This window comes from Rhodocaloribacter litoris (assembly GCF_011682235.2).
In the GTDB taxonomy this organism is placed as follows: Bacteria; Bacteroidota; Rhodothermia; order Rhodothermales; family ISCAR-4553; genus Rhodocaloribacter; species Rhodocaloribacter litoris.
Map to the genome: position 1 here is coordinate 3,585,624 of NZ_CP076718.1, position 228,811 is coordinate 3,814,434.

A 228,811-nucleotide genomic window follows, 5' to 3' on the forward strand; every position below is an offset into this window, starting at 1 on the left:
GGCCGTCGAAGACGGGCCGGCCCGGGCGGCCCACGTCGGGCAGGCACACCTGTATCTGCCCTGGCTGAAAAGCATCAACGGAGGACTGCGGCTGCACGCCACCGTGCTCGACCAGAACCGGGGCGGGATCTTCGACCTGGAGGCGTTCATGCCGCGCGGTCACGAGGACGTGTTCCTGGGACGCGGGACGTTCGTCAAGTACGGCGGCGAATACGTGCAGCCCCTCTGGTTCATCGACAACGGGTTGTTTCTCCTGCCGTTCTATTTCAAAGCCCTCTACGCCTTCGGTTTCGCCGAAACCCTGCACGACGTCGCACGCCCGGCGGATCGGGTGTCGTCCGTCGGGGCGGGGCTCGGGCTGCAGTTCCGCTTCTTCTATGTGCTCGACCTCGAATTGCGTGTCGCTGCGGCCTATCGCGTCGAGGACCGGCGCTGGCGCGTGGTCTATCGCTGACCGGCCCGGTTCCGGCTCGAATTCGGATGAAAACCACGTCACGCGGCGAACATCCCGGTGTGCCTCTTGTTCAACGAGAAGCAGCCGTTTGATCATCGACGGAGTGGGGCCTCATGGAAAAGCTGATCTGCAAGACCTGCGCTTCGGAAAGCATGATCCCGGTGGAGGTGCAGGTAGAGGGGGACGATTTGATCCTGGACGGGGGCCAGCAGGAATCCTATTTCTATACCTGTCACGTCTGTGGGGACAACTGGCTCTCGATCAAAGAAACCGCGGGCGACGGGAGCTGCCAGATCACGTTCATTCATCAGATGGGGATGTCGCCCCTCCTGAAACGGGTGGCCCGCGTCGAGGACCCGTATCTTGCCGTTGAGGAGGCGGGAAGCCACTGGTCGTATTTCATGGGAGATGACGAGATCTCCGAAGAGGTCTGGAAGGAAAAACTTTCCAGGCGTCGCCGTATCCTCAAGTCGATCTGTACCAATTGACCCGGCGTGCGGCCGGGAGGTGCTTTTTGAACCGGCTCCCGGCATCGCGGGAACCCGTGCGGGAGAGCGGGGTGTGCTGAAAAAGCAGCAGCCGGGTGTAACCCTCCTGCCGGGTATGCGTAGCGGGCTGGCAGGTCTGCACGTCACGAGCCATGGGCGATCCACAGCATTTCGATCTGAGCCGGCGGGAGCGCCAGATCATGGACATCCTCTACCGCCTGGGCCAGGCTACGGCGGCGGAGGTGATGGAAAGCCTCGCGGACCCGCCCAGCTATTCGGCCGTCCGGGCTCTGTTGCGGATCCTTGAGGAGAAGGGGCACGTGACGCACGAGCAGGCCGGTCCGCGCTACGTGTACCGGCCGGTGGTGCCGCGAGAGAAAGCCAAAGTGTCGGCGCTGCGGCATGTCTTGTCCACGTTTTTCGGGGGATCCGTCAGCCAGGCGGTGGCGGCGTTGCTGGATCTGGAGGCGCAGGAACTTTCGGAGGAGGATCTGGAGCGGATTGCCCGGCTCATCGAAGCGGCCAGGAAGGAGGGGCGCTGATCATGCAGGAATGGCTACAGGCAGCCGGGGATCTCGGCGGCCGGGGGGACGTGCTGCGATGGGGGATGGAGCTGGCCGTCCGGTCGGTGCTGGTGCTGGGGCTGGCCTGGGGGACGGCGGCGGTGCTGCGCCACCGTGCCGCTGCGCTCCGGCATCTGGTGTGGGCGACGGCGTTCATCGGCCTGCTCGTATTGCCGGTGCTCTCCATGGTGTTGCCGGCATGGCACCTGCCCCGGGGGGTGCCGGCGACCCCGTCCGCGGTTTTCGTCATGCCGGGAAGCGTTTCGAGGGCGTCGACCGGGGCCGTGGACCGGCTGTTGTCGGCGGCGCCGGTCGACGCCGCCGCGTTGCTTTCGGTGCCGGGGGCGCCGGCCGGCCCATGGGAGAACGGTAGGCCGGGAAGCCCGCAGCGGGGGTGGCCCACACCGGTCCCATGGCTCCTGGCGGGATGGCTGGGGGGGCTGCTGCTCGTGTTCGGGCGCTTCGGGGCGGGCTGGCTGGCGGCCCGCCGCCTCACCCGCCGGGCCCGTCCGGTGAGCGCGGCGGCCTGGCAGCACGAGCTCGACGAGGTACGGCGCCGGCTCCGGCTTCGACGCCGCGTGTGCCTGCTTCAGAGTCCCTTCACGGCGATGCCGGTGACCTGGGGGGTGTGGCGACCGGTGGTGTTGCTGCCCGACGGGGCCGAAACCTGGAGCGCCGGCCGCCGGCATTGTGTACTGGTGCATGAACTGGCCCACGTCCGGCGCTTCGACTGCCTGACACAGGCCCTCGCCGGCCTGGCCTGTGCGCTCTACTGGTTCAACCCGCTGGTCTGGATCGCCGCCGGACGGCTCCGCCGGGAGCAGGAGCAAGCCTGCGACGACGTGGTGCTCGTCGCCGGCACACGGCCTTCCTCCTATGCCGTGCACCTCGTCGAGATCGCCCGGGCCTACCGGTGCCTGCGGCCGGCGCCGGCCGGTGCGGCCTGGATGGCGCGGCCGTCTCGTCTCGAAACACGCATCCGCGCGATCCTCGATCCACGTCCGGGCCGGGTCGTGAGACGCCGCACGGGCACGCTCACCGTCGTGGCGGCGCTCCTGGTGCTGATCCCGCTGGCGGCTTTTACCCCCTGGGAAAACAGCGCGCCAGGGTCGCCGCCCGCAACGACGGCGGACAACTACCCGGTCGTCCGGGCGTCGGAAGCACCTCCGGCACCCGAACGCCCGGTTCCTCCGGTTGCTCCCGTACCCCCGAAGACCCCCGCCGTGCCGGTATCGCCCGTCGCTCCGGTGTTGCCCGCCGCGCCGGTATCGCCTGCTGCCCCGGATGAGGGCAAAGGGTTCGGTCACGTAGGCAATCCTTCACCTGCTGCGCCGCCCGACCCTGTCCGGGCGCCGGTGAAACCGAACGGCATCGTGGGCGGGGAACGCGGGCGCCCCGTCGATTCCGGCACCTCTGCGCACGGGTACGCCGGGCCGGAGCCGGATCGTTTGAGGGCGTTCGAGGCGGCAAGCAAACGCCTGAAGGCGTTCGATCCGGATGGTTCGACGTGGTCGGAGGAGGAACAGGAACGCCTGGAGGAGGAGCTCGAGGCGGCGATGGAACGCCTGGAGGAGGAACTCGAAGCGGCGATGGAACGCCTGGAGGAGGAGCTCGAAGCCGCCTTCGAAGCCGAAGTCGTGGATCTCGGTGAGATAGCGGTACGGGTCGAGGCCGGTGTGACGGAGGCGCTCGCCGCCGAGCGGGCGTACCAGGTCGTCCGGAATCTGCTGAATACCCCGGCGGGAGCCTATCTGTCCGCAGACGACACCGCTATTCCGGTCCTGATTCGCATCGCGGAAGAAGAACCACATACGGCGGCCGGGCAGCGTGCCCTTGAGTTGCTCTCCCGGAGCGACGACGAGCGGGCCCGGCGGGCCGTTGAGCGGTTGTGCCCGCAGGAGGAATAGGCCCGCGTCAGTTCATCTTTCCCAGCAGCCGCCCGATCGTGGGGAGTACGTCCTCGGGCTGCCAGCGGTTGCCGCGCCAGATCCGGTGTACGCGGCCGTCCGGGCCGATGAGCACTGTGGTCAGGTTGTGGGCGAAGGTGGTCGATCCTTCCTCCGGGGTGAAGAAGACACCGTAGGCCGTTGCCAGGGTGTGGATCTCGTCGGCGGGGCCGGTGGCGAAGCGCCAGTTCGACAGGTCCCTGGTGTAGCGCCCGGCGTATTCCCGGAGGACACTCGGGGTGTCATACGCCGTGTCGAAGCTGATGCTGAGGAGCTGGGCCCGGTCGCCGAACCGCTCGCGCAGGTGCGGTTGCAGGGCCTGGAAGTGCCGGCTCATGAGCGGGCAGTAGTCCGGGAGCGGGCATCGGGTATAGATGAAGGTCAGGAGCAGCGCCCGGCCCCGGTAGTCGTCGAGGCGGAGGGGTTGTCCGGCCTGGTCGACCAGGGTGAAGGGGGGGGCGGGGTCGCCGGGTTGGACGAGTGTGGGGGCGGTGGCGGGCCGGGGAGTCGTGCTTTGCCTCGCCGCCGGGTGCGCGGCGACCGCCTCGTCTGGAAGTCGTCTCAGGCCGGTGATCCACGAGCGCCGGGGTGCGACGTGGAGCGTGAAGGCGACGGCATCCCCGGTGCCCAGGCCGGCCAGGGCGGTGGTCTCGGCCTCGGCCACCGTGAACGGCATCACCATGGCGTCCATGTAGCCCGGGATTGCCTCGTGTTCGATCAGGACCGTGCGCGGGTCGTCCGTAAACCCTGCGATGCGCCCGCGCACCTCGTAGGTGCGGTCGGGAAAGCAGGCCGTGAGCCCGAGCAGCATCAAGGCGAGCAGGGGGCAGCACGCGGGCCGGAAGCAGCGGGGGCGGAGGGGATTGTCAGGCCGTGGCGGCGAGGACATGCCGGATCGTGTTGATGAGGTCGTCGCGCAGGAAGGGTTTGCTGACGTAGGCTTCAAAGCCCTCCTCCAGGAAGCGTTCCCGGTCGCCGGGCAGGGCATAGGCCGTCAGGGCGATGGCGGGGGTGTTGCGGTGTTCGGCATGCTGGCGCAGGCGTTCCAGCAGGTCGATTCCGGTGCGTCGCTCGCCCAGGTTGATGTCGAGCAGGAAGAGGTCGAACCGGTGCCGGTCTGCCAGCTGGAGCGCTTCGTCGATCCGCATGGCCAGGGTGATCTGGAAATAGGCCCGGAGCTGGTAATCCAGGAGCTTGATCGTATCCAGGTTGTCCTCTACGATCAGGATATGGGGACGATGCTTTTCTTTCATTAATAATGGGAGCTTTTTTAGGCGAGTATGGAGGCGCCGGACAACTGCGCTCATTGATTTGTTCAAACAAAGTATCGACCGGTAAGACGGACGGAAGTACCGGGGGAGTTCTTAAAATCTCCAGTGAATCTGGAAGCGGAGTTCGCGGAGACGGTTTCCAGTCGTTTCGTCGAGTCCTGTTCCCACCGTCTCCACGTTTTCGAAGTGGGTGGCGGCGTATTTGATCTGTATGGAGAAATGGCTGGCAGGGAGGAGGGTGGCCAGCACATAGAAGCGCTGGCCCTGCCCGGAGAAGGCCGGCACATAGAGAGTATAGCGCAGATCGTGTTCATAGGCAAACACGCGGGTTTCGAAGTCGTCGGTGTCGAAGAAAGCGAGGCGTGTGTCGAGCCGGAGGCGTGGGTGGAGGTGCCATTGCACGTCCTGGTACAGCAGCACGCCGTGCGTGGCGGAGCCGCCGGCGAGAAAGGCGCGGGTGACCTCGGCGCGGGCCCGGAGGCGCAGGGTGCGGCTGAAGGCGTAGTCGCCGTGGAGGCGGAGCGACTGGCGGGTGGCCGGGCGTACGGCATCGAGGAGGCGACCGCCCGCGTCCGTCGCCGGCACGCCGTCTTCGTCGGTCTCGGTGCGGGCCTGCACGTAGGCATACAACCACCAGCGCGGGTGGTATTCGGCGACGAGGCGCACTTCGTAGCCGGCCGTGGGGCGTGGCACGCCGAAGCGCAGCCAGGGGAAATGGTACTGGTCGACGTAGCCGGCGAGCCGCCAGTGGCGATGCGGGTGGAGTTGCACCCCCAGGTAGAAGCCGGTTTCGTTCCGGGTGGCGCCGTGGCGTTCTCCGAAGGCGAAGCCGTAGGGGCTTACGAAGTCTTTCGGGAAGTGACGGGCGAGCGCGACCACCGCGGCCCGGTCAGAGAGCCGGGCGTGCAGCCCGCCGAGGCCGCCGGGCACGCCGCCGGGAGCCCGGGCCATCTCGCCGAAGAGGGTCAGGCCGGCGGCGAGCGGGACGAGGCCGTGCAGCCCGAGCATGGACGCCCGGCGGCCGCGGAGGTCGAAGTGCCGGTAGGGTGCGGCTTCGGGCCGTAGCGGCGGGTCGAAGGTGGCGTGGTAGCCGGTCACCCCCAGCCGGGCCGGGCCCAGCCGGAGCGTGGCGTCGCCCCCGGCGACGGTCTCCTGCAGGGTTCCCTTACGGGCCAGTTCCGTCGGGGTGCGGTGCAACCCGGAGGTCGAGATGCCTGCCACCACGGCGGCGGGCGAAGCCGTGTCCGGGAGGGCTACGGTGGCGTCGACGCGGCGGCGGGAGACGAAGCCGCTGACGGTGAGGGAGGGGACGGGCCGGACGGCGACGGCCAGGCCCCGGAAGAACCGGTTTTCCTCGGCCGAGCCATAGGGACGCAGGCCCGGGCCGAGCCGTGTGCCGGCCTGCACCGCCTCCCGGCCTTTGCCGGGGGCGAAACTGCGCCAGAGCACCACCCCCTGCCCGAAGTCTGCCGTGAAGTCACCCACGATGAGGGTGTGCAGCGGGCCGAGGCCGGTGAGGGCCAGGTGGCCGGAGACGTGGTCGTAGCCGTAGGTTCGCGTCGCCGGGTTCCATTCGAACGCTTCGCCGGGGTCTTTTTCGAGGGTGAGGTTCAGGCCGAGCCGCCGGTTCCGGGCTCGGAAGCGTGTGTAGAGCCGTTCGGGGGAGCCCCGGTAGGTGGTGCGCGTGGTGTCGCGGTCGAAGCCCCGGCCGAGGTCGAGGCGGCGGGTGATCCGCTGGAGGATCTCGTAGCGAAGCCCGCCGAGAAGCTTCCGGGGGGGATCCCGGGTGGGGGACGTGCCGAGCGCCAGGTAGGGCCGGGCGGCGGCGAGCACCGTTTCGGTCACCCCTTCCACCCGTTGCAGCGCGGCGAGCGTGCGAAAAGGCCCGAACCGTTCACGGTGTCGCACGATGGCGAGCGCGAGGGCCGGGCCAAAGGCCGGGATGTAGGCCAGCTCTTCGGCGGAGGCGGTGTTGGGGTCGAGGGGGGGTTCGGCGAGCCGGGCGAGTGTTTCGGCGAGCTGCTCCGGGTCTCCCGCTTCGGGGTCCACGTCTTCCAGGGTGCGTTCCAGCACGTCGTCCACGGTGGCCGTGTCCGGAAGGACCTGGGCCGGGGCGGGTACGGGGACCAGCAGCAGCGCCAGCCCTAGGCACCGGACGGCCGGGCGGCGGGGGCACACGGGTCCCCGGGGGGGTGGCGGGTGGAAATGCTGCCTTACCATAGCACACCGAGCGAGAAGGCGGGGGACCAGCCCAGCACGCTGTGGTGCTCGGCCGCCACGTCGGCCGCCAGCCGGCCCAGGCGCACGCCCAGCCCGGCGGTGAAGCGGGTCGGCTCGGTGGTGGCGCCGGCACGGAGAGCAAGGGCCGGCACGGGGGCGAGCTCCAGCCCGGCACGCACCGAGAGGGGGAAGCGCACATCCTTGATCACATCGACCAGGACGCGCAGGCGCTCGTCCGCCACATAGCCCAGGCCGAGGGCGAGCGTGCGTTCGAACTCCTCGCGACCGGCCAGCTTCGGGCGGTTCAGGTTTGTCGCCTGAAAGCCGGCGTAGAGGGTGGGCAGGATGCGCACGAGCCAGCCGGCCGAGACGCCCAGGGCTCCGCCGCTGCCGTACCGTGCGATCACGACACGGTAGTACCGGAGCCGGAGGCCGGCGTACAGCCGCCGTGTCGTGCCGAACGTGAAGCCCCGGGCATAGCCCAGGTCGAGGTGGGTTTCGCGGAACGCCTCAAAGCCGAACGTGCGCGCTCCCAGCGCGAACGCCCCCGCGCGGGTCGGCTCCACGTACTGGACGGCTCCGAGACGGAGTTCGGGCAGGCCAAAGGCCTGACCGGCGAAGAACGACACGGCCCGGCCCGGTCGCACCGCCCAGACGGCCGGGTTGGCGTGGCCCCAGGCGTCGTCGTGCAGGGCCGTGGCGGCACCACCGATGGCAACGGCACGCGCCCCGCCCGTCAACGACTGGGAAAAAGCAGCCGGTGCCGCGAAGGAAAAGAAGACGACAAGACAGGCCAATGGCGGCAGGCAACCCCTCATGCTCAATAAACCTTGCAACAAGGCCCGGCTCCGCGCCATCGGGAAAGTAAGCGCCTCGCACGCAAAGATGCCAGCAGGCCCCGTGTTTTTCGACCGGAGCAGGAAGAAACATTTGGAACGGGTGAAGTATATTTTCCCCCTTCGCTCCACGGACCCTTTCGAGCCATGCAGCTTTCCGAGACGGCACAGGTACTTCCCGAGGACGTGACCGAGGCGTTCGCGTTTGTCGAGGCGTCGGGAGGGATCGAGGCTTACCGGCTTCGATCGAACAACCTGCACGTCTTGCTGTTGCCCGAGGCCGCGGCGCCCGTCGTCACGTTCATGGTGACGTACCGGGTGGGCAGCCGGAACGAAACCACGGGACTGACGGGAGCCACCCATTTCCTCGAACACCTCATGTTCAAGGGCACCGAGCGGTTCAGCAAAGAGCGGGGCACGTCCATCTTCAACGTGCTGCAGCGCGTGGGGGCGCAGGTCAACGCCACCACCTGGCTCGACCGGACCAACTATTACGCGCTGTTGCCGCGGGAACACCTGGCGCTCGCCGTCGAGATCGAGGCGGATCGCATGCGCAACGCCCGGATCCGGGAGGAGGACCTCGAAAGCGAGCGCACGGTGATTCTGAACGAGCTGGACCGGGGAGAGAACGAGCCCCTGCGCAAGCTCTACCACGCCGTCTGGAGCACCGCGTTCATGGCGCATCCGTACCACCATCCGACCATCGGGTGGCGGAGCGACGTCGAGCACGTTTCGGCCGAAGGGTTGCGGCATTTCTACGATACCTTCTACTGGCCGGACAACGCCACCGTCAGCATCATCGGGGACTTTGACCGGAGCGAGGCGCTCCGGCTCGTTCATCGCCACTTCGGGCCCATCCCGCCGGCGCCCGCACCCGTGCCCGAAGTATACACCCGCGAGCCGGAGCAGCGCGGCGAGCGCTGCATCGTCGTGCGCCAGGCGGGCCGGCTCGGTGCCGTGATGGTCGCCTTCAAGTCGCCGCCCGCTCTGGATCCCGATGCCGACGCGCTCGACGTGCTGGCGACGGCCCTCGCAACCGGCAAGAACAGCCGGCTCTATCGCCACCTCACCGATCGGGGTCTGACGACGCACCTCTATGCGAACGCCTCGCGCCTGCGCGACCCCGGCCTCTTCTTCATCCTGGCCATGCTGGCTCCGGACCAGACGCACGCGGGCGTGGAGGCCGCCATCGAAGAGGTGCTGGATACCGTGCGCCGGGACGGGCTCACCGAAACCGAGCTGGCACGGGCGAAGAACCAGCTCCGGGCCCGGGAAGCCTTCAGCCGGGACGGGCCCTACGCCGTGGCAACCCAGCTCAACGAGGCCATCGCCGCCGGCGACTGGAAGCTCTACACCACTTACCTCGACCGCATCGAGCGCGTCACCGCGACGGACGTGCGCCGCGTGGCACAGGCCTACCTGGTCGAGGATCGCCGCACCGTCGGCCGCTACGTCCCGATTCCCGACAGCCCGACCGCCGATGCCTGATCGGACCGCCGCCCGCCTCATGCAAACCACGACCCGGCTCAAGCCGCTGGCCGAACGCGTCGAAACGTGCACCGCCGGGGCCGCCCGCCTGCTCGTCCTGCCCACGCCCGTCCGTTCCATCGTCTCCTTCCGGGGATCGTTCAAAACGTATCCGGACTTTGCCGCCGGGACCGACCTGGTGCAGGACCTGGCCGTGCAGTTGCTCGACAAGGGCACGCGCCGGCGCGACCGCTTTGCCATCGCCGAGGTGCTCGAGAACCGGGGCGTGGAACTGGACTTCCACACGGACGGCCTGTGGGTGCGTTTCTCCGGCCGGGCGCTCCGCGACGACCTTCCCGAGGTGATCCCCATCCTGACCGAACAGTTGCGCGAACCCCTGTTCGATCCGGGCGAGTTCGAAAAGGCAAAGGCCCACCTGGCCGCCTCGCTGGAACGCTCGAGGGAAAGCACGGCCGCGCAGGCATCGGCGGCCCTGGCCCGCCGGCTCTATCCCCGCGCCCACCCCAACTACCGGCCCGACCCGGCGGACGACCTGGCCCGCCTGGCTGCCCTCACCGTCGACGACGTCCGCGCCTTCCACGCCCGGCACTTCGGCGCCAACGACCTGACGATCGTCTTCGTGGGCGACGTGGACCCCGGCACCGTCGAAGCGCTCGTGCGGGAAGGACCGGGCGCCTGGACCCCCGCTGCGGTGCAGGCTCCCTTCGCCGAACGAGGACGGGCGGCATCGCCGGGCCGCACCGTCGTCCCCATGCCGGACAAGGAAAACGTGGACGTGCGCATGGGGCATCCCCTCCCCGTCCGGCGCCAGGACCCGGCCTTCATTCCGCTCTACGTGGCCAACTACATCCTGGGCGGCAACTTCTCGGCCCGGCTCATGAGCACCGTGCGCGACGAGATGGGGCTCACCTACGGCATCTATTCGACCCTCTACGGCGTCACCACCGAATACGAGGGCCACTGGCAGGTGGACGTCACGCTGAGCCGGGAAAACGTCGAGCGGGGGGTGGAGGCGACGCTGGCGGAGGTCCGTCGCTTCGTGGAGGCAGGCGTCACCCGGGAAGAACTCGACGAGAAAAAAACGACCATCACCGGCCGCTTCAAGGTGGACCTGGCCACCACGGGCGGCCTCGCCGCCAACTTGCTGCGCAACGCCGAGCGCGGCTTCGACGTCGGCTATCTGGACCGTTTCCCCGGTGAGGTCGAAGCCCTCACGCTGGCACAGGTCAACGAGGCCGTGCAGGCCTACTTCGACCCCGGCCGCTTCCACATCGCCCTGGCCGGCTCGCTCCCGGACTAGGGCCGGCTCCTTCCGTCAGTGCCCGTTGCCATAGGACGGGGTCCGGCTGGAGCCGTCCATCTCCTCGGGCAACCCCACGGGGTGGACGTACAGCGTCTGCGTCGGGTAGGCGAAGTCGATGCCTTCCCGGGCGAAACGCTCGTAGAGGGCCAGGTTGATGGCCTGCTGGATGTTCATGTACAGCGTGTAGTCCGGATCGAGCACCCAGTAGACCACCTCGAAGTTGAGGGACGAGGGGCCGAACTCCTTGAAGTGGGCCCGGTCGAACCGCACCATGTCCTGCGCTTCCACGATCTCCTGGATCATCGCCGGGATCTTCTCCAGCTTCTCGCGGGGGGTCTGGTAGGTCACCCCGACGCTGAAGACGACGCGCCGTTCGTGCATGCGCTTGAAGTTGCGGATGCGGCTGCTGAGCAGGTCACTGTTCGAGAAGACGAGCTGCTCCCCCGTCAGGCTGCGGATGCGGGTGGATTTCAGGCCGATGTACTCGACCGTGCCCAGGTGGTTGTCGACGATGATGAAGTCGCCCACCACGAAGGGTTTGTCGAGCACGATCGAGAGCGAGGCGAACAGGTCGCCCAGGATGTTCTGCACGGCCAGGCCGATGGCCACGCCGGCGATGCCCACGCTGGCCACCAGGGCCGTGATGTCGACGCCGAAGTTGTCCAGCGCCACCAGCAGCACCAGCGTCCACAGGCCCAGCCGGGCGATGAAGCCCAGCGCCTGCATCGACGTGACGGCGGCCGGGTCCTCGTCGAGTTTCTGGGTCCGGTAGCGTTCGACGTAGAGCGAGATCAGGCCGTTGCCCCACTGGATGAGTTGCAGCATCAGCAGGACGAAGGCGATACGCCCGCCCCAGCGGACGATCACCTCCGGCAGTTGCACGATCGCCACGGCCGCATAGAAGGCCAGGCCGATCAGGAAGTAGGCCCGCGTCCGCTGCAGGATGCTGGCGAGCACGTTGTCGATGTTCGTCCGTGTGCGCTCCGCAAAACGCGTGATGCGCGCCGTCAGGATCCGCTGCAGGAGGATGAACAGGACGGAGAGGAAAGCCCAGATGCCGATGGCTTTGACCCAGTCCACCAGCTCGGCACCGGCAAGGAGGGTCGGGGATTCCTGCTGGAGTAGTGCGATGAGGGGAAGTAGTGGGGGGACGAGCGCAGTCATATCCTGTGGTTGTCCGTCGGTCAACTGTCGCGGATGATACGGATGCGTTCCTCGGGGGTCAGTTTGGAAGGTTTTTCCGGTCCCGGCATGATCATCGCCAGGATGATGTAGGCCAGGATGAAGGGGCCGCCGGAGGCGATGGTACCGATGACGAAGGCGATGCGCACGAGGGTCGGATCGATGTTGAAGTATTCGGCGATGCCGGCACAGACCCCCGAGATCTTCTTGTTGCGGGATTTCCGGAGGCGGCGTTTCTCCGTCAGCGACGGGGTGCTCTGGCGTTCCGACGTGGAGGCCGTCCGGCTGCGGCTGCGCTGTTGCCGGGCGGCGGCCTTCGCGCGGGCGCGGGCGCGCTTCTTCTTGCGGTCCGGGCTCCACGAGAGCACGCCGAAGCCGAGGAGGATGATCAGGATGCCTGCCAGCCAGGGGAGCATCGCGGCCAGCAGGCTGAAGTCGAGGCCGTTCCAGAGGCCCAGTTGCTGGAAGAGGTAGCCGACGCCGACGAGGATCAGCGAGAGCCCGGCGATGGTCGGCAGGTTGAACGGCCCCTTGGTGCGGGTCTCTTCCTCGAAAAGCAGGGCTTCGAGCTCTTCTTCCGAGAGCTCCTCCAGTTCGGCCAGGCTGTCTTCACCCGTTTCCTCGAACGAGAGGGAGCCGGTGGCCTCGTCGTGTTCCTGCTCTGGCTGCGGTCTGTGGGTGCGCGTCTTCATGCTTGGCGGGCTCTGCGTTGATCCGGCAGCGTGGTACGGCCCGGGTTTCGGATCGGACGCATCACGCGTCCGGAGGTTACGGCGACGTTGCCGGGCGGAGGGTTTCGTACTCGGTGACGATCACCGAGACCGGTACGTCATGCGGTTCGGCCGGGACCGTCTCCAGCAGGCATGCATCGTATACCGGGCAGACGGTCGGTACGGTGAGGCCGGCCAGGAAGGCATCGTAGTAACCGTAGCCGTGGCCGAGGCGGTAGCCGTTACGACCGGCGCCCAGGGCCGGGACGATCACCAGGTCGAGCGCTTCGGGCGGAACGCTTTCGCCGTTGACCGGTTCGTCGATGCCCCACCGGTTCGGGCGCAGGGCGCCTGCTCCGGTGAAGCGCACATGCCGTAGACGCGGCCGGCCCCGTCCAGGTTGCTCTGTCGTATCAACGACGGGCAGCACGATTTGTTTATCGGCGGCCTGCAGGTGGGCGATGAGCGGGCGCGTATCCACTTCGCGCCGGGTCACGAGCGGCCAGTAGATGTGAATCGTCCTGGCGTGCTGCAGTTCCGGCAGGGCCAGCACCCGCTCGATGATGGCCTGCGACCGCGCCGCGTAGGCGGCCTCGTCGAGACCGGCCCGAAGGGCCCGCAACCGGGCCCGCAGGGCTTCCTTGGTCGGGACAAAGGACGTCATCCTACACAAACCGGCAACCGCCATGGGTGAAACGACACCGCCGGACCGGCTGGCCGCCTTTGAGGCCTACCGGGAACGCATGAACCGGCGCATTCTCGAAGAAAAGAACCATCTGGGCACCAAACGGTTCTTCAACCTCGACAGCGCGGCCTACCGGGACGGCGCCCTCGACGCGCGAACCAAGGAGCTCCTGGGCCTGGTGGCCTCCATGGTGCTCCGCTGCAACGACTGCGTCGACTACCACCTGATCCGGTGCGTCCGGGCCGGCTTCACGGACGAAGAGCTCGACGAAGCCCTGCACGTCGCCCTCGTCGTGGGCGGCTCCATCGTGATCCCGCACCTGCGCCACGCCGTCGAGACGATCGACCTGCTGCGGGCGCGTGAAAATACCGAGGATTAGCCCGAAAGGCTCCGGGAGAAGCCCGCCACGCGGCACAAGAGCCGGCGGATCACGTTGGAAAAAGCCGCGGAAAAGTTTAACTTCACCTGTCTGTGCAAAGGTGTGAATCGGGAGGCCGGCTTCCCGGCTCCGCCACCTGCCGGCATGACTTCACGAGCGACCCGAAGACCTCCATGTTTGAGAGTCTCAGCGAAAAACTCGAAGGCGCACTCAAAAGCATCAGCGGCCAGGGGCGCATCAACGAGCTGAACGTCGCGCAGACGATGCGCGAGATTCGGCGGGCGCTGCTGGATGCGGATGTCAACTATCAGGTGGCCCGCGACTTCACCGAGCGGGTGAAGGAGAAGGCCCTGGGTGCCGAGGTGCTTCGCTCGGTCTCACCCGGCCAGCAGCTCGTGAAGATCGTCTATGACGAACTCGTCCACTTCCTCGGCGAGACGAACGTCGACATCACGTACGCGCCTGCGCCCCCCACCGTGATCCTGGTGGCGGGCCTGCAGGGCTCCGGCAAGACGACGTTCTGTGCCAAGCTGGCCGCCCACCTCAAGAGCAAGGGGCGCGCTCCCATGATCGCGGCCGCCGACGTGTACCGCCCGGCGGCCGTCGAACAGCTCAAGACGCTGGCCGCCACGATCGACGTGCCGGTCTATTCGGTGGAGGAGGAGGGCCGCGTGGTGCAGGATGCCGTGCGCGTGGCCCGGGAGGCCGTCGCCGAGGCCCGGCGCACCGCCCGCGACGTGCTCATCATCGACACGGCCGGCCGCCTGCACATCGACGAGCGGATGATGCGGGAGGTCGAAGACATCAAGCGGGCCGTCGGGCCGCACGAGATCCTCTTCGTCGTCGACAGCATGACGGGGCAGGACGCCGTCAACACGGCGCTCGAGTTCAACAAGCGGCTCGACTATGACGGCGTCGTGCTCACCAAGCTCGACGGCGACACCCGCGGCGGGGCGGCCCTCTCGATCCGCTCCGTCGTCCACAAGCCGATCAAGTTTGCTTCCACCGGCGAGAAGCTCGACGCCCTGACGCCGTTCTACCCGGACCGCATGGCCCAGCGCATCCTCGGCATGGGCGACGTGGTCTCGTTCGTGGAACGGGCGCAGGAACAGTTCGACGCCGAACAGGCCGAGAAGCTGCAACGCAAGATCCGGTCCGAGGAGTTCAACCTCGAAGACTTCATGGACCAGCTGCAGAAGCTCAAGAAGATGGGCTCGCTGCGCGAGCTGATCGGCATGATCCCCGGGGTGGGGCGGCAGGTCCGGGATCTCGACATCGACGACGACGCCTTCAAACACATCGAGGCCATGATCAACGCGATGACGCCCGAGGAGCGCCGTCACCCCGAGATCATCAACGGGAGCCGGCGCCGGCGCATCGCCCTGGGAAGTGGCGTGGAGGTGCGGGACGTGAACCAGCTCCTGAAGCAGTTCCGCGAGATGAAGAAGATGATGAAGACCATGACGAAGCTCATGGGCAAGGGCCGCGCCATCAACCTGTCCCAGTTGCTGGGCGGGCGATAGATCGACCCTGCGACCGGAAGCAGTCGTTATCAGGAACCCAAAATAGAGACACACGAGACGTGGCAGTTAAACTCCGTTTACGCCGAATGGGGCGCAAGAAGCGCCCGATCTATGCCGTGGTGGCAGCCGACGTGCGCAGCCCGCGCGACGGCCGGTTCATCGAAGACCTGGGGCGCTACCGGCCGCTGACCGAGCCGGCGACCGTCGAGCTGCGTGACGAGCGCGTGCTCTACTGGCTCGAACGCGGCGCGCAGCCGACGGAGACCGTCCGGAGCCTCCTCAGCCGCCAGGGGCTCCTGCTGGCACTCCATCTGAAGCGCAAGGGGGTGGCCGAGGAGGAGATCTGGCAGGCCGTCGAGGCGCACCGCACGGAGCGGGCCGAGAAGGACCGGCAGCGCGTCAAGCTGACCCCGCAGGAGCGTCGCCGGCAGGCCCTGGAGGCCGAGCGTAAGGCCGTCGAGGCCCGCGAGGCCGAGGAAGCCCGCAAGCGTGCCGAAGCCGAGGCGCGGGCCAAGGCCGAAGCCGAGGAGGCCCGGCGCAAGGCCGCCGAGGAGCGGGCCAGGGCTGCCGCCGAAGCCCAGGCCGCCCAGGAGGCCGCCAACCGGGCCCAGGCTGAAGCCGACGCCGCCGAGGCCCAGGCCGAAACGCCCGTCGAGGCGGAGGCCGGAGAGACGGCGGAGGCGAGCACCGAACCCGCGGCTGCGCCCGGGGCCGAAACGGAGACCGGCGCCGAACCGAAGGCGGAAACCGGGGCCGAGGCCGACGCCGGCGAGGCCGAGAAGAAAGACTGAAAGGACCGCCGGCGGTGAGGCCGGAAACGGGCCGCGTCGACCCTGACGCCCACACCCCCATGAAACCGGACAACCTGTTGCTCGTCGGGCGCGTCTACCGGGCGCACGGGATCCGGGGTGAGGTCAAGGTGATCCCGGAGACGGACGATCCGGAGCGCTTCACCGCGCTGGCGACCGTCTACCTGGGCACCACGCCGGAGCGGGTCGTGCCCCACCGCATCGAGACGGTTCGCTTCCAGCAGACGCGGCGCGGCCTGCTCGTCGTGCTCAAGGTCGAGGGGGTCGATACGCGCGAGGCGGCCGAGGCCCTCCGCCCCCTGGGCGTCTTCGCCAGCCGGGAGGACCTGCCCCCCCTGGGCGAAGACGAGTTCTTTTACAGCGACCTGGTCGGGCTTCGCGTCGTCGCCGAAGGCGAGGAGGGGATCGTGGGGCACGTCGAGGACGTGCTCGAACTGCCGGCCCATCCGGTGCTGCTCGTACGGCGTCCCGGCGGGGCCGAGGCGATGGTGCCGGCCGTCCCCGCCTTCATCGCAGCCATCGACTTCGACGCCGGCGAGGTCGTCGTGCGGCCCATCGAAGGGCTCTTTGCGTAAGACGGGGCACGCCCCCGGCCGCCGCCGGCACGTCCCACGTTTTGCGCATGATGAGAATTGACATTGTGACCGCGCTGCCGGAGATCGTGAAGGGACCACTCGATCACAGCATCCTCCGGCGCGCCCGGCAGAAAGGGCTCGTGGACATCCGCGTCCACGACCTGCGCGACTATGCCGCCGACCGGCACCGCACCGTCGACGACTACCCGTTCGGCGGCGGCGGCGGGATGGTGCTGAAGCCGGAACCGATCTTTGCCTGTATTGAAGCGTTGAAGGCCGACGCCGAAGCGGCCGGACACCCCGTCGACGAGGTGATCTATCTCACCCCCGACGGAGCCGTGTTCGACCAGCCGACGGCCAATGCCCTGTCCCTCAAGCACCATCTGGTGCTGCTGGCCGGGCATTACAAAGGCGTCGATCAGCGTGTGCGCGACGCGCTCGTCACGCGTGAGCTCTCCATCGGAGACTATGTGCTCAGCGGGGGCGAGCTGCCCGCCCTCGTCGTGGTCGACGCCATCGTGCGGCTGATCCCGGGCGTCCTCGGCGACGCGGCCTCGGCGCTCTCCGACTCGTTCCAGGACGGGCTGCTCGACGCACCGGTCTATACCCGCCCGGCTACCTTCCGCGGGATGAGGGTGCCCGAGGTGCTCCGCTCCGGCGACCATCGCCGGGTGGCGGCCTGGCGCGAAGCCGAGCGCCTGCGCAAAACCCGCGAACGCCGCCCCGACCTGCTCGAAGAGGAGACGGCTCGCCCGGCCCCCCCGCGCCGGGACCTGCCGCCTTCGTCATGAGCCGCCGTCGCGGCGCTGCACGATACACATAACGGCTCGCCCCGGCGGCGGGCATGACGTTCTCAAACGGTAACAAAGCCTGTAGATAGGAGGTACGCCATGGCTACCGACATGATGAAACTGGTTGAGGCGACCCAGCTCCGGGACGACATCCCCGACTTTGCCCCCGGTGATACCGTCAACGTCCATGTGCGGGTGATCGAGGGGGACAAGGAACGCATCCAGCAGTTCCAGGGCGTCGTCATCGCTTTCAAGGGATCCGGAGCCCGCCGGACGTTCACCGTGCGCAAGGTTTCGAACGGGGTGGGGGTCGAGCGGATCTTTCCCCTCTATTCGCCCAAGCTGGCCAAGATCGAGGTGGTGCGGCACGGGCGCGTTCGCCGGGCCAAGCTCTACTACCTGCGAGAGCGGCGCGGCAAGTCCGCCCGCATCCGGGAACGCCGCCGCTAGGCTCCGGGGCACGACCTGCCCGCGTGCCTGCCGCCGGTGGCCGCGCTCCGGCGGTGCTTTTTTTTGATACGGTTCGATGCGACTGGCGATCTGGAACGAGCCCGCTGCCGAGTTTCTCGTCTCGGCCCTTGCGACCGGCGCCGTCGAGGCGCCCGTGGAGGTGGTGCGCGGCACCCGGGCCGACTGCGAGCGCTGGTTGCGGGCCGGTGCGGTGGAGGTGGCCCTGCTGCCGACGCTGAACGTGCTCCGGCAGACCGACGCCTACGACGTGTTGCCGGCGGTGGCGCTCTCCACCTGGGCCTATCCCTTCGCCCGCCTGGTCACGAAGGCGAAGCTCGACCGGCCCCTGCGGACGCTCGCCGTCGACCCCCGGTACGTGCAGGAGGTGCTCGTCGCCCGGATCATCCTGCGGGAACACTACGGCAACGAACCCCGCCTCACCCCCTATGACAACCCCACGCTGCAGGTCCTGCTCGAAGCGGAAGAGGACGCCGCCCTGCTCACCGGCACCGACGTGCCGGCCCTCCAGACGTCCCGGTACGCGATGGACCTCGGCCAGGAATGGTACGAACTCGCCAACTACCCGATGGTGTGGGGGCTCTTCGCCGTGCGCAAGGGCGAGGTGGACGTGCCCTTCGCCCGTGCCGTGCGCGACGTGGTGGCCGCCGCCGACACACACCGCGACCTTTGGATCCGCACCCGAGAAACCTATCCCGAACTCCACGACTTCTACCTGGAACAGCTCCGCGTTCGCCTCGACGACCTGGCCATCGCCAGCCTGACCAACTTTCGAGAATACCTCTTCTTCTACGGCGTCACGGACGAGGTGCCCGGGCTGCCGCTCGTCGAGATCGCCGAAGACGACGAGCCGGGACGGAAACCGCTCCTCTGATCGCCGCGGCGACGGGCCGCGCAACCCCCTTTTCTCATGGGTGAAGGCATCAAACTGGTCACCACCAACCGCAAGGCGCGCCACGAGTATACCATCGAGGAGACGCTGGAAGCGGGACTGGTGCTCGAAGGCACGGAGGTCAAGTCCCTGCGCGAAGGACGGGCCAACCTGCAGGATGCCTACTGCGCCGTAGACGGGGGCGAGATGTTCCTCTACCAGTGCCACATCTCGCCGTACCGGCATGGCAACCAGTTCAACCACGACCCGCTGCGCGTGCGCAAGCTGCTGCTGCACCGCCGGGAGATCGACCGGTGGAGCCGGGCTGCACAGCAGAAGGGCTATACCATCATCCCGCTGAAGCTCTACTTCCGTAACGGCGTGGCCAAGGTCGAGATCGGCCTGGCACGGGGCAAGAAGCTCTACGACAAACGCGCCGACATCGCCGAGCGGGAGTCGAAACGCCGGCTCGAGCGCATCAAGCGCGGCGGGCGGGTCGATTGACGACAGGGCAAATCGACGGTAGACGGGAACGCGGCGCGGCGTCGCCGGTGCATACCTCTGGTTTTCCAAGAGATGAGGGAGAGACCCGGCATGCCCGCCTTCCGACGACTGCCCGCCCTGATCGTGACGTCCCTGCTGGCGATTTCGGCGTGGGCGCAAACGGCGACGTTCCGGGAAGGGGTCCAGGCCTTCGAGGCCGGGCGGTTCCCCGAGGCCGCCGGTGCCCTGGCTGCCGTGCCGGCAACGGATCCGCACTACGCCGAAGCGCAGTATTACCTCGCCCGCCTTTTCCTCCAGACGCCGCTGCGCGACCCGGACCGGGCGAAGGAGGCCATCGAAAACGCCCTCCGGCGTGATCCCGACAACGTCCGCTACCTGGAGGTCGAACTCTGGCGCCGGTATTTTCATACCGCGTCGTTCCTGCCCCTGTACCAGGCAAAGAAGCGGATCGACCTGGCGGAGCGCATCCTCGAGCGGGAGCCGGAGAACGCCGTGGCCCATTTCGTTCTGGGAGCCTGGGCGTACGAAGGCTTCCGGCAGCAGTACCACGGCGTGCAGTTCCCCGGCCCGGGGCACCAGCGCCGCCTGCTCTCGGAGGAGGCGGCCGCCCTGACCGATGCGGCCTATCTGCTCGAACCCCGGCTTGTGGACACCGGGGACGGTCCGGCCATCGCCTTCGTCGACGCGATCCATGCCGGCTTCGAGGTGCCGGTCACCTCGATGCGCCGGGCCGGACGCGAAGCCTACGCGGAGGCCCTGCACCACCTGCGCCGGGCGCTGGCCGCCAACCCCGCCTGGCCCGACGTGTATGCCGTGCTGGCGGCGGCCTTCGCCCTCCGGGGCGCCCATGCCGACGCCTTCGGCGTGCTCGACACGATGCGCATCCACCTCCCCGACCGGGCAGAGACCTGGCTCTACCGCGGGTATTTCGAACACCGGACCGGACGATATGCCGCCGCCGCTGCCAGCTTCGACGAAGGCCTGGCCCGCCTGCCGGCCCCCGAACGCCGCGCCTTTCTCGATGTTGCCTACTTCCTGCCCCTGGTCGAGCAGGTCTGGTACGAGGCGGATTCGGCCGGGTATGCCGCCGGGTTCTGGGAAAGCCGGGACCCACGCTACCTCACCCCGGTGAATGAACGCCTCCTCGAACACTTCGCCCGGCTGGTCTATGCCGACCTGCGCTTCGGCGACCGGGAAAAGGGCCTGCGTGGGTGGGAGACCGAGCCCGGCCAGGTGATCGTGCGCTACGGTGAGCCGCCGGCCGAAGCCCGCTACGGCACGCGGAGCGACGCCTATCTGATTTTTCATTACGGCGACGACCTCTACTTCAAGTTCATGGACCTGGCCCGGGGCGGGCACTTCACCTTTTATTCCCCCTCGGCCCTCGATTTCGCCGGCTTCAAACCCGCCCGCGGCCTGATCGAGAACGACTTCGCCGTTCGGGGGCCGGAGACGTTCCGAAAACGGCCGGACCGGTTCACGTACGAACCGCCCGGCCGTGTGGCGATGCCGTACCTGACCGGCGCGTTCCGGGGGAGCGACGGGAAAACGGATCTCTACGTGGCCTACGGGATTCCGGTGGAGGAAGACGGCGCCGGTACGCCGGCGGTGCGGGCCGGGGCTTTTCTGATCCGGGGAAACGAAGGGGTGGTGCACGCACAGTCCCGCCTGCTGGACCGGAGGACGGCCGGCGCTTCCGGCATGTGGGTCGATGCCTGCCGGCTCTCGGTCGAGCCCGGCACCTACACCCTGGCCCTCGAGTTCGAGCCGGTGGGGGGAGGCGATCGGGTGGGGCAGGAGCGGGAGCGGATCACCGTGCCCGGCTTCGCCGGTACGGCGCTGCAGCTGAGCGACGTGCTGCTGGCCTACACGGTCGAAGAGGAGGCTTCCCCTGAGACCCTGCCGGGCTGGATCTCGCGCCGGGGCCTGGCCATACGCCCGGCGCCCGGAAGGGGCTTCTCCGCCGGGCAGCCCGTCTACCTCTATTTCGAGGTGTATGGCCTGCAGCCGGCACCGGACGGCCTGGCCCGGTATGCCGTCGAGGCGGTGCTCGTACGCAGCGACGAAGCCGGGGGGCTGGAGCGGCTCATCCGGCAGGCCTTCGGCGGGGCCCGGGAGGCGGGCGTCTCGGTGCGCTTCGAAGGCCAGAGCCGGAGCCGCGAAGACGGCCAGTACCTCGTCCTCGATACCACCACACAGCCTCCCGGTCGCTACGTGCTCGTCCTCCGCCTGACCGACCTCCTCCGCAACGAAACGGTGGAACGCCGTCGCACCCTGCAGCTCGGCTGAAACCGGGCCGAACGAAAAGCGCCGTTTGTTCTGCGGGGCGGGAATCATGGCGTTCGGGGTCGCGTATGACGGGATAGGAAATTTTGCCTTTCGAAAGCGAGCGCCGGTGCGTAAGCTACGCCGCGGTGCCCCGCGATCCGGTGGAAAAGCTCATTGAGGTCGTAGTCCCATGCGACGTGTGCTCCTTTTGCTTCTGCTCCTTGCCCCGGTGATCGGCGGTGCCCTGCCGCTCCGGGCGCAACCGGCCGACCCGATGGAACAGGGCATCCTCGCGTTCCGGGCCGGCGACTATGCCCGGGCGGTGGCCGCCTTCGAGCAGGCCGTCAAAAACGACCCGCAAAACGCCGAGGCCTATTTCCTGCTCGCCCGCATCTATTTCGAAACCCCGCTCCGGGATACGGGCAAGGCCGGTCGTTTCATCGACAGGGCCCTGGAGGTCGAGCCGGAAAACGTGAAGTATCTCGTGGCCAAGCTCGAACAGCTGCGCCTGGATTCGTGGAACTTCATCGTGGACAAGATCCGTGAGCAGCAGCGGCGCGACCTGGCCCGCAAGATCCTCCGGCTCGATTCGACGAATGCCTTCGCCCACGAGGAGCTCGGCCGGGCCTACATCCGCGACTTCTGGCGCTATCGCAACGCCTTCATGTATCCCACGTTTGCCTTCCGGCAGTTCAACGGGCGGGACCCACTCCAGGCCGACCCGTTGCTCGGGTTCCAGTCCGAGTTCGCCCAGTTCGACCCGACCACCGGCGGGAGCCAGCTGGAGATCGTCGAGGCCTCGCGGGAACCGCTGGGAGATCCGTCGGACCCCAACCTGGTCTTTCTGGCCGACGAGTTCGACCTGGAGGCGCTCCAGGCGCAGGGCGTGCCCGTGCAGGACCTGTCGCGGCGGGCCCAGCGGGCCTACGACCTGGCCATCGGCCATCTGCGCAAGGCCCTGGAGCACGATCCCCGGAAGCGGGCCGTCTACGACGACATGATGCGCATCTTCGCCCTGAAGGGGGCCTACCCGGAAGCGCTGGAGATGCTCCAGCAGATGTACGTCTATTTTCCCGAGGATCCCGCCCTCTGGACCTACCTCGGCCTGGCGCATTATCGCAGCGGCAACGCGGTGGCGGCGGCCAAGGCCTTCCAGACGGCCTTTCAGTACATGGATCCCGAAATGGCCGACGCCTACACCCGTCTCGACGAGATCCTTCCCGAGGAGGAACGGAAAAAGTATGAGGCCGATCGGGCCGGCTATGCCTCCCGCTTCTGGACGAGCAAGGATCCGCGCTACCTCACGCCCTACAACGAACGCAAGCTCGAACACTACGCCCGCCTCACCTATGCCGACCTGCTCTACGGGTCACCCAAGTTGAAGCTGAGGGGCTGGAATACCGAGCGCGGCCGTATCCTCGTGCGCTACGGCATTCCCAAGACCGATGTGATCATCATGCCGAGCCAGACGCGAGGCCAGCAACGGGGACTCAACCCCATCGCAGCCTCGGCACCGCCTCCGGATGCGGACATCGCGGCGGATCCGGCCAACCTGCAGACGGGCCTGCAACAGTTCACTGGTAACTTTGAAAGTGACTTCGACGTGACCGTCGAAGCCAATACGTTCAACGTCTGGGACTACGGCGACTTTCGCTTCGTCTTCGAGGATCCCTTCCGAAACGGCGAGTTTCGGCTCTACAGCCCTTCGGCCGACGCTATCGCCGCCGGCAGCCTTCCCTGGCTGAACGACTACGAGATACGGGCCCGGGAAACCTTCCGCCGGATACCGGAGCGGTATGAGTACGCCCCGCCCGGCCGCCAGGTGGAGATCCCCTACCTGGTCTCGGCTTTCAAAGGCGAGAACGGGCAGGCCGATCTCTACGTCCATTTCGGCATCCCGATCAACCACTATGACCCGGAAGCCGGGATGATCAACCTCACGGCCAATGCAGGTACCTTCCTGGTCAGCAGCGAACGGGATATGCTTGCCGAACGCCGCCGGACCATCTACGGCCTGCGCACCGATCAGATCGTCAGTTTCTCGGAGACCAACCTCTGGATCGACGGGCAGGTGCTGGCGGCCCCGCCCGGGGAACACGACGTGTCCGTCGAGTTTGAGACGGCCGGCGGGGGCACGGTGGCCGTGCAGCGCCGCCGCGTGCGTGTGCCGGACTTCACGGCCGGCACGCTCCAGCTCAGCGACGTGATGCTGGCCTACCGCGTGGAGGAGGCACCGGACGGCAAGCCCGTGCTCCCGTCGGACGTCGTGCGCCACGGCCTCTCCATCCAGGCGGCACCCTGGAGCGTCTTCTCGCACCGGCAGCCCATCTACCTCTACTTCGAGGTCTACAACCTGACGCAGGCCGGCGACGGGACGACCCATTATGAGATCGAAGCCGTGCTGCGGCCCAAGGACACCAGCGGCGGCCTCGGCAAACTCGTCAAGGGCCTCTTCGGTGGAGGGGACAAGGGGGTGTCCGTCAGCCTGCCCGGTGAAGGCCGCACGCCGGACGAGCATCACTACCTCATCCTCGATGCCTCCAACCAGGAGCCGGGGCGGCTCTACACGCTCCACCTCAGGGTGCGCGACCAGGTCTCCGGCAAATCGGTCGAGAAGGAGATGGACCTGTTTCTGGAGTAGCGGCCGGGTGCCGTGTGCCCGCTCCCTCGAAGGGAGGGAACCGCAGGGACGGGGTCACGGCCCGCTGGCTTCCGGCCGGGCTTTTTCCCGGACGCGGGCGTCCATCGCCTGCACCTGTTCGATGAGGGCGGCCTTGTAGTCGATCATCTTCTGGAGCAGGGCGGGGTCGCCGGCGGCCAGGATCTGCACCGCCAGCAGGCCGGCGTTCTTACCGCCCCCGATGGCCACCGTTGCCACGGGGACGCCGCCGGGCATCTGGACGACCGACAGCAACGAGTCGAGCCCGTTGAGGTGGCGGCTCGGGACGGGCACGCCGATGACGGGCAGCGGGGTGCTCGCCGCCAGCATGCCGGGCAGATGGGCGGCGCCGCCCGCACCGGCGACGAGGACCTTCAGCCCGCGCTGGTGGGCCGTCTCGGCATAGGCCTGCATGACGGCCGGGGTCCGGTGAGCCGAAAGTACCCGCACCTCGTACGGTACTTCGAACGCGTCCAGCACCCGGGCCACCGGCTCCATCACCGGCCAGTCGGACTCGCTGCCCATGGCAATCCCGACGAGCGGGGAAACGGGGTTCGGCATCGGTCTGCAGCGTTTGTTTCGCAGGGAAGGTTGGGAGGCGGGGACCTTCAGAGACGGATGAGGCCGGCGGCCCGTTCGGCGCGGGCGCGCGTCTCGACGGGCGAGGAGCCGGTGGCCGTAACGTGGCCCATCTTCCGCCTCGGGCGCACCTCGCGCTTGCCATAGATGTGCACGGCCACATCCCCGATGGCCAGCGCCTCCGTGAGGCCCTCGGTGCAGGGAGGGCCGGAGCGGGTGCCCAGGACGTTCACCATGACCGCGCACGGCACACGCAGCGAGGGATCGCCCAGGGGCCAGCCCAGCACGGCCCGAACGTGGTTCTCGAACTGGGACGTGTGGCAGGCCTCGATGGAATAGTGGCCGGTGTTGTGCGGGCGCGGTGCCAGCTCGTTGATCAGGATCCGCCCCTCCGGCAGCTCGAAGAGCTCGACGGCCGTCAGGCCGACGCCCCGGACCGCCTCCACGGCGCGAAGGGCGATACGCCGGGCTTCCGCTTCGACCTCCGTCGCGATGCCGGCCGGCACCACGACGGCATGGCACCGGTGGTCCTTCTGTTCGGTGAGGGCGACCGGGTAGACCACGTGCTCCCCGTCCGGGCGACGGGCGACGAGTACGGAGAGCTCGCGCACGAAGGCGAGGTGGCGTTCGACGAGCAGCCCGTCCGCTTCGGCCAGCCGGTCCCAGGCGGCGGCCAGGCCGGCGTCGTCGTGCGCGGTGGCGTTGCCATAGCCGTCGTACGAGCCGCGCCGGCGTTTCAGGACGACCGGGTAGGAGAAGCGGGCAGCCGCGGCCCGGGCCTCGTCCAGGGTGGCGCACAGGGCGAAATCGGGCACCGGCAGGCCCTGCTCGGCCAGGGTCGTCTTCTGGATACCCTTGTCGCGGATCAGGTGGAGCGTGGCCGGGTCGGGCCAGAGCGCGACGCCCTCGGGCAGTACGGGGCTCAGGTGCTCGGCCGGTGCCCACTCGCTTTCGACGGTCACCACCGTGCAGGCCGCCGCGAACGCGCGCAACACGTCCGGGTCGGTCCAGTCGTCGTAGATGACCTCCCCGAGGCCGTCCATGGGGCCGGAAGGCTTCGGGGCCAGGCACCGCACGCGCAGTCCCATGCGGAGGGCGGCCAGGGCCGTCATGCGCCCGAGCTGGCCGTCGCCCAGGATGCCGAGGGTGGGGAAAGGAGCCGCCATTGGCTGAGGGTCGGTGATCGGAATGCGTTCCGGAGGATCGACGAGGGAAAATTAAGGGCTCGGGGAAAAAGTCGTGGGGGACGGGGGCCCGGCGTGTGCCAACTTTCCTTGAAGTCCACCGCGGCGGGGGGTGTCACGTCATGGACCGGAGCAGTTCGTCGAGTTGCTGTTCGTCTTCGACGAGGACCTGCCGGGCCTTGGAGCCCTCGAAGGGGCCGACGATGCCGGCCTCTTCGAGCTGGTCCACGATGCGGGCCGCCCGTGAGTAGCCGACCGAGAGCCGCCGCTGCAGCAACGAGACCGAACCCTGCTGGCTCCGGACGATGATGCGGGCCGCTTCTTCGAAAAGTTCGTCCCGCTCGTCGGAGCCGCCGGTGGTGCCGGTGGGGCTTTCCTTTTCCTCGACTTCCGGCAGGATGTAGGGCTCGCCGCCGGGCTGGTCGCCGATGAAGTGGGTCAGGCGGTCCACCTCCTCCATCGATACGAAGGGGCCCTGCAGGCGCATCATCCGGCTGCCGAGCATGAAGAGCAGGTCGCCGTTGCCGACGAGTCCTTCGGCGCCGTTCTGGTCCAGGATGGTTCGCGAATCGATCTTCGTGGCCACCTTGAAGGCGATCCGGGCGGGGAAGTTGGCTTTGATGAGCCCGGTGATCACGTCCACCGACGGGCGCTGGGTGGCCAGGATGAGGTGGATGCCCACGGCCCGGGCCATCTGGGCCAGCCGGGCAATGGGGCCTTCGATGTCCTTGCCGGCCGTCATCATCAGGTCGGCCAGTTCGTCCACCACCACGACGATGTAGGGCAGGTGACGATGGCCTTCTTCGGGGGAAAGGCTGCCTTCACGGAAGCGCCGGTTGTAGTCCACGATGCCGCGCACGCGGGCTTTCGAGAGGAGGTCGTAGCGTTCCTCCATCTCCTTCTCACAGCATTTCAGGGCGACGAGGGCCTGCGAAAAGTCGGTGATGATCGGCTCGTCCACCCCGGGCGGGGTGGCGCCATAGTGTTCGGCAATGCGGATGTAGGGCTGCAGTTCGATCTTTTTTGGATCGATCATCACGAACTTGAGGTGGGAGGGGGGGCAGGCGTAGAGCAGCCCGGCGATGAACGCGTTCAGGCTCACCGACTTGCCCGAGCCCGTGGCGCCGGCGATGAGCAGGTGGGGCATCTTCGTCAGGTCCTGGATGAAGACCTCCCCCTCGATCGTCTTGCCGATGACCAGCGGCAGTTCCATCCGGGCGTCTCGGAACCGGGCCGTGCCGATGACGTCGCGGATGCGGACGAGCTCGCGATGGCGGTTCGGGATCTCGACGCCGATGGCCGACTTGCCGGGGATGGGGGCGATCATGCGGATGCCGCGGGCCGCCATGGCCATGGCCAGGTCGTCTTCCAGCGCCGTGATCCGGCTGATCTTGACGCCGGGCGCCGGGGTCAGTTCGTAGAGCGTCACCGTCGGCCCGACGATGGCGTTGATGCCGGTGATCTCGATGTTGTACGTGGCGAGCTTGTCCAGGAGGATGCGCTTGTTCTCCTCGAGTTCGTTATAGTCGATCTTGAGGTCGTTCTCGTCGGCCGCGTCGAGCAGGTCGAGGCCGGGCATCTCGAAGGGGACCGTCTCGGTGTCGGGGTCCGCCATGTTTTCGAGGACGTCGGTCTTTTCCTCTTCGATGCGGGCACGGACCTTGAGTTCGAGCTCGGGGGACGGGGGTTCGTCGGGGGGCGGGGGTTCCGGCGCCGGGCGTTCGGGGCGGGGGGGGGGGGGGGGGAGACCGGCCGGTCGGTCTCCGGGGCCTGGGCTGGCCTGGCGGCGGGGGGCGGCTCCGGTGGAGGGGAGGGGGCGGGGACAGGCTTCGGAGGGGGCGATTTTGCCCGGGCGGCTTCGCGGGCGGCCCGGGCCTGCTCGCGGGCGGCCCGGCGTTCCTCCCGGAGACGGTGGCGTTCGGCGCGGCGGGCCTCCCGGCGGGTGCGGGCCTGCGTGCGCCAGGCTTCGAGGCGGGCGCCCAGCGCGCGGACGAACTCCTCGACGCGGTCCATCGACCGCTGGATGTCGTGGTCGACGAGCAGGAGGGCCGTCACGACGAGGAAAAGGAAGATGAGGATGAAGGAGCCGGCACTGCCGAAGACCTGCTGCATCCAGCCGGCTGCGCCGATCCCCCAGCCGCCGCCCCAGCGCAGCAGGTCTGTCGAGAGTGTTTGCCCGAGCCAGCCGAAGAGGCAGGCCAGGACGAACGTGGAGACGCCGAGGAGGGCGGTCAGGGTGGGGAGGTAGACGGGGGTGCGGTTGCGGAAGAGGACGTAGCCCCAGGCAAAGAGCAGGCCCGTCGGGATGAGGACGGTGTACCCCAGTGCCTGCGGTACCAGGAGGCGGGCCAGGGCCGCCCCGATGAGCCCGAGGGCATTCTGTGCCCGGTTCTCACCGGGGTGAAGCAGGGCGTCGAAGGAAAAGCGGCGGGCCAGGCCGTCGTCAGCCGGGTTGTAGGTGAGCACGGCCAGGGCCAGCAACACCCCCAGCCCCATCAGGATGAGGCCGAGCACTTCCTTCTTTCGCTGCTGCGGCAGCCGCCCGGCCTTCGTATTGTTCCGCGCGGCCCCGCGCTTCTTTCTTCGCGCCGATGATGCCATGTCTGAAAACTACGACAGCGTGGGCCCTGAATCCAACCGCCTGCGGTAGCCGGGCGGCCCCGCCTCAGTCCCGGGCACGCAGGGCGGGCGATTCGCTCAGCGCGGACTCGGCCCGGGCGGGGTCGTAGCGTACCAGGCGGCTCTCTTCGAAGTACGGCAGAACGGGGAGGTAGTCTACCCGGGCGCAGTAGGCCACGTCGTCCGCAAAGCCCTGTTCGTAGAGGCGCTGGGCATGGTTGCAGCGGCGCAGGGCGGCGAAGAGGTCGTTGCCGTCGTGCCGGTAGAGCGTGAAGGCGATGTGGGCCGAGTCGGACACGTGGGCCGGCTCCTGGCCGTCCCAGAGCAGGTGCAGCAGCAGCCCGGCACAGAGGGTGTCCTCCAGGGCGATGCGGTTCCGCCAGCCGGCGCACACGATCACCACGTCCAGCCCCTGTTCCCGGGCGAAGTCGACCACGCGGCGTGCGTTGAGGAAACACCCGACGACCAGGTGTTCGGCTGCCCGTGCGTTGGCGATGGCCGCCGTGCCGTTGGTCGTGTTCAGGATGAGCGTCTTGTCCTCGACCACGTCCGGCGTGTATTCGAGGGGGGAGTTGCCCAGGTGGTAGCCCTCGATCTTGTCGCCGCCGCGCTCGCCGCCCATCAGGAAGCTGGACTGGTCCAGGTTGGCCGCAATCTTGCCGGCTTCCGCCATGTCGGCCGCAGGCACGACGGCCCGCGCCCCGTTGCTCAGGGCGGTGACGATGGTGGAGCTGGTCCGCAAGACGTCGATCACAATGACGGTGTGGCCCTTGACGTCTTCCTCCGTCAGCGTGTTACCTGTCAGGAATACTTCAACTTTCATGGGAGAAAAGGAGAGGTACCGCACCGGTTCGATACAGTCGGATCGCATCGCTGGTAAGGTACAGCCTGTGAAGGCGGATCACCCGGTCGGTTGCCGTTATTTTTTATGAAAAGGAGGACGGGTGACGACGGCCGGGAGCGTGCGCCCGCGGGCCGAGACGCCCAGCCGGGTGCCGGGAGTGGTGAAGGCCGGGTCGTTCGGCACGTAGCCGAGGCCGATGCCCCGGCCCAGCACGGGGGACTGGCTGCCGCTCGTGACGATGCCGACGGCTTCCCCGGTGCCGTCAAGGATCGGGTAGCCCGGCCGGGGCAGGCCGCGCTCTTCGACGACGAAGCCGATGAGCCGGCGGGCCGGACCCTGCTCGCGCACGGCAAGGAGGGCCTCCCGCCCGACGAACGGCCCCTTGTCGAACTTGACGAGCCAGCCCAGCCCGGCTTCGAGCGGGTTAGTCTCTTCCGTGAGGTCGTTCCCGTAGAGGCAGTAGCCGGCTTCCAGGCGGAGCGTGTCCCGGGCGCCGAGGCCGGCAGGCTGGAGCCCGTGCGGCGCGCCGGCCTCCATCAGCAGGTGCCACAGGCGCGGGGCGTCTTCCGGCCGGGCGTAGAGCTCGAAGCCCGGCTCGCCCGTGTATCCGGTGTGCGAGAGGATCACCCGGTCGCAGCCCGGAAACGTCCCGGCTTCCAGCTGTACGAAGTGGTAAAACTTGATGTCGCCGGCGGCGACGCCGGTGACCGCCTGCACGATGTCGTGGGCGCGGGGACCCTGGATCGCAAGCAGGGCCACCTCGTCCGAAGCGTCGGCCAGCGTGGCCCCCATCGGGTTGTGCTCCTGCATCCAGGCAAAATCCTTCTCGATGTTGGCGGCGTTGACCACCAGCATGTACTCCTCGGGTCCCAGCCGGTAGACGAGCAGGTCATCCACGATGCCGCCGTCGGGCCGGCACATGACGGTGTACATGGCGCGGCCGTCGGTCAGGCGGGCGGCGTCGTTGGTGACCAGGTGCTGCACGAAGTCGAAGGCCCGGGGGCCGCGCACGAAGAATTCACCCATGTGGCTGACGTCGAACAGGCCGGCCGCCTGCCGGACGGCCAAGTGCTCGTTCAGGATGCCGCTGTATTGCAACGGCATCTCGAAACCGGCAAAGGGGGTCATGCGGGCGCCCAGGGCGCGGTGCACGTCGTGGAGCGGCGTCTGTTTGAGGGTTTCCGTCGAAGCCATCGGGCGGCGGTCGTTTTTTTCTCGCAGCGGTTGTTCCATGATACACCGGTAACCGGCCAGAGTCAACGCGGGAGACGGCCGAAGGTTAAAGCCGGTAGGCCCGGTAGCCGGCGTCTTCGAGGGCGCGGACGGCCGCGTCCGCCGCCGCGGTTCCGGCGAAGCCGAGGCGGAACGTGCCGCCGGTGCCCTCGCGCAACTTCAATAACTCGATGTCCTTGATGCTGAGCCCGGCCTCGAACAGGGTGCGTGTGATGTCCAGCAGCGCACCGGGCCGGTCTTCGACGTAGACGAAGACGTCGACGAGGGGATGCAGGAACCCCTTCGTGTTCCGCGGGATGGTCTCGCGCACCGACCGGGCCCGGTCGAAGGCGGAGGCCAGGGCGTCGAGGTCTTCCTCGATGAGGCGGTTACGCAGCTTCTGCAGCCCCGCCATGAACCCGGCCAGGGCGTCGAGGATGGGGCCTTCGTTGGCAAGCAGGATGTCCCGCCAGATGTCGAAGGGAGAGGAGGCGATGCGCGTCAGGTCGCGGAAGCCGCCGGCGGCCAGGCGCAGGAAATGATCGTCGTCCTCGTGGTGTGTGGCGGCGTAGTTCATCAGCGTCACCGCCAGCAGCTGCGGCAGATGGCTGACCACGGCGGCGATGCGGTCGTGACGCTCGGCTTCCAGGAGCAGGACGCGGGCGCCCGTGGCCCGGATCAGGCTGACGAACGCGTCGTAGCGGATCTGAAACGCCTCCGGTGGCGTGTCCTCCGGAGGGCAGAGCACGTAGGTGGCGTTCTCGAACAGGAAGGCGTCGGCGTGTTCGACCCCGCTGTGCTCGGCCCCGGCCATCGGATGGCCTCCGATGAAGGGATTCTCCGGTGGGAGGACGGCCCGGGCATGCCGCACGACGGGGCCCTTCACCGAGCCCACGTCCGTGACGAGTACGCCGGGCCGCAACAGGGGGGCGAGTGCATCGATCAGCCGCAGGCTCGCGGCAATCGGCACGGCCAGCACCACCAGGTCGGCCCCGGCGACGGCCGCCTCGAGTGACCCGGCGGCCTCGTCCACGATGCCGCGTGCGGTGGCCCGGGCCAGCACGTCCTCCCGGTCGTAACCGGCCAGCGTCACCTCCGGCCGGTGTCGCTTCCAGGCCAGGCCGAGCGATCCCCCGATCAGTCCCACGCCCACCAGGGCAATCCGTTCGATCATGCAGGAGAGTGGCTTGTTTAGCGTTGAGTTTTTCGGGCGATAAATCCTACGTTGGGGGCAAAACAGGTTGCCGGGCGTGGTCCCCGTCCAGAGAGATTTCCGTCGTTTCCGTTCGCCGATGCATACCTTTCCCGAGGGCTATGAGGCTTCCTCCCGAAACCGCGGGTGTCCCCGGCCTCTCTACGTGTTTTTTGGTCATCACTACTGTGGAACGACCTGGATCACCCGCATCCTGCAGGAGGCGTGCGCCTACCTGGGGTGGCGCTTCCGGGTGATCCACCATCCCGGAGATTGGGCGACGTATGGTTCGCTCGGACGATTTGTTTCCGCCGAGCGCCCGGACGTGCTGGTCTGTACGCAGGCCACCCTGCAGCAACCCGGCGAACTGCCGGCTTTCCGGGCCTTTCACGTCGTGCGCGACCCCCGGGACGTGGTCGTGCTGCGCTACCGGCAGCACCTGAAGCGCCCCCTGCCGGAGCACCTGCGCGAACGGGCCCGTCAGGGCCGGATGGCCGGCCACCTGGCCCATTGTGCACGCCTGCAGGAGTTGCCGGCGGCAGAAGGACTGCTGCTCGAAATGGCCTACAGCGAGCATTTTTTCCGGCACATGCGGGAGTGGGATTATGGCCGGCCCGAGGTCCTCGAACTGAAGTACGAAACCCTCTTCGCCCGCCCGGAAGCCACCTTCTGGCAGGTTTTCTCGTTCCTGGGGTTCCTGGTCCCCGTGCAGCCGGGGCCGCTCTACGGCCTGTCGCTGCGGTTCAACCGGTGGTATGACGGGGCGGTGCGCCGGCTTCCTTCCTTCGTCGAGCGCCGGTGTCCCCGGCTCGTGCGGGGGCGGTTGCCGGCAGGGTGGGTGACGGACATCGTCCGGCGCGTCCTCGCCGGCCGGAGCCATCCCGGCGAGGGGCCGGAGCGCAGCTTGCCGGAGCGGATGGCGCCCCCGCCCCTGTGGCGAACCTGCTTCGACGAGATGCACATCGCGTATTTCAAGGAAAAGTATAATAACTTACTGATCCAGCTCGGCTACGAGACCGATCCCGGCTGGTGCTGACGGGCGGGAGGCAGCCGGGACCCCGGAACGCTCCGCAACGAGAAGACCATGCTTTTTCCCATCGGCGACGACGACCGCAAGCTCACCCGCCCGGCTTATGTCACAACCGGGCTGATCCTGGCCAACCTGGCCGTGTTCTTTCTGTTGCAGCAGGCCGGAGCCAACGCGGCCTTCACCTATGGCTGGAGTGTGATTCCCTGGGAGATCACCCGGGGCGAGGATCTGGTCCGGCCCGTCATGGTCCGTCTCGGGGCGGAGGCGGTGTCGGTGCCTCAGGCCCCCGGTCCCTCGCCGATCTACCTGACGATCCTGACCGCCATGTTCATGCACGGCGGCTACATGCATCTCTTCGGCAACCTGATCTACCTGTGGATCTTCGGGGACAACGTGGAGCACCGGTTCGGCAGCGGGGTGTTTCTGCTGTTCTACCTGGTCAGCGGGGTGGCTGCCACCTTCACGCAGATTGCCCTCGATCCGCAGGGGGTGGTGCCCAACCTGGGGGCCTCCGGGGCCATTTCCGGTGTGCTCGGGGCCTATCTGGTGCTGTTTCCCCGCAACCGGGTCTACGCCATCTTCATGTTTTTCTATGTGGTTTCCGTCCCTGCCGTGGTGGCCATCGGGTTGTGGATCGTGTTGCAGTTCATCAACGGCTGGGGGGCCATCATGCTGTCCGAGCAGACGCTGGGCGGTGTTGCCTACGGGGCCCACATCGGCGGGTTCTTTGCGGGAGTGCTCCTGGCGCTCGTCCTGCGGCGCCTCGTCCGCGAGGAGCGGCCGCACGTGTTCTCCGCCTTTGCGGCCCGGGAGGGCGCCCGGCGCTACTGGTAGGGGCCTTCACTTCCCTCCGGCCTTGACGAAACGGCCCCGTCACCCGGAGGCGACGGGGCCGTGTTGTTTGCGGGGCAGGCCGGGCTATTCCTGGGCCTCTTCGGCCTTCTCTTCCGCCGAGGTGTCTTTGGCTTCCGGTGCCTCCGGCTCGTCCTCGGCCCGGGCTCTCTTTTTCGCCTTCTTCGTCCGGAAGATCAGCTCCGACGGGTTCTTCTTCTCGTCGTAGGTGATCTCGAGCGTGTCCCCTTCGGAAAGGTTGGCGCTGAGGATGGCTTCGGCCATGGGGTCCTCGACGTACTTCTGGATCGCCCGGCGCAGCGGGCGCGCGCCGAACTTGGCGTCGTAGCCCTTTTCGACGAGGAAGTCCTTCGCCGGTTTTTGCAGATCCACCTCGATGCCGAGGTCATGGGCGCGCTTGAACAGGTCGGCGGCCATGATGTCGATGATCTGGTAGATGTGCTTCTTCTCCAGCGGGTGGAAGACGATCACGTCGTCGATGCGGTTGAGGAACTCGGGGTTGAAGACCCGCTTGAGGGCGTCCTCGACCGTGCTCTTGAGCGTCTGGTAGTTGAACTCGGTTTCGGACTGCGTGAAGCCGATGCCCTTGCCGAGGTTCTTGATGTCCCGGGCCCCGATGTTCGAGGTCATGATGACGATGGTGTTCCGGAAGTCGACCCGGCGGCCGAGGCCGTCGGTGAGAATGCCGTCGTCGAGGACCTGGAGCAGGATGTTGAACACGTCCGGGTGGGCCTTCTCGATCTCGTCGAGCAGGACGACGGAGTACGGCTTGCGGCGGACCTTCTCGGTGAGCTGGCCGCCCTCTTCATAGCCGACGTAGCCCGGCGGCGCACCCACGAGACGGCTCACGGAGAACTTCTCCATGTACTCGCTCATGTCGATGCGGATGAGGGCGTCCTGCGAGTCGAAGAGGTATTCGGTGAGCATCTTGGCCAGCTCCGTCTTCCCGACGCCGGTGGGGCCGAGGAAGATGAACGAGCCGATGGGGCGCTTCGGGTCCTTGAGGCCGGCGCGGGTGCGGCGGATGGCCTTGGCGAGCTTCTCGATGGCCTCGTCCTGGCCGATGACGCGCCGCTTCAGTTCCTCTTCCATGCGGAGCAGCTTCTTCGTCTCCGGCTCGGAAATCTTGTCCACCGGGATGCCCGTCATCATGGCCACGACCTCGGCGATGTCCTTCGCCGTGACGTCGTGCACCTCGGTTTCGGCCTTGCGTTCCCACTCGCGCTTGGCCTCTTCGAGCTGTTCCTGGAGCTTCTTCTCCTTGTCGCGCAGCCGGGCCGCCTCTTCGAACTTCTGGCTCTTGACGACCCGGTTCTTTTCCTCGCGGACGGCTTCGATCTCCTCTTCGAGGGCGACGATCTCCTTCGGCACGCGGATGTTGTTCAGGTGCACGCGGGCGCCGGCCTCGTCCATCACGTCGATGGCCTTGTCCGGCAGGAACCGGTCGGTGATGTAGCGCTCGGAGAGCTTGACCGTCAGCTCGATGGCCTCGTCCGTGTAGCGGACGTTGTGGTGCTCCTCGTACTTGTCCTTGATGTTGCGCAGGATGGCGATCGTCTCCTCCGGCGTGGAGGGGTCGACCAGGATTTTCTGGAAGCGGCGGTCGAGGGCGCCGTCCTTTTCAATGTACTGGCGGTATTCGTCGAGCGTGGTGGCGCCGATGCACTGGATCTCGCCGCGGGCCAGCGCCGGCTTGAACATGTTCGAGGCGTCGAGGCTGCCCGAGGCCCCGCCGGCGCCGACGATCGTGTGCAGTTCGTCGATGAAGAGGATCACGTCCGGGCTCTTTTCGAGCTCGTTCATGACGGCCTTCATGCGCTCCTCGAACTGGCCCCGGTACTTGGTGCCGGCCACGAGGGCGGCCAGGTCCAGCGTGACGATGCGCTTGTCGTAGAGCACCCGGCTGACCTTCCGCTGCACGATCCGCATGGCCAGGCCCTCGGCGATGGCCGTCTTTCCGACGCCGGGCTCGCCGATGAGCACCGGGTTGTTCTTCTTGCGCCGGCTCAGCACCTGGGCCACACGCTCGATCTCACGCTCGCGGCCCACGACCGGGTCCAGCTTTCCTTCTTCGGCCAGCTTCGTCAGGTCCCTTCCGAAATTGTCCAGGACCGGGGTTTTGCTCTTTTCCATTTTGCTACGCTCTTTGTATCCGGACGAGGAACGGCCGCTCGGACCACTGCCGCCCCGGGCCGAGGCCTTGCCACTGATGATCGAGTCGAGTTCGGTTCGAACGGCGTCGTACGTGATCGAGAAGCCCTGTTGCAGAATTTGCGCGGCGATGTTCTCGTCGTCCCGGAGCAGGCTCAGCAACAGGTGTTCGGTACCGATGACGTCACTCTTGTACAGCTTGGCTTCCAGGTAGGTGATCTTGAGGACCTTTTCGGCCTGTTTCGTGAGGGGGATGTTGCCTACGGTGAGGGTGCCGCCCGTCGAGCGGACGGTGTCTTCGATGGCTTTCTTGAGCTTGTAGAGATCACAGCCGAGGTTCCGCAGGATCTTGACGGCAATGCCTTCGCCTTCACGAATGATGCCGAGGAGCAGGTGCTCGGTCCCGATGTAGTCGTGGCCGAGGCGGATGGCTTCCTCTCGGCTGAAGGAGATCACGTCGCGAACCCGGTTTGAAAAATTTCCTTCCATGTTGAAAATGTCTGTGTCGTGGCGGACACGCCGGGCCATCCTCCCGTTGTGTCCCCGGCTTGAACGGGTGCAGGGCAAATACCAGACCAACGGCCCGGGCTAGGGCTCACTACGCGCAAGCCTTTCAAAAGATGCCGAACGGGGGCGGGGGACTCGGTCAAAAGCGGGCGTGCAAGGCACAGGTACCCGACACGCCGGCACCGGACCAGGACCCGGTGCCGGAAAGCCCGGCAGCCGCTACGACCGCCGGCGCGATTCCCCTCGGGTCAGGCGGCGAAGCTGGAGCCGCATCCGCAGGTGGAAACCGCATTCGGGTTGTCGAACGTGAACCCGCGGGCGTTGAGGCCGTCGTGGTAGTCGATCACGGTGCCCATCAGGTAGAGCCCGTGCCGTTTGTCCATGTAGATGACGATGCCGTCTTGCTCGAACTCGGCATCGTGCTCGCGCTTCTTGTCGAAGCCGAGGATGTAGCTCATGCCCGAACAACCACCGCCGCGCACCCCGACCCGCAGGCTGAAGCCCTCGGGAATCTCTTTGGTCTGCATGATCTTCTTGATCTCCTCGGCGGCGCGAGGGGTCAGGGTGACGGGGGCCGGCGGGGCCTGGGTTGCCGTTGCACTCATGCGTAGCTCGACGGATCGTGGTCGGTTCTGTAGGGCCTCTCTTGCAACGTTGGCTCTACGGGGCTGTTCCGGCCGGATGGAGGAATAATTGGTGGACCGGCGATGCCGGCCGCCGGTACGGTATCGCCCCGGTTCGCCCGGGGGAGGCCCGTTCCGGTCGGCCGGCGGCACCGGCAAGAAATTCCTTTTCGCCGGGCTGTCCGGAAAAAGCGTCGCCGGCTGTTCAGTCGAGCGGTCGGGCGAGCACGACGGGGGCTTTGTAGGCTTCGCGTGTGCCGGCGTCGGCGGCGATGGCTTCGAGGTGGACGACGTAGATGCCGACGCGCAGGGGGCGGGCGTGGTCGTCGAGGCCGTCCCAGAACAGGGTGCCGGAACGCCCGGCGAGCGCGGCCGCTTCGAGGGTCCGCACGAGCCGGCCGCCGGCGTCGAAGATGCGGGCGCGGACGAGCGCGGGGGCCTGGCGCAGGGTATACCGGATGGCCGTCACGTCTTCGTGGCCGTCGCGGTCCGGCGAGAAGGGTGAGGGTTCGACGACGAGGCCGGGAGCCGCCCGGGGTTCACCGGGGCGGAGGTAGACGCTGTTGCGGGCGCCCGGGGTGCCGCCGGCCGGGGCGACGCTGCTCGTCCAGTTGGAGGCCAGGCCGGCGGGGGCGTCCGGGTCGATGCGTTCGAGGGCCGTGCCGCGCCGTTCCCGGAGGCCCGGGTGGTGCCAGGCGGGGTCGTAGGCGACCTCGTCGACGATGGTGCCGTCCGGCCGGTGGAGGCGGACGAGGTCGCCCGCGTTGTCCAGGGCGAGGCTGCGCCGCAGGGGCAGGAGCACGAGGCCGGGGTCGCCGGCCGGCAGGGTGGGGAAGGGGCGTTCGAGGACGAGGCGGAGGCTGTCGTCCGGCGTACCGGGCGGCACGCCGTAGACGACGGCGAAGCCGCCCGGCGGCAGGGCCACCGGGGTGAAGGCGATGCGCAGGGTATCGGCCCGGCCCTGCTCGTCCGGCCGGCCCGTCAGCAGCAGGCCGTTGAGGGCCAGGGGTTCGCCCGTCCGGTTGAACAGTTCGAAGTACTCGGGCTGGTCCGGGCGCCCGTCGCCGGGGTCGGCCCGCGGCTCGTAGAGGATCTCGTTGACGACCAGCTCGCCGGGCTGCGGCGGACGGGCCGTCACGGGGGCGACGCTGTTCGGGCGGCCGGGCGTGCCGCCGGCCGGGGCGGTGGCACTGGCCCAGTTGGTTGCCGCCTGCGCCGGCGCGTCCGGGTCGATGCGTTCGAGGGCCACCCCCTGCGTGGTGGCGCGTGCCGCGTCGTGCCAGGCGGGGTCGTAGACGACCTCGTCGACGACGGTGCCGTCCGGCCGGTGGAGGCGGACGAGGTCCCCGTCGTTGCGCAGCCCGAGCGTGGCCGCCCGCACGGGCAGCAGCGTGACACCCAGGCGGCGGTAGTCCTCGGGGAAGGCCAGCACCAGCGACGACTGGGCATAGAGGGCGTCCTCGTCGAGGACTTTCGGCTCGGCGAAGACCACGGCAAAACCACCCGGCGCGATGGCCACCGGATCCGCTGCCAGCCGGGTCGTATCGGCGGCACCCGTCTCGTCGGGCACATTCGTTCGGAAGAGGCCGCGGAGGCTGATGAGGTGGCCGCTGCGGTTGAAGAGCTCGATGTATTCCGGCTGGTCGATGAACCCGTCGCGGGGGTCGGCCCGCGGCTCGTAGAGGATCTCGTTGACGACGACGTCGCCCGGGGCAGCCTGGCGGGCCAGCGGCACCGTGGCCTCGGCCAGCACGTTGCCGGTCAGGTCGGCCACGTCGCGCACGGTGAGCATGAGCGGGTTCGGCTGCGAGAGGCCCGGGAGCCCGGCGTCGAACGTGAGGCGGACCCGCGTGTCCCCTTCGGCCAGCACAAGGGCGGCAGGCCCCGTCCCGTCGAGCGCGAAGTCGCCGGGCGTGACGGTGGCGGGGTCCAGCGGCTCGGAGAAGAACACCTCGGCGTGCCGTTCGCCGACCTGGTCGGCGAAGAAGGGGTGCGGCGGGGTGGTGTCCGGCGCGAAGAGGGTGTTCACGGCGCCGGGAGTGCCCCCGCGCGGATCGGTGGAGGTGCCCCAGTTCAACGCCAGGTTCGAAGGACCGGCCGGGTCCCGCCGCTCCAGCGCGGCGCCTCCCGCCCCGCCCCAGCCGGGCCGGTAGGCCACCGAGTCGAGCACCGTCTCTTCGAAGAAGAGCACGACGGCGTCGCCCGCGTTGTTGAGCGCGGGGAAGTTCTCGACCGGGAGGAAGGGGACGCCGGGGAAGGCGGCTGCGAAGGCGGTGCTGTCCTGCGCGAGCACGGCGAAGCCGCCGGGGGGCAGCGCCGTTGTTTCGGTGGTGAGGGGGACGGGGCTGTTTCGGTCGTCGGCGAGGCGGAAGGCGCGCAGGTCGAGCGTGTGGCCGGTGCGGTTGAGGAGTTCGACGTACTCGCTGCCGCCGGGGGGCGGGGCGTAGAGGATCTCGTTGACGACCACCTCCCCCCGGGCAGGCGTCACCGGCGCGAGCACCGTGAACGCCCGTACGTCTTCGGCCAGGATGTTTCCGAAGAAATCAGCCACGTCGCGGACGACGAGCCGGTAGGTGCCCGGCGGGAGCGGCATGGCCAGGACGAGCGTGGCGGTGGCTTCGTCGACGGAGACCGTCTCCGGCGTCACCGTCCCGCCGTTCTCGATGGTGAAGTCGCCGGGCGTGACGGTGGCGGGGTCCAGCGGCTCGGAGAACGTCACCGTGAGGGTGTCGCCCGTCCGGGCCGGAAGGGCGGAGAGCAGGGCGGGCGGGGTGGTGTCCGGCGCGAAGAGGGTGTTCACGGCGCCGGGAGTGCCCCCGCGCGGATCGGTGGAGGTGCCCCAGTTCAACGCCAGGTTCGAAGGACCGGCCGGGTCCCGCCGCTCCAGCGCGGCGCCTCCCGCCCCGCCCCAGCCGGGCCGGTAGGCCACCGAGTCGAGCACCGTCTCTTCGAAGAAGAGCACGACGGCGTCGCCCGCGTTGTTGAGCGCGGGGAAGTTCTCGACCGGGAGGAAGGGGACGCCGGGGAAGGCGGCTGCGAAGGCGGTGCTGTCCTGCGCGAGCACGGCGAAGCCGCCGGGGGGCAGCGCCGTTGTTTCGGTGGTGAGGGGGACGGGGCTGTTTCGGTCGTCGGCGAGGCGGAAGGCGCGCAGGTCGAGCGTGTGGCCGGTGCGGTTGAGGAGTTCGACGTACTCGCTGCCGCCGGGGGGCGGGGCGTAGAGGATCTCGTTGACGACGACGTCGCCCGGCGCCGGGACGAAAGGCTCCCCGGAGAAGGTGAACGCGGCGGCGGCCTCCTCGAGCACGTTGCCGAACGGGTCGGCGAGGTCGTGCACGGTGAGCGTATAGGTGATGCCGGGCGCCAGCGGCGGAAAAACCTCCAGCATGACCACCTCCGCATAGGGAAACTCCGGGATCATCGGGTTCAGGATACCGGTGACGGTGACGTTCTCCGAGAGGGTGAAGGCTCCGGGATCCAGGCCGACCGGCTCGTCGAAGGTGACGTGCACCTCCGTGGCCGAGATGGCTTCGGCGCCGAGGAGCACGGGCGGCGTCTCATCCGCCACCACGGTCACCGTGACGGTGGTGTCCCGCAGGACGTTGCCGGCCAGGTCGGCGATGTCACGGAGCCGCACGTCGTAGTCGCCCGAAGGGAGGAAGGTGGCGAGTTGTATGGAAATCCCGTCCGTCTCGTTGACGCCCGAGACAGGGGACATCGACACGATCCGGTCGATGCCCGGGACGGAGACGTCGTCCCCGTCGATGCTGCTGAAGTCGATCAACTCGGAGAAGCGGGCGAAGAAGCCTGGCAACGTGACCTCGTACGTCACGCCGGTGACGACGGGCGGCGTCGTGTCCTCGAGGCCGGGCGTGACCACCAGGTCGTCGAAGAAGTATCCCCGGTTGCGGGTGGCGGAATGCTTGACCCACAGCCCGAAGTGGCTGCCGGTGGTGACGGGCGTTCCCGTCTCGGCGACGGCCAGCACGGGGGCGCCGTCGAGCGTCACGGTCCAGTCTCCCGCTTCGGTGCGGGTGACGGTGACGCCGAGCGTGCGGGCCTCGTCCGTGACGACGTCGGGGGCGGACTGGCCGAGCAGGGTACGGCCCCCGGCAACGTCCGGGTCGCTGCGGTAGAGACGGACGTCACGGCTGTTGGTGCCGAGCTGGAGGTGGTAGCCGCGCACCGCTCCCGTCAGGTCCGGCCCGTCGGCCAGGAGGAAGATGCGTACGAGGTTGAAGTTGCTCAGCGCCCCGCCTTCGTAGCGGAAGGTGAGCGCCCACCGGCCGTAGGCCTGTGTGGAGGCCGTTGCCAGGTAGAGCGTGTCGGCCGCGGTGGGGCCGTCGGAGCGCAGCGCGAAGTCGTCCCCGAACGGCACCACCGCCCAGTGTGCCGTGGTGCCTGTCCACGCCGGGTCCTGCGTGAAGTCGCCGTCGGCGAAGGTCTCGACGAACTGGGCGGCGGCCGGGCCGGCTCCGCCGAAGGCGGCGGCCAGCAGCAGCCGGGCAAGCAGATGCCTCGTCCGCGTGGTATGCATGGGCCATGTCGTGCAGGGGGCCTCCCTGCACGAGCGTTTCAGGGCGGGTCCGTACTTAAAGGGTACGAGAGAAAACGCCAGAGTCTACCGGGACACGGTCGTCAGCCGAGGGGGCGGTTGCGGAGGTGGTTGACGAGCACGTGCGCCATGAGCCGGGCGGTGGGGGCCAGGGCCCGTTCGTCCACGTCGAAGCAGGCGTCATGGAGCGGGTGGCTGGTCGCCGGGCCGGAGGACGTGCCGACCCGGATCAACGCGCCGGGCACTGCTTCCAGGTAATAGGCGAAGTCTTCGGCCCCCAGGCTGGGACGGGGGATCTCGAAGATGGCCGAGGGGCCATCCGCTTCCAGGATAGTGCGGCGCACGTTGTCGATGAGGCGCGGGTCGTTGACGACCGCCGGTGCCCCGTCGTCGATGTCGACCTCGATGCGGGCGCGGTGCAGGGCGCCGATCTCGGAGGCTGCACGGGACAGGTAGGCTTTCAGGAGGTCCCGGTCTTCGCGCACGGTGCACCGGAGCGTCCCGCCGAAGGCGACCCGGTCGGGGATGACGTTGTCGGCCTCGCCGCCGTGGATGCGCGTGATGGCCAGCACGGCGTCGTTGCGTGCGTCGGTGACGCGGCCGACGAGCTGGTAGAACGTGTTCATGATCTGTGTGGCCACCCAGATCGTGTCGACCGACTGGTGGGGGCGGGCCGAGTGGCCGGTCGAAGGGCCCTGAACCAGGACGCGGAACCGATCCGCCGAGGCGGTGGCCGGGCCGGTGATGAGGCCGTAGACGCCCACCGGCAGTGTGGGGTCGACGTGGATGGCGTAGACGGCTTCCAGCCCGTCGAGCACGCCCTCGCGCATCATGAGCGGAGCGCCGCTGGGGATGCCCTCCTCGTTCGGCTGGAAGAAGACACGGACCGTGCCGTGCAGGCGGTCGCGCAGGCGGGCCAGCAGCAGGGCCACCCCGAGGCCGACGGTCGTATGCACGTCGTGGCCGCAGAGGTGGGCCACCCCCGGCCGCTGCGAGGCGTAGGGCACCTGCTTGCCGTCCTGGATGGGCAACGCGTCCATGTCCGCCCGGAACCCGACGGCGGGACCGGGATGGGCCCCTTTGATGTCCACGTACAGGCCGGTGACGGCCACGGGACCCTCCGGCACCAGCCCGTGCATCTCCAGCACCTCGCGGATGAACCGGGCGGTTTCGAACTCCTGCAGCCCGAGCTCCGGATTCATGTGCAGGTGATGGCGAATGGCCGTCAACAGCGTGGGCAGGTCCTGCCGGATCTCCGGCGGGGTATCCTCCCGGAGGACCCGGGTGATCGCCGCGGGCAGGATCGGTTCTTCGGACATCGGTCTGGCGTTACGTTTTCTTCTGAGGATGGCAAGGTCAGGGGGGGCGGTTTACCCTTCGCCTGCATGGTGCACCGTCACCCCGGCGGATCCCGGCCCGGTCGGAGTACGTCGGGCAGGGGGCGCGATCGCCGTCGTTACGGACGTGCCGGCCGGTCATTCGTTCCGTGCGGTTCGTTCATCCCGGGCAGATCGGTTCTCCTTCGCCGCGCCGGCTTCCGCTGTTGAATCCGTGCCCCGATCCCTTTTACGCCGGCGCGGCGTCAGACCATGCCGCTGCGCTTGCGCAGGAACCATTCCGCCGTCAGCAGGAGGATCGCGAGGATCAGGAACGGATAGCGTTGCCAGAGGCGTGTTTCCGACGTTTCCTCAATCACGACGGGGGTGAACAGGCCCGAGGACGAGAGCCGCTCCGGGAGGGTGCCCAGGTCGCCGGGGAAGAAGAAGTTGCCGCCGGAGCGCTCGGCGATCTGGCGCAGCAGGGCCGTGTTGGCCTGCGTTTCCCTGTATTCGAGTGTCAGGGCGCCGACGCTGAAGGTGCCCCGGTCGGTACCCAGTTCGGTGCCCTCGCGCAGGGCGCGGGCGGTGTAGCGATAGGTTCCCTCGGGCAGGGAGCCGAGGTCGAGCACGTAGCGGCCGTGGCCGGCGGCCTCCATGCGGTAGGGGAGGCGGGTGCTGTCCGGCGTGACGACCTCCACCTCCACGGCGGCGTCATCCACGGGGTTGAGGCTTTCGTCGTAGACCTGCCCGTTGAGCAGGACGGCCTCGCCGCCGCCGAAGAGGTCTTCGGCGGGGCGGACGCGCACGCGCCGGTCGTCTTCGCGTGTGGCGACCCACTGGACCAGGTTTTCGAACACCGCAGGCCAGAACGGGGCTACCGCCTCCAGGTCTTCCGGCACGTTCTTCCAGCGCCAGGTACCGGCGCCGAGCAGGGCGGCCGAGCGGCTTCCCCCGCGCTGCCGGACGACGAGCAGCGGGTCGTTCAGGGCGACGCCGCGCACCTCGATGCGGGCCAGCACGCGGGCGTCCGGGCTGGCCTGCCAGCGGCTCTCGCTGCAGAAGAGCGGCGGCAGGCGGCGCAGGAGCGAGGCCGGCACCTCCGGCACGTCGAGGATGGGGTGGCGTTCGCCCTCCGGGGTGAGCAGCGGCACGGCCTCGATGGTGCCGGTCCGCACGGCCTGCGGCACCGCCGGCAGGACGTCGCCCAGGTGCCGTTGCAACGCGCGCAGGTCCGTCCGGGGATGATACAGGAAGAGGAACGGGGTGCCTGCTTCGGCCGCGGCCGCCACCCGGTCGAGGAGGGCCGTGTCGGCCCCGGGTCCCGGATAGCCCGCCAGCAGGATCAGGTCGAAGTCGCTGAAAGAGGCAGGCGGCGTGCCCTCGTAGAAGGCGCCGGCGGCCTTCTGGACGAATGAGACCACCTCCGTGTTCTCGTCCCCGTCGAGGAGCTGGCGCAGCGCGGCCAGGTCCGGGTTCGGCGGGCCGGCCAGCAACAGGAGGCGCCGCCGGCTTTTCAACACCTGCACCGTCACCGTCTCGGCATTGTTGCGGTAGGTCAGCTCGCCCGGCAACCGGGTCACGACCACCTGGAGCCGGTGCAGCCCCTCGGCCTCCGGCGTGTACGTCAGGTCCACCGGCACCTCCGCCGTCCCTTCGGGCAGGGTGACCGGGACGGACTGGAGCACCGCGCCGTCTTTCATCAGCGAAACCGTCACCCGCTCTCCGGGATAATCCCGCACCCGCACGCCGACCTGCACCGGCAGCACGGTGCCGACGTAGGCCAGCTCGTTCGTCGTGATGCGCCGGATCTGCACGTCCCGGCGGGCCGTCGTATCGCCTGCGACGACGGTGTGGACGGGGACGGGGAAGCGCTCGGCCACGTAGAGCGGGTTGCGCCCGGTGTTGTAGAGCCCGTCCGAGACGAGCAGGACGCCCCGGAGGTTCTCGCCCTTGAGGGCCTCGCGCACGTAGTCGAGCGCATACGCGATGTTCGTCCGGGCCCCTTCGAAACGGAGCGAGTCGAAGCGGGCCGGGGTTTCCGGCAGCGGGCGCACGTCGTCGCTGAAGGCGAAGGAGCGGACGGTGCCGTCGAGGGCGTCTTCCGGCAGGCGGCGCAGCGCTTCCCGCACCGTGGTCGCCAGGTTCACAGGGTCGCCGGCTTCATCCTCCTGCACCAGCCCCAGGCTCTGGCTGTCGTCGACGAGTACGGCCAGCACGGGCGGCCGCTCTCGTGCCTCGAAACGCCGCAGGATGGGCTCGAACAGCAGGAAAAGAACCACGAAAAGCGCCAGAAAGCGCAACCCCCCCAGCAGGACGCGCCGCCCCGCCGGCAACGCCGGCACCGTCTGCCGGTACGCCCAGTACGTCAACCCGGCGGCCCCGAACAGGCATAACACCAGCAACCACGGACTGAAACCGAATGAGAGGGACATGGACTTTCGCTGTTTGAGGCTACCGGACGAGGGGTTCTATGATGGAGCTGCGTTCGGGTTGCGGGTTGAAAACCGGCAGGTCGAACGTGGCAGGGTTTTCGGACCCGGTGCCCTCCGGACCTTCGTGGCGACCGGATCGGGCGCGTCCCTGTGCCCGCCGGGCTCCGTCTTCGCCCCGGGCTCATCCGGGGGCCGGGATCGGAGGGCAGGCGTATCCCCGGTCCCGTTCAACGCACGACGACCAGTTTGCCGTGCCGGGTAAGGGTAGCCGTTTCCAGGGTAAAGAGGTAGAGGCCCGGTGCGAGGCCGGTGGGGTCGAACGGGATACGGTTCAGGCCGGGCGAGAGGGCGCCTTCGAAGGGTACGGCGACGCGGCGCCCCAGCAGGTCATAGACATGCAGGCGGGCGTCCGGGAGCGTCACCGGCGAGCGGACTTCGAAGACGGCCGGCCCGGTGAGGGGGCTGGGGTAGGTGTCCACCCGCAGGACGGCCGGCGGCGTGCGCCCGTTTTCCACGGGCGTCGCCAGGGCTTCGGCCAGGGCGACGGCGGCGTCGGCGTCGACGAGGCCCCAGCCCAGGGTGTTGTCCGGGTTGCCGGCCCGGCTGGCGGTGCTGCGCAGGATGTCCCGGACGGTTGCCGGGTCCAGGTCCGGGTTGACCTGCAGGAGCAGCGCCACGATCCCCGCCACCATCGGAGCGGAGAAGGAGGTGCCTTGGGAGAGCCCGTACCCGGTGTCGGAGGCGGCCAGGTGCACCCTCATACCCAGGGCGGCCACGTCCGGCTTGATGCGCCCGTCGGCGGTGGGGCCGACGGAGCTGAAGAAGGCCCGGACCCCGTTTGCGTCGACGGCCCCGACGGCGATGACCGAGTCGCCGTCGGCCGGCGAGGTGATGATCCGCCAGGTGGTGTGCCCGCTGTTGCCGGCGCTGGCGACCACCACGATGCCGAGCTGTGCGGCCCGGTCGGCGGCCTGCGTCGTGACCGGCGTGTCCCCGTCCATGTCGGCGGGGGTGTAGCTGTGCTGCCCTTCGTCGAACTCGGAGTAGCCGAGCGAGACGTTGACCACGTCGACGCCCATCGTCTCCATCCATTCGAGCCCGGCCACGAAGTTGTCCTCCTCCTGGTTCGTCTCGGGGGGGGTGTACTCGGTGCGGGCGTGGAGGATCTCCGCCCCGTAGGCAGGCCCGATCAGGTTACCCTCGTCGAAGCCGGCGGCGACCGAGAGGACGGCGCGTCCGTGGCGGCTGCCGTCGTCCGGCAGCCCGGTGAAGTCCCGGCTTTCGAGGAAGCGGCCTTCGGCGAGCATCCGGGTGAAGGCCGGGTGGGCGGAGAGGTCTCCCAGGCCCGTGTCGATGATGCCCAGCCGCACCCCGGCGCCGTTGAGACCGCGCTCGAGCGGTGGCAGGGCGTTGACCAGGGCGAGTTGCGTCTCGGAGGCGCCGTAGTCCAGCCGTGCCGGGCGGGGGCGGGCCGGTCGCCACGGTGCTTCGACGAGCGGGGGCGGGGGGGGCGTCCGGGCCGGCAGGAGGCGGCCCACCGGGCGCACGGCCTTCACGAAGGGCAGGGCGCGCACCGCAGCCGCCTCGCCGGCCGCCAGGTAGGCGCTCACGGCATTGAGCCAGCGGCTCTGCACGCGGGGCACCACGCCCCGTTCGCGGAGGGCCGACAGGTAGGCCGCCGACACGGGCCGGTCCGCTTCGGGATCGAGGCGGTGGCCCCGCCGGGCACGCCGCGCGACGGCATCCGGGTGCACCCACACCCGGGTCGTCTCCGCCTCCGGACCCCGGTCGGCCAGGAAGATCCAGTACTTGACCGAGTCGGCGGCTACGTCCGGGACCTGCCGGGCGTGGGCCGGCGAGATCCCCAGGACGACCAGCAGCAGGCACAGCAGGCGTGGCTTCATGGCGGAGACGGTTCGTTTTGCGGGTCAGAGGTACGGCAGGGCCAGATAGACCATGTAGCCGGTGAAGCCCAGCACCAGCACGGTCCCTTCGAGCCGGGAGATCCGGTAGCCCGTCCAGGCCAGCGGAAGCAGCAGCAGGCCGAACGCCATCATCACGGGAAAATGGATGGTGATCGCGTCCGCCTCCACGTGCAGCGGCCGGATGAGCGCGATGAGGCCGACCACGAAGAGAATGTTGAGCAGGTTGCTTCCCAGAATGTTTCCGACCGTCATTTCGGGTTCCCGGCGAAAGGCGCACAGGACCGAGGCGGCCAGTTCGGGCAGGCTGGTGCCGACGGCCACGACGGTCAGCCCGATGACCACGTGGCTGATCTGAAGCGCTTCGGCGATGTTGACCGCCGCCGAAACCATCAGCCGGGCGCCCAGGGCCAGCCCGGCCACGCCGCCAAGGAGGTACAGGCTTTTCTTCCACATCGGGAGGAGTTCGACAGGGGTGTTGCCGTCCGTGGCGGCCAGCAACTCCCGGGCGACTTCCGCCTTGCTCGTCTCCGTCCGGGCGTCCAGAACCAGATAGGCCAGGAAGCCGGCCAACCCCGCCACGAGCAGCACGCCGTCCAGGCGGCTGATGGTGCCGTCCCAGGCCATGGCGTAGAAGGCCGCCATGACGAGCATCATCAGCGGGTATTCCTTGCGCAGCGCCGGGGGTTGCACGGCCAGCGGGTAGACCATGGCGCTCATGCCCAGGATCAGGGCGATGTTGGCAATGTTCGAGCCGACGATGTTGCCCAGGGCAAGGCTGTCTTCATCCCACAGTGCGGCGAAAAAGTTGACCAGGAACTCGGGCATGGAGGTACCCAGGGCCACGACCGTCAGGCCCACGACCATCCGCCGGATGCCGAAGCGCAGGGCCAGGCTCATGGCGCCTTTGATGAGCCATTCCGCACCGTAATAGAGGGCTCCCAGACCGGCGAGGAAGAGGAGGATCTGGAGGAGCATGAGGATTCCGGGAACGGGTGATCAGAGAGCAGGCTTGCGCAGGGCGCCCCCGGAGAAGAAACCGGGCAACAGCGCCTCGGGCCGGGACGAAGCCGGAGGGGCGGCGCCGCGGTCCATCCAAAGCACGAGGGCGGGGGCCTGTTCCGTTAAGAGTTGACGACAGGCGCCGCAGGGGGTGCCGTCCGGGTCGCGGAGGCAGGAGAGGTAGAGGGTGTGCAGCTTCGTCAGGCCATACGTGACGGCCGTGCCGAGGGCGTTGCGTTCGGCGCAGAGGATCCGCGCCCAGTCTTCGTGCTCGACGTTGACGCCCGGTACGAGCCCCTCGGCGGTTTCGAGCACGCAGCCGACGGGGAAGTTGGAGGCCGGGACGTGGGCGCGACGGGCCACCTCGCGGGCCAGGCGGAGGCCTGCGCCGGGATCATCGGGCCGCTCGACGTCGAGGAAGGGGGAGAGCAGGCCGGCGGGGGCGGGAAGCGGGCCGGTGCCCGGCCGGACGAAGGCGTCCGGCCCGGCGGGGGTGAACGTCCCGGCGGGGGTCGCCGTCATGAAGGCCGCCTCGCCGGCGTCGGAGGCGTGGCTGAGGACGGCCGCCACCACGTCGTGCCGTCGGGCGGCCACGGCCGTCGTGAAGGCGTTCAGCAGGGCGGGGATCGTCAAGGAGAATGATGCGCTCTCGACGCGCACCCCCGGCACGAGCCGGCCGTCCTCGAGCAGGAGTACTGCGCCCGCCGGGCGGTTCGAGTAGGGTACGTGCGACCGGGCGGCCGCCTGCCGGGCCTGCCGGCGAAGCACCTCCAGCACCGAAGACGGAATGTTCTTCATAATATTATTTCAACCCTCATCCGCCCCGGAGGGCGGATGCGATGCGCCGCCGGCACAGGGCGGGGCCTCCCACAAAACCCCGCATGGCGCTCCGGGCAAGGCCCGTGCTACGGCCGGGAGAATATCACCGTGTCACCTGTTCCGACGGCTCGCTAGCACTACTTGCGTCGAGGTCCGAGGTTTCTCGTGCCACACCTGGATCGCCGATTGGCCGCACCTCGTTGGCTACACAATCGACGATGCTGAGAGGCAAGCGCTGTCAGAGGGGGGATGCGATCCGTGGTGACGTCGCAACGGTATCGCCGCATTTCAATCCTCATCCGCCCCGGAGGGCGGATGCGATGCGCCGCCGGCACAGGGCGGGGCCTCCCACAAAACCCCGCATAGCGCTCCGGGCAAGGCCGCCCGTGCTACGGCCGGGAGAATATCACCGTGTCACCTGTGCTTTTGGCGGCGCTTCCGTTGTACCTGCTGGCGACGGCGCGGTTTCTGTGCCTATGTGCATCCGCCCCGAAGGGCGGATGCGACGTGCGCTCGTCCGGCAGCCTGATCTCCTGCTGCACGTCATTTCAATCCTCATCCGCCCCGGAGGGCGGATGCGACTGCTCATGGCGTGTTCTCCATGCCGGGTTGGTCGAATTTCAATCCTCATCCGCCCCGGAGGGCGGATGCGACGTGGCTGGCCTGTATCTCGGGGCCATCAGCAGCCTATTTCAATCCTCATCCGCCCCGGAGGGCGGATGCGACTGCTCATGGCGTGTTCTCCATGCCGGGTTGGTCGAATTTCAATCCTCATCCGCCCCGGAGGGCGGATGCGACCAGACGCGGCGCAGCTACGACGACGCCGCCATACGCATTTCAATCCTCATCCGCCCCGGAGGGCGGATGCGACTCGACCCGCGCGTGCGCCCGTCGGCCGCGCAGCGTGAAGACGTTCTCGCTCCAGACCTGCTCGACGTGGATGAGGGCGCACTGGCGCGGGCAGTACACGTAGTGCTGGAGCGCCGAGATGGGCACCAGCTCGGTCTCGTCCCAGACCGGCGCCTCGTCCCAGACCGGCCCCGGATCCGAACCGGATCGGGCATCGTTCAGGTGGTTGCCATCCGTCATCAAAAAAAAAACGGGCATGGTTTCTATCAGGAAGCGCGTGCGGGTACAGCCCGGCGGGGTCGTGTCTGTGCAGGATGCTTCGCTGCCGGAAGGTGCCGAAGCGGAGGTCATCGTCCGGCTCGGAGATACCGCGGAAGCAGAGCCTCCCCCGCTGCCGCTGGCCGGTATCGTTGGGAGCGGGCCGAGGTTGTTCGCAAGCCCTGAACAGATCGATCAGCACCTCCGAACCCTCCGCGACGAATGGGATTGATCGACGATCTGATCGGTCGCCGTGTGTACCTCGATGCCAACGTGTTCATCTATGCCGTAGAAGGACACGAGCCGTTCCAGGGGTTGCTTGGTAGGCTGTTCGGTGAGGTCGCGCACCAGGCCCTTCTGGCCTTCACCAGTGAACTGACACTGGCTGAAGTGTTGGTATGGCCTTTTCGTGAAGCCAGGGTGGATCTTGCAAGGCACTACCGTTCGGTTGTTCAGACACACGAAGGCCTGACGGTTGTGCCGATCACGCGCTCGGTTCTCGTCGAAGCAGCCCGGCTTCGCGCCGCGACCATGCTCAAACTGCCCGATGCCATTCACGTGGCGACAGCCTTGCAGGCGGACTGCGAGGTGTTTCTCACCAACGACGCACGCCTACAGGGCCCCCCGGGCCTCGAGGTTATGCGGCTCGCTGACGCGCTGCCGTAGGCCTCACCCCACGAGTCGCGTCAGCGTCACGCCGGCCGGCAGGTTGTCCTCGTCGACGAGTACCTCGTAATCGCTGAAGGCACGCGGGACGTCCACGCCATCCCGCTTCCGGGGGCGGATGCGGTCGAGGAGCGTGTGCGCCGGGGCGTTGCCGAGCCGGTTTTCGTGGGAGAAGACGTACAGGCCCCGGAGCGCCGTCAGGCCCCGCGAGGCGGAGCGGTCCAGGTCCCAGCACATCGTCAGCGCCTGCCAGAAGAGCGCCAGGTCGTCCGCATCGAAGCCGGTCTGCGCGGCCAGCATCGGGTTGTAGAAGCCGAAGCCCAGGTACAGGCCGTAGGGCACGATGGCCTTGCGGCCCATCTCGGTCTGCTTGCCGCGGGCTGTGGCGCCGTCGTCCGTCTCCACGAGCTGCACCGCGTCTTCCGGGCGCGTCACGGCCACGCGCGTGATCGAGAGATCCATCGGGACGATGGGGTCCACGGAGCGGGCGAACGTCAGTTGGAGCGGCCCCCGCACCTGCCCGCAGTTGACGCCGGTGGTCATCACCGCGCCGAACGTGCGCACGTCGTAGAAATTGGCGCACATCCACGTGCGCGCCTTGTCGATGGTGGCGAGGTCCTGCTTGGCCCCGGTCGATTCCAGGTCGAGCGCCTGGTAGGCCCTTTCGTGCTGGTTGTTGAGCACGCCCAGGCGTTCGACGTAAATCTTGTATCGTTCCTCCGTGCCGCGCGAGGCGTCCACGAAGTCGCGGATCTTGCGCTTGATGCAGACATCGGTGACGAGGCCCTGCATGGTTTCGGGGTCCACGCGGGGCAGGTTGCCGGCGTCCGGGTCGCCGTTGGGGTTGCCGTCGGTCACGTCAAAGAGGAAAGCGAAGTCGTGGCGGCGCTGAGGGTCGAGGTGTGCGTTCATGGTGCTCAGGGTGTTTGCTGGGTGAAAAAAGGGAAAGAATGGGGGCATGGTTGGCGTGCCGACCGGGCGGGCCGTGCCGGCGCAGGTCAGTCGCCGGCTGCCTCCGCGGTCGCCTCGGCCGGTTCATCGCCGTCCGTCTTGCGGGGGCGGTGCTTCTGCTGGTAGAAGCCGATGGCGAAGAGGCCCTGTTCTTCGAGGGAGAGCGTGCGCGGGAAGCCATCGAGGTGGCTCATGATCTCGCCGAGCATCTGCTCGAAGTGGTGGTGCAGGCCGGGCTTTTCCTTGCGGAGCTTGCCCAGGTGGGCCTGAGCCTTGCGCAGGAGCACGCCGAAGACGCTGGCGGGCGTGGCGGAGGCCGAGCCGTAGAAGCGGTCCACGAGGGTGGCTTTGGGGCTGATGGCGTTGCGCTGGATGTCGTCCAGCACGGCGAGCAGGCGACCGCACTGGTAAGCGGCGCTCGGTTGGTCCGGGGTGAGGGCTTCGTGTACCATGCGTTCCTCCGATAGGTCAGGTTGGGATAGCAGGACGAGTTTGATGAGGGCGGCGCGGGGGCGTGTCATGGCGTGCTCGCCGTCGGTGCGGGCCCGCTGGACGGCCCGGTGCAGGAGCGAGAGTGGGAGCGGCCGGCCGGTGAGGGCGTGCTCCAGGAGCAGCGGCACGACCTGCGGAGGCAGCTTATCCCAATCAGGTCGTCCCTTTTTGATTGGGACCAGGGATGCGGCCAAGTTTTCTAGCTTGAGCGGCGGCGAGAGCCCGCGGTGGTTGAGGATGCGCTGGTGCTCGAAGTAGCGGGCCAGGTGGTGCTGTACCTCGTCCACGGTCATCGTCAGCCAGCTACGCACCACCATGCGCTTGTTCGATGTGACGGCCAGCGCGTAGAAGTCGTTCGCGCGGACGGTCCCCGGCAGTGTGCCGGACTGCGGGGCGCGCAGTAGCCCCCGGACCTGCTCCTCGTCCGGGTCGGTGAAGAGCTTCATCACGTCGAAGTCGGTTGCCTCACGGGTCCAGAAGATCCAGTGCAGCCCGCCGAGGGACAGGTGATGTTTCGGGCTCTTGAGCAGGTAGGCGAGCGCCTCGCCGTACATCCGCGCGCACCGCTGGCACATCGGCGCGATCTCCGACCGGCTCAGGCCGTACGACTCGAAGGCATCCTTGTTGGCCGAGACGAGCGGGGCGGCGTCCGGCCCCACGCGTACATCCACCGGATGCACCTGGACAATCGGTTTCTCCTCGCCGCACAGCATGCACCGGGCGGTGAGGGTGCTGTCCTCGGCGGCGCGTTCGTCCTCGTGGTTCTGCCACCAGGCCTGCACCTCCGGCAGGTCTGTCAGGAACGTCTCCCCGACGCGGGGCGCGATGAGGTCGCCGGGTTTCATCTCCGCCGTCGCCGGGTGCGCCCGTGCCGCCTCGATCTCCTCGTCGAGGAAGCGGAGGAAGGCGTCCGTCGCCGGGTGGTGTACGGACAGCGCGCACGCCTCGGCGAGCCGGCGGTACGCCGTGTGGCGCTCGTCCGCCTGCGCCCGTGCCTTCTCCGTGTCGGCATCGGGCCGCCCGAGGACGTACGACGGCTTGTCCACGAAGAGCAGCGCCCGTGTCCCGGAGGTACGCTTCAGGGTGGGCGCGACGATCTCCACGTAATCCTCCTTGCCCGTCTCGGCCCGTTCGATGTTCAGAAAACGGCCGTCCTCGTCGAGGGCAAGGATCCACGGGACACGCTGTTTTTTGTGGTAGGCCGGAACCAGTTCACCGGCCAGGCGCGCGTGCAGGTCGCGAAGTCGTTCGAGGATCATGAGGGCCTCCGTTCAACGTGGATCGTACAGTTCCTGCGGGACGTGGAGCACGCCGCGTTCGAGGCGGGCGCGGAAAAACAAGGGGTGGCCGCGTCCGTCGTCGCCGTAGCGAAGGTCGAAGAGCATGCGCCCGAGGTCCTCGGTGCGGTCGATGGGCTGCTCCGTGCCGTCGGGCTCTGCGAAGCCGGCGCTGAACTCGCGGCAGCCCAGGTAGGGGTGGTGGAAGCATTGCCCGCGGGCGACGCGGCGGCGGAACTGGTCGCGGTACTTGGCCGGGTGCGCGTCGCCCGTGCGGGTGCGCAGGTGCACGTCGGCCTCGATGAGGTAAGCCACATCGCGGAGGGCGAGCGTGTGCCGCTGGGTGCGGTCGAGGTCGGTGAAGTAGCCGCCGCCGCTCTCGGCCCAGCCTTTCGCCGCGCGCTCGGAGGCCTTCGTGTTGACCTCGTTGCGGAGCAGGGAGATGCGGCGGATGGGCCGGAGGACGTGGATGCACTGCACGCGCCATTCAAACTCGGGCTTCCAGAAGATGGCCTCCAGGATGCCGCGCGCGGCCGAGGGGGTCATCACGTCGTACGTCACGCGCTCGACCTTCATCTCTGGGCGGGTGAAGCAGGCGTATTCGCCCCAGACCTTCACGCGGACCGGTGTGTAATCGGGCATGGGTCGTTCGGGTTGGCTGGGTGGGTTAGATCACGGGGTCGTCGAGGAGCGGAAATTCCATCTGCAGGCCGCGCAGGTCGTCGTAGACGCCGTGCCAGACCCACACGCCGGGCACCCATTCCTCGCACAGGCGCTGCGCGACGGCCTGTTCGTGGAGGCGGGCGCGCAGGCTCACGAGGAACGGTTGCAATGCCCGGTAGTCTGGCCGGAAGGCCTGCCCCTGCCGCCGGATGCGGTCGAGCACGGCCTGCCGCACGCCGGGCCGCCCGGGCGGGTCGTAGGGCACCACGACGGGCACCGTGTCGTCCGGGATGAGCCGGTAGGCCCGGGCAACCTGCTCGAAGTTGAAGGCGGCCCACTTGTCCAGGATGTTTTCCTCGTCGAGCGCCTCGCGCAGATTCCCGTAGAGCAGGCGGAAATACCTCAGGGGGAGCTCCGGGTCGTCGAGGTCCGGCGGTGGGTCGGTGGCGAGGAGGGTTCGGGTGACGGAGGTGCCGGACTTGTAGGCGCCGAGGGGGAGCCCACCCTGCTCGGGGTCGAAGATCACCACGCGCCCGGCATCGAGCCGGCCCTCGCGGTTGCAGCGTCCGGCGGCCTGGATGATGCGGTCGAGCGGGCCGAGGGCGCGGAGGACGAGGGGGAAGTCGAGGTCCACGCCCGCCTCGACCACCTGCGTGGAGATGAGGTGCACAGGCTCGCGCCGGGCCAGGCGCTGCCGCACGTCCGCGAGCACCACGCGCCGGTGCGCCCCGCAGAGCAGGGTCGAGAGGTGGAGCACGTCCCGCCCGTCCGCTTCGTCCAGCAGCGCCATCGCATCCCGGATGGTGTTCAGCACCACCATCGCCTGCGCTTCCTCGAAGAGCGTTGCCGCCACCCGGGGCCACGGCCACGGCGTCTGCACGTCGATCTCGTACCGGACGCGCCGCAGCCGGTCGAACACCGAGGCCGGGTCGGGCAGGATCTCGCGGACGTTCGGGAGGCCCGGGAAGCCGGGGCGCTCCGCCAGGGCGGGCTGCGTGGCGGTGCTCAGGACGAGGGTCACGCCGTAGGCCTCCACCAGGTGCGCCAGCGCGTCGAGCGTGGGCCGCAGCAGGCGCGGGGGGAGGGTCTGCACCTCGTCGAGGATGAGGACGCTTCCGGCGAGGTTGTGCAGCTTGCGGACGCGGGAGTTCCGGTTGGCGAACAGGCTTTCGAGGAGCTGGACGGTCGTCGTCACGATGATGGGGGCGTCCCAGTTCTCGGCGGCCAGGCGCGCCCGGCGTTCCGACGCCGACTCGGTGCCCGGCGCTTCGCGGCTGTAGGCGGCGCTGTGGTGTTCGAGCACGGCCTCGTCGCCGAACAGCGCGCGGTACACGTCGGCGTTCTGCTCGATGATGCTCGTGTACGGCAGGGCGACGATCACGCGGCGCTTGCCGTGGCGGAGGGCGTGCCGCAGGGCGAAGGCCATGGCCGAGCGCGTCTTGCCGGCCCCCGTGGGCGCCGTCAGGGAAAAGATGCCGGGGGCATCGTGGGCCCGAGCCAGGCACGCGGCATAGACCTCCCGCCGGACTTCGTTGACCGGCCCCGTTTTGCCTTCCATCAGGGCCCGCTGCTGCGTTTCGAACCGGGACCAGAGCACGGGCAGGTCCACACGGGCCGTCCGGACGGTGGCCTTCTCCGGCTGGAAATGCTGTTCCGTGTCGAGGCAGTCGGCATCGACCAGGGCGCTGTGGAGCATGCGGGTCCAGAAGGCCAGCCTTCGCCGGTGGGAGGAGGGGTCGGGTGCCCCGACGAATGCGGGCAGGTCGTCCGGGCCGGGCGTGGGCACCCGGCCTTCGAGCAGGCGGCGGGCTCGCGCGAGCGCCTCCACGACCCGGGGTTCGCTACGCTTTCTCTCGATCCGCTCCCGCAGGTGTTCCTGGTCCACCAGGCCGCCGTGGTGTCCGGCCACGTTGAAGGCCAGCGGTGGCAGCACCTCGGCGGCCTCCAGCATTCCCGCGCTGGAGTGGTCGGGGCCGCGGGGCGTGTCGGTTTCGCCGCGCAGGTAGGCCTGTACGTCGGGCGCGACCTTGCCGGCGTCGTGCCACCTGCCGAGCCAGTCGCCGAAGCCGCGCTGCCGAAGGCGGCGGCGAACGTCCGGGCGCGGCAGGCCACGCCTTCCAGGTGGTCGAGCAGCGACTGCGGGGTGCCGTCGGGACCGGCCGAATGGGCGATCAGCGTGTCGGGCATGGCATGACGGGGTTCTCAGGGGTGACGGGATTCGTCGAGGGTTCCGACGCCGGCATAGAGGGCGGCCATGCGCCGGGCCTCACGGGCGATGCGGTGGCGCAGCTCCGGCGGTGAGATGACTTCGGCCTCGCCGCCGTAGGAGAGCACCCAGCGGGCCACGTCGGCCAGGCCGGCTACCTCCATGTGGAGGTCCAGACTGCCATCCGGGCGCATGAACATCATCTGGCTCTCGTGCCAGCGTTCTTCGCGGATCCAGCGGGCTTGATAGGGAGAGAAACGAATGTGGACGGCGTAGCGACGTTCGCCCCGGTGCATACCGAAGGCGGGACCCAGGTAGGCGTCCAGGTCGAACGTTGCATCCCGGACGAACACCTCGTTTCGTATTTCGAAGGCTTGTATCCGGTCGACGCGAAAGTCGCGCATGGCCTGCCGCAGGCGACAGTAGGCGATCAGGTAGCCCCGGCCCTGGTAAGAGAGCAGGTGGTAGGGTTCCACGTCACGCTCGGTTTCCTGGCCCCGGCTGTTCGAATAGTAGCGCATCCGAACGACGCGCTGGCTTGCAATGGCTTCCGAAAGGGCCTCCAGGTAGGGCAACGGGGTGGCCGGTCCCGGCCCGCGTTCGAAGCGGATCGTACGCGAGAGCGTCTCCGGCTCGACGCGGATCGTTTCGGGCAGGTGATCGGACAGGCGCTCCATCACCCGTTCGAGCAGATCGGCATGCGCGGTGTCTCCCAGGGCGTCCAGGGCATGGCGGGCCACGAGAAAGGCGGCGAACTCGGTGCGAGTCAGGGACAGGATCGGCAGGTTGCCGAAAGGCTCCGTCAGCACGTAGGACCGTTTCCGTCGGTCAAAGGTCAGCGGGACCCCGATCTGCCGCAGGTATTCGAGATCGCTGGCAATGGTGCGGGAGGATACTTCGAACGCTTCGGCGGCCAGAGCCTGGGTCAGACGACGACCCGTGCGAAGCCATTCGAGCAGTTTCTGAAGTCGCCAGAGTTGTGGTCCCGATGGGGAGGAGCGGGGAACCCTTGGCATAAGCGATTCGGGAAATCCGGGGATATTTGTAAAACACACGGATGCGCGAAAAATAACCTGTGCGCAGGGTGTACGGGCATGAATACGACCATTACCTTGAAATCCGACTTCAGGGTAAAAGAAAAAATTGTCCGGTGCTGTGCGGGGATCGGCCGGTCTCCCCCACAACCCACACAACCGCCCGCGATTTCCTTGCCCGCCGGTGTAACCGGGTTGCCCGGAAGTCATCTTTTTTTGTAAAGTCCGGGGTATGGATCGGTAGCCGGAGCATCACGTGCGTAACAAGTCCGCAAGGTGGGGGGGCGTGGCGGCCCTGCTGGGGTGGCTCGTGCTGGTGCCGGGCGCCCGGGGCGGCGTGTCCTTCCCGGACGGCCCGTGCGACGATCGTCCCGGCGGGCCGGACCCCGCCGGCACCGACCTCTACTGCATCGAGCTGGTGCCGGTGCCGGCCCTGCGGGCGGTGCGGGCCCGGCTGGAGCTGGGCTGGGCCGGCTCGCCCTTCACCGTTGCCGTCGATGCCGCCGGGACGTTCCGCTACCGGCTCACGGCCCACGTCGAGGGCCTGCCCGATCCGTCGACGCTGGGGCCGTATACCGCCTATGTGGCCTGGGCCACGACGCCCGTGCTCGATCCGGTAGTGAAACTCGGCACCGTGCACAACGGGCGCGTACCGCTGGGGGAGGTCGCCTTCAACAAGTTCCTGATTCTCGTCACGGCCGAAGCTTCGGCAGACGTCACGGCACGGGCGGGCCGGCTGGTTCTGCGCGGGCGTTCGCCGAGCAGCCTGATGGAGGTGCACGACCTCATGTCCACCGCGCCGGCGGTCCTCATCCCGCCCGCCACGGAAGCACGGGCCGGTCACGGGCACGAGCACGGTCACACGTCCGGCTGGACGATGCCGCCCATGCCGGCGGGGCAGCCGATGATGCCGGGGATGCGCGGCCTCACGCCGCAGGTGGCGCCGTTTCTGCCGGGGGCTGCGGGCGCGGTGCCGGAGGCGGTCCCACGCCGCCTGGTTACCCTGGCCGACGGCGACACCTTGCACCTGGAGGCCGGTCTCGTCCGTCGTACGATCCGCGGGCGCTCTCTGCTGATGTACGGCTTCAACGGGCAGTATCCCGGCCCGTTGCTGCACGTGCCGGAACGGGCCACCGTCGTCGTCCACTTCACCAACCAGACGACGTGGCCCACCGCCATACACTGGCACGGCGTCCGCCTCGACAACCGCTTCGACGGCGTGCCGGGCGTGACGCAGGAGCCCGTGATGCCGGGGGCGTCGTTCACCTACCGGGTCTTCTTCCCCGACGCCGGCATCTACTGGTACCACCCGCACCATCGTGAGGACGTGCAGCAGGACCTCGGCCTCTATGGCAACCTGCTCGTCCGCCCGGTCCGCGACGACTACTTCGGCCCCGTCCACCGCGAAGCCGTGCTCATGCTGGACGACCTCCTGCTCGGGGACGAAGGTCTCGTCCCCTACGGTGAGGCCTCGGCCAACTTCATGCTGATGGGGCGCTTCGGCAACGTCTTCCTCGTCAACGGCGAGCCCGACTTCCGGCTCGACGTGCAGCGTGGCGAGGTCGTCCGCTTCTTCCTGACCAATGCCTCGAACACGCGGACCTTCAACCTCTCCTTCGGTGACCTGCCCGTCAAGGTCGTCGGCTCGGACGTGGGCAAGTACGAACGGGAGGTGTGGGCGGAGAGCGTCGTCATCGCCCCGGCGGAGCGGTACATCGTCGAGGTGCGGTTCCCCGAGCCGGGCACGGTGCCGATGCTCAACCGCGTGCAGGCCGTCCACCATCGCCTCGGCCGGTTCGTCCCGGAGGTGGACACGCTCGCCCGCGTGCAGGTCGGCATCCGGCCGGCGACGCCCGATTACACCGCCACGTTCGAGCGGCTCCGCGAGCATGCCGACGTGGCCGCCGACCTGGCGGCCTACCGCGCGGCCTTCGACCGTCCCGTCGATCACACGCTGATCCTGACGCTGGAAGTGCAGGACCTGCCGCTGCCCGTCCGCCAGCTCATGCGCCTGGACGCCGTCTATGCCAATCCCGTCGAATGGAGCGAAACGATGCCCGTGATGAACTGGATCGCCACGGGCCGGGAAGTCCGATGGCTCCTGCGCGACCCCGCCACGGGCCGGGAAAACATGGATATCGACTGGCGCTTTCAACGGGGGGACGTCGTGAAGCTTCGCCTCATCAACGACCGGAACGCTTTCCATGCGATGCAGCATCCGGTCCACCTGCACGGCCAGCGTTTTCTCGTGCTCTCCGTCGGCGGCGTGCCGAACGACAACCTCGTCTGGAAAGACACGGTGCTCCTGCCCGCCGGCGCTACGGCGGATATTCTGGTGGACATGTCGAATCCGGGCGACTGGATGCTTCACTGCCACATTGCCGAACACCTGGAGTCGGGGATGAAGATGGTGTTTTCGGTGGAAGAATAGCGTCCCCGGGCCTCCCGGTGCGTACCCGCCGGGAGGCCCGGGCCCGCCTGCCCGTCTCACCCAACCTGCTTCGAACCATGCGCCCGCTTTTGCTGACCCTGCTCGCCCTCCTCGCCTGCCTGCCGGCGACGGCACAGCGCCCCGGCTTTTCCGACGAGGTGCGCCGTTTCATCCGCGTGGAAGCGCCCGTGGTGGTGCTGCGCGACGTCAAGCTCATCGACGGCACCGGTGCTCCGGCCCGGATGCACCAGACCATCGTCGTCGAGGGGGACCGGATCGCGGCCGTCGGGCCGGTGGAGGAGGTGAGGGTGCCGGAGGGAGCGGCGGTGCTGGAACTGGCGGGGCATACGGTCTTTCCGGGCTTTGTCGGGTTGCACAACCACACGTTCTACACGACGGCCTCGCGGCGCGTCCAGCTCAATTACAGCGCCCCCGTGCTGTACCTGGCCTCCGGCGTCACGACGATCCGCACCACGGGCAGCTATGCCCCCTACAGCGAGATCAACCTGAAACGTTCCATCGAGGCCGGTGAGATGGTCGGGCCGCGAATGTTCATCACCGGGCCGTACCTCACCGGGGGGGAAGGGATGACGTACATGACGCGGCTTTCCGGGCCGGAGGACGCCCGGCGCGTCGTGCGCTACTGGGCCGAGGAAGGCGTCGACTGGTTCAAAGCCTACACGCTCATCACCCGCGACGAGCTGGCCGCCGCCATCGACGAGGCGCACCGGCACGGCCTGAAAGTGACCGGCCACCTCTGTTCCGTCTCGTTCACCGAGGCCGTTGAACTCGGCATCGACAACCTGGAGCACGGCTTCTTCACCAACACGGACTACGACGACGACAAGCCCGCCGACCGGTGCCCCGATGACTTCCGCGAATCCCTGCTGGAGGTCGACCTCGACGGCGAGGCCGTGCGGGAGACGTTTCGTGTGATGATCGAGCACGATGTGCCGATGACGTCGACGCTGGCCGTCTACGAGCTGATCGTCCCGGATCGGCCGCCCCTCGAACAGCGGGTGCTCGATGCGATGGCCCCGGAGGTGCGCGAGGAATACCTGGCCACACGCGAGCGGATCAGGGAACGGGGCGGCGACTTCTGGGCGCGGCTCTTCAAGAAGGCGCAGGCGTACGAGTACCGCTTCGTGCGGGCCGGCGGCACGCTCGCCGCCGGCGTCGACCCCACCGGCATCGGCGGCGCCCTGCCGGGCTACGGCGACCAGCGCAACTTCGAGCTGCTCGTCGAGGCCGGCTTCACGCCCGTCGAGGTCGTGCAGATCATGAGTGCCAACGGGGCAAAGGTGCTGGGCATCGACGAGAAGGTGGGCACGGTCACCCCCGGCAAGCAGGCGGACCTCATCGTCATCGACGGGGATCCGGAAACCGACCCGGCCCAGATCCGCAACGTCACGCTGGTGTTCAAGGCCGGCGTCGGCTACGACGCGGCGAAGCTGATCGAATCGGTGCGGGGCCTCGTGGGTATCCGGTAGCCGGCGGGTGCGGGCCGTGGAGATGGGAACCCTGCGAACCCCGCCGGAGGGGAACCCCCCGGACGTGGCGAGGTGGGTGGGGATCCCGCGCCGGGGTGTACTGCGGCCCGAGGTTTGATTTGCGCGCGGTGTTGTGCTTAGCTTAGCACGTGTAGAGCCGGGATGGCGGAATCGGTAGACGCAACGGACTTAAAATCCGTTGGGGCCTGTGCCCCGTGCGGGTTCGAGCCCCGCTCCCGGCACCCTGCCAGCAAGGGCGGTCTCGCGCACGATGCCGGGGCCGCCCTCGTCGCTCGGGGCAACGGGGTTAGCCCCGGTCGGAGGCAAAATGGGCCTCGATGTCGGTGAGCTTCTGGACGCGGGCGGCATGACGCCCCCCTTCGAAGGGCGTTTCCAGGAAGACCTGGACGATCCGTTTGCAGACCTCGATGCCGAGCGTGCGGCTGCCGAGCGTGAGCACGTTGGCGTCGTTGTGGGCACGGGCGTTCCAGGCGGTGAACTCGTTGTAGGCGCAGGCGGCGCGGATGCCCGGCACCTTGTTGCAGACCATCGCCGAGCCGAGGCCGGCGCCGTCGATCATGATGCCGAAGTCCGCCTGGCCGAAGGTGACGGCCCGGGCCACGGCAAAGGCGAAGTCCGGGTAGTCGCAGTTCTGTTCGCTGTCGGTGCCCACGTCGAGGACCTGCCAGCCGAGCGTTTGGAGGAAGGGGTGGAGAAGGCGCTTGTAGGCGAAGCCACCGTGGTCGCTGCCCAGGGCCACCCGGTGGGTGCGCTCCGGCGTGGGGGACGGGTGTTCGCAGGCGCACGTGCGGGCGGCCGGTTCCGTCACGACGAAAGCGAGGCCGCGCGCACGTGCCGTGTCGCGGGCCAGGGGGGTGATGAGGGCGTCCGGCGGTACGGCGAGCGTTTGCTGCCCCGCCCGTACGGCTTCGAGCACCCGGGCTTCGGTGATGAGGGTTTTCCTGGGCATGTGCAGAAGCTACGAGCACCGGCCGGAGGATTCAAGCCGCGTCCGGTGTGTACCTGCCGGGCAGCCGCAGAGGCCCGAAAGGCGATAGGCCGTCGTCCATCGAATCCCGCAATCCGGACGCCCGTCCCCGCTTCGTGTCCTTCCGGGTTCAGCGACGGGCGAGCCAGGCCAGGGGATCGACGGGCCGGCCGTCGTGAAAGAGGCCGAAGAAGAGGCCCTCGCCTTTGGGTTCGGCGTCGGTGCCGGAGCGGCCGAGGAGTTGTCCCGCCCGGACCTGTTCGCCTTCGCCCACGTTGATCAGGGCGAAGTTGCCGTAGACGCTGTGGTACTGGCCGTGCTCGACGATCATGTAGCGGCCGATGTCCGGCATGACGTCGATGCTGATGACGGTGCCGTCGAAGACGGCGCGTACCTCGGCCATGGGCGGCGTGGCGATGACGATGCCGGGGTTGGGGGTGGTGGTGCCGTAGACAGGATGCACCTTTTCGCCGAAGGGCTCGACGACCGGGCCGGCGGCCGGCCACGGAAGGTTGCCCTTGTTCTGGAGGAAGGAGCCGGAGAGGCGCACGAAGGCGGCACCGGCGGCGCTGCCGGAGGTGCGGCGCCGGGCGGCTTCCTCGGCGATGAGGGCCTGGATGCGGGTGGCCAGTTGCGAGGCCAGCGTCTTCTTTTCCTGGAGTGAGGCTTCGAGCGAGAGGCGTTGCTTGCGTAGCTCCTCGGCCACGCGCCGGCGCTGCTGTTTCTGGCGGGCCAGCTTCTGCTGCTCGTCCGCCGCGGCCCGCAGCAGCAGGTCGGTGTGCTCGACCTTTTCCTGCAGGGCCAGGCGTTGCTGTTCCATCTCGGCGGAGGCCTCGCGGATCGTGGCGAGCTGGCGCCGGCGCTGCTCGGCAAACCGGTGGAGGTAGCGCACCCGGATCAGCATCTGGTTGATCGACTCCGCCGCCAGGATGAGGGCCAGGTCGTGCAGGCGACCGTACTTGTAGGCATGGGTGGCCCGCTGGCGGTATTCGCTCCGCAGCCCGGCGATCGCCGTTTCGAGCCCGGCCAGCGAGGCCTGCAGCGAGTCGCGCTCATGGCGGAGCTCTTCCAGGCGGATCTGGTAGTTGCGGACGAGTTCTTCGCGCAGTGTGATCTGGCGGTCGAGCGCCTGCAACGTCTTCAGCGTGGCCTCTTCGGCCTCGCTCGTCTCGGCCAGCCGGGCCTCGTCCCGGGCGATCTGGGCCTGTAGCTCCTGCAGGCGCCGCTCCGTTGCCGTGCGGTCGCCGGCGATGTCCTGGGCCGCCGCCGGCAGGCAGGCCAGGAGTACGAGCAGGAGGGCCGGAAGGCGCATGGCGGGCATCATTCGGAGGCAGGAACCGGGATGCGCCGGGCGGACGCATCCACCTTCAGGGTGAAGGGTTGCAGCGGGGGGTTCAGGGTGAGGGTGCGATAATACAGGGCGGCAAAGACGTCGTCCGGAGGGCGACGGTAGACGATCCGGCGCGGCATGTAGAGGGCGCCGAACCGTTCGAACTCGGCGTAGACACGGTCCTCAAGGATCGTGCCCGAAGCCGACCGTACTTCATGCCGGATGACGCGCCAGACGGCCGGGTCCACCACGTAGGCGATCCGGCCTTCCGGTTCGGAGAGGTAATAGTAGCGTTCATCGGCCCGGACCTGCCAGGAGATGTCGGGATCGGGGACCAGGAGGCCGAGCAGGGCGGCGAAACGGTCGCCGGTCGTCACGGGTGCCGGGAGGAAGTCGCCGGCACGGTCGACCGGCCCGTAGAGGAGCTGGTTGTTGAGACGGTCGTAGACGAAGAAGCTGTCCGGTGTGAGGAGGGCCTGTCCGGCTTCGATGCCGAAGGTTCCCCGGATGCGCAGGAGGAGCGAGTCGTCGCGACGGTGTTGCATTTCGGCCGTGAAGCTTCCGCCCTGTGCCGGGGTGCGCACCGAGATGCTTGCCGTGGCCCGGAAGGCGACGAGGGTATCCGGGGAGAGGCGCAGGTTGGCCAGGATCTGGGCCGCGGTGTGGTTGGGGAAGGTGCCGGGCAGGGGGGCGTGTGGAGGACGCGTACCGGCACAGCCGGCCCCGAGCAGCAGGGTGGTCAGCAGCAGGGAGGAAAGGGGCAGGGTCCGCATGGAGGAGGGCCGCCGTATCGAGGGGTCACTGTTCCTGGAGCTTGGCCTGGAGGGCCGCCCGGCCGGGGTGCAGTTCCAGGGCTTTCTGCCAGAAGGCGCGGGCGTCGGCGGTGCGTCCCAGGCGGGCGAGCAGGTCGCCGTAGTGTTCGTAGACGGTGGCGTCGGCCCGGCCGGTGGCGACGGCCCGGGCGAGCCGGCGTTCGGCCTCATCCAGCCGGCCGAGCTGGAGGTAAACCCGGCCAAGGGTGCCCAGGAAGGAAGGATTTTCCGGTGCCAGGTCCACGGCTTCGGTGGCCGGGGGCAGGGCCTGTTCCGGGGCGTGCCGGTGTTCGAGGAGGTAGGTGGCATACAGGTTCAGGACGGCGGGCCGGTGCGGGGCAAGGTGCCGGGCGCGGGCGAAGAGGCTGTCGATCCGGGCGGCAGGGGCGGACGGATCGGCCTGGCGGGCGAGCGCGAGCCCGAGCCCGGCCATCAGGTCGGCCTGCAGGCCGGGGTCCGGCGCCGTTTCTTCCTGCAGGAGGGAGAGGGCTTCTTCGAAATGGGTCCGGGCGATCTTTTCCTGCTGAAGGCGAAGGTGGGCGAAGGCAGCGGTGTGGAGGAGTTCGAGGTTGCCGGGGAAGAGGAGGAGGGCTTCTTCGGCCAGGTCGGCGGCGCGGTGCGCCCGGCCGGCCTGCAGGGTGGCGGCGGCGGCGCGGGTCCACAGGTCGAGGCGGCGGGGGGTGAGGCGGGCCGCCCGGGTGAGCCGGTCGGCGGCCTCGGCATAGGCGCCCGTGTCGAAGTCGAGGTTGCCGAGGGCTTCGAGGGCGCCGGCGTGGCCGGGGTCGAGTTCGAGGGCCTGCAGGAGGAGGTGACGGGCGGCCCGTGCCGCCTCCGGGTCGGCGCCGGCGCGTTCGAGGAAGGGCGTCGCCTGGGCCACACGCTGGCCGGCGGAGGCGGGGGCCGCCCCTGTGGCCTGTTCGACAAGGGCACGGGCCCGCTCCTCCTCGCCCATCGCCCGGTAGACATGGGCCAGGGCCAGGATGAGCTCGACGTCGCCGGGGCGACGGGCCAGCAGGGTTTCGTAGAGTGTGGCCGCCTCCGCCGCCCGTTCCTGCCGTACATACAACTCGGCCAGCATCTGCAGGTAGTCGGGCCGGTTCGGTTCGCGGGCGAGGAGGCGCTGGAGCGTCGTCTCCAGCCCGTCGTTGTCGCCCAGTCGCCGGTAGAGTTGCAGCATCTGGTCGAGGAGGCCGGGCACGTCGCCGGTCAGTTCATGCAGGCGTTCGAGCGCGGCCAGCGCGGCCTCATAGTGGCCGCGACCGGCCTGCAGGTGGGCCAGGGTTTGCAGCGCCGGGAGGTAATCCGGGTGTACGGCGAGCAGGGCCTCGTAGGCGGCCACAGCCCGGGCCGTATCGCCCGCGGCCAGGTGCAGGCGTGCGACCTGCTCGTGGTAGTGCACGTTGTCCGGGGCCCGTGCCCGTGCCTGCTCGGCATAAAAGAGGGCGGAGGGCAGGTCGTCCAGGGCGGCATAGGCGTCGGCCAGGGCGGACAGGATCGCCGGCTCGTTCGGCCGGAGGCGCAGGGCCTCCTGGAAGAGCTGCAGGGCCGCCTCGTGGTCTTCCAGGTAGGCGCGGGTCATCCCCCGCACGAAGAGCTGTTCGGCCCGGACCTCGTCGCGGCCGGGGACGGGCGCCGGCGTCTGTCCGGCCGCCGCCCCCCCGAGCAGCCCGAACGCGGCGGCACAGGTTGCGACGGCAACCGGTAGGCGACGCATCAGGCCGCATGGGGCGGCCGGCGTCGCAGGTCGCCGGGACGCCGGAGCTGAGCGAAGGAGCCGCATATCAAACAAAAACTGCAACGGGATGTACCGGTGGCGGGGCCCTGCTGAGAACGAGAACCGGGAGCGGAGGTTTCGGCACCGGCCGGGGACGAGAACGGGCATTTCACCGTGCCGGTTGACTCTTTGCACGGCCGGAAGTACTCTCTAGCGAAGGGAAACGGTGCCGGAACGGGGGGTGTTCGGGACGGTGGGATGCCCCGGCCGGTGCCCGGAGGCTTGTCACAAGTACGCGGAGAGGTGCGGTTCCTATGGGCACGCAAGAGGTCAAATTCCACCAGGATGCCGCGGCCATGCGCCGTTTCACCCGGCACCTGATCCAGGATGTGCAGGCGCTCGAATACATGTTGCAGGAGAACCTGTTCGAGACGGGCGTCCGGCGTGTCGGGGCCGAACAGGAGCTGTTTCTGGTGGACGAGCGCTTCCAGCCCGCGCCGGTGGCGAAAGAGATCCTCGATCTGAACACCGACCCGCGCCTGGGTACGGAGCTGACCCGGTTCAACCTCGAGTACAACCTGCAGCCGTACGTCTTCACGGGCGACTGCCTCCGCCGAATCGAGCACGAGATCAACGAGATGTTGCAATACGTGCGCTCCCTCAGCCGGCAGGTCGGCGCCGAGGTGGTGCTCGTGGGCATCCTGCCCACGGTCCATCTGTCGGACCTGGGGCTCGACAACATGGCGCCCATGCCGCGCTACTTCGCTCTGAACGACGCCATCATGCGGCTGCGCGGCGGCCGTCCCGCCCAGTACCAGATCCGCGGCGTCGACGAACTCTTCTTCCAGCACGACAACATCCTCGTCGAGGGCTGCAACACGAGCTTCCAGACGCATTTTCAGGTGTCCCCCGAGGCGTTTCCCCACTGCTACAACATCGCCCAGCTGATCGCCGCGCCGTGCCTGGCGGCCGCCACCAACTCGCCCGTGCTCTTCGGCAAGCGCCTCTGGCGCGAGACGCGCATTGCGCTGTTCCAGCAGGCCGTCGATACGCGCAGCAGTAACCTCTACCTGCGGGAGATGAGCCCCCGCGTGCATTTCGGCACGGACTGGTGCCGCGAGTCGGTTACGGAGATCTACAAGGAAGACATCGCCCGCTTCCGGGTGCTGCTGATCACCGAGCAGCACGAGGATCCGTTCCAGCAGCTGGACCGGGGCGAGGTGCCGAACCTGCGTGCCTTGCAGGTGCACAACAGCACCGTTTACCGCTGGAACCGCGCCTGTTACGGCATCACCGACGGCAAGCCCCACCTGCGCATCGAGAACCGCATTCTGCCCTCCGGCCCGACGGTCGTGGACGAGGTGGCCAATGCGGCGTTCTGGTTCGGGCTGGTACAGGGGCTGAGCAAGAAATACCAGGACATCCCGTCGCTGATGGACTTCGATTTCGCCAAGAGCAACTTCGTCGCGGCGGCACGTCTGGGGCTGGCCGCGCAGCTCGTCTGGCTGCACGGAGAGCAGGTGCCCGCGCCCGAGCTCATCTGCGACGAACTGCTGCCGGTGGCCCGTGAAGGCCTGGCCGAGGCCGGCATCGACGCCGCAGACATCGACCGCTACCTCGGCGTCATCGAGGAACGGGTCGAGAGCCAGCAGACCGGCTCGGTGTGGCAGATCCACTCGCTCGCCCTGATGAAACGCCAGGGGACGACCCGCGCCGAGCGCCTCTCGGCCCTCGTCGAGAAGATGATCGAGGCCCAGCAGGAAGGCAAGCCGGCGCATACGTGGCCCCTGGCCACCTTCGATGCCGGGAGCACCTCACAACGCATGGCCGGGACGCGCGTCGAGCACTTCATGTCCACCGACCTGTTCACGGTCCACGAGGAGGAACTGGTCGAGTTCGTGGCGGTGCTGATGGACTGGCGGCGGATCCGGCACGTGGTCGTCGAGGACAACGACCACCGCCTGGTGGGCCTGGTGACGCATCGCCGCCTGCTGCGCTACCTGGCCGAAAGCAGCGCCCTCTCCACCGAGCAACCGCGGGACGTGCCCGTCCGCGACATCATGATCCGCAACCCGATCTCGGTCACCCCGGAGACACGGACCGTCGAGGCCATCCGGCTGATGCGCCAGCACGGGATCGGCGCGCTGCCGGTGGTGCGGGACGGGCAACTCGTCGGCATCATCACCGAGGCCGATTTCATCCGTATCGCCGGGCAACTCATCGACGAGAGCCTGCGCGCCGACGAGGCCGGGACGGTGGAGCGTGAACAGGCCTCCTCCTGATCCCGCCGGTGGGGTCAGAAACGATCGTCTTCCTCGTCCGGCTCGTCGGCCAGGTCGTCGGCCAGATCCTCCGGGTCGAGGGCTTCTTCGGACTCCTCTTCCTCCTCGTCCGTGATCTCGACGAGCAGGTCGTCCATCTCGCCCGCCGGGGTGTCTTCGTCATCGTCGTCGACGGACGGGGCGGGGGGAGACGCCAGCACGGCCGCGTTGGCCGAGAGCACGTAGACCGTGCCCAGGTAGTGCTGCTTCTCTGTGGGCTCCACGATGCCTTCCTCCACCAGGCGGCGTGCGATCTTGTAGGGGCAGACCTCGTACCCCTTGGACGGTTTGAAAAAGTTGGCGTTGCGCCGCTCTTTTCCAATGATCAGCACGTAGCCGTTCAGGAGCTTCGAACGGGCGTGGCTGGCCCATTTTTCCCGGGTAACCGTCGGGCTGATACGATCCGGACTACCTGTTTCCATACCGATCAAGCATAGTTTGGATGTGCAACGGGCGTGTGGCCGGGCCGCGGCTGCCGGCACGCCGACAGCGGGGAAATCGGATGCCGGTTCGGGAGATTAAGCGGGGGTCCGAAAAACCTGGTCGTGGGCCGGCCTGCTGCGGTGCCCGCAGCGTACGAGCGACCGCCCCGGCGGTTTCTCAAAATAATGACGAGGCGTTATGAATGAAACCTCCGGCCCGGATTCACGGGGCCCGGTTGACGGTCCAGTCGTAGACGAAGCGGACGTCCGGGCGGCTGCGGATCGCAGCGGCGCTCCGGCCTGCGAGGAGGGCCTTGAAGGCGGCGTAGTCGGGGCGGTCCGGGGACATGAACGACAGCAGGTAGTCGCCGGCGGGCCGGCCGGTGGCGTCGAAGTCGCTGCCGAACCAGTCGAGGAGGGCCGAGAGGACGAACCCGTCCCCCTCGCGCCGGAAGTGTTTCGGGTCGTTCGTGAAGTCGCGCATGGCCGCATCGAGCTCCCGGTCGACGTTTTCGGCGGTGAAGGCGCGCCTTCGGAGGCGGGGGCAGGAGACGGCCGCGCAGTTGAGCCCGACGTGGATGCGAGGATCGAGGCGGGCCAGGCGGAAGGGGGCCAGGCGTTCTTCGAAGCGCTCGCCCCGCAGGATGACGTGTTCGATCTCGTCGAGCGTGACGCCCGTGCCGGCGGTGCGGTAGGGCGTCCGGAAGAACCGCTCGGCCAGGCCGTCGGCCATGATGTCCCGCACCGCCGGTGTCTCGACGATGTTTTGCAGCATCTGCACGTTGTAGGCGTTGAGCCAGAAGGCCAGGCGGGCTTCCTGCGAGAGCAGGCGCGTGGCGTCGAAGTCTTCGACGGCTTTGAGTACCCGGCGGAAGTCCCGGTTGAGCGGCCCGCGCAGCAGGTCGTAGCGGACGAGCCCGTCGCCGGTGACCACCTGTTCCAGCAGCGATGTCAGGCTGGCCTCGTAGTCCCCGGCCGGGGGCACGTCCCCGGCCCGGCTCTCGGCCGGCACGTCGTCCGGCAGGCGGCGAACCTCCTGGAACTCGCACGCGGTGAGGAGCAGCAAGAGCGAGAGCAACAGCGACATGGGTCTCATCTGATCGGGAGAAACAGCGGGACAGGCAACGATAAGACGCAGCATCCGGGTTGGTGTTACAGCGCCGCTCGGATGCCCAGGGCGAGCGCATTCTAAAATAGGCTAGTGTTAATGGCCTGGGATGTCGTAAGCTGTGCCGGTTCGTCAGCCGTTCCAGTTTGCTCCCCTCCGTTCATGTCTGAGACCTGCTTTATTCGCTATTTTGACCACCTTGAGGACCCCCGACGCGATCAGGGCAAACGCCACCGGCTCGAGCACGTGCTCGTGATCGCCCTCTGTGCCGTTGTTGCCGGTGCTGAGGGCTGGGATGACATCGCCACGTTCGCCCAGGCCAAAGTCTCCTGGCTGACCCAACGGCTCGACCTCAAACATGGCACGCCCTCGGGCGACACCTTCCGCCGCGTCCTGGCCGCCATCTGCCCGGAGGCCTTCGCCCGCGGCTTCGTACGCTGGGTGGAGGCGCTGGCCCAACAGACGGCCGGCGAGGTCATTGCCATCGATGGCAAGACGCTGCGCCGCAGTTACGACAAAGACGACCCGAAGGCCGCCCTGCACATGATCTCGGCCTGGGCGTGTGAGCAGCATCTGGTGCTGGCGCAAGAGAAGGTCTCGGCCAAGAGCAATGAGATTACCGCGATTCCGGCGCTTCTGGAGGTGTTGGACCTCGAAGGCTGCATTGTGACGCTCGATGCGATGGGCACGCAGACCGAGATTGCCGAAGCGATCTGCGCGCAGGGGGCGGACTACGTGTTGGCCCTGAAGGGCAACCAGGGCCTGCTCCACCGTGAGGTGCGGGCCTACTTCGAGCAGGGGCGCACGCGGCACTGGCGGGCGATGCCGGTCGCCTACGCGGAGCGCTGTGACCTGGGGCACGGGCGCAAGGAAGTGCGTCGGCTGTGGATCTCGACCGATGTGGCCTGGGTGCCCAAGGCCGAGGCGTGGCGTGACCTGAACAGCCTCGTGATGGTCGAACACGAGCGCCACACGCAGCAGGGCGTGAGTCTGGAGCGCCGCTTCTACATCAGCAGCCTCGCGACCACAGCGGAGCAGATGCTGGATATCATCCGGAGTCACTGGGGCATTGAGAATCAGCTGCACTGGGTGCTCGATGTGGTGTTTCGGGAGGATGAGAGCCGTATTCGGCGCGATCACGGGGGGCAGAACATGGCGGTGGTGCGGCAGCTAGCGCTCAACCTGTTGCGCAAGGACGAAACGAAGCGGTTGAGTCTGCGCATGAAGCGAAAACGGGCCGGTTGGGACGATGCCTTCCTGGCGCAGATCGTCGGAATTTAGAATGCGCTCGCCCTGCTCGGATGCCGTGCACCGGCATATTCGCTTCCTGTGCCTTATTTTTCCCGTCCCCTTGGATCAACCCGTCCTGCCGCGATGCGCTTCGATGCCCTGGTACTGGAAAAGACCCCGGAGGGGGTGAAGGCCTCCGTACAGGCCCTCGATGAAACACGGTTGCCGGAGGGCGACGTGCTGGTCGAGGTGCTGTATTCGAGCGTCAACTACAAGGATGCGCTGGCCGTCACGGGCCGGGGCAAGATCATCCGGGGCGACTACCCGTTCGTGCCGGGGATCGACCTGGTGGGCCGGGTGCTCGCCTCCGAGTCGCCCGCGTGGAAGCCGGGCGACCTGGTCCTCTGCACCGGCTGGGGGATCGGGGAGAACACCTGGGGCGGCTACAGCCGGCGGCAGCGCCTGCGGTCGGAGTGGCTCGTGCCGCTGCCGGAAGGGCTCACCCCGCTGGAGGCGATGGTCATCGGCACGGCGGGCTTCACGGCGATGCTCTCGGCGATGGCGCTCGCGGACCACGGCGTGACGCCGGACCGGGGCGAGGTGGTGGTGACGGGCGCCTCGGGCGGCGTGGGCAGCATGGCCGTGGCGATCCTCGCCGGGCGTGGCTACCGGGTCGTCGCCTCCACCGGCAAGGCCGCCGCGCACGATTACCTGGCCGCCCTGGGGGCCGCCCGCTTCCTCCCGCGTGAGGAGCTGGGCGCCGGGCCGCACCGCCCGCTCGACTCGGCCCGATGGGCCGGCGCCGTCGACGCGGTCGGCGGGGCGACGCTGGCCGCCGTCATCAGCCAGACCGGCCGCCACGGCTGCATCGCGGCCTGTGGGCTCGCCGGCGGGCACGAACTGCACACCACCGTCTTCCCGTTCATCCTGCGCGGCGTCACATTACAGGGTATCGACTCGAACACCTGCCCCGGGCCCGTCCGGCGCCGGGCCTGGGAGAACCTGGCCCGGGAACTCTCGAAAGAAGCGCTCCAGCGCATGACCAGCCGGATGATCCCGCTCGAAGCCGTCCCGGAGGCCAGTGAGGAAATCCTCGCCGGGCGCGTGCAGGGCCGCATCGTCGTGGATCTCTCCGCCTGACCCGTTCCTCACAGCCCGTAGAGCGTGCCGTATTTCTCCCGGACGTAGGCGAGCCAGGGTGCCGGGTCGAGCGCCTTCCCGGTGACGTCCTGCAGGAGTTCGGGGGCGGTCCGGGCCCGTCCGTGCCGGTGGATCTTCTCGCGTAGCCAGCCGAGGAGCGCGTCGAAGCGGCCGGCGGCGATCTGGTCATCCAGGTCCGGTAGGTCATGCCGGATGCGCTCGAAGAGCTGGGCGGAGATCAGGTTGCCCAGGGCGTACGTGGGGAAGTAGCCCAGCGTGCCGAGCGACCAGTGGATGTCCTGCAGGGCCCCGTCGGCGTCGGTGTCCGGGCGCAGGCCGAGGTACGACTCCATCCGGTCGTTCCACGCGGAAGGCACGTCGCGCACGGTCAGGTCGCCTTCGAGGAGGGCCAGCTCCAGCTCGAAGCGGAGCATGATGTGCAGGTTGTACGTCACCTCATCCGCCTCTACCCGGATCAGCGACGGCGTCACCCGGTTAACGGCACGGTGGAAGGCATCGAGCGTCACGTCGCCCAGGTTTTCGGGGAAGACGGCCTGCAGGCGAGGAAAATAGTGCTGCCAGAAGGGCCGGCTGCGGCCGACGAGGTTCTCCCAGAGGCGGGACTGCGACTCGTGCATGCCGAGCGAGGTCCCGCCGGCGAGGGGCGTGCGGTCGAGCGCCGGGTCGACGCCCTGCTCGTAGAGGGCGTGGCCGGCCTCGTGCAGCGTTCCGAAGAATGCCGTGTTGAAAAAATGCTCGTCGAGCCGCGTGGTGATGCGGACGTCGTGGACGGAAAAGGTCGTGGAGAAGGGGTGGGCGGAGCGGTCCTGCCGGCCCCGGTGGAAGTCGTACCCGAGGTCCCGCAGAACGGCCAGGCCGAAGTCCCACTGCTTCTGCGGGTCGTAGCGCCGGTGGAGGAAGGCGTCGTCGGGGGCGGGGCGCTCGGCGATGGCGCGGACGAGCGGGAGGAGGGCTTCCCGTAGCCCGGCGAACACCCGGGCGACCTCGGCCGTCCTGGTGCCCGGCTCGAATTCATCCAGCAGGGCATCGTAGGGATGTTCGTCGTAGCCCAGCGCGTCCGCCTTCTCGCGGTTGAGCCGAACGATCGTTTCCAGGTGCGGGGCGAAGGTGGCGAACGTGTTCGTCTCCCGCGCTTCCCGCCAGGCCTCACGGGCCAGGGCGGCGGCATGCGCCAGTTCGGCCACCAGGCGGGCCGGAAGGCGGCGAGCGCGCTCATAGTCCCGTCGCGTCACCCGGAGGAGGGCTGCGTCGAGGCCGGCACCCTGCTCGTCGAGGGTCTCGGCGGCTCGGTCGAGCAGGTCGCCGGTCGTGTCGGCCGTGAAGAGTTCATGCGAGAGCCGGCGCAGCGTGGTGAGCTGGGCCGCTCGCACCTCGGCGGCGTCCGCCGGCATGTACGTCTCCTGGTCCCATTCGAGCACGGCCGCCGCCGCGTTGAGGTCGGCGATGTGGGCCAGGCGGGTTTTCAGCGCGTCGAGCATCGGTTCGGGTTGAAGGTTTGTACAGGGTAGGGTGGAGGAGAATGGACCATGACGAGGGTTCAGTGCAGGTCCGGGGGGGTGAGCCGGCGCTCGACCAGGTCGAAGAGGCCCTGCACGGCGAGGGCCAGCAGGGCGGCGGGGATGGCGCCTTCGAGGATCAGGCCCACGTCGTCTAGCCGGATGCCTGTCAGGATGGGCTGTCCGTAGCCGCCTGCCCCGATGAGCGCGCCGAGGGTGGCCGTGCCCACGTTGATCACCGCCGCCGTCTTGATGCCGGCCAGGATCGACCGCGCGGCCAGCGGCAATTCCACGTGCCGGAGCCGTGCCGCCGGCGTCAGCCCCAGCGCGTGCGCCGACTCGATCAGCGGGACCGGGATATCGTTCAGCCCGGCGTGCGTGTTCCGCACGATGGGCAGCAGGCTGTAGAGGAACAGCGCCACCATCGCCGGCACACCGCCGATGCCCAGCAGCGGAATCATGAACACCAGCAACGCCAGCGACGGGATCGTGTAGATGATCCCGACGACGGCCAGGATCCCCTGTCCGAGACGGGGGAATTTGGCCGCCGCGATGCCGAGCGGGATCGCCACCAGCACCGCGGCCAGGAGTGAGACGGCCACCAGCAGGAGGTGCTCCCTGGTGTGCCGCCACAGGCGCGTCCACCGCGTCTCCCGGGCCACCCGGACAACCTCCCCGCTCGCAAGGACCGTGTTGACGAAATCCGCCGCCACGCGGGCCTCGGAGCGGCCGTCGAGCCGGACGCTTGCGTTCATCCGCACCATGGTGGATTCGGGCAGGGCGCCGGCCAGGCGTTCGAGCAGGCGGATGAAGTCCGGGGTGCGGCGGGCCAGGTCGTCCCGGTAGAGGTAGACGGCCTGGTAGTCGGGAAAGTGGTGCAGGTCGTCTTCGAGGGGGAGCAGGTCGTAATGGGCGATCTCGGCGTCGGTCGTGTAGAGGTCGATGACATCGAGGGCGCCGGAGGCGATGCCGCGATAGGCGAGGTCGTGGTCGAGGCCGCGGACGTCGGTCTGAGGCAGGCCGTAGCGGTCGCGGAGGGCCGGCCAGCCGTCGGCCCGGTCCATGAACTCGTTGCTGAAGCCGAAGCGGAGCCGGGGGTGGGCGCGCAGGTCGGAGATCGTGCGGATACCCAGGTTTCGGGCGCGGGCACGGCGCATGCCCAGGGCATACGTGTTGTTGAAGCCGAGCGGCGGCGTCATCCGCACGCCCAGGGCGGCCAGCGTGTCGGCCAGGGCACCGGCCGACACGTCCCGTCCGGCCAGGATCTCCTGCAGGATCGTGCCGGTGTACTCCGGGTACACGTCGATTTCCCCGGAACGTAGGGCGTTCCAGAGCAGCCGGGTGCCGCCCAGCTGGGTATGCATCACGACCGGATGACCGGCCTGCCGGGCCAGGTGCCCGGCGATCTCGGCCAGGATCACGTTCTCGGTGAACACCTTCGACCCGATGTGCACGGTTTCCGGCTGGCCCCGGACAGGGGCCGGCATCAGGCTGTGCGCCAGGACGAGCAAGACGAGCGCGGGACCGGCCTTCATCACGGGCACGTCCGGTGGTTCAAGGGGCCAGGTGCAGGGTGCGCTGTGCGTTCACGAACGCCTCGACGAACGGCTCCGCCGGTGCCTCGACCAGGTCGCGGAAGGGACCCTGTTGCACGATGCGCCCGGCCCGGAGCAGCACCACCGTGTCGCCGAAGAAAGCCGCCTCGGCCAGGTCGTGCGTGACGAGGACCACCGTCTTCTCGAGCTGCCGGAAAATCGCGCGCAGGTCGTCCTGGAGGCCGGCCCGGATCATCGGGTCGAGCGCGCCGAGCGGTTCGTCGAGCAGGAGCACGTCCGGGTCGAGCAGGAGCGCGCGCATGAGCCCGACGCGCTGGCGCTGGCCGCCGGAAAGACGCTCCGGATAGGCGTCGAGACGGTCGAGGGGCAGGTGCACCAGGTCGGCCAGGGTACGCACCCGCCGGTCGATCCAGGCGGCATCGCGTCCGAGGTGCCGGGCCAGGAGCGTCACGTTCTCGCGGGCGGTCAGATGGGGAAAGAGGCCGCCCTCCTGGATCACGTACCCCATGCGGTGGCGAAGGGGACGGACGTTCTCCGGGGTCAACGGTGTCCCCTGAAACAGCACCGTGCCCGTTGTGGGACGCACCAGCCCGATCATCAGTCGCAGCAGGGTGGACTTGCCGCAACCGCTCGGCCCGATGAACACCGTGGTCCGGCCCGGCGCCAGCGTGAGGTTGGTCGGATGGAGTGCCACGGTTTGCCCGTAGCGCTTCGAGACGTTCTTCAGGGTCAGCATGCAGCCTCTTAAGCAGCCGGCCCATCCGGGTTTCGAAGAAGACCGGTGCGGGTGAAGAAATAATGAGTACAGGCGGTGAAGCTCGCGTTCGTTCCCCGCGCCGGGATCCCGGACCTTGCTCCGGCGTGAGAGAGGCCGTAAATTGAAGATCTCTGATGTACAGGCCAACGTAGCTCAGCAGGTAGAGCAGCTCACTCGTAATGAGCAGGTCGCCGGTTCGAGTCCGGCCGTTGGCTCGCAGCAAAACGCCTCCGACGCACGGCCGGAGGCGTTCTTTTTTTCCGGGTGCCCGCTGAATCTGCACCCCTAGCCGGTCTGTCAACCAACTTCAGGGCGATTATGCCGCGGCGGAGTCGCTCCATACGGCGTCGATCGCCCTGCACCGTGCCGCGCCCGATCCCGACCGGGAGGAATTCGCCGCCAGCCTCAACAACCTGGCGCTGGTCTACACCAATTTCGGCAAGTACGAAGCCGCCGATTCGCTCTATCAACGAGGTGCTGGACGTGCTCGCCCAACTGTATGGGGAGGTGCATCCCCATATCGCCACGACCCTCCGGAACAGAGCCATCCTGCAGAAGCAGTCCGGAAACATGGCGGAGTCCGAAGCGCTGTTCCGCGAAGCCCTGGCGATGCACATCGAACTGCAGGGGGAGGACCACCTGGAGGTGGCACGGAGCCGCAGCCTCCTTGCCGAAGCGCTCATCCAGACCGGGCAGTTCCCCGAGGCCGAGTCGCTTCTGCTGGCCGCCCGCGCCCGCTTTGAAGCCGACGGGGAAACGGCATGGACGCAACGGGCCTACGAGGCCCTCCGCACCCTCTACCGGGCATGGGGGAAGACGCCCACGGCGATCCTGCGGGATTAAATGGTGTGATCGGATCGGGGGCGTGTAACCAGGTCTGCGAGGTCGCGTAAGGCCAGAGCATGTATCGTAATCGTGTTTCACCTTTACCTCTGGAAAACGCAATGATTCCTCCGCGGTCCCTGATGCGAACAGCCGTTTTCATCCTCGCCCTGGTGCTTCTGACGGGATGTGCCAGCACGGGCGTATTCAACGCCGCCAACCTGACCAACGTGGAGCTTTCGGGGGACAACTACCGGGTGGTGGCCACGAACGTGTACGGTGAAGCCTCGGCGGCCTATCTGCTCGGCTTCAGCGTCGCACAGCGCGGGGAGATGCAGACCCTGGCGCTGATCCCGCTCGGCGGCAACCGCCTGCTCTACAAGGCCGCGCTGGAAAACCTGTGGCAGCGTTTTGCCGAGACGCATGGCCGCGTCGAGGGGCGGAGCCTGGCGCTGGTCAATGTGCGCTTCGATGCCGACGCGCAAAACGTGCTTTTCCTCTACACGAAGCCGACGATCTCCGTACGCGCCGACGTCGTCGAATTCATCCGGTGACGAAGGCCGGACCGGCAGGGCACCCCGGAGCCGGTTCCGCTTCATCCCTTCATGCCCGGACCCCTCCGGTATTGCCCGGAGGCGTTTCTCCTTTCCGCGTTTCCTCCTTGACAGAAGGCCGGTGTGTCTCATAAATTTAGGAGTCCTAATAAAAATCAACCCGACCTGTTTCGCCATGCGTCGCACGTATCCGCGTTTGCTCATGATGATCGGCCTCGTCGCCTTCACTGCTCACGAACCGGTGTTTGCCCAGCCGGCCCTCGATCCGCCGGCGGCGACCGCCGACCTCGACCTCACGGCCGTGCGGGTGCGCCACCTGACCGACCTGGGGGTGCTCGTTTTCGAGCAGGAAGTGGCCGGGACGGCCGGGGCGACGGTGCCCGAAGCCGCCGGCCGGCTCGACGGGGCGCCTGTTCTCGGCTACGTCTTCCCGACCACCCTGGCCCCGGAGGACGTGGGCTTTGCCCCGGGCGAAGGGGTGGTGGCGCTCGCCGCCACGTCGCACCCGGATTTCGACGACACGCCCCTCTGGGACGAGAACGGCGACCGGATTTACGACAACGACGGCCGGATCTACCACACGCACTGGGTGGTGCTCATCCCCGATGAGCGGGTGCCCGGAGGGCTGGCCGTGAAGGAGACGAAGCGGGTTCAGGAGGACCTCCCGCCCACGGCACCCGGCATGCCGATGTACCTGGATTCCCCGGGGTTCGCCGTGCTGCTGCGGGGTAAGGTGCTCCGGATTCCCGTGCCGGTGGACCGCGTCGGCGGGCGGACGGACTTCCGGTTCGACGGGGTAACGGCCTATATGCAGGTCAACCAGTCCGATCCGAACCGGCCGCTGCTCGGGGTTTACCGGGTGTACGAGGTACTCTCGGGCGACCTCAGCCTGCCTTACGCCATCACGCAGGAGTGAGCCCGGTTGCCGGGATGCGTGTCAGCCGGAAGCCGGCTCGTGCTCGGGGCAGTCGAGGCGGAGCTGGTGGAGGCGGAGCGGCCGGTCCAGCAGACGGCAGTGGTGGGGCGCGTCCGGATCGTCGTGGCGGTCCGGTGCGAAGAAGCGGCACGTGAGGCACATCCGCGCCACGGTGATCACCCCGGCGTCGTGAAGATGGGCGATGAGGTTCATGAGGAAGCGCATCACCGGCAGCTTTTCGGCGTCGGTGTAGCCGGCGAGGTACGCCTGCAGGGCGCCGGCCCAGCCGGCAAGACGGCCGGCGGTCTCCCGGCCGGCCGGTGTCAACGCGAGGAGGCGGGCACGCCGGTCGTCCGGGTCCGGGACCCGCGAGAGGAGCCCTTTCGCCGCCAGCGTGCGCACGGCGTCGCTGACCGTGGCAGGGGTCAGGTCGAACCGCCGGGCGAGGTCCCCGATCCGGCACGTCCCGCCGGGAAGGAAGCGCAGGTAGACGAGGAACTGGATCTGGATCGGGCTCAGCCCGGTCTCGGTGGCGACTTCCCACAGCAGGACCCGGAACGCCTGGCTCAGGCGCTCCAGCGCCGCCACGATCTTGGCGTCGACGTGCTCGTGCTGCGCTTCGGGGTCGAAGGGAGAGAAGGTTCCCGGCATGCCGTTTTCGAATTGATTTGCACTCCTAAATTAATGAATCGGCCTGCGGGGGGCAAGGGAGGCATGCGATGCCGGAGTATGACCGGTTCCCGGAGGCCGGCAGGCCTGATCGGCAAAAAAATCTCCGGAACCCGTAACGTCCCCCGGTTATATAACACAATGGTTATACAACGGTATGTCACACCAGCGAGCTGGAGCCATGGGAAGCCGGGAGGTCAACGACCGTACCTGTATTCGCAAGCAGGTCGATCCGCGGAAGCTCGAACACCTCCGTCAGGAGGCCTACGCCAACGATCATCTGGTGGCGCTGGCGGCGTTCATGTCCGCCGCGAGCAACGAGACGCGGCTGCGGATGCTTTACGTGCTCTGGCGGGCCGGGGAGCTCTGCGTGTGCGACCTGGCCGACGTCTTCGAGATCACCCAGCCGGCCGTCTCGCGTCACCTGAAGATCCTGCGCGAGAAGGCGCTCGTCGAGGCGCGGCGTGATGCGCAGACGATCTACTACCGGGTCTGCACCGACAACCCGTTCGCCCGGCTGCTCGTCGGTTTTTTCGAAGCCCGCGAAGCCGATCGTATCACCCTCAACCTGAAGGACCTTTTGCCATGAGTGACGAAAATCGGAAGACCACGTGGGGCCTTGCGGCGGCCCTTGGTGCGGCCGTGGCCGCCTCGGCCTGCTGCACCCTCCCGCTGCTGCTGGTGGCCCTGGGTGTCGGCGGGGCCTGGATTGGCACCCTGACGGCCCTGGAGCCTTACCGACCGGTCTTTATCGTGCTGGCGCTCGGGGCCCTCGGCTATGCCGGCTACCGGGAGTGGCGCATGAGCCGGGGGCCGGATTGCGACTGTGAGGTGTCGATGCAGGACCGGTTGCGCCGGACCCTGCTCGGCCTGGGGCTTGTGGCCGTGCTCGGGCTGATCGCCTCACCCTGGATCATCGGTGCCGTGGCCGATACCGGTAGCGTGGCTGCAGCGAGCACGCAGACCGAACAGGTGGTGCTCGAGGTCGAAGGGATGACGTGCGCCGCGTGCAACGTGACCGTCCAGAAGGCACTCACCAACCTGGACGGGGTGAAAGAAGCCCGGGTGACCTTCACACCGCCGCAGGCCGTTGTCACCTACGACCCGTCCCGCGTGACCGTGGACGACCTGGTCCGTGCCACCACGAACGTGGGTTATCCCTCGAAACCCAAACAAGGAGCCTGACATGAACACGAGCAGAGGACGTCGCCGGGTGCTTCCGGGCGGCCTCGCGGCGGCCGTGGTGGCGCTCTGTTGCGTCGTGCCGTTGCCGGGCCTGATCCCGGCCGCCCGGCCGGCGGTGCCTGCCGAAGCGGGTCTCAAGGTGGCGGTCTTCTCCATCGAAAGCCCGTTCTGCAGCGGCTGTGTCGCGGGTCTGAAAGCCACCGTAGGTGAGCTTGAAGGGGTGAAAGAGGTGGCGGTGGACGTGGAAAACCACCGGTTGATCGTCACCTTCGACGAAGCCGGGCGGACGGTCGAGGCGTTGCAGCAGGCCATCGTCGAAGCGACTTCCTTCAAGATCCGGCTCATCGAGGTCCGGAAAGCAACGGGCTGATATCGGGCCAGGAATCTTGCATACCATGCACCGGGAATCTTTCATACCATGCAACAGACGATCGTACTCGAGATCAAGGAGATGACGTGCAGCGGGTGTGCGCGTCACGTCACAAAGGCCCTGCAAGGCGTTTCGGGGGTGGAGGGGGTGATGCTGCCGGGCTGGGAGGCCGGCCGGGCGCAGGTGCGCGTGGCGGCGGGCGTCACGCCGGAGCGGCTCGTGGAGGCCGTCGCGCAGGCCGGGTACCGGGCGGGCGTGGTGGACGTCCGGGCAGCGGGGCGTCCGCCCGCGCCGGCGTCGCAGGGCGACGGGGCGTCGACCTACGACCTCGCCATCCTCGGCGGCGGGTCGGCGGCCTTCGCGGCGGCGCTCAAGGCCTCCGAGCTGGGGGGGCGCGTCGTGATCGTCAACGACGGGTTGCCGATCGGCGGGACGTGTGTCAACGTCGGCTGTGTGCCGTCGAAGGCGCTCATCCGTGCCGCCGAGCAGGTCCATCGCGCCGCGCGTTCGCCGTTCGATGGCATTGCCACCACGGCCCGCGTCGCCGACTTTGCCGCCGTCACCGGGCAGGTCCGCACGCTGGTGCAGGCGCTCCGGCAGCACAAATACGTGGACGTGGCGGCGGCCGACCCGAACGTCACGATCCTCGAAGGCCGGGGGCGGCTGGCGGCTCCCGGCGTGGTCGAGGTGAACGGGCGGGTGCTCCGGGCGAAGAACGTGCTCATTGCCACCGGGGCCCGGACGGCCGTGCCGCCGATCCCCGGCCTGGACACGGTCGAGGTGCTCACGAACGAGACGGTCTTCGGGCTGGACACCCTGCCGGCGCACCTGATCGTCATCGGCGGCGGGTACATCGGAGTGGAGACGGCCCAGGCCTTCCGCCGCCTCGGCAGCGAGGTGACGGTCGTCGACCTGCTGCCCCGCATCCTCGACCTGGCCGGTGAGGAGCTGTCCGGGGGCCTGCAGGCGTATCTGGAAGCGGAAGGGATCCGGTTCGTGCTCGAAGCCCGGGTGCAGCAGGTGCGCCGCGAGGGAGCCGGCGTGCTCGTCGCCGTCGAGACCGGCGGGCGGCGGCACGAACTCCGGGGCAGCCACCTGTTTCTGGCCACCGGGCGGCGGGGCAACACGGAGGACCTCGGCCTCGAAGCGCTCGGCATCGCGACCGACCGCGCGGGCTTCCTGCAGGTAGACGATTCCCTGCGGACCGCCGTGCCGACCGTCTTCGGTGCGGGCGACGTCATCGGCGGCGAGATGTTCGTCTACACGGCGGCCTATGAGGGCAGCCTGGCGGCCGAGAACGCCCTGAAGGGCTATCACCTCCGGCGCGACTACACGGCGCTGCCCTGGGTGGTCTTCACCGATCCGCAGGTGGCCGGGGTGGGGATGGACGAGAGGGAGGCCGGGGCGGCCGGTCTCCCGTACGAGGTCGCCCGGTTGCCGCTCGACCAGGTGCCCCGTGCGCTGGCCGCCCGCGACACGCGCGGGTTCGTCAAGCTCATCCGCCATGCCGAGACGGATGTGCTGCTGGGGGCCCGCATCCTGGCGCCCGAGGGGGGCGAGCTGCTCATGGAGCTGGCCCTGGCCGTCAGGTACGGCATCCCCGTGCGGGAGCTGGCCGCGGCGTTCCATCCGTACCTGACCCTGTCCGAGGCCGTCAAGCTGGCGGCCATCACCTTCGGCAAGGACGTCAGCAAGCTGAGTTGTTGTGCGGCGTGAGCACGTACGGGGCTCAATCGCCGTCGCCTGTGGGCCGCTGGAGGATGAAGGGTGCGTTGACCGGGTTGGCGTCCACGCCCTGCTTCGACGCCGCGACCATGCGCGCGACTTCCTCCATCAGCCGCGCGTTTTCGATGACGATCCCGTCTTTGATCGTGTGGACGATGCCGCGCGTGCGGTACATGTTGCCGTCCTCGTCGAGGGTGAGGGCCCCGAAAGCGTAGAGAAAGCGGAGGTTGTACAGCGGGCTGCCGTCCACGATGAGGAGGTCGGCGAGGAAGCCGGGGCGCACGAGGCCGAGATCGGGTTGGCGGAGCGTTCGGGCGCTGTTGTAGGTGGCGGCCTTGAGCACTTCGAGGGTGTGCAGGCCCGTCTCGCGCAGCAGTTGCAGCTCGCGGACGTTGGAGAAGCCGGGGGTGGCCCAGATGTAGTTGTCGTCGGTGCCGTAAGCGACGCGGCCTCCGCGTTTGTTGAACGCAAAGATGAGCTCGCCCCACAGATCGAAGGCGTAGCTCCAGTAGTACTCGTCGTCCGAGGTCCAGTCGTAATGATAGGAGCCGTGGTAGGCCGGGTTGGGGAGGTTCCAGTTGATGAGCGCCTGGTGGGTGTATTTTTCGTGCCAGGGCAGGCTCTGGGCCCGGAGGATATCCCGGTTGGCCTCGTAGACGACGCGTGTGGGGAGCATCGTCACCCCGTAGGCGACGAGCGAGTCGGCGACTTCGGTGAGGAGACGTTCCCGGTTGGCTTCCAGCCATACCTTGCCTGCGTGACGGAAGCGGGCGTTTTCGTCGTTGTAGTTGTAGTCCCGCGGGAAGTCTTGCACGCTGCGGTCGAGCGAGGATTCGGCATAGGCGTAATGATGCTCGATCATGGTGACGCCGGCCCGTGCGGCATCGACGGCGTTGGTGACGGCAGCCGTGCTCGGCGGAATGTGGTACGTGGTGATGCCGCCGGCCGCTTCGACGGCCCGGCACACCGCCGCCAGCAGCGCGGGGTTCCACCCCAGCGGGCCGACGCTCGTCACGTGCATGCCCTGTGCACGCATCTCACGGGCGATCTGCGGGGCGTTGGCGGGGTCTTCGAGGAAGGCGCGGTCGTGGCCGGTCTTGTCGCCCCAGCTCCAGATCGGAAACATGCGGGGTGCCAGGATCTCGTTGCGTGCGCTGAGGCGGGCCTGTTCCATCGCCGCATCGAGGCCGCGGTCGGGGGCGGGCACCATCGTCGTGACCCCGTGGGCCAGTTTCAGGTAGTACACATACTCGAGCGGCATCGGCTCTTGCCGCAGGTGCATGTGCAGGTCGATCATGCCCGGCATCACGTACATGCCTTCGGCGTCGATGACCCGGTCGCCGGTGGGACGTTCGAGCGCGCCCCGGCGCTCGAGGGTCACCGGGTCCAGGGGGATCATGTCGGCGATGCGGTTGCCCTCGATGATGAGGTCATAGGGACCGACCGGCGGGCCGCCGTGGCCGGGGATGACCATGGCACCCCGGATGACGAGGCGGTCGTAGGGGCCTTCGGCCAGGTCGCCGTAGGTGCGGGGCTGGGCGGACAGGAAGCGCGGGACGAGCAGGAGCAGCAACAGGACGACGCAGCCGCTCGTCCGGGCGGTCTGGGGACGGTACATGACGGCGTGCAGGCGGGTGGGTGAAGGGGAGCCGGCCCGGGCAATATAGGCGATGCCGGGCACGTGCTCAACCGCCGCCTGCACGGGGGAAAAGGGTCAGCGTGCGGGAATGTGCGCGAAGACGGAGGTGTTACCGTGGGCGTCGAAGGTGAGCACGTCATAGGCCTCCGCATACGCCCCTTCCATGCCGGGCGAGCCCATCGGCATGCCGGGCACGGCCAGCCCGGTCACCGCCGGGCGTGCTTCGAGCAGCCGCTTCACCTGTTCGGCCGGCACGTGCCCCTCGACGACGTAGCCGTCCACCAGCGCCGTGTGGCACGAGGCCAGGCGCTGCGACACGCCGTACTGCGCCTTCACGGGAGAGACGTCCCGCACATCGTGCGTCTCCACGGTGAAACCGGCCGCCCGCATGTGATCGACCCATTTGCTGCAGCACCCGCACGTCGGCGACTTGTAGACGACCATCTTCGGCAGTTCGGCACGGCCGTTGAGCGAGAAGGCGAGACCCAGCACGGCGACGAGCGCCACGCCGCTCAGCCCGGCGATAAGCTTCTTGTTCATGATGCGCGGTGATGTTGACGGAGAACCGTACACCGTATGGTCCAGGCCGCGGAATGTTTCGGGCTCATGCGGTCCGGGAAGCGGGCCGGTGCAGCCGGGGCAGGGTATAGATCAGCACCACGACCGCCGCGATGAGGAGCTGGGCGATCAGGGTCTCGATCGTCGGGAAGAGGCCCAGCAGGTCGGCGCGCCAGGGCAACGGCGACGGGGTAACCGAGAGCCAGCCCGTCTCCTGAAAGGCATGAATGGCTTTCCCGGCGAGGATCACCGAGAGCACGCCCATCGCCAGGGAGGAATACTTGAACAGCGTGCGCACGGGGAGACGGGCCGAGGCACGCAGGGCGATGAACGCGAGCACCAGCACGCCGGCGATGGCGAGCACGGCCCCTCCGGCGACGGCCGCCTTGCTGCCCGGCCCTTCCTGCAGCGTCAACGCCGAGAGGAACAGCACCGACTCGAAGGCCTCGCGGAAGACGGCCATGAAGGCGATGGCCGCCAGCCCGAACAGGTTACTTCCCTGCAAGGCGGTCTGGATCCGCGTTTCGATGAAGGCCTTCCACCTGTGGATTTCCGTCTTGCTGTGCAGCCAGAAGCCGGCATAGAGCAACACGCCGACGGCCAGCAGGGCGATGCCGCCTTCCATGGCCTCGCGCTGCGTGGCTCCGAACCGGATGACCAGGTCCGAGAAGAACCAGGCGAGCACGCCGACGCCGACGGCGGCCAGCCATCCGGCATGAACCCAGCGGGCGGCGTGGCGCTGGCCGGCGGCGCGGAGCACGCTCAGGATGGCCAGGATGATCAGAAACGCTTCGAGGCCTTCGCGCAGCAGGATGGAGGCGGCCATGAAGAAAGCGAACCAGGGCGACGAAGGACGCCGGTCCAGCACGTCGCGGGCCTCGGCCAGCACGGCGTGGGCTTCGGCGACGGCCGCCCGGGCCTCGCCGGCGGGGGCGCTCGCCTGCAGGGTGTTGCGCACGGCCATCATCTGCCGTTCGAGCCGGGCGGTGAGGGCCGGGGCGTTCGCCCGGAGCGACGGTTCGACGGGCTCCACGCCTTCGAGGTAGGCACGGACGGCCAGCCCCCGCGCGGCCCCGGGGTCCCCCTTCAGGAAGGCGGCCAGCGCCTCGTCGAGCAGTTGCCCGGCGCGGCTGAGGGCGTCCTGGCGGGTCGGCGGGGGCGCCGTGCGCAGGGCGGCGACGGCCCGGGGCGGATCCGCCACACCGGCTTCGGCGAGCACGGCGGCCAGGTCGGCGTCGTTGAGCGAGGCCACCTGTTCGAGCGTCACGTGCGCACGGAGCGCGGCCAGGCCGGCCGTTGCGGCCGCGCCGGGGTGCTCGCGGGCCGCCTTCATCGACTTGACGAAGAACGCCAGCGCCCACACCTGCTCGTCCGTCAGATCCGGGTAGGGGGCCATGGCCGTGCCCTCGACGCCGAGCCGGATGGTGTTGTAGGCCTGGAAGGGGGAGAGGGAGGCGACGCGCACGCCGGTGGCGAAGGGGGTCGGGGCGGGTTCGAGGCCGGCGGCGGCCGGGCCGTTTCCGTCGCCGCGGTCGCCGTGGCAGGCGGCACAGCGTTCGGCGTAGAGCGCGGCGCCCGCGGCCGGGTCCGGCCACCGGGCCGGCGCCACCGGGAGCCCCACATGGCGGATCACCCCGGCCCGGAGGTCCCGTGCGGTCCGGGCCACCGCTTCCGGGTCGGCTTTGGTCGCCACCAGCGCCGCCAGCCGTGTGCTTGCCCCGTAGAGGGCCGAGTCGGCCGGCAGGTGGCCTTCCTGCACCAGTGCGTCGAGGAGCCGGCGGGCCGTAAGGGCGAATTCCTCCATCTCGGCGTACTCGTCCGCGTTCACGATCACCCCGGCCTCGACGGCTTCGGGGTAGTCCTGGGCCATGTAGTCGAGCACGTGTACGAGGGTGCGGGCGGCATCGGGCGCCTGGGCAAAGGCGGGCAGGACCGGCAGGCACAACAGGGCCAGCAAGGCCCTCACGGGGGCGGCCGGCAGGCTGGAAGGAAAACCGGGCATGAATTCGTTCGGGATGGGTGCGGCTCGAAACGGACGGGCAAACCCCTTGCCCTGTAATTTAGACTTAATCTACTCAAGAGGGGCGCAAGGTTTCAAGCCGGAGGGAAAGGTTGTGTGAAAGGCGGGGGTCAGGCGGGCGTGGCCACCGGCGTTTCCTGTTCCAGCGCACCGGCCAGCTGCCGGTCCGCCCGTTTTTGCCAGCGGAAGACGAGCAGGAGCAGGATCGTGTTCAGCACCAGAATCTCGAAGGCGAAGAAGACGTAGAGGTTGCCCAGCAGCACGGCGGCGTAGAGGACGATCATCCGGGTGTTCGTCGTGAGGGCGTTGTAGTACTTGAGCAGCGGCTTGTTCAGCGCCCGGTACTGCCGGCGCAGCCAGTCGGGGAAGTGCGTGCCGAAGCGTTCCCGGGCCCGCCGCTGCAGCGCGATGGAGTGCCCGCACCAGCGTTCCTGGCGGGTGGTGTAGGTGATGTAGGCCCGCATGAGCAGCTTTTCGAAGAAGTGCTTCGACCACCGGAGCCGGGCATACTCGCGGCGCAGGGCGGAGGATTTTTCCAGTTCCGCTTTCTGGGGGTTGACGACGAAGAACAGGTAGGCGTTGCGGTAGAAATCGGCCAGGGTGGACTGGTAGGAATGGGTGATGCCGGCGACGGCGGCGATGAGGAAGACCCAGCCGGTGCCGGCTTCGGCAACCAGGCGCAGCCCGAGGTGCAGGTAGAGGCTCGTGAACTTGGCATTGTCCGAGATGCCGTCGAGCATACGACCCAGGCGGGAGCGCATGTCGGCCATGCGGGCGAGCTGCCCGTCCGCTCCGTCCAGGGCCTGGCCGAGCATCCAGAGAAAGATGCCAAGGAGGTTCAGCCGCAGGTCCTGGTAGTAGAAGAAGTGCCCGGCCAGCACGCCGACGGCCATGCCGATGAGGGTGACCTGGTTGGGCGTCATCCGCAGGCGGTGTGCCAGCACGGCCAGGGCATAGCCCCAGGGGCGGTACAGGTAGATGTCGACGATTTCTTCTACGTCGCGTGCCTTGTAGGTGTCTTCGATGCGCCCCATGATGGATGCGGGCAGGTTGTGGCGACAGGCGTTCCGGGGGGAACCCGGCGGGGTCACGGGCGGGCCGGTCGCAGGGACGGAACGTGTCAAAAATACCGCGCCCGGTGGTTAATTGCTCTGCCTTAGACGCGCCGACCCCGCAACAAGTCACGCACCGTCGTTGTATTTTCGGGAAAAACGGGAGCCGGGAGCCTGCGAAGGGATGATCATGGGAAACGTCGAAGTCGTTGCGCCGCCGAAGGAGAAGAAGCGGAAAAAGCGAAAGGAAGCGACGGAAACGCTCCATATTCCGCAGTATCACGTCGTGCTGCTCGATGACGACGATCACACCTACGAATACGTCATTGAGATGCTGATGGCGCTTTTCGGTCATTCGATGAGCACGGCCTTCCGGATGGCCTGTGAGGTGGATCTGAAGGGGCGGGTCATCGTGGAGACGACGCACCGGGAGCGGGCCGAACTCAAGCGTGATCAGATCCATGCCTACGGGGCGGACTGGCGCATCCCGCACTGCAGGGGATCGATGTCGGCGCTCGTCGAACCGGCCGGGTGAAGGGGCAAGGCGGCTTTTTTTCGGAAAACGGGTCGGTTATCTTTCGGGGAATCGGGTTCCCGTTTCGGGGGGCCCGCGAGACCGTTTCGTTTTCTATCCCCGGAGGTTGCCATGCGACCGGTTCATTGCAACGTGTACGCGGCGCTCTTTGGTTGCGCGCTGTTTCTCTTCTGCGGCTTCGTGCCCGTCGTGCGGGCGCAGGAAGGAGCCGGACCCCGGGCCACCGTGCTGGAGGAGGTGGAGGCGCTGGTGCCGGAGATCCGCCGGCTTTCGATGGCGCTCTGGTCCTATGCGGAGACGGCCCTTGTCGAGCACCGTTCCGCCGGGGCCCTGATCGACGTGCTGGCACGGGAGGGGTTTACCGTCGAGCGCGGGGTGGCCGGCATGCCCACGGCCTTCGTGGCGACCTACGGGCAGGGGGCACCCGTCATCGGCATCCTGGCCGAGTACGATGCGTTGCCCGGGGTGGGGAACGCGCCCGTCCCCGAGCGCCGGGCACGCGAGGACGGGGTGGACCGCGGGCACGGGTGCGGGCACAACCTCTTCGGAGCGGGGTCGGTCGGGGCGGCCCTCGCGCTCAAGCGGGCCATGGCGGCCCACGGCCTGCCGGGCACGGTGCGGCTCTACGGCACGCCCGCCGAGGAGACGGTCGTCGGCAAGGTCTACATGGCCAAGGCCGGGCTCTTCGACGATCTCGATGCCGCCCTCGAATGGCACCCCGGCACGGAGACGGCCGTGCGCAACCAGCCGGGGCGGGCCATGAACAACTTCACGGTGGAGTTCTTCGGCCAGGCCGCGCACGGGGCTTCCGACCCCTGGAACGGGCGCAGCGCCCTGGATGCCGTCGAGCTGATGAACCACGGCGTCAACCTGATGCGGGAGCACGTCTATCCCGAGACCCGCATCCACTACGTCATCACCGACGGCGGCGGGGCCCCCAACGTGGTGCCCGAGTACGCCCGGGTGTGGTACTATGTACGCGACATCAACCGGGAGCGCGTCGAGCGCTTCTATGACTGGATCCTGAAGATCGCCGAAGGTGCCGCGCTGGCCACCCGCACCGAGCACCGGGTTTTCCTGACCACCGGCGTGCATGAATACAACCTGAACCGCCCCCTGCAGGAGGCGCTGCAGCGCAACCTGGAACGGGTGGGGCCGCCGGTCTTTACGGAGGAGGAACAGGATTTTGCACGCCGGCTCCAGCGCTTCCTCGGCGTGCAGGAGGACGGGTTCCGCACGGAGATCAAACCGCTGGCCGACGCCCCGGAGCCGCCGAGCGGCGGTTCCACCGACGTGGCCGAGGTGAGCTACATCACCCCGACGGCCGGCTTCAGCGTGACCACCGCCGCCGCCAACATCCCGTGGCATAGCTGGGCGGCAACGGCCTGTCATGGCACCGAAGCCGGGGTCAAAGGCGCCGTCGTCGCGGCCCGGGTCATCGCCCTGACCGGCGTCGACCTGTTGACCGACGCCGGTCTCCGCACCCGGGCCCGGGACTTCTTCCGCGAAAAGACCGGTGGGAAACCCTACCAGCCGCCCATTCCGAAGGACCAGCCCCCGCCACTCCCGGAAACCACCGGCGGGGACTGAGGCGCGCACAACGGGGCACAGGTTGCCCTCGGAGCCCCGTTGCGATGCGATCACCCGTCGCCGGCCCGTTCCGGGCGGGGCAGGGTGAAGCGCACGGTGCATCCGTCGCCTGTTCCCGAGGAGTCGATCCAGACGCGGCCCCCGTGCACCTCGACGATGCGTTTGACCAGCGCCAGCCCGATGCCCGTTCCCTCGGTCTTGTTGTCCAGCCGCTCGAAGAGGCCGAAGACCTTTTCGTGATACTGCGGCGGGATGCCGGGGCCGTTGTCGCGGACGAAGACCTCCACCCGGTTCCCGTGCGTCGCGCCGCCGATCTCGATGACGGGATGCGCTCCCTCGCCGGCGTACTTGACGGCGTTCTCGATCAGGTTTTGCAGCACGTCGACGAGGCGGGTGCGGTCCCCGTAGACCTCCGGCAGGTCGGGTGCGATGCGGACTTCGACCCCGCGCGCCCGGATCTGCCCCGTGACCCGCTCGACGGCCTCGTTGACCAGACTCGTCAGGGGGATGGCCTCGGGCGGGTTGGTGATGCGCCCGACCCGTGAGAGGGTAAGCAGGTCGTCGAGCAGGCGCTGCATGGTTTCGGTTGCGTTCTGGATATGCCGGATGTCCTCCCGGACCTGGTCCAGGTCCCCGGCCAGGCTGTCCTCTTCGAGCAGGCCGAGAAAGCCCCGGATGGTGAAGAGGGGGCTCTTGAGGTCGTGCGAGACGGTGTAGGTGAAGCGTTCCAGTTCCCGGTTCTTGGCCTCCAGCTCGGCGATGAGGTGTTCGCGCTCGGCCTCCGCCTGTTTGCGCTCGGTAATGTCCGTGGCCAGGCCGCGAACGCCTACGGGATGACCGTCCTGCAGGATGACCCGGCTGGAGGTGCGGATGTGCCGGCACGATCCGTCCCGCAGCACGACGCGAAACTCGTACGGCTCGAGGTGGCCGGCCAGCGTGCGTTCGAAGCTCTCCTGGAGGCCCGCGAGGTCGTCCGGGTGGATCAACTCGGTGAAGGAGCGGCCCACGAGGTCGCCGGCGGTATAGCCGGACATGCGCTCGATGGCCGGGCTCACGTACGTGAAGCGCCCTTCGGCGTCGAGCTGAAAGATGACCTCGTTGATCTCCTCGACCAGGTGCCGGTACTGGTCTTTCTGGTCGAGGAGGTGTTCTTCGGCATGCACCCGTTCGGTCACGTCCCGCAGGACGACCAGGACGGCCGGCTCCCCCTCCAGCGTGATGGGGACGCCCTTGACCTCCCCCAGGAACGTCGATCCGTCCAGCCGGCGCAGCCGCTCGACGGTGAAGGGCACCGCTTCCCGCCGGTGGAGTTTCCGGAGGCGTTCCCGAACCAGCTCACGCGATTCGCGGTCTACGAAGTCCCATACGGAGCGGCCCAGCACGTCTTCCGGGGAGCCGGCGCCCAGGAGCCGGAGCCCCGCCGGGTTGATGAAGACGAACGTTTCCTCCCGGTGTACGGCCATCGGGATCGGCGCCTGCTCGATGAGGGTTCGGTAGAGCGCCTCGCGTGCCTGGAGCCGGTCGAGGCGTTGCTGCAGGCGGTGCATCTGCTCCTGCAGGGCGTCGAGGGAAAAGGGGGTGTCGTGCTCGCTCATGGCGGGGTGATGGGTCCGCATCGGTCCGTATGCTACGCCTTACGGTGTGCCGGCGTGCCGGGAGACCCCGATCGGTATGAAAACTACGAAAAGATCGGGGGGTCACGTCGACGCGATGCCGCCGTGCCGCAACGTGTGCATCAGGGCGGTGAGGGTGGCGGCCGCGCGTGCGTATTCCCGGGCGATCATCGAGACGTAGTGATCCAGGTCCGGGGTGTAGAAACCTTTCCGGGCGTCTTGCTCCAGCGTCAGGCACAGCCGGCTCATCCGGCTCAGGCCGATGAGCTGCGTGCTGGATTTGAGCGAATGGGCGCCCGCATGCAGCGCTTCCGTATCCTGCCGTGCCAGCGCCTGCTCCAGCGCCGCGATCAGTTCCGGGGTCGTCGTCAGGTAGCTTTCGATCAGGTCCGCCAGGAAGGCGGGATCCGCGGCTTCGAGATCGAGCAGGTGTTGCAGGACGGCCTGCCGGAGCGTCTCGTCGATGGGGAAGGACGCCCGGGCGTCTGCCGGATGTTCGTTTGATCGGGACACGATACGTCTGAGGCTGGAAACTGGGGGTTCAACCAGGATTATCGGCGGTTTGGGATTACTTTAAAAGCCGGGCAACGAGGCCGCTTTGGTGAGGAGGGTGTCGAAGGGCACCCAGCGGGCCGACAGGCGGTAGCCGGCCCCCACGAAGCCGAAGCCATTCCGCACGTTCGACATCACGCCCGGTTGCACGAGCAGCTCCGGGTCGAACACGCCGCCGGGCGGATCCCAGGCTTCGTTGGCCGCAATCATCCGAACCTGCACCTCGATGATCTTGATGAGGTTGCGCGGGTCGAGCAGGTATTGTTCCTTCAGCAGCTCCAGGATGATCCGTGTGTCCCGGGCGACGTTGAGCTGGATCAGCCAGCCGTCCGGGGTACGTTGCTGGGCTCCCTGGTAGGAGAACGTGGCCTTGTCGCGCCGGATGTCGGACACCGTACGGAAGACGAAGGTATAGACGACCTCGATCCGGATCAGGTTCGGTACCTGGCCGGCGACGTGCACGGGGAAGAGGGGAGGCGTGGAGAGGCTGCGTTCCGGGAGCACCAGCTCGCTGCGCGGGGGCACGGTCACCGTCACGTCGGTGGTGGCGCCGTCGGACCGGGTGACCTCGATCCGGTAGGTGTGACCGAACGAGGCGGTGAAGGGGGCCCAGAAGACGTGGGCGAACTCCCCGTTTGGCTCCCGCAGGAGCGAGTCCTGCCAGCGGCGTTCTTCGCCGGCGGTCAGGTCGAGGGAGCGGAAGCGGGCATCGAGCGGCCCGGCCCGGCCGGGTTCGAGCACGCCTTCGATGGGGAAGACCCGGACCCACTGGGTGTCGAGCTGGGGGGTGAGCACGCCGAAGAGGGTGAAGGGCCGGTCGGTGCCCAGCACGGCGACCACGTCTTCCTCGCATCCCGGAGCCAGCAGGCTCAGGGCGAGGAGCGCAGGCAGGAGCAGGGCGGATCCGCACCGGCGGGGCGCCTGCCGTGCCCGGCGGTCGTCACGGCGGGACGCGGACGGGCAGGTCATTCGTAGGCGAGCTTGAGTCCGACGGAGGGAAAGAGCGGGAGCTGATCGGCCCGGCGCAGCGTGAACACGTCGAGGAAGAAGATGTTACGGCGGTCGTAGACGTTGATGAGGCTGCCCTGCAGCGTCAGCCGGGCCGGGCCGAGCGGCAGGCTTTTCTCGACGGAGAGGTCGAGGCGGTGGTAGGTGGGCAGGCGGGCGTTGAACGGGCGGGCGTAGATGACCCGGCGTGAACCGGGCCGCTCGGCGACGCTCGTGACGTCGTCGACGAGGACGAAGCCGTCGAAGCCGATGGCCTGGCTGAAGGGGAGCCCGGAGCCGAAGGCCCACCGGAGGCTCACCTCCACGCCGCCGAGGGTGAAGGCGGCCAGGGCGTTGACCTGGTGGCGGCGGTCATGGGGGGGATGGAAGGCCAGCGTTTCCGTGCCGTACCAGAGAATCAGGCTGGCCTGGCGGGCCTCATAGCGGGTATGGGCATAGCCGTAGGTGAGGTAGCCGTAGAAGCGGGGGGTGCGTACCTCCAGGCGGGCGTCGAAGCCGAACGTACGTCCTTCGGCCGGTTGCAGGTTGGTCGTGAAGCGCGGGAAGGCGGTCCACTCGGCGATGAAGAGGTTCGTGAGGTCCTTGTAGAAGCCTTCGAGGGAGAGTTCGAGCCAGGGGGCGGGGGTGAGGCGGTAGCCGAGCAGGCCGTGCCGGGCCCGTGGGGCAAGGCCGGCACGCACGTCCTCCAGGTCGGTGCGCGGGCGGGGGACGTTCGTCCAGGCGGTGAAGACGCTGGCGGCGTCGCGGCGGTCGTTGAGGCCCAGCACGGCCTGGTGGTAGAGGCCGGCGGCCAGGCTCACCTGGTGCGGGCCGCGCGCCCAGATCAGCCGGAGGCGCGGCTCCAGGAACGGGCTGAAGCGCACGTCGAAGAACTGGACGCGCAAGCCGGGGCGGAGACGCCAGCCGCCGGCCAGGTGCAGTTCCGGCTCCACGTAGACGGCCGCGTGCTCCAGCCGCTCCCGGCGCTCCTCGATGTTCTGATAGAGCCCGCCCAGGCGGCTCCGGAGCCGGACGATCCGGAAAGAGAGCCCGGCATCCACGTTCGACACGTCGCCGAAGAAGGTGGCATCGGCGGCGACGTGCAGGTTCTCGATCCGGGAGGCACGGACGGGCTCCTCCCCCGGCAAGCCGAGTTCGGTGGGCAGGCGCGAGTAGGAGAGGCGGGCATCGAGCATCAGCGGGGAGACCCCGGGCAGGCTCACCAGGCGGAGTCCCAGGCCCAGGTTGTTCCATCGTACCTCTTCCGGGGGCAGGTCCCCGCTGTCCTCGTCCAGCGCGCCCCGGTCGTGGGTGCGGATGAAGAGCGCCGAGAGCCGGCTCGAACGTCCCAGATGGCCGTGCACCTTGGCGAAGACGTCGCCGAAGTCGAAGGGTAGGGGGCGCCCTACCAGGGGCTCGGCCCCCTCTTCCACGAGCGACTGCCGTGCCGAGAGCAGAAAGGAGAAGCGATCCCGGACCAGCGGGCCTTCGAGGAGGGCGGCCGTCACGAACGGCGAGAGCGTCACCGCGCCGGCGAAGGCCCGGTTGTTGCCGTTACGGGTGCTGACGTCGATCACCGACGAGATGCGCTCGCCGAACCGGCTTCCGTAGCCGCCCGCGTAGATGTCCGTTCGGCTGATGATGTCGGCGGGGAAGGCAGAGTAGAAACCGAGGATGTGGAAGGGCTGGTAGAGCAGGACGCCGTCGATCTGAACGAGGTTCTGGGAGGGTTCGCCGCCCCGGATGAAGAGCTGCCCGCCCCGGTCGCCGAGGGTGACGATACCGGGCAGGGCGGTCAGCAGGCCGGCCAGGTCGCCGGAGAGGTCGGGGGCCGGGATCAGCTCGATGTCGCGCGGGCGGACGGTCTGCTGCCCGGCCGTCAGGTTGGCCGCACCCGTGGTGCGCTCCGTCTCGACGACCACCTCGTCCATCGCGGCTTCGCCCGGCACGAGCGACAGGTTCAGCCGCCGCCGCTCGCCGGGACGCAGCAGCAGGGTGTCCCGCAGGGTCCGGTAGCCGATGAAGGACACCTGCAGGAGATACCGGCCAGGCGCGAGGTTCGGGATGAGGTAGAGGCCGTCGCGGTTGGTGACGGCTCCCTTGAAGGCCCCGCCGGCGTCCTGAAGGGCCACGTTGACCAGCTCGATCGGCTGCCCGTCCGTGGCGTCGGTGACGAAGCCGCTCAGGACGGCGGGCTGGCCCCGAACGGCCGGCACGAGCAGGCACCCGAGCAGGCCGGCCACCCATAGCCCCCTCCCGCCGGGGAGGACGGATCCGATGCGGGCAAACCGGCGAAACACCATCGGGTGAGACGGTTGGGATGGTACGACGACACCACAAGGTAGGATCGCCGCTGCGCCGGGACGAGGGCAAAAGCGGGTGCCGTCTGGCCGAAAGCCGTCAGGGGGCTTCTTGCCGTGCCTCCCGGATGGCCTGTTCGAACGCCTCGAGGGGCTGGACCCCGCTGAGGAACCGCCCGTTCACGAAAAAGCCCGGCGTGCCCGTGACCCCGAGCTCGATTCCCAGGTTCATCTCGGCCTGGACCTGCCGGGCGGCGGCGGCATGGGCGTCCGAGGTGGTGTCCTCGGCACAGGTGGACCAGGCTGCCAGGTCGATCCCCGTGCCGGAGAGCACTTCCTTGCTCCGGCTCAGGACGTTCTCCGGGGTGATCGTCTGCTGGTTGTCGAAATAGAAGTCGTGCAGCGTCCAGAACGCCCCGGTGCTTTGCCCGGCCGCACACGTGGCCGCGATGGCGGCCGGCCGGGCCCAGGCGTGGAAATCCAGCGGGAAGTGGGCATAGACCAGGCGCACCTCGTCCGGATACTTCGCCAGCACCTCCTCGACGGTACCGGTGGCCCGGGCACAGTACGGGCACTGGAAGTCGGAGAACTCGACGATGGTCACGGGGGCCTCCGGGTTGCCCCGCACCGGGTAGTGTTTCGCCGCCGCCAGCAGGGTTTCGTGGGTGGCCTGACGCGCCCGGGCCTCGGCTTCAGCGATCTCTTCGGCGGACCGGCTCACGTCGAAGGGGCCGGCGGCAATGAGGTAGAGATACCGGTCGTCGGTCGAGACGAGAAACCGCTGTTCCTGGCGGCCCCGCTGGGTCATGAAGGTGAAGGCGCCCTCGTCGAAGCCGGGTAATTCGCTCGGCGCCAGATCGCCCATCTGCGGGTCCAGCCGCTTCAACTGCGGGATCTGGTGGGTCAGGTTGGCCAGAATGCGGGCCTTGCGGTCCCCCTGGACGTCCGGCGTCTGGCCGTTCACCTGCGGGTTACAACCGATCAGTACGGCCGCCAGGGAAAGCAGCGTGATAAGATTTTTCATCAAAGGAACGGAGTGTGTACGGGGTGGGACGAGGGGCCGTCTGCGGCCGGGCGGAATGCCGCCGGGCGGGACGGCCGTGCTTCGTTAACCCGCTGCCCCATGGCCGGGGTTCCGATTGCCGGGCCCGGCAAACCTTTTTCTTCGTTTCGAGTTAGGAGGGCACGGCCTGGTGGAAGACAAGGGGAGGAGTCTCATGCAGCGAGCGTTTTTCGTCCTTGTGGTGGGGATGCTGGCTTTTGCCCCGCCGGGGCAGGCGAGGGCCCAGGCGTGCTTCGAGCGGGCGGCGCTGCTCGGTCATGCGGCGCGCCTGGCCGATGACCGCTATGAAGGCCGGGCCACGGGGACCGGCGGGGGGCGTGCCGCCCGCGACTACATCCGGGACACCTATGGAAAACTCGGGCTGAAAGCCTTCGGGACGTACGTCCGGCCCTTCACCTTCACCGCGCGAGACGGCCGGGACGTCGAAGGGTTCAACGTGGTCGGTTTCATACCCGGCACCGAGCGCCCCGACCTCTTTCTCGTGGTGACGGCGCACTTCGATCACCTGGGCATCGTGGACGGTCAGATCTATAACGGTGCGGACGACAACGCCTCCGGGGTGGCCGCGCTGCTGGCCGCCGCCGCCTGTTTCACGGCACAGCCGCCCCGGCACTCGATCCTTTTCGCAGCCCTCGACGCCGAGGAGCAGGGCCTCCGGGGGGCCGAAGCCTTTCTCGCCGAACCGCCCGTGCCGCGCGACCGGATCGTGCTCAACGTCAACCTCGACATGGTCGGCCGGGGCGACAAAAACGAGCTGTTCGCCAGCGGCACCTACCACTACCCCTTCCTGAAAACCTTTCTGGAACCCGTCGGGGCACGGAGCGCCGTGCGGCTTCGCTTCGGGCACGACCGCCCCGAAGACGGCCACGACGACTGGACGTTCGCCTCCGATCACGGCGTCTTTCACCGGCACGGCATCCCCTACGTCTACTTCGGCGTCGAAGACCATCCCGACTACCACAAGCCGACGGACGATTTCGAGGCCATCCCGCAGGATTTCTTCGTGAACGCGGTCGCCACCATCGTCGATGCCCTCCGCACCTTCGACGTCCGGCTCGGGGAGGTGCGCCGGCACGCGCTCGGTGCCGAGTGAGCCCTCATGTTGCAGGTCAGCGCGCTCTTCGTCTATCCGATCAAGTCGACCCGGGGCCGGGCGCTCCGGCAGGCGACGGTCGAGCCGTGCGGGCTCGCCGGCGACCGGCGCTGGATGCTGGTGAATGCCGGCGGTACGGCGGTGACGCAACGGGAGGCGCCACGCCTGGCCCTCGTCGAGGCCCTGCCGGAGCCGGACGGCCTGCGTGTGGTGATCCCCGGCCGGGATCCGTGCTTCGTCCCCCGGCCACCGCGCGAGGCGGCACGCGTGACGGTGCGCATCTGGGGCGACCGCGTCCCGGCCGCCCCGGCCCCCGGCGACGTGCACGCCGCGTTCTCGGCGTTTCTCGGGCGGCCGGTCCGGCTCGTCCACCTGCCCGGGGACGTGGTGCGCCCGGTCGACCCCGCCTATGCCGTCGGGGCAGACCGGGTCAGCTTCGCCGACGGCTTTCCCCTGCTGCTGGCTTCCGAAGCCTCGCTGGCCGAGCTGAACCGCCGCCTGCCCGACCCCCTGCCCATGGACCGCTTCCGGCCCAACCTGGTGGTTGCGGGAGGACGCCCTTTCGAGGAAGACACGTGGAAGAAGATTCGTGCCGGTGAGGTCACGTTTCACGTCGTCAAACCGTGTGCGCGGTGTGTGGTCACGACCATCGACCAGCAGACGGGCCTCCGGGGCAAGGAGCCGCTGCGCACCCTGGCCACGTTCCGCCGCCGGGAGGGCAAGGTGCTCTTCGGGCAAAACCTCATTCCCGAGGGGCCCGGCGTCGTCCGCGTCGGGGATCGCGTCGAGGTACTGCACCGCGCCGGGTGAAGAAACGGGGGCGCGGGCAATGGTCCGGCCCGGCCCGTTTTATAGAAAAGGGGATGGTTCGGAAGGGGCTATAAAACCCCGGCTTTCAAGCCGGCGGATAAGGCGATGCGGCGTGTATGGACGCGTCACGCGTCCTACGCCGCGATACATCGCCCCTGGACCCCCTCCGTTTCCCGTGAGGGAGTTCTCCGCCGTCTGTAGACGGCGGTACGGCTGAACGGGAACCTTACAGACACTATGGTAGGTGTTGTAACTATGCCAGAGGTGATGCGAACATATCGTTACCGGGCTTACCCGAACGCCGAGCAGAGAGAGAACCTCGCCCGTACGTTCGGCTGTGCCCGATGGGTGTACAACTGGGGCCTTGAACGACGTACCAACGCCTACTACGGAGAGGGCAAAAGCCTCACCTACAACAGCCTCGCTGTTGAACTCACGCAGCTCAAGAAACAGGAGGAGACGCGGTGGCTCGGGGAGGTAAGCGCCGTCGTCTTGCAACAGAGCCTCCGCAACCTCGAACGGGCCTTCACCAACTTCTTCGAGAAGCGGGCGGGCTACCCGTCGTTCAAGCGGAAGAGCGGGAAACAAAGCGCGACCTACGCCAGCAGCGCCTTCCGCTTTGACCCAAAAGCGATGACGCTCACGCTGGCGAAGCAGAAGACGCCGCTCAAGATCCGATGGAGCCGGAAGCCGGAGGGCGAGGTCGTCAAAGTGACGGTCACGCTCGATCCATCGGGTCGCTACCACGTCTGCCTGCACTGCCGGTGCAAGGTAGAGCCGCTGCCGCCCGCCGATCCGGGCGGAAAGACAGGTAAGAGCGTCGGCGTCGATCTCGGGCTCAATGACGTGGTGGTAACAAGCGAAGGGTTCCACAGTGGCAACCCGAAGCACCTCCGCCGCGCCTACCGCCGCCTTCGTCGGGTGCAGAAAGCTCTCAGCCGAAAGCAGAAAGGGAGCAACAACTGGGAAAAGCAGCGCCGAAAAGTGGCGAGGATCCACGCCCGTATCGCTGACCGGCGCAGCGACTTCATCCACAAGCTCACGACCGATCTTGTCAAGAACCACGACGTGATCGCTGTCGAGAGCCTTGCGGTGAAGAACATGATGAAGAACCGCCATCTCGCCCGCTCCATCTCGGGAGCCGCGTGGGGCGAGATTGTACGCCAACTCGAATACAAGTGTGAGTGGTACGGGCGTACACTCATCAAGGTGGATCGCTGGTTCCCCTCCTCGAAGCGGTGTAGCGCCTGCGGGCACGTCCGCGAGACGATGTCCCTCGGCGTGCGTCGCTGGACCTGCGAGGAGTGCGGCACCGAACATCAGCGCGATGAGAACGCGGCGGAGAACATTCTGGCGGTCGGAGCGACCGTGGCAGCCTGTGGAGACCTGAGTAAGACCAGAGCAGCAGGCGATGTATGATCGCCTATTCAGTTGCATGGCGTCGGTCGATGAAGCAGGAATCTCCCGTCTTTAGACGGGGGAGGCTCAATTCTTGGTTAAGGATCTTTTCAGGAAGCAAGGGTTTTCCTTAAATTTGGCCGCGTGTGTGCGCGCTCCGTGAGCGGAAAGGGCGATCTCGGATCGCCCGTCGTGCACGTGCGGCATACATCCCGGATCGGATCTAAACAGGGAGGAGACGCCTTCAGGACCCTGCTCGACGACATAGGATCGGGAGCCATCGACCGTGTGTCGTGCCGGTTCGTGCTGCGAAGAAGTAAGCAGGCGGGAGGGGAGGTGGCGGCATGAACGGTCATGTGCTCGTGCTCAACCAGGACTACCGGGCGCTGACGGTTTGCAGCGTGCAGCGGGCGGCGGTGCTCGTCATTCTGCAGAAAGCGGAGCTCGTCGAGGCGATGCCGGAGCGTTACCTGCGCTCGCCCGGCTTCCGCCTGCCCTGGCCCAGCATCGTCCGCCTGAAGGCCTACGTGTCCGTGCCCTACAAACGCATCCTGCTCACGCGGAAAAACATCCTCCGGCGCGACCATTTCCGGTGCCAGTACTGCGGGAGCCGGGAGCGCCTGACCATCGACCACATCCTGCCCCGCTCGCGGGGGGGGCCGGACACCTGGGAAAACCTTGTGGCGGCCTGTGTGCCCTGCAACAACCGGAAGGGGAACCGGACGCCCGAAGAGGCCGGTATGTCGCTGCGGCGCCGGCCGTTCCGCCCCAGCCACGTCATGTTCATCCGCGATTACGTCGGCACCGTGGACGAGGCCTGGAAGCCCTATCTCTTCTTGAAATAATCGTCGTTTCGGCGGAACGCCCTGCCCGTGAGGCGTAGCAAGGGACAGGCGATCTGAGAGCGCACGTGCGATTTCAGGTCGCCCGGGGTGCCGGTTGCGTGCGTGGCCGGCCCGGCCGTATGATCCGTTTCCCAGCCCGGAAGATCCCGTGGTTTCCCGTTCTGCGCTGCTCGTGGCCCGGCTGCTCTGGGGCGTGCCCGTCCTGCTGTTCCTGCTGGCCGGCTATCAGGCCAAGGTGGCCCGTGATCTCCGGCACACCCTGGACGAAGGCATGCCCGCCCGGGCCGAGGTGACCGCCTACCACCGCGTCGACCGGAAGGACGTGACGCATGCCGAGGTGAGCCTGCGTGTTCGCCTGGCCGGCGGGGCCGTGCTCGAGAAACGGCAGCTCGCCCTGCCCTACTCGCTGGCCTTCCTGGTCGAACGGGACACGCTCGACGTGCGGGTGTTGCCGGGGGCGGATCAGGAGGTGGTCATCACCGAGATCGCCGCCACGCAGGCCCGCATCGCCCGGATGAACGCGGCGATGAGTTTCGTCGCGTTCCTGCTCTTCGGCGCCGGGGTCTTCTGGTGGAACCGGTATCTCCGGCGACGGGGCGACCCGGCACGCAGGAGCGCGGCCTGAGGGGCGAGGCGCGCCCTTCAACGTGCCATCGGGCGGACGGGTGTCGTCGGCTCGTCGGGATAGAGGTGGCCGACCCACTCGGTGTACCCGTTGAAGAGCTGTGTCGGGACGCGGCGCACATCGTCCAGGCTCGCCATGAACCGCTCCGAGGCCTGGCTCCAGCGCGGGTGCGGGATGTTCGGGTTGACGTTCGAGAGGAAGCCGTATTCGTTCGGCTGCAGGTCGTTCCAGAACGTCGGCGGCTGGCGGTCTACGAACTCGATCCGGACGAACGCCTTCGGCCCCTTGTAGCCGTACTTCCAGGGAAGCACCAGGCGGAGGGGGGAGCCGTTCTGTTTCGGCAGGGGCTCGCCGTACATGCCGGTGGCGACGAAGGCCAGCTCGTTCACGGCCTCGTCCATCCGGAGCCCTTCGTAGTACGGCCAGGGATAGAACGATTTCGAGGCGGCCAGGCCGGGCATCTGCTCGGGCCGGTTGAGGCAGACGAACCGGACGTGGGTGGCCTTCGAGAGCGGCCGGCACTGCTCGATGAGCTTGCGCAACGGGAAACCCGTCCAGGGAATCGTCATCGACCAGGCCTCGACGCAGCGGAAACGATAGAGGCGCTCCTCCAGGGGCATCCGGCGGATGAGGCCGGCCACATCCAGCGTCAAGGGCTTCTCCACGAGGCCCCGCACCTCCAGCGTCATCGGGAATGGTTCGTAGGCACCCGTTACCGGCCAGACGTTTTTGAGGTCCGCCGTGTTGTTCTTGAACTCGTAGAAGTTGTTGTACGAGGAGGCGGCGAGGCGGTCGGTGATCCGGCGCTCCGGTACCGTGAAGCGGGGGTTGCGCGTGGCGGGGAGGCCGTCGCGCGGGGCGCTGGCGGGGATCGTGTCGAGCGGGCCGTCCGGTCCGGGGAGGACGTGGCGGCGGGCCGGCTCCGAGGTACAGCCCGGAAGGGCGGGACCGGCGACGAGGGCGATGCCGCCCAGGCCCAGTTGCCGGATGAAGGCGCGGCGGTTCCGGTAGGCCGCCGGGTCGGTCACGTCCCGTTCACGGGCCTGCCAGCCGGGAGGAAGGATCAGATAGGCCATCGGTGTGCAGGTCGAAGCGGAGGATGGTACGGACGTGAGGGTAGGACGCACCAGCGGCCTTCTTGTTACCGCCTCGAAGAAGATGTTGTGGAGATTGAAAGGATGGGGATACAGGACCGGCAGGGAGGAAGACCGGAACGAACCGCCGGCCGGGCGCGGCGTATAGTCCCGTGTCGCCCGTTCCTTGGACGTCTGTTCCACGACTGTTGGGGGTGCCCTGTCTCGTGGCAGGGCTGAGATCATACCCTTGGAACCTGATCCGGATCATACCGGCGTAGGGAAACAGGAGCCGTGGTTTTGCCGCGGGGGCACCGGTGTGCCCCTCCGTGTGCGGGACCGTTCTGCCGCCAGACCGCCCTCATCAGTCACGATGACGGGCGGTTTTTTCGTTTTCTCCCCTTCACCATCCCCTTTTTCCCATGTTGACCTACAGGAGAACTTTGCGGCCGGTACCTGCTGCGTTCTGGATCGCGGGGCTACTGTGCTGGGTGCTGGGGCCGACGGCGGTTCCGGCGCAGCCTGCCACCGTGCACGGCTTCGTCGCCGACGAGACGGGAAGGCCACTGGCCGGCGCCAGCGCGGTGCTCATGGACGCCGCCACCGGGCAACAGCGCTACGGCACGGCGACCGGGCTCGACGGTACGTTCCGGCTCGAACGGGTGCGGCCCGGTGCCTACCGCCTCGCCGTCACGTTCGTCGGGTACGCGGCGCACGAGGAGCCGGTCGAGGTGGCCGGCGGGGCGACGCTCGAGGTTCGCGTCCGGCTGGTGGCCACGGCGATCCCACAGCCCGAGGTGGTCGTGACCGAGACGCGCGCGCGCCCCGGCCTGACCCCCATCACCTACAGCAACCTGACGGCGCGTGACCTGGAGGTGCAGCCCGCCATGAAGGACCTGCCGGTTCACCTGGCAACGCTGCCCTCGATCACCTACTATTCCGAGAACGGCAACGGCATCGGCTATTCGTACCTGCGCATGCGCGGCTTCGACCAGCGCCGCCTGGCTGTGGCGATCAACGGCGTGCCGCAGAACGACCCGGAGGAGCACAACGTCTTCTGGATCAACTTCTTCGACATCGAAGGTTCGGTCGAAGACATCCAGGTGCAGCGCGGGGCCGCTTCGGCCTTCTATGGCCCGACGGCCATCGGCGGCGCCATCAACATCGTGGCGATGCCCTACCGGCCCTATCCGTACGCCGAGGTGGAGCTCGGTTACGGCACGTTCGACACGCAGCAGTACAGTGTGGAGGCCAACACCGGCCTGCTCGCCGACCGCTTCATCGTCTACGGGCGTTTCAGCCGCCTGCGCTCCGACGGCTACCGCGACTGGTCCTGGACGCGGTTCACCCGCTTCTTCGCCGGGGTGCGCTACCTGACCGAGAACGCCACGTGGACGCTCCAGGCCTACGGCGGCCCCCAGCGGGACGGCCTCGCTTTTTCGGGCATCCCCAAGGCCGCCAACAAGGAGGCCCTCCCGGACGGCTCGGGCGGGGTCATCGACCGGCGCTACAACGCCAGCGCCTTCTCCGGCGACGTGGAGGACTTTCACCAGCCGCACGTCGAACTCCACCACGAGTGGCGCCTGGCCCCGGACTGGCGGCTCAGCCAGGTGGCCTTCTGGATCCGCGGCATCGGCTACTTCGACTTCGACGGGTCGTTTCGCTCGGCCAACTACCTTCGCCTTCCCGACGGCTTCGTGCCCGAGGACCAGCGCGACCTGCCGCTGTTCATCGTAAAACCCGAGGCCTCGGTGTTCTTCCGCGCTTTTCTGGATCAGTGGCAGCTCGGCTGGATGCCCCGGCTGACACATGCACACGCCGGAGGGGAGACGACCTTCGGCGCGGAGGCCCGGCTGCACCGCTCGCTCCGCTGGGGCCGCATCCAGGAGGCGACGGGGCTGCCCGCACACCTCGTCGGGCCGGAAAACGATGTGCGGGTCTATTCCTTCCGCGGGGAGAAAGCCATCGTCTCGGCCTTCGTGAGCCATCGCTTTCGCCCGCACGCACGGCTGGCCGTGCAGGCCGACGCCCAGCTCACCTACCGGCACTACCGGATCTACGACGAGGCGTTCTTCGGGAACCGCTTCAAGAAGCCCTACGTGTTCTTCAACCCCCGCCTCGGGGTGACCTTCAATCCGGAGCGTCCTTTCAGTGCCTATGCGAGTGTGGCGCTGGCCGGCCGCGAGCCGCGCATGAAATCGCTCTACGACGGGGAAGAGGCCGGCGCCGGCTTCACCCCGCGGTTCGAGCGGCGACCGGACGGCTCGCTCGATGTGGATCGTCCCTTCGTCAAACCCGAGCACCTCGTCGACGTGGAGGCCGGCGTTGCGGTCCGGCGGCCGCGCTATCGCCTGGCGGCGAACCTCTTCTTCATGGACTTCCGCGACGAGATCGTGCCCAGCGGCGGGCTCGACCAGTTCGGCGTCCCGCGCACCGGCAACGCCGAGCACACCCGCCACGTCGGCCTCGAGGTGGAGGCGGCGCTACGCCTGGCGCCCGGCCTCGACCTGACGGGCAATGCCACCCTCAGCCGCAACCGGTTCGTCGCCTTCACCGAGTACGTCGTGCAGGAAGACGGGACGACCGCCGGGCGCGACCGCTCGGGCAACCCGATCGCCGGCTTTCCCGAGCAGACGGCCAACCTGGGGCTGCGTTACCAGCGCCACGGGCTGACGGCCTCGGTGCACGCCCGCTTCGCCGGCAAGCAGTACGTCGACAATACCGGCGGCCGCCTGCCCGATGGCACCCGCTCGCCGGAACGGGTGGTGGACCCTTACACGCTCGTGGATGCCTCCTTCCGCTATGCCTTCCCGGAAGGCTCTCCGTTCCGGGGGCTGGCGCTCGCCTTCGACGTGAACAACGTCTTCGACGGCAAGGTGCTGCTCTTCGGGAACGAAGGGTTCGGCACCCCGCAGTTCTTTCCGGCGGCCACGCGCCACGTGTTCGCCGGGCTGACGTATACGCTTCGCTGAGGAACCGCCGGATCCGTCGAGGTCCCATCGCCACACGGCCACGGGGGAACGCAGCTTCTCCCGTGGCCGTTTTTGTGTGCGCGAGCAACCTGAAGCCATTCCACCGTTGCCTCACATGCTGGTGCTTCGCAATGCCTATCTCGGCGCCGTCGCCGGGCTGATCGCCGGCAGCCTGGTGCTCGGGCTCGGCGGCAGGCTCCTGCTGGGGCTGCCCGTCGCCGCGGGTGCGGCGGATGCGTTCGGGGGCACGAGCACGTTCGAGATGGTCGTGGCCGGTGCGGTCATCGGCATCAGTGCCGGCCTCCTCTACGGGTTCGTGCTGTCGCCGGTGCGCGGGCCCGAGTACCTCAAGGGGGGCATCTTCGGGCTGCTGGTGATGGGCGCCGTGTTGCTTTTCTACCTCCGGGTGCCGGCCCTGGCCCGCCCGCCGCTCTGGTTCGTCTCGCTGATCGTCCTGGCCCTGCTCTTTGCCGGATTCGGCGTGGTCCTCGTCGCCTTCGAGCGGTGGCTCCGGCGATGGACGCTGGCCTGGACGGAGGCGGAGTGAGATCGTCCGTATTGTTGCCGAAGCAAAAGCCCGTGATGGAGACCAACCTGCCCGATGTGCTCGAAGTGTTGTATCAGGACGAACATTATGTGGCGGTGAACAAGCCGGCGGGGTTGCTGGTGCATCGGAGCCGGATCGCCCGGGATGCCGACCGGTTCGCGTTACAGATGGTGCGCGACCAGGTCGGGCAGTGGGTCTACCCGGTGCACCGGCTCGACCGGCCGACCTCCGGGGTGTTGCTCTTCGGCCTGAGTTCCGAGGCGGCGCGGCACCTGGGCCTCGCCCTGGCCGAGCGGACGGTGCGCAAGACCTACCTTGCCGTCGTCCGGGGCCATCCCGGGCCGCGCGGCCGGGTCGTGCGTCCCCTCAAAGAGCCGCGGGACGAACCCGTCGACGACGCGGAACCGGACGACCGGCAGTCGCGCCCGGCCGTGACCCTCTACCGCCGGCTCGCCGCCGTCGAGTTGCCGGTGGCCGTCAGCCGTTATCCGACGAGCCGCTATGCCCTGGTGGCCCTGCGCCCGCGCACGGGCAGGCGGCACCAGCTCCGGCGCCACATGAAGCACATCGCCCACCCCATCATCGGCGACCGCAAGTACGGCGACCCCCGGCACAACCAGTTCTTCGAGCTGCAGCTCGGGTGCCGCCGGATGCTGCTGCATGCACGCCGCCTGGCTTTCCGCCATCCGTACACCGGAGCCCCGGTGACGATCGAGGCCGGTCTGGACGACGGCTTCGCGACGGTGCTCGAACGGCTCGGCTGGGGACCGCTTCCATGTTGAGACGGGCCCCGCCGGGAAACCCGGGTGGAGAGACCGGGTATCAGCGCACGTGGATTCCAGAGAAAGCCCTGCCATGCGGTCCCTGAACGCGTTCCAGCTACCCCGCTACCGGACAGGCACCCGGTGGCTCGCCATCGGATGCCTGGGCCTGCTCATGATGGCCGGCTCACGCCCGGCAACGGCGCAGGAGTTCAACTGCCGGGTGAGTGTCAACTACCAGAACCTCACCGGGTCGGACTTCTCGTTCCTGCAAGACCTTCAGCAGGCCGTCAGCGAATACCTCAACCAGCGAAGCTGGACCGAAGACCGCTTCCTCGACCACGAACGCATCGACTGTTCTTTCTCCATCTTCTTCCAGGAGGCCGTGAGCCTCTCCAGCTTTCGCGCCCGGCTCGTCATCGCACTGAGCCGGCCCATCTACGGCACGAGCGGGCAGACGAACGTCGTCCAGATCAGCGACGAGAACTGGCGGTTCGACTACACACGCGGCACCCCCCTGATTCATGACATCGACCGCTTCGACCCCCTGACCTCGGTGCTCGATTTCTACGCGTACCTGCTGCTCGGCTACGACTACGACACCTTCAGCTCGCTCGGCGGGACGAAGTATTTCCAGCAGGCCCGCCTGATCGCCGAGCTGGCGCGCTCGTCCGGCGCTCCCGGGTGGACCCAGCTCGGCGGAGATCGCAGCCGCGGCGAGTTGATCTCCCAGATCCAGGACCCCCGCTTCCAGCCGCTTCGCCAGGTCTATTTCGATTATCACTTCAACGGGCTCGACCTCTTCACGTCCGACCCCGACCGGGCCCGCGCCAACATCCTGGGGGTGCTCGAAACCCTGCGTGAGATCAACCGGGACGTGTCGCGGGCCTACGTGCTCGACCTCTTCTTCTCGACGAAATTCCAGGAGCTGGCGGCGGTCTTCGAGGGATCTTCGCTGCGTACCCAGGCCTATGACCTGCTGGCCGAGCTGGATCCGTCCCACCTGAACGAGTACAACAAGCTCGTGCAGTGACGGTCCGGGCGAGCGGGGCGGCAGGAGGGCCGGGCGAGGAGGGCCTCGGGGAGGTGGAGGCGGGCGCCCGGCGGTTGATGGGCGAACTCGGCCTCCGGCACCTGGGCGCTTCCCTTTTCAGTCTCGGCTGGACGTTCGGCTTCGACCGCGCACGCCGCCGGCCCGGCTGCTGCCGGTGGCGGCGGGGCGAGGTGCCCCTGAAACGCATCACCCTGTCGAAGCATTTTGCGGCGGCGCTGGGATGGGCGGGGATGGAAGCCGTGATGCGGCACGAGATCGCGCACGCGCTGGACTTCGAGACGCGGGGCCGCAGCGGGCACGACGATGTGTGGAAGGCCTGGGCCCTGCAGTGCGGGGCCGAGCCGACGCGATGCTACGAGGGCGACGAGCCGGCCGGGGCCGCCGCCCCCTACCAGGGCACCTGCCCCTCCTGCGGGGCCGTCTATCCTTTCTACCGCCGCCTGAAACGGCCCCGGGCCTGCGGGGCGTGCTGCGACCGGTATAACGGCGGGCGATATGCTGCGGCCTTTCGGCTCGTGATCCGCAGACGCTAGAGGACCACCGATGGAGGACTGGATCGACGTCGGCGAGCAGGTGCCCGAAGAGGCGGTGACCGTCTGCATACGCCTGCGCGGGCAGGTCCGCACGGGCTATTACCGCATCCGGGACCGCTGGTACTGGATCGGCGACCTGGACCGGTGGCAGATGAACACGTCCCCCTACTGGGCCGAAGACCGGGCCTGGTATCTGAATACGGAGGAAATCGAGGGCTGGCGCGCAGAGACGGAACCGGCCGGCCCGGCACCGTAGATCCCGGCCGGTACGCTTCACCGGCGTGTGCCGGCCGCGCCTTCGGGGAGCTGGGCGCTGAGCACCTCGATCAGGGCGCGAACCCGGGCCGGGGCATGCATGGCAGACTCCGGCAGCTCTCCTTCCGAGAGGGCGACGTTGAGCGATTCGAGCGCCACGATCACGGCGCGGATCATGGCGTCGGTACCATCCAGTTCCGCCAGGTCCAGCAGGGCGTTGACGGCGTCTTCGAAGACGTGAATCAGGGGTGTTTCGCTATGCATGAGGGCACCGGATACTGCCTGCGCAGGGACCGCGTTACGGCCTGTCCTGCGAAAGGGGAGGCGTGGGTTGGCGATGATTGGGAAAACGATCCGGCAAACGCACATTTCCCGCGGCATGCAACGCCGCGGGCGTAGGCCGGATTGCGTTCCGGGCCTCCAGCGATTGGAGGCCTGGCGATGGTGCCTCGTGCGTGTGCCGGAGGACCTCTACGGGCTGCGGACCACGCACGACAGACCGGTTGAAAACGGGGGTGCGAAAGGGGGGATTCGAACCCCCACGGGTGTTACCCCACCAGATCCTAAGTCTGGCGCGTCTGCCGATTCCGCCACTTTCGCAAAACGATGTTTAAATATAAGGCGGCTGGGGATGGGGTTCCATGCGCGGGCGTTGAAGAAAAAGCCCGGCACAGGGCGGGGGCGGATCGGTTGCCCCTTGGAACTGCGGGTACGATCTTCGGTTAGCCCCCGACCGGTGTGCTCCACAACCGGGAGCGGTCCTGAACCTGTTGACGAATTCCGGTGGTTATGCAACGAAGCGTGGCCTTTCGTCTGGCTTTCCTGCTTTTCGTGGCCGGTCTGGCGGCCTGTTCGGCACCGAAAGAGACGGCCGTCGTCGTCGAGCGGGTGCCACGCCCCGAAAAGCCTCCTTCCACGGAAGACGCCGTCCCGGCGGCCCGCACCCGGACGCCGCTGACCCCGTTTCCGGCCGGCTACGATACGGTGCGTGCCCGCCCGTTCGACAGCGGGAAGATGTGGACCTTCGACAACCCGCCGCTCGACTACTTCGCCGGGGCCTACGGCTTTCGGCCGGATAGTGCCTGGCTGGCCCGGGCGCGCCTGGCCGCGCTGCGCTTCGGGGAGAACTGCTCGGCGGGCTTCGTCTCACCCCACGGCCTGGTGATGACGAACCATCATTGCGCCCGTGAACACGTCTCGGCCGTGAACCGCCCGGGCGAGGCGCTGCTGGAGAAAGGGTTCTATGCCCGTCGCCTCGAAGACGAACGCCGCGTCGAAGGGCTCTACGTGGATCAGCTCGTAGCCATCGAGGACGTCACGCGCCGGGTCGGTGCCTCGGAACGCATGGAGCCCCAGATGCGGCAACGCCTGGTCGAGGCCCTGCAGCAGCAGATGACGGCGGCGGCAAAGGCCCGGGATACGACGCTCCTGGTGCAGATCATCCCGCTCTACAACGGGGGCAAATATTCCGCCTATACGTTCCGTCGCTACCGGGATGTGCGCCTCGTCATGGTTCCGGAACTGCGCCTCGGCTTCTTTGGCGGCGCTCCGGACAACTTCGCCTATCCCCGCTACACACTCGACGTCGCCTTCTTCCGCGTCTACGATCCCGGGGGACGGCCGCTCTCGACCGACAACTACTTCCCGTGGAGCACCGAGGGCGCGAAGGAGGGGGAGGTGGTCTTTGCCATTGGCAACCCGGGCCAGACCAGCCGCCTCAGCACCGTCAGCCAGCTCAAGTATGAACGGGACTACGGCCTGCCGCAACGCCTGGCCGTGCTCCAGCGCCGGGCCGAAATCCTGGCGGACTACATCCGCGCCCATCCCGAGGAGGCCGATCGGTACCACCTCCACAATCCGTATTTCTCCATCCTGAACTCCCTGGAGGCGTTTCAGGGGCAACTGGACGGGCTGCGGGACCCCTACCTGATTGCCCGGCGCACGGCGGCCGAACGGGCCTTGCAGGCCGCCGTCTTCGAGAACGACTCGCTGCGGGCACACTACGGCGACGTCTGGGAACAGATCGAACTGCTCCAGAAATCGAAGCAGGCCACCTCCGAACAGGCACGCGCCCTCCTGTATTTCGGCAACCCGTCCCTGAGCTCGCACGTCCTCACCCGCGCCCTCTACGGTTACGTGCACGACCTGATGCAGCAGCGGGCCTTTCCTCCGGAGCGCATCCAGGCCGTCTACGACGAGGGGATCCGCCTCAAGGACTGGCCGCGGGAGCTGGAGGCGGCCTTCGTCGCCCAGCGGCTGAAAGAGTTGCTGGCCTATCTGGGACCGAACGACCCGACGATGAAGAAAATCCTGGGCGATCAATCGCCGGACAGCGTCGCCGCGCACCTGGTCGCCCGTACGGCCCTGGTCGACTCCGCAGCCTTCCGGGCCATGCTCGACAAACGGTTCCTCCGGAGCGGCGATCCGGTCGTTCCGCTGATCGAGGCCATCGCACCGCTCTATTTCACCCTGAACCAGCAGCTGGAAAACTTTCAGGAGCGGGAGAAGATGCTCAACGGCCGGCTGGCCCGGGCCCGCTTTGCCGTCTTCGGTACCGATTTCCCGCCGGATGCCTCCTTCTCGCTACGCCTCTCCGACGGGGTGGTCCGGGGCTATCCCTACAACGGGACGAAGGCCCCGCCCTTCACCACCTTCTACGGCCTCTATGCCCGGCATCATGCGTTCTTCGGGCGGCCGGACTGGATGCTGCCCGAGCTGTGGCTGGCACCCCACCCGGACTTCGACCCCGAAACGCCGCTGAACCTCGTCTCGACGAACGACATCGCGGGCGGTAGCTCCGGCTCGCCCCTCGTCAACCGCGACCTGCAGATCGTAGGGGTGGTCTTCGACGGCAATGCCGAGTCGCTTCCCAACCAGTACCTCTACACGGACGAGCAGGCCCGCACGATCTCCGTCGATGCGCGCGGTATCCTCGAAGCCCTCGACGACGTCTATGAGGCAGACCGGCTGGTGGCCGAGTTGCGTTCCGGGCGGCTCGTGCCGTCGGAGGCGGAAGCGGCCCTGCCCGGGCGGGATTAACCGGCGGCTGCGTGGGCGGCGGCAACGGCTTCGACGACGGCCGGGGTCACCTCTTCGATGGAATGGAGGGCGGCGAAGCGCCCGGCCCCGTGCCCGCAGGCGACGAGCGGTACCGGGTGGCGGGTATGCGTGCGGGTGCTCAGGTCTTCCAGGTTGCCATGGTCGCTGGTGAGCAGGAGCAGGTCTTGCGAAGGATCGAAGGTTGCGAGCAGCCCGGACAGGAAGCGGTCGAGGGCCTGCAGGACGGCGGCGGCTTCGTCCGGGTTCTGCCGGTGGCCGGCCTTGTCGGTCAGGAAGTATTCGAAGAGGACGAGGGCGTGTTGCCGGCCGAGGTGGGCCAGCCGTCGCCCGGCTCCGGCTTCCGAAAGGGGCGGGACGTCATGCCCGAGCACGGTACGCCAGGTGATCCCGGTGAGGTCTGCCGTGAGGGCGCGTGCGTGCAGCACGTCGTCCAGGGTGCGGATGCGGAGGCCGGCGTCCAGGCAGCAGCGGGTCGTCACGGTCCAGCGTCCCCGCTTTTCGGCGGTCTCGAAGAAGCGGGGCGGGTAGGCGTTGACGAAGGCGGCCGGCTCGTCGTACGGGAGGCCGAGGCGGGTCAGGCGACGGAAAAGGTTGTGCCGGGCGAGGACGGGTTTGGTCCGGGAGTGGGGGTAGGGGCCGTAGTGGCGGCCGGCCACCCGGGCGCAGTTGATGCCGGTGAAAAGGGTGGCCTGCCCCGTGCCGCTCTGCGGAAGTCCCTCCACGCCGAGGGTGGCGTCGAGCGGCCGGAAGACGAGCGACGGGGTGGCGACGGTCTCCGCCCGGGCGGTCCAGCGCTGCCCGCCGGCAAGGCGTTCGAAGGCGGGCAGGTGGAGCCGGGCCAGCGGGTTGACGGCCGGGTCGGCCGTGCCCAGGCCGACGCCGTCGAGGAAAACGAAGTAGAGGTGCGGCATGCGGGTGTGACGGGAAGGGGTGCGGGTTGGAAGTCGGGGGGGAGGCCGGCAATGCGAGATTGGTCCTGCCCTTCGTGTCTCGCGGCAACCGGTGTTCCGGCTCCGTACCCTGGGGCGTCATCGAGGTGTGGCCGGAGCTAGACGCGGGCGGCCGTCGTGATCCACTCGAAATCGACGTGGCGGTGCAGGCGGTGCAGCGTTTCGGGGGGCGGGTGGTCCGGGTCCGGGATGCCGAAGACGGGGCGGCCGGCTTCGAGGGCCCACGTCATGGCCGCCCATTCGGGTGTCTGCGGGCGCGGCTCGAAGAAGACGGTGGCGCGTGCCAGCCCGGCGAGCAGCAGGGCCCGTTCCCGGTCGTCGTGGGGATAGGGGCCGTGATCCGGGGGGAAGGAGGAGCACAGGAGCCCGCCGGCCCGCACGGCGGCGGCGGCGACCGGCCGCATCGGGGCAGGGAGGCGAGCGAGGCCGCAGGCCGCCACCAGGATCGACGGGTGGGCGCCGGCTCCGCCCGCGGCCAGCTTGTGCACCACGACGTCGAACCCGTGGTCGATGCCGGCGGCCGGGACGAGCCCGCTCGCGCAGAGGTGCCGGACGAGGGCCTGGGCCGTCTCGAAGACCTCCTGGCGGAGGGGAGGGCGGGCGAAGAGGGCCACGGCGGGACGCACCAGCAGGGCCGTATCGCCGTAGGCATAGAGCAGGACCGGCCGGAGGCGGCGCGGCAGGTCCGCCAGTCCCGGCGGCCAGGGTGCTGCCGCCTCCGCACGGGCCGGTGCGAGCAGGGCGATGTGCTTCTCCTGCAAGGCCCGGAGCCGTTCCCCGGCAGCCTCCAGGTGGGGGCGCATGCGTGCCTCGTCGAACAGGAGGTCCACGAGACCGGCCGCGTTCGGCACTCCCTTCAGGCGGAAGAGCACCTGCTCGCGCGGGCAGCGCCGGAGCGCTTCGTAGGAGGCAAAGTGCTTCAGCAGCCGCCCGGCCGTCACCCGGCCGACGCCGTCGAGCGACAGCAGCGCAAGGGCGAAGGTAACCGTTTCGGACATAGGGCTTCGGGATGCGACGCGACGGGTGCCCGGTACACCGAAACGGCACCGGGCTCCGGAACTACTACAAGAAAGGTAGAAAAATCCTTACTTTGTGGCGCGTCGTAGGCGTTTCAGACAGGTGCTTATGGTACGGGGAACGATCCAGAAGCTGCGCCGGCTGTTCTCCAACGGGGAGAAAGACCAGCCGGAGTTTGCACTGGCGCTCAGCGGGGGCGGGGCCCGGGCGTCGTACCAGGTCGGGGTGCTGAAGTATATCGCCCGCGCCTTTCCCGAGGCGAACTTCGGCATCCTGACCGGGGTCTCGGCCGGGGCCATCAACGCCGCACATCTGGCCAACGATCCGAATCCCTTTCCCACCTCCATCGACAACCTCGTCGATAGCTGGAGCAACCTGCTCTCGGAGAACGTCTACGCCACCGAATCCAGCCTCAAATTCCTCTGGAACATCGTTCGGGACGTGGAGGAGAACGACCGGCACGGCTGGGTGGACACGTCGCCGCTGCGGGCCTACCTGGAGGAGAAGCTGCATGCCGAGGACGGCCGGCTCACGCACATCAGCGAGCGCATCCGGCAGGGCTCCCTCAAGGCGGCGGCCATCATCACGACGAGCTATTCGACCGGCCAGACGGTCGTCTGGGTGCAGGGGCGAGACATCGAGGCCTGGGAACGGCCGAACCGGGTCGCCATCCGCACGACCCTGACCGTCGATCACATCATGGCCTCTTCTTCGATCCCTTTTCTTTTTCCGGCCGTCCGCATCGGGGAGGCCTGGTACGGCGACGGCGGCATCCGCCTTTCGGCGCCGCTGGCGCCGGCCATTCATCTGGGAGCCGACCGCATCCTGGCCGTCTCGACCCGCTATGCCCGGAGCCGGCGCGAGGCCGACGAGCCGAGCGTCATCGGCTACCCCCCCACGGCACAGCTCATCGGCATCCTGATGAATGCCATCTTCCTCGACACGCTCGATCAGGACGCCGCCATGCTGGAGCGCGTCAACCGGTTGCTCGAAGACGTGCCGGAGCGCAGGCGGATGGGCCTGCGCCCCATCCGCCTGCTCCTGCTGCGCCCTTCACAGGACCTCGGCAAGCTCTCCGGCGAATACGAGCACGACCTGCGCGGGCCGCTGCACCTGCTGGCCCGGGCCTTCAGCAGCGACAAAACCAAAAGCCCGGACTGGCTCAGCATGCTGCTCTTCGACCGGGCCTACACCACCCGCCTGATGGAGATCGGCTATGAGGATGCGGCACGGCAACATGACCGCATCGCGGCTTTTCTGGATCGAAAGGCGACCTCTTTTGCCGCTTGATCGAAGAATTGTTGAAGTTGGTAAGATATTTGTCGTACCGTGGTGCGTTCGGGCCTGAGGAACGGCGGCAGCGGTCGGGCCGGTGCCTGCCGGCGTAGGGATGGATCAGCATCGGGGCCGACGGCGGCACCGGAGAAAATCGCCTGCGATGCGCTTCTACGCGCGTTTTACGTTGAAAATTGCGTCCTGTCTCGGAGATACGGTATCGGGCAGACCCCTGCCGCCCGGGGGGCCGGTCTGTCGTGCGGCAGGCGGCGACCGGGGGGCGGCAGGGGCCTTGCGGCACCGGCAGGCATCTCAAACTGAGATGGGCCGGTGGAGCACGCCTGCAGGGCGTATGCAGGTTTTGATGCGGGCCGGGATGTGGTGTGGGCTGGTGCCGGCAGTGGCCGGGGCGGAACGGCTCGCCGGGGTGCAGGGCAGCGCGGAGGAGCTTTTCTACCGGATCGGGTTCTACCTCTTGCTGACCGTGCTGGTGGGGTGGATCACGTGGATGCTCACCCGCCGGCGCTATGAGCGCAGGTTGCTGGGCCTGATGCAACGGCTGGCTTTTTTCCGGGCCCTGTGCGACGGCGCTTCCGAGGTGCTGCTCCTGCTCGACGGGGCACGCCGGATCCTCGAAGCCGGAGGGACGGTGCCGGCCGTGTTCGGGCGAATTGCCGGGTCTCTGCGCGGGCGCGACTTCGGGGAGATGGTGTCCCCGGACGACCGGCCCCGGCTTATGGAGGCCCTGCGCCGGGTACGCGAAGGAGCACACCAGCCCCTGGAGGTGACGGTGGCGGATGCCCCCGCCGGCCGGCTCCACCTGGACCTGAGCCCGGCCGAGGTGGAGGGACGGATCTACTTCGTGGTACGGTGCCGGCCCGTGTCCGAACCGACGGCTTCGCCTGCGCCGCCCGTCGCCGAGCGGGCGCAGGTGATCTCTTTCCTTTCACAGGTGGGGCACGAGCTCCGCACGCAGCTGACGGGGATCATCGGTTATGCCGACGTGCTCGAGCATGAACTGGCCGGGCGTCATCGGGAGGCGGCCCGGCTCATCGGGCGCAGCGGGCAACGGCTGCTGCGTATGGTGAACGAGATGCTCACGCTGGGCCGCCTGGAGGCCGGCCGCATGGTGCTTGAGCCGCAGGCGTTCGACGTGGCCGCCGAGGTGGTCGAAGAGGTGCAGTTGCTGCTGCACCTCGCCGAGGCGAAAGGACTTGGCCTGCACGTTCGCCGGCCCGTTCTGCCGGTGATGGCTACCCTGGACCGGGCCGCCTTCCGGCGCATTCTGGAAAACCTGCTCAGCAACGCCATCAAGTATACCCGGGAGGGCTACGTCGCCGTCGGCCTGGAGGTGAAGGAAGACCGGCTGTACCTCTCGGTACGGGACACGGGCATCGGCATCAGCCCCGAGTTTTTGCCCCATGTCTTCGACGAGTTTGCCCGGCAGACGGCCGGAGACAGCGGCGAAGAAGGCACCGGCCTCGGGCTGGCCATCACCCGGCGCCTCGTCGAACTGATGGACGGGCGCATCGAGGTCACCAGCCGGCCGGGTGAGGGAACGGAGTTTCTCGTGGAGCTCCCGCTGCACCTGCGCGTTCCACAGGCGCCTCCGGTCTCCGGTTGAACGCGTCTCCTGTGGGAACGCTCACACGGCCGCCGGGCCTTCCCCGGAAACGTTGGTTTCGAGGAAAGGGAACAGGGCATACACGTCGAGTTCCGTCCAGGGCTTCCCGTCGACGAGGACCGGGACCTCGTAGCGTTCGGCATAGTGCACGATGCGGTGGCTCAGCGTCGCGTACTCGGGGAAGAGGTGCGGGATCTCGAGGTGCCGGGCGTCCGCCCCGATGATGAGCAGGCCCTTGCGGGTCAGCTCCAGCCGCTGCACACAGGACCATTCGAGGCAGGTCTTGCGCCGGGTGTAGTCGTATCCGACGAGGTGACGGTCCGAGAGCTTGATACACCAGACGACCCGCCGCAGGCGCTGCAGCCGGCGCACGGCGACCACGGCCAGCGTCAGCCATGAGGAAGTGATCAGGCCGCCCGCAAGCCACGGCGAGACGACCCCGGCCCGTGTCGTCGCCAGCAACATGGCCGTCAGCCCGGCCAGCGTCATGGTGAGCGCCAGCAACGTGGCGGCTCGCCGGCGCGTGAGAAACTGGACGTCCTCGTTGTCGAAAACTTCGTACCAGTGTGACATGACCATCCGGATGCGTCGGGGGGGGATTATGTTAAAACGGTGTGAACCCAAAAAGTTCGGGTCGCCACAGAAGATTTCGACCGGAACGACCAGGGTTTAAGCGCCGGCGTTCCAGGGGGTTGGCCGGTTGGATGCCGCCAGCTCTAAAACGACGAGAGACGGGATCCAGGACTCCGGGGTCTCCGTGAAAGCTGGTAACATTTCAATAACACGCACGATGGTGAGGGAGGAACGCCCGCGTCCCATGAAAACCGATGGAAAGCCCCCCAAGCTCTATGTCATCGATCCGGTGGAGGAAAGCCGGGTGCCCTACCTGCGGGGTATCCTGACGCGTTCGTTGCAGAACGCCGGCCTGTCTTTCGAGGAGGCCTACGACGTGGCGAACGAGGTGCGGGAGACCCTCTGGGCCGAAGCCGACATCAAGCTGCGCGGTTCAGAGGCAGACATCACGGCCGACGAGCTCAAGCGCGTCGTGGCCGACTACCTGGAGCGAAAGGGGCTCGCGGCGGTTCGCGAGCGGTATATGCTCGTCAAGGGCAAGCCCGTCGTGATCCGGATCGAGGACATGGAGGGGCAACCGCAGCCGTTTTCGAAGGGCATCCTGGCCCAGACGCTGGAGACGTGTGCCCTGCCGGCCGAGCAGAGCTACCAGATCACCACCGAGATCGAGCAGGCGCTGATCCGGTCCGGGCGGACCCGGCTCACCTCGATGGAGCTGGCGGAGCTGACCTATCGCCACCTGCTCGACCGGGTGGGGCCGGAGGCGGCACATCGTTATCTGGTGTGGATCGAGTTTGCCCGGAGTGGCCGGGCACTGATCCTGCTCGTCGGTGGCACCACGGGCAGCGGCAAGAGCACCATCAGCTCGGAGGTGGCCCACCGGCTGAACATCGCTCGCATCCAGTCCACCGACATGCTGCGCGAGGTGATGCGCCTGATGCTGCCGCAACGGCTCTTGCCCACGCTGCACACCTCGTCTTTCAACGCCTGGCGCGTGCTGCCCACCCGGGGCGAGGAAGGAACCCCGTTCGAGCCGGACATGATCGACGGCTACCTGACGCAGGCCGAGCAGGTCGGGGTGGGCATCGAAGGGGTGATGAAGCGGGCCGAGCGCGAGAAGGTGTCGTTGATCCTCGAAGGGGTGCACCTGAACCCGATCCTGCAGCGCCGCCTGATGAAGGTCACCTCGGCGGTGGTGGTGCCGGTGGTGCTGGCGGTGCTCAAGAAGAAACAGCTGCGGAAACGGCTCCAGGGACGGAGCCAGCAGGTTTCGGGTCGCCGTCTCGAACCCTACCTGGAATATTTTGACGTGATCTGGCGGCTGCAGAACTTCATGCTGTCCGAAGCGGACCGGCTCCAGGTTCCGATCGTGACCAACGACGACAAGGACGAGACGATTCGTTCGCTGATGGAGATCATCTCCGACGCACTGGTACGCGAATACAAGGGGGATCCGGACGAGGTCTTTCGCAACCCCGCCGGGGCGAAGCGTTGAAGGGGAGCGGGCACCGTTGATAACGATTTGATAACATGCCGGCCGTCGTTCTTCGTAGTCCGTTGATATAACGGTGCCGAAAGAATGATAAATTACCGGCATAGCCCTGCGCGTCCGGTGCTCCAGGGCCGTTCGCAACCCACCAGCTTACGCCATACCGATCATGAACATCCTTTCTACCCGGAAACGCTTCGAAGCAGGTTCGTTTGCTTCCCTGTTCTTGCTGGTTTGCCTGGTGCTTGCCGGCTGCGGCTCGGGCGACGGGCCGGCCGCCGAGGGGCAACTCAGCGGCAGCGTGGCCGTCGACGGCTCCAGCACGGTCTACCCGCTGACGGAAGCGGTGGCCGAGGAGTTTATGAAGGTGCATCCCCGCGTGCGTGTGACCGTCGGCGTCAGCGGCACCGGCGGCGGCTTCTCCAAGTTTCTCCGCCGGGAGACGGACATCAGCAACGCCTCGCGTCCGATCAAGCCGAGCGAGCAGACGCTGGCCGAGCAGAACGGCGTCGGCTACATCGAACTGCCGGTGGCCTACGACGGCCTGGCCGTGGTAGCGAACCCGCAGAACGACTGGGCCGAGTGCCTGACGGTGGAGGAACTGCGGCGCATCTGGGAGCCGAACAGCACCGTCACCAACTGGAACCAGATCCGCCCGTCCTTCCCGGACCGGGAGCTGCACCTCTACGGCGCCGGTACCGACAGCGGCACGTACGACTACTTCACGGCGGCCATCGTCGGGGAGGAGGGCGCCAGCCGCACGGACTTCACCGCCAGCGAGGACGACAACGTGCTGGTGCAGGGGATCAGCGGCGATGTCAATGCGCTCGGCTTCATCCCGTATGCCTACTACGAGGAGAACACGGACCGGCTGAAGCTGCTCGGCGTCGACGACGGCAACCCGGACAACGGCGAGGGCTGCATCCTGCCCGACGCCGAGACGGTGCAGAACGGTACCTACCAGCCGCTGGCCCGCCCGATCTTCATCTACGTCCGGGCGGACCGGGCCGAGGATCCGGCGGTGAAGGCGTTCGTCGAGTTCTACCTGCAGAACGCCACGCAGCTGGCCCGTGAAGTGGGCTATGTGGCCCTGTCCGACGAGGCGTATGAGCTGGCGCTCGAGCGCTTCCATCAGGGCGTCACGGGCAGCATCTTCGCCGGCGAGGGGTCGCAGGTGGGCGTCCGCGTGCAGGATCTGCTGCGCATGGAGCGGGCCGCGCAGGAGGAGGCTCCGGCCGGTGAACAGTAAGCCCCGATCGTCATGAAGCGTGTCCCATCGGGAAAGGGCGCGGGTTCGTTGTCGTTGCAGGCCAACCTGTACAACAGCCCGCGGGAGCGGCTCATCAAGTGGGTGCTCGGCCTGTCGGCCGTGCTGACGATCTTCACCACGCTCGGCATCGCCGGCGTGCTGCTGGGCGAGTCGGTGGCGTTCTTTCAGCAGGTTTCCTTCCGGCAGTTCTTCCTGGATACGGAGTGGACGCCGCAGTTTGCCGACAAGCACTTCGGCATCTGGCCGCTGTTGAGCGGGACGCTGCTGGTGACGGTGATCGCGGCGCTGGTGGCGCTGCCGCTGGGGCTCTGTAGCGCCATCTACATCGCGGAGTACGCGCCGGAGCGGGTGCGTCGCATCCTCAAACCCGGGCTGGAGCTCCTGGCCGGGGTGCCGACGGTCGTCTACGGGTACTTTGCCCTCACGTTCGTGACGCCGCTGCTGCAACGCGTGCTGCCGCAGCTCCAGGTGTTCAATGCCCTGAGTGCCGGCATCGTCGTGGGGATCATGATCATCCCGATGGTGGCGTCGCTGAGCGAGGATGCTTTCCGGGCCGTGCCGCGCGCGCTGGCCGAAGGAGGGTATGCGCTGGGGGCGACCAAGCTGGAGGTGGTCACGCGGATCCAGCTCCCGGCGGCCCTCAGCGGGATCATCGCCAGCTTCATCCTGGCGCTCAGCCGCGCCATCGGCGAGACGATGATCGTGACGCTGGCGGCCGGGGCCACCCCCCGCCTGACGCTCGACCCCACCGGCTCCATCCAGACCATGACGGCCTACATCGTGCAGGTGAGCCTGGGCGACACGCCGCAGGGCACGGTCGTCTACCAGAGCCTCTTTGCCGTCGGGCTCGTGCTGTTCCTGATCACCCTGGGCATGAACCTCGGCGCCAACGCGGTCATCCGGCGCTTCAAGGAGTCGTACTGAGATGCCTGTCACCGCCACCGAATCCCGGTTCGATCTGCGCCTGGCGCAGCGCAAACGCTTCGGCACATTTATGCTGTGCCTGTTCTTCCTGGCCACCGTCTTCGGCCTGCTGGTGTTGCTGACGTTGCTGGTGGACGTGACGGTGACGGGGCTCCGGTGGCTGGATGCGGACTTCCTGACCTCGTTTCCGTCGCGCAATCCCGAGGAGGCCGGCATCAAGTCCGCCATCGTCGGGTCGCTCTGGATGATGGGGCTGACGGCCCTGTTCGCCGTGCCGCTGGGGGTCGGGGCGGCCGTCTACCTGGAGGAGTACGCCCCGCGCGGGTGGTTCCTGCGGGTGATCCAGGTCAACATCGCCAACCTGGCCGGCATTCCGTCGGTGATCTACGGGATCCTGGGGCTGGGGCTGTTCGTGCGGTTCATGGCGCTGGAACGCAGCCTGCTGGCCGGGTCGCTGACGATGGCGCTGTTGATCCTGCCGGTGATCGTCATCGCCACGCAGGAGGCGCTGCGGGCCGTGCCTTCCGGGATCCGCGAGAGCGCCTATGCGCTGGGGGCCACCCGCTCGCAGGTCATCTGGAGCCATCTCCTGCCCATCGCCACCCCCGGCATCCTCACCGGGGTGATCCTGGCGCTGAGCCGGGCGCTGGGCGAGACGGCCCCGCTGATCATGATCGGGGCCCTCACGTTCATCGCCTTCCTGCCCGAGTCGGTCATGGACCCGTTCACCGTCCTGCCCATCCAGATCTTCAACTGGACCACCCGGCCGCAGGCGGCGTTCCAGGAACTGGCCGCGGCCGCCATCATCGTGCTGATGGTCTTCCTCTTCCTGATGAACCTCAGCGCGATCCTGCTGCGTAACCACTTCGACAAGAAACGGGCGCTCTGATGCGCGCCGGCGAGCAAGACGTCATGGAACAGCAGAAAACCGTATCTCCGCCCGAAGCGACCCCGGACGACGGGCAGGTGCCGGCCGCCAGCCGGGCCGATCGCCGGAAGCGCGTGCCCGAAGACGTCAAGATCGACGTGCGTGACCTGCACTTCTGGTACGGCGACAAACCGGCGCTCAAGGGCATCACGATGCAGATCCGGGCCCGGCGGGTGACCGCCTTCATCGGCCCTTCCGGCTGCGGCAAGAGCACCCTGCTCCGGTGTTTCAACCGGATGAACGAGCTCATCCCGGGAACCCGCCACGAGGGGCAGGTGCTGCTCGACGGCGCCGACATCTACGAGGCCGACCCCGTGGTGCTGCGGCGCCGGGTGGGCATGGTGTTCCAGAAGCCCAACCCGTTCCCCAAGTCGATCTATCAGAACATCGCCTGGGGGGCGCGCATCAACGGCTACCGGGGCAACATGGATGAGCTGGTGGAGCGCTGCCTGCGGCAGGCGGCGCTCTGGGACGAGGTCAAGGACCGGCTGGGCGACAATGCCTACGGCCTCTCCGGGGGGCAACAGCAACGCCTGTGCATCGCACGGGCCCTGGCCGTCGAACCGGATGTGCTGCTCATGGACGAGCCGGCCAGCGCCCTCGACCCCATCGCCACCAGCAAGCTGGAGGAGACCATCCTCAAGCTCAAGGAGCATTATACGGTCGTCATCGTTACCCATAACATGCAGCAGGCGGCGCGGATCAGCGACGAGACGGCGTTCTTCTACCTCGGCGAACTCATCGAGATGAACGAAACCGAGGCGCTCTTCACGCATCCCGCCCAGCAGCGCACCGAGGATTACATCACCGGCCGCTTCGGCTGAGTCCCGCCGGCACCGGCCCTTTCAAACCGCGACGACCCATGCCCGCTTTTCGCCATCTGGACGAGGAACTCGACACGCTCCGGGAACAGCTCGACCGCATGATGCACCTGGTCGAAGCCCAGCTCGCCGAGGTGGTCAATGCCCTGCTGGCCTGTAGCCGCACCGGGGCCGAGACGGTGGTGCGGCAGGACCGGGAGATCGACGCGCTGGAGCTGGCCATCGATCACCAGTGCGAACGCATCCTGGCCCTGCAGCAGCCCGTGGCCGTCGACCTGCGCATGCTCATCGCGGCTTCCAAGATCAACAAGGACCTCGAGCGCATCGGCGATGAGTGCAAGAACATCGCGCGGGCCATCCCGCACCTCTGTGCCACGCCCGAGGTGCTCCGGGTCACCAGCTTCGACCAGATGGCCGACGTGGCCCGCTCCATGTTTCGGAAGGTGCAGGATGCCCTCCACCGCCGCGACCGCCTGCTGGCCCGCCAGGTGATCGCCGAAGACCAGCAGGTGGACCGCCTCTACCTCCAGAACTTCAATGCCCTGGTGGCCTACGGCGCGGCGCATCCCGAACACATGGAGGCCGTCGCCCACCTCTTCTCGGTCGTCAAGGCGTTCGAGCGCATCGCCGACCACGTCAAGAACATCGGCGAGGACGTCGTCTTCCTGATCGACGCGGTCGATATCCGGCACCGGGAGCTGCACCAGGCAGCCGGCGAGTCGGACGAACAAGGGTAGGGCATGGCCGGCGTCATGCGGGGGGGCGGCCGCGTGTGGCGAGTTGCAGGTTCTTGTAGCGGGGGTCGTAGGTCACCTCACGCCCGAACCACGCCGGCGGCGCGTAGGCCTCGGCGGCGGCATGGCTCTCGAACTCGACCTCGGCCGTGAAGAGCCCTTCCAGGGCCCCGTGGTAGACGTCCAGCTCGATGGTGTACGCGCCGTGGGGCAGGTAGTAGCGGGTTTTTTCCAGGCGTCGTCCCTCCGTCGCCGGCCAGAGTGCCTCGAACTGGTCCGCCGCCAGCAACACCTCCCGCTCGATGCGGGCCCGTTCCCCCGCGCTTTTGACCGTCAGGTAGAACCGGTCTCCTTTCTGCCGCAGGCGCACCACCGTGCCGTTCGGGTCGGCGGCGACGTAGCCCTGCCGGACGGGCTCGTGCGGGAAGATCTCCAGCCGTTCCGGAAGGCGGTCGATGAGAAACTTGCGCTCGATCTCCAGCACGGCAGGTCGGCACGGGATGACGGAGACAAAAGGGCGACCTGCGAAAGATACGACGTTCGTCGTGGAGGGTGCGTCTCAGAAGGTGAAAAAGAACGTCAGGCGGGGCATGACGGTGGGATCGGGGGCGGGGCGGTCGTCCGGCGCGTCGTAGAAGACCACCTCTACGTTGGGCAGGAAGTGAACCTGTTCGTGGGCGACCACGTCGAGGCCCAGCAGGACGAGGTTGGAGCGGGCCGAGGCCTGGAAGGGCAGGTAGGCGATGCGGCCGGCATCCGGGTTCGGATCGAACAGGCGGTCGTACCGTACGTAGCCGTGGAGCCGGTCGGCCAGTTGCAGGACTCCGAAGAGGGAGAGCCCGTTCAGGTCGACGTCCGGTCCGGCTTCCACGTCACGGTGCTGGTAGACGTACTGGATGCCGGCCCGGCCGGTCTCGAAGTGAAAGCCGGCAAACGCCTGCAGCGTGTACCGGTTTGTCTCGCCGGGCCGGTCGTCGACGTCGCCGTACAGCTCGAAGACGGCGGTGTCGTTCGGGTACAGCGCCAGCGACAGCATGGCTTTCTTTCCCTTGTTCGTCTCCGCTCCGGTGCCTCCGCCGTTGGCGAACATCACGTGGTAACGGACCCTGCGTGCCGCATCCAGGTTGCCGCGTGCGGCCAGGCCGATGTCCCGGGAGGAGCCGAGCCGCTGCAAGTCGACCAGGGTCTTTTCTACGGACCGGTATCCCCACACGTCTTCGACGACGTTCCAGGTGGGCGTGCTGGAGAGGCCGGCGTAGACCTGGTGGTCGGCGCTTTTCCAGCGGAGATACAGGTCTTTGGCGAAAGGTTCGAGGCGGGCGTTGGAGGTGAAGTCGCCCGGCGAGTTCATCTCCGTCCGGAGGCGTGCCGACCAGACCTCGCTGATGGCAAAGTCGAACGTGAGGTAGACGCGGCGGAACCAGAAGCCGTTTTGTCCCTCCAGGTCTGCCCCGTCATGGGCTGCCACCCAGTAGGCGTCGCCGAAGGCCAGGCCGCTGATGGAAACATCCTGGCCGAAGGCCGGCGTGAACAGCATCCAGGCGGCGAGCAGGCACAGGCACACGGGCATGAGCGGCTTCCTGCGTGCCTTGGCGGGGGACGGCGGGGTGTGCGGGGGGACCGGGTGCGCGGCGGGTGACTGGCAGGGCATGGAGGGGATGAAAACGGCTGGACGTTACGGCTGGCGGTAGCGGCCCCATATTAAGAAAGTGTTGCCTGCAGAAAAGCCCGGTCGTATAAAAATGTGGTGATGATTTGACGTTTTTCTGGGGGCAGGGTAGTGGAGGGAAGAAGAGGTGGTTCGGGGCTTTCGCATGGTGCTCGTTCTGCGTTACCTTTAAGGCCGGAAGGGAAGGGTGGTTTGGGTTTTGCCGGGCGAGGCCGGGATAGACGGATTGGGATTCATGCATGTAGAGCCAGATGCCCTCACCGTGCTGGGGCTCGTTGCCGCGGCCTGCACGACGGTTGCTTTCTTGCCGCAGGTGGTCAAGAACTGGCGGACGAAGTCGGCCGGGGATTTGTCGTTTGGTATGTTCGGCTTGTTCACCATCGGGGTGGTGCTCTGGCTGGTCTACGGGGTGCTTATCGAGAACCTCCCGATCATTGCGGCGAACATGGTCACGCTGGTGCTGAATGTGATCAACCTCGTCCAGATGGTCCGCTATCGCCACCGGGGGGTGCCGGGGAAGAAAGCGGTCTGAAGCGGGCGGACACCCTTCCGGAGGCGACGCCACGTTCGATCCACGAAACAGGAGGTATGCCGATGAGTGCGCTGCTTCAGCCGGAACAGGTCATTGCCCTGGAAACCATGGCCCGGGAGGCGTCCGATGAGGCCCTCCGGCGCCGGGCCCGGCTTTTGTTGCTCTATCACGAGGGCCGGCCGACGCGCGAGGTGGCCGCCGCCGTGGGACTGTCCCCGAGCCGGGCGAACTACTGGCGCCGTGAATTCCGGCGGCGCGGGATGGACGTTTTTCCACAGACCGATGCCGTGCCGGTGAAGCCGGCGACCCCCCCGGCCTCGAGAAAGCGTGCTCCGAAGACGCCCGCCGCTGAGGCGGAAGCCTCGCTGGTGGACCGGGTCACGGATGCGATTGCCGAAACCGTGCCGGCCCTGTTGCCGAAAAAGCTGCGCAAGAAGGCCGAGAAGCTCGCCGGTGAGGTGCGGGACATCCTCGGCAAGAAGGCGGCCCGGGCGATCGAGGAGATTCGCACCGAGGAGAGTTTCCGGGCGTTTGTCGACTTCGTCCAGAAGCAGGGGGCGCAGATCCGCGAGAAGTTGGAGGCGGAAGACCTGAAGAAAAAGCAAATCAAGTTTCTGCGGAAGCAACTGAAGAAGCTGGAGGCTCAGATCGAACGGGCCGAGAAGCTGCTGCAGAAAATGGAATCCCGGTAGTTCGTTCGGGGCCGGTGTACGCCCCGGGAGGGAGGCGCTCAGCCGTTCCCGCGGGGAGCGGGTCGAAGGTTGAAAAGCCGGGACTTGGGGTTTCCCCTGCGCCTTTTTGCCCTCGTGGCAGCCGGACCGGAGGCGCGGCGCGTCCAATCCGGCTGTCACGAGGGCCCGAAGCCCTTTCAAGCTTCACGGGTTGGCTTTCAGGCTCCCGGAGGACGGATAGAGCATCACGCGCCGGTGCCCGTAGAGACGGAAGGTTTCCCCGGCGTCTTCGGTGACGGCGGCGAGGTATTTGCCTTCGATGCGCGTTCGAAGCGTGCGGGTGGTGCCGTCTTCGAGGGTGAAGATCAACTGTTCCTCGGGGTCGTTGCGCACGTCGTCGGCCGGTACCTCGGCCAGGAAGCCGTCCGCCTGGAGCGGGGTGAAGCGGTCGAGCCAGCGGGCGACGGCGGCCGAGTCGGCCGGTGCGGTGGTGCCGTCGACCCGGATCTGCCAGGCGCCGTGCTCGCGGAAGACCTCATACGTTTTGTCTTCCTTCTCGACGCGCACCTGCCGGATGGCCAGCGGGCTTTTCAGGTCGAGGACGGTCTTGTCCCGCCAGTCGTCGAGCACCGTGGGGAAGAAGGGGCGGCCACGGGCCAGCAGGACGCGCGGGTCGTCGCCGAGGCGAAGGTAGACCGACTGGAAATCGGGGCCGGATTTACCCAGGGTGAGCCGGATCGGGGACGGGGCGTCCGTGTACAGGGTGACCGTCTTCGCCGAGGAGTCCACGCCGTAGTGGGCGTGGCGCGCGGGGTTGGTCGAGAGGACGGCCTCCGGCTTGAGGTTTTTCAGGGCGGCCAGGAAACCGGCCGCGGTGGCCGAGTCGGCGCGGGCCTCGAGCGGGGCGGTCAGGTGCCAGCCTGTGGGCCGGCGTTCGAGCGACAGGGCCTGCCCGGGCCAGGTTACGTTCATCCGTGAGACGGCCTCCGGCTCGATCGCCAGTTCGGGTACCTCGACCGTCGAGATCTCGTCGTCGAAGACGCCGGCGGCGAAGGCGACGATCAGCAGAAGGACGACCCCGCCGGCAAGGAGCAACAGGGTGTTGTTTCGCATGGTGGTACCGTTTAAAGTCCGATCGGTGGAGGGTCAGGTTGTTCGGGCGCGTGCGTAGTTGCATGACGCACTACGCACGACGAAACGGGGGTCAGGCGGGTTCGTGCACTTCGGCCCGGCGCGGCGTTTCCGGTGCGGAGGGTGCGGGAGAGCCGGGCAGGACGAACGTGCGGCTTTTGCGCAGGCGCCAGCGGATGAGGCCGAAGAGCAGCACCAGCAGGGCGGGTCCGAGCATGTTGGCGTACTTGATCCACGGGCGCACGGCTTCGCTGACGAACTCGAGCTGGCGCGGTTCGATTGTCTTGGTGCGGATCGCCAGCAGGTCGTCGTCCTGGGCGAGCCAGTCCACCATGTTCAGCACGAAGGCGACGTTGCCCGGGATCTCGGTGCCCATGAGCGAGGCATTCACGAAGTCGCCGTCGCCCACGACGACCAGGCGGGTGTTGGGGCTGCGCAGCCCGTCCACGTAGGCGCTGGGGAAGGTGCCGCTGTAGGCGGCTGCCAGCACGTAAGGGCCGTCCCGGAGCGTCTCCATGGAACGGGCGACCATCGGCTGGATGAAGAAGAAGTCCTGCTGCAGGCCACTCCGGGGGGAGGAATACATCAGGGGTTCAAGGGTTACGTTCTCGGGCAGCACGGCCGCCGTGTCGAGGGCGCTGGCATAGTAGAGCCCCACCTCGCGCAGCCGGTTGACCATCTGGTGGTCCGGGTTGAACCGGGTGGCGATGGGGAAGAACGGGTATTCGATGGCCTGCTGGACGATGAAGCCGCCGAGGTTGCGCTGCACCGAGATGCTCGAGCTCTGGCGGTCCATCACCAGGTTGGCACCGATGCGGGCGCCGTAGCGTTCGAGCAGCCCTTCGAGGCCGGTGGTCAGTTCCGAAGCCTGGCCCATCTGCAGGTTGGCGGCCACCCGGTTGAGCAGGAAGCCGGCCTTGCCGCCGCTCATGAGGTAGGCGTCGATCGCCTTCAGGTGGGCCTCCGGCAGCGAGTCCGACGGGGCCACCACCAGCAGCACGTCGGGCCGGGGGCTCAGCGTCGTGTCCGTGACCGAGACGGTGCGGACGTCGTAGTTGCGCTGGAGGGCCCGGTCGAGCGCGGGCATGTGCTGGGCCGGTGTGGGCTCGCCGTGGCCGGTCAGGAAGCCGACGACGGGGGTGCGCTCCCGGGTCAGCTTCTTCAAGGCGCTCGTGATGTCGTATTCGAGCGTCGAGAGGTCCTGCACGACCGGGATGATCTCGCGTTCGCCGCCGTAGAGGATGGCCAGGCCCATGAAGGCGTTCTTGATCTGCAGGTTGTCGTTCTCGATCACCTGGATCTGAACGGGCGGAATGCCGTAGCGCTCGGCTTCTTCCCGGAGCGCCTCGTCGCTGCCCGGGTCGACGAATTCGTACTGGACGTTGCGCCCTCCATAGGCCCGGTAGTCGTCGAGCTTGTCCCGGAGGAAGCGCAGGTTGCTGCTGTAGGGGGCCGGCAGGTTCGGGGTGAAGAAAGCCTTGAAGGTGACCGGGTCCTCCAGGTTTTCCACGAGCCGGATCGAGGCCGGCGAGAGGGAATACACGTTGTCGTCGGTCAGGTCGAGGCGAAGGAAGAGGTTGACGCCGATCAGGTTCAGGAGGACGAGGATCACCCCGACCAGCAGGAGCGAGGTACGGGAAGTCCAGTCGCGCTTCATGGTCTACTCGGGTCTTCTGGCGAGGTGGTAGGCGGTCAGCAGGCAGGCGAAGAAGGTCACCGAGAGGTAGTAGAGCACGTCGCGGGAGTCGATCACGCCGCGCAGCAGGTTGCGGTAGTGGTAGTCGATGCTCAGGTATTCGAGCAGGCCGGCCAGGGCCCCCGGGACGAAGTCGGTGACCTTGTCCATCATGAAGAGGGCGAAGATGATGGCAAAGCCCAGGATGAAGGCCACGATCTGGTTGCGCGTCAGGCTGGAGGCCAGCAGGCCGATGGCGCCGTAGGTGACGGCCAGGAGCATCAGGCCGAGGTAGCCGCCGGCGGTGGCGCCGAAGTCGGGGTCGCCGAGGACGGCGATGGTCAGGGCGTAGAGGCCCGTCAGGCCGATGGCGCTCCAGAGCAGCACCGTCACGGCCAGCAGCTTGCCCGTGATCACCTGCCAGTCGCGCACGGGCATCGTCAGGAGCAGTTCCAGCGTGCCGGCGCGTCGCTCCTCGGCGAACGTCGCCATCGTGACGGCCGGGACGAAGAACATGAAGATGATCGGAGCCAGGTCGAACACGGTGCGCAGCGACGCCACGTTCTGCAGGAACAGCCCGTTGCCGAAGAACCAGCCTACGATCAGCAGGAATGCGATGAGCACGACGTAGGCCGACGGGCTGTCGAAGGCGGCGTTCAGCTCGCGCTTCATCAAAATCCAGGCGGGTTTCATGGGCTTTTCGCGGAATCAGGGAACGGGGGGAAACCGGAGGGGGCCTTTCAGGCGGCGTGGGTGAGCTGGCGGAAGACCGCCTCGAGGTCGGCCCGGGTGCGGTGCAGTTCGGTCAGCACCCAGCCCTGCTCGACGGCCAGGCGGAAGAGCTCGGGGCGCAGGTCGTCCGGTTGCTCGGAGGCCAGCTCGTAGACGAGAGCACCGTCGCCGTCCGGGTGCACATCGACGATGCGGGCCTTGCCCCAGGCCTGCAGGGCGGCTTCTATGCCGCCCGGGCCGGTTCCGCCATTGGCCTGCACGCCGAAGCGGATGTGCTGCCCGCCGCTGAAATGGGCCTGCAGGTCGTCCGGTGTGCCGTCGGCCACCAGGCGGCCCCGGTTGATGATGAGCACCCGGTCGCACGAGGCCTCCACCTCGGGCAGGATGTGCGTCGAGAGGATGACCGTCTTTTCGCGTCCGAGCGACTTGATCAGGCTGCGGATCTCGACGATCTGGTTGGGGTCCAGGCCCGAGGTGGGTTCGTCGAGGATGAGGATCGGCGGGTCGTGGATCATGGCCTGGGCCAGGCCCACCCGTTGCCGGTAGCCCTTCGAGAGCGTGTCGATGCGCTTGCCGAGCACGTCCCCGAGGCCGCACACCTCGACCATGGCGGCGAGCCGGCGGGGGCGGTCCGCTTCGGGCACCTCGCGCAGGGTCGCCACGAAGGCCAGGTAGTCGTAGACCGTCATCTCGCCGTAGAGCGGCGTGTGCTCCGGGAGGTAGCCGATGCGCCGGCGCACGGCCAGGGGCTCTTTCGAGACGTCGAGCCCGTCAACCAGGACGGTGCCCTCGGTGGGGGGGAGGTAGCAGGTGATCACCTTCATCGTGGTGGTCTTCCCTGCTCCGTTGGGACCGAGAAAGCCGAGGATCTCGCCGGGGCGTACTTCGAAGGAGATCGCGTCCACAGCCGTCTCGGCGCCGTAGCGCTTCGTTAGCCCGCGTACCTCAATCATCGTCCGTAAGCTCTCCTGTTCCGGTTGACTTGCTTCGGTCCGGACCTGCGCCCGTCGACGCGGGGTCCGTTGTGCAGAAGAACGCGGCACCGGACGGCATATTGTATGCCGCCACGGCGCGGGCGGTACAGAAAAGTCACGCCATTAGTCGAAAAAGAGCATTTTTTTGTTCCCACGGTTCGGGGAGTAGCCCGTCGCAGGGCCGGATCTCACCCGCTTCTTCACGGCCGCCCCGGATCTTTTCGCGCCCGGCACGGGTCTTCTGGAAACGCTTCGTGTTCCGAAAAAGCGAGCCGGCCGCCTGGCCCGGCTTCGATCCGCAAACAACCCTGCAGACCCATGACGGACATGACGACGACCGGGACGGCCCACGTGAGCGCACCGGAGATCCTGGCGCGGCTGGGTATCGACGGGACGCCCGCCGGCTATGCCATCGGCCGCCGCTACGAGGAGGGCTCCGGCCCCCGCCTCACGACGTACAGCCCCATCGACGGCGAGCCGATTGCCGAGATCGGGACGGCCGCCGAGGACGAGGTCGAGGCCGCCATCGAAGCGGCCGTGCGGGCGTTCCGGGTATGGCGGGCCGTGCCGGCCCCCGTGCGTGGCGAGCTGGTCCGGCGTTTCGGCGAGAAGCTCCGGGCGCACAAGCGGGATCTGGCCGCCCTCGTGACGCTCGAGGTGGGCAAGATCACCGCCGAGGCGGAAGGCGAGGTGCAGGAGATGATCGACATCTGCGACTTTGCCGTGGGCCTGAGCCGCCAGCTCTACGGGCTGACGATTCAGAGCGAGCGGCCCGAGCACCGGCTCTCCGAATACTGGCACCCGCTCGGCCCGATCGGGGTCATCAGCGCCTTCAACTTTCCGGTGGCCGTCTGGTCCTGGAACGCCGCCATCGCGCTGGTCTGCGGCGACCCGGTGGTGTGGAAACCCTCGGAGAAGGCGCCGCTGTGTGCGCTGGCATGTCACCGGCTGTTGCAGGAGGTCATCGACGCCTACGAGCCGGCGCCGGACGGGCTCATCGCGCTGGTCAACGGCGGGCGTGCGGTGGGGCAGGCCCTGGCCGCCTCGAAGCGGCTCCCGCTCATCTCGGCCACGGGGTCGATCCCGATGGGACGGGCCGTCGGGCAGGTGGTGGCCGCCCGTCTGGGCCGCACGCTCCTGGAGCTCGGCGGCAACAACGGCATGATCGTCACCCCGAGCGCCGACCTGGAACTGGCCGTCCGTGCCATCACCTTCGCCGCCGTCGGCACCACGGGGCAACGCTGCACGTCGCTCCGGCGGCTGATCGTCCATACCTCGATCAAGGACCGGCTCCTCGAGCGCCTGAAGCGGGTCTATGCCACGATCAGGGTCGGCGACCCGCGCGAGGAGGGCGTCCTCATCGGACCCCTGATCGACGAGGCGGCGGCGGAGCAGATGGCGAAGGCCCTGGAGCAGGCACGGGCGCAGGGCGGCCGCGTCTGGGGCGGCGAGCGCGTCACCGAAGGCGTCCCCGGCGGGGCCTACGTGCGTCCGGCCCTCGTCGAGATCGAAGCCGCCGCGCCGATCGTCTGCACCGAGACGTTCGCGCCCATCCTCTACGTGATGACGTACGAAAACTTCGACGAGGCCATCGAGATGCACAACGCGGTGCCGCAGGGGCTCTCGAGCGCCGTCTTCACGAACGACGTCCGCGAGGCCGAACGTTTCTGCGGTCCCGAAGGCAGCGACTGCGGCATCGTCAACGTCAACATCGGCACGAGCGGGGCCGAGATCGGCGGGGCGTTCGGCGGCGAGAAGGAGACCGGTGGCGGCCGGGAAAGCGGGTCGGACGCATGGAAGAACTACATGCGCCGGGCCACGGTCACGGTCAACTACGGCCGGGCGCTTCCGCTGGCCCAGGGGATCCGGTTCGACGTCTGACGCCGTGCACCCTTGCGGCCCCTGTCGTATCTTGAGCTTTCACACTTCGCATTGCGTGATTGCACCACGCGACCCAGACCAGCGAGTCCATGTCGATCTCAACTTCACTCGACCTCGAAAACCGTCTTGCGGAGCGGGTGCGGCGTGTGCCGCCGAGCGGCATCCGGCGCTTTTTCGACATCGCCGCCACGATGGAAGGCGTCATCTCGCTCGGCATCGGCGAGCCGGACTTCGTCTCGCCCGCCCCGATCGTCGATGCGGGGATCGCGTCGCTGCGCGAGGGCAAGACGGGCTACACCTCCAATGCCGGGCTGCTGGAACTGCGCGAGGCCATCGCCGCCGACCTCGAAGCGCGCTACGGGGTTTCGTATGACCCGGCCACCGAAATCCTGGTGACCGTCGGGGTGAGCGAGGCGCTGCAACTGGCCATGCTGGCGCTGCTCGACCCCGGCGATGAGATCCTGATCCCGGAGCCGTGCTTCGTCTCCTACGGCCCGACGGCCGTCTTCGCCGGGGGGAAGGTGGTCTACGTGCCCACCTTCGCCGAACACGACTTCCAGGTGACGGCCGCCGACCTGGCCGCCCGCATCACCCCGCGGACGAAGGTGCTCTTTCTCTCCTATCCGAACAACCCGACGGGGGCGGTGCTCCGCCGGGCGGTGCTGGAAGAGATCGCCGAGGTGGTCGTCGAGCACGACCTGCTCGTGCTCTCGGACGAGATCTACGACCGGCTCGTCTACGGGGCGGCGTACGAGCAGGGACACACGTGCCTGCCCTCGATCCCGGCCCTGCGCGACCGGACGGTGCTGCTGGGCGGCTTCTCGAAAGGCTATGCCATGACGGGCTGGCGCATCGGGTACGTCTGCGCGCCGGAGCCGGTTTACCGGGCGATGTACAAGCTGCACCAGTACATCATCATGAGCGCACCGACGATGGCACAGTACGGGGCCCTGGCCGGCCTCCGGCATTGCCAGGAGGACGTGGAGCGCATGCGCCAGGCCTACGACCGCCGCCGCCGCCTCATCGTCGACGGGCTGCGGGCCGCCGGGCTGCCCACCTTCGAGCCGGAGGGGGCCTTCTACTGCTTCCCGGACATCCGCTCGACGGGCCTCACGTCCGAGGAGTTCGCCCAGAAGCTGCTGCAGGAGGAGCGTGTGGCCGTGGTGCCGGGCGATGCCTTCGGGCCGAGCGGCGCGGGCTACGTTCGCTGCTCCTATGCGACGGCGCTCGAGAAGATCGAGGAGGCCGTCGTGCGCATCACCCGCTTTGCCCGGAAGTACCAGGCACGCCACAACGGCGGGTAGACCATGATCATCGTCGTTGTCCTGTTGCTCTCGCTCGTGTTGCACCTGACCCTCGGCTGGGCGTGGACGCTCCTGGCGGGGGTGGTGGCCGGGTGGTGGAAAGGGCGGGGCGGCTGGTGGGCCGGCGCCGCCGGCGTCGGGCTCGGGTGGCTCGTGCTCGTCGCCTACAACTATGCCGTTGCCGCCGCGGCCATCGCCGAGATGACGCGGGTGGTGGGGGCGATCCTGGGAAACCTGCCGGGGTTCGTCGTCGTTGGGTTGACGCTTCTGATCGGAAGCGCGCTCGGTGCCCTCGGGGGCGCAGCCGGCACCCAGGCCGCCGCCGTCTTCCGGCGCACCTGAGGCGCCCCGGCAAGCGGATTTTTTTAACGCCTTGAACCCGCAGCACGAACATGTCCTATCATAAAGACGAACTCAAAAGCCTGTTAGAGCGCGCGCACGCGCTCGGAGGGTATCTTTGACGTCGACCGGCGCAAGGCCCGCGTGGCCGAACTGAACGAGCGGCGTCTCGATCCGGCTTTCTGGAACGATCCGGAGCAGGCGAAGAAGGTCGAGATGGAGCTGGCGGCCGAGCAGGCATGGCTCGATGCCTGGGAGCAGGTGCGGCGGCGGGCCGAGGACATCGAAACGCTCATGGTGCTGGCCGAGGAAGAGGAGGCGGATCTCGACGAGGAGATTGCCGCCGAGGCCGAAGCCCTGGCCCGGGACGTGGAGGAGATCGAGCTGCGGAGCATGCTCAGCGGCCCGGACGACCATCGCAACGCCATCCTGACGATCAACCCGGGGGCGGGCGGAACCGAGAGCCAGGACTGGGCCGAGATGCTGCTGCGCATGTACACCCGCTGGGGCGAGCAGCACGGCTACCGGGTAACCCTGCTCGAACACCAGCCCGGTGAGGTGGCCGGCATCAAGAGCGCCACGCTCCGCTTCGAAGGGCCGATGGCCTTCGGCTATCTCAAGGCGGAATCCGGTGTTCACCGGCTCGTGCGCATCTCCCCGTTCGATTCCAGCGGGCGGCGGCATACCTCCTTCGCCAGCGTCTTCGTCTACCCCGAAGTCGACGACTCCATCGAGATCAACCTGCGGCCGGACGAGATCGAGTTGCAGACGTTCCGGTCCGGCGGCAAGGGGGGGCAGAACGTCAACAAGGTCGAGACCGGCGTGCGGCTGATCTGGACCGGCAAGCTCTCCAACGGCGAGGAGGCGCGCGTCGTGGCCGAATGCACCGAGGAGCGCAGCCAGCTCCAGAACCGGGAACGGGCCATGCAGATGCTCAAGAGCCGTGTCTACCAGCTCGAACGCGAAATCCAGGAGGCGGCCAAAAGCGAGATGGAGGGCAAAAAGAAGAAGATCGAGTGGGGCAGCCAGATCCGCTCCTACGTTTTCCAGCCCTACACCATGGTCAACGACCACCGGACCGAGCTGAAGGTCACCGACGTGCACGCCGTCATGGACGGCGACCTCGACCCCTTCATCAAGGCGTACCTCCTGCAGGAGGCCGGGGCGGCCTGATCGCCTGCGTCTCCGGTATTTCCCTGGCCGATACCGATGACCGAACGTTTCGACTTTCTGGTGCTCGGCAGCGGGGTGGCCGGGCTGTCGTTTGCCCTCCGGGCGGCCGAGCACGGCACCGTGGCCGTCGTCACCAAGAAGGCGTCCGTCGAGTCCAACACGAACTATGCCCAGGGCGGGATCGCCGCCGTGATGGACGGGTCGGACTCCTTCGAGCAGCACATCGCCGATACGCTGGAGGCCGGCGCCGGGCTGTGCGATCCGGAGGTGGTGGCCTTCGTGGTGCGGGAGGGGCCGGCCCGCATCCGCGAGCTGATGGCCTTCGGCGCCCGTTTTTCCCGGGAAAACGGGCGGCTGCACCTCGGGCGCGAGGGCGGCCATTCGGCCCATCGCATCGTGCATGCCGCCGACGCCACCGGCCGGGAGGTCGAACGGGCCCTGCTGGCCAACGTGCGGGCCCATCCGAACATCCGGGTCTTCGAATACCATTTCGCGCTCGAACTGATCACCGAGCACCACCTCGGCCAGCACGTGAGCCGCCTCCGGCCGGACATCCACTGCTTCGGGGCCTACGTACTCGACGAGCGGAACGACGTCGTCAAGACGTTCCTGGCGAAGAGCACGCTGCTGGCTACCGGCGGCTCGGGGCAGGTCTACCTCCACACCACCAACCCCGCCATCGCCACCGGCGACGGGGTGGCCATGGCCTACCGGGCCAAGGCCCGCATCGCCAACATGGAGTTCGTTCAGTTCCACCCGACCTCGCTCTACCATCCCGAGGCGGACTCGTTTCTGATCTCCGAGGCCGTGCGGGGCGAGGGGGCGCTGCTCTACAACCAGGCCGGCGAGCGGTTCATGCCCCGGTACGACCCCCGGGCCGAGCTGGCCCCCCGCGACATCGTGGCCCGGGCCATCGACGACCAGCTCAAGCAGCGGGGCGAAGACTACGTGCTGCTCGACATCTCGCACCGTCCCGCCGGGCACATCCGCGCGCACTTTCCCAACATCTACGAAACCTGCCTCCGGTACGGCATCGACATCACCCGGGAGCCGATCCCCGTCGTGCCGGCCGCGCACTACCAGTGCGGGGGCGTCCTGACCGACGCGTACGGGCGCACCTCCATCGCGGGCCTCTTTGCCTGCGGCGAGGTGGCCTGCACGGGCCTGCACGGCGCCAACCGGCTGGCCAGCAACTCGCTGCTCGAAGCCCTCGTCTTCAGCCACCGCGCCCTCGAGCCGGCCGTGGAATACGCCCGGGGCACCGGCTGGCGCGAGGACATCCCGCCGTGGGACGACAGCGGAACCGTCCGGCCCCAGGAGTGGGTGCTCGTCTCACACAACCGCGACGAGCTGCGCCGCGTCATGTGGGACTACGTGGGCATCGTGCGCTCGACGCTCCGCCTCGAACGGGCCGAGCGACGCACCCGCCTGCTCTATGAAGAAACGGAAGATTTCTACCGCCGCTCGCGGGTTTCCACCGGCCTCTGTGAACTGCGCAACATGATCGCCGTCGCCTACCTGATCATCCGCAGTGCCCGCATGCGCCGCGAGAGCCGCGGCCTGCACTACATGCTCGACTATCCCGAACCCGTCGAGGCGGAATGCCGGCCCACACTCGTCTGAAAGAAAGAGGGCCGGGATCGTGTAAATCGTGGAAACATTGAGGGGTAGGCGGCGTTACCCTGACCCTGAGCAAGCAGGTTTGCAAAGCAGCCTCCGTTGGGTGTATATTGGATGCTGCGAGGAAGAGGGGCCGGTTTGCAGCCGCCCTTTTTTCGTTAGGCGTAAAACTTCGTAGCGCCCGTTCCCAGCGGATCGGGCGTTTTTTGCAACATAGACCGACGAACGTTCGGCGGGACATGAGCGAGACGGCACAGGAAACGACCGCCGCGCAGGAAGCGCGCCTGCGTGCGATCGTCGAGGAGGTGATCGCCGGCACGCCCCACTTCATCGTCGAGGTGAGGGTCCGGGGGCGGAAAGGCGCCCGCGTCGTCGAGGTGTTCCTCGACAGCGACGGACCGCTCGGGGTCGACGAGCTCGCCCGGCTCAGCCGGGAGATCGGCTTCCTGCTCGACGTCGAGGAGCTCTTCGACGGCCGCTACCACCTGAACGTCTCCTCGCCCGGCCTCGACCGGCCGCTCAGTCTCCCCCGGCAGTACCGAAAGAACGTCGGACGCCTCCTGCGTGTCCGGTATCGCGCCGGCGACGCGGTGCACAGCCTCCAGGGCAAGCTCAAAAGCGCCGACGACGACGGCATCGAGATCGACACGGGCCGGCGGACGCTCCGAATTTCTTTCGGCGACATCGAAGAAGCCAAGGTACAATTACCGTGGTAAAGCGTACATTATAAGCTGGCCACGTTTTCGGAGAACCCCTTCGCCGCCACGACGGTCCGGCGATCATACAGACAGCGTGCTATGCAAAGTTCGGATCTTGTTTCTTCCTTCGCGGAGATCGCGCGTGAGAAGGGCATCGAGCGCGACATGTTGCAGCTGATCGTGGAGGACGTCTTCCGTGCCATGATCCGCAAGCGGTACGGCTCCGACGAGTCCTTCGAGATCATCCTGAACCCGGATCACGGGGACATCCAGATCCTGCACATCCGCGAGGTGGTGCCGGACTGGGACCTGGAAGACCCGGTGACCCAGATCGAGCTGTCCCAGGCCCGCCAGATCGACCCGGATTTCGAGGTGGGGGACGAAGTGGCCGAAGAACAGGACATCAAAGACTTTGGCCGCCGCGCCGTTCTGACGGCCCGGCAGACCTTCAGCCAGCGCATCCGGGACATCGAGAAGGAGAACATCTACCGGTGGTACTCGGAGCTCATCGGCGAGATCGTCGTCGGCGAGGTCTACCAGACGCGCCGCCGGGAGGTGCTGGTGATCCACAACAAGGTGGAGCTGGTCTTGCCCCGCGAAGAGCAGATCTACAAAGATCGCTACCGGAAAGGGGACATGCTCCGGGCCGTCGTCAAAGAGGTGCGGCGCGACGAGAAAAGCAACAACGTGCAGGTGATCATCAGCCGCGCCGACCCGATGTTCATGGAGCGGCTCTTCGAGCTGGAGGTGCCCGAGATCGACGAGGGGATCGTTGAGATCAAGAAGATCGTGCGTGAACCCGGGGACCGGGCCAAGGTGGCCGTCATCAGCCACGACGAGCGCATCGACCCCGTCGGCGCCTGCGTCGGCATGAAGGGGGCGCGCATCCATGCCGTCGTGCGCGAACTCTCCAACGAAAACATCGACGTGCTCGAATGGTCCGACGACCCGCACGAGCTGATCAAGCGGGCCCTCTCGCCGGCCAAGCCGCTGCAGGTGACACTCAACGACGAGCTCGATCCCCCGCGGGCCAAGGTGGTGGTGCGGGCCGACGAGGTCAGCCAGGCCATCGGGCGCGGTGGGGTCAACATCCGCCTGGCCTCGGCCATGACCGGGTATGAGATCGACGTCTACCGGGAGATCCTGGAAGACGAAGAAGACGTCGAGATCGGCGAGTTTGCCGACGAGATCGATCCGGTGACGCTGCAGAAACTGCGCGACATCGGCTGTGATACGGCCAAGCAGGTACTCGAGCTTTCCGTCGAGGAACTGATGCGCCGTGCCGGGTTAGAAGCAGACGTAGCGCAACACGTGCTGGCCGTCATCAAGGCCGAATTCGCCGATGAGGAAGAGGAGGAGTTCGAGGGATGAGGCCCGGGGTGCGGTACGGCCCGGGGTTTGTTTAACGCGACGATTATTGAATGGCGACGCAGACGAAATTTAAAAAGGTACGGCTCTTTAAGGTCTCACGGGAACTGAACGTTGCCGTGGACACGCTCGTGGAGCATTTGAAGGCGGCCGGTTTTGCGGATGCGCTCACCGGCACGGGCCTCAATGCGTCCATCACGGACGAGGAGGCCTACTATGAGTTGCTGGAGGAGTTTGCCGAGGACAAGGAGGTGGCCGCGCGGGTGAAGGAGAAGCGGGCCCGCCGCATGGCCGAGCTGGAGAGTGAACGGCGGGAGCAGGCCGGCGCAGCGGGGGCGAAGACGGCGGCTCCGGCCGAGGAAGCGCCACCGCCCGGGCCCGTCGCCGGGGAGAAGCCGGTCCCGGAGGAGGTCGCGCCGCCCGAGCCGGAGGCTGCGCCGCCGGCCGAGGAGGCACCCGCGCCCGAGCCCGAGCCGGTGACGCCGGAAGCCGAGGCACCTCCCGAAGCAGTCGCCGTCACGGACGAGCAGGCGCCGGAGGAGGTCGCCGAGGAGGTGCCGGAAACGGCCGGGGCACCCGTTGCCGAAACCCCGGAGACGCAGCCCGAGGCGCCTCCCGAGGAGGAGACGCCGGAAGCCGAGCCCGAGACGGTCGAGGTGGCCGGCGAGGCCGGCGAGGAGGAAGAAGAGGAAGAAGAAGAGGGTGTGCTCTCGGCCGACCGCTACAAGCTCGCCGGGACCAAGGTGCTGGGCAAGATCGACCTGAGCGAGGTCGAGGATGCCGAGCCCCGGCGCCGGCGGCGCAAGCGGAAGCGGAAGCACAAAGAGGAGCCCTCCGAACGGCTGGTCCGTACGGACGAGGACGGCAAGGGGACGTCCCGGAAGCGCAAGCGCAAGCGGCGCGGTCCGGTCGTGGACGAGGAGGATGTCGAGCAGACGCTGCAGGAGACGTTGCGCGAGCTCGAGCAGGGCGCCAGCCGCGTCCGGCAGCGGCGTCGCCGGCAGCGGCGCGAGGAGCGGGCCGCCGAGCGGGCCCGGGAGCAGGAGGTGCAGGAAGCCCGGGAGAAGGTGTTGCGCGTGACCGAGTTCATCTCGACCGGGGAGCTGGCCAACCTGATGAACGTGCCGGTCAACGAGGTCATCAGCACCCTCTTCAACCTGGGTATGATCGTCTCGATCAACCAGCGCCTCGACGCCGACACGATCACCATCGTGGCCGAGGAATACGGCTATGAGGTCGAGTTCATCACCGAGCTCAGCGCGGCCGACATCATCCTCGAAGAGGACGACCCGGAACAGCTGCAGCCGCGCGCGCCGGTGGTGACCGTGATGGGCCACGTCGACCACGGCAAGACGTCGCTGCTCGACTACATCCGCAACGCCAACGTCGTGGCCGGGGAGGCCGGCGGCATCACGCAGCACATCGGCGCCTACCACGTCGAGCTCGACGGGGGGCGGCACATCACCTTCCTCGACACGCCCGGGCACGAGGCCTTCACGGCCATGCGTGCCCGTGGTGCCCAGGTCACCGACGTGGTGATCCTCGTCGTGGCCGCCGACGACGCCGTGATGCCGCAGACCATCGAGGCCATCAACCACGCCCGTGCCGCCGGCGTGCCGATCGTGGTCGCCGTCAACAAGATCGACAAGCCGAATGCCAACCCCCAGCGGGTGATGCAGCAGCTCTCCGAGCAGGGCGTCCTGGTGGAGCAGTACGGCGGCAAGGTGCAGTGCGCCCTCGTCTCGGCCAAGACCGGCGAGGGCATCGACGACCTGATGGAAAAGGTGCTGCTGGAGGCCGAGTTGCTCGACCTCAAGGCCAACCCGAACCGCAACGCCTACGGCACCGTCATCGAGGCGCGCCTCGAAAAGGGACGGGGCAACGTGGCGACGGTGCTGGTGCAGAACGGCACGCTCCACGTCGGCGACGTCTTCGTCGTCGGCATCCACAGTGGCCGCGTCCGCGCCATGTTCGACGAGCGGGATCGCCGCGTCGAGGAGGTGGGGCCGTCCCGCCCCGTGCTCGTGCTCGGCCTCGACGGCGCCCCGGAAGTGGGCGACCAGTTCGTCGTGCTCGATGACGAGCGGGAGGCGAAGGCCATCGCCTCGAAGCGGCAGCAGATCTACCGGGAGCAGTCGCTGCGCCAGCGCAAGCATATCACCCTGGACGAGATCGGCCGCCGCCTCGCCCTGGGCGACTTCCAGGAGCTCAACGTCATCGTCAAGGCCGACGTGGGCGGCTCGGTCGAAGCCCTCTCCGACGCGCTGCTGAAGCTCTCGACCGAAGAGGTGAAGGTGAACATCATCCACAAGGGGGTCGGCGCCATCACCGAGAGCGACGTCATGCTGGCTTCGGCCTCGGACGCCGTCATCATCGGCTTCCAGGTGCGTCCCATGGCAAACGCCCGGGCCCTGGCCGAGCGCGAGGAGATCGACATCCGTACCTATTCGATCATCTACGATGCCATCGAGGAGGTGCGCGACGCCCTCGAAGGCATGCTCTCCCCCGAGAAGTCGGAACGGATCACCGGGGTCGTCGAGGTGCGCGAGACGTTCAAGGTGCCCAAGGTCGGCACCGTCGCCGGGGGCTACGTTACCGAAGGCAAGATCCGTCGCAACGACCGCATCCGCCTCATCCGGGACGGCGTGGTCATCTACGAAGGCGCGCTCAGCTCGCTCAAACGCTTCAAGGACGACGTGCGCGAGGTCGCCAGCGGGTACGAGTGCGGCATTGCCATCGAGAACTACAACGACATCAAGGTGGGGGATCAGATCGAAGCCTTCGAGATCGTCGAGACGAAACGGAAGCTGGAGGTGTGAGACGACGGCCCGCAGCGAGGCCCCGAAGGGATGAAGCGGTAGCAGATCATGAGCATTCGAACGGAACGGGTGGCCCGGCTCATTCAGCGCGAGGTTGCGGACCTGCTCAACACCGAGTTCGCCGGGCAACTCCAGCTGATGATGACCGTCACCGGCGCGCGGGTGACGAAGGACCTTTCCATCGCCTATGTCTACGTGAGTATCCTGGGGGAGACCGAGGCCCAGCGCCAGGCGGCCTTCCGGCACCTGCAGGAGCTGACACCGCAGATCCGTGCGGCCCTGGCCACCCGTATCCGTCATCAGGTCCGGCAGATCCCGGAGCTTCGCTTCTTCCTGGACGACACGCTCGAGAAGGCCCGGCGCATCGAAGACCTCTTCGAGCGGATCCGCGCGGAACGGGAACGTCGTTCGCCCGAATCGGAGGAGGGATGAAGGGACCGGCCCGCCGTCCGTCCGGCACGTCCGCCTCGCCCGGCCCGGAAGCGGCCGGCGAGACGCCCCTGGTCCATGCCTTTCCCCGGTTGCCGGCCACGTTCGAACAGGCCGTGCTGCCCGTCGACAAGCCGCCGGGGTGGTCTTCGTTCGACGTCATCCGGGCCTTGCGACGGTTGCTGGGGGTGCGTAAGATCGGGCACGCCGGCACGCTCGATCCGATGGCGACCGGCCTGCTGATCTGCCTCGTCGGCCGGGCGACGAAGCGGATGGCGTCGTTCATGGAGCTGCCGAAGACGTACGAGGGGACGCTCCGCCTGGGCGAGGTGACCCCGTCGTACGACGCCGAGACGGAGGTCGCCGAACGCCGGCCCTGGGAACATGTCACCGAGGCGATGCTCGAGGAAGTCCGCCGGCGCTTCGTCGGTGAGGTGGAACAGCAGCCGCCCATGTACTCGGCGGTCAAGGTGGGAGGGGAGCGACTCTACAGGAAAGCCCGCCGGGGCGAGGTGGTCGAGCGGCCACCGCGGCGGGTCCGCATCGCCGCGTTCGAACTCACGGGCCGGGACGGGCCGGACGTGTCGTTCCGGGTGCATTGTTCGAAGGGCACCTACATCCGCACCCTGGCGCACGACTTCGGGCAGGTGCTGGGGTGCGGGGCGCATCTGGTCGCCCTGCGCCGCACCGCCATCGGGCCGTACGGCGTCGAAGCGGCGTGGCGGCTGCAAGATCTGGAGGCGGCGCTGAAAACCCGCAGGCAGGAAGCAGGCAAAGGCTCGGCATGAAACGCGAATACGGGCTGGATCAGGTCGTCTACGATGCAGGCTCGCTGGTGACCGTCGGCACCTTCGACGGGGTGCATCTGGGGCACCAGGCCATCCTGCGCTACCTGTTGCGCCGGGCGGCCGAGAACGGCGGGCGCAGCGTGGTCGTCTCGTTCGACCCGCACCCGCGCGAGGTCGTCCGGAACGAGCCGGTGCCGCTGCTGACCACCATCGACGAGCGGGCCGACCTGTTCGAGCGCCTCGGCGTCGACCGCTTCATCGTCATTCCGTTCACGAAAGACTTCGCCCGTCTCAGCGCCGAGGACTTCGTCGAGCAGGTGCTGGTGGCCCGGATCGGGCTCAAGGAGATCGTCATCGGCTACGACCACGGTTTCGGGCGCGGGCGCGGCGGCGACGCGGCACTGCTCGAACGGCTGGGCCGGCAGCACGGCTTCACCGTCGACGTGATCCCCCCGCAGGTCGTGGCCGAGCATGTGGTCTCCTCGACCGAGATTCGCCAGCTCCTCGTCGAGGCGGGCGACGTGCGCGAGGCGGCCCGGCTGCTCGGACGGCCGTATGCGCTCTCCGGCACGGTCGTCGAAGGGGCCGGACGGGGACGCACCATCGGCTTCCCGACGGCCAACCTCGCGGTGAGCCACCCGCGCAAGGTGATTCCCCGGCCCGGGGTCTACGCCGTCAGCGTTGCCCCGGGCGAGGCGGCCCATGTCTACGGCGGCATGATGAACATCGGGCGCCGGCCCACCTTCGAAAACGAAGGCCTCCACCTGGAGGTGCACCTGCTCGACTTCAGGGGCGACCTCTACGGCCGCTCCCTTCGCATAGAATTCGTCGAAAGATTGCGGGATGAACGCAAGTTTGCCTCCGTGGAGGCCCTCGTCGAGCAACTTTACGAGGATCGTAAGCGTTGTATGGCTGCGCTGAAAGCCGTACCTTGACTCGTCTGGCCCACCGGGTTGGAATGGCCGGGCCGCGCCCGGCGCTTTCTTCTTTACGATGGTATCAATCTAAAGAGGAGCCACCTTATCATGATCGACAAAGAAACCAAGCAGGAGCTCATCAAGGCGTACGGAAAGAATGAGCGGGACACCGGCACCGCCGAGGTTCAGATCGCCATCTTTACGCACCGCATCAATGAGCTGACCGAACACCTGAACAAGCATCCCAAAGACCACTCGACGCGGCGCGGGTTGCTGAAGCTCGTCGGCAAGCGCCGCCGGTTGCTCAACTATCTGATGGACCGGGACATCGAACGGTACCGTGCCATTATCGAGAAACTGGGTATCCGCAAGTAGCGGTTGGGGAGCGGCATCCTCGGGTCCGGGGATGCCGTTTTGCTAGGGCCGCTTCCGCAGGGCGCCGCCGTGCGGGCGGGTACGTGGAGAAGGCCACGGGCCGGTGAACCGCAGGCCGTTTCGCATCGTGTAACCGATGCCGGCGTGGCGTTGCGCAGGAGAAAGGGAAACATCACTCAGACGTTTGAACGGAAGGAAGATGTCGAAGACAACCATTCGCGAAATCGAGTTCGCGCCGGGGAAGACCATCACGCTGGAGACGGGCCGGCTTGCCAAGCAGGCGAACGGGGCCGTTGTCGCCCGGCTGGGGGATACGATGGTGCTCTGCACCGCCGTCATCGCCAAAGAAACACGGGAGGGGCAGGATTTCTTCCCCCTGACCGTCGACTACCGTGAGAAGTTTTCCGCCGGGGGCAAGATCCCGGGCGGTTTCATCAAGCGCGAAGGCCGCCCGACCGACAAGGAGGTGCTCTCCTCCCGCCTGGTGGACCGCGCGCTGCGCCCGCTTTTCCCGGACGGGTTCTACAACGAGGTGCAGGTCATCATCTACGTGATCTCGGCCGACCCGGAGAACGATGCCGACGTGCTGGCGGGCGTCGGTGCCTCGGCGGCGTTGCTGCTGGCCGGGGCGCCGTTCGACGGTCCCGTCGCCGAGGTACGGGTGGGGCGCGTCAACGGAGAATTCATCGTCAACCCTACGATCCAGCAACTCGAAGAGAGCGACATCGACCTGGTGGTGGCCGGCAAGGAGGAGGCCCTGGTGATGGTCGAGGGCGAGATGCAGGAGATCAGCGAGGAGGAGATGGTCGAGGCGCTGGACGTGGCGCACCAGGCCATCCGCATCCTCTGCCGGGGACAGCGCGATTTCGTGGCCGAGCACGGGGTGCCGGAGCCGTTCCCGTACGAGCCCGTCGTCACGCCGCCGGAGCTCATCGAGCGGGTCCGTGCCCTGATCGGCCCCCGCATGGCGGAGCACGTCCGGGCACCCTACGACAAGGCCTCCTTCTACGGCGGCATCGACACGATCAAGGAGGAGGCCGTCACGGCGTTGCTGGGCCGGGACGATCCCGAGACGGGCCAGGTACGGGCCGAGGCGACCCCGGAGGGGTGGACGCTCGCCCAGATCAAAAGCGCCGTCGCCCTGGTCGAGAAGGAGACGATGCGCGAGATGATCCTCGCCGAGCACCGCCGCCTCGACGGGCGCCGCCTCGACGAGATCCGTGACATCTGGGCCGAGGTCGGCTACCTGCCCCGCGTGCACGGGTCGGCCATCTTCACCCGCGGCGAGACGCAGGTGCTGGCTTCGGTCACGCTGGGGACGAAGAAGGACGTGCAGGCCGTCGACCAGATCTTCGATACCACCGACCGGCGGTTCTACCTCCACTACAACTTCCCGCCCTTCTGCACCGGTGAGGTCAAGTTCCTCCGGGGCGCCAGCCGCCGGGAGATCGGGCACGGGATGCTGGCCGAGCGGGCCCTCGTCTCGCAACTGCCGCCCGAGGAGGAGTTCCCCTACACGATCCGCGTCAACGCCGACGTGCTCGAGTCCAACGGCTCCTCGTCGATGGCGAGCGTGTGTGCGGGTTCGCTGGCGCTCATGGACGCCGGCGTGCCGATCCGGAAGGCGGTGGCCGGCATTGCCATGGGCCTCATCAGCGACGGCCGGCGGACCGCCGTGCTCAGCGACATCCTGGGCACCGAGGACCACCTCGGGGACATGGACTTCAAGGTCACCGGTACGCGGGACGGCATCACCGCCTGCCAGATGGACATCAAGATCGGCGGGCTCTCGCGGGAGATCCTGCTGCAGGCCCTGAAGCAGGCCCGGGCCGGCCGCCATCACATCCTCGACATCATGGACAGCGTGCTCGACCGCCCGCGCCCGGACCTGTCGCCCTACGCCCCGCGCCTGACCCAGATCACCATCGATGCCAGCTTCATCGGCGCCGTCATCGGCCCCGGCGGCAAGATCATCCAGGGCATCCAGCGTGACACGAACACGACCATCGACATCACCGAGGAGGACGGCGTCGGGATCGTGACGGTGGCGGCCACCCGGGAAGAGAACGCCCGCGCCGCCATCGAGATGATCAAGGCCATCGTGACGGTGCCCGAGGCCGGGGAGACGTACGTCGGCACGGTGCGCAAGATCGAACCCTTCGGCGCCATCATCGAGATCCTCCCGGGCAAGGAGGGGCTGCTGCACGTCTCCGAACTCGACTACGGTTACGTCGAACGGGTGGAGGATCACCTGCAGGTGGGCGACAAGGTGCAGGTGCAACTCATCGAGGTGCGGGACGACGGCAAGCTCCGCTTCAGCCGGAAACCGTTCCTGCCCAAGCCCGAAGGCTACGACGAGTCCCGCGAGTCCCGCAACGGCGGCCGCGGCGGCCGCGGTGGCCGCGACGGGGGACGCCACGGCCGCGGGGGAGGACGGGACGGACGATGGGGCGGGCGCGACGGCGGCCGCGGTGGACGACGCCATTGATCCGCGACCTCCTCCGAACCTCCTCCCGGTGCCGGGGTTAAAGCCCGCTCGACAGGCAACCTGCCCGCGAGCCAACCCCGGATCGTGCCGCCTGCGTGCGGCATCCGGCGTGTACGCGCCGGTCATCGCTCTGAACAAGGCGGGAGCCCCTCCGCTCTCGCCTTGTGCTTTCTTCTGGTGTGCGTATGAAAGGCAAGGCGCAGCCCGCTCCCTTCCCGAAGTTTCAAAAGACGGTCCTGGCCAACGGCGTGCGCGTCGTGAGCGAGACCATCCCGTCGGTGCGGTCCGTCTCGGTCGGCATCTGGGTCTTCACCGGAAGCCGGGACGAGGCGGCCTCCGAGAGTGGCATCAGCCATTTCATCGAGCACATGGTCTTCAAAGGAACGGCCCACCGGCGCATGCACCAGATCGCCCAGCGCATGGAGGCCGTCGGCGGGTACCTGAATGCCTTCACGGGCAAGGAGTACACCTGCTACTACGCCCGGGCCCTCGACGAGCACCTCGACCGCGCCGTCGACACGGTGTGCGACCTCGTGCTCCATCCCACCTTCCCCGAACGGGAGCTGGAAAAGGAGAAGGACGTGGTGCTCGAAGAGATGAAGATGTACGAGGACACGCCCGAGGATTTCGTCTTCGACCGCTTCGAGGCGGCCCTCTATGGCCGGCATCCGATGGGCCGGCCCGTCATCGGCTTCCCGGAGACGGTGACCTCGTTCACGCGCGAGCAGCTCTTCCACTACCTCCACACCCACTACACCCCCGACCGCATGGTGGTGGCCGTGGCCGGGCACGTGGACCACGACCGCCTCGTGCGGTACGTCGAGAAAGCCTTCGCCCGTGCCGAACGGGGGCCGGCCGCCTTCGAACGCCAGCCGGTCAACGGCTATGCCCCCACCCATCTCGTCGAAGAGCGGGCCATGCATCAGGCCCACCTCGTCATCGGCCTGCCGGCCTACGACGTGCATCACCCGCGCCGGGCCGCGCTCTCCGTCCTCAACACCATCCTCGGCGGCGGCATGTCCAGCCGGCTCAACCAGAACATCCGGGAAAAGTACGGCTATTGCTACAACATCTACTCCTTCCTCAACCTGCACTCGGACACGGGGGACTTCGGGGTGTACATGGGCACGGACGAGACCAAGGTGGAGCGGGCCCGGAAGCTCATCTTCCGGGAGCTTGATCGCCTCGCCCAGCATCCCGTGAGCCGGCGGACCCTCACCCAGGCCGTCAGCCAGGTCAAGGGCTCCATCATGCTCGGGCTCGAAAGCATGGGCAGCCGGATGATGCGCCTCGGAAGGCAGGAACTCTACTACGGCCGCTATTTCTCCCTCGACGAGATCCTCGAACAGGTGGACGCCGTCACGCGCGAGGACGTGCTGGAGGTGGCCCAGGAGCTCTTCGACCCCGAGCGCTTCTCCAGCGCCGTCCTCCTGCCCGGCAAGCCCCGCTGAGACCGGCTCCCCCCTGCAAACCTTCATCCCAGACCGCATGACCATGAAGCACAAGATCCTCGTCACCGGTGGGGCCGGGTTCATCGGCTCGCACGTGGCCGACGCCTTCCGCGCGGAGGGACACGAGGTCCACGTGATGGACGACTTCTCGGGCGGGCGGGAGGAAAACGTGCCCGAAGGCGCCGTCGTGCATCGCCTGGACATCCGCTCGGACGAGGCCGCCGCCGTGGTGCGCCGGGAACGCTACGACGTGCTGTGCCACCATGCCGCCCAGATGGACGTCCGCCGGTCCGTGGCCGACCCCCGCTTCGACGCCGACGTGAACCTGCTGGGCTTTCTCAACCTCATGGAGGCCGGGCGGGAACACGGGCTGAAAAAAGTGATCTTCGCCTCCACCGGCGGTGCCATCTACGGCGAGCCGGACTACGTCCCGCAGGACGAGGCCCACCCGCTCCGGCCGCTCTCCCCCTACGGCATCACCAAGCTCTGTACGGAAAAGTACCTCTTCTTCTACCGGGCGCAGTACGGCATCGACTACGTGTCGCTGCGGTACGCGAACGTCTATGGCCCGCGCCAGAACCCCCACGGGGAAGCCGGCGTCGTAGCGATCTTCACGGAGCGGATGCTCGCCGGCCGCGCACCCGTCATCAACGGCGACGGCCTGCAGACACGGGACTACGTGTATGTGGGCGACGTCGTGCGGGCCAACCTGGCCGCTCTCGCCTATGACGGTTCCGGCATCTTCAACGTCGGGACCGGGGTGGAGACGAACGTGGTGGAGCTGTTCCGTGCCCTGCGCGCCCTGATCGACCCGTCGGTGCCGGAACAGCACGCCCCCGCCAAGCCGGGTGAGCAGCGGCGCAGCGTCCTCGGCTACGCGCGGGCACGGCAAGAGCTGGACTGGACTCCGCAGGTGACGCTGGAGGAAGGCCTGCGCCGGACGGTCGAATGGTTCCGGAAACGCCGGGCCGCGTAGGGGACGGTTGCAGGTTCCGGCCCGGGGAGACGGCAACCCGGAACCTGGAAGCGGGAAACCCCATTCCCGCCCTGATCACGCCAGCGCAGACGAGCCCCGTGCGCGATGTATCGCGTCCATCTGCAACAGTTTGAAGGTCCGCTGGACCTGTTGCTCTTCTTCATCCGCCGGGATGAACTGGACATCTACGACATCCCCATCGCGCAGATCGCCGACGAGTTTCTCGCCTACGTGCGCCTGCTGGAGGAGATCGACCTCGACGGCGTCGGGGATTTCCTCTACATGGCGGCGCTGCTGATCGGCATCAAAGCGCGGATGCTGTTGCCGTCGCCGGAGGTGGACGAGGAGGGCGAGCCCCTCGATCCCCGGCGGGAACTCGTCGAGCGCCTGCTCGAATACATCCGGTTCAAGGAGGCGGCGCAGGCCCTGGCCGGCCGGCACGAGGTCCGCGCCGAGCTGTTCACGCGGGGACGGGCGGCAGAGGTGCGGGACGGCGAGCGCCCGGATCCCTCGGAAGCCTTGCTGGAGAACAGCGTCTACGACCTCGTTTCGGCCCTGCGGCGGATCCTGACCCGCCCGTCCGAGGAGCCCGTGCATCAGGTCCGGCGGGAGGAGTACACCATCGAGGAACAGTCGGCCTTCGTGCTCGCACAGGTGTTTTCGGGGCAGCGGGTGTCGTTCGTCCGGCTGGTGGCCGGTCGTACCCGGGCGTTCATCATCGCCACGTTTCTGGCCGTGCTCGAACTGGCCCGCCAGGGGCACCTGTCCCTCTATGTGGCCGCGACGGACGATTTTTATCTTGAGCGGTCCGGTCCGGTGCCCGCGGTCAACGGGGCGCCGGGCGGCGGCCACGAAACCGGGTGACCGGCCGGGGAAACCGAACCTTCGAAACGGATACGGCGCCGCCACACACAGCACGCACGGTGGAACATGGAGCACATGCCGAACGGGGTGGTCGAGGACGGAGAAGACGTACCGAGGGCACGCAGCCTGGAGCGGGTGTGCGAGGCCATGATTTTCGCCGCCGACGAGCCGCTGCCGGCCCGGCGGATCGCCGACGTGTATGCCGAGGTGACCGGCCTGCCCCGGCCGTCCGAGGAGGAGATTGCGGCGGCCGTGGCCCGGCTCAACGCGGCGTATGAGGACACCGAGCGCACGCTGCGCATCCACACGTGGGCGGGCGGCTTCCGGATGGCCACGGTGCCGGAGGTGGCCCCGTTCCTGCGGGCCCTCTTTGCCGGGCAGCAACCCCGGCGGCTCTCGCGCTCGCTCATGGAGACGCTCGCCGTCGTCGCCTACCGGCAACCCACCACCAAACCGGAGGTCGACTACGTGCGCGGCGTGGACTCCGACTATGCCCTCCGGCGCCTGCTCGAACTCAACCTGGTCGACGTCGTCGGCCGCAGCGAGGCCGTCGGGCGGCCGCTGCTCTACGGTACCACCCCCGCCTTCCTCGAACAGTTCGGTCTCCGAAGTCTCGATGAACTGCCGAACCTGCGCGAGGTTGAGGAGTTACTGAACGATCCGGCCTTCAACCGCGAACGGGCCCGCCTGTTGATGGAAAAAGGGCTTCTCGACGGTGCCGAAGCAGGGCAGACACCGACCGGAGAGAAAGACGAAGCCTCGGACGCCTGAGCCGGGGTTTTCTTGTATCAGCCGCTTTCGGAACCCGCCATGGCGAAGCCACGACGAAGCCGGCCTTCCGGACCGCCGTCCCGTACCCCGACGGTGGAGGGAATGCGCCTGAACCGGTACATCGCCCGGGCCGGCGTGTGCTCCCGCCGCAAGGCCGACGAGCTGATCCGGGCCGGGCGCGTGAAGGTCAACGGCGAGGTCGTCACCGAGCTGGGGGTGCGCCTCCACGAAGGCGACGAGGTGACGGTGGGCGGCCGGCGGATCTCCCCCCGCCCCTTCACCTACCTCCTGCTCAACAAACCCAAAGATACCCTCACCACCACCGACGACGAGCGGGGACGCACCACCGTGCTCGACCTCCTCGACCTGCCCCCGGAGGAACGGGACGCCCTCTTTCCCGTGGGACGCCTGGATCGCAACACCACCGGTGTGCTTTTGCTGACGAACGACGGCGAACTCGCGCACCGGCTGATGCACCCTCGCTACGGGGTCGAGAAGATTTACCGCGTGCGGACGAAGGAACCCGTCAAACCGCACGAGCTCGACCGGCTCCGGCAGGGCATCGAGCTCGAGGACGGCCTCGCCCGGGCAGACCGCGTGGCGTATGTGGCGCCGGACGCACCCCATGAGGTCGGGCTGATGATCCACGAGGGCCGCAACCGCCAGGTGCGCCGCATGTTCGAAGCACTCGGGCACGAGGTCGTCCAGCTCGAACGCGTGGCGTATGCGGGGCTGACCACCGCCGGCGTGCGCCGGGGACGGTGGCGACGGCTTCAGGAAAAGGAGGTGCGTCGGCTCTACCGCCTGGTGAAGCTCAAACCCTGAAACCGCGAACGATCCCCCGGGGGCGTTCAAACGTCAAACTTCGAGAAAAGGCAGAACGATGCAAACGCCGCTTACCCGTTCCGACAACGGAGCCGTCACGGACAAGATCTGGGGGGAAGGGCTGACCTACGACGATGTGCTCCTGGTGCCGGGCCGCTCCGCCGTGATGCCGCGCGAGGTCTCCATCGAAACCTGGCTCACCCGCAACATCCGGCTGAACGCTCCCCTCGTCTCGGCCGCCATGGACACCGTCACCGAGGCCCGGATGGCCATCGCCATCGCCCGGGAAGGGGGCGTCGGGGTGCTCCACAAGAACATGACCGTCGAGCGGCAGGCCGCCGAGGTGCGCCGCGTCAAGCGGAGCGAGAGCGGCATGATCCTCGACCCGATCACCCTCTCGCCGGACGACACGGTGCAGGCCGCCCGCGCCCAGATGGCCCGCTATTCCATCGGCGGCATCCCCATCGTGGACGCCGACAGGCGCCTCGTCGGGATCGTTACCAACCGGGACCTGCGCTTCCAGATGGATGGCTCCGCCCGCCTCGCCGACGTGATGACGAAGGACCACCTCGTCACGGCCCCCGTCGGCACGACCCTGGAAAAGGCGGAGGCGCTGCTGCAACAGCACAAGATCGAGAAGCTGCCGGTGGTGGACGAGGCGGGCCGCCTGCGCGGGCTCATCACGTTCAAGGACATCCAGAAGAAACGCCAGTTTCCGAACGCCTGTAAGGACGAACATGGGCGGCTCCGGGTGGGGGCCGCCGTCGGCGTGACGGCCGACGTGCTCGACCGCGTCGAGGCGCTCGTCGGGGCCGGCGTGGACTTCGTCGTGGTCGATACGGCCCACGGCCACTCCGAGGGCGTGCTCCGGACGGTCCGCCGCGTCCGCGAGCGCTTCCCGACGCTCGACCTCATCGCCGGCAACGTCGCCACGGCCGAGGCCACCGAAGACCTGATCGAAGCCGGCGTGGACGCCGTGAAGGTCGGCATAGGTCCCGGCTGCTTCGCCGCCGGCACCCGCGTGCTGATGGCCGACGCCACGTACAAGAACATCGAAGACATCCGCCCGGGCGACCGCGTGATCAACATGCACGGCCAGCCGGTCACCGTCCGGCGGGCCTGGTGTACGGGCATCCGGGAGGTCATGGCCGTCCGGCACACGGCCTCGTACCGCGAAACCATCGTGACACCGGATCACCGGTACTATGTCGGCGACCTGACTTCGGTGGCGGAATCCACCGTTGCCAGCAAGGGCTATGCGGCCGTGTTGCAAAAGACCACGAAACGGGGCGGCTCTAAACTTTCCTGGCAGGAGGTGGGGGCCGCCGAGCGCGTCACGTTCCTCCTCCCGGAGCGGATCCGGTTTGAACTGCCGGAACACTTTTCCATCGATTTGAAGGCGTTCGCCACACGCAAGGAGCGCCAACTGGACCGGTACCATACCCGGATCCCGGACAGTTACGAGCTGGGTTTCCTCTTCGGCACGTTCCTGGGCGACGGGCACGCCTTCATCGCCCCCTCACGCAACAGCGAGATCGGCCGTGTTTCCTGGTATTTCGGTTCGGAGGAATACGACCTGGCCGAGAAGCTTTCCGACTGTGTGGAGCAGGTCGTCGGGGTGCGTCCCCGGTGGGACGGCGGGAAGAAGAACGTCATCAGCCTGCATCTCTATTCCTTGCCCTGGGCACGGCTGCTGGCCTCTTTCGGCAAGCGGAACGAGAAGCACCTGCCGCCGGCGTATCTGTGCACCAACCCGGACTACCTGCAGGGGCTCCTCGACGGCCTGGTGGCGAGCGGCGGCCATGTAAGTGGCGATGGGCGGCTCTGTTTCCGCAACACCTCGCCCCGCCTGGTCGAGCTGTTCAACGTGCTCTGCTTCATGGTAACGGGCAGTTTCCCCAACAGCCGGACCGAGGCGGCCACGGCCGGTGGACTGGACGGGGTCGCGGAGGATCGGTGCCGGCCGAGCATGCGTTCCCGGCTCAACGTGTCGCATGCCCGGCGCCGGGTCCGGGGATTCCAGATCGTCAAGAAACTGGAGGCGCGGCGACTGGGGGTGGCGGTGCCGGTCTATGACATCGAGGTGGATTGCCCCACCCACAGCTTCATCGCCGACAACGCGATCGTGCACAACTCGATTTGCACCACCCGGATCGTGGCCGGCGTTGGCGTGCCGCAGCTCACGGCCGTGATGGAGTGTGCGCGGGCGGCCCGTCCGCACGGAATCCCCATCATCGCCGACGGCGGCATCAAGCACACGGGCGACATCCCGAAGGCGCTGGCCGCCGGGGCCAGCAGCGTCATGATCGGCGGGCTCTTTGCCCGCGTCGAGGAGAGCCCGGGCGAGACTATCCTGTTCGAAGGACGAAAGTACAAGAGCTATCGCGGCATGGGGTCGCTCGGGGCCATGCAGGCCGGCAGCAAGGACCGCTACTTTCAGGACGTGGAGGACGACATCAAGAAGCTCGTGCCCGAAGGCATCGAGGGACGCGTGCCCTACGGCGGCACCCTGCACGAGGTCGTCTACCAGATGCTCGGCGGCCTGCGGGCGGCGATGGGCTACTGTGGCTGTGCCACCATTGAGGAACTGTATGAGAAGGCCCGGTTCGTCCGCGTGACGCAGTCGGGCGTGCGCGAGAGCCACCCGCACAACGTCCACATCACGAAGGAGGCGCCGAACTATAGCTCCAAACCCTGGGATTGAGGAGGGGCATGGTGGGTCGTGTGAGGTCGCTCGCCTCCCCTGCGTCCCACGTGGTGCGCCACGCGTGATCAACCTGCTTCGGTGGGCGTCTCCGGGTAGGGGTAGAGGTGCGCGAGCCGGTGGGGATCGGTGCCGCGCAGGAAGTGGAGCCAGAGGCGCAGGTTGCGGAGCTGCTGCCGGAGTGCGCCGTGTGCCTCGAACCGCCGGGCCGCTGTCACGACGTGCTCGGGGCGGAAGCGGAACCCGCCGCGGCGGTGGAGGCGCCGGACGAGGTCGAGGTCTTCGAAGAGCGGCGCCTCGGAGAACCCGCCGAGGGCTTCGAAGACGGGGCGCCGGACGAACAGGCTCCGGTCGCCGAAGCAGATGGCGGGCCAGGGCAGCCGGGTGCAGAAGCCATAGAAGCGGAGCAGGGGGGTAGGGTGGTCGAAGGCCAGGCGGAAGGCGCCGGCCTCGGCGGACGGGTCGGCGAGGGTCTGCCGGATGAGGGCAAGGGCACCGGGTGGTGGGAGCGTATCGGCGTGCAGGAAGAAGAGCACCTCGCCCGAGGCCCGGGCCGCGCCGGCGTTCATCTGGCGTCCGCGCCCGCGCGGGCCGGTAAGCACCCGGGCGCCATGCCGCTCGGCCCGTGCGGTCGTGGCGTCCGTGGAGCCGCCGTCCACCACGAGGATCTCTTTGGGCTCAGTCTCCTGCGCCAGCGCTTCGAGCGTGCGCCCGATGTAGGCCGCCTCGTTGAGCGCCGGAATGACGACGGAAACGCGCATGGGGATGTTCGGACAGTCATGCCGCGTTCAACATCGAACGTGTAACGTTACACGTTCAACGTCAAACGTTACACGTTCAAACGGTTTTCAGTCTGTCTCCGGCACATCCGTTTCCGGGGGAGAGGGGCGGTGCGGGTCCACGACGCGGCGGGGCGGGGTCTCTTTCTCCTCGCGCACGTAGAGGGTGCGGCGCGGGAAGGGGATCTCGATGCCGAGCTCGTCGAAGGTGCGTTTCAGCATCAGCCGCAGGTCCCGCTCGGCCTGGAACTGCTCGCCGGGGATCACCTGCACCACGACCCGGACGTTGACCGACGACTCGCCGAAGCTCATGATCGCCTGCACGGTCGGCTTTTCCTCCTTGAGGATCTCGCGCCGCTCGGCGGCCCATTCGTTCGCCACCCGCTCGATGACCGGCAGGATGGTGTCGAGGTCCTGCTCGTAGGAGACGCCGACCTCGACGATCACCCGCGCAAAGTCGATGCTCCGGTTACCGAAGATGCGGAGCTCGCCGGCCGGGATCATGAGCACCTCGCCGTCGAACTTGCGCACCTTGATCAGTCGCACGCCGATGTGCTCGACCGTGCCGCTGTCGGCGCCGATCTTGACCATGTCGCCGACGTGGATGGTGTCGTCGAAGAGGAGGAAGATGCCGCTGATCATGTCCTTGACGAGCGTCTGGGCGCCGAAGCCGATGGCCAGGCCCGCGATGCCGGCCGTGGCGATGAGCGCGCCCACGTCCACCCGCAGTTCGCTCAGCATCATGATGATGGCGATGGGCCAGAGGATGTACCGCGCCGCCGAGGAGATCAGGTTGCCGATGGTCGTGGCGCGCTGGCGCCGGGGGTGCAGGGCGGGCAACTCCTCGAACCGGTGGATCCAGCGGCGCACCATCTTGTCGAGCAGGCGGATGGTGAGGAAGGTCAGGAAGAAGATGAGCAGGATGTGCAGCAGGTGGACCAGCAGGCCCACCCACAGCGCGGCATCCAGGAGGATCGCCTTCAGTTCGTCGACGAACGTGCCGAACGAGGCGGGGTCGGCGAGGCGGAGGAGCGTCGAGTCCGACCGGAGGTGTTCGATGAACGAGAGGGTATCGACGGCGGTGGTGTCCGGGGCGGCCTGCAGCGTGTCCGGCGCGGCCTGCCGGGGGATCATCCGGGTAAGGGGACTGACCTGGGGCATGGGAGCAGGGATAGAAGGAGGCAGGGGACTTCGGGATCGCTTACCGGTCTGCCTGCCGGATCTCGATCGGGGTCAGGGAGAGCGTCTCGTAGGGCATGTCAACGCCGGCGGCGGTCAGCGTCTCGAAGACGGCTTCCCGCAGGGCGAACCGTTTCTCCACATGGCGGCGCTCGTCACGGACCCAGGCTTGCAGCGACAGGGCTACATTGTAGTCGTTGAGGGCCGTGACCACCACCCGGGGAGGCGGGTCGTCGAGGTAGTCGGGGTCGTTGCGGACGAGCTCGAGCAGGAGCTGCCGCACCCGCCCGATGTTCTCCCGGTTGCCGACGGTCACCTCGACCTCGACGCGGAGGTGGGGGAAGTTGGTGTAGGAAGCCACCGTCGAGTTCAGGATTTCCGTGTTGGGAATGGCCAGCATCTTGCCATCGGGCGTGACGACGCGCGTAGAGCGCAGGGTAATGCGATCGACCCGTCCGTACTTGTCACCCACCTCGATCAGGTCCCCGAGGACGAAGGGCCGGTCCCAGAAAATGAACAGGCCGGAGATGGTGTTCGAGAGCGCGTCGCGGGCGGCGAAGCCGATCGTCAGCCCGGCGATGCCGAGGCTGGCCACCAGGGAGGCGGTGTTGATTCCGACGACGGCCAGCGCATGCACGAGGCCGAACAGCAGCAGGGCGTACTTCAAGACCGTCTCGACGAACGAGCGGGCCGTGGCATCGAGGTGGGTCCGGCGCAGAACCGGATCGAGCAGCCGGTTCAGCAGGCGCCAGAGCAGGTAAAAGGCCAGGAAGACGATGGCGGCCACGATCAGGTCGGCCGCGAGGGTCACCAGCTTCTCACCCAGCGTGGCGGGCTCGAAATAGGACCGGAGCCGGGCGAGAATGCCCGAAAGGAAGGCGTCCATGCGCGTGGACCACGGATTGGTGGAACGGGCGGCGTCAGAGCCAGCGCTTGCGGCGGAAATATACGACGAGGGCAAGCCCTACGCCGAGCATGAAGGCCATGACGAGCGGGTACCCGTACTTGAAGTGCAGTTCCGGCATGTAGTCGAAGTTCATGCCGTAGATGCCGGCAATGAACGTGAGCGGGATGAAGATCGTGCCCATGATGGTCAGAAACTTCATGACCTCGTTCATCCGGTTGCTCAGGCTCGAGAGGTAGAGGTCCATGAGTCCGGCCAGGATCTCACGGAGCGATTCGACGATGTCGATCACCTGGATGCTGTGGTCATAGGCATCCCGGAGGAAGGGCCGGGTTTCGTCCCGGATGAGGGGCGCCTCGATGCGTTCGAGGCCCAGAAAGAGCTCGCGCAGGGGCCAGACCGAACGGCGCATGAGGATCAGTTCGCGGCGCAGGTCGCGGATGTGTTGCTGGGTCGGCAGGGAGGGGTCGCGGAGGACGTCTTCCTCCAGCTCCTCGATACGCTCGCTGAGTTGCTCGAGGGCGACGAAGTAGTGGTCGACGATGACGTCGAGGAGGGCATAGGCCAGGTAGTCGGCACCGTTCCGCCGCAGGCGCCCGAGCCCGTTGCGCAGGCGGTGGCGGACGGGGTCCAGCACATCCCCGGGCCGTTCCTGAAACGAGAGGACGTAGCCCGTCCCCACGATCAGGCTCACCTGCTCCGCGTCGAGCTGTTGCCGGGCCGGGTTGAAGCGAAGCATCCGGACGACGATGAAGAGGTAGTCCTCGTAGGGCTCCACCTTCGGCCGCTGTTCCGTGCTGGCGATGTCCTCCTGAACGAGGGGGTGGAGGCCAAAGTGCTCACCGAGCCGGCGGATCACCTCCACGTCGTGCACCCCGTCCACGTTGATCCAGGTCACGGTGGGAGAGTCCCGGTAGGCGAGGACCTCGTCGACCCGGGAGAACGTGTGTTCCGCGAAGGTGTCGGGCCCGTAGTCGAACACCTGGAAGGTGACCGGTTCGGTTCGCTCTTCGAGCGGGACCAGGGTACCGGGCGGCAACCCGAGTTTCTTCGAGCGTTTTTTGAGGTAACGGGGCATGGCAACCGGAGAGGAGGATGAACGACGGGACGAGCGACCGGAAGGCCGGGCTTAAATTACGGGCGTTCGGGCTGAATCCCAATCCGGCCGGTGGAACCGGGGCCCGGGTATGGGGCCAGGGTCGCCTCGCTACGCCTGTCGGGGAATCAGGAGGGATAGGTGCTTGCTGCCGGCCTGAAAAAAATCCGTGCCCGTCTTGACAGGAGAGGGTAGGTGTTTTAATTTGCTCATAAAGAGATAATATGACTTTATCATAGGATGAATTGAAGCCGGATGATTGGTCCGGTTGCCGTTCGTTGCGCGTCCTGTTCACCTTAACCATACGGCTTTATGGCACGGCTGCTCGTCTGTCTTCTGCTTGCAGGGAGCCTTGTCCAGCGGGTCTTGGCGCAGGAGCATACCGTCCGGGGGCGGGTCATGTCCTCGGAGCAGGGAGAAGCGCTTCCGGGAACCAATGTGACCGTCAAGGGCACGACCATTGGGACGGCGACCGATATCGCCGGGCGCTATGAGTTGACGATTCCCTCACCGCAGGATACGCTGGTGTTTTCATTTGTCGGATACCGGCTTGTGGAGGTCCCGGTTGAGGGACGGACCGTGATCGATGTGGTGCTGGAGCCGCAGGTCTTCACCGGCGCGGAGCTCGTCGTGGTGGGCTATGGGGCTCAGGAACGGCGGGACATCACCGGTGCGATCGTCTCGGTCCCGACGCGGGAGATCCAGGAGTTGCCCGTGATCGATGCCGGCCAGGTGTTGCAGGGACGCACGACGGGTGTGGTGGCGCTGGCGGCGGGGAACCGGCCGGGGGAGGGTGTCACCCTTCGCATCCGCGGGCGCCGTTCGCTGACGGCCTCGAACGATCCACTTTTCGTTGTGGACGGTATCCCGCTCGAAGGAGGGCTCAATGACATCAGCACGCAGGACATCGAATCGATCGAAGTGCTCAAGGATGCCTCCGCAACGGCGATCTACGGCTCGCGCGGGGCCAACGGCGTTGTGCTCATCACGACGAACCGGGGCGGCAACCATCCAACCCGCGTGACCTATGCCGCCTATGCCGGCGCCACGGAAGCTCTGGGCCGGCCCGACATGATGAACGCCCGGGAATTTGCCGACTTGCGCCGGGAGGCCAGCCGTGACCCGCTTACCGGGGAAATTCCGCCTGACGAAGAAATTTTCACCCAGGCCGAACTCGATGCACTGGCGCGGGGCATCAGCACCGACTACCAGGACCTGTTGCTCGAGCGCGGCTACCGCATGAACCATCACCTGGGTGTGGAGGGTGGAAACGCCACCACCCGCTTCTATCTCGCGGGAGATTATTTCGACGAACGGGGGATCATCCGCAGCCAGGGGTTCGAGCGCTATACGTTCCGTGTCAACCTGGATCATGACGTCTCCTCCCGTTTTCGTCTCGGGACCGCTGCCCAGATCTCACGTCAGGTACAGCAATATGCGTCGAATCCGCTGGGGTCGGCCGTGGCCATGAATCCTTTGAGCGTGCCCTACGACGAAAATGGAAATCTCATCTTCCGGCCAGGAGCCGACCCGTTGCTGTTCAACCCGCTGGCCGACCTCGAACCCGGCAACTATCTCGACGAACGCACGCGCACCCGGGTCTTCGGCAACCTCTTCGCCGAACTCGACCTGACGCAGTCCCTGCGATACCGGGTCAACTTCGGGCCGGATGTGCAGAAGTACCGGCGCGGTCTGTTTCAGGGAAGCATCTCAGTAGCCCGGCAGGAGGGTTCTCCGCTGGCGCGCTATGAAACCGACGACATCTTTGCCTATACGCTGGAGAACATCATCACCTACGAACACATACTGGCCCCGGATCATGCCCTGGATGTCACCGGCCTGTTCGGCATCCAGTCCTACCGCCGTGAATCCTCCTGGCTGGAAGGAACCGGTCTGCCTTACGAAACACAGCTCTTCTACAACCTGGGGACTTCGGAAAACCTGCAGGATTTTGGCAGCACCCTGGCCGAGTGGGGGCTGATGTCGTTCATGGGACGGGTCAACTACCAGTTCAAGGACCGCTACCTGCTGACCCTGACCGGCCGTTATGACGGTGCTTCGGTGCTGGCCGAAGGTAACAAATGGGGCTTTTTCCCCTCCGTGGGGCTGGGCTGGGTCGTCAGCGACGAGCCGTTCATGGCTGGGCAGGGACTCTTCTCCGAGTTGAAACTGCGGCTCAGCTACGGGCAGACGGGCAACCAGGCCATCGCCCCTTATCAGACCCGGGGGGCTCTCTGCCGCACGAACTATCTCTTCGGCGATGAAGCGGCCTTCGGTTTCCGGCCCTGTGCCATCGCCAATCCGGACCTGAAGTGGGAAACGTCCACCACCGTGAACCTGGGCCTCGATTTCTCCCTCTGGGACGACCGCATTGCGGGTTCGATCGATCTCTACCAGACCCGTACGACCGATCTGCTACTCGAGCGCCAGTTGCCCATCACCTCGGGATTTGCCAGCGTGACGACCAACCTGGGCGAGACCCGTAACCGGGGCTACGAACTCAACCTCAGAACACTCAACGTCGAAACCGCCGTCTTCAGCTGGAGCACCGACCTGACGCTCTTTGGCAACGAGGAAAAAATCCTTGATCTCTACGGTACGGGAGAAGATGACGTGGGCAACGGCTGGTTCATCGGGCATCCCCTCACCGTCTGGTACGACTACGAGAAAGTTGGCATCTGGCAACTGGATGAAGCCGAAGAGGCCGCCTCCTACGGCCAGCGCCCGGGCGAGATCAAGGTGCGCGACGTGAACCGGGACGGAGTCATCAACGAAGAAGATCGCGTAATTCTCGGTACCGACCTGCCCAGGATCTCGGGCGGCATCACCAACCGGTTCCGCTACCGGAATTTCGACTTCTCCTTCTTCCTCTTCGGCAGCTTCGGGCACACCATCTTCAATGACTTCAAGGTGCAAAACAGCACCCTGGCCAGCCGCTTCAACAACCTGGATCTGGACTACTGGACGCCGGATAATCCGACCAACGAGGCACCCCGGCCCAATCGTACGCAGGAGAATCCCATCTACGGTTCGACGCGGGGCTATCAACCGGGGGACTTCCTGAAGGTGCGTAACGTGCAACTGGGCTATACGTTGCCGGAAGCGTTTCTATCCCGTTTCGGCATGCAGTACATGCGGGTCTACGTGAGCGCCAACTCGCCGCTGGTCTTCTCGCGTCTGGAAGGAGGTCTTGATCCCGAGATGTACGGTGGGCGTGTGGAAGACGATAACGTACCGGCTCCCCGCCTCTACACGCTGGGCCTCAACGTCACGTTTTGACCGGCGCCGGCTGCAGCCAGCCGGTAGGTCTTTCTCCCCCTGTTTCGACTGACACCATGAGCGCAATGAAACGCTTCTCCCGTGTTCTACTCCTCCTGCTGGGTGCTGTGCTGGGGCTCTCGGCCTGCGACGTGCTCGAGGAGGAGATCGTCTCCGGCATCACCGTCGATGCCTACTATAACACCCCGCAGGGACTCCGGGACGCCGTCAATGCCTCCTACTCCTTCCTGCGCAACTTCTATGCGGACGAACAGGGCGCCAACCTGACCGTCTTCGGCACCGACGCCACCACGAATGGAGGGCATGGCTCCTTCCAGTACATGAACCAGTACACGGCCCAGCTCAACGGCGACGCCACACCGGTGAACGTGCTCTGGGATGTCTTCTACACCGGGATCAACACGACCAATGCTGCCATCAGCCGGGCCGCGGAGATCACGGACATGTCCGAGGCCGAAAAAAACCGCCTCGTCGGGGAGGCGAAATTTCTCCGGGCGCATTTCTACTTCATCCTGGTGCAGACCTTCGGCCCGGTGCATCTGACGCTGGAGGAAACGCAGGGGATGGAACTGGAGGCGAACCGCACGCCGGAGCCGGGGATCTATGACGCCATCGAGCAGGACCTGCGTGATGCGATTGCGGCACTGCCGGCCACACCTCCACAGTGGGGCCGGGCCACCGAACCAGCCGCCAAACACATGCTCGCGCTCGTGCTGCTGACGCGTGCCTGGAAAAAAACCCTGCCCACCAACCTCAACGGCTGGGGAAGTGCACCGGGGCGTCCGGCCGAGGCGGACTTCACCGAGGCCTATGAACTGGCCCGCAGCGTCATCGAGGACTATAACTTCCACCTGCTCGACCGTTATGCGGCCGTCTTTGACCACGACAACGAACAGCATGCGGAGGTCATCTGGTCCGTCCAGTATAACCAGGACCCTCGCCTGAACGGGTTCGACGGCAGCGGCAACCCGCTCGGTAACCGCATGCATCTCTTCTTCCGCCCGCACTACGAATTTTACAATCCCGGCATCACGCGCTCGCTCGAACCCGGCTACGGACGGCCGTGGATCCGCTTTCGGCCGACGCAGTGGGGGTTGGAAAACTTCCGCGCCGCCGCACCCCTTGATGTCGATTGCCGCTACCATGACATTTTCCAGGACGTCTGGTACTACAACGATCCGAACAACGGCAACATGCCGCCGGGGGCAGCCGTCGGAGACACGGCCATCTGGGTCTCGCCGAATAACGGCATCACCCCGGAGGAGATCCAGGCCATTCGCGAGCGTAACCCCGGTGCCGTGATCACCACCTGGGAACAGCGCCCCATTAACCTGTTTCCCTCCCTGAAGAAATTCGACGACTGGAAACGGGAGTCCGTCAACTATACGGCCGGCTCGCGGGATTTCATCGTCTATCGCCTGGCAGAGACCTACCTGAATGCCGCCGAGGCCCTGCTCATGCTCGGGCGCACCGCCGAAGCCACGGCATACGTGAATGCCGTCCGACGGCGAGCCGCCTGCCCTGGCGTCGGCAACGAGGCGATCGACATCACACCGGTCCAGCTCGACCTGGATTTCCTCCTGGATGAACGATCCCGCGAACTCTATGGCGAGCAAAAACGCTGGTTCGACCTCAAGCGTACGGGTAAGCTGCTCGAACGCACCCGGAAATATAACCCGGAAGCCGCCCCCAACATCCGGGAATATCACCTGCTCCGTCCCATCCCCACGAACCAGATTCTCAGAAGCTTCCCCCGCTATCCACAGAATCCGGGCTACTGACCCCCGGGGCGGATGCTTCGAAAATTAACCGACCTGGTGCTTGAACAAGCAACGCCATTGTGATTAGCTTGGGATATAGAGATAAAATGACTTTACTTCATGATGTGCGGCCCGTTCGCTGAAGGACGCCGGTTGCTACCCTCGGAGGGACGAAAGGAGCATGCGAATAGTCGATATCCGGGCCACTCCCGTGTCGGTGCCGTTGGAGGCGCCGCTGCGGCATGCCAACGGGTGCCACTGGGGGCGGTTCGTGCGGACGATCGTCGAGGTGGAGACGGACGAAGGGCTGGTCGGGCTCGGTGAGCTGGGCGGTGGGGGCGAGAGCGCTACGGCCGCCGTCGCCGCCCTGAAGCCGTATCTGCTCGGGCACGACCCGGCCCGGCTCGAAGAGCTGCGCTTTCTGATTGCGAACCCGACGGCCTCGCTCTACAACAACCGCCTCCAGGTGGCCGCCGCCGTCGAGTTCGCCTGCCTGGACTTGCTGGGGCAGCAGTGGGAGGTGCCCGTCTCGGAGATCCTGGGCGGGCGCCTGCGCGACCGCATCCCCTTTGCCGCCTACCTCTTTTTCCGGTATCCGCATCCCACGAACGGTGTGCGGGAGGTGCGGACCATCGAGCAACTCATCGAGGAGGCCCGGACCCTGAAGCGTCGCTACGGGTTCCAGACGTTCAAGCTCAAGGGCGGCGTGTTTCCCCCCCGTTACGAGCTCGCGTGCTTCCGGGCCCTGGCCGAAGCCCTGCCGGAGGACCGGCTCCGCTTCGACCCGAACGGAGTGTGGTCCGTCGAACAGGCCGTCTGGTTCGGCCGGCAGATCGAAGACCTGGCAAACGACTACTTCGAGGATCCCGTCTTCGGACTGCACGGTATGCGACGCGTCCGGGAAAAGGTGCGCCTTCCGCTGGCCACGAACACGGTCGTCGTCAACTTCGAACAGCTCGCCGCCAACGTCCTCGACACGGCCGTCGACGTCATCCTGCTGGACACGACGTTCTGGGGCGGCATCCGGCCGTGCCTCAAGGCAGCGGCCATCTGCGAGGCGTTCGGGTTCAGCGTGGGGGTGCATTCCTCCGGCGAGCTGGGCATCCAGCTGGCGACGATGCTGCACCTGGGCGCGGTGCTACCCAACCTGACCTTCGCCGCCGACGCACATTACCATCACCTGACGGACGACATCATCGAAGGGGGCAAGATGACCTACGCAGAGGGTACGCTGGCCGTCCCAACAGGGCCGGGACTCGGGGTCCGCCTCGATCGGGAGCGGGTGGCCCGCTATCATGAGCACTACCTTCGCCTGGGCAATTATCCGTACGACCAGGACCCGCTCCGGCCCGGCTGGGCGCCGCTGATCCCGAACGACCGCTGGGCTGACCCGGCCGATGCGCGGGTGCCGGAGATCCGGGTCTGTTGAGGAGCGGCATGAACGAGCTTCGACACGATCGAGACCGGCGGTGCGCCGGCCCGGGGGGCGCAGCGCCTCTCCTGACGCTTCTGGGGCTCCTGCTGGTCCTGCTGCCGGTGCCGGCGGCAGGGGACAGGGCCCCGGTGCCGGACGAGCCGGGCGAGGACGGCTATGAGCTGTGGCTCCGCTACCGCCTCGTGGAGGATGCCACCCTGCGGGCGCATTATCGCACGCGTCTGGCCGAGGTGGTGGTCGCCGGCGAGACGCCCACGGCGGCGGCCGTGCGACGCGAGCTGCGGTGCGGGCTGCGCGGGCTGCTGGGCGAGACCGTTCCCGAGGCCGGCGCGGTCTCCCGCGACGGGGCGCTCGTGGTGGGCACGCCGGCCGCATCCCCCCTCATCGCCGGGCTGGGGCTGGACCTGGACGCCCTCGGCCCCGAAGGCTACCGCCTGCTCGACACGACCGTCGACGGGCGGCGCCTGCTCGTGGTGGCGGCCGCCACCGAAGTGGGGACCCTCTACGGCACGTTCCACCTGCTGCGCCTGCTCCAGCTCCACCGGCACCTCGACGGCCTCGACGTCGCCGCGGCGCCCCGGGTACGCCACCGCGTGCTCAACCACTGGGACAACCTGGACCGCACCGTCGAGCGCGGCTATGCGGGCTTCTCCCTCTGGGACTGGCACAAGCTGCCGGACTATCTCGACCCCCGCTACACCGACTATGCCCGCGCCAACGCTTCCCTCGGCATCAACGGAACCGTCCTGACGAACGTCAATGCCAACGCCCTGGTACTCACCCCCATGTACCTGGAGAAGGCCGCCGCGCTGGCCGGCGTCTTCCGTCCCTATGGCCTCCGCGTCTACCTGACGGCCCGCTTCAGCGCGCCCATCGAGATCGGCGGGCTCGCCACCGCCGACCCCCTCGACCCGGCCGTACGAGCCTGGTGGCGCGACAAGGTGGCCGAGATCTACCGCTATATCCCCGACTTCGGCGGGTTCCTCGTCAAGGCCAACTCGGAGGGGCAGCCCGGCCCCCAGGACTACGGCCGCAGCCACGCCGACGGCGCCAACATGCTGGCCGAGGCCCTGGCCCCCTACGACGGCATCGTCATGTGGCGGGCCTTCGTCTACGCCGCCGACAAGCCCGAGGACCGCGTCAAGCAGGCCTACAACGAATTCGTCCCGCTCGACGGGCAGTTCCGGGACAACGTCCTCGTGCAGGTCAAGAACGGCCCGCTCGACTTTCAGCCTCGCGAGCCGTTCCACCCCCTCTTCGGGGCGATGCCCCGCACGCCCCTCATGATGGAGTTCCAGATTACCAAGGAGTACCTGGGGTTCGCCACACACCTGGTCTACCTGGCGCCGATGTGGACGGAGGTGCTCACCGCCGACACCTACGCCCGGGGGCCGGGGTCGACCGTCGCCCGCGTCGTCGACGGCACGCTCCACGGCTACACCCGCACCGGCATCGCCGGCGTGGCCAACACCGGTACCGACCGCAACTGGACCGGCTCGCACTTCGACCAGGCCAACTGGTATGCCTTCGGACGGCTCGCCTGGGACCATACCCTCTCCCCCGACACCCTTGCCGGTGAGTGGATCCGCCTGACGTTCACGCACGATCCGGCTTTCGTCCGGCCGGTGAAGCAGATGATGCTCGGCTCCCGGGAGGCCGCCGTCAACTACATGACCCCGCTGGGGCTGGCGCACCTGATGGGGCCGGGGCATCACTACGGCCCCGCACCCTGGTACGACGACGCCCCCCGTGCCGACTGGACCGCCGTCTACTACCACCGCGCCGACACCCTCGGCATCGGCTTCGACCGCACCGCCACCGGCAGCAACGCCGTCAGCCAGTACTTCCCGCCCCTCGACTCGATCTACGGGCACCTCGACACCGTGCCGGAGAAATTCCTGCTCTGGTTTCACCACGTCCCGTGGGATCACCGGATGGCCTCCGGCCGGACCCTCTGGGACGAACTGGTGCACCGCTACACGGCCGGCGTGGAGGCCGTCCGGGCCATGCGGGCCACGTGGCGGCAGCTCGAGGGCCTGATCGACGCGCGGCGCTACGAACAGGTGGCGGCTTTCCTGCGTATCCAGGAAAAAGAGGCCCGCTGGTGGCGGGATGCCTGCGTGTCGTATTTTCAGACGTTTTCGCGTCGCCCGATCCCGGCAGGGCTGGAGCCGCCCGCGCACCCGCTCGACCATTACCGCGCGCTCCGTTTCCCCCACGCCCCCGGTATCTGACGGCTTTCCCGGGAGATACCGGGCAAAATCGCGGGTTGCATGGGGGCACGGCTTCCGGGCCCATGCAATCTGCACGACGCATCGCTCACCCAGAAGAACCCATGCCCGGAACGAATCCGTTTGATCTGACCGGCCGCGTCGCCGTGGTGACGGGCGGGTACGGGGTGCTGGGCAGCCGGATGGCCGAAGCCCTGGCCGGCGCCGGGGCGAAGGTGGCCGTCCTCGGTCGCCGCCCCGAGGCGGCCGCAGCGTGCGCGGAGGCCCTGTGCCGCACCGGCGCCGAGGCGATCCCGCTGATCGCCGACGTGCTCGACGAGGCCGCGCTCCGCCGCGCCTGCGACGCGTTACTCGACGCCTGGGGCCGTGTCGACATCCTGATCAACGCGGCCGGCGGCAACGTGGCCCGGGCCCGCACCGACGACGTGCCCGTCTTCACCCTGCCCTTCGACGCCTTCGACGAGGTCGTCCGGCTCAACCTGCACGGTACCGTCTATCCGACGCTCATCTTCGGCGAGGCCATGGCGCGGCAGGGGACGGGCAGCATCGTCAACATCTCGTCCATGGCCTCGTTTCAGGCCCTCAGCGGGGTGATGGGCTACTCCGCCGCCAAGGCCGCCATCGATAACTTCACCCGGTGGATGGCCGTGGATCTGGCCCGGCGCCACGGCGAGGGCCTGCGCGTGAATGCCATCGCGCCGGGCTTCTTCATTACCCGGCAGAACCGCGACGTGCTGCTCAACCCGGACGGCTCGTACACGGAGCGGACGCAGAAGGTCATCGCGAAGACCCCGATGGGACGCCTCGGCCGGCCGGAGGAGTTGCAGGGGCCGGTGCTCTGGCTCTGCAGCGACGCCGCCTCGTTCGTCACCGGCGCCGTCATCCCGGTCGACGGCGGCTTCAGCGCCTTCAGCGGTCTCTGACGACGCCGGGGTTCGCCGTGCCGTGGCCGGGCGGGTCATCCCGGGGCGGCGGTGTCCCGGGCCGGCTCGGCGGGTTGCTCGCGGCCGGCCGTGAAGAGGGGTTCGAGGGCCGGATAGAGACGGCGGAAGGTGTCGTAGGCCGCCTCGTACCGCTCGACGGCTTCGGGATGCGGCTCGGCGACGGGCGTGCAGGTGAGGGTCGCCGCGCAGGCTGCGTCTACGTCGGGCCAGGCGCCGGTCCCGGCGGCGGCCAGCAGGGCCGCGCCGTAGGCAGCGCCCTCGGTGGTTTGCGGGGCCGTCAGGGGCAGGCCCAGCACGTCGGCCAGGATCTGGCGCCAGAGGGGGCTGCGGGCGCCGCCGCCCGAGAGGCGCACCTCCGCCGGCGGCGGGACGCCGGCCTCGCCGAGCAGCCGGAGGTTGTCGCGCAGGCCGAAGGCCACCCCTTCGAGCACGGCGCGGGTGGCGTGGCCCCGCCCGTGGCGCAGCGTGAAGCCGAAGAAGACGCCGCGCGCGAAGGGATTGGCGTGAGGCGTGCGCTCGCCGGAGAGGTAGGGGAGAAAGGCGGCGCCCTCACAGCCGGGCGGCACGCCGGCAGCCTCGGCCAGGAGGACGTCGTAGTCGAGCTCCGGGGCGAAGGTGTCGTGGTACCAGCGGAGGCTGCCCGCGGCCGAGAGCATCACGCCCATCAGGTGCCAGCGGCCGGGCACGGCGTGGGGGAAGGCGTGGGCGCGGCCGCGCGGGTCGGTGAGCGGCCGTGTGGCCGGGGCGAAGACCACGCCGGAGGTGCCCAGCGTGAGCGCCAGGATGCCCGGCGCCACCGCCCCGACGCCGACGGCCTGCGCGGCCTGATCGCCGCCGCCGGCCACCACCGGCGTGCCCGCGCGGAGGCCGGTGACGGCGGCGGCCTCCGGCGTGACGGTGCCGGTCACCTCCGGCCCTTCGTGCGTGGGGGGCAGCCAGGCCCGCGGGATCTCGAGCGCCGCCAGCACCTCGTCGCTCCAGTCGCGCCGCTGCAGGTCCAGCAGCAGCGTGCCGCCGGCCCCGGCGCGGTCGGTGGCATAGCCGCCCGTGAGGCGGAAGCGGACGTAATCCTTCGGCAGGAGGACCTGTGCGACCCGCCGGTAGACGTCGGGCTCATGCCGGCGCACCCACAGCAGCTTGGGCGCGGTGAAGCCGGGGAAGGCGTCGTTGCCGGTGAGGGCCACCAGGCGGTCGAGGCCGAGGCGGGCGCGGATGTCGTCACACTCCGCACTCGCCCGCCCGTCGTTCCACAGGATGGCCGGGCGCAGGACCCGTCCTGCCGCGTCGAGCAGCACCAGCCCGTGCATCTGCCCCGTCAGGCCCACGGCTTGCACGGCGTCGCCGGTGAGGCCGGCGGCGGCGAGGGCCTGTGCCGTGGCAAGGCCGGTGGCCTCCCACCACGCGGCGGGGTCCTGCTCGCTCCAGAGCGGGCGCGGCGTGGACAGATCGTGCGGTGCGGAGGCCACGGCCGCCACCCGCCCCGCCTCGTCGATGAGCAGGGCCTTGGTGGCCGTCGTCGAGACGTCGATGCCCAGGAAATGGCTCATGGGTGGTTCGGAGATGGGGCGCGAAGGTCAGGAGAGGCTGGTCGTCGCCGGCTCGACGGAGCGGAGCGTTTCCTCGATCGGGGGCAGCACCAGGCCCTGCGGCGCCCGGGCCCGGATCAGGTACGCCTCGATGAAACCCCGGTGCCGGGCCGGGTTCAGGGTTGCCTCCACGATGGCGGCGTGGTCCAGCCGGTTGATGCGCTCGTTCGCCGCCCGGAGCGCGTCCATCGAGATCTTCAGCGCCACGTCCACCGGCATCCGCTCCGGGTTGATGTCGATGCCGAAGTGGCCCGTGTAGCCATGCATCTTGAGCGTGTAGAGGCCGGCCTCCATCTGCTCGGGCGAGATGACGCCCACGTTCAGGTCCTGGTCATAGTTGCCCAGCGGCTGGCTGTTCCAGTGCGTGTGTGCCAGGCGGCCCTCCGAAAGCGGCCAGGACAGCGCGTAGGACACGTCCTCGTAGCCCATGAGCAGGTGCCCGATCTCGGGGTTCATGCCCACGAGTTTGTGCCCTTCGGCGAGCAGGCGGCGGTTCTCTTCATGGGTGAGCATCGCCTCCACCTGGTGGCCGAGGAGCACCCCCTCGGGGGTCGTCGAGTAGAGGATGCGGCCGCGCGGCTCGTACGGTTTCGGCTCGAAGGCGATGCGCACGCCCGGCACGGCGTCCATCGCCTCGGCCAGCCCCTCGGCGAAGCGCCGGCGCATGGCCGCCACGTCGATCCCGAAGGGGTTCTCATACCCGTCGATGCCGGGCCAGACGACCGCGAAGTCGCCGTCGAGCGCTTTCGTCAGGGCCAGCGAGGCCTTCGTGCGCTCGATGGCCTTGCGGCGCACCTGCGGATCGGGGTTCGAGAGGGAGCCGAACTCGAACTCGGCGTCGTAGAAGAGCAGCGGGATGACCGTGACGAGGCGGATGCCGGTGTCGCGGGTGAACTGCTGCCAGACGGCCAGGTTGTCCTCGTTGATCTCGTTGGGGTAGTGGGCCTCCAGGCCGGCGAGGCCGTAGTCCTTCAGTGAGGCCGCGATCTCCAGGCGGGCTTCCAGCGGCAGGTCGGGCTTGTACTTGGCGTGGAAACGGCTGTCCGGCGGGGAGAAGAACCAGATGCCGGCGGTGAACTTGAGGTCCAGTTCAAACCGGTTCAGGTGGTCGATGAGGGCCTCGGGCGAGCGGGACTCGGCCTGGCCGCGCAGGTCTTGCAGAGGCATGGTCGGTTGCAGTCTGTTGGGTGGATGACAGGTTCGTTCGGGTCGGTCGTTGGCTGGTTCGTCAAGATAATCAAATCGGGGGACGGCGTTTCACCGGGGCCGGACGTCGATCGTCGTTTCGAGCCGGAGGTCTGCGGAGGAGGCGCCGGCCAGCAACCGTACCGGTCCGGGCTCGAGCACCCATTGTGCGGCGGCTTCGTCCCAGTAGCGCAGTTCCGAAGCGGGCAGGCGGAGCACGACGGTGCGTGTCTCGCCGGGGGCAAGCGTCAGCCGGTCGAACCCCTTGAGTTCGAGGCGGGGGCGGGGGACGGACGAGGCCGGGTACTGGACGTAGAGTTGAACCACCTCGTCCCCGGTGCGCTCCCCCGTGTTGGTGACGTCGAGGAGGAGGGTGAGCGTGTCGCCGTCCGAGAGGGTGTTCCGGTCCGTGCGCAGGCCCGCATACGCGAAGGTGGTGTAACTGAGGCCGTGGCCGAACGGATAGAGCGGTGTGCCTTCGAAGAAGCGGTAGGTGCGCCCCTTCATGGTGTAGTCTTCGAAGGGAGGCAGGTCTTCGGTGCGGCGGTAGAAGGTGACGGGCAGGCGCCCGCCGGGGCTGGCATCCCCGAAGAGGATGTCGGCCAGGGCGGTGCCGGCGGCCTGGCCGGGGTACCAGGCTTCGACGATGGCCGGCACGTGGGCGCCCGCCCACGGGATGGCGAGGGCGCCGCCATTGAGCAGGACGAGCACCGTGGGCTTGCCCAGGGCCACGATCCGTTCGAGGAGCCGCTGCTGGGGGCCGGGCAGGTCGAGCCGGGTGCGGTCGCCGCCCCGGAACCCCTCGACGGCGACGTCCATCTCTTCGCCTTCGAGGCGGGGCGAGAGGCCCAGAAAGAGGATCACGGCGTCGGCCGTGCGGGCCACCTCGACGGCCTCGGTTGCCAGGTCGCCGGTGGGGGCGTCCCAGACGAGCTGTACCTGGGCGTCGCCGTAGCCTTCGTGTGCCTCCAGCCGGAGCGCATAGTCCCGCCCGGCATCCAGGTGCATCGGTCCGGCCGCGACGACGCGCGGGTCGCCCAGCTCGTCCATGTACCGGTAGCTGGAGCGGATGAGGAGGCTGTCGTCGAGGTGGAAGGTGAACCTGCTCGTGGCGATGACGCCGAGGGTGTAGGTGCCGCTCCGGGCGGGGCGGAGCGTGCCCGTCCAGCGCACGGCGAAGTCGTCGTCGTCGAAGTCCGGATGGGGGGCGCGATCGTGCCAGTTGGCGTCGAGGGTGGTGTCGCGGCCGGTGAAGCGGGGCGGGCCCGCCATGGCGCGGTTGTCGAAGTATTCGACATGGAGGCCGGGGCGTCCGTCCGGGCCGAAGAGGACGCCGGCCGGGACGACGTCGAAGTGGGGGAAGTCGTCGGCGAGGCGGCTGCCGCGGGCATGGCGCACCACGGTGGTGGGGGCCACGGCGCGGCGGATGCCTTCGAGCGGGGTCACCAGCGTGCCCGGCACCCCGTTGTAGTTGCCCAGCAGCATCAGCCATTGATCGGCGTTCGGGCCGATGACGGCCAGGGTGTCGAGGTCTTTGCGCAGGGGCAGCACCCCGTCGTTCTTGAGCAGGACGATGGACTTGCGTGTCACCTCACGGGCCAGGGCCCGGTGTGCTTCACGGTCGACCACCTCGTACGGGATGGCCGCATACGGAACGCGTTCCGGCGGGTCGAACATGCCGAGGCGGAAGCGGGCGCGAAAGAGCCGTCGCACGGCCGCGTCGATCTCGGCTTCGCTGACCAGGCCCTGCCGGACAGCCTCGACGAGGTGAGGGTAGACCTGGTTGCCGCAGTCGAGGTCGGTGCCGGCCTTCAGGGCCATCGCCGCCGCCTCGACCGGCGTGTCGACGAGGCGGTGGTTGCGGTAGAGGTCGTCGAGCGCCCAGCAGTCCGAGACGACGTAGCCGTCGAAGGCCCATTCGTCCCGCAGGATATCCTGCAGGAGGGTGGGGCTGGCACAGGCCGCCTCGCCGCCGACCCGGTTGTAGGCACACATGACCGACCGGGCACCGCCCTCGCGCAGGCCCCGCTCGAAGTGGGGCAGGTACGTTTCCCGGAGGTCGCGCGGGCCGACGACGGCATTGAAGGTGTGGCGTTCCGGCTCCGGGCCGCTGTGTACGGCAAAGTGCTTCACTGTGGCAACGGTCTTCAGGTAGCGGGGATCGTCTCCCTGCAGGCCCCGGACGAAGGCGACGGCCAGGCGGCCGGTCAGGTACGGGTCCTCACCATAGGTCTCCTGCCCGCGCCCCCAGCGGGGATCGCGGAACAGGTTGATGTTCGGGGACCAGAACGTCAGCCCCTGATAGCGGTAGTGCTTGCCTTTGCGGGCGTAGACGTGGTACTTGGCCCGGCCCTCGTCCGAGATGGCGACGGCCACGCGGTGGAGCAGCGTGTCGTCCCACGTCGCCGCAAGCCCGATAGCCTGGGGGAACACGGTTGCCAGCCCCGAGCGGGCCACCCCGTGCAGGGCCTCGTTCCACCAGTTGTAGGCGGGGATTCCGAGCCGTTCGATGGCCGGCGAGGCGTTCGTCATCTGGGAGACCTTCTCCTCCAGCGTCATGCGGCCGAGCAGGTCGTCCAGCCGTTCTTCCAGCGGGAGGTCCGGGTTCCGGAAGGGGAAGGGCTGGGCGGCCGCCGCGCAGGCGGCCAGCAGCAGGATGAGCGCCGGAAGCGTTCGGGTCATGACGAGGGGTACCGTGCGGTTCAGGGACGGGCGGACAGCATCGAGTCGGCCACGTGGACGACGGCATGGAAGGCGGGTTTGGGGCGGTAGTGGCGGTCGAAGAGGAGGGGGTAGGTCGTCCGCCCGGCGATGGGCCAGTTGTTGAGCCACGAGTCGCCGTCGGTGACGCCCCAGAAGGTGACGCGCTCGAGGACGTCGCGGTGTTCGAGGAAGACCCTGAAGAGTGCCGCGTACCGCCGGGCCAGGGCCTGTTGCACCGAGTCGGGCAGGGCGTCCGGGTAGGGGTTCAACTCGTTGCGCAGCTCGGCCCGCTGTGTGATGTCGGCACCCCAGTACTGGCGGGGCCGGGGCAGCACGGCCAGGTCCAGCTCGGTGACCATGACGTCCAGGCCGAGGTCGCCGAAGGCCCGGAGGGTGGCCGCCTGGGCCTCGGGCGTGGGCACATCCGGCGCCAGATGGTGGTGTCCCTGCGTGCCGATGCCGGTGATCGGCACACCCTGCTCCATCAGCCGGCGCGCCAGCCGCACGGCGCCGTCCCGCTTGGCCGGGTTTTCCAGGCCGTAGTCGTTGTAATACAGCTCCGCATCGGGGTCGGCCTCGTGCGCGAAGCGAAACGCCATCGCCAGGTACTCCTCGCCCAGGATCCGGAGCCAGGGCGTCGCGCGCAGCGTGCCGTCCTCGTTCAGCGCCTCGTTCACCACGTCCCAGCCGTGCACCCGCCCCCGGTAGCGTCCCACGACCGTGTGGATGTGGTCGCGCAGGCGCGCGCGCAACACCTCGCGGGAGACGGGGGCGCCGGTGCTATCCTCGAAGACCCAGCGCGGCGTCTGGTTGTGCCACACCAGCGTGTGCCCGACGATGAACATGCCGTTCTCCTCCCCGAACGCCACGAACCGGTCCGCCGCCTCGAAGTCGTACCGGTCCGGCTCGGGATGGATCAGTTCCCACTTCATCACGTTCTCCGGCGTGATCGTGTTGAAGTGCTTCTTGACGAGCGCCGCCCCCAGGGAATCTCGCTCGTAGAACTGTTCGGGGTTCAGCGCCGCCCCGATGAGGAACGCTCCCTCGAAGACGTCCTTCAACGCCGGCTCCGGGTCGGCGGCGGGACCGGAGGCGGGCGGCTCACAGGCCGCCACGAACGGCAGGGTTGCCAGCAACAGCACGGGCCTCAGCCCGTCGAGACGGTAGGGCATCGTTCGCTCGGAGGATGGTTCAGGGGGTGGACGAAAGGGGTGCGTCTTCGCCGGACCGGCGCGTCAGGTCCGCTTCGATCTGGAGCATCATCCGGCCGGTCAGGGGGTAGGCAAGCATGATGAGGCCGCCCGCGATGCCGAAAAGGGCCGGGTAGAAGCTCATGAGCAGGCGGATGCCGAAGAGGGCCGTCTCGGACTGTGCGGTGCCGGCCTCGAACCCGTGCAGTCCCAGGATCCACCCGACCAGGGCACCGCCGAACGTGAGCCCGAGTTTCAGCATGAACAGCGAGGCTGCCATGATGAGGCCGGTGGCCCGCCGCCCGAACTTCCACGCGCCGTAGTCGGCCGTGTCCGTGTAGATGGCCCATTGCAGCACCGACACCGAGCCGAAGAAGAACGACAGGAGCACGTTCAGGCCGTAGATGAGCAGCACGTTCTCCGGCGCGAGCGGGAAGAAAAGGACGGACAGCAGGGCACTGGCGATGAGGAAGCCGGAATAGATGCTTTTGTTGTCCCACCGCTTCGTGAACAGCCCGGTACAGATCGCCCCGATCAGGGTGGAGACCGTCCCCACCGTGACGAAGGAGGACGTGAAGACGGTGTAGTTCAGGTCGAGGGTCAGCCCGAACAGGGTGAGTTGCTGGTCCTGAACGAAGTAGCGGAAATAGTAGGGGGTGGCCGAGCCGCGCATGACGATGTAGGTCAGCTGGAAGACCGTGGCGACGCCGATCAGCACCCAGGGGCGGTTGCGGAGGAGGTCCTTCAGGTCCTCGCCGATGCGGCCCTGCTGGGCCGGAGTCGGCTGCACGCGCTCGCGCGTCAGGAAGAAGGTCGTCAGCAGGAGCCCGGCCACGAGCACCCCGTAGACCGCCATCGTGTAGGGCCAGCCGAGCCGTTCGTCGCCGCCGCCGAGGCGGTCCACCAGCGTCAGCGCCGTGGCCCCGATGATGAACTGTCCGATGAAGGCGGCCACGAAGCGGTAAGTGGAAACCTCCGTGCGCTCCACCGAGCTGGGCGTGATGACGCCCATCAGCGCCGAATAGGGCACGTTGACGGCCGTGTAGAACACGACGAGCAGCATGTAGGTCACGTAGGCGTAGACCAGCTTGCCCGTCTCGCCCAGGTCCGGGGTCGTGAAGGCCAGCACGCCGCCCACCGCCAGCGGGATGGCAAACCCGGCGATGTAGGGCCGGAACTTGCCCCAGCGCGTCCGGGTCCGGTCTGCGATCATCCCCATGAGGGGGTCGCCCACCGCGTCAAAGATGCGGGTGACCAGCAGCATCGTGCCCATGGCGGCCGCCGAAAGGCCGAAGACGTCCGTGTAGAAGATGGGCAGGAAGACGACGAAGGTCTGGAAGTAGATGTTGGAGGCCAGGTCGCCCAGGCTGTAGCCGACCTTCTCCCGGAGGGTCAGGCGCGGGCGGCTGCGGTCGAGGACGGGCACGGCGAGGGCCGGCGTGTTCGGGTGCGGTTTCATGCAGGATGCGGTTTGCGGGCGGGTGGGGGACGGGCACGGCCTCCGGCGCCGACATCATGTCACGTGCAACATGATCCGCTGGAGATCTTCGTCCCGCGAGGACGAGCCGACCATGATCTCGAAGTCGCCCGGCTCGACGACGTAGTTCATGTTGAGGTCATGGAAGGCCAGGTGCTCCGGGGTCAGGTCGAACGTCACGGTGCGGGTCTCGCCGGGGGCCAGGTGCACCCGCTCGAAGCCCCGCAACTCCTTCACCGGCCGGGTCACCGAGCTGACGCAGTCCCGGATGTAGAGCTGGACGACCTCCGCGCCGGCACGGTCGCCGGTGTTGGTCACGTCGATCCGGACGCGTGCGGTGCCGTCGCGCGGGATCGTTGCCGGCTCCAGGCGCAGGTTCTCCAGGGCGAAGGTGGTGTAGCTGAGTCCGAAGCCGAAGGGAAAGAGCGCCGAGGCGTCGTCGAAGAGGTAGCCGCGCCGTGCCGAGGGTTTGTGGTTGTAGAAGACGGGCAGGTGCCCCACCGAGCGGGGTATGCTGATGGGGAGCTTGCCGCCCGGGCTGGCGTCGCCGAAGAGGACGTCGGCCACGGCGTGGCCCGTTTCCTGGCCCAGGTACCAGCATTCGAGCAGCGCGGGGGCGTGTTCGGCCAGGTACGGCACCGAGAGCGGGCGACCGCCCAGCAGCAGTACCACCGTGGGCTTGCCCAGCGCGAGCACGGCTTCGGCCAGCTCCTGTTGCTGCCCGAAAAGATCGAGGCTCGTGCGGTCGCCCAGGTGGGTGCGGGACCATGCCTCGCGGGCGGTCTGCTCGTTGCCGCCGAGCACCAGCACCACGGCGTCGGCCTCGCGGGCCGTCGCCACGGCCCCGGCGATCCGGCGCCGGTCCTCCTCGGGGTCCGGCCGTACCACCGTGTCTTCGTGCCACGACCCGCCGACGGTGATCTGGCAGCCTTCGTGGTAATGCACCGCCACGCGGTCGCCGAGCCGGGCGCGGAGCCCGTCGAGCACCGTCACGTTGTGTTTCGGGACGCCGCTGTAGCCGCCGAGCAGGCTCCGGTGCGCGTTGGGACCGATGACGGCCAGCGTGCGGAGACGCGCCGGGTCCAGGGGCAGGACGTCGTCGTTCTTCAGCAGGATGATGGCCTCGGTGGCGGCCCGGCGCGCCAGCGCCCGGTGTTCCGCACAGCCGGCCAGGCGTTCGGCTTCGTCCGGGTCCACGTACGGATCCTCGAACAGGCCCAGCCGGAACTTCCAGGCGAGCATCGGGGCCACCAGCGCGTCCAGCTCGGCCTCCTCCAGCAGGCCTTCGCGCACCAGCTCGGCCAGGTGCGGGTAGCAGTCCGGGTCGGGCAGCTCGATGTTGACGCCGGCGCGTACCGCCAGCAGGGCCGCCTCCTTCCTGTCGCGGGCCACGTGATGGCCGTGCGTCTCGGGCCGGTCGAACAGCTCCAGGATGGCGTAGTAGTCCGAGACGACGAAGCCTTCGAACCCCCACTCGCCGCGCAGCACGTCGCGCAGCAGCCAGCGGTTGGCGTGCGAGGGGATGCCGTCGATCTCGTTGTAGGAGGCCATGACGCTGGCAGCGCCGGCCTTCCGGACGGCTTCCCGGAACGGATGGAGGAAGACGTCGCGCAACTCGCGCTCCGAGACGTTCACCGGCCCGCAGTTCATGCCGCCTTCCGGCTGCCCGTGTGCGGCGCAGTGCTTCAGCGTGGCGAGCACGTGCCGCCCGTCCCGGAAGGTGCCGTCGCCCTGGAAGCCGCGCACGGCCGCCACGCCCAGGGTGGCCACCAGGAACGGGTCTTCGCCGAACGTTTCTTCGACGCGGCCCCAGCGCGGGTCGCGGGCCACGTCCAGGACGGGCGTCAGCGCCTGGTGCACGCCGCGCGCCCGGGCTTCGCGGGCGGCCATCGCATAGAGGGCCTCCACCAGGGCCGGGTCGAACGTGGAGGCCAGGGCGATCGGCTGCGGGAAGCTCGTGGCCCCGACGGCCGCCAGCCCGTGCAGGCACTCCTCGTGAAAGAGGACCGGGATGCCGAGGCGCGTCTCCTCCAGGAAGAACCGCTGGATGGCATTCGCCAGCGCGGCCTGTTCGCGGGCGGTGCGGCCCTTCTCCGGTTCGTGCCCGCTCGTGCCGGCGTCACTCGGGCGCCCCACCTGCCCGAGGCCGTGCCGGGCCACGAACGAGGCCCGCGCCAGCGCCGGGTCGAACCGCCCCTGCGCGTCGACGAGGGTGCCGGTCTTTTGCTGCCAGAGGCACAGCATCTGGGCCACCTTCTCTTCCAGGGTCATCCGCGCCAGCAGGTCGCGGACGCGCTCCGGCACCGGCCGCGCCGGGTCGCGGTACGGCGCGGCGGCCGGCACCTCCGGCTCGCTTATCTCCCCGGAAGATCGTTTATTGAAAAGATGCATGGCGTGTCTGGATGCCGGCCCGCGTGCCGTCCTCCGTCGGCCGGGCCGTCCCGGGCTTGACGTGCGAAGGCTCCACGGTGTATCTTCGTGGAGGCGACTCATAATATCACTTTACGATTTACCCGTCAAGAGGAAACGCACATGAGCGCAGGCTTTGCTCCGGTACAGAAGTCCAACCTGGCCGACGACCTGGCGGACCGGCTGGTGCAATTGATCCGTGCGCGGGGATACCAGCCGGGCGACCGGCTGCCGTCGATCATGGAGATGGCCCGCAGCTTCGGGGTGGGGCACCCCACGCTGCGCGAGGCACTGAAGAAGCTCGAGAGCATGGGTGTGGTGGAGATCCGCCACGGCGCCGGCGTCTACGTGGGCAGCGGTCACAACCGCCTGCTCGTCTCCAATCCGGTTTTCGGCGGGGAGGTCTCGAAGAAGCTGCTGCTCGACCTGGTCGAGGCGCGCATCCCGATCGAGACGACGGCGGTGACGCTGGCCGCCACCGCGGCGACCGAAGAGCACCTGGACCGGATGGCGGCGCTGCTGGCCCGGGCCGAGGCGAACATGGACAACGATGCGGTGCTCAGTGAGGCCAACATGGCCTTCCACCGGGAGATCGCCGTGGCTTCGGGCAACCTGGTGCTGGCCCAGATTCAGGAGGTGCTGACCCAGCTCTTCTCGCGTGAGCAGCGGGTGATTCTGGGGATCTACGGCTCGCGCGAGAAGGACCACCGGGAGCACCTGGGCATCCTCGACGCCCTGCGCCGCCGCGACGCCGGGCTGGCCGAGGAGCGGATGAAGACCCACCTGGAAGGTGTGCGCGACGTGCTGTTGCGCTGGGACCCGGAAAAGAACCCGTTGCCCGCCTGAGACGGGAAACGGGGCAAAAAGAAGACGCCGGCCTCGAAAACGAAGCCGGCGTCTTGCGTTGTAGCGGGGGCGGGATTCGAACCCGCGACCTTCGGGTTATGAGCCCGATGAGCTACCAGCTGCTCCACCCCGCGGTCGATTACCTGTTAGGCCAACCATGATAGGGCGGTAAAAGTTCCGTGTCAAGGGGGAGGTGGGCCGGTGCGTGCGAAGATTCGAGGAAGCAAGGCCGCCGTATGAGGGCGTTCAGCGGTTTTCCGGTCGTTCTTGCAGGCCGCGTGGCTTTTCTGTTAACTCCATCCGAAGCTGCCGGAAGCCCTTCCGGGAAGGTTGCTTTTGTCGGTATCTTCACCTTGTTTTGAGGCGCCATTCCGGGACAGAAACCGAGCTGATTCATGGCCATCCTACATCCCTTCCGGGCGCTTCGCCCCGTGCCGGAAAAAGCGGCCGAGGTCGCCTGCGTGCCGTACGACGTCGTCAGCACCGAGGAGGCCCGTGCCCTGGCCGAAGGCAAGCCGCTGAGTTTCCTGCACGTCATCCGTCCCGAGATCGACCTGCCCCGGGGCACCGACGAGCACGACGACGCCGTCTACGCGAAGGGCGCTGAAAACCTGCGGGCCTATGCCCGGAGCCCCTATGCGGTGCAGGAGGACACGCCCGCTCTCTACGTCTATCGCCTCATCATGGACGGGCAGGCCCAGACGGGGCTCTTCGGCTGCGTGGCCGTGGCCGACTACGACGACGACACCATCCTCAAACACGAGAAGACCCGGCCGGACAAGGAGGACGACCGCACCCGTCACATCCTCACGCAGCGGGCCCACGCCGAGCCGGTGATGCTCACCTTCCGCGACGACGCGGCCGTCGGCCGCCTCCTCGACGCCGCGCAGGACCGCACCCCCCTCTATGACCTGACGGCCGACGACGGCGTGCGCCATACCCTCTGGAAAGTGGAGGACCCCGCCCCGTTCGTCGAGGCGTTCCGGCAGGTCGACCGGCTCTACGTCGCCGACGGGCATCACCGGTGCAAGGCCGCCAGCCGCGCCGCCGAGACGTTCCGCCGGGAAGGAACGCACCTGCCGGAAGCCGAATTCTTCCCGGCCGTGCTGTTTCCGATGGGGCAGATGCGCATCCTGCCCTACAACCGGATCATCCGCCGGCTCCCCGGCTCCCCGGCCGCCTTCTTGCGGCAACTCGGGGAGCGTTTCGAGGTCGAACCCACCACGGACCCGGTGCCGGACCGGAAGGGAGTCGTCTGCCTCTACCTGGACGGGCGGTGGCATCGCCTCGTGCTGCCGCCCACCCGGCGCGCCACCGTCGCCGACCGGCTGGACGTCGGCCGCCTGTCGGAGTTCATCCTCGAACCGATGCTGGGCATCACCAACCCGCGCACCGACCCGAACATCGACTTCGTCGGCGGGATCCGGGGGACGGCCGAGCTCGAACGCCTCGTCGACAGCGGTAAGGCGCAGATGGCCGTCTCGATGTATCCCACCGCGATCGAGGAACTCGTCGCCGTCTCGGACGCCGGGTTGCTGATGCCGCCGAAGTCGACCTGGTTCGAGCCGAAGCTCCGCAGCGGCCTGCTCGTGCATCTTTTCGACGACCTCTGAGCGAAGCGGTGGTCCGCGCCACCGCATACACGCGGAATACGCGAAGCGGCAAAGCACACCGGCAAACGCACGTGATACGATGAAAGTCCTGATTGCCGACAAACTCTCGCCGGCCTGCCTGGAAGCCCTGGAGCGAGCCGGGCACGAGGTGGTCGATGCGCCCGGTCTGGTGGGGGAGGCGCTGGTCGAGGCACTCCGCAGCGAGCGGCCCGAGGTGCTCGTGGTGCGCTCGACGAAGGTGACCGCCGAAGCCATGGAGGCCAGTGCGCGTCTCGAGCTGATCGTCCGGGCCGGCGCCGGCTACGACACGATCGACGTCGAGGCGGCCTCCTCGCGCGGCATCTTCGTGGCGAACTGCCCGGGCAAGAATGCCGCCGCCGTCGCCGAGCTGACGATGGGGCTGATCCTCGCCCTCGACCGCTCTATCCCGGACAACGTCCTCGATGCCCGGCGTGGGGTGTGGAACAAGGCGAAGTATGCGAAAGCGGCCGGGCTGAAGGGGCGGACGCTGGGGGTCGTCGGCGTGGGCAACATCGGCCGCGAGGTGATCCACCGGGCGAAGGCCTTCGGCATGCCGGTCGTCGCCTGGAGCCGCTCGCTCACCGACGAGGTCGCCGCCGCGCTGGGGGTGACCCGCGCGGAAAGCCCGGTCGAGGTGGCCCGCCGGGCGGATATCGTCACGCTGCACGTGGCCGCCACCCCCGAGACGGAACGCCTCGCCGATGACGCCTTCTTTGCGGCCATGCGACCGGGGGCGTTTTTCATCAACACCACCCGGAGTTCGGTCGTGGACGAAGTGGCGCTGCGCCGGGCGCTCGACGAGAAGGGCCTCCGCGCCGCCCTCGACGTGATGTCCGGCGAGCCGGCGGCCAAAGAGGGCCCCTTTTCCCATCCGCTGGCGAACCACCCGAACGTCTACATGACCCACCACATCGGCGCCTCCACGGAGCAGGCCCAGGAGGCCATCGCCCGTGAGGCCGTCCGTGTGGTCAACACCTATGCCGAGACGGGCGAGGTGCCCAACTGCGTCAACATTGCCGACCACTCGCCGGCCACGCACCAGCTCACGGTGCGCCACCTCGACAAGGTGGGGGTGCTGGCCGCCGTGCTCGACGAGGTGCGCAAGGCCGGCTGGAACGTGCAGGAAATGCAGAACCTGGTCTTCGCCGGCGCCCGCGCCGCCTGTGCCTATATTACCTTCGATGGCGAGCCGGACGAGGCGACCGTCGAGCGCATCGCCGCCCACCCGGACGTGCTGGCCGTCACCATGATCGACCTTTGACGAAGAAAGCGCAAACGGAGAAAACAATGCAAACGCTCGAAGCCCGGATTTTGCCGGGAATGCAGACGCCCGGACGGCTGTACAACTTTGCCGCGGGACCGGCCGTCCTGCCCGAACCGGTGTTGCTGGAGATGAAAGCGGAACTGCCGCTCTACAAAAACGTGGGGGCCTCGATTCTGGAAATCAGCCATCGCTCGCCGGAATACACCGACGTCGCCGAGCGGGCGCGTGCCCACCTGCGCCGGCTCCTCGGTCTTTCCGACGACTGGCACATCCTCTTTCTCCAGGGAGGCGCCTCGCTGCAGTTCCACCAGGTGCCGCTCAACTTCCTCCCGAAAGACGGGACGGCCGACTACCTGGTGACCGGCTCGTGGGCAAAAAAGGCGCTGAAGGAGGCCCAGTTTCTCGGAAACGCCCGGGTGGCGGCCTCCAGCGAGGACCGCAACTTCTCCTACCTTCCCGACCCGGCTGTCTGGGACCTCGATCCGGCGGCGGCCTACCTGCATTTCACCTCGAACAACACCATCTTCGGCACCCAGTTCGCCACCGAGCCGCAGGTGGAGGTGCCGCTGGTCTGCGATGCATCGAGCGACTTTCTGAGCCGTCCGATCGACATCGACCGCTACGGGCTCATCTATGCCGGTGCCCAGAAGAACGTCGGACCGGCCGGGGTGACGCTTGTGCTCGTCCGGGACGATTTCCTCCAGCGGCGCAACCGGCCGCTGCCGACCCTGCTCGACTACGGCACCCATACGGCCAAGCTGTTCCACACGCCCCCCGTCTACGCCGTGTACGTCGTGGAGAAGGTGCTGCGGTGGTTGCTGGACCTGGGGGGGCTTGCGGCCATCGCAAAAATCAATGAGGCCAAGGCGCAGCAACTCTACACCCGGATCGACGCGAGCGACTTCTACCGGGGGACGGCCGCGCCGGAAGCGCGCTCGAAGATGAACGTGACGTTCCGGCTGCCCTCGGAGGAGCTGGAGAAACGGTTCGTGGAAGAGGCGAAGGAAGCCGGGCTGCTGGCGCTCAAGGGGCACCGTTCCGTCGGCGGGATCCGGGCCTCGATCTACAATGCCTGCCCGCCCGAAGCCGTCGAGGCCCTGGTCGATTTCATGGACCACTTCGAGCGCAGGCATGGTTGAGGCGATGCGACCCGGCCGGGTCGCATCGAAGCAAATTTGAGTCGCGCCACGCTTTGATTGCCTTTTGCAGGCGGCAGAGGAATGTGGCTTGCGTTTTTTATGCAAAAGGTGATCTTCAACATTTTTTGTTATGCAATGATTCCGGGCGGGTACCGGCCGGCGTTGCATCCGAGGCGCGTCTGCCGTATATAAGGGCCGTTCGTTTGTTCATCAGAACAGGGGACTATGGCCTTGACAGTAGGAGTGCCGGGCGAGTCGGCACCGGAGGAGCGGCTGGTGGCGCTGGTGCCGGAGGTCGCTGGCCGGCTGGTCAAGAAGGGGATGACGGTGCGGGTAGAGGCCGGGGCCGGGGCCGGGGCCTACTACCCGGACGCCGCGTACGAGGCCCAGGGCGCGCAGATCGTCGACCGGGAGGCCGCCTTTGCGGCCGACGTCGTGCTCAAGGTGAACCCACCGGACGACGCGGAGATCGGGTTGCTGCGGAAGGGCAGTGTGCTGATCGGTTTTCTCCGCCCGCTGGACCGGCCCGAGGTGGCCGAGCGGCTGGCCCGCCAGGGGGTGACGGCGCTGAGCATGGAGCTGGTGCCGCGCATCTCCCGGGCGCAGAAGATGGACGCCCTTTCGGCGCTCAGTTCCGTCGGCGGCTACCGGGCCGCCCTGATCGCGGCGACGGCCCTGCCCAAGTTTTTCCCCCTGCTGACCACGGCGGCCGGGACGGTTCGGCCGGCCAACGTGCTCGTGCTCGGGGCCGGGGTGGCGGGCCTGCAGGCCATCGCCACCGCCCGGCGGCTGGGGGCGCGGGTCTCGGCCTACGACATCCGCGAGGCCGTCCGCGAGGAGGTGCAGAGCCTCGGCGCCACGTTCGTCGACCTGCCCTTCGAGACGCAGGAGGACAAGGAGACGGGCGGCTATGCCCGGGCCCTGCCCGAAGAGAAGGCCCGCCAGCAGACGAAGTTGCTCGTGCCGCACATCGCCGCCGCGGATGTGGTCATCACCACGGCCCTCATCCCCGGCCGGCCCGCCCCGCTGCTCGTCACCGAAGAGGCCGTGGCGGCCATGCAGCCGGGCTCCGTCATCGTGGATATGGCGGCCCCCAGCGGCGGCAACTGTGCCCTGACCCGTCCCGGAGACACCGTCGTGGAGCACGGCGTGCAGATCTTCGGCCCGCTCAACCTGCCGGCCACGATGCCCGTGCATGCCAGCCAGCTCTACGCCCGCACCCTCATGGCGATGCTCTTCGAGTTCGCCGACGGCGAGGCGTTTCGTCCGGACTTCGAGGACGAGATCTTCAAGGGCGCCTGCGTCACCTACGACGGCGAGGTAGTGCACGAGCGGGTCAGGGGGCTGCTGACGCCCGGCTGATCCGCGCACCCGCGCTTGCCTTCCGGCCTCTCCACCAACCCGGATCGTCATGCTCGACAACCTCATCATCTTCGTGCTGGCCACGTTCATCGGTCGCGAAGTGATCAGCAAAGTGCCGCAGACGCTGCACACGCCCCTCATGTCCGGCTCGAACGCCATCAGCGGCATCACCATCGTCGGGGCGCTGGTGGTGGCCGGGATGGTCGGCGGCGTCTGGGCGAAATGGCTCGGCTTCGTGGCGCTGGTGGCCGCCACCATCAACGTCGTCGGCGGCTTTCTGGTCACCGACCGGATGTTGCAGATGTTCAAGCGGAAGGAGTAGGTCGTATTCCGTAGTACGTACTTCGTGGGGTCGCTTCAACCCTTTACGCACCACGGTCCCGTCTCCGCCCTTCGTCTTTCGTCACGCCTATGCTCACGGCCCTCATCGACATTGCGTACCTGGTCGCTGCGATTCTTTTCATCTTCGGCCTGAAACGACTCCAGTCTCCGGCGACGGCCCGGCGGGGCAACCAGCTGGCTGCCGTCGGGATGCTCATCGCCGTGGTGGCGACCCTGTTCCTGCACGACATCCTGACGCCGGCCGAGATGGTGGGGGGGCTGGTGCTCGGGGGCGCCATCGGGGCGGTGCTGGCGCGGAAGGTGGAGATGACGGGCATGCCGGAGCTGGTGGCGGCCTTCAACGGTTTCGGGGGGCTGGCCTCGGCGCTGGTGGCCGGAGCCGAGGTGGCGAAGTTCATCACGCAGCACGGCGAGCCGGCCGGCGCCGGCGAGGTGTTCGACCTGGTGACGGCCCTCACGATCGGCCTGAGCGTCCTCATCGGCATGGTGACGTTTTCGGGCAGCTTCGTCGCCTTCGGCAAGCTCTCGGGCCGGGTTTCGGGCAACCCCATCGCCTTTCCCGGCATGCGGGTGCTGACGGTGCTGCTGGCGCTCGGGGCGCTGGTCGGGATCGGGTATACCATGGCCGGCGCCGGCGATTTTCCGGCGGTCACCGAACCGGTGGTCTACGGTACGACGGGGCTCATGGCCGCGGCGCTGCTGCTCGGCGTCCTGCTGGTGATCCCCATCGGCGGGGCGGACATGCCGGTGGTGGTGGCGCTGCTCAACTCCTACTCGGGGCTGGCCGCCGCCGCCACGGGCTTCGTGCTGGACAACACGGCGCTGATCGTCAGCGGGGCGCTCGTGGGCGCCTCGGGGCTGATCCTGACGAAGATCATGTGTGTGGCGATGAACCGCTCGCTGCTGAACGTGCTGCTCGGCGGCTTCGGCGGCGAGGCGCTGGAGGGGGGCGGTCCCGCCGGGGCGCTCGAAGGGAAGACGGTCCATGCGACGACGCCGGAAGATGTCGCCATCCTGCTCAGCTATGCCCAGCAGGTGATCATCGTGCCGGGCTACGGTATGGCGGTGGCGCAGGCCCAGCACCAGGTGCGCGAGCTGGCCGAGCTGTTGCAGGAGAAGGGTGTCACGGTCAAGTTCGCCATCCACCCGGTGGCCGGTCGCATGCCGGGCCACATGAACGTGCTCCTGGCCGAAGCCAACGTGCCCTACGACCAGCTTTTCGAGATGGACGAGATCAACGGGGAGTTCGACAACACCGACGTGGCCCTGGTCATCGGGGCCAACGACGTGGTCAACCCGGCCGCCCGGCACGACAAGAGCAGCCCCATCTACGGCATGCCCATCCTGAACGTGGATCACGCCCGCACGGCCATCGTCCTCAAGCGCAGCATGCGGCCCGGCTATGCCGGCATCGAGAACGAGCTTTTCTACAACGAGAACACGCAGATGCTCTTCGGCGACGCCAAGGAGTCGCTCACGAAACTCATCGCCGAGGTGAAGGCCCTGTCCTGAAGGGGGCCGGTCACGTCGTTGTTTCCAGCATCGCTTCAAGGGCCGGGCGGAGCGTCTGCCAGACGGTCTCGGCCACGATCCGGTGGCCCTCGGCGGTCGGGTGGATGCCGTCGGGCAGGTTCAGTTCGGGTACGCCGCCGACCCCTTCGAGGAGGAAGGGGATGAGGAGGAGGTCGTTCTCGCGGGCCAGTTCCGGGTAGATCTGCCGGAATCGTTCGGTGTAGTCGTGTCCCAGGTTGGGGGGGATTTGCATGCCGGCGAGGATGATGCGGGCCTCGGGGTAGGCGGCCCGGGTTTTGTCGATGATGGCCTGCAGGTTGGCTTTCGTAACCTCGGGGTCGATGCCGCGTAGTCCGTCGTTGCCGCCGAGTTCGAGCACGAGCACGTCCACCGGTCGTTGCAGGAGCCAGTCGATGCGGCGCAGCCCGCCGGCGCTCGTTTCGCCGCTGAGGCCGGCGTTGACGACGCGGAACGGCCAGCCGAGCGAGTCGATGCGGGCCTGGATGCGGGCGGGGAACGCCTGGGACGGATCGAGGCCGTAGCCGGCGGTGATGCTGTCGCCGAGGAAGAGGATGGTTCGTTCCGCGGCGGTGTGCGTTTCCGCCCGTTCGGGGTTGCCGGGCTCGAGCGCTTGTTCCGGCGGGGCGGTGCCGGGGTCGCCGCGCCCGCAGGCGGCCAGCCACAGAACACACAGCAGGGGAAGCGGGTATAGGCGAAACGTTTTCATGGCAACGGGTTGGCGGCTGCGTCCGGGCACTCTACCGCCGGCCCCACCGGCAGGTTTCCCCCGGGCCGGTTCGAAGACACCCTCGAAACGACGCAACGAAAGGAAGGCAGCCATGCCGGTTTTGGAAGTCGACGGCTTGACGAAAACCTACCACAGCGGGACGCGGGAGTTGACCGTCTTGCGCGATGTGACGTTCACGCTCGAAGACGGGGACACCTGCGCCATCGTGGGGCCGTCGGGGAGTGGCAAGACGACCCTGCTGGGCCTGTGTGCCGGGCTCGACGCGCCGACGGCCGGGACGGTCCGGCTCTGCGGGGTGGACCTGGGCCCCCTCGACGAGGACGAACGCGCCGGGGTGCGCAACGAGCACGTCGGCTTTGTCTTTCAAACCTTCCGCCTGATCCCCACGCTCACGGCGCGCGAGAACGTCATGGTGCCCGCCGAGCTCCGGGGCGACCGCACGGCCGGCGACCGGGCCGTCGCATTGCTCGAGGCGGTGGGGCTCGGCGACCGGCTCGAGCACTACCCCGCGCAGCTCTCCGGCGGCGAGCAGCAGCGGGTGGCGCTGGCCCGGGCCTTCATCAACCGTCCCCGCATCCTCTTTGCCGACGAGCCCACCGGCAACCTGGATGCCGACACCGGCGAGACCATCGTACGCCTGCTGTTCGATCTGAACCGGTCCGCGGGCACCACGCTGGTGCTGGTGACGCATAACCTGGAACTGGCCCGGCGTACGGGGCGGCTGCTCCGCCTGCGCGGGGGCGTCATCGTGTCGGACGAGCGGATGCACGCGCCCACAAAACGCGTCGCGGCCTCCTGAAGGCGGTCCTTCGACGGAGACCACCCCATGAACTGGATCCTGAAGATGGCATGGCGAGACAGCCGGGGAAGCCGGCGGCGCCTCCTGCTTTTCGTCGCGGCGATGGTGCTCGGCGTGGCGGCGCTCGTGGCCATTAACGCCTTCGGAGAAAACCTGCGCCGCGCCGTGGACGAGGAGGCACGCACCCTGCTGGGCGCCGACCTGAGCTTCGAGGCCGACCTGCCGTTCCCGCCGGAGGTGGAAGCCCTGGCCGACTCGCTCGGGGGGCGGCAGGCCCGCCGTGTCTCGTTTTCCTCCATGGCCTATTTTCCCCGGCTCAACACCGCCCGGCTGGCCACCGTCCGTGCCCATGAGGGCGCCTATCCGTTCTACGGCACCGTCGAGACGGACCCTCCCGGGGCGGCCCACACCTACCGGGAGGGGCGGCAGGCCCTCGTCGACCGCAACCTCATGCAGCAGCTCGGCCTTGCCGTGGGCGACTCGGTGCGTGTCGGCCGCGTCACCTATCGCATCGCGGGGCAGCTGCTCCGGACGCCCCGGGAGTCCGAGGTGGCCATGCTCTTCAGCCCCCGCATCTACATCCCGCTGGCCGGGATCGACACGACCCTGCTCGGCCGGGGCAGCCGGGCCGAGTACGAGATCTATTTCCGGTTCGACGACGGCCGCGACGTGGAGGCCCTGGGCGATGACCTGCGTCCCCGCCTCCGGCGGGCCGACATCGGGGTCGATACCGTGGGTGAGGTGCAGGCGGACTGGGACGAGGGGCTCACCAACCTCTACCGTTTCCTCAGCCTCGTCGGTTTCATGGCGCTCTTGCTCGGCAGCGTCGGCGTGGCGAGCGCCGTCCACGTCTACGTCCGGCAACGGATCGAGACGGTGGCGGTGCTCCGCTGTTTCGGGGCGAGGGCGTGGCGGACCTTCGGCGTCTACCTGGTGCAGGCGCTGGCAATGGGGCTCATCGGGGCCGTGACCGGATGCCTGCTCGGCCTGGCCGTGCAGGGCCTGCTGCCCCGGGTGCTGGCCGGCTTCTTGCCGGTGGCGGTGCCCTTCTCGGTCTCCTGGAGCGCGCTCGCGCTGGGGCTGGGCGTCGGGACCGGCGTGACCGTGCTCTTTGCCCTGCTTCCGCTCCTCGGCGTGCGCAACGTCTCGCCGCTGCGGGCGCTCCGCTCCGCCTACGAGCCGGAACGCCCGGGACGCCGGGATCCGCTCCGGTGGGTGGTCTTCGGGTTGCTGGCCTGCGGCATCACCGGCTTTGCCGTGGCGCAGGCACCGAACACGCTCACCGGCGTCGGCTACGCGGCGGCGCTGGCCCTCGTCTTCGGGCTGCTGGCCGGCGTGGCCCGGCTCATCATCGTCCTCGTCCGGCGCTACTTCCCGTCGTCATGGCCCTACGTGTGGCGGCAGGGACTGGCCAACCTCTATCGACCGAACAACCAGACCCTGTTGCTCATGCTGGCGCTCGGGTTCGGGACGTTCCTCATCATGACCCTGTTCCTCACGCAGCAGACGCTCGTCCGGCAGATCGAACTCGCCGGCGGAGAAGGACGGCCCAACCTCGTCTTCTTCGACATCCAGCCCGATCAGGTGGACGGCCTGACGGCCCTGTTGCAGCAGAAACGGCTGCCGGTGCTCGACGCGGTGCCCATCGTGACGATGCGCATCCATGCCGTGGGCGGCCGTACCCTCGACGAGTTGCGGGCCGACTCGACGGCCCGGGTGACCTGGGCCCACCGGCGCGAATACCGCTCCACCTACCGCGACGCGCTGACCGACAGTGAAACCCTGGTGGCCGGCGAGTTCATCGGAGAGGTGCCGCCGGGCGAGACGGTCGTCCCCGTCTCCGTCGAGGAAGACATCGCGGGCGACCTCGGGGTGGCCCTCGGGGATACGGTCGTCTTCGACGTGCAGGGGGTGCAGGTGCCCACCCGCATCGCCAGCATCCGGCAGGTGGAATGGCGCCGCATGCAGACGAACTTCTTCTTCGTCTTTCCCCGGGGGGTGCTCGAGAAGGCGCCTCAGTTCTTCGTGGTGCTCACCCGCACGCCGGACGAGGCGTCCTCGGCGGCCGCGCAGACCGCCGTCGTGCAGGACTTTCCCAACGTTTCGGCCATCGACCTCTCGCTCATCCTCGACGTTTTCGATGCCATTTTCGGGCGGATCGCCTTCGTGCTCCGCTTCATGGCCCTGTTCAGCATCCTGACGGGGCTGATCGTGCTGGCGGCGGCCGTGCTCGTGAGCCGTTTCCAGCGCGTCGAGGAGACGGTACTGCTCAAGACGCTGGGGGCTTCCCGGCGGCAGGTGTTCCGCATCATGGCCGTCGAATACCTGTTTCTGGGTCTCTTTGCCACGCTGACGGGGCTCGTCCTGGCCCTCGGCGGGGGATGGGCGCTGGCCTTCTTCGTCTTCGAGACGCCTTTCGTGGCGCCGCCGGCCGCGCTGGCCGTCGCCCTGCTGGTGGTCACCGGGCTCACGCTGGCTGTCGGGCTGCTCAACAGCCGCGGGATCTACGACCGGAGTGCCCTCGAGGTGCTGCGGGCGGAAACATGAGCTTTGCATTTGCTTTCAGAAAGCTGAATGCGAACGGATTGAACGGAGTGCAACGCATGTACGACGACACGGTGGTGGACGAACGGGCGATTGCGGCGGCGGTGGCGGCGGTGCGGGCACGCATCGAGCGGGCCTGCCGCCGGGCCGGGCGCTCGCCGGACGAGGTCACGCTCATCGGGGTGACAAAGACGTTTCCCGTCGAAGCCGTGGCGGCTGCCCGGGCGGCCGGGCTGGAGGACTTCGGCGAAAACAAGGTGCAGGAACTCGTCGAGAAGGCGGGGCGGATCCCGGGGGCGCTCCACGGCGGCCCGGTACGCTGGCACATGATCGGCCATCTGCAGCGCAACAAGGCCCGCGACGTCGTCCGGCATGCCGACGTCTTCCACGCCCTGGACAGCCGGCGCTTGGCCGAAGCGCTGGAGCGACGGGCCGCCGACGCCGGGCGGGTGCTGCCGTGTTTCGTCCAGGTCAACGTCTCCGGTGAACCCTCCAAGTTCGGGCTCGATCCCGGCGCGGTGCACCCGTTTCTCGATGCCCTGGCAGCCTGCGAGCACCTGCACGTCGTCGGCCTGATGACGCTTGCAGCCCCCGCCGACGATCCCGAAGACGTGCGCCCGCAGTTCCGGCTGCTGCGGCGGTTGCTGGAAACCTATGACGCACGGGACAACCCGCAGGTCGACCTGCGCTACCTTTCCATGGGCATGACCGGCGACTTCGAGGTGGCCGTCGAGGAGGGGGCCACCCACGTGCGCATCGGCACGGCCCTCTTCGGCGCACGCGAGGCGCCGTAGCTTTTGCCGGGCACCCGCCGGTCGATTATATTTCCACCGTGCTCATTCACCCGCCGAAGCGAGACCATGAAACTTACCCCCCTCGACATCCGGAAACAGGATTTTACGCGCGGCTTTCGGGGCTACGACGCCGACGAGGTGCAGACTTTTCTGCGGATGGTGGCGGATCAGTGGCAGGAGTTGCTGGACGAAAAGGCACGCCTGGAAGAGCGCCTGCGCGAGCAGGAAGCCAAGCTGCAACATTATCTGAAGGTGGAGGAGGCGCTCCAGCAGGCACTCGCGACGGCCCGGGAAAGCACCCGCCAGGCCATCGAGAACGCCGAACGCAAGGCCGAGATGATTCTGCAGGAAGCGGAGGCCCGGGCGAAGGAGATCAAGCGCGACGCCGAGGAGCAGCGGCACCGGCTCAAGCACGAGGCGGCCCAGATCGCCGGGCGTCGCAAGGAGATCGTGGCGCGGCTGCGGGCGTTTCTGCTCTCCGAGATGGAGTTGCTGGCCCACTTCGAGGGGGACGACCCCGTGGGGTTCATCAAGCTGCTGCCCGGGGAGGAACGCTCCGAGACGGCCCGTTACCTGGCGGCCCGGGCCGATGCCCCGTCGCCGGCGGCGAAGGAGTCCGGGACCCCGGCATCCGGAGAGCCGGCCGCGCCCGCGGCCGGCGAGGACGAGGAGGAGCTTCTCCGGGAACTGGCCGACGAGATCGCGGCCCTGGACCCCGGTGCGGTGACCTCCGGCCCGGAAGCGGACGTGGCTCCGGAGCCGGAAGCGGACATGGCCCCGGAGCCGGAGGAGGAACCCGCGCCGGAACCGGTGGAAGACCACCCGCAGCCCCGGTGGCAGGCCCTGCAAGACGAAGCACCGCAGGAGGACGAAGCCTCTGAGGCCGGCGCGGCACCGGACACCGAGCGGCCCGCCGAGACCGGCGGCGAGCGCCCCGGCTGGCGGGTCAACTCGCTCATCCGACCCGGACCGGAAAGCGGGACCGAACCGGCCGGGAGCGAGGCGGCGAAGAAACCGGATCCCCCTGCCGGCAAGGAGGACGAGAGCATCCCCTCCGACGAGATCGCCAAGATTCGCCGCATCCTCGACGACCTCGACTGACCCCATGCCCGCAGATCCCGGAACCTTCGACGTCGAAGCCTACCGGCGGCAGGTCGAAGCGACGGCCGCCACCGTGCGCGAGCGGCTGCGCGTCGTGCCGCGCATAGGGCTCATTCTGGGCACCGGCCTCGGCACCCTCGCCGACGAGATCGACGTCGACGTGACGATGCCCTACGAGACCCTGCCCCACTTCCCGCTCTCGACGGTCGAATCCCACCACGGAAAGCTGCTGGCCGGGCGCCTGGGCGGCGTGCCGGTCCTGGCCCTGCAGGGACGTTTTCACCTCTACGAAGGCTATTCTCCCCGGCAGGTGACCTTTCCCGTCCGGGTGCTGGGCGTCCTCGGCATCGAGACGCTCCTGATCTCGAACGCGGCGGGCGGCATGAACCCCCACTTCCGGCGGGGCGACCTGATGCTGGTCACCGACCACATCAACCTGCAGGGAGCCAATCCCCTCGAAGGACCGAACATCGCCGAGTGGGGGCCGCGCTTTCCCGACATGAGCGAGCCCTACGACCCCGAACTGCGGCGCCTGGCCGAGGCCCGTGCGCTCGAGCTGGGGATCAAGTTGCAGCAGGGCGTGTATGTGGCCGTAACGGGACCCAACCTGGAAACCCGGGCCGAATACCGCTTTCTCCGCAGCATCGGAGCCGATGCCGTCGGGATGAGCACCGTGCCCGAGGTCATCGTCGCCCGGCACATGAACCTCCGGGTGATGGCCGTCTCCGTCATCACGGACGAGTGCTTTCCGGATGCGCTGGAGCCGGTTTCCCTGGAAGAGGTGCTGGCCGCCGCCGCCGAGGCGGGACCCCGGCTGGCGGCGCTCACGAAGGCCGTCGTGACGGCCCTTGTCCCGGTAACCGGATAGGCTGCCCGGCAGCCGCGTATCGTGCCACCAGCCTGGCGTGATCATGCACGAAGACGAAATCTGGGACGAAGAGCGCTGGGAGGCGTTTCTGCGCGAGAACGACCGCCGTGTCAATCGCTTCATGGACCTGCTGTTCAACTTCCTCACGGAGCACCCCCTGCCCGAGGAAGGGGACGAGGCCGGCCGGCGCTTCTGGGAAAGCCAGCTCCGCGACTTCCTCGAAGGACAAGGCTTCTATCCGGAAGACCACGGGTATGGCTTCTTCTTCGATCTCTTCGATACCGAGGACGAAGCAGACGAGGAGGAGGCCGGCGTCGGGTGGTTCGGCCTGGAAGACGAGGAGGCCTTCGACGACGAGGCGCTCTTCGAGGACGCGTTGCAGAGCTTCCGGGAACTGCCGGTCTACCAGCAGGCCTTCCGGCTGGCCACCGAGGTGCTCGAATGGGCCAATGCCCTGCCCGGCGACGTCAAGGACAGCACGCTGGTTCAGTTCTGCACGCACGTCACCCAGATCCCGGCGAACATCGCCAAGGGGCACGGCATCGGCTACGAACGCGACATGATCGGCGGCAACATCGCCTGTGCCAAGCGAGGGCTGGCGGCCGCCAATGCCGCGCTGGGCCTGCTCCGTGAGATGAAGGCGGCCCCCTACATGCCCCCCGACGTGTACCGGCGCCTCTACGAACAGGCCTTCGAGGTGCGCAACGAACTGGGCCTGTACGTGCAGGATCTCCGCCGTCGCTTCGACCTGGGCATCGACTGAGCCGGTCGCGTTTCCGGTCGCCCGCGCCACCGTCACCCGTCTCCCCGGCGAAGGCGCCGCCGTGGCGCTTCAGCGTTTTTTCCCGAACCCGCCTTCCCGAATTGCGTATCTTTCGCGCCTGATTCATCGGTTTCTTTCCGCGCGCGGCCATTGCCTGGAGGCCCTTTCCGTCATGACCTTTCCGGAAGTCAAACGCTTCGATCATCCGGCGCTCGAACGCGAGATCCTTCGGTGGTGGAAGGAGCACGACATTTTCAAGAAGAGCATCGAGAAGCCCGCCGGGGCCCCCACGTTCTCTTTCTATGAAGGCCCGCCGACCGCCAACGGGCAGCCCGGCATTCACCACGTCATGGCGCGGACGATCAAGGACACCTTCTGCCGGTTCAAAACCATGAAGGGGTTCCGGGTCGAGCGCAAGGCGGGATGGGACACGCACGGCCTGCCGGTCGAGATCGAGGTGGAGAAGGAGCTGGGGCTGGAAGGGCGGCATCAGGTCGAGTCCTACGGCATCGAGAAGTACAACGCGGCCTGCCGGGAGAGCGTCCTCCGGTACAAGGCGCAGTGGGATGAACTGACCACGCGCATGGGCTACTGGGTGGATCTCGAACATCCCTACATCACCTTCGAGACGAAGTACATCGAGACCGTCTGGTGGTTGATCAAGCAGATCCACGAGAAGGGGCTGCTCTACAAGGGATACAAGATCCAGTGGTACAGCCCGGGTTCGGGGACGGTCCTCTCCTCGCACGAGGTGAGCCTGGGATACCGGGAGGTGCAGGATCCGAGCGTCTACGTGCGTTTCCGGGCGACGGACGCACCGGAGACCTTCTTCCTGGCCTGGACCACCACGCCGTGGACCCTCATCTCGAATGCGGCGCTGGCCGTCGGGCCGGAGATCGACTACGTGAAGGTGCGCCGGGAGGACCCCCACACCGGCACCGAGTACCTTATCCTGGCCCGCGATCGCCTCGAGGTGCTCCGCGAGGATTACGAGGTCGTGGCGACGTTCAAGGGACGGGAACTCGTGGGGAAGACGTACGAACCGCTCTATCCCTACTTCACGCGGGAGGTGCCGCCCGGCCGCGCCTGGCGTGTGGTGCCGGCGGACTATGTCTCCACCGAGGACGGCACGGGCATCGTCCACACCGCCCCGGCCTTCGGTGCGGAAGACTTCGAGACGGCGAAGCGGGAAGGACTGCCGCTGCTCAACCCCATCGACGCGGAGGGCCGCTTCACCGACCAGGCCCGCCTGGTGGCCGGCCTCTGGTTCAAGGACGCCGATCGGGTCATCATCCGGGACCTGCGCGAGCGCGGCCTGCTCTACCGGCACGAGACCTACCTGCACAACTATCCCCACGACTGGCGGCGGGGCACGCCGCTGATGAGCTACCCCGTCGAAGGGTGGTTCATCCGCACGACCGCCGTCAAAGACCGGCTCATCGCGCTGAACGAGACGATCAACTGGCAGCCGGAGAGCATCGGCCGGGGGCGCTTCGGCGAATGGCTCCGCAACAACGTCGACTGGGCGCTCAGCCGCCGCCGCTACTGGGGGACCCCGCTGCCCGTCTGGGAGTCCGACGCACCAGGGTCCGACTACGTCGAGGTCATCGGCTCCATTGCCGAGCTGCGCCGGAAATGCGGGGACCAGTTGCCCGAACGGGACGACGAGATCGACCTGCACCGCCCCTTCGTGGACCGGCTCACCTGGCCCGCTCCCGACGGCGGCACCATGCGCCGCGTCCCCGACCTCATCGACGTCTGGTTCGACTCCGGCGCCATGCCCTTCGCCCAGTGGCATTATCCCTTCGAAAACCGGGAAGCTTTTCGGCGCAGCTTCCCCGCCGACTTCATCGCCGAGGGCGTCGATCAGACGCGCGGGTGGTTCTACACGCTCCATGCCATCGCCACGATCGTCATGGACAGCGTGGCCTACAAGAACTGCGTCGTCAACGGGCTGGTGCTCGACGAGAAGGGCGAGAAAATGTCCAAGAGCCGGGGCAACGCCGTCAACCCCTTCGAGGTCATCGCCTCGCACGGCGCCGACCTCGTCCGGTGGTACATGATGAGCAACACCCCGCCGTGGGAAGACCTCAAGTTCTCCGAGCAGGGCATCCGCGAGACGCTGCGCAAGTTCTTCGGCACGCTCGGCAACGTGTACAACTTCTTCGCCACCTACGCGAACATCGACGGGTTCCGCTATGCCGAGCCGCGTGTGGCCGTGGCCGACCGGGCCGAGCTCGACCGCTGGATCATGAGCCGGCTGAACACGACCGTCGCCGAGGTGGATGCGGCGCTGGAAGCCTATCACCCGACGAAGGCGGCCCGGGCCATCGAGCGCTTCGTGGACGAGCTCTCGAACTGGTACATCCGGCGGTCGCGGCGGCGTTTCTGGGCCAAGGCGGCCGCCCGGCAGGACGCCGAGGACAAGCTGGCCGCCTACCAGACCGTCTACGAATGCCTGATCGCCGTGGCGAAGCTGATGAGCCCCATCGCTCCCTTCTTCGGCGAATGGATCTACCGGGCCCTCAACGAGACCACCGGGCGGGAGGCCGCCGTCTCCGTTCACCTGGCCGACTTTCCCGTGGTTGAGCCGGAAGCCGTCGATGCGGCGCTCGAGCACCGGATGGGGCTGGCCCGGACGATCTCGTCCGTCGTCCTCGCACTCCGCAACACGGCGGGCATCAACGTGCGGCAGCCCCTGCCCCGCATTCTGGTCGTCACCGGGGTGGGGGTCGAGCGGGAGGCCGTCGAGCAGGTGGAAGCCATCATCCGGGACGAGGTGAACGTGAAGGCCGTCGAGTACGTCGCCGGCACCAGCGGGGTGGTCCGGCGCTCGGCCAAGCCGAACTTCAAGGTGCTGGGGCGGCGGCTCGGCAAGCTCATGAAGCCGGTCAACGAGGCCGTACGGGCCTTAAGTGACGACGCCATTGAACGATACCTGACGGACGGACGGCTGACCCTGCACGTAGACGGCCAGGAGGTGGCGCTCGGCCCGGGCGATCTCGAGGTCGTCAGCGAAGGCATCGAAGGCTGGCTTGTGGGGCAGGAGGGCGGCGTCACCGTCGCGCTCGACACCACGATCACCGACGAACTGCGCGCCGAAGGCCTGGCCCGTGAGACGGTCAACCGCATCCAGAACCTGCGCAAACAGGCCAACTTTGAGGTGACCGACCGCATTGCCGTCCGTTTCCGGGCCACCCCGCGCCTGCGCGAGGCCGTCCGCCGGCATGCCGAATGGATCCGGAACGAGACGCTCGCTCTTGAGTTGGAAGAAGCCACACATCCGGAAGGTGACCTCGTCGAACGCTTCGAGATCGATGCCGAAGAGGTGACCGTGGGCGTACGCCGGATCGAGACGTGACCGGGCAGCGGGGATGCCGTTGTGCCGGTTTACCCGTTTTATTTAATAAAGACCGTCAGTCGACGTTTGGCTATGGCTGAGAGAAAGATGGAGTCTCCCGCTGGGGCGGGCACGGGAAAGGAGAAGCGCATCACCCCGTTCACGGACGAGGAGCTCGAGTACTTCCGGCAGTTGATCTTGAAGAAGCGGCAGGCGGCCCTGGAAGACATCGAGCGGATGCGCGCCCAGCTCGCCGATGCACGCGAGCAGGCCGAGAACGATACGGCCTACAGCTTCCACATGGCCGATGCGGGCACCGACGCCATGGAGCGCGAAAAGCTTTACCTGATGATCGGGCGCCAGCAGAAATACATCGGCTACCTGGATCGGGCGCTCGAACGGATCGAGAACAAGACGTACGGCATCTGTAAGGTCACCGGAAAGCCCATTTCGAAGGAACGCCTGGAGGCCGTACCGCATACGGAGATCTCCATTGCGGCGAAGCTCAAACAGAAGCGCTGAGCGCGTCGGAGCCGGCCGGCGGGTGTGGCGGTTCCGGTCCCCCGGGATCGCCTTTTTTTCGCCCTGAAACGACAAAAGCGGTATGCGCGCACTCTGGATCACGCTGGCGGTTGTGCTGGTCGATCAGGCGACGAAGATCGTCGTGCTCAACACCATGATGCGGCACGAGTCGATCCCGATCCTGGGGGACTGGCTCAAGCTGACCTTTACCGAAAACCCGGGGATGGCTTTCGGGATCACGTTCGGCCCACCGGTGCTGGTGACGGTCTTCTCCATCGTGGCCACGGCGCTGATCATCTTCTACATGGTGAAGATCGGGCGCGCATACTTTCCCTACCGGGCCAGCCTGGCCCTGGTGCTTGGCGGGGCCATCGGCAACATCATCGACCGGGTCTTCTACGGCGTGATCCTCGGCTACGACGGCCTGTTTCTGGGCCGGGTGGTCGACTTCATCCACGTCAACCTCTGGCGCGGCTACATCCCGGAGGCCATTCCGCTGGTCGGGGGCAGCTACATTGCCCTCTTTCCCATCTGGAACGTGGCGGATATGGCCATCGTGCTCGGGGTCGTCGGGATCCTTGTGTTTCAGCGAACCTTTCACGAGCGCCTGGCGGCGTTGCAGGGGCAGGCGGAGATGCCGCCCCGGGACGAGGAGGAGGCGGCTGCCCTCGCGATGCGGGCGGTGACGCGGAACGGGATGGCACCGGCGGCGACGGAAGACCCGGCGGTGGAGGAGGAACGCGACGGGAAGGCGCCTACCAGCTGAGGCGGACGGCAAGGGAGGCGTAGCGGGGCAGGAGGGGACGGTTTTCCACCTCCAGCAGGCCCGCCCGGTCGTTGCCGGCGGCGAAATAGGTGTCCGGGTTGTAGAAGAAGCGCCGGTCGGCCACGTTTTCCCGGTCGAGGAGGTTGAGCACGTCGGCCCGGGCTTGCAGGGTGGTGGCGCCGACGCGGAAGGTGTAGGCCAGGCTCACGTCCAGTTGCAGGATCGGCGGGAGGGGGTGGGTTTCGGGGCGGTCGAGCTGGTAGCCCAGGACCTGGTTGGCGATGCGGACGCGGGCGTCGTTGGAGACGCCCGTCTCGGCCAGTTCGGCCAGGATGCGGGAGAGGTCGTCGAGGTGGGCCCCGACGAAGTCGTAGTAGGATTTGCGGAAGCCCCAGGTTCGCCCCCAGATGCCGCGCCAGCGTGCCAGGAGGGTCAGGTCCGTCAGCGGCTGGAAGTCGAGGCGGAATTCGAGGTTGTGGGGTTCGATCCAGGGCACGCGGTGTACCTGGTTGCGGAACAGGTCGGAGATGCTGCGGCGGCTGTCGGTGTATTCGTAGCGGGCCAGGAGGCGGCCGGGGCCGAGGCTGCGTTCGATCTGGACGGCCGCGCCGTAGGTATGTCCCCGGCTGTCTTTGAGGAAGTCGCGCTGCGGCATGTTGTCGTCCTGGAGGGACGTCTCGGCGGCGTAGTCGATGGCCAGGATGTGGCGCTGGCGTTTGTAATAGCCTTCGAGGCGCAGGGCCCAGGCCTTGCCGGGGCGGTAGAGCACCTCGGCGGCGTAGTGGAGCGCCTGCGGGGGCGAGATGGTCGAGTCGACGGCCATCCAGAAACGGGTTTGCGAGACGAAGGAGCGCGGGCTCCGGCTGCTGACGTCGAACTGGTTGACGTATTGCTGGTAGATGCCGGTGCCGAGGAAGAGCGAGAGCGCGCCGGCCGGTGTATCCTCCCAGTCGAAGCGGAGCGCCAGCCGCGGCTCGACGTAGAGCTTCCGGCGGGAGGCCAGGTAGGTGAACCGGCTGCCGGTTTCGAGGGTGAGGTGCGGGCCCAGCGAGAGGCGGTCTTCAGCGAACCCGCTCCAGCGCCAGCCGGCAAACCGGTGGCGGAGCGGGATCTGGGTGCCGGCCAGGGTGAAGTGGCTGGCCGTGTGGGTCAGCTCGGTGCCGCCACGCAGGAGGTGGCCTTCGGCCAGGCTGTAGTCGAGGGTGGTCGAGAGGGCCAGTTCCAGCACGCGGTTGGCGTCGCCGGTGGGGGAGGCCAGGCTCAGGCTGTCCGGGACGCGGAAGCGGTGCTGCAGGTGGTAGAAGCTGCCGCGTGCCTGCACGCTGGCCAGCATCCGGGGGCCCAGGATCGACTCGAAGCGGGCCTGGGCGATGCCATTGTCCCACCGGTAGGTGTCCGGAACGGTGGCGAGCAGTTCGAGGGGATCGGGATCGACGACGCCGGCGGGTTGGCCGGAGAACGCATTGCCCAGGCGCGTCCGGCCCCAGTAGACCGAGCCGGAGAGGAGGTGCAGGGGGCCGAAGCGCAGCCGCCCGGCCGTGTGGAGGTCGAGGAAATGAAGCCCGGGGTTCCCGACCGATTCGAAGGCGCGGAAAGGGATGCTCTGGTCCGAGAAGGCGGAGAGGATGAACGTGTCGATGGTGTTCCAGTCGCGCAGCAGGGTCTGGAGGGGGGTGGGGGCGTAGAGGTTCCACAGCCCGATGCGCCCCGCCATCATCAAGGTCTTTTCGATCCCGCCGGGAGCGGTGTGGTGCAGCCCGAGGCGGGTGTTGATGCTGAGCGGATCCACCTGCACGTCGAGGCGGCGGGGGGCCGTGGCCGGCAGGACGTGGGTGGCCTCGATGACCCCGGCGATCTGGCTCCCGACCGATGCGCCGAAGCCGGCCTTGTGGACGGTGATCTGTTCCAGCGCAAAGGGGCTGAACGGGCCGGTGAAGCTCGTCACGTTGAGCGGGATGAAGACCGGGGCCCCGTCGAGGCGGAACTGGTGTTCACCGGCCGCGCCGCCCTGGACGTGGAGATCGGCGGTCACGTCGCTGACGCGGACACCCATCAGGGCGTCGAGGGTGCCGAGCACGTCGGAGCCGCCGGGTGCCGGCAGGCCGGGGGTGTCGGGGTGTTCGAGTTCGGACGTCCCGAGCAGCCGGGAGTGCCGCTGCCCCGCCATCCCGTCGACGACGATGGGGTTGACCAGGATGGGCCTGGATTGGAGCGGCAACTCGATGCGGGCCAGGCCGCCGGGCGGTACGACGACCGTCCGGGTGACGCTCTGGTATCCCAGGTGGGAGGCGGTGATGCGGTAGGTGCCGGGCAACAGGCGGGCGAAAGAGAACCAGCCGGCTTCGTTGGTGGCCCGGCCCGAGGCGTCGGCCAGCACCACGTTCGCATAGGAGAGCGGGCGTCCCGTCTCGGCGTCGGTCACGCGGCCGCTCAGGTTGCCGTAGAGCGGCGCCGTGCGGGTGATCGAGGTGAGGACGTACGTGCCCGTGGAGAGGCGGTAATAGTCCAGCCCGGTTCCCTGTAACAGGCACCGCAGCACGTCTTCGATGACGGCGTCGTGGATGACGCAGTGCACGCGCCGGCCGTTGATGAGGGCCGGGTCCCAGCCCACGTCGAGCCTGGAGGCGGTGATGAGCTGTTCGAGGGCCTCCTCCAGCAACACGCCCCGCCAGGCAAAGCTGTAGTGCTCTGCCGCCGGCTGGGATCCGGTCTGTGCCGGCGCCGGGGTGATCCCGGCTAAGAATCCCAGCAGCGACAGAAAGCCCCGGACGGCGCGGGCAGACGGGCGCGGGATCATGGGAAGGCTCGGGGAAACGGGACAGGCCGACACTCGGCGCAAAAAACAAAGACCGTGTGTCCGGGTTCCCTCGGTCTCCGCACGGATCTCACCGGATGCGCCCGCGGAGGCCGGGCCGCCTCATACGGTCCCGCTCCGGCTAGGGTCGGTATACTTCATAGCCGTTGGCGGTGGGGCGATACCGCAGGTCCGTCATCTGCGTCAGCTCGGCCAGGACCGTTTCGACGTCGAAGGGAGGATGCTTGAAGTAGGATTGTGGCCTGAGGCGAAGTTCTTCGGCGGCCGCGATGTCGAGGTCGAAGCGCCGTTCCAGTTCGTCGAAGATCAGGCCGAGCGGCTGGTTCTGGAAGGCGAGGGCTCCCGAACGCCAGGCCAGCATGTGCGCTACGGAGCCGGTGTCCGGTGCCGTCGGGACGCCTTCGGGGGTCAGGCTGGCCGTCTCACCGGCCGTCAGCACGCGTGCCGCCGACGGGACTTTCTTCGAGGCGAGGCGGACGCGCCCCTCTTCCACCGCCACCCGGGTTGCCGCCATCGGGTCCGTCGGCCGGGCCCGTACGTTGAAGCGGGTGCCGAGCACCTCGGTGACGGCATCGAAGGTCTCGACCACAAAGGCAGCCTTGTGGGAGGTGACGTCGAAGAAGGCCTCGCCCTCGAGGACGACGTGCCGTCCGGCCGGGCCGAAGTCCGGGGCCAGGCGCAGCGTCGAGCCGCTGTTCAGCTCCACCGACGAGCCGTCCGGCAGTTGCAGCGCCAGGCGTTCCCCGTACGGTGCCTGGTAGATGGTGGGCCGGGGTTCCCGGAGCAGGAAAGCGACGGCGACGAGCAGCATCACCGAAGCCGCCACGGCGACCGGCCGCAGGAAGCCGGGCCTGTGGAGCAGGCGAAGCCGGGACGCAAACGGCCTCCACGAGGGGAGCCGGCGGGCCGCCGTGGTGCGTTCGGCTTCGGCCAGCAGGGACGCGCGCGCGGCCGCCTTGCGGGCGGGGTCCGGGGCGACCTCCGGGCGTGCCGTCTCGCACAGCACCCACGTCTCCCGGAGGGATGCCCGCTCCGCCTCGCTCAGTTCCTCGAGCCGGGCCGCCACCGCTTCGGGCAGGGGAGGTATGTTGCGTTCTCGTTTCACGTTCGCAGGCTCTCGCTTTGCGCGCGGTATTCCTGCAGCCGCTCACGCAGGTATTGCAAAGCGAGGACAATGTGGTTGTTGACCGTCTTGGGCGCCAGGTTCATGCGCTCGGCGATCTCTTCGTGGCTGAGTCCTTCGAAACGGCTCAGCGAGAAAGCCAGGCGCCGGCGTTCCGGCATCTCCGCGATCCACGCGTGTAGCCGGTTTTGCAACGCGGCGGCGTCGAGGTCCTCCTCGACCCGTTCCGGCGTCGACGGTTCCACCGGCAGGCCGTCGAGCGGCGTGGTCGCGTGTCGTCTTTTCTGGCGTTCGTGGTTGAGCGCGTAGTTTCGCACCATCTGGTACAGGAGGGCCTTGAGGGAGCGATCCGGGTCGATCTGTTCCCGGATACGCCACAGCTTGGCATATACGTCCTGCAGGATGTCGTAGCAGGCCTCCTGGTCGTGGGTGATGTACCAGGCGAAGCGAAAGAGCGCGTCGTACGTTGCATCAAAGACGGAGGCATAGGCCGCACGGTCGGAGCGGCGTAACCCGTCGCTCCAGGCACGAAACTGGTCCTCCGAAATGGATTGCATACGCCGTGTTACGGTCGCGTTTTAATACACCGGGCGGGCTTTCAATACCTAATGGATGCACCGGCGACGATAGCCTTAGAACACCGGCATGGGATCGAGGTTCTATTCCGTGCCGGCACCGGGCGGCGAAATCTCGGCGAAAGGCAGGGCGGGTCCCTTGCCGGGGGAGGAACCCGCCTGTGCCGATCCGAATAAGAGCCGCGATACGCGCCGGGACGGCCTCCCGCCGGATCCCCGGTCGCCTCGGCTCCGGTCCTTGCGCGGCATCCGGCTGCGTGCTCCCAATCCGGTCCTTCGATGGTCTACGATCAACGCAAGATCCGAAACTTCTGCATCATTGCCCACATCGACCACGGGAAAAGTACCCTGGCCGACCGGCTCCTTGAGCTTACGGGCACACTCTCGCAGCGCGAGTTGCAGGAACAGGTGCTCGACAGCATGGACCTCGAGCGCGAGCGGGGCATCACCATCAAGAGCCACGCCGTCCGGATGCAGTACACGGCGAGGGATGGCCAGACCTATGTGCTGAACCTGATCGACACGCCCGGGCACGTGGACTTCACCTACGAGGTGTCCCGGGCGCTGAAAGCGTGTGAGGGCGCCATCCTCGTCGTCGATGCCGCGCAGGGGATCGAGGCGCAGACCATCTCGAACCTCTACCTGGCCCTCGAGGCCGATCTCGAGATCATCCCGGTGCTCAACAAGGTGGACCTGCCCGGCGCCCGCCCGGATGTCGTCGCGCAATCCATTGAGCATCTCATCGGAGAGCCTGCCGAAGACATCCTGCACATCAGCGCGAAGACGGGGCTGGGCGTGCCCGAACTGCTCGAGCGCATCGTCGAACGCATTCCCCCCCCCAAGGGCGACCCGGAGGCGCCGCTGAAAGCACTCATCTTCGACTCGGTCTTCAACTCCTACCGGGGTTCCATCGTGTATGCCCGCGTCTTCGAAGGCACGCTGCGCAAGGGCGACCGGATGCTGTTCATGTCGAACGGAAAGGAGTACGACGCCGAGGAGATCGGTATCCTGAAGCTGGGGATGCACCCGGTCGAGGCGCTGCGGGCCGGGGAGGTGGGCTATATCATCGGGTCGGTCAAAGACGTGCACGATACCCGGGTCGGCGACACGATCACGCATGCACGGCGCCCGGCCGAGGCACCGGTGGCCGGCTTCCGCGAGGTCAAGCCGATGGTCTTCAGCGGCGTCTATCCCACCAACGCCGACGACTTCGAAGACCTGCGTGCCTCGCTCGAGAAGCTCCAGCTCAACGACGCCGCGCTGACCTTCGAGCCGGAGACCTCGGCCGCGCTCGGCTTCGGCTTCCGCGTGGGGTTCCTGGGCCTGCTCCACATGGAGGTGGTACAGGAACGGCTCGACCGCGAGTTCGGCCTCGACATCATCACGACGGTGCCGAACGTGAAGTATGAGGTGCTGCTGACCAACGGGCAGGTCGTCGTGGTCGAGAACCCGAGCCACATGCCGCCCACCGGTCAGATCGAGGAGATCCGCGAGCCGTACGTCAAGGCCGAGATCATCACCCCGGCCGAGTACATCGGCAGCCTGATGCAGCTCTGCCAGGAGCGGCGCGGCGTCTACGTCAACACCCAGTACTTCGACACCGAGCGGGCGGGCCTCGTCTACGAGCTGCCCCTGGCCGAGATCATCTTCGATTTCTACGACAAGCTCAAGAGCGTCAGCCGCGGCTATGCCTCGTTCGACTACGAATTTCTGGCCTACCGCCCCAGCAACCTGGTCAAGCTCGACGTGCTGATCAACGGCGACCCGGTCGATGCGCTCTCGACCATCGTTCACCGGGACAAGGCGTACGAGATGGGGCGCAAGCTCACGCGCAAGCTCAAGGACCTGATCCCGCGCCAGATGTTCGAGGTGGCCCTGCAGGCGGCCATCGGCACGCGCGTCATCGCCCGCGAGACGGTGAAGGCCCTGCGCAAGGACGTCACGGCCAAGTGCTACGGCGGCGACATCACGCGCAAGCGCAAGCTGCTCGAAAAGCAGAAAGAGGGCAAGCGGCGGATGAAGCAGGTGGGGCGCGTCGAGGTGCCCCAGGAGGCGTTCCTGGCTGTGCTTTCCATGGAAGATTGAAACGCCGGCGGGCCCGTGCGCATCAGGAATGGTACCATCCTTGCAAGTCCAGCCTTCGGACGACGTTCAAAGCCGTAGCGGGCAGATGATGCGGTACGTGTGGATCGGGCTGGTGGCATGGTGCCTGGGGGCGGCAACGGACGGGAAGGCCCAGAGCCTGATCGACCTGTTCCGTTCCGAACGGGTCCGCGTGCAGGCCGAGCACCTTCGCCGGCAGTACGGCATGCGTGCCGTGCCGCTCCCGCCGGTGCGGATTCCGGTGCTCGCCGACACGCTGTGGGCGCGTCGCGAGCGGCCGGCCGGCCCGGCCGCCGAAGCCCCGTCGCCTCCGTCCTTCCCGATCGCGCGGTGGCAACTCGTCCGCAAGCTGGAGCGTCCCTGGTTCGAGAAGCGGTTCGCCGGAACCGCCTGGGCCTTCCTCGGGAGCAACACGTTTCACCCGCTCGACACCCTGCGCACACGCGACCTCCGGGCCCGCCTGCAGGCCCACTTCGGCCCGCCGACGCTCACGCTGGCCGAGCTGGACCTGCCCGGGGGGCGTGCCCGCAACGCCCGGGCCCGTGACACGTTCATCCAGTTCGAGTACTGGTTTGTGCTGAACGACTCGATTCCCTTCGTCGTCATGGACGTGAACGGCCCGCTGGAGCGCGGGCTCGTGGTGGCCTCGGACAGCCGCTACCGCGACGACCTGTTCGCCATCCGGCAGGCGCTCCTCGGGCGGCTGGTCGAAGAGGGCCGGCGGGAACCGTACGTGGACTACTACTTTCACGCCGATACCAACACCTGGTACCGAACCGGCTACAAGCATGGGGCGTTCTTTATGGAACGCATTCCCCGGCCCGAGCTGTTTCGCGGGCGGCCGCTCTTGCGAGGACCGGCCGGCTAGGCCGTATCCATGCCGCCTCCGTGGCCCCGGCATTCCATTCAGATAGAGAAAAAACCTTGGCAAACCCGACCACGCGAACCGAACGGCGAAAGACGCGCGCCGGAAGCCGCGCCGAACCGGCCGGCACCAACGGGCGGGCCCGGAAAGCCCCCTCGCAAAAGAGCAAGCTGCGCGAGTGGCTCGACGCCCTCGTCTTTGCGGCCGTCGTGATGCTGATCGTCCGCACCTTCTTCTTCGATCTGTTCAAGATCCCCACTCCGTCGATGGAGCGGAGCCTGCTCGTCGGGGACTTTCTCTTCGTCTCGAAGTTGCACTACGGCACCCGCACCCCCATGACGCTCGGCATCCCGTTCACGCAGATCTACATCGGCGGGCTCGAGCTGCCCTGGACCCGCCTGCCGGGCTTCAGCGAGGTGAAGCGGGGCGATGCCATCGTGTTCAACTATCCGGTCGAGGAGGCGCCCATCGAGCGCAAGACGCACTACATCAAGCGGGTCATGGGCCTGCCGGGCGAGACGCTCTCGGTGCAGGACAAGGTGGTTCACGTCGACGGCGAGCCGGTCCCGCTCATGGAGGGCATGCAGCAGCGGTGGCTCGTCTACAAGAGCAGCCCCAACGTCCGCCTCTCGCGTACCCGGCTCGAGGAGCTCGGGGTCGACCCGGCCGGCGTCGTCGATCCGCAGAACTCGGCGGTGGCCCAGGTCAACGCGACGACGGCGGCGGCGCGTGAGATCGCGTCCTGGCCCTGGGTGGAACGCGTGGAACCGGCCATCGCCCCGCCGGACGCCGGCTACAGTGAGCTCATGTATCCACCCGGCCGGGGGTATACGCCGGACAACTACGGGCCCGTGTGGATCCCGAAAGCCGGCGAGACGATCCCGCTGACGGAGGAGAACTGGCCGGTCTACGAGCCCGTGATCCGCCGGTATGAAGGCCATGTCACCGGCCGGGGGCAGGGCGGCACCTTCCTCGTCGATGGCGCAGCCGTCACCACCTACACCTTCGCCCAGAACTACTACTTCGTCATGGGGGACAACCGCGACAACTCGGAGGACAGTCGTTTCTGGGGCTTCGTCCCGGAAGATCACGTCGTCGGCAAGGCGATCCTGATTTATTTCTCCTGGGAAAAAGATGAGGGCGACCTGCTCGGGATTCCCCGGTTCGGTCGCCTCTTCAAACCCGTACCGTAGCGCTTGTTGCCGCGTCCACATAGCGATGCGACGGCACCGGGCGAGGCCCCGGTGGCTGCCGGCACGGTGGCCCGTGCGCACCGGCTGCGCACCCGCGACTGGCTCGCTGCGTTCGGGGTGGCCGTCGTGGCGGCGCTCCTGCTGCGCGCCTTCTGCTTGCAGGCCTTCCGCATTCCCACCTCCTCGATGGAGAAGAACCTGCTGGCGGGGGATTTTGTCCTGGTCTCCAAGCTCCACTACGGTCCCCGCCTGCCCCGCTCCGTCGGGCTACCGCTGACCGGCTGGTACCTGCCGGACGTCACGTTGCCGCACGTGCGGGTGCCCGGCTTCTCCCGGATCCGCCGCGGCGATGTGATCGTCTTCAACTACCCGGCCGAAGAAGGACCGGTCGATCGCAAGACGCACTACATCAAGCGGGTCGTAGGCCTGCCGGGCGAGACGCTCTCGATCCGGAACAAGGTGACCCATATCGACGGGGTTCCGCTGCCGCTGATGCCGGGCATGCAGCAGAAGTGGGTGGTGCGGGCCGAGCCCGGTGCGGTTTTGCCGCTGGAAGAGCTGGAAGCCCGTGGCGCGTCGCTCCTCTCGGTGCAGGGCGGGCTCCGCACCGGCGGTCGCATCGCCTTCGAGGCCACCCGGGACGTGGCCGAGGAGGTGGCCTCCTGGAATGCGGTCGCCTCCGTCGAACCGCTGGTGACGCCCCCGCAAGCCGGCCTCCGGCTGCGCACCTTTCCCCCCGGGCGCGGCTTCAGCCCCGACCACTACGGGCCCCTCTACATCCCCGCCCGGGGCGACACGCTCCACCTCACCGACGAGAGCTGGCCCGTCTATGAACGGCTGATCCGGCGCTACGAGGGCCACGACGCCCGCCGCCTCGACGACGGACGCTTCCTGATCGACGGGGTGCTCACGGACCGCTACGTGGTCGAGCAGGACTACTACTTCGTCATGGGGGACAACCGCGACAACTCCCAGGACAGCCGCGTCTGGGGCTTCGTCCCCATGGATCACGTGGTGGGAAAAGCCGTGCTGGTCTATTTCTCCTGGGACCTGGAACGCCACATGCCCCGTTTCGAGCGTATCCTGCACCGCATCCGCTGATACCGCAGCCCGCCCTTCCGTCAGTTCGTGCCCCGGATGCGGTCGAAGTAGTCCTGCTGGGGGGTGCCCGGCGGCACGTCGTACGGGTGGGCCGGCAGCTCCACCCGGTGCAGCACGGGGAAACGCGGGGCGTATTCGAAGGGGGTCGGGTGGCCGAAGGTCTCCTGGCCGATGACGAGCACCGTGGTCCCCGGTGCGATGACCGTGCCGAAACTGGAGGGGAACCCGTTTCCTCCGGAAGCCAGCTTCCAGCCGTCGGCCCAGTGGTAGACCCACTTTGCGTCGTCGTCGATCAGGCGAACGCATCCGTGGCTCTGGGGACCGCCCGTGGGCATGGCATACTGGTGAATGTGGATGCCGCGGGCTTCGTGGAAGTTGAACACCCAGTACATCTCCCAGGGCTCTCCCGGCGGGCTGAGCGACGAGATCCGGTACTCGGCCTTCCAGTTGAAGTTGTACCGCCCGTTCGGGGTCGGAGAGGTTTCGGCTCCCGTACTCACAATGCCCCAGCGGACGAGCTTGCCGTATTCATACGCCGCCCAGGCCTGGATCTCTTTCTCGATGATGAACAGCTTGTCGAAGTCGCGGGCGCCGGGGTAGTAGTAGGGGAACGGGCTGTAGGCGCAGAAATTCACGTCGAAGCGGTCCGGCACCACCAGCGTGTCGCCGATGTTCGTGAACGCAACCAGCTTGCGGTTCAGCAGCTCGACCAGTTTGGCACGCTCCTGCCCGAGCTGGACGTCGCCGTCGCCGAGCACCTTGTAGAAGGTGTTGCGGGCCAGCACGTTATTGTCCCGGCTGCTGTAGAGCACGTAGTATTTATAGTTGACCTCGGGCAGGGTGTCGAGGTCTTCCGGGCAGGCGGAAAGGATGCCGGAAAGGGCGGACTGGTTGATGTAGGACTGCGCCGCCGAGGGCTCCGGTGCCGTCGCGGCCAGCAGGAACAGCAGCAAGACAAGATGGCAGGTTCGTTTCATCAGCGTGACCGGATGGCGAAAGCGGGGTTCGATGGTTGTGTATCGCGTTCGAAGCAAATCCGATGCCTGGCACGACCGAGACGCCTCATGGGTTTCCGGACGGCTTTCTTCGTGAACATCGGACTAAATACTTGCCATCCGGGGTGCCCGCGCCTAATATGCGTTGAAACGGGAAGTGGGGCAAGGATATGGAAAATGCTTTTTTGAACCCGAACCCGGAAAAATACTGGCGGGTTTTTTATACGGCCCCGCGGGCGGAGAAAAAATGTGAGCAGCGGTTGCAGGAGCGCCGTTTTGAAGTGTTCTTGCCCAAGCGGGCTGTCATTCGCCAATGGAAGGACCGCAAGAAGAAGGTGATCGAGCCGCTCTTTCCCAACTATCTCTTTGCGAAGGTGGATGAGGGGGAACGGATCCGGGTGCTTCAGACGGACGGGATCGTGCGCTGTGTCTCGTTCGGAGGACGACTGGCGCAGATGTCGGAGGAGGAGATCGAAAACCTACGCATCACACAGAACGATCCGTTGCGCCTGGAGCCGCTGCACGGGCCGTTGCCGCCCCGGGGGACGAAGGTGGTGGTGCAGGAGGGGCCGTTCCGCGGGTTGAGGGGGGAGGTCGTTTCCCACCGGGGCGAGACGCACGTCGTGCTGATCGTGCCCACCATCCGGCAGGCGGTACGCATCAACATCCCGGCGGTCTGGGCACAGCCGGTGCCGGCGGATGCGGCCTCGCGCCGTTAGGCAACCGGGATGCGGAAAACGGTGGCGTGCCAGGACTGCCCTGCCGGTTGTTCGAACCGTCCCCGGCGCAGTTCGCCGACCGAGGTGAGGCTCAGGTCGAAGACGGGGGTTTCGGCGTGGATGTGTCCTTCGCGCACCAGCCGGCGGAACTCCCGGCGTTCCGCGCTCCGGACGGTGCCGTCGTCGTCACGGTAGAAGACGGTCAGGGCGGGCGCCCAGGCCGTCGCCAGCGGGGCGATGGCCGCTTCGATGTGGTGGACGGAGGCGTCGATGCCGCACCCGGAGAGGTCGCCCGCCGGCAGGTGGCCCGCCACCGCCAGAAAACGATCGTGCAGGAAGACGGCCGCACCCCGGACCGGCCGGCCGTGCGAGCTCCAGCGTGCCAGGAAAGGCTGCAGGCGTTCCAGTACCTCGGCTTGCTCCCGGGCCGTCAGGGAGCGCTCGGCCGCGTAGATCCAGAGCCGGGCCTCGTCCGGAAAGGCAGGGAAAAGCGGGGTTGACATGGCGAGACGGATCGATGCGTGGATGAACGATGCGGCAGGAACCGGGCGTTGAACGCGGGAGCCGGGGGAAAGATCGTTCATTCCAGGCGCAGCTCCTGGATGCGCAGCTCGGCCGCTTCGAGGCGTTGCAGGCAGAAGCGTGCCAGCCGGACGCCCTCCTCGTAGGCCTGCAACGCGGCGTCCAGGTCCGCCTCGTCGTTTTCGAGCATTTCCACGATGGTTTCCAGGCGGCGCAGCGCCTGTTCGAACGTCATCTCCTCGGGAGGCGGCGGGGCGGTTTGCTTGCTCATGGCGTTCCGAAGCGGAAGGGAAGGACAGCGAAACCTACGGCGGTTCCGGAAAGGATGCCAGCCGGGTCTGCGCTGCGGGGCCTACAAAGTTTGTGCGAAGAAACGATTCCGGGTGGAAAGAAGGGGCGCCGTGCCGGTTCTTCCGGGCGATAGGTGTCTGTCAACGAAACGGGACGCAACGGGTATGGATCTCGGGCTCAAAGGCAAAGTGGCCGTCGTCACCGGTGCCAGCCGGGGCATCGGCGAGCGGATCGCGCGCTCGCTTGCGGCCGAAGGATGCCGGCTGGTGATCTGTGCGCGGGGGGAGGAGGCCCTGCGCGGGGTGGCCGGCGCGATCGAGCGCGACGGCGGCGAAGTCCTGGCGCTGCCGCTGGACATCACCGCACCGGACGCTCCCGGGCGGCTTGTCCACGCCACGCTCGAGCGCTACGGCCGCCTCGACGTCTTCGTCGGCAATGCCGGCGGGAACCGCCGCAAACCCTTCGTCGAGACGACGGACGACGACTGGGAGGCGATCCTCGACCTGAACCTGAAGGCGCACATCCGCACGAGCCGGGCCGTCGTCGCTCCGATGAAAGCGGCCGGCGGCGGGGCCATCCTCTTTGTGGCGTCGATCTTTGGCCGGGAAGCCGGGGGCGCGAACCTGTCGATCTACAACACCACGAAGTCCGCCCTCATCAGCGTGGCCAAGATCATGGCCGTCGAGCTGGCCCCGTACAACATCCGGGTCAACACCGTGGCGCCCGGGTCGATTCGTTTTCCGGGCGGCAGCTGGGACCGGCGTTGCAAGGAAGATCCCGAAGGGATGGCTCGCTTCGTCGCGCAGAACATCCCGATGGGGCGGTTCGGCACGGCCGAGGAGGTGGCGGACGTGGTGACGTTCCTCGTCTCCGAGCGGGCCAGCTGGGTCTCCGGCGCCTGTGTCAACGTCGACGGGGTGCAGTCGCACTCGCTGATCTAGCCGGCCCCCGGACGGCCGGGCTAGTCGAAGCGGACGAAGGTGGCGATGACCTTCCGGATGCCGTTCTCAGGCCGGCGCCACTGCACGAGGATGGGGCTCTGGTAGGTGCCCTGCACGATGCGGCCCCGGCCGGGCTGGTCCCGGTCGGAGACCGGCAGGCTCACGTGCCGCTTCATGCGGAGGAAGCGTGAGGCCGGGTAGCGGAGAAACTTGTCGATGATGCGCTCGACCAGCGACTCGTTCAGGCCCAGCACGTCGAGCGCCTCGTTGACCAGGTGCACGAGGTCGTACTTGGCGTAGTTCCGGGCCTTGCTCGGGATCGAACGGGGGTTCAGGAGCATGTTGCGGCCCTTTTCGGCCATGAAGCGCAGGGGGTTTTGCAGCACTTCGGCCAGGTCGTGCCGCATGAGCAGGGTTTCGTATTCGTTCACGGTCAGCCCCGTGTGGAGCTCGTCCGGGGCCAGGCGCAGGTCGATGCGTCCTTTGGTGATGCCCAGGGCCTGCAGGTGTTCCAGGAGCTGCTCGTAGAGGCCCAGGCGCGGATCCCGCAGGTTGACCGAGTCGATGGGGTGGTGGGAGACCGGGACGTCGAACGTGCGGGTGGCGCTGGTTTCTTCCCGGTTGAAGCCGATGACGGTGGTGCGCCGCCGGCGCCGGTCCTCACCGTTGATGCCGTCGAGGTCGATGAAGAAGACGGGCCGGCCGGGGTGGTTGGCGTATGTCACACAGCTTTCGAGCCCGGAGCCGATGAAGGTCAGGTGGGAGTCGGCGTTGCGCGGCTCGCACTGCCGCTGTGCTTCGGACAGTTCGGTGCGCCGGTGCAGCTGGTCGTGGTGGTAGTCGGCGTTCGGGGGAAAGAGGCGCTGGAAGGAGCGGACGTACTGGCGGACGGCCTCCACGTCGTAGTTGAGCCGCTCGCACAGGCGCTGGTCCAGGTAGCCCGCCGTGGTGTGGTAGGAACAGTAGAGGACGCGGGGGAAGGCGCTGAGCCGGTCGCCGAGGCGGGGCGTGATGTCGATGATGGCAAGGCGCGACGGCGGGGTGAGTTCGAGTGTGATTTCGGCCGGCGGTGACATCATGAAGCAAACAAGGTGGAACAAAGGGCCCCGGGCGACGGCGGTACGCCCTGTGAGGTCTTCGGCGGGCTCAAAGCGCCCCATACTACGCCCGACTTCCGGGGGCGTTTCAAAATAGGGAAGGTCTCAGGAAAAATGCGAGGGATCCCCGGAAGGGGCGCGGGCGGTTACCGGATCAGGGCGGGGCGGCTGTCGTCGGCGAAGCGGAGCAGCACCTCGTCGCCGGGGTGGAGGTCGGCGGCGGCGGTGACGGGGACGCCGCCTCGCTCGACGCGGGCGTAACCGAGGTGCAGGGGGCGGCGCGGGTCGAGGAGGTGGAGCCGGGCCGTGAGGGCGTCGAGCCGGTGCCGGCGGGTCTCGAAGAGGCGCCGGGGGCTGCGCGAGAGCCGGAGGAGGAGTTCGTCGAGGCGCTGTCCGGCGGTGTGGAGCCGGTCCACCGGGCGCAGGAAGGCCCGGGAGCCGATCAGGTGCCGGATGTGGCGCCGGCGTTCCTCGACGGTCTGGGTGAGCCGGGCATGGAGCCGGTCGCAGAGCCCGCGTACGAGGAAGGCAACTTCGCGGCGGTCCGGCACCGCCAGCTCGGCCGCCATCGACGGGGTGGCGGCCCGCACGTCGGCCACGAAGTCGGCGATGGACACATCGGTCTCATGCCCGACGGCGCTGATGATCGGGATCTCGGAAGCGAAGATGGCGCGGGCCACGATCTCCTCGTTGAACGCCCAGAGGTCTTCGGCCGAGCCGCCGCCGCGCCCCACGATCAGGAGGTCCGGTCGCAGGGGGTCGCCTGCCGGCAGGGCGTTGAAGCTGTCGATGGCTTCCGCGACGGCCTCCGCCGCCCCGAGGCCCTGCACCTGCACGGGGCAGACGAGTGCCCGTACTGCGGGGAAGCGCCGCTCCAGGATGGAGAGGATGTCGTGGAGGGCCGCCCCGGTGCCCGAGGTGACGATGCCCACGGTTTCGGGGAAGGGGGGGAGCGGCTTCTTGTGCCGGGCGTCGAAGAGGCCCTCGGCAGCCAGCTTGCGCTTGAGCGCTTCGAAGGCCTGCTGCAGCGCGCCCTCCCCCGCCAGGCGCATCGACCGCACGACGATCTGCAGATCGCCCCGGGTTTCGTAGAGGGTCACCTCGCCCCGCACCCGGACGAGCAGGCCGTCCGTGGGCCGGAAGAAGAGGTGCCGCGCATAACCCTGCCACATGACGCAACGGATCTGCGCGTCGGCGTCTTTCAGCGTGAAATAGCAGTGGCCGGAGGCCGGGCGCCGGAAGTTGGACAGCTCGCCTTCGACCTGCACGTCGTCGAAGTGGGTGCCGACGAGGTCCTTGATGCCGCGCACGAGCTCGCGTACGCTGAGGATCGGTCGTTCCATCGTTCGGAAAGGGTAAATCAACGAAGCGGAGCGCCATGTTGCATGCCGACCTGCTCTCTGAAACCAGCATCCCGGATGGCAGCGATCCGGCAGACAACCCGCGCCCCGTTTGGTTCCACGAAGCGCGGGCCGGTTTGTGACCCCGGCGTAGCAGCCTGTCGGCGACGACGTGTGGGAGCAGTTTCCTATCCCGCGAACGGAAAACGTGTAGACACACGGTAAAATCCGGTGAAGACGGATTCCTTCCGGAAGGGGAGACGGGCACAAGCGCGTCTCCCCTTCGTATGTGCTGCAATCCTTCATGCACCGAACGTCGTCATGCCATCGAATCCGCCTTCCAACAAAATCAAGGTTCTTTTCGTCTGCCTCGGTAACATCTGCCGGAGCCCGCTGGCCGAAGGGGTCTTCCGGCACCTGGTGCGGGAACGCGGCCTGGAAGATCGCTTCGACATCGACTCGGCCGGCACCGGCAGCTGGCACGTGGGCGAACCACCCGACCGGCGCATGCGGGAGACGGCCCGCCGCCACGGCGTGCCCCTCGACGGCCAGCGCGCTCGCCAGTTCACCGCCCGGGACCTCGAACACTACGACCACATCTTCGTGATGGACCGGGACAACCTGCACGACGTGCTCTTTCTCGACCGCGAAGATCGCTACGGAAACAAGGTGCGCCTTTTTCGCGAATTCGACCCCGAGCCGGGCGACTACCAGGTGCCCGACCCCTACTACGGCGGGGCCCAGGGCTTCGAGAACGTCTTCGCCATCGTCGAGCGGACGGCCCGCACCCTGCTCGACCGGCTCGTGGCCGAATACGACCTTGACCAGACCACGGCCTGACCCCCCATGTTGCCCGCAGCGCTGACGGACGCCCTTGCCGCCATGCTCGGCACCTCCGTGCGCCGGTGCGAGCCGGTCGGCGGCGGGTGCATTGCCCTGGCGTGCCGCGTCGAGACGGCGGAAGGATCCTACTTCCTCAAATGGGGGCGCGGCGATGTGGCCCGCACGTTCTGGGCCGAAGCCGACGGCCTCCGCGCCCTGCACGAGGCCGCCTCGCCGCTTCTCGTGCCCGAGGTGCTGGCCCTCGGCGATCCGGACGAGGCCACCCCGGGCTTCCTGCTGATGACGTGGATCGAAGCCGGGACGCGCGGGCCGGGCTTCTGGGAGGCCTTCGGCCGCGGCCTGGCCCACCTCCACCGGCACACGGCCGGCCGCTACGGCTTCGACGAGGACAATTTCATCGGGCGGCTGCCCCAGCACAACGCCTGGGCGGACGACTGGCCGGCGTTCTTCCGCGAGCGACGCCTCGAACCGCAGGTGCGGTGGGCCCGGGAGCGAGGTCGCTGGCACCGGCGCTGGGACCGGCCGCTCGAACGCCTCTATGCCCGCCTCGACGACCTGCTGCCCGCCCGCCCGGAACCCTCCCTCCTGCACGGTGACCTCTGGAGCGGCAACGTCATGACGGCCCGTGACGGCCGGGCCGCCCTCATCGATCCGGCCGTCTACTTCGGCCACCGTGAAGCCGACCTGGCCATGACCGAACTCTTCGGCGGCTTCAACCCGGCCTTCTATGCCGCCTATCGCGAAGCCTGGCCGCTGGAACCCGGCTATGCAGAGCGCCGCGCGGTCTATAACCTGTACCACCTGCTCAACCACCTGAACCACTTCGGCGAAGGCTATGCCGGCAGCGTCGCCGAAGTGCTCGACCGCTTCGCCTGAACATGGACCGACGCCTCACGCTCGCCTGTATCCAGCACAGCGCCGGCGCCGACCTCGACGCCAACCTGAAGGAGACGACGGCCCGCGTGCGGGAGGCGGCCGGGCGTGGGGCCCGGCTCGTCGGGTTGCCGGAGTACTTCAGCCAGCTGCACCTGCACCGGGGCCGTCTCCAGCTCACCGCCTATGACGAAGCCGACCACCCGGCCCTGCCGGTGTTTCGCGCGCTGGCTTCCGAACTCGGCATATGGATCCTGCTCGGCTCGCTGCCCGTCAGCGCGCCGGACGGGCGGGCCTTCAACCGCAGCCTCCTCCTCGACGACGCCGGGCGTATCGCCGCCCGCTACGACAAGATCCACCTCTTCGATGTCGACCTGGGCCGGGGCGAGGCCTACCGCGAGTCCGGCGTCATCATGCCCGGCAGCCGGGCCGTGGTGGCCGAGACGCCCTGGGGCCGGCTCGGCCTCTCCGTCTGCTACGACCTGCGTTTCCCCCACCTCTATCGCCGCCTGGCCCAGGCCGGGGCCGAGATCCTGGCCGTCCCCTCGGCCTTCACCCGCACGACGGGACAGGCACACTGGCACGTCCTGCTACGGGCCCGCGCCATCGAGAACGGCGCCTACGTCTTCGCGCCGGCCCAGTGCGGCACCCACGGCGACGGCGCCACCTACGGCCATGCCCTCATCGTCGACCCCTGGGGACGCGTGCTCGCCGACGCCGGGGACACGCCCGGCCTCATCCTGGCCGAGATCGACCTCGACGAGGTGGCACGGGTGCGGGCGAGGATCCCGTCCCTCCGGCACGACCGCCCGTTCGACCTCGCCTCCTGAACACAGCGAACGGGCCAGGGATCAGCGCAGCAGTTCCAGCAGCGGTGCCGGATCGCTGAGGTCGTCGAGCAGGAGGTCGGGGCCGTGCGGGGCGAGGTGCTCACGGGAGAAACGGCCCGTGCAGACGGCAACGGAAAAAGCCCCGACCCCGCGCCCGCAGTCGATGTCGTGCTCCGTGTCGCCGATGATGACGATGTCCTTGCCCGCAAACGTCCGGCCGGTGTGCCGCCGGGCCCGCTCGACGGCCAGCGGGGGCAGCCGTCGACGGTCGGCATGGTCGCTGCCGAAGGCACCGAACGGGAAGTGCGCGTCGAGGCCCACGGCGCCGAGCTTGACGTAGGCCAGTGGCTCCAGGTTGCCGGTGACCAGCCCCAGGCAGACGTCCGGCCGCCCGGCCAGCGCGTCGATGAGCGCCCGTACGCCGGGCAGGAGGAGGAAACGATCGGGGGTGAGGGCGGCCCGCATGCGCTCCTGGTAGACGTCGAGGATCCGGGTGAAGACCCCGTCCCGCGCCAGATGACCCAGCGCGTGGTGCTCGAGCACCTCCCGGAGAATCTGCGGGTCGGTTTTCCCGGAGAACGAGATGCCGGCGGTGGGGAGCGGCCGGCCCAGCACCTCGGCGAGGGCGTCCTCGAGCGCGTGCCGCCCCACGTTGTGCACGCGCAGAATCGTGCCGTCGATGTCGAAGAGGAAGAGTTTCATGACCAACGAATGAGCCGGGGTTACTTCCCGGAAACGCGCGGTCCCGGGAAGGGCTCCGGCAGACCGATTAAGATACGGGAAAGACCCCGGGAGCGCTTGCGGTTGTCTCAATGTGAGAAGGGTACGGGGATTGTCGAAGGAAGGGACCACCTTCCACACCAGGCAAAGCCGCGATGATGTTTCCAAGAACGGGATGGACGCTTCTCTTGCTGGTCTTCTGGACGGCCGGTGCCCTGGAGGCGCCGGCGCAGGAGGTCGAGATCGACACGGTGCCGCTGGCTTCGGTGCGTTTTCTCGACCGGGAGATCACGCTGGACGTGGTCTCGGGGATGGCACAGGGCCTGGTGTCCTGTGAGGTCGGGGTGAATCTGGACCACGTGGACCTGGTGGCTTCGCTGGATACGCCGCTGCCGGAAGGGGTACGCCTGCTGGTGCGGGGAGAAAGCGGGCTGGGGCCTTCGCTGGGGTCCCGTGAGCTCTCGGGGCGGGAGGACGGCCGGGTGACGCTGGTTTCCTCGCTGGCCCGGGGGCACGAGACGGGCTGCCTGCTGACGCTCACGGTCCTGGTGGAACCCGGCTTCGACGTGCTCCCGCTGCGGCGCACGCTGATTCTCTCACTCTACGATCCCGTGGCCGGCTCCTGGGCCGAGGCACGGCAAACGCTCCTTCTCGGCTCCCCCGGCGCAGTGGCAAGCCCGGGCCGGCGCTGAAAGCCGGGGCCCGGGTTTTTCGCTGTACCCGCCTTCCACGTCGCCGGAGGCCGGTGCGCGCGGCGAACCGGCCGAATCTTTCCCTTTCCTTCTTCAATCCCGTCCGGAAAGTTCATAGTTTGAGGGATGAGACGGGGCGGCCCGGGGCCGCCGTATACGGATCTATCCCTTCGAACGCATGGTTTCCGGCAAGAACGGCGACGGCAAGGTGCTCTATCTGCTCGATGCGATGGCACTGGCCTACCGGGCGCACTTCGTCTTCATCAGCCGTCCGCTCGTCAACTCGAAAGGCCAGAACACCTCGGCGGCCTACGGCTTCACGACGGCGCTGCTGCGCCTGATCGAGGAGCACGACATCGACCACATCGCCGTCGTCTTCGACGTGATGGGGGCGGGCGGGACGTTCCGGGACGAGCTCTACGAAGCCTACAAGGCCCACCGGGACCCGCCGCCGGAGGAACTGCTCGCCAACCTGCCGCTCATCAAGGAGATCGTCCGGGCGATGGACATCCCGGTCATCGAGCGCGAGGGGGTGGAGGCGGACGACGTGATCGGCACGCTGGCCCGCCGGGCCGAAGCCGACGGCGCCCACGTCGTCATCGTCTCTCCCGACAAGGACTTCCAGCAGTTGCTCTCCGAGGCCGTCTCCATCTACCGGCCCGCCCACCGCGGCGAATCCTTCGATCCCATCACCCTGGAGAGCTTCCGGGAAAAATATGGCCTCGAACCGCACCAGTTTATCGACATGCTGGCCCTGATGGGGGATGCCTCCGACAACGTGCCCGGCGTGCCCGGCATCGGTGAGAAGACGGCCATGAAGCTGATTCAGGAATACGGATCGGTGGAGAACCTGGTCGAGCACGCGGCCGAGGTGAGCGGCAAGCGGGCCCGCGAGGGGCTGCTGGCACACGCGGAAGACGCGCTCCTGAGCAAGCGGCTCGTCACCATCAAGACGGACGTGGACGTCGGGATCGACTGGGAAGCCCTGCACCGGAAAAGGCCGAACCTGGCCCGGCTGCGGGCACTGTTCCGGGAACTGGAGTTCAACACCCTCCTGCCGCGCGTCGAGGCGATGTTCGGCGAGGACGGGAAGGCCGGCACCCAGGGCGATCTGTTCGATGCCGGCGAAGAGGGCCACGCAGGGCGGTCCCCAGCAGAGGAGGAAGACCTCGCGTTCGATTTCGGTCCCTACGAACAGGTACGCGCGCACGATGCCGGGGCGGTCGACTACGCCGTCGTGCGTGACCGGAAGGCGCTGGACGACCTGGCCCGGACCCTGGCGGCGCAGCCGGTGCTGTCCCTGGATACGGAGACGACCTCCACCGAGGCGATGTACGCCTCGCTGGTGGGGCTGTCGTTCTCGTGGGCGCCGGGGCAGGGGCGGTATGTCCCCACGCCGATGCCCGACGGCACCCCCACCGAAGCCGTGCTCGATGCCCTCCGCAAGCCCCTGCAGCAGGCCCACAAGGTGGGGCAGAACCTCAAGTATGACCTGCTCGTGCTGGCCCGGCACGGCCTGCGCATCGAAGGGCCGCTCTTCGACACGATGGTGGCCCACTACCTCATCGCACCCGAAGACCCGCACGGCCTCGATGCCCTCGCCCGGCGCTACCTCAACTACCGGATGATCCCCATCAGCGACCTCATCGGCACGGGCAAAAACCAGCTTTCGATGCGGGACGTTCCTCTCGACGTCGTGGGCCCCTATGCCTGCGAGGACGCCGACGTGGCCCTCCAGCTCGTCGAGATCCTCCGGGCCCAGCTTGCCGAACACGAGCTCACCGCCATCGCCGAAGAGATGGAGTTTCCCCTGATCTACGTCTTGGCGGACATGGAGCTCACCGGCATCCGCGTCGATCCGGACGTGCTGGGCGAGATCTCGGCCCAGCTGGAGCGCGAGCTGGCCGAACTCGAAGCGCAGATCTACGAAGTCGCGGGGGAACGGTTCAACATCGGCTCGACGCAGCAGCTCGGCGAGATCCTGTTCGAACGGCTCGGCCTCCGCGTCGTCGCCAAGACGGCCACCGGGCGCCCCTCGACGAAGGAGCGCGTCCTGGAAGAGCTCGCCACCGAACACCCGCTGCCCGGGCTGATCCTGGACTGGCGGCAACTCGCCAAGCTCAAGAGTACGTACGTCGACAGCCTGGCCGCGCTCATCCACCCGGAGACCGGGCGCGTGCACACCACCTTCAACCAGACCGTCACGGCCACGGGAAGGCTATCGTCTTCCAATCCCAACCTCCAGAACATCCCGGTGCGGACCGAGCGGGGGCGGGAGATCCGCCGCGCCTTCGTGCCCGAGCCGGGCTGGCGCCTCGTCTCGGCGGACTATGCCCAGATCGAACTGCGCATCCTGGCCTCCCTCAGCGGCGACGAGGCCCTGATCGCGGCCTTCCGGCGGGGCGAGGACATCCACACCGCCACGGCCGCCCGCGTCTTCGGCGTGCCCCCCGGGGAGGTCACCCGCGAGCAGCGGCGCAAGGCCAAGGAGGTCAACTACGGTATTCCGTATGGCGTCTCCGCCTTCGGGCTGGCCCAGCGGCTGCGCATCCCCGTGAAAGAAGCGCAGGAGCTCATCAACCAGTACCAGCGATCCTTTCCCGGTGTGACGCGCTACCTGGCCGAGCAGGTCGAGAAGGCACGGCGGCTGGGCTATGTGGAGACCAAGCTGGGGCGGCGACGGTATGTGCCGGACATCAACGCCCGCAACCGGAACGTGCGCTCGGCCGCCGAACGCATCGCCGTCAACATGCCCATGCAGGGGACACAGGCGGACATGATCAAGCTCGCCATGGTGCGCATCCACCGCCGCCTCCACCGCGAAGGACGCCGCAGCCGCATGCTCCTGCAGGTGCACGACGAGCTGCTCTTCGAGGCCCCGCCCGAAGAAGTCGAAGCCCTCTGCGCGCTCGTCCGCGAGGAGATGACCGCGGCGCTCCCGCTCGACGTCCCCATCGAGGTCGACATCGGCGTGGGCGACAACTGGCTCGACGCACACTGAGACGGCAACTTTGTGGGCACCCGCCGGTACCAGAACACGACGGGGCCGTGCAGGCCGTGCGGCTTTCACCCTGGATACCTTTCCTTCACCTTGATCCCTGTTGAAAAGTATGGACGTCGTCATTCCTCCTGAGCATACGGAGTCATACGAGACCGAGGCCAAGGCGGCCGTGCTCAAGGAACTGGAGCCGCTCGTCAAAGACATGATGGACGAGCACCTTCGGAAGCGCCGGCTCTGGTTTCCGAGCGATTTCCTGCCCTCCGACGAGCAGATGGACGAGGACGAGCACCGCCTCCTCGGGCGCCTCCGCGAGCGGGCCCGCGGCATCGCCGACCCGGTGCGGGTGGCGGTCGTGCTCAACCTCCTCACCGAAGAGGGCCTGCCCCACTTCCACCGCCTGCTCTCAACCTACCTGGGCGACGAGAGCGTCTGGAACCGGTGGAACTTCATGTGGACGGCCGAGGAAGACCGGCACGGCTGCGTCCTGCGCGACTATGCCCGCGACGCCCGCCTGTTCAAGTGGCGCGAGGTGGAGATGATGCAGTATGCCTACCAGGAAGCCGGCTTCACCCCGGAGTGGGACCGCGACCCCTACCGCGTCTTCGTCTATACGACCCTCCAGGAACGGGCCACCCAGCTCTCGCACCAGAACACCGGCAAGCTCGTCGGCGACGACGAACCCCTGCTGAAGGGCATCCTCTCCAGCGTCGCCGCCGACGAAGCCAAACACTTCTCGTTCTACCGCAAGGTGTTCCGGGCCATTCTCGAGATCGACCCGAACCGGGCCCTGGAGTCGGCCCTGGCCATCATGCCGAGCATCGACATGCCGGGCGTCTCGATGCCGAACTTCAGGGACATGGCGGACATCGTGCGCCGGGCCGGCATCTACGGTCCCTGGGATTACAAGAAGATTGTGGAGGAAGCCATCTCCTTCTGGAAGATCGAGGTGATGACGGGGCTGAACGAGGCCGGGCGGAAGGCGCAGGAGAAGATTTTGAACATCCCGAAACGCCTGCAGAAGGTGGCCGAGTACATCGAGCGCCGGACGCAGATGAAGTCGTTCCGCTTCGACTTCATCTACGGGCGCGAACTGGCCATGGGGTGAGGCGGGCGGCTGCCGCTGGCTTGCCCGCGCCTTCGGATCGCCCGCCCGATGCACCACGAACCCGTAGGCCGAAGGAGGTTGTGTGCTTAAGCTTGCCCTGATCGCTGCCGGAGGTGCCGTAGGGGCCGTGCTGCGCTACGTGCTGTCCGGCCTGATCCAGCAGTGGGCGGGACCGGATTTTCCCTGGGGTACGCTGGGCGTCAACGTCGCCGGGTCGTTTGTGATCGGCTTGCTGTGGGCCCTGGCCGAATACGCGCCCTTCGGACCCCGCTGGACGCCCTTCGTCTTTGTCGGGGTCATCGGAGCGTTTACCACGTTCTCCACGTATGCGCTCGAGTGCGTCAACCTGTTGCGCGACGGAGAAGTGCGCCTGGCCCTGCTCAACCTGCTGGCGAGCAACCTGCTGGCACTCGGGGCGGTCGTCCTCGGCTTCTTCGCCGCACGTTCCCTGCTCACGCTGGCAGGGCGTTGAGGGCTTCGCCGGGGGGCGGGCTGGAAGGTCGAACATCGGAAGGCAAACGCAGACCGTCATGTCGTACGACCGCTTTGCGCCGGGGACGGGGTATGTGGATGTCGAATACCAGGGCGTGCCGCGGCTCATCGCCACGGGCGTGCTCGAGACCGGGGACGGGCTGCTGCTCGTCGATCCCGGGCCGGCGGTCTCCCTCGATGGGCTGCGGCGCAACATGGAAGCGGCCGGCTTTGCCTTCGGCGACGTGGCGGGGCTGCTCCTGACGCACATCCACCTCGACCACGCCGGCGCGACCGGCACGCTGGTGAAGGCGCATCCGGGCCTGCGGGTGTATGTGCACGAGATCGGGGCCCGGCACCTGATCGATCCTGCGCGGTTGCTCGCGAGTGCCCGCCGGATCTACGGGGACGCGATGGAGACCCTGTGGGGCGAGGTGCTCCCCGTGCCCGAAGCCAGCGTCGTGCGGCTGCGGGGCGGCGAGGCGCTTTCGCCCGGCGGACGCACGCTCCGGGTGGCCTACACGCCGGGCCATGCCGTCCACCACGTCAGCTATCTCGACGAAGCCAGCGGTACGGTCTTCGCCGGCGACGTGGCCGGGATGCGCGTCACCGGCGACCCGGTGGTGGTGCCCGTCACGCCGCCGCCGGACGTCAGCCTGGAGGCGTGGCAGGCCAGCCTGGACGTGCTGAGACGCTGGCACCCCGAACGCCTCTTCGTGACCCACTTCGGTCCCTCGGAGGACGTCGCCTGGCACCTCGATACGCTGGCCGGGCAGCTGACGGCGTGGGCGGAGCGGGTGCGCCACACCCTCGACGCCGCAGGCGACGACGCCGCCCGGGCGACGGTCTTCGAAAAAACCGTCCTCGATGAACTCCGGGCGACGCTCCCGCCCGGGCGACGGCGCCCGTATGAAATCTTCGCCCAGCCGGCCGGAAGCTGGTATGGCCTGGCCCGGTACTGGCGCAAGCGCGGGTGACGACGGCAACCCCGGTGGATCAAAAGCCCGCCTTTCCACGTTCGAGAGCCGGACGAGGACGCCGTCCCCCGGTGTTTGCTGAAATCTCCATAGCCACAACGACGGTTGTAGACATGCCTTATCCCGAAGCACTCGTTGCCCCGATGCGGGCGGAACTGACCCGGCTCGGTGTGGAAGAACTGCACACCGCGGCCGAAGTGGACGCTGCCTTCGAGGCCGCCGAGGATCAGACTATGGTGCTCGTGATCAACTCGGTCTGCGGCTGTGCCGCCGCCAACGCCCGCCCGGCCGTGGCCCTGGCCATGCAACACACCGTGCAGCCGGACAAATACGTCACCGTGTTTGCCGGGCAGGACCTCGAGGCGACGGCGCAGGCACGCAAATACCTGGCCGGCATTCCGCCGTCCTCGCCGTTCATCGCCCTGTTCCGGAACGGGGACCCCGTGTTCGTGCTCGAACGGCGTCACATCGAAGGGCGTTCGGCCAGCGCCATCGCCATGGACCTCGTCCGCGCCTATGACCGGTTCTGCGGGGACGAGGCGCCGGACGTCGACGAGCCGGAGCGACCCGGCATCGCCGAGGCGCCGTCCGCCTCGCCGGATCTGCCCTCCACGTTCCGCTCGATCCTCTGACACGGGGGCGCTCCGTGCCGTTCGGCGTGCACTCCGGCATGCCGAGAAAAGCCGGCCTTCTCTTCAGGGTCGGCTTTCGTATTTTTGTCCGGTAGCGTGGCCTTGGGGGGAGGGGCCGTCCCGGCGTGCCATGCGGCTTCATGTTGAAACGGTGTGAGGACCGGTCTCCATGCAGCAGATTGTCATTGGCATCGTAAGCGTGATCGTGCTCGGGATCAGCGCGCAATGGCTGGCCTGGCGCTTCAAGCTGCCGTCGATCCTGTTGCTGCTGGTCTTCGGTTTTCTGGCCGGGCCGGTGACGCGGTTGCTGCCGCCGGAATCGCTGCAGAGCGACTGGGTGTTTGCGTTCGTCTCGCTCTCGATCGGTATCATCCTGTTCGAGGGCGGGCTCAGCCTGCGCCTGCCCGAGCTGCGCGAGGTGGGCAAGGTGGTGTTCAACCTGATCACCATCGGGGTGCTGGTGACGTGGGTGCTGGCCGGGCTGGCGGCCTACTATGTGGCCGGCTTCAACCTGGGGCTCTCCATCCAGATCGGCGCCATCCTGACGGTCACCGGCCCGACGGTCGTCGTCCCGCTGTTGCGGCATGTGCGCCCCTCGGGGCGGGTCGGGGCGGTGGCCAAGTGGGAGGGCATCACCGTCGATCCGGTCGGGGCGATTCTGGCCGTGCTCGTGCTGGAGACCATCCTCCTGCTGAACCAGGGGGCGTCGGTGGTGGAAGCGGGGGGCGGGGTGAGCAATGCCGCGGTGCATGCCGTCGAAGGGTTGCTGCTGACGATCGCCATCAGCGTCGGAATCAGTGTCATCGGCGCGGCCCTGCTGATCCTGGTCTTGCATCGTCGCCTCGTGCCGGACTATCTCCAGAGCTCCATTGCCCTGATGGTCGTTGTGGGAACGTTCGCCCTGTCGAACGTGCTGCAGGAGGAATCCGGCCTGCTGGAGGTGACGCTGATGGGCATCATGATGGCGAACCAGAAGTACGTCCCGGTACGCCGGATCACCGAGTTCAAAGAGGATCTGCAGGTGCTGTTGATCGCCTGCCTGTTCATCGTCCTGAGTGCCCGGCTCGAACTGGAGGCCCTGGACTACCTGGACGAGCGGGCCCTGCTCTTCCTGGGGTTGCTGGTTCTGGTGGTCCGGCCCGTGGCGGTCTGGCTGTCCTCGCTGCGAACCAACCTCAACTGGCGGGAGAAGGTGTTTCTTTCCTGGATGGCGCCGCGCGGGATCGTGGCCGCGGCGGTGGCCTCGCTCTTTGCCTTTCGTCTCGAACCCATCTATCCCGGGCAGGTCGACGGGCTGGTACCCGTCGTGTTTCTCGTGATCGTCGGCACGGTGACCGTCTACGGGCTGACCATTTCGCCGCTGGCGCGGTATCTGGGGCTGGCCGAGCCGAACCCGCAGGGGGTGCTTATGCTGGGGGCGCACCTCTGGGCCCGGCGCATGGCCGCCCTGTTGCAGGAGCTCGGCTTCAAGGTGCTGCTGATCGACTCGAACCTCGACAACGTCGAGCGGGCCCGGCGCGGCCATCTGCCGGCCGTGCCGGTGAACGCCCTCTCGGAGTCGGTTCTCGACGAACTTGACCTCAGCGGCATGGGGCGCTTCCTGGCGCTGACGCCCAACGATGAGGTGAACGCCCTGGCTGCGTTGCATTTCGCCGAGGTCTTCGAGAGCACGTCGGTGTATCAGCTGGCCGGGCGCCCCGAAAACCTGCGCGACCCCCGAAACGAGCTGCCCTCGCACCTGCGCGGCCGGCCCCTCTTCGGGGGGCACGTGACGTTTTCGATGCTGAACGATCGTTTCAACCAGGGCGGCGAACTGGCGGTCGTGGAGCTGTCCGAGAAGCGGACGTTCGAAGCCCTGCAGGCCGAGTACGACGGCGATGTGGTGCTGCTCTTCGTGGTCCGCAACGGGAACCTGATCGTCAACGCCGAGGAGGGGCAGGTGACCCCGCAGCCCGGGGACCGGGTGATGGTCTTTCTGCCGCCGCGCATCCGGGAGCAGGCCGAGGCGGCCGAGGTGTCGTTCGAGCACCTGGTCACCCGGGCCTTTGTACTGGATCTGGAGGAGGCGCTTCCGTTCGAGGAACTCGTGGAGGAGGTGGCGGCCCTGTTTGCCCAGCGGCTCCCCGTGACGGCGGCCCGGCTGGCCCGTGGTTTCCTCGACGGGGCCCGCTACGGGGGGATGCCCGTGACGCGCGGCATGGCCCTGCCGCACCTGCGGGTACCCGAGATCGAAGAGCCCGAGCTGGTGCTGGTGCGCTGCCGGGACGGCATACACGCGCCCCGCTACGAGGCCGAGGGAGCCGGTGAGGAGAACGGCGGCGAGGCCGGGCATGCCGAAAAGGTCTATGCCGTCTTTTTCCTGGTCAGTCCCGAAGACAACCCCGGCAAGCACCTGCGCACCCTGGCCAACCTGGCCTCGCGGATCGACGAGTCCGGCTTTCGGGACCGCTGGTTGGCCGCCGGGGATGCCTTTCAACTCAAGGAGACGCTGCTCGACCGGGATCACTACCTGGTCGTCACCATCCGGGAAGACGACGAGACGTCCGCCTTCGCCGGCCGGGACGTCGAGGACCTGAACCTGCCGCCGAACTGTGCCGTCGCGCTGGTGCAGCGACAGGGCAAACAGTTTACGCCCAGCGGTTATACCCAGCTCCACACGGGGGACCGGATCATCATAGTCGGCGACGTGGCCGGGATTCGGGCCCTGCGGGATCGCCTGCACCGGCGGGCAGCCCGCCGGCGGACTCCGGTGAATTAACGGGCGCCGGGGGCGAGGAGCCGGTCGTATCGCAGCACGAGCAGGCCGTAGGTGAGCCCGCCGGCGGCGAGGGCCAGCGTCGTGAGCCAGGGATGCCCGGCCGGGAGCGCGGCGGCAATGAGGCCGAGGCCGGGCAGGCCGAGAAGGAGGTAGCGGCCGTAGGGGCGCAGGACGGCCGGCCACGGGACGGCCCCGAGCCGCAGCAGGACGAGCAACTGGCCCAGCCGCGCCGCGCCGCCCGCGATGCCGACGAGCAGGAGGCAGAAGCCGGCATTGCCGCTGCGCCCCCCGATGACGAGGGCCCCGACCAGCACGAGGAACATCAGCAGGCTCGTGAGCAGGTCGAGGCGCTGGCGTTCGAGGACGTCGAAGAGGCGGGTCAGGGGAGAGGCGACGGCGGACAGGAAGAGCCAGGGACCCACCCGTTGCACGTACGAACCCGCCGTGCGCCAGGCCTCGCTGAAGACGAAGGCGAACACGTCCGGTCCCGCGAGCAGGAGGGCCAGGGTCGGGAACAGGCCGGCCATGACGAGCCGCCGGTGGACGGTGGCCGTCAGGTCGGGCAGGGTGCCGTGGCGGTGGGCTTCGGCGGCATGGACGAAAAAGACCTGCGCGACGGCCCCGCCGATCAGGCTCAGCGGGATGAGCAGGGCGTTGAACGCGAGGCCGAAATGGCCCACCACTGCCTGATCGAAGAAGGCGAGCAGCAGCAGGAACGGCAGCCGGGTGACGAGGGCGCCGAGCAGGGCCGAAGGCATGGAGAAGGCCGGAAAGCGCCGGTAGCGCCGGGCCGCCGCCCACATCGGTGTCCACCGGAGTGCGTTGCGAAGCAGGGGGGCGCTCCGGTAGAGGACGGCACCTGCGAGTACTACCGCCGCGGCTGCGTGCCCGAGGACGAAGCCGCCGATGAGGCCGCCGGCGCCGGCCCGCCACGGCGGCAGCCCGGCCCCGATGCGGGTGAGCACCATGGTGGCGGTCTGTGTCACCTGGCCTGCCGAGATCGGGCGAAAGCGTTTGTTCCGGGTCAGCCAGACCTCGGCCAGCTTGGCGGCTCGCATGGCGAGCAAGGCCGGCGGGAGGAGCCACAGCCAGGGGGCCAGTGCCGGAGCTCCCAGCCAGGCCGCCAGGTCGTCACGCCAGAACAGCAGGCCGGCGGTAACGAGTACGAACGCGCCGGTAAGCAGCGCCGACAGGCCCAGCACCGAAACGGCTTCCCGGTCGTCTTCCGGCAGCATCAGCGCGTCTTCGTAGCGCAGAGAGGCCAGTGGCAGCAGCATCCCGACGAGGGCCACGAAGACGTCTGCCAGCCCGAAGGCGGCCGGCGTATACAGCCGGGTGAGCACCGGCCGGGCCAGATAGGCCAGCGCCAGCGCCAGCGCCGTGCCGGAGAGCAGGGTCAGAACCGAGGTGCGAAAGCTGCCGGGGGCAAACAGGTGGGTGAAGGGCCGTGTGAGGCGGCCTAACGTGCGGAGCAGCGGGCGCATCATGGTTCAGGGACCGTCGGGGAGCACGCGGTAGACGGTCCAGGTCCCGTGCCGGAAGACCTCGGCCAGGCCCCGGTGCGGCCAGGGCAGGCGGGTGCGCCGGACGACATAGGTGAAGCCGTACGTACCCGCGAGGCGGCGCAGCTCGTCGGCCGACAGGCCCTCGTAGGCGGCATCGAGGTGGGGAAGCACCGCCGCCCCGCCGCGCACGGGCGGGCGGATGGGGGCCAGGTCGGTCAGCCGCC

Annotated in this window: 190 protein-coding genes, 4 tRNA genes, 2 pseudogenes and 1 riboswitch (2 of these 197 only partly in view); of the genes and pseudogenes, 114 read left to right on the plus strand and 82 right to left on the minus strand. The window is 67.8% G+C overall.

Going from position 1 to position 228,811, the window contains the following annotated elements:
* The 4 genes from GQ464_RS14815 to GQ464_RS18765 all read left to right on the plus strand — a co-directional run.
* Positions 1-454: the 3' end of a PD40 domain-containing protein gene (locus GQ464_RS14815; RefSeq protein ID WP_166979743.1), read on the plus strand. It extends 2,441 nt beyond the left edge of the window; the window shows 454 of its 2,895 coding nt (coding positions 2,442-2,895); its start codon lies off the left edge, out of view; its stop codon occupies positions 452-454.
* 113 nt (positions 455-567) lie between these two features.
* Positions 568-942: a hypothetical protein gene (locus GQ464_RS14820; protein WP_166979745.1), complete on the plus strand. Its 375-nt coding sequence runs from the start codon at positions 568-570 to the stop codon at positions 940-942.
* Positions 943-1,094: 152 nt separating this feature from the next.
* Positions 1,095-1,484, plus strand: a complete 390-nt coding sequence (locus GQ464_RS14825) for a BlaI/MecI/CopY family transcriptional regulator (RefSeq protein ID WP_166979747.1) — start codon at positions 1,095-1,097, stop codon at positions 1,482-1,484.
* 2 nt (positions 1,485-1,486) lie between these two features.
* Positions 1,487-3,412: a M56 family metallopeptidase gene (locus GQ464_RS18765; RefSeq protein ID WP_166979749.1), complete on the plus strand. Its 1,926-nt coding sequence runs from the start codon at positions 1,487-1,489 to the stop codon at positions 3,410-3,412.
* 7 nt (positions 3,413-3,419) lie between these two features.
* Here the strand turns inward: GQ464_RS18765 and GQ464_RS14835 are convergent, their stop codons facing one another.
* The 4 genes from GQ464_RS14835 to GQ464_RS14850 form a co-directional block, all read right to left on the minus strand.
* A complete protein-coding gene (locus GQ464_RS14835; protein WP_166979785.1) occupies positions 3,420-4,262 on the minus strand; it encodes an SCO family protein in 843 nt (280 codons plus the stop codon).
* A 55-nt stretch (positions 4,263-4,317) separates the two neighbouring features.
* A complete protein-coding gene (locus tag GQ464_RS14840; RefSeq protein WP_166979751.1) occupies positions 4,318-4,704 on the minus strand; it encodes a response regulator in 387 nt (128 codons plus the stop codon).
* A 111-nt stretch (positions 4,705-4,815) separates the two neighbouring features.
* Entirely contained in the window at positions 4,816-6,900 is a 2,085-nt protein-coding gene (locus GQ464_RS14845) for a helix-hairpin-helix domain-containing protein (protein WP_166979753.1), read from the minus strand.
* A gap of 35 nt (positions 6,901-6,935) precedes the next feature.
* Positions 6,936-7,739, minus strand: coding sequence for a hypothetical protein (locus tag GQ464_RS14850; RefSeq protein WP_228350331.1), 804 nt, complete (start codon positions 7,737-7,739; stop codon positions 6,936-6,938).
* 186 nt (positions 7,740-7,925) lie between these two features.
* Between GQ464_RS14850 and GQ464_RS14855 the strand changes: the two genes are divergently transcribed.
* Both GQ464_RS14855 and GQ464_RS14860 read left to right on the plus strand, forming a co-directional pair.
* A complete protein-coding gene (locus GQ464_RS14855; RefSeq protein ID WP_166979755.1) occupies positions 7,926-9,266 on the plus strand; it encodes a M16 family metallopeptidase in 1,341 nt (446 codons plus the stop codon).
* The gene (locus tag GQ464_RS14860; RefSeq protein ID WP_228350332.1) at positions 9,259-10,566 is read left to right on the plus strand and encodes a M16 family metallopeptidase; all 1,308 of its coding nucleotides are present in this window, start codon (positions 9,259-9,261) and stop codon (positions 10,564-10,566) included. The genes GQ464_RS14855 and GQ464_RS14860 overlap by 8 nt, the downstream gene beginning before the upstream one ends.
* Before the next feature lie 15 nt (positions 10,567-10,581).
* Here the strand turns inward: GQ464_RS14860 and GQ464_RS14865 are convergent, their stop codons facing one another.
* From GQ464_RS14865 to GQ464_RS14875, 3 genes are all read right to left on the minus strand, one after another.
* A complete protein-coding gene (locus GQ464_RS14865; protein ID WP_166979757.1) occupies positions 10,582-11,733 on the minus strand; it encodes a mechanosensitive ion channel family protein in 1,152 nt (383 codons plus the stop codon).
* A gap of 20 nt (positions 11,734-11,753) precedes the next feature.
* Positions 11,754-12,443 carry a PspC domain-containing protein gene (locus tag GQ464_RS14870; RefSeq protein ID WP_228350333.1) on the minus strand — a complete coding sequence of 230 codons (690 nt, stop codon included), beginning with the start codon at positions 12,441-12,443 and terminating at the stop codon, positions 11,754-11,756.
* A 76-nt stretch (positions 12,444-12,519) separates the two neighbouring features.
* On the minus strand, positions 12,520-13,125 hold the full coding sequence (locus GQ464_RS14875; protein ID WP_166979759.1) for a 5-formyltetrahydrofolate cyclo-ligase: 606 nt from the start codon (positions 13,123-13,125) through the stop codon (positions 12,520-12,522).
* A gap of 22 nt (positions 13,126-13,147) precedes the next feature.
* On the opposite strand from GQ464_RS14875, the gene GQ464_RS14880 reads away from it, so the two are divergent.
* The 10 genes from GQ464_RS14880 (at position 13,148) to GQ464_RS14925 (ending at position 23,975) form a co-directional block, all read left to right on the plus strand.
* On the plus strand, positions 13,148-13,525 hold the full coding sequence (locus GQ464_RS14880) for a carboxymuconolactone decarboxylase family protein (RefSeq protein ID WP_166979761.1): 378 nt from the start codon (positions 13,148-13,150) through the stop codon (positions 13,523-13,525).
* A 173-nt stretch (positions 13,526-13,698) separates the two neighbouring features.
* Positions 13,699-15,048 (plus strand): signal recognition particle protein, encoded by a 1,350-nt coding sequence (gene ffh / locus GQ464_RS14885; RefSeq protein WP_166979763.1) that lies wholly within the window; start codon positions 13,699-13,701, stop codon positions 15,046-15,048.
* Between the two features lie 59 nt (positions 15,049-15,107).
* Positions 15,108-15,839, plus strand: a complete 732-nt coding sequence (rpsP, locus tag GQ464_RS19105) for a 30S ribosomal protein S16 (protein WP_166979765.1) — start codon at positions 15,108-15,110, stop codon at positions 15,837-15,839.
* A gap of 59 nt (positions 15,840-15,898) precedes the next feature.
* Positions 15,899-16,432, plus strand: a complete 534-nt coding sequence (rimM, locus tag GQ464_RS14895; RefSeq protein WP_166979767.1) for a ribosome maturation factor RimM — start codon at positions 15,899-15,901, stop codon at positions 16,430-16,432.
* Between the two features lie 50 nt (positions 16,433-16,482).
* Positions 16,483-17,223 carry a tRNA (guanosine(37)-N1)-methyltransferase TrmD gene (trmD, locus tag GQ464_RS14900; RefSeq protein WP_166979793.1) on the plus strand — a complete coding sequence of 247 codons (741 nt, stop codon included), beginning with the start codon at positions 16,483-16,485 and terminating at the stop codon, positions 17,221-17,223.
* 99 nt (positions 17,224-17,322) lie between these two features.
* Positions 17,323-17,673, plus strand: a complete 351-nt coding sequence (gene rplS / locus GQ464_RS14905; protein WP_166979769.1) for a 50S ribosomal protein L19 — start codon at positions 17,323-17,325, stop codon at positions 17,671-17,673.
* A gap of 76 nt (positions 17,674-17,749) precedes the next feature.
* A complete protein-coding gene (locus tag GQ464_RS14910; RefSeq protein ID WP_166979771.1) occupies positions 17,750-18,565 on the plus strand; it encodes an MqnA/MqnD/SBP family protein in 816 nt (271 codons plus the stop codon).
* A 36-nt stretch (positions 18,566-18,601) separates the two neighbouring features.
* On the plus strand, positions 18,602-19,066 hold the full coding sequence (gene smpB / locus GQ464_RS14915) for an SsrA-binding protein SmpB (RefSeq protein WP_166979773.1): 465 nt from the start codon (positions 18,602-18,604) through the stop codon (positions 19,064-19,066).
* A 90-nt stretch (positions 19,067-19,156) separates the two neighbouring features.
* The gene (locus GQ464_RS14920; RefSeq protein WP_166979775.1) at positions 19,157-21,355 is read left to right on the plus strand and encodes a tetratricopeptide repeat protein; all 2,199 of its coding nucleotides are present in this window, start codon (positions 19,157-19,159) and stop codon (positions 21,353-21,355) included.
* Positions 21,356-21,524: 169 nt separating this feature from the next.
* Complete coding sequence (locus GQ464_RS14925; RefSeq protein WP_166979777.1) at positions 21,525-23,975, plus strand: tetratricopeptide repeat protein; 2,451 nt, start codon at positions 21,525-21,527, stop codon at positions 23,973-23,975.
* 54 nt (positions 23,976-24,029) lie between these two features.
* Here GQ464_RS14925 and purE read toward each other — a convergent pair whose 3' ends face one another.
* The 7 genes from purE to GQ464_RS14960 form a co-directional block, all read right to left on the minus strand.
* The gene (purE, locus tag GQ464_RS14930; RefSeq protein ID WP_166979779.1) at positions 24,030-24,554 is read right to left on the minus strand and encodes a 5-(carboxyamino)imidazole ribonucleotide mutase; all 525 of its coding nucleotides are present in this window, start codon (positions 24,552-24,554) and stop codon (positions 24,030-24,032) included.
* A 47-nt stretch (positions 24,555-24,601) separates the two neighbouring features.
* Positions 24,602-25,738: a 5-(carboxyamino)imidazole ribonucleotide synthase gene (locus GQ464_RS14935; protein ID WP_166979781.1), complete on the minus strand. Its 1,137-nt coding sequence runs from the start codon at positions 25,736-25,738 to the stop codon at positions 24,602-24,604.
* 133 nt (positions 25,739-25,871) lie between these two features.
* Positions 25,872-27,287, minus strand: coding sequence for a DNA translocase FtsK (locus GQ464_RS14940; protein ID WP_228350779.1), 1,416 nt, complete (start codon positions 27,285-27,287; stop codon positions 25,872-25,874).
* Complete coding sequence (locus GQ464_RS14945) at positions 27,182-28,357, minus strand: DNA translocase FtsK 4TM domain-containing protein (RefSeq protein WP_228350334.1); 1,176 nt, start codon at positions 28,355-28,357, stop codon at positions 27,182-27,184. Before GQ464_RS14945 ends, GQ464_RS14940 begins: the two co-directional genes overlap by 106 nt.
* A 64-nt stretch (positions 28,358-28,421) precedes the next feature.
* Positions 28,422-29,198 (minus strand): 2-phosphosulfolactate phosphatase, encoded by a 777-nt coding sequence (locus GQ464_RS14950; protein WP_166980757.1) that lies wholly within the window; start codon positions 29,196-29,198, stop codon positions 28,422-28,424.
* Positions 29,199-29,294: 96 nt separating this feature from the next.
* On the minus strand, positions 29,295-30,413 hold the full coding sequence (gene gcvT / locus GQ464_RS14955) for a glycine cleavage system aminomethyltransferase GcvT (RefSeq protein ID WP_166980759.1): 1,119 nt from the start codon (positions 30,411-30,413) through the stop codon (positions 29,295-29,297).
* Between the two features lie 85 nt (positions 30,414-30,498).
* Entirely contained in the window at positions 30,499-31,605 is a 1,107-nt protein-coding gene (locus GQ464_RS14960) for a prephenate dehydrogenase (protein ID WP_166980761.1), read from the minus strand.
* A 118-nt stretch (positions 31,606-31,723) separates the two neighbouring features.
* Here GQ464_RS14960 and GQ464_RS14965 point away from each other — a divergent pair, with 118 nt between their 5' ends.
* Both GQ464_RS14965 and GQ464_RS14970 read left to right on the plus strand, forming a co-directional pair.
* Positions 31,724-32,659: a sulfotransferase domain-containing protein gene (locus tag GQ464_RS14965; RefSeq protein WP_166980763.1), complete on the plus strand. Its 936-nt coding sequence runs from the start codon at positions 31,724-31,726 to the stop codon at positions 32,657-32,659.
* Positions 32,660-32,707: 48 nt separating this feature from the next.
* The gene (locus GQ464_RS14970) at positions 32,708-33,487 is read left to right on the plus strand and encodes a rhomboid family intramembrane serine protease (RefSeq protein ID WP_166980765.1); all 780 of its coding nucleotides are present in this window, start codon (positions 32,708-32,710) and stop codon (positions 33,485-33,487) included.
* A gap of 84 nt (positions 33,488-33,571) precedes the next feature.
* On the opposite strand, the gene GQ464_RS14975 is transcribed toward GQ464_RS14970, so the two are convergent.
* The 9 genes and pseudogenes from GQ464_RS14975 to GQ464_RS19255 form a co-directional block, all read right to left on the minus strand.
* Complete coding sequence (locus GQ464_RS14975) at positions 33,572-36,145, minus strand: ATP-dependent Clp protease ATP-binding subunit (protein ID WP_166980767.1); 2,574 nt, start codon at positions 36,143-36,145, stop codon at positions 33,572-33,574.
* A 266-nt stretch (positions 36,146-36,411) separates the two neighbouring features.
* Positions 36,412-36,768, minus strand: coding sequence for a HesB/IscA family protein (locus tag GQ464_RS14980; protein ID WP_166980769.1), 357 nt, complete (start codon positions 36,766-36,768; stop codon positions 36,412-36,414).
* Between the two features lie 223 nt (positions 36,769-36,991).
* The gene (locus GQ464_RS14985; protein WP_166980771.1) at positions 36,992-41,320 is read right to left on the minus strand and encodes a lamin tail domain-containing protein; all 4,329 of its coding nucleotides are present in this window, start codon (positions 41,318-41,320) and stop codon (positions 36,992-36,994) included.
* Between the two features lie 101 nt (positions 41,321-41,421).
* The gene (locus GQ464_RS14990) at positions 41,422-42,657 is read right to left on the minus strand and encodes an amidohydrolase (RefSeq protein ID WP_166980773.1); all 1,236 of its coding nucleotides are present in this window, start codon (positions 42,655-42,657) and stop codon (positions 41,422-41,424) included.
* A 263-nt stretch (positions 42,658-42,920) separates the two neighbouring features.
* Positions 42,921-45,089: a VWA domain-containing protein gene (locus GQ464_RS14995; RefSeq protein ID WP_166980775.1), complete on the minus strand. Its 2,169-nt coding sequence runs from the start codon at positions 45,087-45,089 to the stop codon at positions 42,921-42,923.
* A gap of 227 nt (positions 45,090-45,316) precedes the next feature.
* Complete coding sequence (locus GQ464_RS15000; protein WP_228350336.1) at positions 45,317-46,993, minus strand: S8 family peptidase; 1,677 nt, start codon at positions 46,991-46,993, stop codon at positions 45,317-45,319.
* Positions 46,994-47,017: 24 nt separating this feature from the next.
* Positions 47,018-47,989 (minus strand): calcium/sodium antiporter, encoded by a 972-nt coding sequence (locus GQ464_RS15005; protein WP_166980893.1) that lies wholly within the window; start codon positions 47,987-47,989, stop codon positions 47,018-47,020.
* A 21-nt stretch (positions 47,990-48,010) separates the two neighbouring features.
* Positions 48,011-48,811, minus strand: coding sequence for a cytidine deaminase (locus GQ464_RS15010; protein ID WP_166980891.1), 801 nt, complete (start codon positions 48,809-48,811; stop codon positions 48,011-48,013).
* An 891-nt stretch (positions 48,812-49,702) separates the two neighbouring features.
* Positions 49,703-49,831: pseudogene (locus GQ464_RS19255) on the minus strand (CRISPR-associated protein Cas4); the annotation flags it as partial.
* A gap of 330 nt (positions 49,832-50,161) precedes the next feature.
* Between GQ464_RS19255 and GQ464_RS15020 the strand changes: the two are divergent.
* Positions 50,162-50,605 (plus strand): type II toxin-antitoxin system VapC family toxin, encoded by a 444-nt coding sequence (locus tag GQ464_RS15020; protein ID WP_166980889.1) that lies wholly within the window; start codon positions 50,162-50,164, stop codon positions 50,603-50,605.
* Positions 50,606-50,608: 3 nt separating this feature from the next.
* On the opposite strand, the gene cas7c is transcribed toward GQ464_RS15020, so the two are convergent.
* From cas7c to GQ464_RS15045, 5 genes are all read right to left on the minus strand, one after another.
* Complete coding sequence (gene cas7c / locus GQ464_RS15025) at positions 50,609-51,517, minus strand: type I-C CRISPR-associated protein Cas7/Csd2 (protein WP_166980887.1); 909 nt, start codon at positions 51,515-51,517, stop codon at positions 50,609-50,611.
* Between the two features lie 86 nt (positions 51,518-51,603).
* On the minus strand, positions 51,604-53,307 hold the full coding sequence (cas8c, locus tag GQ464_RS15030) for a type I-C CRISPR-associated protein Cas8c/Csd1 (protein WP_166980885.1): 1,704 nt from the start codon (positions 53,305-53,307) through the stop codon (positions 51,604-51,606).
* 12 nt (positions 53,308-53,319) lie between these two features.
* Complete coding sequence (gene cas5c / locus GQ464_RS15035) at positions 53,320-53,967, minus strand: type I-C CRISPR-associated protein Cas5c (protein ID WP_166980883.1); 648 nt, start codon at positions 53,965-53,967, stop codon at positions 53,320-53,322.
* Between the two features lie 25 nt (positions 53,968-53,992).
* Entirely contained in the window at positions 53,993-56,206 is a 2,214-nt protein-coding gene (gene cas3, locus GQ464_RS15040) for a CRISPR-associated helicase Cas3' (RefSeq protein ID WP_341481834.1), read from the minus strand.
* The gene (locus tag GQ464_RS15045; protein ID WP_166980881.1) at positions 56,191-57,210 is read right to left on the minus strand and encodes a helix-turn-helix transcriptional regulator; all 1,020 of its coding nucleotides are present in this window, start codon (positions 57,208-57,210) and stop codon (positions 56,191-56,193) included. The genes cas3 and GQ464_RS15045 overlap by 16 nt, the downstream gene beginning before the upstream one ends.
* A gap of 274 nt (positions 57,211-57,484) precedes the next feature.
* Between GQ464_RS15045 and GQ464_RS15050 the strand changes: the two genes are divergently transcribed.
* The 3 genes from GQ464_RS15050 (at position 57,485) to GQ464_RS15060 (ending at position 61,391) form a co-directional block, all read left to right on the plus strand.
* Entirely contained in the window at positions 57,485-59,659 is a 2,175-nt protein-coding gene (locus tag GQ464_RS15050; RefSeq protein WP_166980879.1) for a multicopper oxidase family protein, read from the plus strand.
* Between the two features lie 77 nt (positions 59,660-59,736).
* Positions 59,737-61,149: an amidohydrolase family protein gene (locus GQ464_RS15055; RefSeq protein WP_166980877.1), complete on the plus strand. Its 1,413-nt coding sequence runs from the start codon at positions 59,737-59,739 to the stop codon at positions 61,147-61,149.
* Between the two features lie 156 nt (positions 61,150-61,305).
* A tRNA-Leu gene (locus GQ464_RS15060) sits at positions 61,306-61,391 on the plus strand.
* A 65-nt stretch (positions 61,392-61,456) separates the two neighbouring features.
* Here the strand turns inward: GQ464_RS15060 and rpiB are convergent.
* From rpiB to GQ464_RS18770, 4 genes are all read right to left on the minus strand, one after another.
* Positions 61,457-62,119, minus strand: a complete 663-nt coding sequence (rpiB, locus tag GQ464_RS15065; RefSeq protein WP_166980875.1) for a ribose 5-phosphate isomerase B — start codon at positions 62,117-62,119, stop codon at positions 61,457-61,459.
* Between the two features lie 148 nt (positions 62,120-62,267).
* Entirely contained in the window at positions 62,268-63,449 is a 1,182-nt protein-coding gene (locus GQ464_RS15070) for a murein hydrolase activator EnvC family protein (protein WP_166980873.1), read from the minus strand.
* An 8-nt stretch (positions 63,450-63,457) separates the two neighbouring features.
* Positions 63,458-64,240, minus strand: a complete 783-nt coding sequence (locus GQ464_RS15075) for a DUF4292 domain-containing protein (protein ID WP_166980871.1) — start codon at positions 64,238-64,240, stop codon at positions 63,458-63,460.
* Between the two features lie 25 nt (positions 64,241-64,265).
* Positions 64,266-65,993 carry a tetratricopeptide repeat protein gene (locus GQ464_RS18770; RefSeq protein WP_262899674.1) on the minus strand — a complete coding sequence of 576 codons (1,728 nt, stop codon included), beginning with the start codon at positions 65,991-65,993 and terminating at the stop codon, positions 64,266-64,268.
* Positions 65,994-66,349: 356 nt separating this feature from the next.
* Here GQ464_RS18770 and GQ464_RS15090 point away from each other — a divergent pair, with 356 nt between their 5' ends.
* On the plus strand, positions 66,350-68,275 hold the full coding sequence (locus tag GQ464_RS15090; RefSeq protein WP_228350338.1) for a CBS domain-containing protein: 1,926 nt from the start codon (positions 66,350-66,352) through the stop codon (positions 68,273-68,275).
* Positions 68,276-68,289: 14 nt separating this feature from the next.
* Here the strand turns inward: GQ464_RS15090 and GQ464_RS15095 are convergent, their stop codons facing one another.
* Positions 68,290-68,736, minus strand: a complete 447-nt coding sequence (locus GQ464_RS15095) for a hypothetical protein (protein ID WP_166981808.1) — start codon at positions 68,734-68,736, stop codon at positions 68,290-68,292.
* Between the two features lie 223 nt (positions 68,737-68,959).
* A complete protein-coding gene (locus tag GQ464_RS15100; protein WP_228350339.1) occupies positions 68,960-69,823 on the minus strand; it encodes a DUF547 domain-containing protein in 864 nt (287 codons plus the stop codon).
* 183 nt (positions 69,824-70,006) lie between these two features.
* On the opposite strand from GQ464_RS15100, the gene GQ464_RS15105 reads away from it, so the two are divergent.
* Both GQ464_RS15105 and GQ464_RS15110 read left to right on the plus strand, forming a co-directional pair.
* Positions 70,007-71,125, plus strand: a complete 1,119-nt coding sequence (locus GQ464_RS15105; protein ID WP_166982023.1) for an ISAs1 family transposase — start codon at positions 70,007-70,009, stop codon at positions 71,123-71,125.
* Between the two features lie 93 nt (positions 71,126-71,218).
* Positions 71,219-72,214, plus strand: a complete 996-nt coding sequence (locus GQ464_RS15110; RefSeq protein WP_228350340.1) for an MDR family oxidoreductase — start codon at positions 71,219-71,221, stop codon at positions 72,212-72,214.
* Positions 72,215-72,222: 8 nt separating this feature from the next.
* Here GQ464_RS15110 and GQ464_RS15115 read toward each other — a convergent pair whose 3' ends face one another.
* Genes GQ464_RS15115 through GQ464_RS15125 form a run of 3 tightly spaced genes read right to left on the minus strand, consistent with a single transcriptional unit; the run spans position 72,223 to position 76,023 of the window.
* The gene (locus GQ464_RS15115) at positions 72,223-73,713 is read right to left on the minus strand and encodes a carboxypeptidase M32 (protein ID WP_166981439.1); all 1,491 of its coding nucleotides are present in this window, start codon (positions 73,711-73,713) and stop codon (positions 72,223-72,225) included.
* 59 nt (positions 73,714-73,772) lie between these two features.
* Positions 73,773-75,266, minus strand: coding sequence for an ABC transporter permease/substrate-binding protein (locus tag GQ464_RS15120; RefSeq protein WP_166981458.1), 1,494 nt, complete (start codon positions 75,264-75,266; stop codon positions 73,773-73,775).
* A 19-nt stretch (positions 75,267-75,285) separates the two neighbouring features.
* Complete coding sequence (locus GQ464_RS15125) at positions 75,286-76,023, minus strand: ATP-binding cassette domain-containing protein (RefSeq protein ID WP_166981442.1); 738 nt, start codon at positions 76,021-76,023, stop codon at positions 75,286-75,288.
* A gap of 163 nt (positions 76,024-76,186) precedes the next feature.
* On the opposite strand from GQ464_RS15125, the gene GQ464_RS15130 reads away from it, so the two are divergent.
* From GQ464_RS15130 to GQ464_RS15145, 5 genes and pseudogenes are all read left to right on the plus strand, one after another.
* A tRNA-Thr gene (locus GQ464_RS15130) sits at positions 76,187-76,259 on the plus strand.
* A gap of 60 nt (positions 76,260-76,319) precedes the next feature.
* Positions 76,320-76,511, plus strand: a pseudogene (locus GQ464_RS19260) (tetratricopeptide repeat protein); the annotation flags it as partial.
* A 7-nt stretch (positions 76,512-76,518) separates the two neighbouring features.
* Positions 76,519-76,887 carry a tetratricopeptide repeat protein gene (locus GQ464_RS15135; protein ID WP_423816167.1) on the plus strand — a complete coding sequence of 123 codons (369 nt, stop codon included), beginning with the start codon at positions 76,519-76,521 and terminating at the stop codon, positions 76,885-76,887.
* 122 nt (positions 76,888-77,009) lie between these two features.
* Positions 77,010-77,420 carry a DUF6567 family protein gene (locus tag GQ464_RS15140; RefSeq protein ID WP_228350341.1) on the plus strand — a complete coding sequence of 137 codons (411 nt, stop codon included), beginning with the start codon at positions 77,010-77,012 and terminating at the stop codon, positions 77,418-77,420.
* Positions 77,421-77,595: 175 nt separating this feature from the next.
* Positions 77,596-78,336, plus strand: a complete 741-nt coding sequence (locus tag GQ464_RS15145) for a hypothetical protein (RefSeq protein ID WP_166981444.1) — start codon at positions 77,596-77,598, stop codon at positions 78,334-78,336.
* A gap of 21 nt (positions 78,337-78,357) precedes the next feature.
* Here the strand turns inward: GQ464_RS15145 and GQ464_RS15150 are convergent, their stop codons facing one another.
* Positions 78,358-78,987 carry a MarR family winged helix-turn-helix transcriptional regulator gene (locus tag GQ464_RS15150; RefSeq protein ID WP_166981447.1) on the minus strand — a complete coding sequence of 210 codons (630 nt, stop codon included), beginning with the start codon at positions 78,985-78,987 and terminating at the stop codon, positions 78,358-78,360.
* A gap of 199 nt (positions 78,988-79,186) precedes the next feature.
* Here GQ464_RS15150 and GQ464_RS15155 point away from each other — a divergent pair, with 199 nt between their 5' ends.
* The 4 genes from GQ464_RS15155 to merA are packed head-to-tail and all read left to right on the plus strand — an operon-like array spanning position 79,187 to position 82,276.
* Entirely contained in the window at positions 79,187-79,594 is a 408-nt protein-coding gene (locus GQ464_RS15155; RefSeq protein ID WP_166981467.1) for an ArsR/SmtB family transcription factor, read from the plus strand.
* Positions 79,591-80,190, plus strand: a complete 600-nt coding sequence (locus GQ464_RS19265; protein WP_166981450.1) for a mercuric transporter MerT family protein — start codon at positions 79,591-79,593, stop codon at positions 80,188-80,190. Before GQ464_RS15155 ends, GQ464_RS19265 begins: the two co-directional genes overlap by 4 nt.
* Before the next feature lies 1 nt (position 80,191).
* Positions 80,192-80,560, plus strand: coding sequence for a heavy-metal-associated domain-containing protein (locus tag GQ464_RS15170; protein WP_166981452.1), 369 nt, complete (start codon positions 80,192-80,194; stop codon positions 80,558-80,560).
* A gap of 48 nt (positions 80,561-80,608) precedes the next feature.
* Positions 80,609-82,276 carry a mercury(II) reductase gene (gene merA / locus GQ464_RS15175; RefSeq protein ID WP_228350342.1) on the plus strand — a complete coding sequence of 556 codons (1,668 nt, stop codon included), beginning with the start codon at positions 80,609-80,611 and terminating at the stop codon, positions 82,274-82,276.
* A 13-nt stretch (positions 82,277-82,289) separates the two neighbouring features.
* Here merA and GQ464_RS15180 read toward each other — a convergent pair whose 3' ends face one another.
* The 4 genes from GQ464_RS15180 to GQ464_RS15195 form a co-directional block, all read right to left on the minus strand.
* Complete coding sequence (locus tag GQ464_RS15180) at positions 82,290-83,903, minus strand: amidohydrolase family protein (RefSeq protein WP_166981802.1); 1,614 nt, start codon at positions 83,901-83,903, stop codon at positions 82,290-82,292.
* 96 nt (positions 83,904-83,999) lie between these two features.
* Complete coding sequence (locus GQ464_RS15185) at positions 84,000-84,464, minus strand: DUF411 domain-containing protein (RefSeq protein ID WP_166981797.1); 465 nt, start codon at positions 84,462-84,464, stop codon at positions 84,000-84,002.
* 64 nt (positions 84,465-84,528) lie between these two features.
* Positions 84,529-86,484 carry an FTR1 family protein gene (locus tag GQ464_RS15190; protein WP_228350343.1) on the minus strand — a complete coding sequence of 652 codons (1,956 nt, stop codon included), beginning with the start codon at positions 86,482-86,484 and terminating at the stop codon, positions 84,529-84,531.
* 128 nt (positions 86,485-86,612) lie between these two features.
* The gene (locus GQ464_RS15195; protein WP_166977254.1) at positions 86,613-87,536 is read right to left on the minus strand and encodes a CDP-alcohol phosphatidyltransferase family protein; all 924 of its coding nucleotides are present in this window, start codon (positions 87,534-87,536) and stop codon (positions 86,613-86,615) included.
* Positions 87,537-87,744: 208 nt separating this feature from the next.
* Between GQ464_RS15195 and GQ464_RS15200 the strand changes: the two genes are divergently transcribed.
* Both GQ464_RS15200 and GQ464_RS15205 read left to right on the plus strand, forming a co-directional pair.
* Positions 87,745-88,089, plus strand: a complete 345-nt coding sequence (locus tag GQ464_RS15200) for an ATP-dependent Clp protease adaptor ClpS (protein ID WP_166977252.1) — start codon at positions 87,745-87,747, stop codon at positions 88,087-88,089.
* Positions 88,090-88,200: 111 nt separating this feature from the next.
* Entirely contained in the window at positions 88,201-89,679 is a 1,479-nt protein-coding gene (locus tag GQ464_RS15205; protein WP_166977250.1) for an amidohydrolase, read from the plus strand.
* A 50-nt stretch (positions 89,680-89,729) separates the two neighbouring features.
* Here the strand turns inward: GQ464_RS15205 and GQ464_RS15210 are convergent, their stop codons facing one another.
* The 5 genes from GQ464_RS15210 to GQ464_RS15230 all read right to left on the minus strand — a co-directional run bounded on the left by GQ464_RS15210 (position 89,730) and on the right by GQ464_RS15230 (position 96,155).
* The gene (locus GQ464_RS15210) at positions 89,730-91,274 is read right to left on the minus strand and encodes a sensor histidine kinase (protein WP_166977248.1); all 1,545 of its coding nucleotides are present in this window, start codon (positions 91,272-91,274) and stop codon (positions 89,730-89,732) included.
* Between the two features lie 102 nt (positions 91,275-91,376).
* Positions 91,377-91,805, minus strand: coding sequence for an Hpt domain-containing protein (locus GQ464_RS15215; RefSeq protein ID WP_166977246.1), 429 nt, complete (start codon positions 91,803-91,805; stop codon positions 91,377-91,379).
* Positions 91,806-91,865: 60 nt separating this feature from the next.
* The gene (locus GQ464_RS15220) at positions 91,866-92,813 is read right to left on the minus strand and encodes a hypothetical protein (protein WP_166977244.1); all 948 of its coding nucleotides are present in this window, start codon (positions 92,811-92,813) and stop codon (positions 91,866-91,868) included.
* Complete coding sequence (locus GQ464_RS15225) at positions 92,810-95,134, minus strand: TonB-dependent receptor (RefSeq protein WP_166977242.1); 2,325 nt, start codon at positions 95,132-95,134, stop codon at positions 92,810-92,812. Before GQ464_RS15225 ends, GQ464_RS15220 begins: the two co-directional genes overlap by 4 nt.
* A 97-nt stretch (positions 95,135-95,231) precedes the next feature.
* A complete protein-coding gene (locus GQ464_RS15230) occupies positions 95,232-96,155 on the minus strand; it encodes a DsbA family protein (protein WP_166977240.1) in 924 nt (307 codons plus the stop codon).
* Positions 96,156-96,348: 193 nt separating this feature from the next.
* On the opposite strand from GQ464_RS15230, the gene GQ464_RS15235 reads away from it, so the two are divergent.
* The 5 genes from GQ464_RS15235 to GQ464_RS15255 all read left to right on the plus strand — a co-directional run bounded on the left by GQ464_RS15235 (position 96,349) and on the right by GQ464_RS15255 (position 100,965).
* Positions 96,349-97,287 (plus strand): M28 family peptidase, encoded by a 939-nt coding sequence (locus tag GQ464_RS15235; protein ID WP_166977238.1) that lies wholly within the window; start codon positions 96,349-96,351, stop codon positions 97,285-97,287.
* A 6-nt stretch (positions 97,288-97,293) separates the two neighbouring features.
* Complete coding sequence (locus GQ464_RS15240) at positions 97,294-98,097, plus strand: MOSC domain-containing protein (RefSeq protein WP_166977236.1); 804 nt, start codon at positions 97,294-97,296, stop codon at positions 98,095-98,097.
* A gap of 267 nt (positions 98,098-98,364) precedes the next feature.
* Positions 98,365-99,516: an RNA-guided endonuclease InsQ/TnpB family protein gene (locus GQ464_RS15245; protein ID WP_166977269.1), complete on the plus strand. Its 1,152-nt coding sequence runs from the start codon at positions 98,365-98,367 to the stop codon at positions 99,514-99,516.
* 323 nt (positions 99,517-99,839) lie between these two features.
* The gene (locus GQ464_RS15250) at positions 99,840-100,340 is read left to right on the plus strand and encodes an HNH endonuclease (RefSeq protein WP_166977234.1); all 501 of its coding nucleotides are present in this window, start codon (positions 99,840-99,842) and stop codon (positions 100,338-100,340) included.
* Positions 100,341-100,488: 148 nt separating this feature from the next.
* Entirely contained in the window at positions 100,489-100,965 is a 477-nt protein-coding gene (locus GQ464_RS15255; protein ID WP_166977232.1) for a DUF3592 domain-containing protein, read from the plus strand.
* Between the two features lie 17 nt (positions 100,966-100,982).
* Here the strand turns inward: GQ464_RS15255 and msrP are convergent, their stop codons facing one another.
* Positions 100,983-102,041, minus strand: a complete 1,059-nt coding sequence (gene msrP / locus GQ464_RS15260; protein ID WP_166977230.1) for a protein-methionine-sulfoxide reductase catalytic subunit MsrP — start codon at positions 102,039-102,041, stop codon at positions 100,983-100,985.
* A 198-nt stretch (positions 102,042-102,239) separates the two neighbouring features.
* Positions 102,240-102,339, plus strand: a riboswitch (TPP riboswitch).
* 121 nt (positions 102,340-102,460) lie between these two features.
* Here msrP and GQ464_RS15265 point away from each other — a divergent pair.
* From GQ464_RS15265 to GQ464_RS15290, 6 genes are all read left to right on the plus strand, one after another.
* Positions 102,461-105,010, plus strand: a complete 2,550-nt coding sequence (locus tag GQ464_RS15265) for a TonB-dependent receptor (RefSeq protein WP_228350344.1) — start codon at positions 102,461-102,463, stop codon at positions 105,008-105,010.
* 115 nt (positions 105,011-105,125) lie between these two features.
* On the plus strand, positions 105,126-105,557 hold the full coding sequence (locus GQ464_RS15270; RefSeq protein ID WP_166977226.1) for a hypothetical protein: 432 nt from the start codon (positions 105,126-105,128) through the stop codon (positions 105,555-105,557).
* Positions 105,558-105,592: 35 nt separating this feature from the next.
* Complete coding sequence (locus GQ464_RS15275; RefSeq protein ID WP_166977267.1) at positions 105,593-106,339, plus strand: pseudouridine synthase; 747 nt, start codon at positions 105,593-105,595, stop codon at positions 106,337-106,339.
* A 73-nt stretch (positions 106,340-106,412) separates the two neighbouring features.
* Entirely contained in the window at positions 106,413-107,351 is a 939-nt protein-coding gene (gene porD / locus GQ464_RS15280; protein WP_166977224.1) for a type IX secretion system protein PorD, read from the plus strand.
* Positions 107,348-107,905 (plus strand): SprT-like domain-containing protein, encoded by a 558-nt coding sequence (locus GQ464_RS15285; RefSeq protein ID WP_166977222.1) that lies wholly within the window; start codon positions 107,348-107,350, stop codon positions 107,903-107,905. The genes porD and GQ464_RS15285 overlap by 4 nt, the downstream gene beginning before the upstream one ends.
* 10 nt (positions 107,906-107,915) lie before the next feature.
* The gene (locus GQ464_RS15290; RefSeq protein WP_166977220.1) at positions 107,916-108,161 is read left to right on the plus strand and encodes a hypothetical protein; all 246 of its coding nucleotides are present in this window, start codon (positions 107,916-107,918) and stop codon (positions 108,159-108,161) included.
* Between the two features lie 17 nt (positions 108,162-108,178).
* On the opposite strand, the gene GQ464_RS15295 is transcribed toward GQ464_RS15290, so the two are convergent.
* Positions 108,179-108,424: a hypothetical protein gene (locus tag GQ464_RS15295; RefSeq protein WP_166977218.1), complete on the minus strand. Its 246-nt coding sequence runs from the start codon at positions 108,422-108,424 to the stop codon at positions 108,179-108,181.
* A 252-nt stretch (positions 108,425-108,676) separates the two neighbouring features.
* Positions 108,677-108,760 (minus strand) — tRNA-Leu (locus tag GQ464_RS15300).
* A 189-nt stretch (positions 108,761-108,949) separates the two neighbouring features.
* Here GQ464_RS15300 and GQ464_RS15305 point away from each other — a divergent pair.
* A complete protein-coding gene (locus GQ464_RS15305; protein WP_166977265.1) occupies positions 108,950-111,199 on the plus strand; it encodes a S46 family peptidase in 2,250 nt (749 codons plus the stop codon).
* Here GQ464_RS15305 and GQ464_RS15310 read toward each other — a convergent pair.
* Both GQ464_RS15310 and GQ464_RS15315 read right to left on the minus strand, forming a co-directional pair.
* Positions 111,196-112,131, minus strand: a complete 936-nt coding sequence (locus GQ464_RS15310; RefSeq protein WP_166977216.1) for a peptidase — start codon at positions 112,129-112,131, stop codon at positions 111,196-111,198. The two genes, GQ464_RS15305 and GQ464_RS15310, sit on opposite strands and share 4 nt — an antisense overlap.
* A gap of 137 nt (positions 112,132-112,268) precedes the next feature.
* The gene (locus GQ464_RS15315; RefSeq protein WP_166977214.1) at positions 112,269-113,168 is read right to left on the minus strand and encodes a DNA-processing protein DprA; all 900 of its coding nucleotides are present in this window, start codon (positions 113,166-113,168) and stop codon (positions 112,269-112,271) included.
* Positions 113,169-113,295: 127 nt separating this feature from the next.
* On the opposite strand from GQ464_RS15315, the gene GQ464_RS15320 reads away from it, so the two are divergent.
* Together GQ464_RS15320 and GQ464_RS15325 are read left to right on the plus strand one after the other, a co-directional pair.
* A complete protein-coding gene (locus tag GQ464_RS15320; protein WP_166977212.1) occupies positions 113,296-114,477 on the plus strand; it encodes a patatin-like phospholipase family protein in 1,182 nt (393 codons plus the stop codon).
* A gap of 337 nt (positions 114,478-114,814) precedes the next feature.
* Positions 114,815-116,086 (plus strand): sensor histidine kinase, encoded by a 1,272-nt coding sequence (locus tag GQ464_RS15325; protein WP_166977210.1) that lies wholly within the window; start codon positions 114,815-114,817, stop codon positions 116,084-116,086.
* Between the two features lie 21 nt (positions 116,087-116,107).
* Here GQ464_RS15325 and GQ464_RS15330 read toward each other — a convergent pair whose 3' ends face one another.
* Positions 116,108-116,659 carry a hypothetical protein gene (locus GQ464_RS15330; protein ID WP_166977208.1) on the minus strand — a complete coding sequence of 184 codons (552 nt, stop codon included), beginning with the start codon at positions 116,657-116,659 and terminating at the stop codon, positions 116,108-116,110.
* A gap of 244 nt (positions 116,660-116,903) precedes the next feature.
* Here GQ464_RS15330 and GQ464_RS15335 point away from each other — a divergent pair, with 244 nt between their 5' ends.
* From GQ464_RS15335 to phoU, 6 genes are all read left to right on the plus strand, one after another.
* Entirely contained in the window at positions 116,904-118,154 is a 1,251-nt protein-coding gene (locus tag GQ464_RS15335) for a hypothetical protein (RefSeq protein WP_166977206.1), read from the plus strand.
* Positions 118,155-118,317: 163 nt separating this feature from the next.
* Positions 118,318-119,397, plus strand: coding sequence for a PstS family phosphate ABC transporter substrate-binding protein (locus tag GQ464_RS15340; protein WP_166977204.1), 1,080 nt, complete (start codon positions 118,318-118,320; stop codon positions 119,395-119,397).
* Positions 119,398-119,409: 12 nt separating this feature from the next.
* Entirely contained in the window at positions 119,410-120,342 is a 933-nt protein-coding gene (gene pstC / locus GQ464_RS15345; protein ID WP_166977202.1) for a phosphate ABC transporter permease subunit PstC, read from the plus strand.
* Position 120,343: 1 nt separating this feature from the next.
* Complete coding sequence (gene pstA, locus GQ464_RS15350; protein ID WP_166977200.1) at positions 120,344-121,231, plus strand: phosphate ABC transporter permease PstA; 888 nt, start codon at positions 120,344-120,346, stop codon at positions 121,229-121,231.
* Positions 121,232-121,254: 23 nt separating this feature from the next.
* Positions 121,255-122,094 (plus strand): phosphate ABC transporter ATP-binding protein PstB, encoded by an 840-nt coding sequence (pstB, locus tag GQ464_RS15355; RefSeq protein WP_166977198.1) that lies wholly within the window; start codon positions 121,255-121,257, stop codon positions 122,092-122,094.
* 38 nt (positions 122,095-122,132) lie between these two features.
* On the plus strand, positions 122,133-122,828 hold the full coding sequence (phoU, locus tag GQ464_RS15360; RefSeq protein WP_166977196.1) for a phosphate signaling complex protein PhoU: 696 nt from the start codon (positions 122,133-122,135) through the stop codon (positions 122,826-122,828).
* 13 nt (positions 122,829-122,841) lie between these two features.
* On the opposite strand, the gene GQ464_RS15365 is transcribed toward phoU, so the two are convergent.
* A complete protein-coding gene (locus tag GQ464_RS15365; protein WP_166977194.1) occupies positions 122,842-123,309 on the minus strand; it encodes a CYTH domain-containing protein in 468 nt (155 codons plus the stop codon).
* Between the two features lie 75 nt (positions 123,310-123,384).
* A complete protein-coding gene (locus GQ464_RS15370) occupies positions 123,385-124,395 on the minus strand; it encodes a hypothetical protein (protein ID WP_166977192.1) in 1,011 nt (336 codons plus the stop codon).
* A gap of 334 nt (positions 124,396-124,729) precedes the next feature.
* Here GQ464_RS15370 and GQ464_RS15375 point away from each other — a divergent pair, with 334 nt between their 5' ends.
* Both GQ464_RS15375 and GQ464_RS15380 read left to right on the plus strand, forming a co-directional pair.
* The gene (locus GQ464_RS15375) at positions 124,730-125,026 is read left to right on the plus strand and encodes a SemiSWEET family sugar transporter (protein WP_166977190.1); all 297 of its coding nucleotides are present in this window, start codon (positions 124,730-124,732) and stop codon (positions 125,024-125,026) included.
* A gap of 62 nt (positions 125,027-125,088) precedes the next feature.
* A complete protein-coding gene (locus tag GQ464_RS15380; protein ID WP_166977188.1) occupies positions 125,089-125,718 on the plus strand; it encodes a helix-turn-helix domain-containing protein in 630 nt (209 codons plus the stop codon).
* 183 nt (positions 125,719-125,901) lie between these two features.
* On the opposite strand, the gene GQ464_RS15385 is transcribed toward GQ464_RS15380, so the two are convergent.
* From GQ464_RS15385 to GQ464_RS15400, 4 genes are all read right to left on the minus strand, one after another.
* A complete protein-coding gene (locus GQ464_RS15385; protein WP_166977186.1) occupies positions 125,902-126,810 on the minus strand; it encodes a DUF4340 domain-containing protein in 909 nt (302 codons plus the stop codon).
* A gap of 91 nt (positions 126,811-126,901) precedes the next feature.
* Positions 126,902-128,485 (minus strand): GldG family protein, encoded by a 1,584-nt coding sequence (locus tag GQ464_RS15390; protein ID WP_166977184.1) that lies wholly within the window; start codon positions 128,483-128,485, stop codon positions 126,902-126,904.
* A gap of 3 nt (positions 128,486-128,488) precedes the next feature.
* Positions 128,489-129,196: an ABC transporter permease gene (locus GQ464_RS15395; RefSeq protein WP_166977182.1), complete on the minus strand. Its 708-nt coding sequence runs from the start codon at positions 129,194-129,196 to the stop codon at positions 128,489-128,491.
* Between the two features lie 47 nt (positions 129,197-129,243).
* A complete protein-coding gene (locus GQ464_RS15400) occupies positions 129,244-130,188 on the minus strand; it encodes an ATP-binding cassette domain-containing protein (RefSeq protein ID WP_166977180.1) in 945 nt (314 codons plus the stop codon).
* Between the two features lie 372 nt (positions 130,189-130,560).
* On the opposite strand from GQ464_RS15400, the gene amaB reads away from it, so the two are divergent.
* From amaB to GQ464_RS19120, 19 genes are all read left to right on the plus strand, one after another.
* The gene (amaB, locus tag GQ464_RS15405) at positions 130,561-132,090 is read left to right on the plus strand and encodes an L-piperidine-6-carboxylate dehydrogenase (RefSeq protein WP_423816187.1); all 1,530 of its coding nucleotides are present in this window, start codon (positions 130,561-130,563) and stop codon (positions 132,088-132,090) included.
* A gap of 89 nt (positions 132,091-132,179) precedes the next feature.
* Positions 132,180-133,394 carry an aminotransferase class I/II-fold pyridoxal phosphate-dependent enzyme gene (locus GQ464_RS15410; RefSeq protein WP_166977176.1) on the plus strand — a complete coding sequence of 405 codons (1,215 nt, stop codon included), beginning with the start codon at positions 132,180-132,182 and terminating at the stop codon, positions 133,392-133,394.
* Between the two features lie 3 nt (positions 133,395-133,397).
* Complete coding sequence (locus GQ464_RS15415) at positions 133,398-133,736, plus strand: hypothetical protein (RefSeq protein ID WP_166977174.1); 339 nt, start codon at positions 133,398-133,400, stop codon at positions 133,734-133,736.
* Positions 133,737-133,786: 50 nt separating this feature from the next.
* A protein-coding gene (gene prfB / locus GQ464_RS15420; RefSeq protein ID WP_228350346.1) for a peptide chain release factor 2 occupies positions 133,787-134,906 on the plus strand; the annotation gives its coding sequence in 2 pieces (ribosomal slippage) (positions 133,787-133,852 and positions 133,854-134,906; 1,119 coding nt in all).
* Positions 134,907-134,942: 36 nt separating this feature from the next.
* Positions 134,943-136,529 (plus strand): L-aspartate oxidase, encoded by a 1,587-nt coding sequence (gene nadB, locus GQ464_RS15425; RefSeq protein WP_166977172.1) that lies wholly within the window; start codon positions 134,943-134,945, stop codon positions 136,527-136,529.
* Positions 136,530-136,765: 236 nt separating this feature from the next.
* On the plus strand, positions 136,766-137,242 hold the full coding sequence (locus GQ464_RS15430; RefSeq protein WP_166977170.1) for a ribosome maturation factor RimP: 477 nt from the start codon (positions 136,766-136,768) through the stop codon (positions 137,240-137,242).
* 81 nt (positions 137,243-137,323) lie between these two features.
* The gene (nusA, locus tag GQ464_RS15435) at positions 137,324-138,595 is read left to right on the plus strand and encodes a transcription termination factor NusA (RefSeq protein WP_166977168.1); all 1,272 of its coding nucleotides are present in this window, start codon (positions 137,324-137,326) and stop codon (positions 138,593-138,595) included.
* Positions 138,596-138,645: 50 nt separating this feature from the next.
* On the plus strand, positions 138,646-141,411 hold the full coding sequence (gene infB / locus GQ464_RS18775) for a translation initiation factor IF-2 (RefSeq protein ID WP_166977166.1): 2,766 nt from the start codon (positions 138,646-138,648) through the stop codon (positions 141,409-141,411).
* Between the two features lie 48 nt (positions 141,412-141,459).
* The gene (rbfA, locus tag GQ464_RS15445; protein ID WP_166977164.1) at positions 141,460-141,843 is read left to right on the plus strand and encodes a 30S ribosome-binding factor RbfA; all 384 of its coding nucleotides are present in this window, start codon (positions 141,460-141,462) and stop codon (positions 141,841-141,843) included.
* Positions 141,840-142,628 (plus strand): tRNA pseudouridine(55) synthase TruB, encoded by a 789-nt coding sequence (truB, locus tag GQ464_RS15450; RefSeq protein WP_166977162.1) that lies wholly within the window; start codon positions 141,840-141,842, stop codon positions 142,626-142,628. The genes rbfA and truB overlap by 4 nt, the downstream gene beginning before the upstream one ends.
* A complete protein-coding gene (locus tag GQ464_RS15455) occupies positions 142,625-143,563 on the plus strand; it encodes a bifunctional riboflavin kinase/FAD synthetase (RefSeq protein ID WP_166977160.1) in 939 nt (312 codons plus the stop codon). The genes truB and GQ464_RS15455 overlap by 4 nt, the downstream gene beginning before the upstream one ends.
* A 90-nt stretch (positions 143,564-143,653) precedes the next feature.
* Positions 143,654-143,920, plus strand: coding sequence for a 30S ribosomal protein S15 (rpsO, locus tag GQ464_RS15460; protein WP_166977158.1), 267 nt, complete (start codon positions 143,654-143,656; stop codon positions 143,918-143,920).
* A gap of 199 nt (positions 143,921-144,119) precedes the next feature.
* Positions 144,120-146,408: a polyribonucleotide nucleotidyltransferase gene (gene pnp, locus GQ464_RS15465; protein WP_166977156.1), complete on the plus strand. Its 2,289-nt coding sequence runs from the start codon at positions 144,120-144,122 to the stop codon at positions 146,406-146,408.
* Positions 146,409-146,593: 185 nt separating this feature from the next.
* Positions 146,594-147,859, plus strand: coding sequence for a M16 family metallopeptidase (locus GQ464_RS15470; protein WP_166977154.1), 1,266 nt, complete (start codon positions 146,594-146,596; stop codon positions 147,857-147,859).
* A gap of 43 nt (positions 147,860-147,902) precedes the next feature.
* Positions 147,903-148,835, plus strand: coding sequence for an NAD-dependent epimerase/dehydratase family protein (locus GQ464_RS15475; protein WP_166977152.1), 933 nt, complete (start codon positions 147,903-147,905; stop codon positions 148,833-148,835).
* Positions 148,836-148,940: 105 nt separating this feature from the next.
* Positions 148,941-149,699 (plus strand): segregation and condensation protein A, encoded by a 759-nt coding sequence (locus GQ464_RS15480; protein ID WP_166977150.1) that lies wholly within the window; start codon positions 148,941-148,943, stop codon positions 149,697-149,699.
* Between the two features lie 66 nt (positions 149,700-149,765).
* Positions 149,766-150,470, plus strand: coding sequence for an SMC-Scp complex subunit ScpB (gene scpB, locus GQ464_RS15485; RefSeq protein WP_228350347.1), 705 nt, complete (start codon positions 149,766-149,768; stop codon positions 150,468-150,470).
* Positions 150,471-150,509: 39 nt separating this feature from the next.
* On the plus strand, positions 150,510-151,295 hold the full coding sequence (locus GQ464_RS15490; RefSeq protein WP_228350348.1) for a pseudouridine synthase: 786 nt from the start codon (positions 150,510-150,512) through the stop codon (positions 151,293-151,295).
* 58 nt (positions 151,296-151,353) lie between these two features.
* Positions 151,354-153,999 carry an IMP dehydrogenase gene (locus GQ464_RS19120; protein WP_228350349.1) on the plus strand — a complete coding sequence of 882 codons (2,646 nt, stop codon included), beginning with the start codon at positions 151,354-151,356 and terminating at the stop codon, positions 153,997-153,999.
* A gap of 68 nt (positions 154,000-154,067) precedes the next feature.
* On the opposite strand, the gene GQ464_RS15500 is transcribed toward GQ464_RS19120, so the two are convergent.
* The 4 genes from GQ464_RS15500 to corA form a co-directional block, all read right to left on the minus strand.
* Complete coding sequence (locus GQ464_RS15500; protein WP_166977148.1) at positions 154,068-154,760, minus strand: TIGR04283 family arsenosugar biosynthesis glycosyltransferase; 693 nt, start codon at positions 154,758-154,760, stop codon at positions 154,068-154,070.
* Positions 154,761-154,847: 87 nt separating this feature from the next.
* Entirely contained in the window at positions 154,848-155,939 is a 1,092-nt protein-coding gene (locus GQ464_RS15505) for a mechanosensitive ion channel family protein (protein ID WP_228350350.1), read from the minus strand.
* A gap of 40 nt (positions 155,940-155,979) precedes the next feature.
* Positions 155,980-156,843 (minus strand): mechanosensitive ion channel family protein, encoded by an 864-nt coding sequence (locus GQ464_RS15510; protein WP_166977146.1) that lies wholly within the window; start codon positions 156,841-156,843, stop codon positions 155,980-155,982.
* Between the two features lie 34 nt (positions 156,844-156,877).
* Positions 156,878-157,939: a magnesium/cobalt transporter CorA gene (gene corA / locus GQ464_RS15515; RefSeq protein WP_166977144.1), complete on the minus strand. Its 1,062-nt coding sequence runs from the start codon at positions 157,937-157,939 to the stop codon at positions 156,878-156,880.
* 330 nt (positions 157,940-158,269) lie between these two features.
* Here corA and GQ464_RS15520 point away from each other — a divergent pair, with 330 nt between their 5' ends.
* The 5 genes from GQ464_RS15520 (at position 158,270) to GQ464_RS15540 (ending at position 167,585) form a co-directional block, all read left to right on the plus strand.
* The gene (locus GQ464_RS15520; protein WP_228350351.1) at positions 158,270-161,236 is read left to right on the plus strand and encodes a SusC/RagA family TonB-linked outer membrane protein; all 2,967 of its coding nucleotides are present in this window, start codon (positions 158,270-158,272) and stop codon (positions 161,234-161,236) included.
* Between the two features lie 56 nt (positions 161,237-161,292).
* On the plus strand, positions 161,293-163,017 hold the full coding sequence (locus tag GQ464_RS15525) for a RagB/SusD family nutrient uptake outer membrane protein (RefSeq protein ID WP_166977140.1): 1,725 nt from the start codon (positions 161,293-161,295) through the stop codon (positions 163,015-163,017).
* Positions 163,018-163,177: 160 nt separating this feature from the next.
* Positions 163,178-164,425, plus strand: a complete 1,248-nt coding sequence (locus tag GQ464_RS15530; RefSeq protein WP_166977138.1) for an enolase C-terminal domain-like protein — start codon at positions 163,178-163,180, stop codon at positions 164,423-164,425.
* An 8-nt stretch (positions 164,426-164,433) separates the two neighbouring features.
* Positions 164,434-166,665: an alpha-glucuronidase family glycosyl hydrolase gene (locus tag GQ464_RS15535; RefSeq protein WP_166977136.1), complete on the plus strand. Its 2,232-nt coding sequence runs from the start codon at positions 164,434-164,436 to the stop codon at positions 166,663-166,665.
* A gap of 101 nt (positions 166,666-166,766) precedes the next feature.
* Positions 166,767-167,585, plus strand: coding sequence for an SDR family oxidoreductase (locus GQ464_RS15540; protein WP_166977134.1), 819 nt, complete (start codon positions 166,767-166,769; stop codon positions 167,583-167,585).
* A 35-nt stretch (positions 167,586-167,620) separates the two neighbouring features.
* Here the strand turns inward: GQ464_RS15540 and xylB are convergent, their stop codons facing one another.
* From xylB to GQ464_RS15570, 6 genes are all read right to left on the minus strand, one after another.
* A complete protein-coding gene (gene xylB, locus GQ464_RS15545) occupies positions 167,621-169,153 on the minus strand; it encodes a xylulokinase (RefSeq protein WP_228350352.1) in 1,533 nt (510 codons plus the stop codon).
* A gap of 27 nt (positions 169,154-169,180) precedes the next feature.
* A complete protein-coding gene (locus GQ464_RS15550; RefSeq protein ID WP_166976985.1) occupies positions 169,181-170,359 on the minus strand; it encodes a TIM barrel protein in 1,179 nt (392 codons plus the stop codon).
* Positions 170,360-170,449: 90 nt separating this feature from the next.
* On the minus strand, positions 170,450-173,059 hold the full coding sequence (locus GQ464_RS15555; RefSeq protein ID WP_166976987.1) for a glycoside hydrolase family 3 C-terminal domain-containing protein: 2,610 nt from the start codon (positions 173,057-173,059) through the stop codon (positions 170,450-170,452).
* A gap of 20 nt (positions 173,060-173,079) precedes the next feature.
* The gene (locus tag GQ464_RS15560; RefSeq protein WP_166976989.1) at positions 173,080-174,252 is read right to left on the minus strand and encodes an endo-1,4-beta-xylanase; all 1,173 of its coding nucleotides are present in this window, start codon (positions 174,250-174,252) and stop codon (positions 173,080-173,082) included.
* A 19-nt stretch (positions 174,253-174,271) separates the two neighbouring features.
* On the minus strand, positions 174,272-175,729 hold the full coding sequence (locus tag GQ464_RS15565; protein WP_166977011.1) for an MFS transporter: 1,458 nt from the start codon (positions 175,727-175,729) through the stop codon (positions 174,272-174,274).
* Between the two features lie 54 nt (positions 175,730-175,783).
* The gene (locus GQ464_RS15570) at positions 175,784-178,138 is read right to left on the minus strand and encodes a glycoside hydrolase family 3 N-terminal domain-containing protein (RefSeq protein WP_166977014.1); all 2,355 of its coding nucleotides are present in this window, start codon (positions 178,136-178,138) and stop codon (positions 175,784-175,786) included.
* A 141-nt stretch (positions 178,139-178,279) separates the two neighbouring features.
* Here GQ464_RS15570 and GQ464_RS15575 point away from each other — a divergent pair, with 141 nt between their 5' ends.
* Positions 178,280-179,002, plus strand: coding sequence for a FadR/GntR family transcriptional regulator (locus tag GQ464_RS15575; RefSeq protein ID WP_166977016.1), 723 nt, complete (start codon positions 178,280-178,282; stop codon positions 179,000-179,002).
* A 61-nt stretch (positions 179,003-179,063) separates the two neighbouring features.
* Here GQ464_RS15575 and GQ464_RS15580 read toward each other — a convergent pair.
* Positions 179,064-179,136: transfer RNA gene (locus GQ464_RS15580), tRNA-Met, on the minus strand.
* Positions 179,137-179,397: 261 nt separating this feature from the next.
* On the opposite strand from GQ464_RS15580, the gene GQ464_RS15585 reads away from it, so the two are divergent.
* The 6 genes from GQ464_RS15585 (at position 179,398) to GQ464_RS15610 (ending at position 186,255) form a co-directional block, all read left to right on the plus strand.
* Positions 179,398-180,615 carry a DUF1015 domain-containing protein gene (locus tag GQ464_RS15585; protein WP_166977018.1) on the plus strand — a complete coding sequence of 406 codons (1,218 nt, stop codon included), beginning with the start codon at positions 179,398-179,400 and terminating at the stop codon, positions 180,613-180,615.
* Positions 180,616-180,694: 79 nt separating this feature from the next.
* A complete protein-coding gene (locus tag GQ464_RS15590) occupies positions 180,695-181,897 on the plus strand; it encodes a 3-phosphoglycerate dehydrogenase family protein (RefSeq protein ID WP_166977020.1) in 1,203 nt (400 codons plus the stop codon).
* 26 nt (positions 181,898-181,923) lie between these two features.
* A complete protein-coding gene (gene serC, locus GQ464_RS15595) occupies positions 181,924-183,039 on the plus strand; it encodes a 3-phosphoserine/phosphohydroxythreonine transaminase (protein ID WP_228350353.1) in 1,116 nt (371 codons plus the stop codon).
* A gap of 225 nt (positions 183,040-183,264) precedes the next feature.
* Complete coding sequence (locus tag GQ464_RS15600; protein WP_166977022.1) at positions 183,265-184,401, plus strand: Re/Si-specific NAD(P)(+) transhydrogenase subunit alpha; 1,137 nt, start codon at positions 183,265-183,267, stop codon at positions 184,399-184,401.
* 49 nt (positions 184,402-184,450) lie between these two features.
* The gene (locus GQ464_RS15605) at positions 184,451-184,723 is read left to right on the plus strand and encodes an NAD(P) transhydrogenase subunit alpha part 2 (RefSeq protein WP_166977024.1); all 273 of its coding nucleotides are present in this window, start codon (positions 184,451-184,453) and stop codon (positions 184,721-184,723) included.
* A gap of 89 nt (positions 184,724-184,812) precedes the next feature.
* A complete protein-coding gene (locus tag GQ464_RS15610; protein ID WP_166977026.1) occupies positions 184,813-186,255 on the plus strand; it encodes an NAD(P)(+) transhydrogenase (Re/Si-specific) subunit beta in 1,443 nt (480 codons plus the stop codon).
* A 10-nt stretch (positions 186,256-186,265) separates the two neighbouring features.
* Here GQ464_RS15610 and GQ464_RS15615 read toward each other — a convergent pair whose 3' ends face one another.
* Entirely contained in the window at positions 186,266-186,982 is a 717-nt protein-coding gene (locus tag GQ464_RS15615; protein ID WP_166977028.1) for an arylesterase, read from the minus strand.
* Positions 186,983-187,094: 112 nt separating this feature from the next.
* Here GQ464_RS15615 and GQ464_RS15620 point away from each other — a divergent pair, with 112 nt between their 5' ends.
* The 9 genes from GQ464_RS15620 (at position 187,095) to GQ464_RS15660 (ending at position 198,500) form a co-directional block, all read left to right on the plus strand.
* Complete coding sequence (locus GQ464_RS15620) at positions 187,095-187,802, plus strand: ABC transporter ATP-binding protein (RefSeq protein ID WP_166977030.1); 708 nt, start codon at positions 187,095-187,097, stop codon at positions 187,800-187,802.
* A gap of 27 nt (positions 187,803-187,829) precedes the next feature.
* On the plus strand, positions 187,830-190,349 hold the full coding sequence (locus GQ464_RS15625; RefSeq protein WP_166977032.1) for an ABC transporter permease: 2,520 nt from the start codon (positions 187,830-187,832) through the stop codon (positions 190,347-190,349).
* A 56-nt stretch (positions 190,350-190,405) separates the two neighbouring features.
* Positions 190,406-191,140, plus strand: a complete 735-nt coding sequence (locus GQ464_RS15630; protein WP_166977034.1) for a YggS family pyridoxal phosphate-dependent enzyme — start codon at positions 190,406-190,408, stop codon at positions 191,138-191,140.
* Positions 191,141-191,206: 66 nt separating this feature from the next.
* Positions 191,207-192,241, plus strand: coding sequence for a DivIVA domain-containing protein (locus tag GQ464_RS15635; protein WP_166977036.1), 1,035 nt, complete (start codon positions 191,207-191,209; stop codon positions 192,239-192,241).
* 4 nt (positions 192,242-192,245) lie between these two features.
* Positions 192,246-193,109, plus strand: coding sequence for a purine-nucleoside phosphorylase (locus GQ464_RS15640; RefSeq protein ID WP_166977038.1), 864 nt, complete (start codon positions 192,246-192,248; stop codon positions 193,107-193,109).
* A gap of 43 nt (positions 193,110-193,152) precedes the next feature.
* The gene (locus GQ464_RS15645; RefSeq protein ID WP_166977040.1) at positions 193,153-193,872 is read left to right on the plus strand and encodes a four helix bundle protein; all 720 of its coding nucleotides are present in this window, start codon (positions 193,153-193,155) and stop codon (positions 193,870-193,872) included.
* A gap of 172 nt (positions 193,873-194,044) precedes the next feature.
* Positions 194,045-197,233, plus strand: a complete 3,189-nt coding sequence (gene ileS, locus GQ464_RS15650) for an isoleucine--tRNA ligase (protein ID WP_166977042.1) — start codon at positions 194,045-194,047, stop codon at positions 197,231-197,233.
* Between the two features lie 87 nt (positions 197,234-197,320).
* Entirely contained in the window at positions 197,321-197,734 is a 414-nt protein-coding gene (locus GQ464_RS15655; RefSeq protein ID WP_228350354.1) for a TraR/DksA family transcriptional regulator, read from the plus strand.
* Positions 197,735-197,816: 82 nt separating this feature from the next.
* Entirely contained in the window at positions 197,817-198,500 is a 684-nt protein-coding gene (locus tag GQ464_RS15660; RefSeq protein WP_166977046.1) for a signal peptidase II, read from the plus strand.
* Here the strand turns inward: GQ464_RS15660 and GQ464_RS15665 are convergent.
* The 3 genes from GQ464_RS15665 to GQ464_RS15675 all read right to left on the minus strand — a co-directional run bounded on the left by GQ464_RS15665 (position 198,490) and on the right by GQ464_RS15675 (position 202,995).
* The gene (locus tag GQ464_RS15665) at positions 198,490-201,297 is read right to left on the minus strand and encodes a carboxypeptidase regulatory-like domain-containing protein (RefSeq protein ID WP_166977048.1); all 2,808 of its coding nucleotides are present in this window, start codon (positions 201,295-201,297) and stop codon (positions 198,490-198,492) included. The genes GQ464_RS15660 and GQ464_RS15665 overlap by 11 nt on opposite strands.
* 139 nt (positions 201,298-201,436) lie before the next feature.
* On the minus strand, positions 201,437-202,420 hold the full coding sequence (locus GQ464_RS15670; protein WP_166977050.1) for a FecR domain-containing protein: 984 nt from the start codon (positions 202,418-202,420) through the stop codon (positions 201,437-201,439).
* Positions 202,417-202,995, minus strand: a complete 579-nt coding sequence (locus GQ464_RS15675; protein ID WP_166977052.1) for an RNA polymerase sigma-70 factor — start codon at positions 202,993-202,995, stop codon at positions 202,417-202,419. The genes GQ464_RS15670 and GQ464_RS15675 overlap by 4 nt, the downstream gene beginning before the upstream one ends.
* 297 nt (positions 202,996-203,292) lie before the next feature.
* On the opposite strand from GQ464_RS15675, the gene lepA reads away from it, so the two are divergent.
* From lepA to lepB (GQ464_RS15695), 4 genes are read left to right on the plus strand one after another with little or no spacing between them, the layout of a single operon-like run.
* Positions 203,293-205,098 (plus strand): translation elongation factor 4, encoded by a 1,806-nt coding sequence (lepA, locus tag GQ464_RS15680; RefSeq protein WP_166977054.1) that lies wholly within the window; start codon positions 203,293-203,295, stop codon positions 205,096-205,098.
* A gap of 40 nt (positions 205,099-205,138) precedes the next feature.
* Complete coding sequence (locus tag GQ464_RS15685) at positions 205,139-205,984, plus strand: hypothetical protein (protein ID WP_228350355.1); 846 nt, start codon at positions 205,139-205,141, stop codon at positions 205,982-205,984.
* Between the two features lie 56 nt (positions 205,985-206,040).
* Complete coding sequence (gene lepB, locus GQ464_RS15690) at positions 206,041-207,174, plus strand: signal peptidase I (protein WP_166977058.1); 1,134 nt, start codon at positions 206,041-206,043, stop codon at positions 207,172-207,174.
* 6 nt (positions 207,175-207,180) lie between these two features.
* Positions 207,181-208,275: a signal peptidase I gene (gene lepB, locus GQ464_RS15695; RefSeq protein ID WP_166977060.1), complete on the plus strand. Its 1,095-nt coding sequence runs from the start codon at positions 207,181-207,183 to the stop codon at positions 208,273-208,275.
* 20 nt (positions 208,276-208,295) lie between these two features.
* Here the strand turns inward: lepB (GQ464_RS15695) and GQ464_RS15700 are convergent, their stop codons facing one another.
* Positions 208,296-209,252 carry a L,D-transpeptidase gene (locus GQ464_RS15700; RefSeq protein WP_166977062.1) on the minus strand — a complete coding sequence of 319 codons (957 nt, stop codon included), beginning with the start codon at positions 209,250-209,252 and terminating at the stop codon, positions 208,296-208,298.
* 188 nt (positions 209,253-209,440) lie between these two features.
* On the opposite strand from GQ464_RS15700, the gene GQ464_RS15705 reads away from it, so the two are divergent.
* Entirely contained in the window at positions 209,441-209,989 is a 549-nt protein-coding gene (locus GQ464_RS15705) for a UpxY family transcription antiterminator (RefSeq protein WP_166977064.1), read from the plus strand.
* Here the strand turns inward: GQ464_RS15705 and GQ464_RS15710 are convergent.
* Positions 209,986-210,492 (minus strand): hypothetical protein, encoded by a 507-nt coding sequence (locus tag GQ464_RS15710; protein ID WP_166977066.1) that lies wholly within the window; start codon positions 210,490-210,492, stop codon positions 209,986-209,988. The genes GQ464_RS15705 and GQ464_RS15710 overlap by 4 nt on opposite strands.
* Before the next feature lie 77 nt (positions 210,493-210,569).
* Positions 210,570-210,782, minus strand: a complete 213-nt coding sequence (gene xseB / locus GQ464_RS15715) for an exodeoxyribonuclease VII small subunit (RefSeq protein WP_166977068.1) — start codon at positions 210,780-210,782, stop codon at positions 210,570-210,572.
* A gap of 184 nt (positions 210,783-210,966) precedes the next feature.
* Between xseB and GQ464_RS15720 the strand changes: the two genes are divergently transcribed.
* Positions 210,967-211,743, plus strand: coding sequence for an SDR family NAD(P)-dependent oxidoreductase (locus GQ464_RS15720; RefSeq protein ID WP_166977070.1), 777 nt, complete (start codon positions 210,967-210,969; stop codon positions 211,741-211,743).
* 20 nt (positions 211,744-211,763) lie between these two features.
* Here GQ464_RS15720 and GQ464_RS15725 read toward each other — a convergent pair whose 3' ends face one another.
* Entirely contained in the window at positions 211,764-212,822 is a 1,059-nt protein-coding gene (locus GQ464_RS15725; RefSeq protein ID WP_228350356.1) for a YjbQ family protein, read from the minus strand.
* Between the two features lie 164 nt (positions 212,823-212,986).
* Positions 212,987-214,183, minus strand: a complete 1,197-nt coding sequence (gene xseA / locus GQ464_RS15730; protein WP_166977072.1) for an exodeoxyribonuclease VII large subunit — start codon at positions 214,181-214,183, stop codon at positions 212,987-212,989.
* Between the two features lie 318 nt (positions 214,184-214,501).
* On the opposite strand from xseA, the gene GQ464_RS15735 reads away from it, so the two are divergent.
* From GQ464_RS15735 to GQ464_RS15745, 3 genes are read left to right on the plus strand one after another with little or no spacing between them, the layout of a single operon-like run.
* Entirely contained in the window at positions 214,502-215,020 is a 519-nt protein-coding gene (locus GQ464_RS15735) for a low molecular weight protein-tyrosine-phosphatase (RefSeq protein WP_166977074.1), read from the plus strand.
* 6 nt (positions 215,021-215,026) lie between these two features.
* Positions 215,027-215,899, plus strand: a complete 873-nt coding sequence (locus GQ464_RS15740) for a fructosamine kinase family protein (protein ID WP_166977076.1) — start codon at positions 215,027-215,029, stop codon at positions 215,897-215,899.
* A 2-nt stretch (positions 215,900-215,901) separates the two neighbouring features.
* Positions 215,902-216,726, plus strand: coding sequence for a carbon-nitrogen hydrolase family protein (locus GQ464_RS15745; RefSeq protein ID WP_166977078.1), 825 nt, complete (start codon positions 215,902-215,904; stop codon positions 216,724-216,726).
* A gap of 21 nt (positions 216,727-216,747) precedes the next feature.
* On the opposite strand, the gene GQ464_RS15750 is transcribed toward GQ464_RS15745, so the two are convergent.
* Entirely contained in the window at positions 216,748-217,428 is a 681-nt protein-coding gene (locus tag GQ464_RS15750) for an HAD family hydrolase (RefSeq protein ID WP_166977080.1), read from the minus strand.
* Between the two features lie 173 nt (positions 217,429-217,601).
* Here GQ464_RS15750 and GQ464_RS15755 point away from each other — a divergent pair, with 173 nt between their 5' ends.
* From GQ464_RS15755 to GQ464_RS15785, 7 genes are all read left to right on the plus strand, one after another.
* On the plus strand, positions 217,602-218,138 hold the full coding sequence (locus GQ464_RS15755; protein WP_166977081.1) for a hypothetical protein: 537 nt from the start codon (positions 217,602-217,604) through the stop codon (positions 218,136-218,138).
* A gap of 178 nt (positions 218,139-218,316) precedes the next feature.
* Positions 218,317-221,139, plus strand: a complete 2,823-nt coding sequence (gene polA, locus GQ464_RS15760) for a DNA polymerase I (protein ID WP_166977083.1) — start codon at positions 218,317-218,319, stop codon at positions 221,137-221,139.
* A 109-nt stretch (positions 221,140-221,248) separates the two neighbouring features.
* Entirely contained in the window at positions 221,249-222,244 is a 996-nt protein-coding gene (locus GQ464_RS15765) for an acyl-ACP desaturase (RefSeq protein WP_166977085.1), read from the plus strand.
* An 82-nt stretch (positions 222,245-222,326) separates the two neighbouring features.
* Positions 222,327-222,716 (plus strand): fluoride efflux transporter CrcB, encoded by a 390-nt coding sequence (crcB, locus tag GQ464_RS15770; protein WP_166977087.1) that lies wholly within the window; start codon positions 222,327-222,329, stop codon positions 222,714-222,716.
* A 58-nt stretch (positions 222,717-222,774) separates the two neighbouring features.
* The gene (locus GQ464_RS15775; RefSeq protein WP_166977089.1) at positions 222,775-223,692 is read left to right on the plus strand and encodes an MBL fold metallo-hydrolase; all 918 of its coding nucleotides are present in this window, start codon (positions 222,775-222,777) and stop codon (positions 223,690-223,692) included.
* A 113-nt stretch (positions 223,693-223,805) separates the two neighbouring features.
* Positions 223,806-224,324, plus strand: a complete 519-nt coding sequence (locus tag GQ464_RS15780) for a BrxA/BrxB family bacilliredoxin (RefSeq protein ID WP_166977091.1) — start codon at positions 223,806-223,808, stop codon at positions 224,322-224,324.
* 169 nt (positions 224,325-224,493) lie between these two features.
* Complete coding sequence (locus GQ464_RS15785) at positions 224,494-227,082, plus strand: cation:proton antiporter domain-containing protein (RefSeq protein WP_166977093.1); 2,589 nt, start codon at positions 224,494-224,496, stop codon at positions 227,080-227,082.
* On the opposite strand, the gene GQ464_RS15790 is transcribed toward GQ464_RS15785, so the two are convergent.
* Together GQ464_RS15790 and GQ464_RS15795 are read right to left on the minus strand one after the other, a co-directional pair.
* Positions 227,079-228,569, minus strand: a complete 1,491-nt coding sequence (locus GQ464_RS15790) for a lipopolysaccharide biosynthesis protein (protein ID WP_166977095.1) — start codon at positions 228,567-228,569, stop codon at positions 227,079-227,081. The two genes, GQ464_RS15785 and GQ464_RS15790, sit on opposite strands and share 4 nt — an antisense overlap.
* Positions 228,570-228,572: 3 nt before the next feature.
* Positions 228,573-228,811 carry the 3' portion of a DUF6798 domain-containing protein gene (locus GQ464_RS15795; protein WP_166977097.1) on the minus strand. It continues 1,375 nt past the right edge of the window, so the window shows 239 of its 1,614 coding nt (coding positions 1,376-1,614); its start codon lies beyond the right edge, outside the window — the gene reads right to left on this strand; it ends in the stop codon at positions 228,573-228,575.

What these genes read in the sequence shown, in the direction of transcription:
- GQ464_RS15370 (WP_166977192.1), bottom strand. Translation starts at nt 124,395, where the DNA reads ATGCCCGTGTGCCTGTGCCTGCTCGCCGCCTGGATGCTGTTCACGCCG.
- truB (WP_166977162.1), top strand. Translation starts at nt 141,840, where the DNA reads ATGAAGGGACCGGCCCGCCGTCCGTCCGGCACGTCCGCCTCGCCCGGC.
- GQ464_RS14985 (WP_166980771.1), bottom strand. Translation starts at nt 41,320, where the DNA reads ATGCATACCACGCGGACGAGGCATCTGCTTGCCCGGCTGCTGCTGGCC.
- GQ464_RS15600 (WP_166977022.1), top strand. Translation starts at nt 183,265, where the DNA reads ATGGCCTTGACAGTAGGAGTGCCGGGCGAGTCGGCACCGGAGGAGCGG.
- GQ464_RS14990 (WP_166980773.1), bottom strand. Translation starts at nt 42,657, where the DNA reads ATGTCCGAAGAACCGATCCTGCCCGCGGCGATCACCCGGGTCCTCCGG.
- GQ464_RS15095 (WP_166981808.1), bottom strand. Translation starts at nt 68,736, where the DNA reads ATGGAAACAGGTAGTCCGGATCGTATCAGCCCGACGGTTACCCGGGAA.
- GQ464_RS15530 (WP_166977138.1), top strand. Translation starts at nt 163,178, where the DNA reads ATGCGAATAGTCGATATCCGGGCCACTCCCGTGTCGGTGCCGTTGGAG.
- GQ464_RS15620 (WP_166977030.1), top strand. Translation starts at nt 187,095, where the DNA reads ATGCCGGTTTTGGAAGTCGACGGCTTGACGAAAACCTACCACAGCGGG.
- GQ464_RS15660 (WP_166977046.1), top strand. Translation starts at nt 197,817, where the DNA reads ATGCGCGCACTCTGGATCACGCTGGCGGTTGTGCTGGTCGATCAGGCG.
- GQ464_RS15000 (WP_228350336.1), bottom strand. Translation starts at nt 46,993, where the DNA reads ATGAAGCCACGCCTGCTGTGCCTGCTGCTGGTCGTCCTGGGGATCTCG.
- GQ464_RS15665 (WP_166977048.1), bottom strand. Translation starts at nt 201,297, where the DNA reads ATGATCCCGCGCCCGTCTGCCCGCGCCGTCCGGGGCTTTCTGTCGCTG.
- GQ464_RS15195 (WP_166977254.1), bottom strand. Translation starts at nt 87,536, where the DNA reads ATGGGGCGCATCGAAGACACCTACAAGGCACGCGACGTAGAAGAAATC.
- lepA (WP_166977054.1), top strand. Translation starts at nt 203,293, where the DNA reads ATGGTCTACGATCAACGCAAGATCCGAAACTTCTGCATCATTGCCCAC.
- GQ464_RS15245 (WP_166977269.1), top strand. Translation starts at nt 98,365, where the DNA reads ATGCGAACATATCGTTACCGGGCTTACCCGAACGCCGAGCAGAGAGAG.
- trmD (WP_166979793.1), top strand. Translation starts at nt 16,483, where the DNA reads ATGAGAATTGACATTGTGACCGCGCTGCCGGAGATCGTGAAGGGACCA.
- GQ464_RS15275 (WP_166977267.1), top strand. Translation starts at nt 105,593, where the DNA reads ATGGAGACCAACCTGCCCGATGTGCTCGAAGTGTTGTATCAGGACGAA.
- GQ464_RS19265 (WP_166981450.1), top strand. Translation starts at nt 79,591, where the DNA reads ATGAGTGACGAAAATCGGAAGACCACGTGGGGCCTTGCGGCGGCCCTT.
- GQ464_RS15625 (WP_166977032.1), top strand. Translation starts at nt 187,830, where the DNA reads ATGAACTGGATCCTGAAGATGGCATGGCGAGACAGCCGGGGAAGCCGG.
- GQ464_RS15525 (WP_166977140.1), top strand. Translation starts at nt 161,293, where the DNA reads ATGAGCGCAATGAAACGCTTCTCCCGTGTTCTACTCCTCCTGCTGGGT.
- GQ464_RS15375 (WP_166977190.1), top strand. Translation starts at nt 124,730, where the DNA reads ATGCATGTAGAGCCAGATGCCCTCACCGTGCTGGGGCTCGTTGCCGCG.
- msrP (WP_166977230.1), bottom strand. Translation starts at nt 102,041, where the DNA reads ATGGCCTATCTGATCCTTCCTCCCGGCTGGCAGGCCCGTGAACGGGAC.
- GQ464_RS14980 (WP_166980769.1), bottom strand. Translation starts at nt 36,768, where the DNA reads ATGAGTGCAACGGCAACCCAGGCCCCGCCGGCCCCCGTCACCCTGACC.
- GQ464_RS14920 (WP_166979775.1), top strand. Translation starts at nt 19,157, where the DNA reads ATGCCCGCCTTCCGACGACTGCCCGCCCTGATCGTGACGTCCCTGCTG.
- GQ464_RS14965 (WP_166980763.1), top strand. Translation starts at nt 31,724, where the DNA reads ATGCATACCTTTCCCGAGGGCTATGAGGCTTCCTCCCGAAACCGCGGG.
- gcvT (WP_166980759.1), bottom strand. Translation starts at nt 30,413, where the DNA reads ATGGCTTCGACGGAAACCCTCAAACAGACGCCGCTCCACGACGTGCAC.
- xylB (WP_228350352.1), bottom strand. Translation starts at nt 169,153, where the DNA reads ATGAGCCATTTCCTGGGCATCGACGTCTCGACGACGGCCACCAAGGCC.
- GQ464_RS14855 (WP_166979755.1), top strand. Translation starts at nt 7,926, where the DNA reads ATGCAGCTTTCCGAGACGGCACAGGTACTTCCCGAGGACGTGACCGAG.
- merA (WP_228350342.1), top strand. Translation starts at nt 80,609, where the DNA reads ATGCAACAGACGATCGTACTCGAGATCAAGGAGATGACGTGCAGCGGG.
- rpsO (WP_166977158.1), top strand. Translation starts at nt 143,654, where the DNA reads ATGATCGACAAAGAAACCAAGCAGGAGCTCATCAAGGCGTACGGAAAG.
- GQ464_RS15115 (WP_166981439.1), bottom strand. Translation starts at nt 73,713, where the DNA reads ATGCTCGACGCGCTGAAAACCCGCCTGGCCCACATCGCCGACCTCAAC.
- pnp (WP_166977156.1), top strand. Translation starts at nt 144,120, where the DNA reads ATGTCGAAGACAACCATTCGCGAAATCGAGTTCGCGCCGGGGAAGACC.
- GQ464_RS15145 (WP_166981444.1), top strand. Translation starts at nt 77,596, where the DNA reads ATGCGTCGCACGTATCCGCGTTTGCTCATGATGATCGGCCTCGTCGCC.
- GQ464_RS14995 (WP_166980775.1), bottom strand. Translation starts at nt 45,089, where the DNA reads ATGTCCCTCTCATTCGGTTTCAGTCCGTGGTTGCTGGTGTTATGCCTG.
- GQ464_RS15780 (WP_166977091.1), top strand. Translation starts at nt 223,806, where the DNA reads ATGCCTTATCCCGAAGCACTCGTTGCCCCGATGCGGGCGGAACTGACC.
- GQ464_RS15225 (WP_166977242.1), bottom strand. Translation starts at nt 95,134, where the DNA reads ATGGTGTTTCGCCGGTTTGCCCGCATCGGATCCGTCCTCCCCGGCGGG.
- GQ464_RS15775 (WP_166977089.1), top strand. Translation starts at nt 222,775, where the DNA reads ATGTCGTACGACCGCTTTGCGCCGGGGACGGGGTATGTGGATGTCGAA.
- GQ464_RS14910 (WP_166979771.1), top strand. Translation starts at nt 17,750, where the DNA reads ATGCGACTGGCGATCTGGAACGAGCCCGCTGCCGAGTTTCTCGTCTCG.
- smpB (WP_166979773.1), top strand. Translation starts at nt 18,602, where the DNA reads ATGGGTGAAGGCATCAAACTGGTCACCACCAACCGCAAGGCGCGCCAC.
- GQ464_RS14865 (WP_166979757.1), bottom strand. Translation starts at nt 11,733, where the DNA reads ATGACTGCGCTCGTCCCCCCACTACTTCCCCTCATCGCACTACTCCAG.
- GQ464_RS15005 (WP_166980893.1), bottom strand. Translation starts at nt 47,989, where the DNA reads ATGCTCCTCCAGATCCTCCTCTTCCTCGCCGGTCTGGGAGCCCTCTAT.
- polA (WP_166977083.1), top strand. Translation starts at nt 218,317, where the DNA reads ATGGTTTCCGGCAAGAACGGCGACGGCAAGGTGCTCTATCTGCTCGAT.
- xseB (WP_166977068.1), bottom strand. Translation starts at nt 210,782, where the DNA reads ATGAGCAAGCAAACCGCCCCGCCGCCTCCCGAGGAGATGACGTTCGAA.
- infB (WP_166977166.1), top strand. Translation starts at nt 138,646, where the DNA reads ATGGCGACGCAGACGAAATTTAAAAAGGTACGGCTCTTTAAGGTCTCA.
- scpB (WP_228350347.1), top strand. Translation starts at nt 149,766, where the DNA reads ATGGAGCACATGCCGAACGGGGTGGTCGAGGACGGAGAAGACGTACCG.
- GQ464_RS15560 (WP_166976989.1), bottom strand. Translation starts at nt 174,252, where the DNA reads ATGCCCTACCGTCTCGACGGGCTGAGGCCCGTGCTGTTGCTGGCAACC.
- GQ464_RS15510 (WP_166977146.1), bottom strand. Translation starts at nt 156,843, where the DNA reads ATGGACGCCTTCCTTTCGGGCATTCTCGCCCGGCTCCGGTCCTATTTC.
- ffh (WP_166979763.1), top strand. Translation starts at nt 13,699, where the DNA reads ATGTTTGAGAGTCTCAGCGAAAAACTCGAAGGCGCACTCAAAAGCATC.
- GQ464_RS15490 (WP_228350348.1), top strand. Translation starts at nt 150,510, where the DNA reads ATGGCGAAGCCACGACGAAGCCGGCCTTCCGGACCGCCGTCCCGTACC.
- GQ464_RS14870 (WP_228350333.1), bottom strand. Translation starts at nt 12,443, where the DNA reads ATGAAGACGCGCACCCACAGACCGCAGCCAGAGCAGGAACACGACGAG.
- GQ464_RS19120 (WP_228350349.1), top strand. Translation starts at nt 151,354, where the DNA reads ATGCAAACGCCGCTTACCCGTTCCGACAACGGAGCCGTCACGGACAAG.
- GQ464_RS15105 (WP_166982023.1), top strand. Translation starts at nt 70,007, where the DNA reads ATGTCTGAGACCTGCTTTATTCGCTATTTTGACCACCTTGAGGACCCC.
- GQ464_RS15385 (WP_166977186.1), bottom strand. Translation starts at nt 126,810, where the DNA reads ATGCGAAACAACACCCTGTTGCTCCTTGCCGGCGGGGTCGTCCTTCTG.
- GQ464_RS15720 (WP_166977070.1), top strand. Translation starts at nt 210,967, where the DNA reads ATGGATCTCGGGCTCAAAGGCAAAGTGGCCGTCGTCACCGGTGCCAGC.
- GQ464_RS15325 (WP_166977210.1), top strand. Translation starts at nt 114,815, where the DNA reads ATGCAGGTTTTGATGCGGGCCGGGATGTGGTGTGGGCTGGTGCCGGCA.
- nusA (WP_166977168.1), top strand. Translation starts at nt 137,324, where the DNA reads ATGCAAAGTTCGGATCTTGTTTCTTCCTTCGCGGAGATCGCGCGTGAG.
- GQ464_RS15765 (WP_166977085.1), top strand. Translation starts at nt 221,249, where the DNA reads ATGGACGTCGTCATTCCTCCTGAGCATACGGAGTCATACGAGACCGAG.
- GQ464_RS15340 (WP_166977204.1), top strand. Translation starts at nt 118,318, where the DNA reads ATGAACATCCTTTCTACCCGGAAACGCTTCGAAGCAGGTTCGTTTGCT.
- GQ464_RS15535 (WP_166977136.1), top strand. Translation starts at nt 164,434, where the DNA reads ATGAACGAGCTTCGACACGATCGAGACCGGCGGTGCGCCGGCCCGGGG.
- GQ464_RS15550 (WP_166976985.1), bottom strand. Translation starts at nt 170,359, where the DNA reads ATGCCTCTGCAAGACCTGCGCGGCCAGGCCGAGTCCCGCTCGCCCGAG.
- GQ464_RS15250 (WP_166977234.1), top strand. Translation starts at nt 99,840, where the DNA reads ATGAACGGTCATGTGCTCGTGCTCAACCAGGACTACCGGGCGCTGACG.
- GQ464_RS15140 (WP_228350341.1), top strand. Translation starts at nt 77,010, where the DNA reads ATGCGAACAGCCGTTTTCATCCTCGCCCTGGTGCTTCTGACGGGATGT.
- GQ464_RS15740 (WP_166977076.1), top strand. Translation starts at nt 215,027, where the DNA reads ATGTTGCCCGCAGCGCTGACGGACGCCCTTGCCGCCATGCTCGGCACC.
- cas5c (WP_166980883.1), bottom strand. Translation starts at nt 53,967, where the DNA reads ATGCCCGATTACACACCGGTCCGCGTGAAGGTCTGGGGCGAATACGCC.
- GQ464_RS15205 (WP_166977250.1), top strand. Translation starts at nt 88,201, where the DNA reads ATGCGACCGGTTCATTGCAACGTGTACGCGGCGCTCTTTGGTTGCGCG.
- GQ464_RS14925 (WP_166979777.1), top strand. Translation starts at nt 21,525, where the DNA reads ATGCGACGTGTGCTCCTTTTGCTTCTGCTCCTTGCCCCGGTGATCGGC.
- GQ464_RS14880 (WP_166979761.1), top strand. Translation starts at nt 13,148, where the DNA reads ATGGGTGAAACGACACCGCCGGACCGGCTGGCCGCCTTTGAGGCCTAC.
- GQ464_RS14960 (WP_166980761.1), bottom strand. Translation starts at nt 31,605, where the DNA reads ATGATCGAACGGATTGCCCTGGTGGGCGTGGGACTGATCGGGGGATCG.
- rpiB (WP_166980875.1), bottom strand. Translation starts at nt 62,119, where the DNA reads ATGCCCAGGAAAACCCTCATCACCGAAGCCCGGGTGCTCGAAGCCGTA.
- GQ464_RS15390 (WP_166977184.1), bottom strand. Translation starts at nt 128,485, where the DNA reads ATGAAGCGCGACTGGACTTCCCGTACCTCGCTCCTGCTGGTCGGGGTG.
- GQ464_RS15020 (WP_166980889.1), top strand. Translation starts at nt 50,162, where the DNA reads ATGGGATTGATCGACGATCTGATCGGTCGCCGTGTGTACCTCGATGCC.
- GQ464_RS15570 (WP_166977014.1), bottom strand. Translation starts at nt 178,138, where the DNA reads ATGCATCTTTTCAATAAACGATCTTCCGGGGAGATAAGCGAGCCGGAG.
- GQ464_RS15380 (WP_166977188.1), top strand. Translation starts at nt 125,089, where the DNA reads ATGAGTGCGCTGCTTCAGCCGGAACAGGTCATTGCCCTGGAAACCATG.
- GQ464_RS15045 (WP_166980881.1), bottom strand. Translation starts at nt 57,210, where the DNA reads ATGCCAAGGGTTCCCCGCTCCTCCCCATCGGGACCACAACTCTGGCGA.
- GQ464_RS15610 (WP_166977026.1), top strand. Translation starts at nt 184,813, where the DNA reads ATGCTCACGGCCCTCATCGACATTGCGTACCTGGTCGCTGCGATTCTT.
- GQ464_RS15150 (WP_166981447.1), bottom strand. Translation starts at nt 78,987, where the DNA reads ATGCCGGGAACCTTCTCTCCCTTCGACCCCGAAGCGCAGCACGAGCAC.
- GQ464_RS15330 (WP_166977208.1), bottom strand. Translation starts at nt 116,659, where the DNA reads ATGTCACACTGGTACGAAGTTTTCGACAACGAGGACGTCCAGTTTCTC.
- GQ464_RS15565 (WP_166977011.1), bottom strand. Translation starts at nt 175,729, where the DNA reads ATGAAACCGCACCCGAACACGCCGGCCCTCGCCGTGCCCGTCCTCGAC.
- GQ464_RS15725 (WP_228350356.1), bottom strand. Translation starts at nt 212,822, where the DNA reads ATGATGTCACCGCCGGCCGAAATCACACTCGAACTCACCCCGCCGTCG.
- GQ464_RS15240 (WP_166977236.1), top strand. Translation starts at nt 97,294, where the DNA reads ATGTTGCAGGTCAGCGCGCTCTTCGTCTATCCGATCAAGTCGACCCGG.
- GQ464_RS15790 (WP_166977095.1), bottom strand. Translation starts at nt 228,569, where the DNA reads ATGATGCGCCCGCTGCTCCGCACGTTAGGCCGCCTCACACGGCCCTTC.
- GQ464_RS15540 (WP_166977134.1), top strand. Translation starts at nt 166,767, where the DNA reads ATGCCCGGAACGAATCCGTTTGATCTGACCGGCCGCGTCGCCGTGGTG.
- GQ464_RS15735 (WP_166977074.1), top strand. Translation starts at nt 214,502, where the DNA reads ATGCCATCGAATCCGCCTTCCAACAAAATCAAGGTTCTTTTCGTCTGC.
- GQ464_RS15075 (WP_166980871.1), bottom strand. Translation starts at nt 64,240, where the DNA reads ATGCGGACCCTGCCCCTTTCCTCCCTGCTGCTGACCACCCTGCTGCTC.
- GQ464_RS15500 (WP_166977148.1), bottom strand. Translation starts at nt 154,760, where the DNA reads ATGCGCGTTTCCGTCGTCATTCCGGCGCTCAACGAGGCGGCCTACATC.
- GQ464_RS15505 (WP_228350350.1), bottom strand. Translation starts at nt 155,939, where the DNA reads ATGCCCCAGGTCAGTCCCCTTACCCGGATGATCCCCCGGCAGGCCGCG.
- GQ464_RS14835 (WP_166979785.1), bottom strand. Translation starts at nt 4,262, where the DNA reads ATGCTGCTCGGGCTCACGGCCTGCTTTCCCGACCGCACCTACGAGGTG.
- GQ464_RS15220 (WP_166977244.1), bottom strand. Translation starts at nt 92,813, where the DNA reads ATGACCTGCCCGTCCGCGTCCCGCCGTGACGACCGCCGGGCACGGCAG.
- GQ464_RS15675 (WP_166977052.1), bottom strand. Translation starts at nt 202,995, where the DNA reads ATGCAATCCATTTCGGAGGACCAGTTTCGTGCCTGGAGCGACGGGTTA.
- GQ464_RS15520 (WP_228350351.1), top strand. Translation starts at nt 158,270, where the DNA reads ATGGCACGGCTGCTCGTCTGTCTTCTGCTTGCAGGGAGCCTTGTCCAG.
- GQ464_RS18765 (WP_166979749.1), top strand. Translation starts at nt 1,487, where the DNA reads ATGCAGGAATGGCTACAGGCAGCCGGGGATCTCGGCGGCCGGGGGGAC.
- GQ464_RS15270 (WP_166977226.1), top strand. Translation starts at nt 105,126, where the DNA reads ATGCTGGTGCTTCGCAATGCCTATCTCGGCGCCGTCGCCGGGCTGATC.
- GQ464_RS15475 (WP_166977152.1), top strand. Translation starts at nt 147,903, where the DNA reads ATGAAGCACAAGATCCTCGTCACCGGTGGGGCCGGGTTCATCGGCTCG.
- GQ464_RS15635 (WP_166977036.1), top strand. Translation starts at nt 191,207, where the DNA reads ATGAAACTTACCCCCCTCGACATCCGGAAACAGGATTTTACGCGCGGC.
- GQ464_RS15455 (WP_166977160.1), top strand. Translation starts at nt 142,625, where the DNA reads ATGAAACGCGAATACGGGCTGGATCAGGTCGTCTACGATGCAGGCTCG.
- rbfA (WP_166977164.1), top strand. Translation starts at nt 141,460, where the DNA reads ATGAGCATTCGAACGGAACGGGTGGCCCGGCTCATTCAGCGCGAGGTT.
- GQ464_RS15295 (WP_166977218.1), bottom strand. Translation starts at nt 108,424, where the DNA reads ATGCATAGCGAAACACCCCTGATTCACGTCTTCGAAGACGCCGTCAAC.
- phoU (WP_166977196.1), top strand. Translation starts at nt 122,133, where the DNA reads ATGCCCGCTTTTCGCCATCTGGACGAGGAACTCGACACGCTCCGGGAA.
- GQ464_RS15305 (WP_166977265.1), top strand. Translation starts at nt 108,950, where the DNA reads ATGCAACGAAGCGTGGCCTTTCGTCTGGCTTTCCTGCTTTTCGTGGCC.
- GQ464_RS15415 (WP_166977174.1), top strand. Translation starts at nt 133,398, where the DNA reads ATGATCATCGTCGTTGTCCTGTTGCTCTCGCTCGTGTTGCACCTGACC.
- GQ464_RS15070 (WP_166980873.1), bottom strand. Translation starts at nt 63,449, where the DNA reads ATGCGCCTTCCGGCCCTCCTGCTCGTACTCCTGGCCTGCCTGCCGGCG.
- GQ464_RS14945 (WP_228350334.1), bottom strand. Translation starts at nt 28,357, where the DNA reads ATGGCATCATCGGCGCGAAGAAAGAAGCGCGGGGCCGCGCGGAACAAT.
- GQ464_RS15470 (WP_166977154.1), top strand. Translation starts at nt 146,594, where the DNA reads ATGAAAGGCAAGGCGCAGCCCGCTCCCTTCCCGAAGTTTCAAAAGACG.
- GQ464_RS15700 (WP_166977062.1), bottom strand. Translation starts at nt 209,252, where the DNA reads ATGAAACGAACCTGCCATCTTGTCTTGCTGCTGTTCCTGCTGGCCGCG.
- GQ464_RS14950 (WP_166980757.1), bottom strand. Translation starts at nt 29,198, where the DNA reads ATGAAAGTTGAAGTATTCCTGACAGGTAACACGCTGACGGAGGAAGAC.
- cas8c (WP_166980885.1), bottom strand. Translation starts at nt 53,307, where the DNA reads ATGATCCTCGAACGACTTCGCGACCTGCACGCGCGCCTGGCCGGTGAA.
- GQ464_RS15555 (WP_166976987.1), bottom strand. Translation starts at nt 173,059, where the DNA reads ATGACCCGAACGCTTCCGGCGCTCATCCTGCTGCTGGCCGCCTGCGCG.
- GQ464_RS15575 (WP_166977016.1), top strand. Translation starts at nt 178,280, where the DNA reads ATGAGCGCAGGCTTTGCTCCGGTACAGAAGTCCAACCTGGCCGACGAC.
- GQ464_RS15315 (WP_166977214.1), bottom strand. Translation starts at nt 113,168, where the DNA reads ATGTCCGAAACGGTTACCTTCGCCCTTGCGCTGCTGTCGCTCGACGGC.
- GQ464_RS15750 (WP_166977080.1), bottom strand. Translation starts at nt 217,428, where the DNA reads ATGAAACTCTTCCTCTTCGACATCGACGGCACGATTCTGCGCGTGCAC.
- GQ464_RS14840 (WP_166979751.1), bottom strand. Translation starts at nt 4,704, where the DNA reads ATGAAAGAAAAGCATCGTCCCCATATCCTGATCGTAGAGGACAACCTG.
- GQ464_RS14935 (WP_166979781.1), bottom strand. Translation starts at nt 25,738, where the DNA reads ATGGCGGCTCCTTTCCCCACCCTCGGCATCCTGGGCGACGGCCAGCTC.
- GQ464_RS15585 (WP_166977018.1), top strand. Translation starts at nt 179,398, where the DNA reads ATGGCCATCCTACATCCCTTCCGGGCGCTTCGCCCCGTGCCGGAAAAA.
- GQ464_RS15615 (WP_166977028.1), bottom strand. Translation starts at nt 186,982, where the DNA reads ATGAAAACGTTTCGCCTATACCCGCTTCCCCTGCTGTGTGTTCTGTGG.
- serC (WP_228350353.1), top strand. Translation starts at nt 181,924, where the DNA reads ATGCAAACGCTCGAAGCCCGGATTTTGCCGGGAATGCAGACGCCCGGA.
- GQ464_RS15630 (WP_166977034.1), top strand. Translation starts at nt 190,406, where the DNA reads ATGTACGACGACACGGTGGTGGACGAACGGGCGATTGCGGCGGCGGTG.
- GQ464_RS15180 (WP_166981802.1), bottom strand. Translation starts at nt 83,903, where the DNA reads ATGTACCGTCCCCAGACCGCCCGGACGAGCGGCTGCGTCGTCCTGTTG.
- porD (WP_166977224.1), top strand. Translation starts at nt 106,413, where the DNA reads ATGCGGTCCCTGAACGCGTTCCAGCTACCCCGCTACCGGACAGGCACC.
- GQ464_RS15190 (WP_228350343.1), bottom strand. Translation starts at nt 86,484, where the DNA reads ATGCCCGGTTTTCCTTCCAGCCTGCCGGCCGCCCCCGTGAGGGCCTTG.
- GQ464_RS15785 (WP_166977093.1), top strand. Translation starts at nt 224,494, where the DNA reads ATGCAGCAGATTGTCATTGGCATCGTAAGCGTGATCGTGCTCGGGATC.
- GQ464_RS15410 (WP_166977176.1), top strand. Translation starts at nt 132,180, where the DNA reads ATGTCGATCTCAACTTCACTCGACCTCGAAAACCGTCTTGCGGAGCGG.
- GQ464_RS15265 (WP_228350344.1), top strand. Translation starts at nt 102,461, where the DNA reads ATGTTGACCTACAGGAGAACTTTGCGGCCGGTACCTGCTGCGTTCTGG.
- GQ464_RS15055 (WP_166980877.1), top strand. Translation starts at nt 59,737, where the DNA reads ATGCGCCCGCTTTTGCTGACCCTGCTCGCCCTCCTCGCCTGCCTGCCG.
- GQ464_RS15645 (WP_166977040.1), top strand. Translation starts at nt 193,153, where the DNA reads ATGCACGAAGACGAAATCTGGGACGAAGAGCGCTGGGAGGCGTTTCTG.
- GQ464_RS15480 (WP_166977150.1), top strand. Translation starts at nt 148,941, where the DNA reads ATGTATCGCGTCCATCTGCAACAGTTTGAAGGTCCGCTGGACCTGTTG.
- GQ464_RS15655 (WP_228350354.1), top strand. Translation starts at nt 197,321, where the DNA reads ATGGAGTCTCCCGCTGGGGCGGGCACGGGAAAGGAGAAGCGCATCACC.
- ileS (WP_166977042.1), top strand. Translation starts at nt 194,045, where the DNA reads ATGACCTTTCCGGAAGTCAAACGCTTCGATCATCCGGCGCTCGAACGC.
- GQ464_RS15200 (WP_166977252.1), top strand. Translation starts at nt 87,745, where the DNA reads ATGGGAAACGTCGAAGTCGTTGCGCCGCCGAAGGAGAAGAAGCGGAAA.
- rplS (WP_166979769.1), top strand. Translation starts at nt 17,323, where the DNA reads ATGGCTACCGACATGATGAAACTGGTTGAGGCGACCCAGCTCCGGGAC.
- GQ464_RS15155 (WP_166981467.1), top strand. Translation starts at nt 79,187, where the DNA reads ATGGGAAGCCGGGAGGTCAACGACCGTACCTGTATTCGCAAGCAGGTC.
- GQ464_RS18770 (WP_262899674.1), bottom strand. Translation starts at nt 65,993, where the DNA reads ATGCGTCGCCTACCGGTTGCCGTCGCAACCTGTGCCGCCGCGTTCGGG.
- GQ464_RS15705 (WP_166977064.1), top strand. Translation starts at nt 209,441, where the DNA reads ATGGAAAATGCTTTTTTGAACCCGAACCCGGAAAAATACTGGCGGGTT.
- GQ464_RS15235 (WP_166977238.1), top strand. Translation starts at nt 96,349, where the DNA reads ATGCAGCGAGCGTTTTTCGTCCTTGTGGTGGGGATGCTGGCTTTTGCC.
- GQ464_RS15605 (WP_166977024.1), top strand. Translation starts at nt 184,451, where the DNA reads ATGCTCGACAACCTCATCATCTTCGTGCTGGCCACGTTCATCGGTCGC.
- GQ464_RS15120 (WP_166981458.1), bottom strand. Translation starts at nt 75,266, where the DNA reads ATGAAGGCCGGTCCCGCGCTCGTCTTGCTCGTCCTGGCGCACAGCCTG.
- GQ464_RS14825 (WP_166979747.1), top strand. Translation starts at nt 1,095, where the DNA reads ATGGGCGATCCACAGCATTTCGATCTGAGCCGGCGGGAGCGCCAGATC.
- GQ464_RS15335 (WP_166977206.1), top strand. Translation starts at nt 116,904, where the DNA reads ATGAAAACCGATGGAAAGCCCCCCAAGCTCTATGTCATCGATCCGGTG.
- GQ464_RS15125 (WP_166981442.1), bottom strand. Translation starts at nt 76,023, where the DNA reads ATGCTGACCCTGAAGAACGTCTCGAAGCGCTACGGGCAAACCGTGGCA.
- GQ464_RS15755 (WP_166977081.1), top strand. Translation starts at nt 217,602, where the DNA reads ATGATGTTTCCAAGAACGGGATGGACGCTTCTCTTGCTGGTCTTCTGG.
- GQ464_RS15090 (WP_228350338.1), top strand. Translation starts at nt 66,350, where the DNA reads ATGCGCCGTTTCACCCGGCACCTGATCCAGGATGTGCAGGCGCTCGAA.
- purE (WP_166979779.1), bottom strand. Translation starts at nt 24,554, where the DNA reads ATGCCGAACCCCGTTTCCCCGCTCGTCGGGATTGCCATGGGCAGCGAG.
- GQ464_RS15100 (WP_228350339.1), bottom strand. Translation starts at nt 69,823, where the DNA reads ATGTCGCTGTTGCTCTCGCTCTTGCTGCTCCTCACCGCGTGCGAGTTC.
- GQ464_RS15320 (WP_166977212.1), top strand. Translation starts at nt 113,296, where the DNA reads ATGGTACGGGGAACGATCCAGAAGCTGCGCCGGCTGTTCTCCAACGGG.
- GQ464_RS15210 (WP_166977248.1), bottom strand. Translation starts at nt 91,274, where the DNA reads ATGAGCGAGCACGACACCCCCTTTTCCCTCGACGCCCTGCAGGAGCAG.
- GQ464_RS14860 (WP_228350332.1), top strand. Translation starts at nt 9,259, where the DNA reads ATGCCTGATCGGACCGCCGCCCGCCTCATGCAAACCACGACCCGGCTC.
- pstB (WP_166977198.1), top strand. Translation starts at nt 121,255, where the DNA reads ATGGAACAGCAGAAAACCGTATCTCCGCCCGAAGCGACCCCGGACGAC.
- GQ464_RS15710 (WP_166977066.1), bottom strand. Translation starts at nt 210,492, where the DNA reads ATGTCAACCCCGCTTTTCCCTGCCTTTCCGGACGAGGCCCGGCTCTGG.
- nadB (WP_166977172.1), top strand. Translation starts at nt 134,943, where the DNA reads ATGACCGAACGTTTCGACTTTCTGGTGCTCGGCAGCGGGGTGGCCGGG.
- pstC (WP_166977202.1), top strand. Translation starts at nt 119,410, where the DNA reads ATGAAGCGTGTCCCATCGGGAAAGGGCGCGGGTTCGTTGTCGTTGCAG.
- GQ464_RS15400 (WP_166977180.1), bottom strand. Translation starts at nt 130,188, where the DNA reads ATGATTGAGGTACGCGGGCTAACGAAGCGCTACGGCGCCGAGACGGCT.
- GQ464_RS14875 (WP_166979759.1), bottom strand. Translation starts at nt 13,125, where the DNA reads ATGACGTCCTTTGTCCCGACCAAGGAAGCCCTGCGGGCCCGGTTGCGG.
- GQ464_RS15745 (WP_166977078.1), top strand. Translation starts at nt 215,902, where the DNA reads ATGGACCGACGCCTCACGCTCGCCTGTATCCAGCACAGCGCCGGCGCC.
- GQ464_RS15110 (WP_228350340.1), top strand. Translation starts at nt 71,219, where the DNA reads ATGCGCTTCGATGCCCTGGTACTGGAAAAGACCCCGGAGGGGGTGAAG.
- GQ464_RS15170 (WP_166981452.1), top strand. Translation starts at nt 80,192, where the DNA reads ATGAACACGAGCAGAGGACGTCGCCGGGTGCTTCCGGGCGGCCTCGCG.
- cas7c (WP_166980887.1), bottom strand. Translation starts at nt 51,517, where the DNA reads ATGAACGCACACCTCGACCCTCAGCGCCGCCACGACTTCGCTTTCCTC.
- GQ464_RS15590 (WP_166977020.1), top strand. Translation starts at nt 180,695, where the DNA reads ATGAAAGTCCTGATTGCCGACAAACTCTCGCCGGCCTGCCTGGAAGCC.
- pstA (WP_166977200.1), top strand. Translation starts at nt 120,344, where the DNA reads ATGCCTGTCACCGCCACCGAATCCCGGTTCGATCTGCGCCTGGCGCAG.
- GQ464_RS15310 (WP_166977216.1), bottom strand. Translation starts at nt 112,131, where the DNA reads ATGCCGCACCTCTACTTCGTTTTCCTCGACGGCGTCGGCCTGGGCACG.
- GQ464_RS15395 (WP_166977182.1), bottom strand. Translation starts at nt 129,196, where the DNA reads ATGAAACCCGCCTGGATTTTGATGAAGCGCGAGCTGAACGCCGCCTTC.
- corA (WP_166977144.1), bottom strand. Translation starts at nt 157,939, where the DNA reads ATGCCCCGTTACCTCAAAAAACGCTCGAAGAAACTCGGGTTGCCGCCC.
- xseA (WP_166977072.1), bottom strand. Translation starts at nt 214,183, where the DNA reads ATGGAACGACCGATCCTCAGCGTACGCGAGCTCGTGCGCGGCATCAAG.
- rimM (WP_166979767.1), top strand. Translation starts at nt 15,899, where the DNA reads ATGAAACCGGACAACCTGTTGCTCGTCGGGCGCGTCTACCGGGCGCAC.
- GQ464_RS15010 (WP_166980891.1), bottom strand. Translation starts at nt 48,811, where the DNA reads ATGAAGAACATTCCGTCTTCGGTGCTGGAGGTGCTTCGCCGGCAGGCC.
- GQ464_RS14820 (WP_166979745.1), top strand. Translation starts at nt 568, where the DNA reads ATGGAAAAGCTGATCTGCAAGACCTGCGCTTCGGAAAGCATGATCCCG.
- GQ464_RS15290 (WP_166977220.1), top strand. Translation starts at nt 107,916, where the DNA reads ATGGAGGACTGGATCGACGTCGGCGAGCAGGTGCCCGAAGAGGCGGTG.
- GQ464_RS15430 (WP_166977170.1), top strand. Translation starts at nt 136,766, where the DNA reads ATGAGCGAGACGGCACAGGAAACGACCGCCGCGCAGGAAGCGCGCCTG.
- GQ464_RS14970 (WP_166980765.1), top strand. Translation starts at nt 32,708, where the DNA reads ATGCTTTTTCCCATCGGCGACGACGACCGCAAGCTCACCCGCCCGGCT.
- GQ464_RS15640 (WP_166977038.1), top strand. Translation starts at nt 192,246, where the DNA reads ATGCCCGCAGATCCCGGAACCTTCGACGTCGAAGCCTACCGGCGGCAG.
- GQ464_RS15185 (WP_166981797.1), bottom strand. Translation starts at nt 84,464, where the DNA reads ATGAACAAGAAGCTTATCGCCGGGCTGAGCGGCGTGGCGCTCGTCGCC.
- GQ464_RS15230 (WP_166977240.1), bottom strand. Translation starts at nt 96,155, where the DNA reads ATGAAAAATCTTATCACGCTGCTTTCCCTGGCGGCCGTACTGATCGGT.
- GQ464_RS14975 (WP_166980767.1), bottom strand. Translation starts at nt 36,145, where the DNA reads ATGGAAGGAAATTTTTCAAACCGGGTTCGCGACGTGATCTCCTTCAGC.